The organism is Pseudoalteromonas sp. UG3-2, assembly GCF_037120705.1.
Classification (GTDB): Bacteria; Pseudomonadota; Gammaproteobacteria; order Enterobacterales; family Alteromonadaceae; genus Pseudoalteromonas.
Map to the genome: position 1 here is coordinate 115,343 of NZ_JAWLJU010000002.1, position 230,686 is coordinate 346,028.

195 protein-coding genes, 9 tRNA genes and 3 pseudogenes (2 of these 207 cut by a window edge) are annotated in these 230,686 nt (G+C 45.2%); 137 read left to right on the plus strand and 70 right to left on the minus strand.

Going from position 1 to position 230,686, the window contains the following annotated elements:
* From flhF to R3P39_RS03895, 11 genes are all read left to right on the plus strand, one after another.
* Positions 1 to 109, plus strand: partial view of a flagellar biosynthesis protein FlhF gene (flhF, locus tag R3P39_RS03845; RefSeq protein ID WP_336565767.1) — the final stretch only. The gene continues 1,391 nt to the left of window position 1, outside the view; 109 of the gene's 1,500 nt are visible here — the last part of the coding sequence; its start codon lies off the left edge, out of view; the stop codon is at positions 107 to 109.
* On the plus strand, positions 102 to 962 hold the full coding sequence (locus tag R3P39_RS03850; RefSeq protein WP_336565768.1) for a MinD/ParA family protein: 861 nt from the start codon (positions 102 to 104) through the stop codon (positions 960 to 962). Before flhF ends, R3P39_RS03850 begins: the two co-directional genes overlap by 8 nt.
* A gap of 2 nt (positions 963 to 964) precedes the next feature.
* Complete coding sequence (locus R3P39_RS03855; RefSeq protein ID WP_336565769.1) at positions 965 to 1,699, plus strand: RNA polymerase sigma factor FliA; 735 nt, start codon at positions 965 to 967, stop codon at positions 1,697 to 1,699.
* Between the two features lie 41 nt (positions 1,700 to 1,740).
* A complete protein-coding gene (gene cheY, locus R3P39_RS03860; RefSeq protein WP_010369104.1) occupies positions 1,741 to 2,124 on the plus strand; it encodes a chemotaxis response regulator CheY in 384 nt (127 codons plus the stop codon).
* A 19-nt stretch (positions 2,125 to 2,143) separates the two neighbouring features.
* Positions 2,144 to 2,914, plus strand: coding sequence for a protein phosphatase CheZ (locus R3P39_RS03865; RefSeq protein ID WP_336565778.1), 771 nt, complete (start codon positions 2,144 to 2,146; stop codon positions 2,912 to 2,914).
* 15 nt (positions 2,915 to 2,929) lie between these two features.
* Complete coding sequence (locus R3P39_RS03870) at positions 2,930 to 5,152, plus strand: chemotaxis protein CheA (protein WP_336565780.1); 2,223 nt, start codon at positions 2,930 to 2,932, stop codon at positions 5,150 to 5,152.
* 75 nt (positions 5,153 to 5,227) lie between these two features.
* On the plus strand, positions 5,228 to 6,370 hold the full coding sequence (locus R3P39_RS03875) for a protein-glutamate methylesterase/protein-glutamine glutaminase (protein ID WP_336565781.1): 1,143 nt from the start codon (positions 5,228 to 5,230) through the stop codon (positions 6,368 to 6,370).
* 94 nt (positions 6,371 to 6,464) lie between these two features.
* Positions 6,465 to 7,235 (plus strand): ParA family protein, encoded by a 771-nt coding sequence (locus R3P39_RS03880; RefSeq protein WP_336565782.1) that lies wholly within the window; start codon positions 6,465 to 6,467, stop codon positions 7,233 to 7,235.
* 7 nt (positions 7,236 to 7,242) lie between these two features.
* Positions 7,243 to 8,022: a chemotaxis protein CheW gene (locus R3P39_RS03885; protein ID WP_336565783.1), complete on the plus strand. Its 780-nt coding sequence runs from the start codon at positions 7,243 to 7,245 to the stop codon at positions 8,020 to 8,022.
* A gap of 24 nt (positions 8,023 to 8,046) precedes the next feature.
* A complete protein-coding gene (locus R3P39_RS03890; RefSeq protein WP_336565784.1) occupies positions 8,047 to 8,544 on the plus strand; it encodes a chemotaxis protein CheW in 498 nt (165 codons plus the stop codon).
* Positions 8,545 to 8,973: a DUF2802 domain-containing protein gene (locus tag R3P39_RS03895; RefSeq protein WP_336565785.1), complete on the plus strand. Its 429-nt coding sequence runs from the start codon at positions 8,545 to 8,547 to the stop codon at positions 8,971 to 8,973.
* A gap of 30 nt (positions 8,974 to 9,003) precedes the next feature.
* On the opposite strand, the gene R3P39_RS03900 is transcribed toward R3P39_RS03895, so the two are convergent.
* Entirely contained in the window at positions 9,004 to 9,300 is a 297-nt protein-coding gene (locus R3P39_RS03900; RefSeq protein WP_336565786.1) for an EscU/YscU/HrcU family type III secretion system export apparatus switch protein, read from the minus strand.
* Positions 9,301 to 9,304: 4 nt separating this feature from the next.
* Positions 9,305 to 11,890 carry a flagellar hook-length control protein FliK gene (locus R3P39_RS03905; protein WP_336565787.1) on the minus strand — a complete coding sequence of 862 codons (2,586 nt, stop codon included), beginning with the start codon at positions 11,888 to 11,890 and terminating at the stop codon, positions 9,305 to 9,307.
* 103 nt (positions 11,891 to 11,993) lie between these two features.
* On the opposite strand from R3P39_RS03905, the gene ccmA reads away from it, so the two are divergent.
* From ccmA to R3P39_RS03955, 10 genes are read left to right on the plus strand one after another with little or no spacing between them, the layout of a single operon-like run.
* Positions 11,994 to 12,617, plus strand: a complete 624-nt coding sequence (ccmA, locus tag R3P39_RS03910) for a cytochrome c biogenesis heme-transporting ATPase CcmA (RefSeq protein ID WP_336565788.1) — start codon at positions 11,994 to 11,996, stop codon at positions 12,615 to 12,617.
* Positions 12,617 to 13,303 carry a heme exporter protein CcmB gene (ccmB, locus tag R3P39_RS03915; RefSeq protein WP_336565789.1) on the plus strand — a complete coding sequence of 229 codons (687 nt, stop codon included), beginning with the start codon at positions 12,617 to 12,619 and terminating at the stop codon, positions 13,301 to 13,303. The genes ccmA and ccmB overlap by 1 nt, the downstream gene beginning before the upstream one ends.
* A gap of 1 nt (position 13,304) precedes the next feature.
* On the plus strand, positions 13,305 to 14,042 hold the full coding sequence (locus R3P39_RS03920; RefSeq protein ID WP_336565790.1) for a heme ABC transporter permease: 738 nt from the start codon (positions 13,305 to 13,307) through the stop codon (positions 14,040 to 14,042).
* A gap of 2 nt (positions 14,043 to 14,044) precedes the next feature.
* Positions 14,045 to 14,251 (plus strand): heme exporter protein CcmD, encoded by a 207-nt coding sequence (gene ccmD, locus R3P39_RS03925; protein WP_336565791.1) that lies wholly within the window; start codon positions 14,045 to 14,047, stop codon positions 14,249 to 14,251.
* Positions 14,248 to 14,727: a cytochrome c maturation protein CcmE gene (gene ccmE / locus R3P39_RS03930; RefSeq protein ID WP_336565792.1), complete on the plus strand. Its 480-nt coding sequence runs from the start codon at positions 14,248 to 14,250 to the stop codon at positions 14,725 to 14,727. Before ccmD ends, ccmE begins: the two co-directional genes overlap by 4 nt.
* Before the next feature lies 1 nt (position 14,728).
* The gene (locus tag R3P39_RS03935) at positions 14,729 to 16,687 is read left to right on the plus strand and encodes a heme lyase CcmF/NrfE family subunit (protein WP_336565793.1); all 1,959 of its coding nucleotides are present in this window, start codon (positions 14,729 to 14,731) and stop codon (positions 16,685 to 16,687) included.
* A 1-nt stretch (position 16,688) separates the two neighbouring features.
* The gene (locus R3P39_RS03940) at positions 16,689 to 17,261 is read left to right on the plus strand and encodes a DsbE family thiol:disulfide interchange protein (protein ID WP_336565794.1); all 573 of its coding nucleotides are present in this window, start codon (positions 16,689 to 16,691) and stop codon (positions 17,259 to 17,261) included.
* The gene (locus R3P39_RS03945; protein ID WP_336565796.1) at positions 17,258 to 17,725 is read left to right on the plus strand and encodes a cytochrome c-type biogenesis protein; all 468 of its coding nucleotides are present in this window, start codon (positions 17,258 to 17,260) and stop codon (positions 17,723 to 17,725) included. Before R3P39_RS03940 ends, R3P39_RS03945 begins: the two co-directional genes overlap by 4 nt.
* 26 nt (positions 17,726 to 17,751) lie before the next feature.
* Positions 17,752 to 18,996: a c-type cytochrome biogenesis protein CcmI gene (gene ccmI, locus R3P39_RS03950; RefSeq protein ID WP_336569229.1), complete on the plus strand. Its 1,245-nt coding sequence runs from the start codon at positions 17,752 to 17,754 to the stop codon at positions 18,994 to 18,996.
* Positions 18,997 to 19,728: an MlaA family lipoprotein gene (locus R3P39_RS03955; RefSeq protein ID WP_336565797.1), complete on the plus strand. Its 732-nt coding sequence runs from the start codon at positions 18,997 to 18,999 to the stop codon at positions 19,726 to 19,728. It abuts the gene before it with no gap.
* 38 nt (positions 19,729 to 19,766) lie between these two features.
* Here R3P39_RS03955 and R3P39_RS03960 read toward each other — a convergent pair whose 3' ends face one another.
* Both R3P39_RS03960 and R3P39_RS03965 read right to left on the minus strand, forming a co-directional pair.
* On the minus strand, positions 19,767 to 21,788 hold the full coding sequence (locus R3P39_RS03960) for a TonB-dependent copper receptor (protein ID WP_336565798.1): 2,022 nt from the start codon (positions 21,786 to 21,788) through the stop codon (positions 19,767 to 19,769).
* Positions 21,789 to 21,870: 82 nt separating this feature from the next.
* Complete coding sequence (locus R3P39_RS03965; protein WP_336565799.1) at positions 21,871 to 23,094, minus strand: EAL and HDOD domain-containing protein; 1,224 nt, start codon at positions 23,092 to 23,094, stop codon at positions 21,871 to 21,873.
* A gap of 311 nt (positions 23,095 to 23,405) precedes the next feature.
* On the opposite strand from R3P39_RS03965, the gene putP reads away from it, so the two are divergent.
* Positions 23,406 to 24,887, plus strand: coding sequence for a sodium/proline symporter PutP (gene putP, locus R3P39_RS03970; protein ID WP_336565800.1), 1,482 nt, complete (start codon positions 23,406 to 23,408; stop codon positions 24,885 to 24,887).
* A gap of 77 nt (positions 24,888 to 24,964) precedes the next feature.
* Here putP and bcp read toward each other — a convergent pair whose 3' ends face one another.
* Positions 24,965 to 25,438, minus strand: a complete 474-nt coding sequence (bcp, locus tag R3P39_RS03975) for a thioredoxin-dependent thiol peroxidase (protein WP_336565802.1) — start codon at positions 25,436 to 25,438, stop codon at positions 24,965 to 24,967.
* A 9-nt stretch (positions 25,439 to 25,447) separates the two neighbouring features.
* Positions 25,448 to 25,981: a glycine cleavage system protein R gene (locus R3P39_RS03980; RefSeq protein ID WP_336565804.1), complete on the minus strand. Its 534-nt coding sequence runs from the start codon at positions 25,979 to 25,981 to the stop codon at positions 25,448 to 25,450.
* A 327-nt stretch (positions 25,982 to 26,308) separates the two neighbouring features.
* On the opposite strand from R3P39_RS03980, the gene bamC reads away from it, so the two are divergent.
* Positions 26,309 to 27,370, plus strand: a complete 1,062-nt coding sequence (bamC, locus tag R3P39_RS03985; RefSeq protein ID WP_336565805.1) for an outer membrane protein assembly factor BamC — start codon at positions 26,309 to 26,311, stop codon at positions 27,368 to 27,370.
* A 66-nt stretch (positions 27,371 to 27,436) separates the two neighbouring features.
* Positions 27,437 to 28,810, plus strand: coding sequence for a YjiH family protein (locus tag R3P39_RS03990; RefSeq protein WP_336565806.1), 1,374 nt, complete (start codon positions 27,437 to 27,439; stop codon positions 28,808 to 28,810).
* Positions 28,811 to 29,468: 658 nt separating this feature from the next.
* On the opposite strand, the gene R3P39_RS03995 is transcribed toward R3P39_RS03990, so the two are convergent.
* The 6 genes from R3P39_RS03995 to pabB all read right to left on the minus strand — a co-directional run bounded on the left by R3P39_RS03995 (position 29,469) and on the right by pabB (position 36,718).
* Positions 29,469 to 29,987 carry a S8 family serine peptidase gene (locus R3P39_RS03995; protein WP_336565807.1) on the minus strand — a complete coding sequence of 173 codons (519 nt, stop codon included), beginning with the start codon at positions 29,985 to 29,987 and terminating at the stop codon, positions 29,469 to 29,471.
* Positions 29,988 to 30,000: 13 nt separating this feature from the next.
* Complete coding sequence (locus R3P39_RS04000) at positions 30,001 to 32,343, minus strand: S8 family serine peptidase (RefSeq protein WP_336565808.1); 2,343 nt, start codon at positions 32,341 to 32,343, stop codon at positions 30,001 to 30,003.
* 574 nt (positions 32,344 to 32,917) lie between these two features.
* On the minus strand, positions 32,918 to 33,148 hold the full coding sequence (locus R3P39_RS04005) for a hypothetical protein (protein WP_336565809.1): 231 nt from the start codon (positions 33,146 to 33,148) through the stop codon (positions 32,918 to 32,920).
* 116 nt (positions 33,149 to 33,264) lie between these two features.
* Positions 33,265 to 34,641 carry an L-serine ammonia-lyase gene (locus R3P39_RS04010; RefSeq protein ID WP_336565810.1) on the minus strand — a complete coding sequence of 459 codons (1,377 nt, stop codon included), beginning with the start codon at positions 34,639 to 34,641 and terminating at the stop codon, positions 33,265 to 33,267.
* A gap of 156 nt (positions 34,642 to 34,797) precedes the next feature.
* Entirely contained in the window at positions 34,798 to 35,379 is a 582-nt protein-coding gene (locus R3P39_RS04015) for a CoA pyrophosphatase (RefSeq protein WP_336565811.1), read from the minus strand.
* Entirely contained in the window at positions 35,366 to 36,718 is a 1,353-nt protein-coding gene (gene pabB / locus R3P39_RS04020) for an aminodeoxychorismate synthase component I (protein WP_336565812.1), read from the minus strand. The genes R3P39_RS04015 and pabB overlap by 14 nt, the downstream gene beginning before the upstream one ends.
* A 157-nt stretch (positions 36,719 to 36,875) precedes the next feature.
* On the opposite strand from pabB, the gene R3P39_RS04025 reads away from it, so the two are divergent.
* From R3P39_RS04025 to R3P39_RS04070, 10 genes are all read left to right on the plus strand, one after another.
* Positions 36,876 to 38,402, plus strand: coding sequence for a fumarate hydratase (locus R3P39_RS04025; RefSeq protein WP_336565814.1), 1,527 nt, complete (start codon positions 36,876 to 36,878; stop codon positions 38,400 to 38,402).
* Between the two features lie 359 nt (positions 38,403 to 38,761).
* Positions 38,762 to 39,802: a Leu/Phe/Val dehydrogenase gene (locus R3P39_RS04030; protein ID WP_336569230.1), complete on the plus strand. Its 1,041-nt coding sequence runs from the start codon at positions 38,762 to 38,764 to the stop codon at positions 39,800 to 39,802.
* 84 nt (positions 39,803 to 39,886) lie between these two features.
* Positions 39,887 to 40,531, plus strand: a complete 645-nt coding sequence (locus R3P39_RS04035) for a CatA-like O-acetyltransferase (protein WP_336565816.1) — start codon at positions 39,887 to 39,889, stop codon at positions 40,529 to 40,531.
* A 403-nt stretch (positions 40,532 to 40,934) separates the two neighbouring features.
* The gene (locus R3P39_RS04040; protein WP_336565817.1) at positions 40,935 to 41,705 is read left to right on the plus strand and encodes a DUF3450 domain-containing protein; all 771 of its coding nucleotides are present in this window, start codon (positions 40,935 to 40,937) and stop codon (positions 41,703 to 41,705) included.
* A gap of 6 nt (positions 41,706 to 41,711) precedes the next feature.
* Positions 41,712 to 43,073, plus strand: a complete 1,362-nt coding sequence (locus R3P39_RS04045; protein ID WP_336569232.1) for a MotA/TolQ/ExbB proton channel family protein — start codon at positions 41,712 to 41,714, stop codon at positions 43,071 to 43,073.
* Complete coding sequence (locus tag R3P39_RS04050; RefSeq protein ID WP_336565818.1) at positions 43,073 to 43,597, plus strand: MotA/TolQ/ExbB proton channel family protein; 525 nt, start codon at positions 43,073 to 43,075, stop codon at positions 43,595 to 43,597. The genes R3P39_RS04045 and R3P39_RS04050 overlap by 1 nt, the downstream gene beginning before the upstream one ends.
* A 14-nt stretch (positions 43,598 to 43,611) precedes the next feature.
* Positions 43,612 to 44,016: an ExbD/TolR family protein gene (locus R3P39_RS04055; RefSeq protein ID WP_336565819.1), complete on the plus strand. Its 405-nt coding sequence runs from the start codon at positions 43,612 to 43,614 to the stop codon at positions 44,014 to 44,016.
* Positions 44,016 to 44,630, plus strand: coding sequence for an energy transducer TonB (locus R3P39_RS04060; protein ID WP_336565820.1), 615 nt, complete (start codon positions 44,016 to 44,018; stop codon positions 44,628 to 44,630). Before R3P39_RS04055 ends, R3P39_RS04060 begins: the two co-directional genes overlap by 1 nt.
* A gap of 13 nt (positions 44,631 to 44,643) precedes the next feature.
* Positions 44,644 to 45,903: a tetratricopeptide repeat protein gene (locus R3P39_RS04065; RefSeq protein WP_336565822.1), complete on the plus strand. Its 1,260-nt coding sequence runs from the start codon at positions 44,644 to 44,646 to the stop codon at positions 45,901 to 45,903.
* 36 nt (positions 45,904 to 45,939) lie between these two features.
* Entirely contained in the window at positions 45,940 to 46,980 is a 1,041-nt protein-coding gene (locus R3P39_RS04070) for a hypothetical protein (protein WP_336565823.1), read from the plus strand.
* On the opposite strand, the gene R3P39_RS04075 is transcribed toward R3P39_RS04070, so the two are convergent.
* Together R3P39_RS04075 and R3P39_RS04080 are read right to left on the minus strand one after the other, a co-directional pair.
* Complete coding sequence (locus tag R3P39_RS04075) at positions 46,977 to 47,336, minus strand: conjugal transfer protein TraR (protein WP_336565824.1); 360 nt, start codon at positions 47,334 to 47,336, stop codon at positions 46,977 to 46,979. The two genes, R3P39_RS04070 and R3P39_RS04075, sit on opposite strands and share 4 nt — an antisense overlap.
* 37 nt (positions 47,337 to 47,373) lie before the next feature.
* Positions 47,374 to 48,357 (minus strand): tRNA-dihydrouridine synthase, encoded by a 984-nt coding sequence (locus R3P39_RS04080; RefSeq protein WP_336565825.1) that lies wholly within the window; start codon positions 48,355 to 48,357, stop codon positions 47,374 to 47,376.
* A gap of 256 nt (positions 48,358 to 48,613) precedes the next feature.
* Between R3P39_RS04080 and R3P39_RS04085 the strand changes: the two genes are divergently transcribed.
* From R3P39_RS04085 to R3P39_RS04115, 7 genes are all read left to right on the plus strand, one after another.
* Complete coding sequence (locus R3P39_RS04085) at positions 48,614 to 49,102, plus strand: HvfA family oxazolone/thioamide-modified RiPP metallophore (RefSeq protein ID WP_336565826.1); 489 nt, start codon at positions 48,614 to 48,616, stop codon at positions 49,100 to 49,102.
* A gap of 94 nt (positions 49,103 to 49,196) precedes the next feature.
* Complete coding sequence (locus tag R3P39_RS04090) at positions 49,197 to 50,036, plus strand: HvfB family MNIO-type RiPP peptide maturase (protein WP_336565827.1); 840 nt, start codon at positions 49,197 to 49,199, stop codon at positions 50,034 to 50,036.
* Complete coding sequence (locus R3P39_RS04095) at positions 50,036 to 50,785, plus strand: HvfC family RiPP maturation protein (protein ID WP_336569234.1); 750 nt, start codon at positions 50,036 to 50,038, stop codon at positions 50,783 to 50,785. The genes R3P39_RS04090 and R3P39_RS04095 overlap by 1 nt, the downstream gene beginning before the upstream one ends.
* Positions 50,786 to 51,175: 390 nt before the next feature.
* Positions 51,176 to 51,721, plus strand: coding sequence for an adenine phosphoribosyltransferase (gene apt / locus R3P39_RS04100; RefSeq protein ID WP_336565828.1), 546 nt, complete (start codon positions 51,176 to 51,178; stop codon positions 51,719 to 51,721).
* Between the two features lie 2 nt (positions 51,722 to 51,723).
* The gene (gene dnaX / locus R3P39_RS04105) at positions 51,724 to 54,000 is read left to right on the plus strand and encodes a DNA polymerase III subunit gamma/tau (RefSeq protein ID WP_336565829.1); all 2,277 of its coding nucleotides are present in this window, start codon (positions 51,724 to 51,726) and stop codon (positions 53,998 to 54,000) included.
* Positions 54,001 to 54,062: 62 nt separating this feature from the next.
* Positions 54,063 to 54,389: a YbaB/EbfC family nucleoid-associated protein gene (locus R3P39_RS04110; RefSeq protein ID WP_336565831.1), complete on the plus strand. Its 327-nt coding sequence runs from the start codon at positions 54,063 to 54,065 to the stop codon at positions 54,387 to 54,389.
* A gap of 287 nt (positions 54,390 to 54,676) precedes the next feature.
* Positions 54,677 to 60,514, plus strand: a complete 5,838-nt coding sequence (locus tag R3P39_RS04115) for a DUF4011 domain-containing protein (RefSeq protein ID WP_336565832.1) — start codon at positions 54,677 to 54,679, stop codon at positions 60,512 to 60,514.
* A gap of 150 nt (positions 60,515 to 60,664) precedes the next feature.
* On the opposite strand, the gene R3P39_RS04120 is transcribed toward R3P39_RS04115, so the two are convergent.
* Both R3P39_RS04120 and R3P39_RS04125 read right to left on the minus strand, forming a co-directional pair.
* Positions 60,665 to 62,758, minus strand: coding sequence for a TonB-dependent receptor (locus R3P39_RS04120; protein WP_336565833.1), 2,094 nt, complete (start codon positions 62,756 to 62,758; stop codon positions 60,665 to 60,667).
* Between the two features lie 365 nt (positions 62,759 to 63,123).
* Positions 63,124 to 65,202, minus strand: a complete 2,079-nt coding sequence (locus R3P39_RS04125) for a M13 family metallopeptidase (protein ID WP_336565834.1) — start codon at positions 65,200 to 65,202, stop codon at positions 63,124 to 63,126.
* A gap of 253 nt (positions 65,203 to 65,455) precedes the next feature.
* On the opposite strand from R3P39_RS04125, the gene recR reads away from it, so the two are divergent.
* Positions 65,456 to 66,058, plus strand: a complete 603-nt coding sequence (recR, locus tag R3P39_RS04130) for a recombination mediator RecR (RefSeq protein WP_336565835.1) — start codon at positions 65,456 to 65,458, stop codon at positions 66,056 to 66,058.
* A 162-nt stretch (positions 66,059 to 66,220) separates the two neighbouring features.
* On the plus strand, positions 66,221 to 68,134 hold the full coding sequence (htpG, locus tag R3P39_RS04135) for a molecular chaperone HtpG (protein WP_336565837.1): 1,914 nt from the start codon (positions 66,221 to 66,223) through the stop codon (positions 68,132 to 68,134).
* Positions 68,135 to 68,201: 67 nt separating this feature from the next.
* On the opposite strand, the gene tpx is transcribed toward htpG, so the two are convergent.
* Positions 68,202 to 68,783: a thiol peroxidase gene (tpx, locus tag R3P39_RS04140; RefSeq protein WP_336565839.1), complete on the minus strand. Its 582-nt coding sequence runs from the start codon at positions 68,781 to 68,783 to the stop codon at positions 68,202 to 68,204.
* Positions 68,784 to 68,985: 202 nt separating this feature from the next.
* On the opposite strand from tpx, the gene R3P39_RS04145 reads away from it, so the two are divergent.
* Together R3P39_RS04145 and R3P39_RS04150 are read left to right on the plus strand one after the other, a co-directional pair.
* Positions 68,986 to 69,990: a response regulator gene (locus R3P39_RS04145; protein ID WP_336565840.1), complete on the plus strand. Its 1,005-nt coding sequence runs from the start codon at positions 68,986 to 68,988 to the stop codon at positions 69,988 to 69,990.
* 2 nt (positions 69,991 to 69,992) lie between these two features.
* The gene (locus tag R3P39_RS04150; protein WP_336565842.1) at positions 69,993 to 70,967 is read left to right on the plus strand and encodes a sensor domain-containing diguanylate cyclase; all 975 of its coding nucleotides are present in this window, start codon (positions 69,993 to 69,995) and stop codon (positions 70,965 to 70,967) included.
* Between the two features lie 444 nt (positions 70,968 to 71,411).
* Here the strand turns inward: R3P39_RS04150 and R3P39_RS04155 are convergent, their stop codons facing one another.
* From R3P39_RS04155 to R3P39_RS04170, 4 genes are all read right to left on the minus strand, one after another.
* The gene (locus R3P39_RS04155) at positions 71,412 to 72,914 is read right to left on the minus strand and encodes a SpoVR family protein (protein WP_336565843.1); all 1,503 of its coding nucleotides are present in this window, start codon (positions 72,912 to 72,914) and stop codon (positions 71,412 to 71,414) included.
* Between the two features lie 20 nt (positions 72,915 to 72,934).
* Positions 72,935 to 74,218 carry a YeaH/YhbH family protein gene (locus R3P39_RS04160; protein ID WP_336565845.1) on the minus strand — a complete coding sequence of 428 codons (1,284 nt, stop codon included), beginning with the start codon at positions 74,216 to 74,218 and terminating at the stop codon, positions 72,935 to 72,937.
* A gap of 25 nt (positions 74,219 to 74,243) precedes the next feature.
* Positions 74,244 to 76,166, minus strand: coding sequence for a PrkA family serine protein kinase (locus R3P39_RS04165; protein WP_336565847.1), 1,923 nt, complete (start codon positions 76,164 to 76,166; stop codon positions 74,244 to 74,246).
* A gap of 185 nt (positions 76,167 to 76,351) precedes the next feature.
* The gene (locus R3P39_RS04170; RefSeq protein ID WP_336565848.1) at positions 76,352 to 76,933 is read right to left on the minus strand and encodes a Fe-Mn family superoxide dismutase; all 582 of its coding nucleotides are present in this window, start codon (positions 76,931 to 76,933) and stop codon (positions 76,352 to 76,354) included.
* A gap of 347 nt (positions 76,934 to 77,280) precedes the next feature.
* Between R3P39_RS04170 and R3P39_RS04175 the strand changes: the two genes are divergently transcribed.
* From R3P39_RS04175 to R3P39_RS04185, 3 genes are all read left to right on the plus strand, one after another.
* Complete coding sequence (locus R3P39_RS04175) at positions 77,281 to 77,628, plus strand: Grx4 family monothiol glutaredoxin (RefSeq protein WP_336565850.1); 348 nt, start codon at positions 77,281 to 77,283, stop codon at positions 77,626 to 77,628.
* 783 nt (positions 77,629 to 78,411) lie between these two features.
* Positions 78,412 to 82,869: a glutamate synthase large subunit gene (gene gltB / locus R3P39_RS04180; protein ID WP_336565852.1), complete on the plus strand. Its 4,458-nt coding sequence runs from the start codon at positions 78,412 to 78,414 to the stop codon at positions 82,867 to 82,869.
* A gap of 10 nt (positions 82,870 to 82,879) precedes the next feature.
* On the plus strand, positions 82,880 to 84,295 hold the full coding sequence (locus R3P39_RS04185) for an FAD-dependent oxidoreductase (RefSeq protein ID WP_336565853.1): 1,416 nt from the start codon (positions 82,880 to 82,882) through the stop codon (positions 84,293 to 84,295).
* 117 nt (positions 84,296 to 84,412) lie between these two features.
* On the opposite strand, the gene recN is transcribed toward R3P39_RS04185, so the two are convergent.
* The 3 genes from recN to nadK form a co-directional block, all read right to left on the minus strand.
* A complete protein-coding gene (recN, locus tag R3P39_RS04190) occupies positions 84,413 to 86,089 on the minus strand; it encodes a DNA repair protein RecN (RefSeq protein ID WP_336565854.1) in 1,677 nt (558 codons plus the stop codon).
* A gap of 92 nt (positions 86,090 to 86,181) precedes the next feature.
* Positions 86,182 to 86,784, minus strand: a complete 603-nt coding sequence (locus R3P39_RS04195) for a hypothetical protein (protein ID WP_336565855.1) — start codon at positions 86,782 to 86,784, stop codon at positions 86,182 to 86,184.
* A 58-nt stretch (positions 86,785 to 86,842) separates the two neighbouring features.
* Complete coding sequence (nadK, locus tag R3P39_RS04200; protein WP_336565856.1) at positions 86,843 to 87,727, minus strand: NAD(+) kinase; 885 nt, start codon at positions 87,725 to 87,727, stop codon at positions 86,843 to 86,845.
* A gap of 90 nt (positions 87,728 to 87,817) precedes the next feature.
* Between nadK and R3P39_RS04205 the strand changes: the two genes are divergently transcribed.
* Positions 87,818 to 88,750: an HrcA family transcriptional regulator gene (locus R3P39_RS04205; protein WP_336565857.1), complete on the plus strand. Its 933-nt coding sequence runs from the start codon at positions 87,818 to 87,820 to the stop codon at positions 88,748 to 88,750.
* A 115-nt stretch (positions 88,751 to 88,865) separates the two neighbouring features.
* On the plus strand, positions 88,866 to 89,468 hold the full coding sequence (grpE, locus tag R3P39_RS04210; RefSeq protein WP_336565858.1) for a nucleotide exchange factor GrpE: 603 nt from the start codon (positions 88,866 to 88,868) through the stop codon (positions 89,466 to 89,468).
* Positions 89,469 to 89,535: 67 nt separating this feature from the next.
* Here the strand turns inward: grpE and R3P39_RS04215 are convergent, their stop codons facing one another.
* The gene (locus R3P39_RS04215) at positions 89,536 to 90,735 is read right to left on the minus strand and encodes a Bcr/CflA family multidrug efflux MFS transporter (RefSeq protein WP_336565859.1); all 1,200 of its coding nucleotides are present in this window, start codon (positions 90,733 to 90,735) and stop codon (positions 89,536 to 89,538) included.
* 197 nt (positions 90,736 to 90,932) lie between these two features.
* Between R3P39_RS04215 and R3P39_RS04220 the strand changes: the two genes are divergently transcribed.
* Positions 90,933 to 91,730 carry a M48 family metallopeptidase gene (locus tag R3P39_RS04220; RefSeq protein WP_336565860.1) on the plus strand — a complete coding sequence of 266 codons (798 nt, stop codon included), beginning with the start codon at positions 90,933 to 90,935 and terminating at the stop codon, positions 91,728 to 91,730.
* On the opposite strand, the gene R3P39_RS04225 is transcribed toward R3P39_RS04220, so the two are convergent.
* Together R3P39_RS04225 and R3P39_RS04230 are read right to left on the minus strand one after the other, a co-directional pair.
* Positions 91,731 to 92,237, minus strand: coding sequence for a M48 metallopeptidase family protein (locus R3P39_RS04225; protein ID WP_336565862.1), 507 nt, complete (start codon positions 92,235 to 92,237; stop codon positions 91,731 to 91,733).
* Positions 92,237 to 93,085: a DUF72 domain-containing protein gene (locus R3P39_RS04230; RefSeq protein WP_336565864.1), complete on the minus strand. Its 849-nt coding sequence runs from the start codon at positions 93,083 to 93,085 to the stop codon at positions 92,237 to 92,239. The genes R3P39_RS04225 and R3P39_RS04230 overlap by 1 nt, the downstream gene beginning before the upstream one ends.
* A gap of 270 nt (positions 93,086 to 93,355) precedes the next feature.
* Between R3P39_RS04230 and aspS the strand changes: the two genes are divergently transcribed.
* A complete protein-coding gene (aspS, locus tag R3P39_RS04235) occupies positions 93,356 to 95,140 on the plus strand; it encodes an aspartate--tRNA ligase (RefSeq protein WP_336565866.1) in 1,785 nt (594 codons plus the stop codon).
* 63 nt (positions 95,141 to 95,203) lie between these two features.
* On the opposite strand, the gene R3P39_RS04240 is transcribed toward aspS, so the two are convergent.
* The 4 genes from R3P39_RS04240 to R3P39_RS04255 all read right to left on the minus strand — a co-directional run bounded on the left by R3P39_RS04240 (position 95,204) and on the right by R3P39_RS04255 (position 100,619).
* Positions 95,204 to 96,313 carry a hypothetical protein gene (locus R3P39_RS04240; protein ID WP_336565867.1) on the minus strand — a complete coding sequence of 370 codons (1,110 nt, stop codon included), beginning with the start codon at positions 96,311 to 96,313 and terminating at the stop codon, positions 95,204 to 95,206.
* A gap of 356 nt (positions 96,314 to 96,669) precedes the next feature.
* Positions 96,670 to 97,785, minus strand: a complete 1,116-nt coding sequence (locus R3P39_RS04245; protein ID WP_336565868.1) for a hypothetical protein — start codon at positions 97,783 to 97,785, stop codon at positions 96,670 to 96,672.
* A 357-nt stretch (positions 97,786 to 98,142) separates the two neighbouring features.
* A complete protein-coding gene (locus tag R3P39_RS04250; protein ID WP_336565869.1) occupies positions 98,143 to 99,246 on the minus strand; it encodes a hypothetical protein in 1,104 nt (367 codons plus the stop codon).
* Between the two features lie 281 nt (positions 99,247 to 99,527).
* On the minus strand, positions 99,528 to 100,619 hold the full coding sequence (locus R3P39_RS04255; RefSeq protein WP_336565871.1) for a hypothetical protein: 1,092 nt from the start codon (positions 100,617 to 100,619) through the stop codon (positions 99,528 to 99,530).
* 567 nt (positions 100,620 to 101,186) lie between these two features.
* Here R3P39_RS04255 and ruvC point away from each other — a divergent pair.
* The 18 genes from ruvC (at position 101,187) to R3P39_RS04345 (ending at position 111,731) form a co-directional block, all read left to right on the plus strand.
* On the plus strand, positions 101,187 to 101,708 hold the full coding sequence (gene ruvC / locus R3P39_RS04260; RefSeq protein WP_336565872.1) for a crossover junction endodeoxyribonuclease RuvC: 522 nt from the start codon (positions 101,187 to 101,189) through the stop codon (positions 101,706 to 101,708).
* A gap of 2 nt (positions 101,709 to 101,710) precedes the next feature.
* Positions 101,711 to 102,328, plus strand: coding sequence for a Holliday junction branch migration protein RuvA (gene ruvA, locus R3P39_RS04265; protein ID WP_336565873.1), 618 nt, complete (start codon positions 101,711 to 101,713; stop codon positions 102,326 to 102,328).
* 2 nt (positions 102,329 to 102,330) lie between these two features.
* Entirely contained in the window at positions 102,331 to 103,335 is a 1,005-nt protein-coding gene (gene ruvB / locus R3P39_RS04270) for a Holliday junction branch migration DNA helicase RuvB (RefSeq protein WP_336565874.1), read from the plus strand.
* A gap of 946 nt (positions 103,336 to 104,281) precedes the next feature.
* Positions 104,282 to 104,986 carry a protein TolQ gene (gene tolQ / locus R3P39_RS04275; protein ID WP_336565875.1) on the plus strand — a complete coding sequence of 235 codons (705 nt, stop codon included), beginning with the start codon at positions 104,282 to 104,284 and terminating at the stop codon, positions 104,984 to 104,986.
* Positions 104,973 to 105,398, plus strand: a complete 426-nt coding sequence (tolR, locus tag R3P39_RS04280) for a protein TolR (RefSeq protein WP_336565876.1) — start codon at positions 104,973 to 104,975, stop codon at positions 105,396 to 105,398. The genes tolQ and tolR overlap by 14 nt, the downstream gene beginning before the upstream one ends.
* A gap of 2 nt (positions 105,399 to 105,400) precedes the next feature.
* Complete coding sequence (gene tolA / locus R3P39_RS04285; protein WP_336565878.1) at positions 105,401 to 106,342, plus strand: cell envelope integrity protein TolA; 942 nt, start codon at positions 105,401 to 105,403, stop codon at positions 106,340 to 106,342.
* Between the two features lie 9 nt (positions 106,343 to 106,351).
* A complete protein-coding gene (gene tolB, locus R3P39_RS04290) occupies positions 106,352 to 107,710 on the plus strand; it encodes a Tol-Pal system beta propeller repeat protein TolB (protein WP_336565879.1) in 1,359 nt (452 codons plus the stop codon).
* A gap of 39 nt (positions 107,711 to 107,749) precedes the next feature.
* Positions 107,750 to 108,283 carry a peptidoglycan-associated lipoprotein Pal gene (gene pal, locus R3P39_RS04295; protein WP_336565880.1) on the plus strand — a complete coding sequence of 178 codons (534 nt, stop codon included), beginning with the start codon at positions 107,750 to 107,752 and terminating at the stop codon, positions 108,281 to 108,283.
* A 12-nt stretch (positions 108,284 to 108,295) separates the two neighbouring features.
* Positions 108,296 to 109,045, plus strand: a complete 750-nt coding sequence (gene ybgF, locus R3P39_RS04300; RefSeq protein WP_336565882.1) for a tol-pal system protein YbgF — start codon at positions 108,296 to 108,298, stop codon at positions 109,043 to 109,045.
* 150 nt (positions 109,046 to 109,195) lie between these two features.
* Positions 109,196 to 109,271: transfer RNA gene (locus R3P39_RS04305), tRNA-Lys, on the plus strand.
* Positions 109,272 to 109,426: 155 nt separating this feature from the next.
* A tRNA-Lys gene (locus tag R3P39_RS04310) sits at positions 109,427 to 109,502 on the plus strand.
* Positions 109,503 to 109,573: 71 nt separating this feature from the next.
* Positions 109,574 to 109,649: transfer RNA gene (locus tag R3P39_RS04315), tRNA-Lys, on the plus strand.
* 71 nt (positions 109,650 to 109,720) lie between these two features.
* Positions 109,721 to 109,796 (plus strand) — tRNA-Lys (locus R3P39_RS04320).
* Between the two features lie 72 nt (positions 109,797 to 109,868).
* Positions 109,869 to 109,944, plus strand: a tRNA-Lys gene (locus tag R3P39_RS04325).
* A 196-nt stretch (positions 109,945 to 110,140) separates the two neighbouring features.
* Positions 110,141 to 110,216 (plus strand) — tRNA-Lys (locus R3P39_RS04330).
* A 72-nt stretch (positions 110,217 to 110,288) separates the two neighbouring features.
* A tRNA-Lys gene (locus R3P39_RS04335) sits at positions 110,289 to 110,364 on the plus strand.
* Positions 110,365 to 110,498: 134 nt separating this feature from the next.
* The gene (gene nadA / locus R3P39_RS04340) at positions 110,499 to 111,542 is read left to right on the plus strand and encodes a quinolinate synthase NadA (RefSeq protein ID WP_336565883.1); all 1,044 of its coding nucleotides are present in this window, start codon (positions 110,499 to 110,501) and stop codon (positions 111,540 to 111,542) included.
* 98 nt (positions 111,543 to 111,640) lie between these two features.
* A tRNA-Ser gene (locus R3P39_RS04345) sits at positions 111,641 to 111,731 on the plus strand.
* A gap of 45 nt (positions 111,732 to 111,776) precedes the next feature.
* On the opposite strand, the gene R3P39_RS18215 is transcribed toward R3P39_RS04345, so the two are convergent.
* Positions 111,777 to 112,181 (minus strand): helix-turn-helix domain-containing protein, encoded by a 405-nt coding sequence (locus R3P39_RS18215; RefSeq protein WP_442962043.1) that lies wholly within the window; start codon positions 112,179 to 112,181, stop codon positions 111,777 to 111,779.
* Positions 112,182 to 112,605: 424 nt separating this feature from the next.
* On the opposite strand from R3P39_RS18215, the pseudogene R3P39_RS04350 reads away from it, so the two are divergent.
* From R3P39_RS04350 to tnpB, 17 genes and pseudogenes are all read left to right on the plus strand, one after another.
* Positions 112,606 to 112,746, plus strand: a pseudogene (locus R3P39_RS04350) (IS30 family transposase); the annotation flags it as partial.
* Between the two features lie 338 nt (positions 112,747 to 113,084).
* Positions 113,085 to 115,445, plus strand: a complete 2,361-nt coding sequence (locus tag R3P39_RS04355; RefSeq protein ID WP_336565884.1) for an RHS repeat domain-containing protein — start codon at positions 113,085 to 113,087, stop codon at positions 115,443 to 115,445.
* A 207-nt stretch (positions 115,446 to 115,652) separates the two neighbouring features.
* Complete coding sequence (locus R3P39_RS04360; RefSeq protein ID WP_336565885.1) at positions 115,653 to 115,955, plus strand: GIY-YIG nuclease family protein; 303 nt, start codon at positions 115,653 to 115,655, stop codon at positions 115,953 to 115,955.
* Positions 115,956 to 116,819 (plus strand): hypothetical protein, encoded by an 864-nt coding sequence (locus R3P39_RS04365; RefSeq protein ID WP_336565886.1) that lies wholly within the window; start codon positions 115,956 to 115,958, stop codon positions 116,817 to 116,819.
* Between the two features lie 211 nt (positions 116,820 to 117,030).
* Positions 117,031 to 117,998, plus strand: a pseudogene (locus tag R3P39_RS04370) (IS3 family transposase); the annotation flags it as partial.
* 192 nt (positions 117,999 to 118,190) lie between these two features.
* Positions 118,191 to 119,243 (plus strand): IS110 family transposase, encoded by a 1,053-nt coding sequence (locus tag R3P39_RS04375; RefSeq protein ID WP_336565888.1) that lies wholly within the window; start codon positions 118,191 to 118,193, stop codon positions 119,241 to 119,243.
* An 18-nt stretch (positions 119,244 to 119,261) separates the two neighbouring features.
* Positions 119,262 to 119,474: pseudogene (locus R3P39_RS04380) on the plus strand (IS3 family transposase); the annotation flags it as partial.
* Positions 119,475 to 119,671: 197 nt separating this feature from the next.
* A complete protein-coding gene (locus R3P39_RS04385) occupies positions 119,672 to 120,538 on the plus strand; it encodes a DDE-type integrase/transposase/recombinase (protein ID WP_336565889.1) in 867 nt (288 codons plus the stop codon).
* Positions 120,531 to 120,689, plus strand: coding sequence for a tyrosine-type recombinase/integrase (locus R3P39_RS04390; protein ID WP_336565890.1), 159 nt, complete (start codon positions 120,531 to 120,533; stop codon positions 120,687 to 120,689). Before R3P39_RS04385 ends, R3P39_RS04390 begins: the two co-directional genes overlap by 8 nt.
* A gap of 87 nt (positions 120,690 to 120,776) precedes the next feature.
* The gene (locus R3P39_RS04395; RefSeq protein WP_336565891.1) at positions 120,777 to 121,109 is read left to right on the plus strand and encodes a type II toxin-antitoxin system PrlF family antitoxin; all 333 of its coding nucleotides are present in this window, start codon (positions 120,777 to 120,779) and stop codon (positions 121,107 to 121,109) included.
* A gap of 20 nt (positions 121,110 to 121,129) precedes the next feature.
* The gene (locus R3P39_RS04400) at positions 121,130 to 121,585 is read left to right on the plus strand and encodes a type II toxin-antitoxin system YhaV family toxin (protein ID WP_336569236.1); all 456 of its coding nucleotides are present in this window, start codon (positions 121,130 to 121,132) and stop codon (positions 121,583 to 121,585) included.
* A gap of 58 nt (positions 121,586 to 121,643) precedes the next feature.
* On the plus strand, positions 121,644 to 122,255 hold the full coding sequence (locus R3P39_RS04405) for an RHS repeat-associated core domain-containing protein (RefSeq protein WP_336565892.1): 612 nt from the start codon (positions 121,644 to 121,646) through the stop codon (positions 122,253 to 122,255).
* A 563-nt stretch (positions 122,256 to 122,818) separates the two neighbouring features.
* Positions 122,819 to 123,208: a hypothetical protein gene (locus tag R3P39_RS04410; protein WP_336565893.1), complete on the plus strand. Its 390-nt coding sequence runs from the start codon at positions 122,819 to 122,821 to the stop codon at positions 123,206 to 123,208.
* A gap of 166 nt (positions 123,209 to 123,374) precedes the next feature.
* A complete protein-coding gene (locus R3P39_RS04415) occupies positions 123,375 to 123,764 on the plus strand; it encodes a hypothetical protein (protein ID WP_336565894.1) in 390 nt (129 codons plus the stop codon).
* A 148-nt stretch (positions 123,765 to 123,912) separates the two neighbouring features.
* On the plus strand, positions 123,913 to 124,611 hold the full coding sequence (locus R3P39_RS04420) for an RHS repeat-associated core domain-containing protein (protein ID WP_336565895.1): 699 nt from the start codon (positions 123,913 to 123,915) through the stop codon (positions 124,609 to 124,611).
* Between the two features lie 411 nt (positions 124,612 to 125,022).
* Entirely contained in the window at positions 125,023 to 125,325 is a 303-nt protein-coding gene (gene tnpA, locus R3P39_RS04425; RefSeq protein ID WP_336565896.1) for an IS66 family insertion sequence element accessory protein TnpA, read from the plus strand.
* Positions 125,322 to 125,627 (plus strand): IS66 family insertion sequence element accessory protein TnpB, encoded by a 306-nt coding sequence (gene tnpB / locus R3P39_RS04430; protein WP_336565897.1) that lies wholly within the window; start codon positions 125,322 to 125,324, stop codon positions 125,625 to 125,627. The genes tnpA and tnpB overlap by 4 nt, the downstream gene beginning before the upstream one ends.
* Before the next feature lie 261 nt (positions 125,628 to 125,888).
* Here the strand turns inward: tnpB and R3P39_RS04435 are convergent, their stop codons facing one another.
* A complete protein-coding gene (locus R3P39_RS04435; protein ID WP_336565898.1) occupies positions 125,889 to 126,470 on the minus strand; it encodes a TetR/AcrR family transcriptional regulator in 582 nt (193 codons plus the stop codon).
* 208 nt (positions 126,471 to 126,678) lie between these two features.
* Here R3P39_RS04435 and R3P39_RS04440 point away from each other — a divergent pair, with 208 nt between their 5' ends.
* The 5 genes from R3P39_RS04440 (at position 126,679) to recD (ending at position 137,968) form a co-directional block, all read left to right on the plus strand.
* Positions 126,679 to 127,719 carry an alkene reductase gene (locus R3P39_RS04440; RefSeq protein WP_336565899.1) on the plus strand — a complete coding sequence of 347 codons (1,041 nt, stop codon included), beginning with the start codon at positions 126,679 to 126,681 and terminating at the stop codon, positions 127,717 to 127,719.
* Positions 127,720 to 128,036: 317 nt separating this feature from the next.
* On the plus strand, positions 128,037 to 129,062 hold the full coding sequence (locus R3P39_RS04445; protein ID WP_336569237.1) for a GGDEF domain-containing protein: 1,026 nt from the start codon (positions 128,037 to 128,039) through the stop codon (positions 129,060 to 129,062).
* Positions 129,063 to 129,292: 230 nt separating this feature from the next.
* The gene (recC, locus tag R3P39_RS04450) at positions 129,293 to 132,556 is read left to right on the plus strand and encodes an exodeoxyribonuclease V subunit gamma (RefSeq protein ID WP_336565900.1); all 3,264 of its coding nucleotides are present in this window, start codon (positions 129,293 to 129,295) and stop codon (positions 132,554 to 132,556) included.
* Positions 132,543 to 136,076: an exodeoxyribonuclease V subunit beta gene (gene recB, locus R3P39_RS04455; protein ID WP_336565902.1), complete on the plus strand. Its 3,534-nt coding sequence runs from the start codon at positions 132,543 to 132,545 to the stop codon at positions 136,074 to 136,076. Before recC ends, recB begins: the two co-directional genes overlap by 14 nt.
* Positions 136,073 to 137,968, plus strand: a complete 1,896-nt coding sequence (recD, locus tag R3P39_RS04460; protein ID WP_336565903.1) for an exodeoxyribonuclease V subunit alpha — start codon at positions 136,073 to 136,075, stop codon at positions 137,966 to 137,968. Before recB ends, recD begins: the two co-directional genes overlap by 4 nt.
* 134 nt (positions 137,969 to 138,102) lie before the next feature.
* On the opposite strand, the gene R3P39_RS04465 is transcribed toward recD, so the two are convergent.
* Both R3P39_RS04465 and R3P39_RS04470 read right to left on the minus strand, forming a co-directional pair.
* Positions 138,103 to 140,283 (minus strand): cation:dicarboxylate symporter family transporter, encoded by a 2,181-nt coding sequence (locus tag R3P39_RS04465; protein WP_336565905.1) that lies wholly within the window; start codon positions 140,281 to 140,283, stop codon positions 138,103 to 138,105.
* A 103-nt stretch (positions 140,284 to 140,386) separates the two neighbouring features.
* Positions 140,387 to 140,875 (minus strand): malate synthase, encoded by a 489-nt coding sequence (locus tag R3P39_RS04470; protein ID WP_336565906.1) that lies wholly within the window; start codon positions 140,873 to 140,875, stop codon positions 140,387 to 140,389.
* A 145-nt stretch (positions 140,876 to 141,020) separates the two neighbouring features.
* Between R3P39_RS04470 and R3P39_RS04475 the strand changes: the two genes are divergently transcribed.
* Together R3P39_RS04475 and R3P39_RS04480 are read left to right on the plus strand one after the other, a co-directional pair.
* Complete coding sequence (locus tag R3P39_RS04475; protein WP_336565908.1) at positions 141,021 to 142,502, plus strand: DUF3612 domain-containing protein; 1,482 nt, start codon at positions 141,021 to 141,023, stop codon at positions 142,500 to 142,502.
* 83 nt (positions 142,503 to 142,585) lie between these two features.
* Positions 142,586 to 142,876, plus strand: coding sequence for a YkgJ family cysteine cluster protein (locus R3P39_RS04480; protein ID WP_336565909.1), 291 nt, complete (start codon positions 142,586 to 142,588; stop codon positions 142,874 to 142,876).
* Positions 142,877 to 143,009: 133 nt separating this feature from the next.
* Here R3P39_RS04480 and mnmC read toward each other — a convergent pair whose 3' ends face one another.
* Positions 143,010 to 144,995 carry a bifunctional tRNA (5-methylaminomethyl-2-thiouridine)(34)-methyltransferase MnmD/FAD-dependent 5-carboxymethylaminomethyl-2-thiouridine(34) oxidoreductase MnmC gene (gene mnmC, locus R3P39_RS04485; RefSeq protein WP_336565910.1) on the minus strand — a complete coding sequence of 662 codons (1,986 nt, stop codon included), beginning with the start codon at positions 144,993 to 144,995 and terminating at the stop codon, positions 143,010 to 143,012.
* Positions 144,996 to 145,171: 176 nt separating this feature from the next.
* Here mnmC and fabB point away from each other — a divergent pair, with 176 nt between their 5' ends.
* Complete coding sequence (gene fabB, locus R3P39_RS04490) at positions 145,172 to 146,386, plus strand: beta-ketoacyl-ACP synthase I (RefSeq protein WP_336565911.1); 1,215 nt, start codon at positions 145,172 to 145,174, stop codon at positions 146,384 to 146,386.
* Between the two features lie 98 nt (positions 146,387 to 146,484).
* Here fabB and smpB read toward each other — a convergent pair whose 3' ends face one another.
* The gene (smpB, locus tag R3P39_RS04495; protein WP_336565912.1) at positions 146,485 to 146,967 is read right to left on the minus strand and encodes an SsrA-binding protein SmpB; all 483 of its coding nucleotides are present in this window, start codon (positions 146,965 to 146,967) and stop codon (positions 146,485 to 146,487) included.
* Between the two features lie 141 nt (positions 146,968 to 147,108).
* Here smpB and R3P39_RS04500 point away from each other — a divergent pair, with 141 nt between their 5' ends.
* Together R3P39_RS04500 and R3P39_RS04505 are read left to right on the plus strand one after the other, a co-directional pair.
* A complete protein-coding gene (locus R3P39_RS04500) occupies positions 147,109 to 147,543 on the plus strand; it encodes a type II toxin-antitoxin system RatA family toxin (protein WP_336565914.1) in 435 nt (144 codons plus the stop codon).
* Positions 147,543 to 147,869, plus strand: coding sequence for an RnfH family protein (locus R3P39_RS04505; RefSeq protein ID WP_336565915.1), 327 nt, complete (start codon positions 147,543 to 147,545; stop codon positions 147,867 to 147,869). The genes R3P39_RS04500 and R3P39_RS04505 overlap by 1 nt, the downstream gene beginning before the upstream one ends.
* Positions 147,870 to 147,898: 29 nt before the next feature.
* Here R3P39_RS04505 and R3P39_RS04510 read toward each other — a convergent pair whose 3' ends face one another.
* On the minus strand, positions 147,899 to 148,258 hold the full coding sequence (locus R3P39_RS04510) for an outer membrane protein assembly factor BamE (RefSeq protein ID WP_336565917.1): 360 nt from the start codon (positions 148,256 to 148,258) through the stop codon (positions 147,899 to 147,901).
* Positions 148,259 to 148,464: 206 nt separating this feature from the next.
* On the opposite strand from R3P39_RS04510, the gene R3P39_RS04515 reads away from it, so the two are divergent.
* Positions 148,465 to 148,812: a GIY-YIG nuclease family protein gene (locus R3P39_RS04515; RefSeq protein ID WP_336565919.1), complete on the plus strand. Its 348-nt coding sequence runs from the start codon at positions 148,465 to 148,467 to the stop codon at positions 148,810 to 148,812.
* 16 nt (positions 148,813 to 148,828) lie between these two features.
* On the opposite strand, the gene R3P39_RS04520 is transcribed toward R3P39_RS04515, so the two are convergent.
* The 4 genes from R3P39_RS04520 to ilvC form a co-directional block, all read right to left on the minus strand.
* Positions 148,829 to 149,743: a M20/M25/M40 family metallo-hydrolase gene (locus R3P39_RS04520; protein WP_336565920.1), complete on the minus strand. Its 915-nt coding sequence runs from the start codon at positions 149,741 to 149,743 to the stop codon at positions 148,829 to 148,831.
* 19 nt (positions 149,744 to 149,762) lie between these two features.
* Positions 149,763 to 150,956 (minus strand): tetratricopeptide repeat protein, encoded by a 1,194-nt coding sequence (locus R3P39_RS04525; protein ID WP_336565921.1) that lies wholly within the window; start codon positions 150,954 to 150,956, stop codon positions 149,763 to 149,765.
* A gap of 180 nt (positions 150,957 to 151,136) precedes the next feature.
* Positions 151,137 to 153,038, minus strand: coding sequence for a methyl-accepting chemotaxis protein (locus tag R3P39_RS04530; protein ID WP_336565922.1), 1,902 nt, complete (start codon positions 153,036 to 153,038; stop codon positions 151,137 to 151,139).
* Positions 153,039 to 153,280: 242 nt separating this feature from the next.
* Complete coding sequence (gene ilvC / locus R3P39_RS04535; protein WP_336565924.1) at positions 153,281 to 154,753, minus strand: ketol-acid reductoisomerase; 1,473 nt, start codon at positions 154,751 to 154,753, stop codon at positions 153,281 to 153,283.
* Between the two features lie 107 nt (positions 154,754 to 154,860).
* Between ilvC and ilvY the strand changes: the two genes are divergently transcribed.
* From ilvY to R3P39_RS04565, 6 genes are all read left to right on the plus strand, one after another.
* Positions 154,861 to 155,754, plus strand: coding sequence for an HTH-type transcriptional activator IlvY (gene ilvY / locus R3P39_RS04540; RefSeq protein WP_336565926.1), 894 nt, complete (start codon positions 154,861 to 154,863; stop codon positions 155,752 to 155,754).
* Positions 155,755 to 155,817: 63 nt separating this feature from the next.
* Positions 155,818 to 156,510 carry a response regulator transcription factor gene (locus tag R3P39_RS04545; protein ID WP_336565928.1) on the plus strand — a complete coding sequence of 231 codons (693 nt, stop codon included), beginning with the start codon at positions 155,818 to 155,820 and terminating at the stop codon, positions 156,508 to 156,510.
* A 298-nt stretch (positions 156,511 to 156,808) separates the two neighbouring features.
* Positions 156,809 to 158,659 carry a DUF4856 domain-containing protein gene (locus R3P39_RS04550; RefSeq protein WP_336565929.1) on the plus strand — a complete coding sequence of 617 codons (1,851 nt, stop codon included), beginning with the start codon at positions 156,809 to 156,811 and terminating at the stop codon, positions 158,657 to 158,659.
* Positions 158,660 to 158,741: 82 nt separating this feature from the next.
* The gene (locus R3P39_RS04555; protein ID WP_336565931.1) at positions 158,742 to 160,013 is read left to right on the plus strand and encodes an imelysin family protein; all 1,272 of its coding nucleotides are present in this window, start codon (positions 158,742 to 158,744) and stop codon (positions 160,011 to 160,013) included.
* Positions 160,006 to 162,246 carry a TonB-dependent receptor family protein gene (locus R3P39_RS04560; RefSeq protein WP_336565932.1) on the plus strand — a complete coding sequence of 747 codons (2,241 nt, stop codon included), beginning with the start codon at positions 160,006 to 160,008 and terminating at the stop codon, positions 162,244 to 162,246. Before R3P39_RS04555 ends, R3P39_RS04560 begins: the two co-directional genes overlap by 8 nt.
* 96 nt (positions 162,247 to 162,342) lie before the next feature.
* Positions 162,343 to 163,332: a sterol desaturase family protein gene (locus R3P39_RS04565; RefSeq protein ID WP_336565933.1), complete on the plus strand. Its 990-nt coding sequence runs from the start codon at positions 162,343 to 162,345 to the stop codon at positions 163,330 to 163,332.
* Between the two features lie 53 nt (positions 163,333 to 163,385).
* Here the strand turns inward: R3P39_RS04565 and R3P39_RS04570 are convergent, their stop codons facing one another.
* Both R3P39_RS04570 and R3P39_RS04575 read right to left on the minus strand, forming a co-directional pair.
* Positions 163,386 to 163,673, minus strand: coding sequence for a hypothetical protein (locus R3P39_RS04570; RefSeq protein WP_336565934.1), 288 nt, complete (start codon positions 163,671 to 163,673; stop codon positions 163,386 to 163,388).
* Between the two features lie 274 nt (positions 163,674 to 163,947).
* Positions 163,948 to 165,519: a cation:proton antiporter family protein gene (locus R3P39_RS04575; protein ID WP_336565935.1), complete on the minus strand. Its 1,572-nt coding sequence runs from the start codon at positions 165,517 to 165,519 to the stop codon at positions 163,948 to 163,950.
* A gap of 131 nt (positions 165,520 to 165,650) precedes the next feature.
* On the opposite strand from R3P39_RS04575, the gene R3P39_RS04580 reads away from it, so the two are divergent.
* Positions 165,651 to 166,394: a sporulation protein gene (locus R3P39_RS04580; protein ID WP_336565936.1), complete on the plus strand. Its 744-nt coding sequence runs from the start codon at positions 165,651 to 165,653 to the stop codon at positions 166,392 to 166,394.
* A 94-nt stretch (positions 166,395 to 166,488) separates the two neighbouring features.
* Positions 166,489 to 166,944: a GNAT family N-acetyltransferase gene (locus R3P39_RS04585; protein ID WP_336565937.1), complete on the plus strand. Its 456-nt coding sequence runs from the start codon at positions 166,489 to 166,491 to the stop codon at positions 166,942 to 166,944.
* 17 nt (positions 166,945 to 166,961) lie between these two features.
* On the opposite strand, the gene R3P39_RS04590 is transcribed toward R3P39_RS04585, so the two are convergent.
* The 4 genes from R3P39_RS04590 to R3P39_RS04605 form a co-directional block, all read right to left on the minus strand.
* A complete protein-coding gene (locus R3P39_RS04590) occupies positions 166,962 to 168,308 on the minus strand; it encodes a sodium-dependent transporter (protein ID WP_336565939.1) in 1,347 nt (448 codons plus the stop codon).
* Positions 168,309 to 168,531: 223 nt separating this feature from the next.
* Entirely contained in the window at positions 168,532 to 169,818 is a 1,287-nt protein-coding gene (locus R3P39_RS04595) for an ATP-binding protein (RefSeq protein ID WP_336565941.1), read from the minus strand.
* 23 nt (positions 169,819 to 169,841) lie between these two features.
* On the minus strand, positions 169,842 to 170,549 hold the full coding sequence (locus R3P39_RS04600) for a response regulator transcription factor (RefSeq protein WP_336565942.1): 708 nt from the start codon (positions 170,547 to 170,549) through the stop codon (positions 169,842 to 169,844).
* Between the two features lie 98 nt (positions 170,550 to 170,647).
* Entirely contained in the window at positions 170,648 to 171,451 is an 804-nt protein-coding gene (locus R3P39_RS04605) for a hypothetical protein (RefSeq protein ID WP_336565943.1), read from the minus strand.
* 98 nt (positions 171,452 to 171,549) lie between these two features.
* On the opposite strand from R3P39_RS04605, the gene R3P39_RS04610 reads away from it, so the two are divergent.
* A complete protein-coding gene (locus R3P39_RS04610) occupies positions 171,550 to 172,788 on the plus strand; it encodes a serine hydrolase domain-containing protein (protein WP_336565944.1) in 1,239 nt (412 codons plus the stop codon).
* Positions 172,789 to 172,790: 2 nt separating this feature from the next.
* On the opposite strand, the gene yhbY is transcribed toward R3P39_RS04610, so the two are convergent.
* Entirely contained in the window at positions 172,791 to 173,087 is a 297-nt protein-coding gene (gene yhbY / locus R3P39_RS04615) for a ribosome assembly RNA-binding protein YhbY (protein WP_336565945.1), read from the minus strand.
* Positions 173,088 to 173,173: 86 nt separating this feature from the next.
* Between yhbY and rlmE the strand changes: the two genes are divergently transcribed.
* The 8 genes from rlmE to R3P39_RS04655 all read left to right on the plus strand — a co-directional run bounded on the left by rlmE (position 173,174) and on the right by R3P39_RS04655 (position 182,074).
* Entirely contained in the window at positions 173,174 to 173,803 is a 630-nt protein-coding gene (rlmE, locus tag R3P39_RS04620) for a 23S rRNA (uridine(2552)-2'-O)-methyltransferase RlmE (RefSeq protein ID WP_336565947.1), read from the plus strand.
* A 66-nt stretch (positions 173,804 to 173,869) separates the two neighbouring features.
* Positions 173,870 to 175,819 (plus strand): ATP-dependent zinc metalloprotease FtsH, encoded by a 1,950-nt coding sequence (gene ftsH / locus R3P39_RS04625; RefSeq protein ID WP_336565948.1) that lies wholly within the window; start codon positions 173,870 to 173,872, stop codon positions 175,817 to 175,819.
* A gap of 174 nt (positions 175,820 to 175,993) precedes the next feature.
* Positions 175,994 to 176,839: a dihydropteroate synthase gene (folP, locus tag R3P39_RS04630; RefSeq protein ID WP_336565949.1), complete on the plus strand. Its 846-nt coding sequence runs from the start codon at positions 175,994 to 175,996 to the stop codon at positions 176,837 to 176,839.
* Complete coding sequence (gene glmM / locus R3P39_RS04635) at positions 176,836 to 178,176, plus strand: phosphoglucosamine mutase (protein WP_336565951.1); 1,341 nt, start codon at positions 176,836 to 176,838, stop codon at positions 178,174 to 178,176. Before folP ends, glmM begins: the two co-directional genes overlap by 4 nt.
* A 79-nt stretch (positions 178,177 to 178,255) precedes the next feature.
* Positions 178,256 to 178,996: a triose-phosphate isomerase gene (tpiA, locus tag R3P39_RS04640; protein WP_336565953.1), complete on the plus strand. Its 741-nt coding sequence runs from the start codon at positions 178,256 to 178,258 to the stop codon at positions 178,994 to 178,996.
* 4 nt (positions 178,997 to 179,000) lie between these two features.
* Positions 179,001 to 179,345 carry a preprotein translocase subunit SecG gene (gene secG / locus R3P39_RS04645; protein WP_336565955.1) on the plus strand — a complete coding sequence of 115 codons (345 nt, stop codon included), beginning with the start codon at positions 179,001 to 179,003 and terminating at the stop codon, positions 179,343 to 179,345.
* A 21-nt stretch (positions 179,346 to 179,366) separates the two neighbouring features.
* Positions 179,367 to 179,451, plus strand: a tRNA-Leu gene (locus R3P39_RS04650).
* A gap of 376 nt (positions 179,452 to 179,827) precedes the next feature.
* Positions 179,828 to 182,074, plus strand: a complete 2,247-nt coding sequence (locus tag R3P39_RS04655) for a TonB-dependent receptor (protein ID WP_336565956.1) — start codon at positions 179,828 to 179,830, stop codon at positions 182,072 to 182,074.
* A gap of 96 nt (positions 182,075 to 182,170) precedes the next feature.
* Here the strand turns inward: R3P39_RS04655 and R3P39_RS04660 are convergent, their stop codons facing one another.
* Positions 182,171 to 184,450, minus strand: a complete 2,280-nt coding sequence (locus R3P39_RS04660; protein ID WP_336577263.1) for a TonB-dependent receptor — start codon at positions 184,448 to 184,450, stop codon at positions 182,171 to 182,173.
* Between the two features lie 244 nt (positions 184,451 to 184,694).
* On the opposite strand from R3P39_RS04660, the gene R3P39_RS04665 reads away from it, so the two are divergent.
* The 3 genes from R3P39_RS04665 (at position 184,695) to R3P39_RS04675 (ending at position 188,666) form a co-directional block, all read left to right on the plus strand.
* The gene (locus R3P39_RS04665; protein ID WP_336565957.1) at positions 184,695 to 185,702 is read left to right on the plus strand and encodes a LacI family DNA-binding transcriptional regulator; all 1,008 of its coding nucleotides are present in this window, start codon (positions 184,695 to 184,697) and stop codon (positions 185,700 to 185,702) included.
* Between the two features lie 182 nt (positions 185,703 to 185,884).
* Positions 185,885 to 187,147 (plus strand): MFS transporter, encoded by a 1,263-nt coding sequence (locus R3P39_RS04670; protein ID WP_336565958.1) that lies wholly within the window; start codon positions 185,885 to 185,887, stop codon positions 187,145 to 187,147.
* Positions 187,148 to 187,151: 4 nt separating this feature from the next.
* A complete protein-coding gene (locus R3P39_RS04675) occupies positions 187,152 to 188,666 on the plus strand; it encodes a trehalase family glycosidase (protein ID WP_336565959.1) in 1,515 nt (504 codons plus the stop codon).
* Here R3P39_RS04675 and R3P39_RS04680 read toward each other — a convergent pair.
* The gene (locus R3P39_RS04680; protein ID WP_336565960.1) at positions 188,602 to 189,513 is read right to left on the minus strand and encodes an AraC family transcriptional regulator; all 912 of its coding nucleotides are present in this window, start codon (positions 189,511 to 189,513) and stop codon (positions 188,602 to 188,604) included. The genes R3P39_RS04675 and R3P39_RS04680 overlap by 65 nt on opposite strands.
* Positions 189,514 to 189,683: 170 nt before the next feature.
* Here R3P39_RS04680 and exaC point away from each other — a divergent pair, with 170 nt between their 5' ends.
* The 6 genes from exaC (at position 189,684) to R3P39_RS04710 (ending at position 194,818) form a co-directional block, all read left to right on the plus strand.
* The gene (exaC, locus tag R3P39_RS04685; RefSeq protein WP_336565961.1) at positions 189,684 to 191,204 is read left to right on the plus strand and encodes an acetaldehyde dehydrogenase ExaC; all 1,521 of its coding nucleotides are present in this window, start codon (positions 189,684 to 189,686) and stop codon (positions 191,202 to 191,204) included.
* Between the two features lie 362 nt (positions 191,205 to 191,566).
* Complete coding sequence (locus tag R3P39_RS04690; protein ID WP_336565962.1) at positions 191,567 to 191,851, plus strand: hypothetical protein; 285 nt, start codon at positions 191,567 to 191,569, stop codon at positions 191,849 to 191,851.
* A gap of 485 nt (positions 191,852 to 192,336) precedes the next feature.
* Positions 192,337 to 192,720, plus strand: a complete 384-nt coding sequence (locus R3P39_RS04695; RefSeq protein ID WP_336565964.1) for a hypothetical protein — start codon at positions 192,337 to 192,339, stop codon at positions 192,718 to 192,720.
* A gap of 221 nt (positions 192,721 to 192,941) precedes the next feature.
* The gene (locus R3P39_RS04700) at positions 192,942 to 193,100 is read left to right on the plus strand and encodes a hypothetical protein (RefSeq protein WP_336565965.1); all 159 of its coding nucleotides are present in this window, start codon (positions 192,942 to 192,944) and stop codon (positions 193,098 to 193,100) included.
* Positions 193,101 to 193,217: 117 nt separating this feature from the next.
* Positions 193,218 to 193,751 (plus strand): hypothetical protein, encoded by a 534-nt coding sequence (locus R3P39_RS04705; protein ID WP_336565967.1) that lies wholly within the window; start codon positions 193,218 to 193,220, stop codon positions 193,749 to 193,751.
* 302 nt (positions 193,752 to 194,053) lie between these two features.
* Positions 194,054 to 194,818 carry a class II glutamine amidotransferase gene (locus tag R3P39_RS04710; RefSeq protein WP_336565968.1) on the plus strand — a complete coding sequence of 255 codons (765 nt, stop codon included), beginning with the start codon at positions 194,054 to 194,056 and terminating at the stop codon, positions 194,816 to 194,818.
* Between the two features lie 52 nt (positions 194,819 to 194,870).
* On the opposite strand, the gene R3P39_RS04715 is transcribed toward R3P39_RS04710, so the two are convergent.
* The 3 genes from R3P39_RS04715 to purM are packed head-to-tail and all read right to left on the minus strand — an operon-like array spanning position 194,871 to position 197,291.
* Positions 194,871 to 195,584 (minus strand): DUF3108 domain-containing protein, encoded by a 714-nt coding sequence (locus tag R3P39_RS04715; RefSeq protein WP_442962078.1) that lies wholly within the window; start codon positions 195,582 to 195,584, stop codon positions 194,871 to 194,873.
* 4 nt (positions 195,585 to 195,588) lie between these two features.
* Positions 195,589 to 196,239: a phosphoribosylglycinamide formyltransferase gene (gene purN / locus R3P39_RS04720; RefSeq protein ID WP_336565970.1), complete on the minus strand. Its 651-nt coding sequence runs from the start codon at positions 196,237 to 196,239 to the stop codon at positions 195,589 to 195,591.
* On the minus strand, positions 196,239 to 197,291 hold the full coding sequence (gene purM / locus R3P39_RS04725) for a phosphoribosylformylglycinamidine cyclo-ligase (protein WP_336565971.1): 1,053 nt from the start codon (positions 197,289 to 197,291) through the stop codon (positions 196,239 to 196,241). The genes purN and purM overlap by 1 nt, the downstream gene beginning before the upstream one ends.
* A gap of 292 nt (positions 197,292 to 197,583) precedes the next feature.
* Between purM and R3P39_RS04730 the strand changes: the two genes are divergently transcribed.
* Positions 197,584 to 197,826, plus strand: coding sequence for a YdcH family protein (locus R3P39_RS04730; protein WP_336565972.1), 243 nt, complete (start codon positions 197,584 to 197,586; stop codon positions 197,824 to 197,826).
* Positions 197,827 to 198,064: 238 nt separating this feature from the next.
* Entirely contained in the window at positions 198,065 to 199,567 is a 1,503-nt protein-coding gene (locus tag R3P39_RS04735; RefSeq protein ID WP_336565973.1) for a putative bifunctional diguanylate cyclase/phosphodiesterase, read from the plus strand.
* Here the strand turns inward: R3P39_RS04735 and R3P39_RS04740 are convergent.
* Positions 199,564 to 200,535 (minus strand): LysR family transcriptional regulator, encoded by a 972-nt coding sequence (locus R3P39_RS04740; protein WP_336565975.1) that lies wholly within the window; start codon positions 200,533 to 200,535, stop codon positions 199,564 to 199,566. The genes R3P39_RS04735 and R3P39_RS04740 overlap by 4 nt on opposite strands.
* Positions 200,536 to 200,703: 168 nt before the next feature.
* Between R3P39_RS04740 and R3P39_RS04745 the strand changes: the two genes are divergently transcribed.
* Positions 200,704 to 201,681 carry a zinc-binding dehydrogenase gene (locus tag R3P39_RS04745; protein WP_336565976.1) on the plus strand — a complete coding sequence of 326 codons (978 nt, stop codon included), beginning with the start codon at positions 200,704 to 200,706 and terminating at the stop codon, positions 201,679 to 201,681.
* A gap of 285 nt (positions 201,682 to 201,966) precedes the next feature.
* Positions 201,967 to 202,554, plus strand: a complete 588-nt coding sequence (locus R3P39_RS04750; RefSeq protein ID WP_336565977.1) for an MlaC/ttg2D family ABC transporter substrate-binding protein — start codon at positions 201,967 to 201,969, stop codon at positions 202,552 to 202,554.
* Between the two features lie 75 nt (positions 202,555 to 202,629).
* Here R3P39_RS04750 and R3P39_RS04755 read toward each other — a convergent pair whose 3' ends face one another.
* Positions 202,630 to 203,607 carry a 2-hydroxyacid dehydrogenase gene (locus R3P39_RS04755; protein ID WP_336565979.1) on the minus strand — a complete coding sequence of 326 codons (978 nt, stop codon included), beginning with the start codon at positions 203,605 to 203,607 and terminating at the stop codon, positions 202,630 to 202,632.
* Complete coding sequence (locus tag R3P39_RS04760; RefSeq protein WP_336565980.1) at positions 203,573 to 204,088, minus strand: glutathione peroxidase; 516 nt, start codon at positions 204,086 to 204,088, stop codon at positions 203,573 to 203,575. The genes R3P39_RS04755 and R3P39_RS04760 overlap by 35 nt, the downstream gene beginning before the upstream one ends.
* A gap of 129 nt (positions 204,089 to 204,217) precedes the next feature.
* Between R3P39_RS04760 and R3P39_RS04765 the strand changes: the two genes are divergently transcribed.
* A complete protein-coding gene (locus R3P39_RS04765; RefSeq protein ID WP_336565982.1) occupies positions 204,218 to 205,105 on the plus strand; it encodes an NAD(P)-dependent oxidoreductase in 888 nt (295 codons plus the stop codon).
* Positions 205,106 to 205,119: 14 nt separating this feature from the next.
* Here the strand turns inward: R3P39_RS04765 and R3P39_RS04770 are convergent, their stop codons facing one another.
* The 7 genes from R3P39_RS04770 to R3P39_RS04800 form a co-directional block, all read right to left on the minus strand.
* Complete coding sequence (locus R3P39_RS04770) at positions 205,120 to 205,806, minus strand: M15 family metallopeptidase (RefSeq protein WP_336565984.1); 687 nt, start codon at positions 205,804 to 205,806, stop codon at positions 205,120 to 205,122.
* Positions 205,799 to 206,926 (minus strand): succinyl-diaminopimelate desuccinylase, encoded by a 1,128-nt coding sequence (gene dapE / locus R3P39_RS04775; RefSeq protein ID WP_336565986.1) that lies wholly within the window; start codon positions 206,924 to 206,926, stop codon positions 205,799 to 205,801. The genes R3P39_RS04770 and dapE overlap by 8 nt, the downstream gene beginning before the upstream one ends.
* The gene (locus R3P39_RS04780) at positions 206,923 to 207,273 is read right to left on the minus strand and encodes an ArsC family reductase (protein WP_336565987.1); all 351 of its coding nucleotides are present in this window, start codon (positions 207,271 to 207,273) and stop codon (positions 206,923 to 206,925) included. Before R3P39_RS04780 ends, dapE begins: the two co-directional genes overlap by 4 nt.
* Positions 207,270 to 207,782: a PTS glucose transporter subunit IIA gene (locus R3P39_RS04785; protein WP_336565989.1), complete on the minus strand. Its 513-nt coding sequence runs from the start codon at positions 207,780 to 207,782 to the stop codon at positions 207,270 to 207,272. Before R3P39_RS04785 ends, R3P39_RS04780 begins: the two co-directional genes overlap by 4 nt.
* Entirely contained in the window at positions 207,779 to 208,159 is a 381-nt protein-coding gene (locus R3P39_RS04790) for an ACT domain-containing protein (RefSeq protein ID WP_336565992.1), read from the minus strand. Before R3P39_RS04790 ends, R3P39_RS04785 begins: the two co-directional genes overlap by 4 nt.
* 164 nt (positions 208,160 to 208,323) lie before the next feature.
* Complete coding sequence (gene pta / locus R3P39_RS04795) at positions 208,324 to 210,471, minus strand: phosphate acetyltransferase (RefSeq protein WP_336565994.1); 2,148 nt, start codon at positions 210,469 to 210,471, stop codon at positions 208,324 to 208,326.
* A gap of 2 nt (positions 210,472 to 210,473) precedes the next feature.
* Positions 210,474 to 211,673 carry an acetate kinase gene (locus R3P39_RS04800; RefSeq protein WP_336565995.1) on the minus strand — a complete coding sequence of 400 codons (1,200 nt, stop codon included), beginning with the start codon at positions 211,671 to 211,673 and terminating at the stop codon, positions 210,474 to 210,476.
* Positions 211,674 to 211,825: 152 nt separating this feature from the next.
* Here R3P39_RS04800 and yfbV point away from each other — a divergent pair, with 152 nt between their 5' ends.
* Entirely contained in the window at positions 211,826 to 212,272 is a 447-nt protein-coding gene (gene yfbV / locus R3P39_RS04805; protein ID WP_336565996.1) for a terminus macrodomain insulation protein YfbV, read from the plus strand.
* A 52-nt stretch (positions 212,273 to 212,324) separates the two neighbouring features.
* On the opposite strand, the gene rlmA is transcribed toward yfbV, so the two are convergent.
* The 3 genes from rlmA to xthA form a co-directional block, all read right to left on the minus strand.
* Entirely contained in the window at positions 212,325 to 213,125 is an 801-nt protein-coding gene (gene rlmA / locus R3P39_RS04810) for a 23S rRNA (guanine(745)-N(1))-methyltransferase (RefSeq protein WP_336565997.1), read from the minus strand.
* Complete coding sequence (locus R3P39_RS04815) at positions 213,122 to 213,745, minus strand: energy-coupling factor ABC transporter permease (RefSeq protein WP_336565998.1); 624 nt, start codon at positions 213,743 to 213,745, stop codon at positions 213,122 to 213,124. The genes rlmA and R3P39_RS04815 overlap by 4 nt, the downstream gene beginning before the upstream one ends.
* 88 nt (positions 213,746 to 213,833) lie before the next feature.
* On the minus strand, positions 213,834 to 214,643 hold the full coding sequence (xthA, locus tag R3P39_RS04820; protein ID WP_336565999.1) for an exodeoxyribonuclease III: 810 nt from the start codon (positions 214,641 to 214,643) through the stop codon (positions 213,834 to 213,836).
* Between the two features lie 198 nt (positions 214,644 to 214,841).
* Between xthA and R3P39_RS04825 the strand changes: the two genes are divergently transcribed.
* Positions 214,842 to 215,339 (plus strand): exonuclease III, encoded by a 498-nt coding sequence (locus tag R3P39_RS04825; protein ID WP_336566000.1) that lies wholly within the window; start codon positions 214,842 to 214,844, stop codon positions 215,337 to 215,339.
* A gap of 226 nt (positions 215,340 to 215,565) precedes the next feature.
* Positions 215,566 to 216,801, plus strand: a complete 1,236-nt coding sequence (locus R3P39_RS04830) for a DEAD/DEAH box helicase (RefSeq protein WP_336566001.1) — start codon at positions 215,566 to 215,568, stop codon at positions 216,799 to 216,801.
* A gap of 38 nt (positions 216,802 to 216,839) precedes the next feature.
* On the opposite strand, the gene R3P39_RS04835 is transcribed toward R3P39_RS04830, so the two are convergent.
* Complete coding sequence (locus R3P39_RS04835) at positions 216,840 to 218,135, minus strand: anti-phage deoxyguanosine triphosphatase (protein WP_336566002.1); 1,296 nt, start codon at positions 218,133 to 218,135, stop codon at positions 216,840 to 216,842.
* A 219-nt stretch (positions 218,136 to 218,354) separates the two neighbouring features.
* On the opposite strand from R3P39_RS04835, the gene R3P39_RS04840 reads away from it, so the two are divergent.
* The 3 genes from R3P39_RS04840 (at position 218,355) to R3P39_RS04850 (ending at position 222,717) form a co-directional block, all read left to right on the plus strand.
* Positions 218,355 to 219,176, plus strand: coding sequence for a glucosaminidase domain-containing protein (locus R3P39_RS04840; RefSeq protein ID WP_336566003.1), 822 nt, complete (start codon positions 218,355 to 218,357; stop codon positions 219,174 to 219,176).
* Positions 219,166 to 219,819 carry a DUF2987 domain-containing protein gene (locus R3P39_RS04845; protein WP_336566004.1) on the plus strand — a complete coding sequence of 218 codons (654 nt, stop codon included), beginning with the start codon at positions 219,166 to 219,168 and terminating at the stop codon, positions 219,817 to 219,819. Before R3P39_RS04840 ends, R3P39_RS04845 begins: the two co-directional genes overlap by 11 nt.
* 231 nt (positions 219,820 to 220,050) lie before the next feature.
* Positions 220,051 to 222,717, plus strand: a complete 2,667-nt coding sequence (locus tag R3P39_RS04850; protein WP_336566005.1) for a TonB-dependent receptor plug domain-containing protein — start codon at positions 220,051 to 220,053, stop codon at positions 222,715 to 222,717.
* Between the two features lie 59 nt (positions 222,718 to 222,776).
* On the opposite strand, the gene R3P39_RS04855 is transcribed toward R3P39_RS04850, so the two are convergent.
* Complete coding sequence (locus R3P39_RS04855) at positions 222,777 to 223,415, minus strand: ERCC4 domain-containing protein (protein WP_336566007.1); 639 nt, start codon at positions 223,413 to 223,415, stop codon at positions 222,777 to 222,779.
* Positions 223,416 to 223,577: 162 nt separating this feature from the next.
* Positions 223,578 to 224,906, minus strand: coding sequence for a dicarboxylate/amino acid:cation symporter (locus R3P39_RS04860; protein WP_336566008.1), 1,329 nt, complete (start codon positions 224,904 to 224,906; stop codon positions 223,578 to 223,580).
* Between the two features lie 171 nt (positions 224,907 to 225,077).
* Between R3P39_RS04860 and R3P39_RS04865 the strand changes: the two genes are divergently transcribed.
* The gene (locus R3P39_RS04865; RefSeq protein ID WP_336566009.1) at positions 225,078 to 227,993 is read left to right on the plus strand and encodes a hypothetical protein; all 2,916 of its coding nucleotides are present in this window, start codon (positions 225,078 to 225,080) and stop codon (positions 227,991 to 227,993) included.
* A 252-nt stretch (positions 227,994 to 228,245) separates the two neighbouring features.
* Positions 228,246 to 230,686, plus strand: the 5' portion of a protein-coding gene (gene topA / locus R3P39_RS04870; RefSeq protein ID WP_336566011.1) for a type I DNA topoisomerase. 205 nt of this gene lie beyond the right edge of the window; the window shows 2,441 of its 2,646 coding nt (coding positions 1-2,441); its start codon is at positions 228,246 to 228,248; its stop codon lies beyond the right edge, outside the window.

The following is a 230,686-nucleotide window of genomic DNA, read 5'->3' on the forward strand; positions in this document are numbered from 1 at the left end:
TGCTCAAAAGCTAGTCAAAAAAGCCGAGCAATTGTATTTAAAAAGAATAAAAGCACAGCACTCTCGACGTGTACCTGTAGCGTCAGAGTCAGTAGGAATGTATGATTAACACAGTTTTAGATCAAGCAAGTGGCCTGCGAAAAATGAGTCAAAGTAGCAACCAAGGTGTAAAAGTGATAGCCGTTACCGGTGGCAAGGGAGGCGTTGGTAAAACCAATGTTTCATTAAACACGGCCATCGCAATGGGACAGCAGGGCCAGCGAGTATTGGTGTTGGATGCCGACTTAGGCTTGGCAAACTGTGATGTCATGTTAGGCCTTAGGGTTGAGAAAAACTTATCTCATGTGTTATCAGGTGAGTGCGAATTAGAAGAAATTTTAGTGGAAGGCCCCGCTGGGATTAAAATTGTGCCAGCAACGTCAGGCTCGCAAAATATGGTTGAGCTGACCCCAGCGGAACATGCTGGTTTAATTCGAGCATTCAGTGAGCTTGATAGCCACTTTGACGTATTAATTGTTGACACCGCAGCAGGTATCTCTGACATGGTGTTAAGCTTTTCCCGCGCTGCCCAAGATGTGGTTGTGGTGGTGTGTGACGAACCTACCTCCATTACGGACGCTTACGCGCTAATTAAAGTGCTCAGTCGTGAGCACGGTGTCTATCGTTTTAAAATTGTTGCAAATATGGTGCGTAGCTTGCGTGAGGGACAAGAGTTGTTTGCTAAACTCTCCAAAGTAACGGACCGATTTTTAGATGTTGCCCTAGAGCTAGTGGCAACCGTGCCATTTGATGAAAACATGCGAAAATCGTCGCGGCGGCAAAAGGCCATCGTCGATTTATTTCCAAGCTCACCAGCGGCTGTGGCAATTAAAGGATTGGCATCGAAAGCGGTTAAATGGCCTGTTCCACATCAACCTTCCGGTCATTTAGAATTTTTTATTGAGCAATTAGTGAATGGGTAATTATGGCTTCACCGGTCAATAGAGCGGCGGGATATCAAACTACAGACCACATCCATAAAGTGGTCGAACGGCATGCACCTCTGGTAAAAAAAGTGGCATGTCACCTCATCGCTCGACTTCCGGCTAGTGTGCAACTGGATGATCTAATCCAGTCGGGCATGATTGGGTTAATTGAAGCCACAAAGAATTTTGATGCCAGTAAAGGAGCCAGCTTTGAAACCTTTGCTGGCATTCGTATTCGTGGCGCTATGCTGGATGAAATGCGGCGTGGCGACTGGGCGCCCCGCTCGGTTCATAAGAACAGTCGAATGGTAGCTGAAGCCATATCAGAGCTTGAAGCAAGCCTCGGGCGAGAGCCAAAAGACACTGAAATCGCTGAAAAACTTGATATTACGCTAGATGAGTACCATCATATTTTACATGATGTAAATGCCAGCAAAGTCATAGGGATTGAGGATTTAGGGGTAGATGAAGATGTCATAACCCCTGCCAACAGCGACTTTGCGCTAGACAAACCGTTTAATAACGTTAAAAATGAACGTTTTAATTCGTCTTTAGTGGAAGCGATAAAATCCTTACCAGAGCGCGATGCGATGGTGTTGTCACTTTACTATAACGATGAAATGAATTTAAAAGAGATTGGCGCCATTCTCGATGTCAGTGAATCTCGAGTAAGTCAAATTCACGGTCAGGCAATGATTAAGCTAAAAGCAAAAATCAATGACTGGATAAATTAAAGTAAATAAATAGTTGGGTTCGAACCTCACTGGAGGAAGTTTTGGATAAGAACATGAAAATTCTCGTGGTTGATGATTTCTCTACTATGAGAAGAATAATCAAAAACCTATTAAGAGATTTAGGCTTTACCAATGTTCAAGAAGCTGATGATGGTAGTACAGCACTTCCGATGCTACAAAATCAGGAGTTTGACTTTGTAGTCACTGATTGGAATATGCCAGGAATGCAGGGCATTGACCTGCTGCGCGCCATTCGTGCAGATGAGAAGTTAAAACACATTCCAGTGCTAATGGTAACGGCGGAAGCAAAAAAAGAGCAGATCGTAGCGGCGGCGCAAGCTGGGGTAAATGGCTACATCGTTAAACCGTTCACAGCAGGTACACTGAAGACCAAGCTTGAAAAAGTATTTGAGCGGTTAGGCTAACAGCAAGGGGGAATGGCCTATGTCTGTGAATGCTGCGCCTCAAATCACACTTGAACAAGCAAAACAGCTAGTAGAGTATCTCGAGCAAGGTGAGCAAGAAAAAGCTGACCAACTTATTTTAGAGGCTGCAAACAAAGAGCAATCTGAGCTTTTCGCTGAGGTCGGTAAGTTGACTCGTCAACTTCATGAGTCGTTAAAAAACTTCGAGCTAGACACGCGACTGGCTGACCTTACCACAGAGGCCATACCGGATGCCAAGCAGCGTTTAAATTACGTCATGGAACTGACGGAGAGCGCTGCCAACAAAACCATGGACGCGGTGGAAGAAAGCTTGCCCTTAGCACAAGATTTGGCCGAAGAAATAGCACAAATAAAGCCCACATGGGATCGCCTAATGAATCGAGATATCGAGCTTGGCGAGTTTAAATCTCTGTGTCACGATCTTGACAGCTTTATGCAGTCGTCTAAAACCCGTACCGATGAACTACAAAGCTTGATGACCAATGTGTTGATGGCCCAAGATTATCAAGATTTGACGGGCCAGGTAATTCGACGCGTTATTGAGCTGGTAAGAGAAGTCGAAGACAGTCTCATCAACCTATTAACTGTTTTCAGCAATGGCGATGAAGAACAGTTACGGGCACAAACGAAAGAAAATGAAGTAAAAACAGCAGAGACTGTCAATGAATTGTCTGGGCCTGAAGGCCCTATTATTGATGCTGAATCGCGAGACGACGTGGTATCAGGTCAAGATGAAGTCGATGACTTGTTATCTAGTTTAGGCTTCTAGTTGGAGAATGAGAGTATGAGCTTTGAAGTCGATGAAGATATCCTCCAGGACTTTCTAGTTGAAGCGGGTGAAATTCTAGAGTTACTATCAGAACAGCTTGTTGAACTAGAAAACAATCCTGAAGATAAGGAACTTCTCAACGCAATTTTCCGTGGCTTCCATACCGTGAAAGGGGGCGCTGGGTTCTTAGGCATGACAGAACTGGTCGATGCCTGCCATGGTGCGGAAAACGTGTTTGATACCTTACGACAAGGTCAAAGAACAGTCACCTCTGAGTTAATGGACGTTATCTTGCAAGCGCTTGATACCATTAATGAGATGTTTTCGTGTATTCAAAGTCGTGAAGAACCAGAAGCGGCCGATCCAGAGTTACTGAAAACGCTACATAAGCTCAGCCAACCAGAGTCAGAAGATGAAGCTGCCGTAGAAGCGCCAGCTGCAGCAACTGACCCAGAACCCGAACCTGACCCCGAACCCGAGAGCCCTGCAGTAAGCGCAGACGACGTGCTGTTTGATATGGATGACAGTGGCGGCGATGATGCGGGTGGTATTGACGAAATTACCGAAGAAGAATTTGAAAACCTACTAGATGAGCTCCATGGCTCAGGTAAAGGGCCTGCACCGACTTCCTCTCAACCAGCTGAACAAGACCAAACTGGTAGCGACGACGGCGATATTACCGATGATGAATTTGACAGTCTATTGGACGAGCTGCATGGCGTAGGTAAATTTGGTGGAGCCACCAATGTTGAGCCACCCCCAGCCGCTCCAGAGCCGCCAGCGGCAAGCCCCAGCTCTGGCTCTGATGACGATGAAGAAATTACCGACGATGAGTTCGAGGCGCTGCTAGATGAATTACATGGTAAGGGCGGGGCGCCAAAGCCGGTAGACGAGCCTGCTCCAGCGCAGCCCAGCAAACCAGAGCCTGCGGCAGCGAAACCAGCGCCAAAGCCTGAGCCGAAGCCGGCTGTAAAACCCGCCGCAAAACCGGAACCGCAAGCCGCTAAGCCCACTGAAGCCCCAGCTGCCGAGCCGAAAAAAGCCGCTGCTGCGCCAGCTAAAAAGCCAGCGCCACAGGCAGAAACCACCGTTCGCGTTGATACTAGCCGGTTAGACGAAATCATGAATATGGTGGGTGAGCTGGTGCTGGTGCGTAATCGCTTGGTGAGCTTAGCCAATAACAGCAACAGCGAGAGCATGGGCAAAGCCATTTCTAATTTGGATGTGGTTACGGCTGATTTGCAAGGCGCGGTGATGAAAACACGGATGCAGCCAATCAAAAAAGTATTTGGCCGCTTCCCACGCGTAGTAAGAGACCTAGCTCGAAGCCTGAAAAAAGAAATAAACTTGGTCTTAGAAGGTGAAGACACCGATTTAGATAAAAACCTTGTGGAAGCACTGGCCGACCCATTGGTTCACTTAGTTCGTAACTCAGTTGACCACGGCATCGAAATGCCAGACATTCGAGAAGCCGCAGGCAAACCAAGAACGGGTACGGTCACTTTATCTGCGTCGCAAGAGGGCGATCATATCCTGCTAACCATCCGCGACGATGGTGCCGGTATGGATGCTGAGAAACTTAAGAAAATAGCCATCAGCAAAGGCGTGATTGACTCGGATCAAGCCAGCCGTTTATCCGATACCGAAGCGTACAACCTGATTTTTGCACCGGGCTTCTCCACCAAAGAGGAGATTTCAGATATTTCTGGCCGTGGTGTTGGCATGGATGTCGTTAAGACCAAAATCACGCAGCTAAATGGTCAGGTCAATATACAGTCTGAGTTAGGCGTTGGTACGGTATTGGAAATTAAAGTGCCGTTGACCTTAGCTATTTTGCCGACCTTAATGGTGATGGTAGGCGAGCAGACATTTGCCTTGCCGCTGGCCGCGGTAAGCGAAATTTTCCATTTAGACTTAACCAAGACCAATGTAGTGGATGGTCAGCTCACCATCATTGTGCGTGAAAAAGCCATTCCACTGTTCTACCTCGAGCACTGGTTAGTAAAAGGTGCAGACAGAACTATGCGCAAAGCCGAAGGGCATGTTGTGATTGCCCAAATCGGTACTAAGCAGGTGGGCTTTGTGGTGGACTCACTCATTGGTCAAGAAGAAGTTGTGATTAAGCCTTTGGATGCATTATTACAAGGAACGCCTGGTATGGCTGGCGCAACCATCACGTCAGATGGCGGTATCGCCTTAATCCTTGATGTGCCCAATTTATTAAAGCACTACGCATAATCATTTTATGGCGTAGTTCGAATTCTAGAGCAGCGAGAGCTGCTCTGCTGTAGAGCAAATTAAAGAGCGTTGCCAATGGCAGTTAAAGTGTTAGTCGTAGACGACTCCAGTTTTTTTCGTCGTCGAGTTAGTGAAATACTAGAAAAAGACAGTGGCATAGAGGTCATTGATTTTGCAGTAAATGGCAAAGAAGCAGTAGACAAAGCGGCTTCATTGCGTCCTGATGTAATCACCATGGATGTGGAAATGCCGGTGTTGGATGGCATTAGTGCTGTGAAACAAATCATGCAAGCCTCTCCCACGCCAATTTTGATGTTTTCTTCGTTAACCCGAGAAGGTGCTAGTGCGACGCTGGATGCACTTGAAGCGGGCGCCGTCGACTTCCTCCCGAAAAAGTTTGAAGACATTGCCAGGAACAGCGAAGAGGCAATCAAGTCGCTGCAAAATAAGGTCAAAGAAATTGGTCGTAAGCGTGTTAGTCGCTTTACTCGCCCAAGTTCCCCAGCACCAGCTAAGCGCTCGGAGCCTAACATTGCGACCAGACAAACGCCTACTCGCCAAACTGTGCCGCAACCGGACAGAACGTTTCAGCGCAGCGGCAGTGGTGCCAGTAGTAGCCAAGTAAAAGCATCGGGCAAAAAGTATGGCCTAGTGGCAATTGGCACTTCAACGGGTGGGCCAGTGGCATTGCAAACCATCTTAACGCAAATTCCAGCGAACTTTCCTCACCCGATTTTGCTTGTGCAACACATGCCAGCAGCATTTACACCAGCGTTTGCTGCGCGACTGAATAGCTTGTGTAAGATAAAAGTTAAAGAAGCAGAGCAAGGTGATCGCTTGAAGCCTGGTATGGCGTACTTGGCACCCGGTGGTAAGCAAATGATGGTTGAAAGCCGAGGGGGAGCTAAAACACTGAAAGTGTTCGAAGATGATAGCCCTAGAATTACGTATAAGCCCAGTGTTGACGTCACCTTTGCCAGTGTGGCTAAAGCTTATGGCGGCGACGCCTTAGCCATTGTACTCACCGGTATGGGAGCCGACGGTCGTGATGGTGCGCGGATGTTAAAACAAGTGGGCGCTACTATCTGGGCGCAAGACGAAGCAACCTGTGTGGTTTATGGTATGCCGCAAGCGGTGGCCAGTGCGGGGCTTGCTGCAGATAACATTGCCCTTAATGATTTTGCTTTGCGTATTAATAAAGAAGCTGGTAATGGTTAATGCCATAGTGAATAATGCCTTACATAAGCCAAGCAAGGCAGTTTAAGCTTGTTAAAAATCATGATAATAAAGCGCTAAGAGTAAGGGTCAAACAGTGAAGATTTGGACGGTAGCTAATCAAAAGGGCGGAGTAGGAAAAACGACGACCACGGTTAGCCTTGGTGGTATTTTAGCTGAGCAAGGTTATAAAGTGCTGCTGATCGATACCGACCCTCATGCTTCACTGACTTATTATTTTGGCATCGACTCTGAAGAGCTTGAGGTCAGTGTTTACGATATATTTGCCCGTGGCAATAGCATGACCAGTGAGGAAATCTTACAGTCTTTGTGTCCATCCACCATTGAAAACCTTGATATTTTGCCCGCGACCATGGCAATCGCTACTTTGGATAGAAGTATGGGTAGCAAAACGGGGATGGGGCTAATTCTGAAAAAGTCTTTAGAAAAAATTGCCAGTGAATACGACTACGCGATTTTAGATTGTCCGCCGGTGCTGGGAGTATTGATGGTGAACGCATTGGCCGCCAGCGAGCGTATTTTAGTGCCAGTGCAAACTGAGTTTTTAGCACTGAAAGGGTTAGATAGGATGATGCGCACGATGGAGCTTATGCAAAGCTCACAACATAAGCAGTATCAATATACTATTATACCTACTATGTACGATAAACGGACCAAAGCTTCATTGGAGGCATATAAAACCTTAGTGGCAAATTATAAAGACGCAGTTTGGCCTGGCGTAGTGCCAGTCGACACTAAATTCCGTGATGCCAGTTTGGCGCAACAAGTGCCAGTGCAGTTCTGCCCGAAGTCACGGGGCGTTTTTGCCTACCGAGCATTACTCGACTATTTGCAGCAACTGGGCTAGAAGAAAGATGACTAAGCATTTGTTTGCTAACGAAAAGGTGATGAAACAATACCTTGGGGCGCTACTGCAAGAAGAGCCTGAGGAAGTCAGCCATGAGCTTAATCCGGTCGCTAAGTTGTTAGAGCAGGTCACAGAGCCGCAGCCACAGAGCCAAGCGGATCCGGTCGTGACCACGCCTGAACCAGAGCCTAAGCCAGAGGGAGTCATTGCACCTGTAGAGCTTAAAAGCGCTGAAACAATTGATAGTAAATCACCTCAAGATCTTGAAGTCACTGAAAATACATCTATTATCAAAGAAGATACCAGCAGTGATAGCAATGCGGCTCGTGAAGCATATCAAGATGGAGAGTTTCAAGCTCTATTTTTTGAGGTGGCTGGACTGACCCTTGCCGTGCCACTAAGAGCACTTGGGGGAATTCATCAGTTAGGTGAAGTAACTCAACTGTTTGGTAAGCCGAGCTGGTTTAAAGGCGTAATGCTGAATCGCGAGGAAAAGCTGAGTGTGGTAGATACTGCAAGATGGGTAATGCCAGAAAAGTTTACTCCAGAGCTTGAGCAGAGCCTAGATTATCAATACCTGATAACCTTGGGTGACAGTAATTGGGGCTTGCTAGCAGAGAAGCTAGTCAATAACTTGACACTTAAGCCAGAAGATATAAAGTGGCGCACCGGAGATGGCAAAAGGCCATGGTTAGCTGGCGTTATCAAAGAGAAAATGTGCGCACTAATAGACGTAGAAAATTTAAACCTTTTGCTAGAACAAGGCCTCGATAGTCGAGAGCAGTAGCTAGTATATTGATGGAGTGAAACCATGAGCCAAGATAGACTACTTTCTGCAGACAAAAATGCTGATAGTAATGACGAAGTGTTGCAGTGGGTTACCTATAAGCTTGAGGAGGAAACTTACGGCATTAACGTAATGCAAGTACAAGAGGTATTGCGCTACACCGAAATTGCGCCAGTACCCGGTGCTCCAAGTTACGTTTTAGGCATTATTAACTTACGCGGCAACGTCGTCACTGTAATTGACACCCGTGCACGCTTTGGTCTGCCTAGTGCAGAAGTCACGGATAACTCACGTATCGTGATCATTGAAGCCGAAAAGCAAGTTATCGGTATCTTAGTCGATAGCGTAGCCGAAGTGGTTTATCTTAAGAGCTCTGAAATTGACAGTGCACCAAACATTGGCACTGAAGAGAGTGCTAAGTTTATCCAAGGTGTTTCTAATCGCGAAGGCGAGTTACTTATCCTAGTTGACTTAAACAAATTACTCAGTGATGAAGAGTGGGATGAGTTGAGCCATATATAAATGTTGCAGGCAGTAAATACAGACACCGTTTTATTCATCATCTCTGTGGCCTCAAGCGCGCTAGTACTAGCTTGCTTGGGGTTTATTTTTAGTTTGAGTAAAAAGCTCAACCTCACGCAACGAAAAGCGCTTCAGATAGAAAAAACATTTCAAGCTTCTGAGCAGCAAGTGGCTATTTTACGCAGTGAAATTGCTGAACTTAGGGCAAGCATAACGAGTATAGGCAAGCGTGCGGTGAATACCGAACAAGAACTGCATGAGCTTGCCAATCAGCAGGCTGCACAGAAATATGATGACCCGGACGCCAAAATATATTCTCGTGCAGTGAAAATGGTAGAGCTTGGAGCTGATATTGAAGAAATCATGCGTGAGTGTGAGTTGCCCAGAGCCGAAGCTGAACTATTAATGTCTTTACACAACAAAAGCTAACCACCTTGCCAATAAGCCTAGTGTGGATCACTAGGCTTTAACGTCTAACTTATCCCTAAATCCTTGCCACCCTGGTGGAAACTTACCTTGCATGATGTAGGAAAAAGCAATCAGCTCAGCGATAACGTAATAGAGTTCGCGGGGAATTTCTTGCTGTAACTCAAGTGCGCTAAGGGTTTTACTTAATGCCTCATCTTCGTGGATCATGATGTTTTTTTCTTTTGCCAGCGCGATGATCTCTTCGGCCAACTCACCATAGCCTTTAAAGGTGACTTGGGGGGCGCTACCTGCTTCATACAGCAGACCAATGGCAGACTTTTGACTCATGGCGTTAGACCTTTATATTGATAATAGCATGTTCATTGAAAAACTTGTCCTGAAAACTCTGCTCTTCTCGCAGACCAATTTCCGCCACCTGCAAGCCATGAGAAGCAAGCTTGCTGCGTAGGGCTGCTAAATGAGGCTCCGCCATTTGTTTAACACTGTTAGAGGTGGCAATTAATGCGCACTCTACGGCTTTGTCCATTAATTCGGCCTGGGCATGGATCTGACCTTGGGCGGCGAAATCGAAGCACAGTCGCACAAACCAGACTGATTTTTCGGGCATTCCCGCTTTAGCGGGCTTGTTATAGTGCCCGATTTGTAACTGTGTTTGCTGTTGTTCTGGGGGCGTTTTATTAGGAAACAGCAGGTTGATGATCAGCTGAGCATCACTGTCTTGCTTACTTTGTGGCGTGCTGGACAGCTGACTGACGCTGGGTTGCAATTGATTTTGTAATTGCCCCAATTCTGCTAGCAGCTCACGGGCCTGTGGTTGCTGCATTAGCTCGCTGACATTTTTTGCTGAAATATTTTTTACTTGTGGCAGCAAGGTTTCCAGTAGGGCCTGCACCTTGCTTTCATTGGCTGTATTTGCAGCGCCACTGGCACTGGTTTGGCTTCCTAATAACACCACTAAAAGGCGCTCTAGTAGTTGGCTGAAGCTAGACTGATGCAGTTGTGATGGAGTGTTAGTGAATGCGCTGATCCCCAACTGGCTATCAAGTTGCTGTTTAATTGCCATTGCAGTGCTTGATTGTGCGTCTACCATTCTTGTAAAAGCCTGTTGCACCAGTTTATTTAATTCCGGCATTTGCTTTAGGGTGTCAGCAGATTGGTATTTCTGTAACAGCTCCGCTGTGACTTGGGTGTTTGGCTTGGCGACGGTTTCTATCTTATCAGGCTGTGGTTTTAGATTGAGAAGTGACTCAATGACGCCTTGTTTTTTGTCGGTGGTAAAGGTAACGGCCTGCGGCAGGCTCTCTGCCACTGGCTTCGCTTGTTTAGTCACTTCCTGTGAATGCGTTTGCGGAGTCTGGGCTACGGTTTTGCCAGCAATATACATGGGGCTATTGAGTTGCTTAATTAGTTGTTGTAACGATTGGTTTGTCTTGCTTGGTGAGTGGTTACTTACTGTGTTTAATAACTCTGTAAGCCCCTGTAGTCGAGTCGAGAAGTCGATTGGCGGTGCTTGAAATTGCAGCGACGGCTTTGCGGCTTGGTGGCTGAGGTAACTGGCAACCGCATGGCGCAACGATTCGTTGCTTGCTACTTGAGGTTGTGTATGGGATTGCTGAGCACCTTTTGGTGACACTATCTGGCGAATACTATCAAATAGCTGCTGGATTGCCGGTTGTTGCGGTTTTAGCTGTGTCAGGCTAACTTTCTCATTACCAAAAGGGAGCAGTGAAGCCGTTTGTACAGGTGATTTTATTTGTACATTTTCCGTGCTTTGCTGGGTATTAGTTGTGTTTAGCGATTGCGCTTTTGTCGTGCTTTTCACGTTGCTAGATGTGTCTAGCGATTGCGCTTTTGTCGCGCTTTGCACGTTACTCGTTGTCTTTAACGGTTGTACTCTTGTTAAACTTAGCTCTTTTCCAATGACATCTAGCGACTGTGTTTGCGCCTGTTGTGGGGCACCAAAAGGCTTATTAATAAGTGACTTTAACGCCGTAATAACCTGCGACTTGATTTGCTGCAATGTCACCTCGAGTAGAGGAGTTTGGTACGGCAGCGTTGCTCTGGTGGTTGCCTGTGTACTATTGGGCTTAACCGCAGAGGGTGGGCTGTCGAGTTGTTGAAGTAGTTGCGAAACCGGTTTTTGTGCGATGACCTTGATGTTTTGAGCGGTCTTAGTCAAGTCAATACCATTGACATTGCTTTGTAGCTTCGCTGGCTGCCACTTGCTTGATATTGGCCAATTACTTCTCGCCGCAGTGAAGTTCAAAATGGTGTTGTTCACCTTCACATCGAGCGCTTTTAAACCGGCTTTTAGATCGACCGTTGGTAATTGCTGAGCAATTAACTTGGCAATAGCTGAGTTAGCCAGTTTAGTGCTAAAGAGTGGATCTTTAAACTGGTTAAAGAGCTCAAGTGTAAAGCTATGTTGACTTGGCGACAGCTGGGCAATCAGCTTCTGCTCTTGCGCTAACATGGTCATTACCGCTTTAGGTAAAGGGATTGATAAATCGAGCTGCTTAATGGTTAAGCCATGTTTGTTTGCCGTCGCTATGGCCTGTAATGGTTGCGCTGCAGAATGCCCTTTGACAGCAGCAAGTAACTCAAAGAGTTGTTTAGCAAGAACCAGTTGCGCCTGGGCTTGATTGCTTTTGAGGGTAATGACTTTACCGCTCTCATCAACCGATACCATGGCTTCTTCGAGCTGTTGCGGTTGTGCAGGCGCCGATTTAAGCGACAATTGAATGGTCTGCAAACGACCCTCAATAGCGACATCCATTTTTAATTTATCACCACTAATAACAATATTTTTGGCATGAAAAGGCTGCTTGCTGGGAAGCGAGATAAGCGCGTTGGCTTTGTTACTGCTCTCTAGTTCAAGAGCCTGTCCAGAGTTAATTGTTGTTGGCAGCTTATTCATTATTTTAAATCAATTTTTCGCTAATCGTTGGCGTCAGATTATTCGTATTACCATACCATTATGTTAGACTAACGCCCAATTTTAGGTAAAGAGAAGCCCAAGTTTGCTAGAGATAGACGCCGTTACTTGTACCAAACAGGAAAGATGCTTGTTTGAGGCATTAAGTTTCACTCTCCATGCGGGGCAAATCATGCAAATTGAAGGCCCAAATGGTGCCGGAAAAACCTCGCTATTGCGGATCATCGCTGGTTTTGCTCGTGCCGATGAAGGACAGATCCGTTATCAAGGTGTTGATGTCCGTCAAGACTACGATACTTTCGCTAGTGAATTACTGTTTATCGGCCATAAAACTGGGGTGAATCAGCAGCTCAGTGCTTACGAGAATGTTCAGCATTGGCTGAGTGTCCACGGTGGCAAAGCCAATGAAGACAGCGTTTATGAACTGCTGGCGAAATTGGGTTTGATTGGTCTTGAAGACGTGCCAGTGCGCACCTTGTCAGCGGGTCAGCAGCGCCGCGTCGCACTAGTAAGACTGTGGCTTAACCAAGCTAAGCTGTGGGTGCTGGATGAGCCTTTTACCGCACTCGACAAAAAGGGTGTTGCCATGTTGCAGACCCAATTCCAAGGGCACTTAGACCAAGGTGGGGCGATTTTATTAACCACGCACCAAGATCTCACCGCGCACTTTGCTCAATTACAAACCTTGACGTTGGAGTACCGTTTGTAATGCAACCTCATCATTCTTATTGGCTGGCGTTTAAATCCGTCTACAGTAAAGACGTGACCTTGGCGTTTCGCCAACGGGCTGAAATCGTCAATCCATTATTGTTTTTCCTCATCGTGATTACTTTATTTCCTATTGCTATTGGCCCAGAACCTGGGTTATTGGCTAGAATGGCGCCTGGAGTGATTTGGGTGGCGGCATTATTGTCCACCATGTTGGGACTGGATAAAATGTTCCGCGACGATTACCATGACGGTTCATTGGAGCAGTTGATTGCCTCACCTTATCCCTTATCCTTGTCAGTCCTAGCTAAAGTGGCTGCACATTGGACCGTAAGTGGATTGCCCATGGTGATCTTAGCGCCATTGTTTGCGCTATTGATGAATTTAGAGTCACAGTCTTTAAATGCCACGGTATTTACCTTGTTAATAGGCACGCCGTTGTTGAGTTTTATTGGGGCCATTGGCGCAGGGTTGACCGTTGCGCTACAAAAGGGCGGTATTTTGATGAGTTTATTGGTCTTACCGCTTTATATCCCCGTACTGATTTTTGCAACATCCGCCATCGATACCAGTAGTATGTCTTTAGATTATGGTGGTCAGCTTGCAATCCTTGGTGCCATGCTTGCCGTCGCAGTCGTTGCCGCACCAATTGCCATATCGTCAGCATTAAAAGTGAGTATAAGTTAAAATGTGGAAGTGGTTACATCCTTATGCCAAAGCGGAGCGTGCTTACCAATTGTGTAACACCTTGCTTCCTTACTTTACCGTGATTGCGGTGGTGGGTCTTGTGGTTGGTTGGGTTTGGGGGTTAGCCTATGCGCCTGCCGACTACCAGCAAAAAGACAGCTATCGTATTATCTTTATTCATGTGCCTTCAGCCATTTGGTCTATGGGGGCGTATTCCTCTATGGCCATTGCCGCGGTCGTTGCGCTGGTGTGGCAAATTAGAAATGCCGAGCTTGCGGTGATTGCCATCGCGCCAGTAGGCGCCGCCATGACGGCCATTGCCTTGATCACTGGCGCTGCTTGGGGCAAACCCATGTGGGGCGCTTGGTGGGTCTGGGATGCCAGACTCACCTCAGAACTCATTTTATTATTTTTATATTTTGGCGTGTTATCGTTATACCACGCCTTTGAGGATAAAAAGTCCGGCGCTCGCGCCGCTTGTATCCTCGCTATCGTTGGTGTGGTGAATTTGCCGATTATCCACTTCTCGGTTGAGTGGTGGAATACTTTGCATCAGGGATCTACTATCACCAAATTTGATACCTCGGCCATTGACCCTTCAATGCTCTGGCCTTTACTTATTAATATTGTCGCTTTTGCAGGTGTCTTGGGAGCAGTGACTTTAGTTCGACTCAAAAACGAAATTCTGCGTAATGAGCAGCATCGGGCTTGGGTTCGTCAATTGGTAGAAAGAGGTTAATTATGCAGTTTGAATCCTTTAGTGATTTTCTAGCTATGGGCGGCTACGGCTTTTACGTTTGGCTTTCTTATGGCACTTGTGTACTTATTTTAGTTGGCCTACTGGTAAGCTCCTTGTTAGACGGCAAAAACCTCAAGCAAGGGGTAAAAGCACAAATGGCCCGCGAAGCCCGAATTAAAAAGGCGAAACAACAGGAGGCGCAAGCATGAACCCAAGACGTAAAAAGCGACTATTTAGTGTGGTTGCGGTGATCTTTGGTATTGGCGCTGCTGTCGGTTTAACCCTGTATGCTTTGCAAGAGAATATCAACTTATTCTATACCCCAAGTGAATTGGTTCAGGGCAAAGGGGAAGCCAAAGAAAAACCGCAGATCGGTCAAAAACTCCGTATTGGTGGTATGGTGGTGCCCGGCTCAGTGGAGCGTGATGAAAGCTCGCTGGATGTGACGTTTAAGCTTATTGATACTGGCCCTATGGTGACCATTCGTTACCGCGGGATTTTGCCTGACTTATTCCGTGAAGGGCAGGGGATTGTGGCGCAAGGTACCTTAATCGAACCGGATGTGGTGGAAGCCTTTGAAGTATTAGCCAAGCATGATGAAGAATATATGCCTTCCGAAGTCGCCGAGGCGGTAAAAGGTATTAAGCACGAAAAACCCAAATATAACCTCAGCAGCGAGAACTAGTATGGTCCCAGAAATTGGATATTTCGCCCTAGTTTTAGCTATGGCGCTCAGCTTACTGCTTTGTATTTTTCCCCTATGGGGCGCTTACACAGGAAATCTAAGATTAATGAAAGCGGCACCGTCATTGGCCATTGGCCAATGTGTGTTGGTGGTGTTTTCCTTTTTAGTTCTGATCCATATTACCTTAATGGACGATTTTACGGTTAAATATGTCGCTCATCATTCCAGTAGCACCTTACCTTGGTACTACAAAATCACCTCGACTTGGGGTGGTCATGAAGGGGCTATTTTACTTTGGCTAGTGATGCAGTCTAGCTGGACCATGCTTGTGGCCTTAATGTCAAAATCCCTGCCGTGGGTATTGCGCGCTCGGGTGCTTGGGGTACTAGGCTTTTTAGGGGTTGGCTTTATGCTTTACACCCTATGGATGTCGAGCCCGTTTGAGCGGTTGCTGCCTTACTTCCCTGTTGAGGGGCGTGATCTTAACCCTCTATTGCAAGACCCTGGCATGATAATTCACCCGCCATTATTGTATATGGGCTATGTTGGCCTGTCGGTCTCTTTTGCCTTTGCTATCGCTGCTTTGTTAACGGGTAAACTGGATAATACTTGGGCCAAATGGTCTCGTCCTTGGACCATGGCTGCGTGGGCCTTTTTAACCTTAGGGATCACCATTGGCAGCTGGTGGGCTTATTCCGAGCTTGGCTGGGGCGGCTGGTGGTTCTGGGATCCGGTGGAAAACGCCTCGTTAATGCCTTGGTTGGTGGCCACAGCTTTATTACACTCCTTAGCCGTGACAGAGAAACGCGGAGTATTTAAATCCTGGACGGTATTGTTAGCCATCACCGCCTTTAGTTTGTGCTTATTAGGCACCTTTATTGTGCGCTCTGGCATTATCGTCTCGGTTCACGCCTTTGCAACCGACCCTGACCGCGGCTTGTTTATTCTCTCTTTCTTAGCTGTTGTGGTGGGGGGCAGTTTAGCTCTTTACGCCATGCGAGTATCGCAAGTACGCAGTGAAGGTCGCTACAAATTTGTGTCGCGAGAAGTGACTTTATGGCTGAATAACATCTTCTTGGTTGTGGCTACCTTAATTGTGCTACTAGGTACCTTGTTGCCTATGATCCATAAAGAGTTAGGGCTAGGCTCAATTTCTATCGGGGTACCATTTTTTAATCAAATGTTTGCCATTTTAATCGTGCCTTTTGCCATTTTAATGGGCTTAGCACCGATGCTACGTTGGAAGCAAAATAAGCTGCCACCTCTGGCGCAAAAATGGGGCGTACTCATTGCCGTGAGTTTAGTTATCACAGCGGCATGGCTGTATCCTAGTTATGAGGTAGTCACACCGCTTACCTTTATTGCAACCGCACTGGCTGTGTGGATTGTGGTGGCTACAGCGTTTGATTTGTTTAATAAAGTCACCGTACAGCCCGACATTGGTACTGGCTTTAAAAAGCTAGGGCTAAGTTACTGGGCCATGGTGTTAGGCCATGTTGGTATTGCCTTTGTGATTGCGTCGGTAACATTGACCTCGGCGTATTCAGTCGAACGAGATGTCAGCATGAAGCCCGGTGATATTGCTACTTTAAACGAGTATCAATATCGCTTTGAAGGGGTGAAAGAAATTCGTGGACCCAACTATGGCGGCCACGCAGGCGTGGTGACCGTATTAAAAGAGGGCAAAAAAGTCACTGAGCTATATGCAGAAAAGCGCCGCTATGACATTGGTATGCAGTTTATGACTGAAGCGGCCATCGATGACGGCTTCTTCCGTGACCTTTACTTGGCGTTAGGGGAGCAATTATCACAAGGGGCATGGTCACTGCGCATTTATCACAAACCTTATGTGCGTTGGATGTGGCTCGGTGGTTTATTGATCTCATTAGCCGGTTTTGTGGTGCTAGCGGATAAGCGTTACCGCAGACGTCGTCAATCATCTCACACTGCGGGGGCCTAACATGAATCGTAAATTGATCGGATTGATCCCTTTTTTAATTTTTATTTTCCTGTGTGTGTTTCTCTATCAAGGGCTGTTTGGCAACCCCAGAGAAATCCAGACAGGGCGAATTGGCCAAGCGATGCCTGAGTTTGCCTTACCCGACTTGATGGACAGCAATAAGGTTTGGACTGATGAGTCACTCAAAGGCGAAGTTTACCTTATGAACGTTTGGGGCACCTGGTGTCCAACGTGTATTGCTGAGCTGGGTTACCTAACCGAACTGAGAGAGCGGGGAGTGCGGATCATCGGCTTGTATTACGAGCAAGCTTATGACCCAGATTTTGGCGATCAGTTTGATATTAACGCACTACGCCAAGACGTAAACAATATGCTGAGTCGCGCAGGTGACCCGTATCAGTTTAATATTTTAGATTTGGAGCGCTCATTGGCCCTTGACCTTGGTGTTTCTGGTGCGCCAGAAACCTTTTTAGTTGATAAAGAGGGTACCATTTTGCTCCACCATACCGGCGATATTAACGAGCGCGTGTGGCGCAGTAAGTTTGCCCCAGTTTATCAGGAGCTAATGCCATGAAGTATTTAGTTGCCTTGGTATTGTTGTTAATGGCATACACCGTTCAGGCAGAACCAAAAGACAACTACCAGTTTGCCACCACTGAACGTGAACAAACGTTTCGAGAGTTAACCCAAGAGCTGCGTTGCCCTAAGTGCCAGAATCAAAATATTGCCGATTCAGATGCCGTAGTGGCAAAAGATTTGCGCGATAAAGTGATTGCACTGGTTAAAGAGGGCAAAAGCAAAGACGAAGTGATCGATTTTATGATTGACCGCTACGGCTACTTTGTTCATTACCAGCCTCCGGTTACGCCGGCCACCATTGTGCTTTGGGTATTGCCTGTGGTGATTATTGTGTTGGGTTTTGGTTTTATTGTGCTGCGCCAGCGCCGCGCGGCAAAAAAACAAGATTGGAGTGCGGCCGATGAGCAAAAATTGGCGGAACTTATTAAGCGCAACCAGCGACAGGAGCGTGAACAGTGAGTGAGTTTTCGACCGACTTAACGCAAATGTGGCTGGTGTTTTTCGGCTTAGCCTTATTTGCCGCGGTATTTGTTGTGGTGCCCTTTATGCGCAAAGAAAAGCGCTTAGTGGTTGATCACGATGCCAATGCTGAGCGTATTGATATTTACCAGCAAAGGTTGCAAGAGCTTGAAGAGGAGCTTGCTAACCAGCGCATCGAAAAGCAAAGTTACAATGAATCGGTGATCGAGCTTAAACGCCGCTTACTGAATGAGTTATCTGATGAGCAATCACTTACCAGCCGAGGTGACAACCGTGTGTTGGCAGTGACGGGCTTGGTGTTTATGGTGCTGGTCACTGGTGTTTTTTATTACTACACTGGCAGCCACCGACAAATCGCCAACTGGAACGACGCCGTTGTGAAGTTACCCGAATACGGTGAACGTGCTGTGCTGCAAAATGGTGAACCACTTAGTGCCAATGAACTGCAAGCATTTGCTTTGGGGCTGCGCACTAAGCTGGCAACCAGTGGCGATGATGCGGTGGCCTGGATGTTGCTGGGCCGTGTTGCGATGTCGTTGAATGATTTTGAGATGGCTATGCAAGCCTTTGATAAGGCACTATTGATGCAACCTGACAATAATAATGTATTGGTTAATTACAGCCAAGCATTATTAATTGAAGGCTCTGAAGCCAGTATGAATCGAGCAGCAAAAATGTTATCTCAGGTGCTTAATCGCGAGCCGAGTAATATTGATGCCATTAGCCTATTGGCACTGATTGCCTATGAACGTCAAGACTGGAAAGAGTCAAAAGCGGCATTTGAGGTGTTACTAGCACAACTGACGCAAGACGATCCTAGGTACGAAATGATCGCCGGTAGAATTGCTGAAATTGATGCTAAGCTGGCTGCTGCAGAGGTTACTTCTGCTCAGCAAATTCGTGTTACGGTGGAGCTAGACCCAGAGCTGCAGCAATCTTTGCCGCAAGGTGGCACCTTGTTTGTTTTTGCTAAAGCCGAACAGGGCCCTGCAATGCCGCTGGCGGTGGCAAAAATGTCAGAGTATAGTTTGCCGATGACGGTCACCTTAGATGACAGTATGGCGATGATGCCAGAGCTAATATTATCGCGCTTTCAACGGGTTACGGTAACCGCCCGGATCTCTACTGACGGCTCGGTTATGCCTTCAGAGGGAGAGCTGGAAGGGATGTCTGAGGTGCTGGAACTAGGTAGAGAAACCAGCACCGTAACGGTGACTATTGATCGTGTTTTAACCAATACAGGGAAATAAATGATAAAAGCCGTGCTTACCGGGTTACTTGCCCTCAGCGTTGTGGGTTGTGCGCAAGTACCAGAAGAAAAACAGGATCCACGGGATCCATTGCAATCATTCAACCGTCCTATTTATGACTTCAACATGGAAGTGTTAGATGAATACCTATTACGGCCAGTGACGGAAGGCTATATTGCTGTTACCCCGGCGCCTGTGCGCAGTGGTGTGGTTAACTTTACCACCAACATTGCCGCACCTACCGATGCGGTAAACGCCGCACTGCAAGGTAAAGCCGATGATACCGCAATTAATGTGGCGCGTTTTTTGGTCAACTCCACTGTCGGTATATTGGGTATTTTCGATGTCGCTAAAACCTTAGGCCTTGAGCACCAAGACGAAGACTTTGGTCAAACCTTAGGTGTCTGGGGCGTAGGGGACGGCGCCTACTTGATGGTGCCGGGTATGGGCCCATCCACGGTGCGTAATGTCACCGGCGATGTGGTTGACAACGTAGTGTTGCCAGAAATTGCACTGACCACGCCGCAAACTATCTTAGTGTTTGCGCTGCGCGCGGTGGAAGCGAGGGCAGCCTTGATGTCGCAAGAAAAACTCTTAAACGAATCTTTGGATCCCTATACCTTCTTAAAAGACGTTTATTATCAACGTCAGCTGTATGAGCTGTATGATGGCAACCCGCCAATCAAAGAAGAGCCAGATGACTTTGATGAAGACTTCTTAGAAAACTTGTAACATTCTATGGGCCGGCTAAATAAGCCGGCCCAGTTTGTTTAAAAGCGCCAGTTGAGGTTCGCCCACAGGGTCCGCCCTGGTTCATTGACCCGTGACGTTTGTTGGTAGCCACTGACCGCCGCGCCCGAACGACTTAGGTGCTGGGCATACACCTTATCCAGTAAGTTATCGACCCCAAAGCTGAGCTCAATGTCATCGTTATGTTGATAATTGGCATTTAAAGCCAGCGTGGCAAACCCAGAGGTTGCCGCGATGTCTTGCCCGGCAATGTTACCTTGGCCAAGCGCCACGCGATGTTGACGCTTTATAGCTGTCAGTAGCGCACCAAACTGCCAGTCGTAGTTAAACTCATAATTCGCTGCTAAACGCACTTCCAGTGGTGGCTGTTGTGCCAGTGGTTGCTGATCGCTGAGGTTATTGCCCTTAACGTAGCTCATGCTGGACGATAATTGCAGTTGTTTATTAAGCTGCCAGCGTACTTCCGCTTCCATGCCAAAACTTTCCGCGTCAATGTTGCGTGTCACGTTGCGAGGCATGGCCATTGTCATGAAGTTATTATCAATTAATACATAGTCATCGGTTTGGTTATAAAAAGCAGAAACACTGATATTGGTTTGCTTATGCTGATGCAGTACCCCAACATCGAATTGCTTGGATTGTTCAATATCAACATTGAAGGCCGATATGCTGCTTTCACTGCCTCGTGCAGCTCCGATTAACTCCCAGTAATCTGGCATTCTCTCGGTGAGCCCCACACCCACAAAGTAGCTGCTATGTTTACTTTGTGCTTGATAGCGGGTAAAACCACTGAAGAGGGTTTCAGTGCGCTTGCTAAATGCGGTGGGATTGGGTTTAGTTTGCATCATAACGCTGATAGCGCTGCGCTTATCTTGGCTTTGCCAATCATCGACCCTAAGCCCTGATAGCCATTGGCTGTTATCACTGAGATGGTATTCTAGCTCCATAAATGCACCCAGCTGTTGGAATGTTGCATCTGATTTTCTGGGTAGTTGTGACACTGGACGCGTGAGCGCTTGCATGCTTTTACGCAGGCGATGTTCATTATGTTGATGGTCTACCCCATAAACCAACGTGCTCGTGGGGCTTACTGTGCTAGTCAAGGTAAGCTTGGCCCCCAGTGTGGTTCTGTCTGGGTTGGATGCAGTGGGCGTTGGCATCATCTTATTGGCAACTAAAGGTCGTAAACTGAAATTGTCCATAATATGGTCAATTTCATTGTGATAGGCGCTAAAGGCGAGACTATCGATGGTAGTTGAAAGATTATCCAGCTGCACGTCAATGGCGATGTGTTGACGGTCGAATAGACTGCCATCCATCATGCGGTCGGCGTAAGCGACCTCGGCATCACTGTTACCTAGGCTAATACTGTAAAAAGCGTCATCGCTCGGTGTATACGCCAGCTCAATATCCAGGTTCCATCGCTGATAAGCCGAATGCACTGAGTTGCCATTGCCGTCGTCATAGTCATTACTGTCACTGTAATTCGCAGCAATGCGAGCAAAGCCTTGTGTGTTTCCAAACTTTAGGTCTGAATTGAAGCTATGGCGTCCTTGGTCCGACACCACTAAGTTGCTAAAACCCTCTACCTCTGCTTTTGCTAGGCGCGTTTTGTCGCGTTCGAAAATAATCGTCGCAGCGCTGCTGCCGGCACCATGTAGCACCGTTTGTGGGCCTTTTATAACCTTTAAGCTGTCGTAGGATTGCGGGGTAATGTAGGCGGTAGGTGGATCCATTCGACTGCCACAGCCACCAAGAGTTTGCCCATTATTGGCAATAATCGCTAAGCGCGATCCTGCCATACCGCGAAACACAGGATCGGCGCTGGCTCCCCCTTTTTTAACCAGCGAAAAACCAGGTATCGAGGCCAGCAGATCGGCCCCGTCTTGGGCCGGAAGTGGTTGGCGAACTGCCTTTGGATCGGTATCCAGTGACAGAGGCGTTTGCATTGGTGCTATGACCACAATCCGCTCTACATCGTCTGCCAAGACTGGCAGCGATATAGCGGCGAATAAACTGAGCGAGAGGAGCGTCCGTTTCATGTTTTTAACTCTATTATGGTATTGATAATAGAATTTTATCTATAACGGCAGCGCTTTGGGATGCGACAGATTGTCGCAGTGCTTAGCTGGCTATCGCGGCAACTTGTGTATCACTCCAATGCTGCGATTGTTGATAAATGCTGGCCACTTGCTGGCTTGTGAGGTCGAGTTTAGCACTGAGGCTTTCTACCTGACTCCAGTCTCCTTGCTCCATGGCTTGGGCTAGCAAGAGGTAATTACTGTAACTGGTGGGTTGCTGTAATAGGGTGGCTTTTATTTCTTGTGCCAAGGGTAAATTAGCCAGTAAATTTTCCATGTCGTCGTCTAATATGGCATCCATCAACGACATCATGCCAATTAAAAAGGCACTGCCGGTGTCGCTAAGCTTTGCGGCTTGCTTTGCCACTGCCTCCATAAAGTGCGCGCGTAGCAAAGAAAGTGATAATAATGCCAGCGGTTTGTCGGTACTTAACTGAGCGGCAAACAGTAACGAAATTAACCGCCTAAGCTCTTCATTGCCAAGCACAACCAGAGCTTGCTTAATGGTTGCAATTTCCGTTCTGCGCTTAAATACGGCGCTGTTAGCGTAGCGTAAAAGTTTATAGCTTAGATTGACATCACGTTGAAAGACATCGGTAATTTTAGCGAGATCCGGTTCAACCTTCGAGGTTTCATAAAGTAATTCCGCCATCGCCATTTCAGAGGGGGCCAGAGCCTTGGTTTTTACCACTTCCGGTTTGGCGAAGAAAAAGCCTTGGAAGTATTGAAACCCCCATTGTTTAGCTTGCTCAAACTGCTCGTAGGTTTCCACTTTCTCGGCGATGAGTTGGATTTGCTCAAAGGGTTTAATAGCTGCTTTTATGGTTGCTATTTGTTCCTCTGAGCAGTGGTTAATGTCTATTTTTAGCTGTTTAATGTAGGGGTAAAAGTGACGCCATACCCCTTGATGCTGGTAGTCATCCAGCGCTATCACGTAGCCCAGTTCATGGAGCTCTTTAATGCAAGCAAGCAGCCGCTTGCCAGGTTGCACAGTTTCCAGTACTTCAATGACCACCTGATCGGGGGCCAACATTTGCACGTAGCCCTTTAACAAAGTCTCAAGCGTAAAATTAATGTGGGCAGGGTAATTGTTACTAAGCTCTTCTAAGCCAAAGGTGAATTGACTTCCTTCGACCAAACGGCTGGTGGCTTCGTTGCCGTCGATGTCGGGAAAGACATTATCAATGCCGTCGCGAAAGAGTAATTCGTAACTGACCAATTCTTTATGAGCGTCGAAAATGGGTTGTCGAGCTGCGTAAAAATACATAGATACTGCCGCATTAAATAACTAACTTAGGCTTAATTTTATGATAAAAGCGGCGCTTGGTCACGTTAATGAGTTGTATTTAAGGCTGTGAATGATTTAATGTAACCACGATGGAGTGTCAAATAAAGACAATGGAAGGCGGGTAAAATAACAAAAAGGTCAGTTATCGCAGGCGGTTGGGTGTGTTTACCTAGCATGTTATAGTGATGACTTTGTGTTTTGGCTTTTCTTCAATGTCAGTTAGTAACCGGATAAGTAAAACAGTAATAGCTAACATTTGGAAAAAAGCCCAACTAGTTTAGGAGGCAAATTTGGAGACAGGTACGATAATCTCTCTGGCACTGTACTTTATAGTGATGTTGGGAATTGGGTTATACGCATTTAAGAAGTCAACCAGTGATGTATCTGGCTATATGCTAGGCGGACGGAGTTTACCACCAAGTGTTGCTGCATTGTCAGCAGGCGCATCAGACATGAGTGGCTGGATCTTAATGGGCTTACCTGGAGCGATGTTCCTTACTGGGTTTAGCAGTACTTGGATAGCCATAGGCTTAGTGATTGGTGCGTGGTTAAACTATTTACTGGTTGCCCCACGTCTTCGGGTCTATACCGAGTACGCCAATGATGCCATCACCATTCCAGATTACTTTGCCAATCGTTTTGAAGACAAAGGCAATGCACTGAGAATTGTTTCGGCGCTGGTCATCATTGTTTTCTTTACGCTTTATACTTCTTCAGGCGTGGTTGCAGGTGGTAAGCTGTTTGAAAGCTCGTTTGGCTTAAGTTATGAAAGTGGCCTTTATATTACCACCGGCGTGGTGGTGCTTTACACTCTGTTTGGTGGCTTTTTAGCCGTAAGTCTGACGGACTTTGTGCAAGGCTGTATTATGTTTGTGGCATTGATACTGGTGCCCTTAGTTACCTTCTCGTTATTGGACAATCCACTTTCTCAAACCTTGAATGAAGTGAACCCAGAAATGCTAACCTGGATTGGCTCTGCCGGTGCTATCAGCATTATTTCGGCCATGTCGTGGGGTCTGGGTTATTTCGGTCAGCCGCACATTATTGTCCGCTTTATGTCGGTACGTAGTGTGAAAGACATGCCTACGGCGCGTCGTATAGGTATGACGTGGATGGTTGTAGCGGCATTGGGTGCGGTTGGTACCGGTTTATTTGGTGCGGCATATGCCCATGAAAAAGGCATTGAGGTGGCGGATGCGGAAACCATCTTCTTAATCTTATCTCAGCTGTTGTTCCACCCACTGATTGCGGGCTTCTTACTGGCGGCAATCTTAGCGGCTATCATGAGTACCATTTCGTCGCAGTTATTGGTGAGTTCTAGCTCACTCACTGAAGACTTTTATAAAATCTTCGTGCACCGTGAGGCGTCGGATAAAGAGCTGGTGTTAGTAGGGCGCTTAAGTGTGCTTGCTGTCGCACTTGCTGCTATTTACTTAGCCTACGACCGCGATAGCTCTATTTTGGATTTAGTGAGTAATGCTTGGGCTGGCTTTGGCTCGGCATTTGGTCCACTTATTCTGATTAGCTTGTTCTGGAAGCGAATGAACTTTGCAGGTGCTTTAGCGGGTATGATCTCTGGTGCCGTGACGGTGCTGGTTTGGATTTACGGACCATTCACCATCGATGGTCAGCCATTAAGCGCAACGCTTTATGAAATTGTACCTGGGTTTATTGTTGCCACTATCGCGATTGTAGTAGTGAGCTTGGCGACCAAAGAGCCTAGCAATGAAGTGCAAACCTTGTTTGATAAAGTTGAAAAGTCGTTAGACTAATACCTATTGGCATAATTATCACAACACAAAAAAGGCCGGCATCCTAAAGATGCCGGCCTTTTTATTATAAAGCGAAATTAGCTGTTTTCAGCCAAATAATCTAACACCACCTGGTGATGTTCTTTGGTCTTAAACTTATTAAACACATGTTTAATGTTGCCGTCTTGAGAGACCAAAAATGAAATGCGGTGAATACCATCGTACTCTTTGCCCATGAACTTCTTCAGGCCCCAGACGCCAAATTCATCAGCAATGGCATGATCTTCATCGGACAACAAATCAAAATTAAGCTCTTTTTTAGTTTCAAAGTTCTTTAGGCGCTTGATGGGATCTGGGCTTATTCCCACTGCAACGGTATTGAACTTAGCAAGTTCAGCCTTTTGATCACGAAGGTTTTCAGCCTGCACAGTACAGCCTGGTGTTGAAGCTTTAGGGTAGAAATAAACCAGTACGTTATGCTCTTTAAGCAGGGCTTCAAGAGATACGGTTTCTCCGTCTTGGTTCTGCAAAGAAAATAGAGGGGCTTTATCACCCGCTTGTAAAGTGTTCATGTTTTATCCTTAGCGAATGCGTCTAAAAATATAATCTACGTTTAAAGAATGAGATAGATCTTCGAATTGCACTTTAAATTCATCAATATCCACGTCAACAGGAATATTGAACTCGAGCTCACAGCGCATGTGCAAGTTATCTTGTTGCTCGAACGTATCGGATCTAAGTGAGCAAATATTCACGCCTTGTGCAGCAAAGAAGCGAGTGACTTTGCTAAGGGTGCCTGGGCTGTCTACCCCTTCATACTCTAGAGTATAGCCTGCGCTGTACTCGCCTCGTACGTGGCTAGACGTGCGCTTCATCATGGTTAACAGCCCCAGCTCCATGCCTTTTGCAGGTAAGGTGTGCTCAACCCGGCTGATGGATGCCATATCACCTGAAAGTAACATAATAAAGGTAAACTCATTCCCTAGAATGGCAATCCTGCTGTCAATAATATTGCAGTTACAGTCACTAACAAGTTGCGTTAATTCACCAACGATCCCTGATCTGTCCTCACCTATTGCGGTCAGCACAAGTTGATGGTTTGCATGCATGGTCATTTTTAACCCTCTGATTTAACGTCATACGCTCACGGCTAACGCGAAATACTACCACATCAGATTAAGAGCGCTAGCACCGATGAAAAAAATAGCGCAGCTGCAAACGTGTCGCTCGCTTGTTTTTCTTATGTATGACAAGTAACATAAGGCAAATTTTTTGGCTATTGCTAAGTAACTGTTGATTTCAATAGATAGCAGCAGGGTACCGCGGTTTTAGCACTAATAATTCAAAGCTTGTAATTTTTAACAACTTTGTGTGAACCAATTCGGCAATCCTAAATCATAATTTTGATTCGAATAATAAAGGGTTTGCTAAGGAGTAAATGAGTGCAGTATTGGATCCCCAAATCACTGGTTCTTGGAATTGCCGTGAGTTTAAGCGGTTGTAGTATTTTCACAAACGATGCACATCATGAGAGAAATTATCGTGCCAATGCCCCAGTAAAGGCACCAGAAGGGCTTGAACAGCCTTATCGTGATCCTGAGTTTGCCATGCCTGTAGCACAGTACAAAAGCTCTCCTGAGCCTGTTAGCTATCGTGCACCGCAGCAAGTATTAACGGCCGCGAAAGGCAGCTGGGTTGAACAAGGCGATGAAGCCGCTCGGGTTTACTTCGACAAAAATGATGGCATAGAAGATCTATCCGCTTTCATTTGGCGTGCGGTTGATGGCGTTTTAGCCATGCATGGCACCGACTACCAATCACAAGATAAAGCTGCTGGAGAGGCAGTGACAGGTTGGTACTCTCTCATAGAGCCGGAAGATGGCTGGTTTTGGCAAGAAACTTCGGTGCCTTCAAAGCAGAGATTCAAATTTGTTGTAGAGCAAAAAGAGCACCAACGTACTGCTGCAATCAGAGCCGAGTTAGTGGATTACCAAAGTGATGAGGTACCATTGACCGACTTGTTACAACAGCATTTAGAAGTGCGTGCAATTAATGAAGTGATTGCTGAGTTCGATTATCAATATCGTCTTTTACAAGTTGAAATGCGCAAACGCCAAGGAGTGCTTGCCTTAGAGCTGGGTTTTGATGGTGATGGTAATGCCGCACTGCTAACCGAGCAAGGTCAACAAGCGGTGTTAGATCGCTTCTCAAACTTCTTAGAGCGCAGTGCCTTTACGGTGATACGCGTAGACAGAGAGTCACAGGAAGTGGTGGTACGTTACGAAGCGCCTGAAGACAGCGTTTGGGACTCAATTTGGGGAGATGAAGTGATAGCCTTGCCAATTGCCGATGGTGACTACACCATTAAAGTGTCGGCAACGGATGACGCCCGAACCTCCATTACTTGGATGGACGCTGAGGGGGAAGTGCTGGACGTTAATACCATGAATAGCCTCCATCAAGCGCTGATTAAGCTGTTGCGAAAAAAAGGCTTAACCATCTAAAAATTAAAAACTATTGAAAACGAAAAGAGCTTCGGCTCTTTTCTTTGTTTTTGTGGAAGTAAAAAAATGATAAACAATAATAATGCGACGCGCTCAGTGTTACAGACTTGGTTTGCCTTTATTGTTCCTTCATTAATAGGTGTGTTCTTATTTATGACGCCTGTTGCTGTTGGTGAGGCAATGACGATTCCTATCGCGGTGATGGCTAAGTCGTTACAAGCTTGGGTGGCCCCCTTTATTCAGCAGCTTATTTTAGCCATTGTCTGTACTACAGCCATACTCAGCTTAATCATGAAGCTGTTTAAGCCCCAAGCACTATTAAAAGTGGATATTTTACGGCATCTTTTTGATGTCAGCTGGATATGGCTAGTCACGCGGCTGGTGGGCATGCTCTTTATTGTCATGACGTTTTTTGCAATCGGCCCGGAAGCAGTGCACTCAAGTAATACCGGCGCTTTGGTGTTGCATGACTTATTGCCAGTGCTATTTTCGGTATTTATTTTAGCGGGCTTGCTATTGCCGTTACTGCTCAACTTTGGCCTGCTTGAGATGGTGGGGACGTTACTGACTAAAGTAATGCGGCCATTGTTTGGCGTGCCAGGGCGCAGTGCTGTTAACTGTGTTGCATCGTGGCTCGGTGACGGCAGTGTCGGTATTTTAATGACCGCGAGGCAGTATGAAGATAAGCATTATACTGAGCGCGAAGCGGCCATTATAGGCACCACTTTCTCAGCAGTATCCATTACTTTCTGCTTGGTGGTGATCGGGCAAGTGAAGCTGGAGCATTTATTCGCCCCCTTTTACTTAACGGTTTGTGCCGCTGGTTTTGTTGCTGCCATCATCGTGCCTCGCTTGCCGCCGTTGCGATTTAAAAAAGACGTCTACGTTGATGGCTCGGATCACAATCAAGACTCTGAAGCCGTGCCTCAGGGCAAAGGCTTGTTTTCTCATTCATTGGATGTGGCGTTGAGTAAAGCTCAGACCGCGCCTGGACTGCGAGGTACTGTTCGCGAAGGGGTTCACAATGCCCTTGATATGGTATTTGCTGTACTTCCGGTAGTAATGGCCGTGGGTACGTTGGCACTTATCGTAGCAGAATACACGCCGGTATTTCAGATTTTAGGTACGCCGTTTGTGCCATACTTAGAGCTACTTAATGTGGCAGAAGCCGAGCAGGCGGCGCAAACCATTGTTGTGGGCTTTGCCGACATGTTTATTCCTTCTATTTTGGCGGCCGGCAGTATCGAAAGCGATACTACTCGGTTTATTGTAGCGGCAATGAGTGTTACCCAGCTTATTTATATGTCAGAAGTAGGGGCTTTATTGCTTGGCAGTAAAATCCCAGTCAACTTATGGGAGCTCTTTGTTATTTTCATTCTGCGCACACTGGTCACCCTGCCTGTGATTGTCTTTATGGCTAAGTGGCTAATAGGGCGATAAGAGATTCGTTTTAGGCTGCTAAGTGTATAATTTAGCAGCCTAAAACTTCAGGGTGACTGCATCCAGTATTTATTATTAATCTGCCTCGCAATAAATGCCTCTTCAAAAAGTTATATCGTTACATGCCATAGTTTGCATTTTTTAGGTCATAGTAGTTTCACAAGCCCCTCTCGGAGCACAGAGATAGTTAGGCTTAGTGTGCTACTTTATTGATACCTATCGTCTCGCTGATGCTTTAAAGGCAAAGAGCTAAGAGGCTACAAAACCAAGTCTTACATGATTGGTCGCACATTAATGCAATCCGCATAAATACTATATTGATTGGCTCTCGCTTGAATTAAAGTGTGTGGTTATATCAATTCACTTAATTAAGTGGTCTATTTGAGGCAAGAAAATTCTGTCGATAACCCCGCTCTCGCGTCCTGCTACCGCCCTAGTACCTACATCTATATAGACAAGGCAAAAATTTTGCTATTTAGTTGTTCTAAATAAGGAATTTTTAACGCAATTAGTGTCGAATTTGCTCCTTCAAATTGAACAAGTATTAATGCGGGTTGGTATTACCTTGAGCTAGTAAATTAGGGGTTATTTAGGGCAATAAAAAAGCCTCACTAGAGTCCAGTGAGGCTTTTTTTAGTCTATTGTTATGAGACGCTATTTATCGAGCTTCGTGAAGCGAGCTTCTTACTTCGATACGAGCGGCTTTAACACCATCGAGCTGTTTGATGGCCTTATACATACTCAACACATCATGGTTTTTGGCATCAAATACGACGATGCCCGTGTTACTGAAGACCTTTTCTACTTTAAGGCCTAGCTGCGAAGCAATGGCCTTTGCTGATTGACCCTCTTCTAACAATACATTGATATTGCCAGAAACAGTAGAAACAGTACCATTGAAGATATTTTTAACTAAGGCACCTTCAGTTAATTTATCTGAGACTACGTCCGATTTGACGATAGCCTGCTCTCCATGCTCCCCAACGATGGCATCAGGGTTAGCGATAGACTTGGAAACTAGCTTATGGCCAGCTAGTACTTTATAAGCACCGAAGTCGGCTTGTTCTACTTTAATGGCTTTTTTATCAGTGTTTTGTAAGTTTAGAAAATCTTCAGCGTATGCTGACGTTGCAACTAAACTACCAGTAATCAAGGCTGCGATTGTTAATTTTTTCATAATAATACTCCTATTACTCAGCTGCAACGTTATGACCAAATACGCGAACAGCAGCACCCATCAAGATGCTTGGTGATTGGTTGTTGAAGTAACCTGCAAATGGACTACTAGCACTAGATGCTGCAAAACTCTGGTTATCTGCATCTAGTAAACGAATTGTCCACTCACCTTTTGCTGATTCACCATAAAACGCATTAGATAAGAATACGCCATCTTTTAAGATATAGCCTGGCTGGAAGCCACCATTATCAAATGAATAAGCCGGGTATAGCAGAGCCTGATGTGATGAAAGAAGAACGCTACGAGTGCCACTTGGTGAGGTGACTTCAATTGCTAAGTCAGAGCCAGCAGTGGTTTGAACTGTTCCAGACTCGGTGCTAAAGCCATAACCAAACTGTTCATTGGACACGTCAAACTTGAACTGAATTGCTTCAACATTAATATCATTGTCAACAGTCACTTTTACGGTTGTACCGTTGGCATCGAAGTCAGGAATGGTTTGCTCAAGTGACTGCTCTTCAACCACAGTACCTTTACCAACCCAATCAGTAATTACCTCTTCACCAAGGTTAGCATTGTATGATTTAGCCATTGTTACCGCAGCGCCTGCATCAACGCGACCAAAGCCATATAAATTGTTGTGCGTAAAGCCTGCGGCATTTTCTACCCAGCCTGAGTGCGCGACAAACGTGCCTTCACCCACTTCGAGTTCAACTGCTTCATTATCAGCATCTATTTGAGTACTGGTCGAAGCAATGATGTGTCGCACATCACGCCATGTTAGGTTTTGATTAGCAGATAAAATAAGTGAAACAACACCAGAAGTATTAGGCGCAGCTGATGAGGTTCCATTCATTGTTGAACGGTAGTTACAATTTGGGTTGTCAGGATGGCCTGGAAAGTCGAATGTAAACTGGCTCTTTGCAAACTCTTCACCATAATTGCCTGCAAAAGATTTAATTGCCTTGCCTTCATAGCCAGATGCACCACTCAAACATGTCATTGGATCTGTGGTTATCATAGCAGGTGCTAAGCGGCCATATTCACCGGCCGGTGCAGAGGCTAGTAAGTTAGCGCCAGCTGTTGAGTAGCTAGTGTGTTTACCATTGGCATTCACGGCACCTACAGAGAAGTAGTATGGGTGGGCTTGGCTCGATTCACCGTTACCATTGTAGCAAGTAAGGCCAAGGTCGTTAGCGCCATTGTCTGCACAGAAACTGCCTGAGCTACTAACACCTTCGAAGTCATTACCGCTTGATTTAATGTTGATCGCGCCTTTGCCTGAACGCAGGTTTAGGTTAGGGTAAGATTCAACTTTTTCATCAAATTCAGAGTATGAAAAGTAAGTCGGGAATGAAAGACCATAACTGCGGTTGAATACAGAAATTGGCTCGTCTGCCGTTATTCCTGAGCCTGGAAAACCATGGATCAGAAATTCCATCTGCTCAACTTTTTCACCGTTTAAGTTGTTCATACCGATGAGACCTGTATCAGGGGCAACACCTCGGCCACCTAAGCCATTCCAGCCTTTAGAAGCAATAAGACCAGCAACACTGGTTCCATGGTCACCATTAATTGCATCGCTTGTCGGATCTGTCTTGTCGAGCGCCCCAACATTTAAATTAAGTGAGCGATTAGGAACAACGTTAGGTTGAAGGTCTTCATGGCGAATCTCTAAGCCCGAATCTACAACTACTGCGGTAACACCAGCACCAGTTACGCCTTGGCTGTAAGCGCCAATGACATTCATATCTTCGCCACTTACTAATTGAGATGTTTCAGCTTCAGCGAAGCGTTTATCCCAATATTCAACAGCTTCTTCTTCTTCCATTAACTCAAGGCTGACATACAAGTCGATTAAGCCTTGCTTGGTTTCATCACTAAGAGAGTATGCTTTTTGACCAGTGTTGTTTAAATGCCATTGCTGATTAGCTAATGGGTCGGTCATCATGTTGGCTATTTCAATTGCACCGTTAGCAGACTGGCCATTGGCAGTGACTGTAAAGTCAATGGTCACCGGCTCGTCGGTTAAAGGAATGTAGCTGAAGCTATTAGTGCCGTTGAGAGTAAGAGTACCATGTGAGAAAGAGTAAACGTTACCATCCGGCTCAACTTCAGTGTCACCATCGAAAAAGCTGTATGAAAGTGGGTCACCATCCGCGTCAGATACTTCTAATTTACCATTAATAGTATGCCATTGCTTAGCTTCGGCAATGACAGTGACGTCAGCAGTTGGTGGAGTGTCTACCTTTTCAGGCGCAGTAGTATTATTATTATCGCTGCCGCCTCCACAGGCGGTCAAAGCTAATACGATAGCAGTGGAAAGTGCTGCATGTTTAAACTTATTGTTATTCATGTTATCTACCTTTGTACTAATTACGCGTCCGAATTTACTTAATTATCAAACTAGAAGCAATTGTTAAAAGTGAAGATGCGCTGCAAAAGTGTTTGTGGTTGCCAATAAAATCTATCAATATCATGGTTTTACTGTAATTGAAAACAAATGTAAATGGGGTTTTTGTTGTGTTTCATGCCAAGTTGTGAAATACAATTCTGTAACTTAGAGAGTTATTTCTTTGTTATGTGGTAGTCGTTTCGGTTTTACTGCTATTTACTACTTTAAGCCAATACATATACTCTTGACTGACTTGTGGATGTGCTCAATTAAGAGCCTCCATTGCTTTGGTGTCATTGCGCTTCCTTCATTTGTTCGAGAGAGTATTACTCATCAATGTAAGCAACTGGCCATAAGCTGATTTGCTCGTTGATTTAGGTTGCTGTCGGTTTGATATCGAACTATGTAGAGTTAGAGCTGCTTATACAGTGTTAGCAAACTCAGAGGATTCACTTTTAAATGTAATGAATTATTGGTGTGTTCTTTTGATTACTAAAGCAACCTGAAATAGCTCAAAGTAGGCGCTATCGAGAAATTATAATTTCTCGATATCCTTTTTCACCTGATAGCCTTCAGTCGTGACAATTTGCTCCAACACGGCCACTCGAGATTTAAGTGCTTTGATCTCATGTTGTAAGGCTTGCTGATCTGCTTGAGCCAGTGATTGCGCTTTTTTAAAATCCAATCTGCGTTTATAGATTTCGCTGAGTATCCCGCCGCCAACAGTGATTAACACGATTAGAAACACCATGGTTGTGCCAGACATAACTGTTTACTCCCTAAGATTGTTTATAGCAATAATAGTGTGGCCATAAAAAATGGCATCATAATTTTCATTATGATGCCATTAATTTCTCGGCTATGGGAACTGACAATTGTCAGTTAACACTCAATAATGTTGACCGCAAGACCGCCACGTGCGGTTTCTTTGTATTTGGTCTTCATGTCGTTGCCAGTGTCGAGCATGGTTTTTATGACTTTATCAAGGCTGACTTTCTGGTCACCCGTGCCGCGCATCGCCAAACGTGAGGCGTTGATGGCTTTAATTGCCCCCATGGCATTACGTTCTATACAAGGCACTTGCACCAAGCCACCCACAGGGTCGCAAGTTAATCCCAAGTTGTGCTCCATACCAATTTCAGCGGCATTTTCCACATGAACTACGTTACCACCCATGATTTCGGTTAACGCTGCTGCAGCCATCGAGCAGGCAACGCCAACTTCACCCTGACAGCCCACTTCCGCACCGGAAATCGAGGCATTCTTTTTGTACAAAATACCAATGGCGGCCGCGGTAAGCAGGTAGCGTGTGGCAATTTCAACATCCACTTCTTTGATAAAAGTGTGATAATACATTAATACCGCTGGCAGTATGCCGGCTGCGCCATTGGTTGGGGCGGTGACCACTCGGCCGCCTGCGGCGTTTTCTTCGTTTACTGCCAATGCGAACAAATCAACCCAGTCCATGGCACGCAGCGGGTCTTGGTGATTTTCAACATTGAGTTTGAGGTAAAGACTTGGCGCTCTGCGGCGTACCTTTAGGCCTCCAGGTAAGATACCTTCGGTGCGCATACCGCGTTCAATGCAGGCTTTCATTACTTGCCATATGTTAAACAGGGTATCTTTGATTTCGCTCTCACTGCGTAACGTTTTCTCATTGGTCATCATCAAGGACGACACGCTTAAGCCTGACTCTTTACACATGTTTAGCAGCTCTTCTGCGTTATTAAATGGGTAAGGAGCTGGGTTTTCGGCGCGAATGTCTAATGCCGCTTGCTTTTCGGCTTCAAAGTCTTGATCGGTAACAATAAAGCCACCACCAATCGAATAATAGACTTGACTGTGAAGCAGTTCATCACCCTTAAATGCTTTGATTTCCATGGCATTGGAATGCTTTGGCAGGGTTTTACGACGATGAAAAACAATAGCACCTTGTTTAGGAAAGTCGACCTTAAATTGCTTGTCTAGGTAGATAACCTGCTCGGTTTCAATGGTCGCTAAAATATCGGGTACCTGATCGGCATCTATGGTTTCTGGATCATAGCCTGCTAAGCCTAAGATAACCGCTTTGCCAGAGCCATGGCCAATTCCTGTTTGCCCTAATGAACCGTATAATTCCACTTTAACAGCGGTAATATCATCAACGATGCCTTGTGCTTGCAGATCTTTAACAAATAATCTGGATGCACGCATTGGGCCCACGGTGTGTGACGAGGAAGGGCCAATACCGATACTGAACATATCGAATGCACTGATCATAAACTTTACTCACATTGCCTTAAAAAACGGACGCCATCATAACGTGTAAACCTAGGGTTGTAACCCTTATTCGGTAAAACAACATGGTAGCAGCACTACTAAATATGAAAGAAAAGCCTTAGCAAGGCAAATTAGGGTGGTATTAAGCTCGAGGTCTTACCAGTGGCGGTCTGGCGGCTGAAGGGTTGCTAATAATTGCTGAATGATTTTTGCCGTTGCTCCCCATAATAGCCCATGAGGCGTCATAAACCCTTCGAGGCTTAGGTCTTTGCCCCGATAACTGAGGGTCAACTGCTGCCAGTTGCTGCTATTGGCTAATGCAGCCAATGGCACCATAAAGGTGTGGGCAACTTCATCGCTTTGTGTTGACCAGCGTGCAGTGCGATTGATATTGGCCACCACAGGGGTAATTTGATAGCCAGACAGTGTATGCATTGCAGGTAAGGTGCCTAACACCTGCGCTTCGTCGGTGGCTAAGTGTATTTCCTCTGCCGTTTCCCGTAGTGCTGTGTTGATAAGGCTGACATCTTGTTGCTCCACTTTTCCGCCGGGAAAGCAGATTTGACTGGGGTGGCTTGCAAGGCTTGGGCTGCGTTTACACAGAATAAGTTGTGCTTGCTCCTCGATAGCAATAATCGGGATCAGCACCGCACTTTGTTTCAAAGTGCGAATATCCGCTTGCTGGTGTCGGATATTCGGTGATAATAAAAACTGAGCAACAACCTTATCTATGTTCATCAAGCAACGGTAATATTTTATTGACCTTGTGGTGCGTTTCTTCAAACTCTAGTTGGGGGTCGGAGTCTTTAACGATACCACCTCCGGCCCAACAATGGATTTTGTTATAGTGGCACACCAAGGTACGGATGGTGATGGAAGTATCCATATTACCACAGCCGCTCAAGTAGCCAATAGAACCACAGTAAACACTGCGGCGATGGGGCTCCAGCTCTTCGATTATCTCCATGGCTCTGATTTTAGGAGCGCCGGTAATTGAGCCGCCAGGAAAGGCTGCGGCAAGCTGATCGACCGCGGTTTTATCATCAGCAAGAGTGGCGGTGACGGTGCTGACAAGGTGATGCACGGCGGGAAAGCTTTCAATATCAAATAACTTAGGCACTTTAACGCTGCCGGGCTTGGCTACCTTGCCAAGATCATTGCGAAGTAGGTCGACAATCATGACATTTTCCGCGCGATCTTTGCTACTGGCTTGCAAACGCTGAGCTTGCTGCGCATCGGCTTGTTGCTCTGACAGTCGTGGTAATGTGCCTTTGATTGGCTTACTTTCGATCTGATCCCCTTTAATCTGAATAAACCGCTCCGGTGAGACGGACAGAATGGCACCGTCAACCAGCTTTATAAAGGCGGAAAAGGGCGCATTGTTGGCTTTTTGCAAGCGTTTGTAGGCCAGCCAAGGAGAACCTTGATACGCGGCGCTAAAGCGCTGCGCTAAATTAATTTGGTAGCAGTCGCCGCTGAGTAGATAAGACTGAATTTGGCTAAACTTCTGCTGGTATTGCAACGGGGTCATGTTGGACTGCCAGCTTGAGGTGAGGGTAAACGGTTCAGCTGTTGCTGGTGTTTCTAATCTCGCCAAGTAATTTTGCAAGCGGTTACACTCTGGCTGGGCAACATAAAACCAAGCAGCCGCTTGTTTGTCGTAGATGAGGGCATCTGGGTATAGCCCCACAACCGCATCAGGTAAGTCAATATCGCGCTCAGCCAGGCTTGGCATGGATTCAATATAGCGCCCAAGGTCATAGCCAAAATAGCCCAGCCAGCCGCCATTAAAGGGCAAGTTATGTGGTGCAGCCTGGTCGCAAAAGTCAGCCAAACGTGACTTCATTTCAGTAAACAGGGTGTGCTGTGATTCAACCCCATTGACTAAACACTTGCCCTGCTCAGCGTGTAACAGGCAAATGGGGTCAAAGGCAATAATGTGGTAGCCACTGTTGATGTGTTGTGACTCACATGAGTCGAGCAAAATGGCATGAGGAAGGTCAGCAAAGTGGTCAAAAAGTGACACAGCCGTTAGCCTAATATCTAATTTCGTACAGTTTATTCGCTCATTTATCATTTACTTGACCTGCAAAGCTAGCCCCAAACGGGCGGGGAGGTTATCATAGTTACCAGCTATTCCATAGTTTATGGTGCTGAAACAGCCTATACGCAAGCGGCGCTAGGTTGGTGCCAGCCCTAGCAAAAAAATTCCGTCATAACATTGAGGAACCGTCATGAGTACAATCCGTCAGCAAGACTTTATTGATAGCATCGAAGATGCGCTGCAATATATTTCATTTTACCACCCTTTAGATTTCGTCCAAGCATTAGAAAAAGCCTACGAAAAAGAACAAAGTAAGGCGGCTAAAGATGCTATCGCGCAAATCTTGATTAACTCTCGCATGTCGGCTGAAGGCAAGCGTCCATTGTGCCAAGACACCGGGATTGTTACCTGTTTTGTAAAAGTCGGTATGGATGTGAAGTGGGACAACACGGAACTGACGGTGCAACAAATGGTCGATGAAGGCACCCGCCGTGCTTACACTAACCCAGACAATCCATTACGAGCGTCGATTGTTGCCGACCCTGCTGGAAGCCGTAAAAACACCAAAGACAATACCCCGTCAGTAGTGCACATTGACATGGTGCCGGGTGATAAGGTGGAAGTGATGATTGCTGCAAAAGGCGGCGGTTCAGAAAATAAAACCAAAATGGTGATGCTAAACCCTTCTGACGATGTCGCAGAATGGGTAGAGAAAACCTTGCCGACCATGGGAGCTGGCTGGTGTCCACCTGGCATGTTAGGTATAGGTATTGGTGGTACTGCTGAAAAGGCTGCGGTATTGGCAAAAGAGTCACTGATGGACCCGGTTGATATTCATGAATTACAAGAACGTGGCGCTGAGACGGCGGAAGAAAAATTACGCCTAGAAATTTTTGAGCGTGCCAACAAGCTGGGTATTGGTGCTCAAGGCTTAGGTGGTTTAACCACGGTGGTGGATGTTAAAATCAAAACCGCGCCAACCCATGCGGCTTCAAAGCCTGTTGTCATGATCCCAAACTGTGCGGCCACACGTCATGTTCATTTCACACTTGATGGTTCAGGTCCTGCCGACCTTAAAGCGCCAAAACTTGAAGACTGGCCTGAGGTGACATGGGAAGTAGGCGAGGATACTCGTCGCGTTAACTTGGATACCCTGACTAAAGAAGATATCCAAGAGTGGAAAATGGGCGAAACCGTGTTGCTTTCGGGCAAAATCTTAACCGGTCGTGATGCTGCGCACAAACGTCTGCAAGGCATGATCAATTCAGGTGAAGGCCTTCCTGAAGGGGTTGATTTTACCAATAAATTTATCTACTACGTGGGTCCTGTGGATGCCGTAGGAGACGAAGTTGTTGGCCCTGCTGGCCCAACGACCTCAACGCGTATGGATAAGTTCACTGATCTAATGCTAGAAAAAACAGGCTTGATTGGTATGATTGGTAAAGCAGAGCGTGGCCCTGCAACGGTTGAGTCAATTAAACAAAATAAGTCAGTGTATCTTATGGCTGTAGGTGGTGCGGCTTACCTTGTGGCCAAAGCCATTAAGAAATCCCGGGTGGTGGCATTTGAGGATTTGGGGATGGAAGCCATTTATGAATTCGAAGTGGAAGACATGCCTGTAACTGTCGCTGTGGATAGCGAAGGCGCGAACGCCCACACTCAAGGGCCAGCGATTTGGAAAGCAAAAATCGAAGAGCTTGATAGCAAACTAAGCTAAGCGCTGAGCAAAATACGACATCAGGAGGCCTATGGCCTCCTTTTTTGTATCCTTTTGTTTACGCATAGCCTCAGCTTTCCGTTTACGTAAACAGTCAGTTCAAAAAACAGATTTAATTTAGATATTATCGGTCTTTATTTTTCTCTTTTTGAATATAAATTGCTCTTTTTCAACATTGAAAGAAATGATTATTTGTATTTATGTAAAAACAGGTTTATATCATCTCATTTTCTGGAATGGTGCTACAGTTAGTGATAGAGTCTTGCCAATTTCAGCGCTAGTGGCTCTTTAGCATCAAACTATGATGGCAAGCACAAAGAGCTTACCCGTTTGGGAACAGACAATTGGAGAAGAAGAAAGTGGCTGTATTTAACCAAGTTGAATTTGATAACCATGAGCAGGTGGTCTTTTGTGCCGATGAAGCATCGGGATTAAAAGCCATCATTGCGGTACATAATACTAACCTAGGCCCAGCCGTTGGCGGTTGTCGTCTGTGGGATTACGCCTCGGATGAAGATGCTGTTTACGATGTACTGCGCCTATCAAAAGGCATGACCTACAAAAATGCGGTTGCACGCTTACCCTTTGGTGGTGGTAAATCAGTAATTATTGGCGATGCTAAAGCGATTAAATCAGAGGCACTTTTCAGAGCGTTTGGTAAGCACCTCGAGCGCTTAGGCGGTAGCTACTATTCTGCAGAAGACGTTAACATCACCACCGGTGATGTAATGATGATGCACAAAGAAACCAATTATGTCATGGGTCTTGAAGGTAAGAGTGGTAACCCATCGCCATTAACGGCGCTTGGTACTTACCTAGGCATTAAAGCCGCTTATAAGCATCAGCATGGCCACGAAGATCTTGCAGGTGTAAAAATTGCTGTTCAGGGCTTAGGTGCTGTGGCATACACTATGTGTAAATACCTTCATGAAGCGGGTGCAGAACTGTTTGTGACGGATATTAACCAAGAATCAGTTGATCGTGTGGTTAACGACTTTGGCGCCACTGCAGTTGGCATCGATGAAATCTACGACTTAGACGTAGATGTCTATGCGCCTTGTGCATTAGGTGCAACAATCAACGACGATACGATTCCACGTATTAAAGCTAAGATCATTGCAGGGTGTGCAAATAACCAGCTGGCAGAATCACGTCACGGCGAAATCATTCGTGAGAAAGGCATTTTATATGCACCTGATTATGTCATTAACGCTGGTGGTATTATCAATGTGTATTATGAAACCAAAGCTGAGGGGTATGACAAAGCCGCGGCAACAAAACACGTTGAAGGGATTTATGATACCTTGACGGAGATTTTCAAACGTTCAGAAGCAGAACAAAAGTCGACACATATTATCGCTGACGAATTAGCGCAAGAGATCATTAAAAACGGTCTATAATAAGGTGGCCGTCTGGCATATCACTTAATAAAAGGGGGCGTTAGCCTCCTTTTTTGTATCAAAAATTGCTCTTGGGATGATGAGATGAAGAACAAGCTTGCACTGGATACCTGGCCGCGAAAGCAGCACTTTGGCTTTTATAATCAATTCGAACAGCCTTATTTTACGGTAACAGTAAACCTGCAAATGCAACGTATTTATGAAATGAGTAAGCGCGAAGGGGTGCCATTTTCTCTTAGCTGTTTATATGTGTTGCAACTGGCCTTAGCGGCTTATGCGCCCATGCGCTATCGCATAGAGGAAGGCGTGCCGTATGAATATGAGCAGGTTGATATTAGCAGTGTGTTTTTGCGCCAAGACGATACCTTTCGCTTTGTCCGCTTAACCCCTGAACAGGATTTCTCCAGGTTTATCAGTGTCAATGTCCACAATAAAGAGGAGCAGTTGGAAGGTAAGCTTATTTCGCAGCAATTTTTAAGTGAAAGTCAGGTGCCAAATTGTGTACATGTGTCTATACTTCCATGGCTGTCATTTACAAGTTTTGCTCATGCGCGCTTAAGTAAGGATGATTTTGGCATTCCTAAACTGGTGTTTGGCAAATATAACAAAGCAGACGGTACTATGCCGCTTTGTATCGAAGTTCATCATGCACTAATGGATGGTCTACACGTCGCTGAATTTATTCAAATTCTTCAAGAAAAAATAGATCAAGCAATTTGGGATAAATAGAGATTTTTTGCGATAAATTGAATTTGGCAAAATTATTTCACGGGTTTTTTGGCTGTTTTTTGTTCTAAACTTATGTTTTTTATGACTATTCATAAATTCTATTTGGAATATCTATTCAGCTTATTGGAATAAAGTAGATGTAAAACATTGTAAACGACGTATTCAAAAGGTTGGTTTTACGAGGGTTGTGTATATTTTGCTGTGTTTTTGATGTTAATTTTATGTTTTATATATAATTATTACTTATTTATTGACAAAAAATGTTTTCACAGTGAAGTTGACACATCGTGTTGCATTTAGCATTATTGGACAGTTGATATCTGACAAAAGATATCAGGGTTGCTCTTCTATTGTTGAGAGCGCGAAAATTATAAAAGTAACATTACTTAATTGGTTGGGAACTATGTCTGTTAAAATCAGAAAGAGCCTTGTAGCTACGGCGCTTTTAGGCGCGACAGCTTTTGCAAGCAGCAATGTGATTGCAGATCCTTTGAATGACATACAAAAAGTAGGTCAACAAACTCAAAAGGCTGCTAAAAAGTCTCAAGAAAAGATCGATAATATTTACGGTCAATCTCAAGAGATGATTGCGGAATACCGCGGCATCATCGACGAAACAGAACTGCTAAAAGTGTACAACGACCACGTTGCACGTCTAGTAGCAGACCAGAACGCTGGTATCGAGTCTCTTGAGCGTCAAATCGGAACTATTGACAAGACAAAACAGGACGTTGTGCCTTTGATGTATCGCATGATCGATACGCTTGAGCAATTCATCAAAGCGGACGTTCCGTTTAACATGGACACCCGTCTAGAGCGCGTTGAAAAACTACGCAGCATCATGTCTAACTCATCAGTGACGACGTCTGAAAAGTTCCGTCAGGTACTTGAAGCGTACACTATCGAAACTGACTACAGCACAACGATGGTAGCTAGCCAGGGTTCACTTGAACAAAATGGCAAAAACATCAACGTTGACTTCGCACGTCTTGGCCGTATTGCATACGTTGCTCAGTCGTTCGACCAAAAGCACGCTTGGGTTTGGAACAACAACACTAAGCAGTGGGATGAACTAGGCGAAGAATACCTTAAGCCTGTTAAGAGCATGATCCGTATTGCCCGTAAGCAAGCGGCTCCTGAACTTGTAAACCTACCAATCTTTGGCGCGGAGTAATTAATGATGAAGAAACTATTTAAAGGTTTTGCAGTTGCTGCAGCGTTAACAGTTTCTGCTGGTGCCGCGCTAAATGCACACGCAAACACTGAAGCATTGGATAAAATCCTAGAGCAGGTTAAACAAAACCGTATCTCTGAAGGTAAAATCAATCAGCAACGTGAGCAAGAGTTCTTAAGCGACCGTGCTGACAAGCAAGCGCTACTGAACAAAGCGAAGCGTGAACTAGCGGCTGAAAAAGCACGTGGTGAGCGTCTTAACGAGCAGTTCAAGCAAAACGAAATCACTCTTGCTGAGAAAGAAGTTGAGCTTGAAAATGCCAAGGGTACCCTTGGTGAGATGTTCGGTGTGGTTCGTCGTTCAGCAGCTGATGCCATCGGTTCTATCGAAGCATCACTTGTAAGTGCTGAAAAGCCAGGACGCGCTGAAGTACTTCGTTCACTAGCAGAAGCAAAAGAGCTTCCTACTACTCGTGAACTTGAAGACCTTTGGATTGCATTCCAAACTGAAATGACTGAATCAGCTAAAGTTTCTAAGTTTGAATCAGAAGTATCAGAGCTTAACGGTGACGTAAACGTTAAAGAAGTAACCCGTGTTGGTAACTTCAACCTAGTAACCAAAGACGGCTACGTTATTTACGACGCAGAGAACAAGCAAATTGTTCCTCTTGGTAAACAGCCTAGTGGTGAACTAGCTGGCGTTGACCGTTTGATCGCGGCATCTGCTGGTGAGTATGTTAAGTTTGCAGTTGACCCAACTCGTGGTTCACTACTTCAACTTAATACGCAACGTGCAACGATGGAAGAGCGCTGGCACCAAGGTGACACAGTTGGTTATATCATCACAGTACTACTTATCCTAGGTGCGTTGATTGCAGTTGTTCGTATGCTTGACTTAGTAATTGTAAGCGGCAAGATCAAAGCACAGATCAAAAACGCTAATAACCCTAACAGCAACAACCCACTTGGTCGTATCTTGAAAGTTTACCACGACAATAAAGACCAAGACGTTGAAAACCTAGAGCTGAAACTTGATGAAGCTATCCTACGTGAAACACCACGTATCGAGATGGGTGTTAATATCATCAAGATCTTAGCGGCTATCGCGCCACTACTAGGTCTATTAGGTACAGTTGTTGGTATGATCCTAACCTTCGAATCAATCACACTATACGGTACTGGTGATCCGAAGATCATGGCAGGTAACATCTCTCTAGCGCTAGTAACAACAGCACTAGGTCTGATTGCAGCTCTACCTCTAATTCTACTACACGCTATCGTAGCTGGTCGTAGTAAAGCGGTTCTACACATCCTAGATGAGCAAAGCGCAGGTATTGTTGCTGCTCACGCGGAGAAGGAGAAAGCCTAATGTTAGTCCTGATGGAGATATGGGAATCTATCAGGGATTTTGTTGCTACAGGCGGCGATGTATTATACGTGGTCGCAATAGCACTCTTTCTAATGTGGGTTTTAATGATTGAGCGCTATTGGTTCCTATTAGGTGAATTTCCAAGATTACATAAGGAAATTGTCGCCAAATGGGACGCCCGCCAAGATACTACGTCTTGGTACGCACACAGAATCCGCGATGCATGGATTTCTGAAGCGTCTGAAAAATTAGATGAGCGCATGTTGATTATCAAAACATTGGTTGCGATGTGTCCTTTAATCGGTCTTTTAGGTACAGTGACAGGTATGATCACAGTATTTGAGACAATGGCTACTCAAGGTACGGGTAACGCACGATTAATGGCTTCTGGCATTTCAATGGCTACGATACCAACAATGGCTGGAATGGTTGCGGCACTATCAGGTGTTTTCTTTAGCACGCGTCTAGAAGCACGCGCAAAAATTGCTAAAGAGAAGCTTATTGATAGCTTGCCTCATCACTAGAGAGAGATTGAATTATGGCACGTAAACAACGTTTTCGTGAGGAAGAAGAAGCGGCAGTTGATATGACGCCGATGCTAGACATCGTATTTATCATGCTTATCTTCTTCATCGTAACCACTTCTTTTGTAAAAGAAGCTGGTATTGAGGTTAACAAGCCAAAAGCGGCACAAGCACAGAAGACCAAGAATGCGAACATCTTTATCGCTATCCGTGAAAACGGTGAGATTTGGATGGACAAGCGTCAGGTTGATGTTGAACGTGTAAGTGCAAACCTTGAAAGTCTAATGGCTGAGCAACCTACAGACGTGGTAATCATTCAAGCTGATAAAGGCGCGAAGCACGGTGTAGTTGTTAAGGTTATGGACCAAATCAAAGCGACTGGCGACAACCTGAAGATTTCAATAGCTGGAGATCAGTAATGATTCGACTTCTGTTTTCACTTCTAGCAGGTGGGGCAGTAACTCTCGGCTTGTTCTTTTTTATGTCTTATCTTATCTCCGGAGGAGCGGATAGGGCGGATGTTCAAAAAGAAGAAATCGTCGTCGAGATTATGTCGAATCCACCTGAATCTAAGGTGCAGCAGCGGAAGCGTGTCCCGCCTCCGCCGCCGCCACCGCCAAAGCAGCCGCCTAAACCGCAGCCGCCTCAGCCTGACACGGCTGATCCAGCTGCAGGTGCACTCGGCTTTAACATGCCTAGTATCGATCTAGGTGGTACAGCAGGTGGTTTATCTGGGCCTGGCGAATTTGGTCGTGATGGTGATGCTACACCAATCGTTCGAATTGAGCCGAAATATCCGCCGCAGGCAGCGCGTGACGGTAAAGAAGGTTGGGTTCGTTTGTCTTTCACAATCAACGAAGTTGGTGGTGTAGAAGACATCGAAGTTATCGACTCTGAACCTAGACGTATCTTTGACCGTGAAGCTAAGCGTGCACTTCGTAAGTGGAAATACCGTCCTAAAGTTGTTGACGGTAAACCACAGAAGCAGCCTGGCATTACTGTTCAGCTTGATTTCACGCTGAACCAAGGTTAATAGGAGGCAAGACATGAAAAGTTTACCTAAGTTAACGGCTCTTGCTCTTCTGGTTGCTTTAACCGGCGGAATGTACTCAACAGCAGTTTCTGCAGCGCCTAACTATGAAGAAATAGAAAAGCGCAAAAACGCAAAAACGAAAGTAATGGGTGAGCGCGTAGGTAAAAAGGTTGCTAAAGCGTTTGAACTTTATAACGAAGATAAGGTTGATGAAGCGATTGCCGAGCTTCGTGAGTTAGACCCTTCAGACGAGTTCGACAAAGCAACAGTTAACCGTTACCTAGGCCAGCTTTACGCTCAAAAAGAGAACTACGCAGAAGCGATTAAATACACTCGCCAAGCAGTTGCTCCAGACGTACTTAACTTCAAAGAGCAAGGCGACTTGATGAAGTTATTAGGCGACTTACTTTTAGGTACTGAAAAGTACGCTGAAGGTATTAAAGCCTACTACGCTTGGATGGACTTCACTGGTGAGAACGACCCTAAAGTATATGGTCGTATCGCTCAGGGTTACTACGAGCTTAAGCAATATAGCAATGTTATTGAGCCTGCAGACAAAGCAATTGCTGCGTCTGAGGAGCCTAACAAACAATACTACCTAATGAAAATTGGTGCTTACTTCGACCTTAAACAGTTCCAAAAGGCTGTTGAGGTAGGTGAAGAAATGATTAAGATCTTCCCTGAGGATCCGCAATCATGGACTCGTCTAGGTAGCTTCTATCTACAAACTGAAGATTACAGCAAAGGTTTGACTGTAATGGAAGTGGCGTACGATAACGGTTACTTTGAAAAAGAGAACCACTACAAGATTTTAGGTAGTTTGTATTCACTGGTTGAAATTCCTTGGAAAGCGGCTCTCGCTTATGAAAAAGCCATTAAAGATGGTCATATCGAGCGTACTAAGCAGAATATCACTGCAGTAGCGAGTTATTTCCACCAAGCGAAGCACATTAGTGAAGCTGCTAAATACTATGCCGAAGCTGCAAAGTTTGATGACGATGCAGAGCTTTTTAGAAAGTCTGGTAGCTTGCTGTTGCAAGATCAGCAGTTCAGTGCTGCAGTAACTAAGCTTAACAAGGCACTTGAGTTAGGAACCGATAAAGAGGGGACTACTTATTCTGACTTGGCAGAAGCTTACTACTATCAAGATAAGTTTAAACAAGCTTACTCAGCAATTAAGAAGGCGCAGGAAGATCCTCGCACTCGTAAATTTGCTAGAAGCTGGGCAAACTTTATCAAGGAAAAAGCACAGCGTAGAGGCGTAAGCCTGTAATTAAAAAGCCCCGCAAGGGGCTTTTTTGATTCTGGAATGACAAGCAAGATGATGTCGAAATCACACATACCTCTTTTACTTCTACTTTTTTTAAGCTTTTTAGTTGGCTGCACGGATAGTAAAACCACTATACTTACACAACAACAGTTACAACAGCAGTTGCAACAGCTTAATGTGGCGCTGCAGTCAAGTGCTTCTGCTTACACAGCGTCTACTAACACAGCGTCAACTAGCCTAACTAGGTTACCTTTTAGCGATGCGTATTTAGCTCGCCGTCATGAGCTACTAAACAGCCAGTTGTCTAACTCCAATGCCACGGCGCTAAAAGAGCTTAGTTATTTAAAAATTCAAGAGCGCTATCCCGAACGTTTTTTACCTTGGCCTGCGCACCTCCCAGTATTAAAAAACTTAACTAACCAGACTACATCGGCTCAAGTAGAAGAGTGGTTAACGCTGGTAAAAGCAAGGCTAGAAGCGGGGCTTGAGAGTAAAATTAAGTTGAGTCGCATAGACCTTAGACTGATCATAGAGCAGTTGGCGCAAAGTGAGAACAATAGTGCGGCATTTACAGCACTAAATAACTACCTTAGCAGTTACAAACCGCGAGCAATGCCAGGCCTGCAACAATTGCCTAATGGCAAAGAGTGGTATCAATCGAAACTTAATTTTTACGGTAATATTCAGGCGTCGCCAAACCAGGTTCTAGCGCAATTAGCAAGCGGCTCTGAACTTGAGCCAATAAGGCAATTAGGGGAGCTCACGTTGAGCTTGAATGAACCGGCAATATTAACATTATTAGGGCCGGATTGTGCTCAGGTAGGCGGGCTTAACTGGCGCGATGGCTTTATTAATATTCCCGCCACAGTAGGGTCATGTCAGCAACAACTGAAGCCGTATAGATCGCTGTTACGGGTTTTGATGGAAATTGACATTGGTATACATGTTCAAGGTTGGTCGACCAAGCAAGCTGTTGTTGCGCTTAACTCAAGACTAGCGCTGAATGAACAACAAGCGCAACAACTGGTTAATAATATTATTTACTTCCCGGCCACCATATTTGCTGCTTATACTGGCTAGTTTTTAGCGAGTTTAGCATGGCAACCACCACACCGCTGAGCTGCTGGGTCTTGCTCTAGTAGCTCAGGCTCGATGGCCTGCTCGCAATCACAGCAATAACCAAACTGGCCAATGTCCATTTGACACAAAGCCGCTTCAACTTTCATTAAACGATCGTACTGTGGAAATTGCTCAGGATTGATTTTTTCCATGACAATATCAAGCCACTTGTTAGGTGGGTTTATTTCAAGGATATTGGCAAGATTATGAGTAAACTCATTAGGTGAAGCTTTTAACTCCCCTAAAAAGTCGCTGCGCAGTTGGTTTAACTCGGTGAGTAAACTCTGCTGATAACGTGTTGGTGTATTTTCATTCATGGCGCTCTCCTCTAGAGCCCCATTATGTTTTCACTCGCTATTGGCTGTTATGATTTGAATCAAGAACAGGAGACTTTGCGGATTTGTTCAGCACCGTAACGACGTCTTGCTTGCTCTTTAGGCGCTTAATCTCGTCAAATAACGTGTGTGCTTCTGGGTACTGTAATTTTAGGTAACCTAACCATTGCTTGGTTCTGGAAGAAAAGTACTTTTCACTCATGTTTTCGTCGTCATGCATGGATGAATTAACAATGTGATGGACAACGTGCCCCCAGGTTAATGGTTGATAATCACGGCCCTGTATATGGGCTTTTATTTTTGCCGCTAAGTCAGGCATGGCGAGCGCCCCTCGACCTAGCATTAGGTCTTGGCACTGACTCACTTGCTGGCAGCGCATGGCATCTTCAACCTGCCAGATCTCCCCATTGGCAACCACCGGGATGGTGAGTCTGGTCAAAAGAGCAGGGATCTTTTCCCAATAGGCGGGCGGTCGGTAACCGTCGCGTTTCGTTCTGGCATGGATGGCCAAACTGGATGCACCACCTTGTTGCACGGCATCAACGATTTCTGTGCTATTAGCATCATCATCAAAGCCTAAACGAATTTTGGCACTGACGGGTTGCTCTGCTGGTACGGCTTCTCGTACCGCCTTAATGATCTGATAAATTTGCTCTGGCTCTTTTAATAACACCGCGCCGCCACGACTTTTATTTACGGTTTTTGCCGGACAGCCAAAGTTCAGGTCAATACCATGTGAGCCAAGCTTAACGGCTTTTCTGGCATTGGCAGCCAAAGCGTGGGGCACTTGACCGAGCAGTTGAATACGCACAGGGGTACCCGAGCGAGTATAGCCACCATTTAGTAATTCAGGACAATAACGAGTAAACACTCGGCGTGGAAAGGTCAGGTCGACGACGCGAATAAACTCAGTTACGCATAAGTCAAAGCCACCAATGTCGGTTAATAGCTCACGCATTTTATAGTCAACCACACCTTCCATTGGGGCGAGTACGAGTTTCATGTTATTTCCTGTGCCTGGTAAAAATATCGAGTGCTGTACTGACCATGACAAATGGCAGATACTAGGCTTAACTGTGTTAAGAAAAGCGCGCTATTTTAGCGAAACTACGTAGTGAAGTCACTGTTTTGTCTTTTTGCCGTGGTTGCGAAAAGTGAATGACTGGCAGAAGTTGTCATTTTTTGCGACGATAGTGAAATAATTTATGGCACCTCAAGGTCTTCTAATAGAACCGATAACCATTTTGAGAGAAAGAAACATGAATACCGTCAAGAATAATTCAATTGCTTTAACATTAAGTGCGGTTGTTGCTGGTACTGCCGGCTTAACTGCTACAGACGCAAACGCGAATCCTTTTTCATTTGAAACCATGACCGCAGGCTACCAGCTAGATGCTGGCGAAGGTAAATGTGGTGAAGGCAAATGCGGTGGCGACGCGAAAAGCAAAAAAGAAGGCAAGTGTGGCGAGGGCAAATGCGGCGGCCACGCTAAAGGCGAAAAAGAAGGCAAGTGTGGCGAAGGCAAATGCGGTGGCGACGCCAAAGGCAAAAAAGAAGGTAAATGTGGCGAAGGCAAATGCGGTGGTCATGCCAAAGGCAAAAAAGAAGGTAAATGTGGTGAAGGCAAATGTGGTGGCAATGCCAAAGGTAAAAAAGAAGGTAAATGTGGTGAAGGCAAATGCGGTGGCCATGCCAAAGGTAAAAAAGAAGGTAAATGCGGCGAAGGCAAATGCGGTGGCAACCACTGAGCTGCACCGGCTCGGTAGTCATGCTACTGAGCTTTATCATAAATGCGTGTAAGTGCACGCATTTATTGCTATTCCAGCCGTAACTGAGAGAGTAATGAGCAACGAAATAGGTAACCTTGGTTTGGGACTGCGCCGTGAAATGCTAGATGACGTTTTGAGTAGCCCGCCAAAGCAAGTCGATTTTTATGAAGTCGCCCCCGAAAATTGGATAAAGTTTGGTGGTAAGCTAGCACGGCAATTAGCGCAAATCAGTGACAACCACACCTTGATTTGTCATGGCTTATCGCTATCTCTAGGGGCGCCAGCGCCGCTAGATGTTGACTTTATTAAGCAATTAAAAGCCTTTTTTAATCAACATCAAGTGGCCATTTACAGTGAGCATTTAAGCTACTGCTCGGGCAGCGGTCACATGTACGATTTAATGCCCATACCCTTTACAGAAGAGGCGGTACAGCATACGGCAAAGCGTATTCGTGAAGTACAAGACCGACTAGAGCGGCGCATTGCAGTAGAAAATGTGTCTTATTATGCCGCTCCTGGACAACAAATGTCAGAGCTCGATTTTACCTTAGCGGTGCTTGAAGAAGCGGATTGCGATCTGCTGCTAGACGTCAATAACATCTACGTAAATGCCACTAATCATGGTTACAGCGCGGAGCAATTTTTGGCGGCCATGCCCACAGAACGTATTGCTTACGGCCATATTGCCGGACATTACGTTGAGGCGGAAGACTTACTTGTTGACACCCATGGAGCAGACGTGTGCGCCCCTGTATGGCAATTATTGCAACGAGCTTATGAGCTCCATGGTCTATTTCCAACCTTACTTGAGCGCGACTTTAATATTCCGCCGCTCGCTGAGTTAATGCATGAAGCGCAGCAGATAGTCGATTTGCAAAAACAAGTTAAGCCATCCACAGTGCGGTCACAATGATGTCGTTTATCGAAACCCAACAAGCGTTTATGGCCCATATTCGTGACCCAGAAAATCAGCCAGCACCCACTGGTATTGAACCGCGTCGTTTAAAGGTCTATCAAGAGCTGTTTTTTAATAACATTGAAGGCTTTGTGAGTAGCGCATTTCCAGTACTTAAAAGCGTATATAGTGACGCTGCATGGCAGCAGTTGATCCGGCAGTTTTTTGTGGTTCACGACTGTCAAAGCCCTCACTTTTTAGATATCAGTAAAGAGTTTTTGCTGTTTTTACAAACTGAATATCAACCTCGGCCGGAGGATCCCAGTTTTTTGCTAGAGCTTGCCCATTATGAATGGCTTGAGCTCGATGTGGCGACCACCAAAGAAAGCCCCGGTGAGCGGGTATTAGAGGCCGACAATCTAAGTTCTGCCGCTTTACAACTGGCCAGTACGGTGCGTTTAGGGCACTACCAATATCCAGTTCACCAAATTACTGCTGACCATCAACCACAATCCTGCAGCGGTGAAACCTATAGTTTTGTGTTGTATCGTGACGCCGAGGATGAAGTGCAGTTTATTGCCTTAAACCCAATGACGGCCTTGTTATTATCCTTAATCGACAGCAACCCAGGCATTACCTTAGCGGAGCTGGTTGCTGACATCCAAGCGCAAGCTCCGCAGTTTAGCGTGGAGCAATTACAGCAAGGGGCTGAACAGACCTTAACTGAGTTTGCTAGCCGCGGCATTTTGCTGGCAAAAGTACTTTAAGCCAAGTGCAACATCGATTATTATACCGCCTGATTTTTGTCGTGCTAACTCATCACTGGGGCGCCAGGGTGAGTCTTAATTAAAGGTAGTATTATGTCTCAAGGTGATTTTAAAGATCCGTTTAATGCCAAGTACTTTTTGGCTTTTGTTGCTGTATTTGCAGGGATTGGCTGTTTAAATGCCATTCTTGGTTGGGCAACGGCGATCGTGTAAACCCGATCACCCCAGTTAATTCAACTGGTATCCAATAGAGGCTGCATTATGCAGCCTTTTGTGTTTTTAATGTGCTGTTTTTCGACATCAGGGTAGGCAATCTTGCTCTGTCGGTTTCAACTACCGAGAAAATTGTTATAATCTCACTCTTTTGTAAATAAATTAAAGCATATCATTATGACGACAGCGAACATGTCATTAATCAAAGACAGTATTGCCACTGTTCCGGACTACCCAAAGCCGGGTATTATGTTCCGTGATGTAACATCACTACTAGCAAATCCTGCTGCTTTCAAAGCAACCATTGATGCTTTTGTTGCAGCATACCAAGACGCTGGTTTTACTAAAATCATCGGTACGGAGTCACGTGGCTTCATTTTTGGGGCGCCATTGGCTTATGAGCTGGGTATTCCATTTATTCCTGTACGCAAACCAGGCAAGCTACCACGTGAAGTGATCAGCCAGTCTTACGAGCTTGAGTACGGCCAAGATACCCTTGAGCTCCATGCCGACGCGATTGCGGCCGGTGACAAAGTATTGTTAGTAGATGACTTGTTGGCAACAGGTGGTACTATTGAAGCGACCGCAGCATTGGTTAAACGCCTAGGTGGTGAAGCCACTGATGCCGCATTTGTTATCTCATTGCCTGGTCTTGGCGGCGAGCAAAAAGTCAAAGACTTAGGCATTGAAATCCTCTCATTAGTTGAGTTCGAAGGCGAATAAGCATGAGCTATCAGGTTCTGGCAAGAAAATGGCGACCACAAAACTTCCACCAGTTAATGGGGCAAGAGCACGTTAAGCAGGCGCTGGTTAACGCGCTGAATGAACAACGTTTGCATCACGCTTACCTGTTCACTGGAACCCGTGGTGTGGGCAAAACCACCATTGCCAGAATCTTTTCGAAAAGCCTCAACTGTGAGCAAGGGGTGACATCGACCCCATGTGGTCAGTGTAGTGCCTGCAGTGAAATCGAAGCAGGTAAGTTTATTGACTTGATTGAAATTGATGCGGCCTCTCGCACTAAGGTAGAAGACACGCGAGAAATCTTGGATAACGTGCAATATGCTCCGACTCGGGGACGCTACAAAGTGTACTTGATCGACGAAGTGCATATGTTATCAAAGCATAGCTTTAATGCCTTGTTGAAAACCTTAGAAGAGCCGCCACAACACGTTAAGTTTCTACTGGCGACCACCGATCCGCAAAAGCTGCCAGTGACTATTTTATCCCGCTGTTTGCAATTTAACCTTAATGCCATGACGCAAGACCAAATTGTCGAGCAGCTGCAGAAGGTGTTACCACAAGAGCAAGTCAGTTTTGATCCTGTGGCCTTGCAAACCTTGGCCAAAGCCGCCGATGGAAGTATGCGAGATGCCCTGAGCTTAACCGATCAAGCGATTGCTCAAACTAACGGTAATCTTACTCTAGCGGCGGTGCAGTCAATGCTAGGGTTAATGGATAGCGCCCATGCGGTTATCTTGCTCTCGGCCATCTTGTGTCATGATGGTGAAGCTTTGATGCAAGCTGTTGACAAAATTGCTCTACAAAATGGCAACTTTGTCAGTGTGTTAGACGATATGATTGCGTTATTACACGCAGTTCAACTGACCCAGCTGGTAACGAGTGCGGCCAAGATATCGAACTTTGATAGTAACGATATTGAGTTGTTTGCTCAGCAAATGTCACCACAGCAGGGGCAATTGCTGTATCAATTGCTATTAAATGGCAAAAAAGATTTAAAGTGGGCACCTGAGCCGAAATTAGGCTTTGAAATGATCATGTTGCGACTGTTAGCATTCGAGCGCGATGATCACTCTGCGGCTGTGCCTGTGTCCAGTGCCCCCTCACCGCAAAAGGATGACAAGGTTGGCGGTTTACGTGAGCTATTAAAAAAGCCCACCGTAGCAAATGCAGAGCCTCAAGAGCCAGCAGCTGTGAGCAAAGGTGAGGTTGCGAATACCACGCCACCTTCTGCGCCAGCAGAGCAAAGCACTACGACTGAGACACCGCAGCAAGCGCCGAAACAAGAACAGCAAAGTAGCCCGCCACCAGTGACTGAGGCGACGGAAACAGACATTGCCCAGCAATATGACCAAGTTATGTCACAGGCTGCTGAGCAAGGCTTTACGCCTGATGCCGCTAATCACTTTGTAGCCAGTGAGTCGCAACCTCAACCGCAATCAGATACGGTGCCAGCAGCTGCGGATGATTCAACACCACAACAGCAAGTCGGCAACGTTTCTGAGCAGCACTCTCAGGCACAGTCTGCAATAGCACGAATATTAAAGAATCGTAATATCTCTGGGGCTGGCAAACTGGTGGGGGCAAATGGCGAGGTAAAAAAGTCTGAGGCGCCTGAGGCGCCAACCGAAACGGCTAGCACCACCGCGTTCGAGCAGCCCAACGAGCAACCTGCCGTAGCGCCAGAGCCGGTGCCGCCGCGTCCTCGTCCGGAGAAAAAAGCCGCGTTTCAAGAACGCCACAAACCGATCACGGAAAATTTAGCTCCTGAGCTATTAGAGCAATTATCACCAGAGCCGGCCACCTCGGATACAGAGGGTAACGAGGTAGAGATACCAGCTCCGGAAAATTTCGTCAGTCCCATCAGCGAGATTAAATTTGCCCATCAGCAAGATGATTGGGCGAGTATGATTGAACAAATGCAATTGGGAGGGCGAATCCGTCAGTATGCGCTGCACAGTATTTTTAGCCAAAACGGCTCAGAGGTTACGTTGCAAGTAGATAGCAACCAACAACACCTGGATTCGCAAGCGCTACGACAAAAACTCACCGAGAGTTTATCCCAGTTATTGGGGCAAGCCATTGAATTAGTTATTAGCTATAGCGATGGCTTGCAACATACGCCTTTTATTGTGCAGCAGCAATTAGATCAACATCGCCTAGCACAGGCGAAAAGCGCCATGCAAAGCGACCCCTTGGTCAGTGCATTTGTGCAAGAATTTGACGCAACGTTAGATGAAAATAGCGTTCAAGCATTGTAATTATGGGCTTTAGCCCTTATCTTTTATCTTATAAACCCTATTGAAGTACAAGAGAGCAGAGTATGTTTAAAGGCGGAATGGGCAACATCATGAAGCAAGCGCAGCAAATGCAAGAGCGCATGGAAAAAGCCCAAGAAGAAATTAAAACCCTAGAAGTGACTGGCGAAGCGGGTGCAGGCTTAGTGAAAGTAACTATGCTAGGCAGTCACAACGTTAAGCGCGTTGATATCGACGAAAGCTTAATGGAAGACGACAAAGACATGATCGAAGACCTACTTGCCGCTGCGGTTAACGATGCCGTACGTCGCGTTGGTGAAGAAACGCAAAAGCGTATGTCTGAAGTAACCGGTGGAATGCAAATGCCACCTGGTATGAAAATGCCGTTTTAATGTAAAACCTTATAAAAATAGCGCCGTTAAGGCGCTATTTTTACAAATAGCACAGACATTAAATTTTATCTTTTAAAATATCTCCAGATTTCTTATCTAGCTTTCCATTTTCCAATGTATGATTTTACCATGCAAACTTGGCTCACTTTAGAATTTAATCAACCAATTAGGTGTTAACCAAAAACCATTTGATGTGTCGCATGTTTCTTGACCTATTAGGATGTTATGGTTAACTTGGTTAAATATATTATTGCTACATTAGCAAGAAGAAAGGGGTCAAATATCTCATGGAAGAAATTAACAAGCAAAAGCAAGACAATATTGAGTTAGAAATTGACGTAATTTCGACTTTTTCACTTGCAGCACAGCAAAATTCATATTCAGTTTTGCGTAATATCCAAATCATTGTGCCGGAATGTTACGACAAACCAGTCCTAAGTAATTTAAAATTAAGATTGAATGCTATTGAAGGTTGGTTAGACTCCTCTGAGTGGCTTATTGATGAAGTGATTGCTGGACAGTCAGTTAAATTACCAGTCAAAGAACTTAAATTTCCTTTTGAAACACTTTTTGGCCTGACCGAAGAAGTTCTTCTAGGGCTTAAATTTGAGCTATTGGATGATGAAAACCTTCTCTTGTGCAGTAGTGAGCATAAAGTGAGTATTCTCCCTGCCAATTTTTGGGGGGGAGAGAGTCGTCAGCCAGATTTACTAGCTGCTTTTGTAAAGCCAAATGGTTTATACGTAGAATCTATAGTTAGAAAAGTTGCTTTACTCTTAGAAAGTAGTGGTCATGGACGCTCAGTGGATGGATATCAGTCGAACACTAGAGAAAAGGCATATTTGATGCTTGCTGCGCTTTGGAATGTCATTTTTCAAGAAAAGTTAGCATATGTTAGCCCTCCTCAAGGCTTCGCAAAAACTGGCCAACGTATTCGTCTAGCAGCGGATATCAGCCAATCTAAAATGGCCGCTTGTTTAGATTCTTCTGTCTTATTCGCAAGTTGTATAGAAGCTATGGGTCTAAATCCTGTGGTGGCTATCACTAGTGGGCATGCTTTTGCTGGTGCTTGGTTAATTGATGAAAAGTTGCCAATTCTTTGTAATGATGATCCGCAGGATATAAGAAAGCGCGTGGATAACCGAGACTTAGTCTTGTTTGAAACAACGCTCGTAACAAATGCTTCTCCTGTTACATTTGAACAAGCAAAAGATCATGCCAGAAATTTACTTGACGAGGATAAAGAAGAAGAGTTCGTAATGGTTTTAGATATTGGCCAAGCACGAGCTCAGTCAATTAAGCCGTTATCAACTATAGAAGAGGCTAAAGCTGAAACTGAATCAGTAGATGAAACTGTTGATCTTACTTTACCTGAGGTTCCTCCTTTACCTCCCGTTCGTGCTGAAGAGCGTATTGTCGAAGAAAGCCCTGAAACACGCATTGACTCATGGTGCCGAAAGCTTCTTGACTTAACTAAGAGAAATAAACTTTTAAATTTCAATGATAAGTCGGTATCTATAAAGTTATATTGTCCTGATATAGCTAATATGGAAGATATGTTGGCGGATGGGACAAAGTTTAAATTCTTATCAACTCAAGAAAGTCCATATTTTGATTCTGAACGAGACAGTGAGCTATTTCGTTTTCAAACCGGCTCGGAAATACATAAAGAGTACGCTCTTAATCAGTTAAATAATAAAGTTTTATTAGCTAACCAGCCTCCTAAAAGAGTAGAAAAAAATGCTATCGAGCTGTTTCGAAAAGCTAAAAATGATTTAGAAGAAAGTGGTTCAAATACACTTTTCTTAGCACTGGGGTTCCTTAAGTGGAAAGAGAACCCAGAGGATACCCGAAGCTTTAAAGCCCCATTAATTCTTATTCCAGTTAGCCTCACTCGAAAAAGTGCTCGAGCTCCCATTTATGTTGAGCAATTACAAGGTGAGGAAGCAATCTTTAATCTTACTTTGATCGAGTTTTTGCTATCTGAACACGATATCAACTTAAATGTATTTAAAGATGAGCTGCCTGAAGATGAAAGTGGGATAGATGTCCCATTTATTTGGAGTCAGGTAAGGCAGGCTGTCAGTGAGCAAAAGGGATTTGAGGTAGTTGAGGAATTAGTTTTATCTTCATTTTCATTTGCAAAATATTTGATGTGGAAAGACTTAAGAGACAGATTGGATGACTTAAAAGAAAATCGATTTGTTCAGCACTTAGTTGAAAGTCCCAAAGATGCTTATATTCAATCTGCTGAGTTTGTTGAACAATATCAAGTCGATGAGGATATAGACCCTGCTGAAGTGTTTACGCCTCTTAATTGTGATAGTTCTCAGTTAGTTGCTGTTGATGCTTCAGCAAAAGAGCAAGATTTTGTACTTGAAGGACCTCCGGGGACAGGTAAATCCGAAACAATAGCTAACATTATCGCTCATAATATTGGTAAGGGGCGAAAGGTTTTATTTGTAGCTGAAAAAATGGCTGCATTGAATGTAGTATACAAGCGATTGCAAAAAATAGGTTTGGACCATCTATGTTTAGAGCTTCACAGTAATAAAGCGAACAAAAAGGTCGTTTTAGAGCAATTAGCTCAGGCTTGGCAATCAAGAGAGGGATTAAATCCTAATGCGTGGTCTATGCATGTTTCTGAGCTAAAGGATAAAAAAGATAAGTTAAATGATTATGTGAGAGAGCTACATAAAAAATCACAGTCAGGAGTATCCGTTCGAGACGCAATATCAAGGCTTGCTCTTCATAAGGGGGAAGTCAAACTTAACTTAAATTGGCCATTAGATTTAAGTGCAGATAAAACCTTAAAAAGTGACTTGAACACACTAAATGAAATCGTTTTGCAGCTTAAAATTGCCTTTGAAGATATTCAAGAACTCGACTTTACTAGCTTCTCTTATATAGATGCTACTGCATGGTCAAATGTTTGGCAAAGCCAGCTAATAAATAAAGTTGAAGCTTGGTTTATTGAATTTGAAAGTATTACAGATAAATTCCAATCGGCTCTTTCTACCCTAGGCATCAATGCACCTGAGCTGAACAACAAGAATTTCTTGGCCTTGAATTCATTTTATGAATTAAAAGAACTTGTGAAGTATCTTGATATAACTTTTGTCTTAAAATCAGGCCTTAACGAGCGATTTGAGCTTATAGAGAACTTAGCGCTCAAAAAAGAAAAGTTAGATGAGCTTACTAGCAAGCTAGGTAGCAATATTGAAGTTAGTCAGCTATTGAAAGCTCCAATAAGCAGGTGGTATTCAGAATATGAAGCTGCAAATAGTAGTTGGCTTAAATCTCTATTTGCTAAGTGGAAAGTTAATAAACAAGCAAATGAGTTTGGGTTTAAGAAGTTTAGTGATCTTTCTATTTTAGCTGAGCTATTAGAAGCAAAGCAGCTTGCCAATGATATTTCTGAATCTAATGGTGAACTTGAAGCGTTAGGTATTTGGAAAGGTTGGTTAACAACTTCGAAAGACTTAATAGCTACCCTGGAGTTCGGAAGAAAAGTAAAAGCTAAGTTAAATAGCGCTCTTTCGTTATGTAATGACCCAGCAGAAGCTTTAATAGTAATTAAAAAGCAATTTGTTGACGGCAGAGATTTTATTGAAAACTCTCAAGTAGAGGCTAAATTAGATGATTTCGCCTCTAGTTATAAAGAGTTTGAACAGGCGCACAATAACTTACTCGATTTCAATGTCACAGATACTTCAGGTTTAAATTTAACTGCATTAAGTCAAGCCTTGAGTGTAATAAAAAACAATCAAGCGAAACTTAAAAGCTGGTGTGAATGGGTTAGCGCCAAAGATCAAGCTAATAGCGTAGGTTTAGACTCTATTGAGCAGGCATTAAGCCAAGGTGTTATTTCATCTTCAGAATTACTAGAGCAATTTGAGTTAGCTTATTTTTCTTGGCTTGCACCTCTTTTGATTGATGACAGTGTAATTTTAAGAGAATTTAAGGCTTCAACACATGAAGCTACTATTGAAGCATTCCGTAAATTAGATGAAAAAGTAGCTGAAGTAACAAGTGATTACATTATTGCTCTGGCTTCAAGTCGAGTGCCAACTAGTGAAGTCAAAGATGCTAAAAACGACCGTCACTTCGGAGTTTTGTCGAAAGAGATCCAGAAAAAAACTCGTCATATCCCAATTAGAGCTTTGATTAAAGAGCTTGGTGAGTCATTGCTGGAGCTTACTCCATGTATGATGATGTCACCGTTATCTGTTGCTCAATTTCTGCCATCAGACTTTAGAGGATTTGACCTAGTTGTATTTGATGAAGCATCTCAAATGACAACATGGGATTCTGTCGGCTCAATTGCCAGAGGGCGCAATGTAATTATTGTTGGTGATCCTAAACAAATGCCTCCAACCAACTTCTTCGCGGCCGGTACTTCCGATGCACCAGATGAAGAAGATCTTGAATCTATTTTAGATCAAGCTTTAGCTGCTCGATTACCGCTAAAAAGGTTGATGGGTCACTACCGAAGCAAACATGAGACTCTAATTGCATTCTCAAACAGCAAGTACTACGAAAACTCATTAGTAACTTACCCATCATCAGAGACAAAAGAGTCAGCTGTTTCTTTACATCGGGTTAATGGCCTTTATGCAAAGGGCAAGGGTCGGAACAATATCAAAGAAGCACAGGCTGTTGTAAACGAAATCACTAAGCGATTGCTCAACAAGCAGCAACAGAAATTGTCAATTGGTGTCGTTACTTTAAACACAGAGCAGCAACGCACTATTGAAGACTTACTCGATGATGCTAGAAGGAATAACCCAAAAATTGAAAAGTATTTTCATGAAGCAGAAACTAGAGAACCTGTTTTTGTTAAAAACTTAGAGTCAGTTCAAGGTGATGAGCGAGATATCATAATGCTTAGTTTAGGTTATGGTCCTACTGAGCCAGAAGCGAAAACGATGAGTATGAACTTCGGTCCATTAAACAAACAAGGTGGTGAGCGCAGACTTAATGTTGCCATTACGAGAGCAACGACTGAAGTCGTAATTTTCAGTAGTTTTGATTCTTCAATGATTGATTTGAGCCGTACCTCTTCAACTGCTATTGAACATTTAAAACATTATTTAGAGTTTGCTGAAAGAGGGCCTATTTCACTTGCGGAAAGTACGTCGGCTCGTTACGGAGTGGATCAGTTTGATAGTGATTTTGAACAAGCCGTTGCAAACGAATTACGCAACATGGGTTGGAAGGTCCAAACACAGGTTGGTGTCAGTAAGTTCAGAGTTGATTTAGGGATTCTTCATCCAGATAAACCCGGATGCTACATTGCTGGTGTCGAATGCGACGGTGCTACATATCACGGCTCACCAGCAGCTAGAGATAGAGATCGCGTAAGACAAATAATCCTTGAAAGTTTAGGTTGGAATATCGTTAGGCTCTGGTCTACGGATTATTTTGTAGATTCAGAAACCGCACTTAAAAAGTTAGATTCAAAGTTAAATGAAATACTTGCTACCGAGAGAGAAAAGGATAGCTTGTTAGAAGCAGAAGCAGAAGCAGAAGCAGAAGCAGAAGCAGAAGCAGAAGCAGAAGCAGAAGCAGAAGCAGAAGCAGAAGCATGCAATGATAAACCATCACCAGTAGATCAAAGTGAAACGACTATAACGCCAGATTTAAAGCCGTTTACTAGTATCGATTTTGACGCGAATAACTATTTTAAAGAGGAATACAAACCACGATTAATCGATATTGCTAAGGAAACACTTAAAGAAAGGCCAGGTATCACATTACATACTCTTGCTCTGGAAATTGCTAACTTACATGGCTTAACTCGCACAAGTAGAAAGCAAGTTAATTATATTTATGAGCTTATAGAGCCATGGGCTGGAGTAAAAGAGAATACTGGCTATTCACCAACCATTTGGCTCTCACCTGATGATAAGTGTAACTTAATAAGTTGGCGCGGTGTAAACGCGTTTGGATACGAGAGAAACTGGAAAGAACTAGCATATGAAGAGGCTCTGGGTTTAGCGACTTACGCTAAAACCCATAATCAATTAAACCCAGTTGAAGAAATGTGCTCTGAATTAGGTCTAAAAAGAAAACACGAAACTACAGTGAGGCAGTTTGAGCACTGGCTTTCATTAGTTGACTAGGCGAGAGAAATAGATTGGACACAATTACGTTAATAATACTGAAGCTACAGTTGTAACTTTTTGTTGAATACGCTTCTTCAGGCAGCGTGTATAAGAGCTGCAATCTAAAAATAGCGCCTTTAAGGCGCTATTTTTTTGCCTATTAACTCCCTAAAAGCGACCAATCAAGGATAGCTTGGCATGGAGCGGCTCACCGACGCTTGCTTGGTGCGTAGAGTGGGCACTGGGGAAGTAGAGCTTATCGGTTAGGTTTTGAATATTTAACTGCACTCGTAAGTCGTTTGAGACGTCGTAATAAGCGACAGCATCGAAACGCGTGTAGCTCGGCAATATGGCGTTGTTGCCATTATCAATATAGCTTTGGCCTTGGTAGGTAGCCCCTAGACCAACACCTAACACGGCATTTATCTGGTAATTAGTCCACACCGAGAAGGTGTTTTCAGGCAACTCTCGGGGCGTTCTGCCGGTAGGCCCATTGCGGTCAACAATTTCACCCTCTAGATAGCTGTAGTTGACAGAAAGGCGCCAGTCATCGCTAATGGTGCCGGTCAGTTGCAGTTCAACACCCGAAATCTCTGAATCAATGACATCCAGGGTTTCGGGGTCGTTATCGGCAACCTGCGGTGAACTTTGCTCATTTTCAAATAGGGCGGCGGTAAAGCTCAGGCCAGAGTCAAAGTTCCACTTCAACCCGATTTCTTGGTTGGAGTAAGTGTCTGGGTCTAGCTGATTATTATTGCCATTGATATTGGCATATTGCTCACCGCTTCGTGGCAAGAAGGACTCACTGTAGCTGGCATAAACGGAGACGTTTTCCATCGGTTTGTAGATAAGCCCAGCACGGGGAGAGATCTCTTCATCTTTTCGGCTGCGGGTTTCAAGCACCGTGGGCATGGCATTGAATACCTCGATATCAAAGCTATCGAAGCGCGCGCCTAAGACAATATCAAATTGTTCGGTGATGGCAATTTCATCTTGCAGATAAAAAGAGAAGACATCGAGGTTGACGCGGGTGTCATCATTTAAATCGCTAAAGCCTGTGGTAAATGCCACCTCATTTGCATTGGTTCCTGCAAAAGCGTTAAAGTCGAGTGGTCGCTCAACATTGAAGCGCTCTTTATCGGAGTTTGTGGTACTGAACACCGGGTTAAAGCGGTTTTGGTCTGAGTTAGTTTGGATCCATTCACTGCCGACAATAATGGTATGTTCTATATCGCCTGTTTGTAATTCTGCAATGAGGTTACCTGAGAGAATGAAGTTGTCACGTACGGTTTCATCAATATAACCATCTAACTCAACAATGTTGCTTACTGGGTCGTAATCGCTAGCATAAAAGTTAGCATACACTTTATCGTAGTCACCATAAAAGGCATTGAGATTACCCTTGATGTTATCGCTGAACTGATGGCTAAGGTTGGCGCGCAAAGTGTGGGCGTCTAATTGATGATAATTGTTTTGCGGATCGGCAAAAACAATATTATTTAATGCCACCACGGGGCGACCATTTTCAGCGGTTGGAATACCGCGGTCGATGAAGCGTTCATGGTTAATGTATTCATAACTCAGGTCGAGCAAGGTGGTGTCGTTGAGTTCAAAGTGCATGGTGGGGTTCACACCCAAGCGCTCACCGTCGTAAAAGTCTCTGTCTCCCTCTATTTGCTGATACATGGCATTCATTCGTAATGCCGAGTTTTGTGAGGTCATGGTGTTTATGTCGACTTGACCGTTAACGCCACCAAAGCTATCAACAGAAGTGTTAAAGCCGACGAATTGAGTATCTAACTGGGCTTTTTTTGATACTCGATTAATTATCCCGCCAGTACCACCGCGACCAAATAATAGCGCATTCGGGCCCCGTAATACCTCTACTTGCTCAACATTGTACAAAGCACGGTAATACTGCACATCGTCACGATTACCATCGATGTAGAAATCGGCGGTAGAGCGCACACCACGAAATACCACAGCATCACGATGGCCTTCACCCTGAGAGTTATTTATGCCTGGAGTATAGTCAACAATGGCGCCAATGCTGGTGATGCCGCGTTGGGTAATTTCTTCCGCGGTCATAATAGATAAGCTTTGTGGCACATCAATAATAGGGGTAGGGGTTTTAACTGAATTGGACTTGTTGATAGATAAATGTTGGCCTTCAACGGTAATCTTTTCTATGTCTTCTAAGTTAGCTAAAGCAGATTGGCTGATTGTTAGTGCAGCAGCTATACAGGTTAATGTAAACTTCAAAACTCAATCCTCAGTGGTTACTTCGAACATTATTAAGTAAAAAAACCGTATAGTAATACTGTCACTTGTTTAATTAAGATCATTCTAATGAGAGTGATTTTTATTTTTGTTCGCTAAAATATTAGGATCTGAAGCTGAAAAGTGTGACTGCGGCTGTGTATTTATTTTGGCAGCTGCGCCTAACTGTGGTGTTAGGCGCAGTTATAAGCGCATTGATTTTGTTGCGCCTAATAATAGTTGACGTGCTATTAGGTTAGCGTTGCTCTAGCTGAATAACGATAGTGCTAACAATTAATTAGCACTAATAGTGGTTAGTTCGCGCTAATCTCACCATGACAATAAAACCATGGGGCAATTAGCAACGATTACCAAATACGAACGCGGTCTTCAGGTGCTAAGTACAACTTATCTCCAGGCTTAACATCGAACGCTTTGTACCAAGCATCGTGGTTACGTGGTGCTAAAGCTCTATATCGCCCAGGAGCGTGGGTACCAGCACGAAGCTGATTGAGCATACTTTGTTCGGTACGTTTTTCTTTCCATACTTGCGCCCATGCTAAGAAAAAGCGTTGGTCACCGGTAAGGCCGTCAATAATTGGTGCTTCTTTGCCACCTAAGCTTAACTTGTAGGCATGATATGCCATTGCCAAGCCACCGACATCACCAATGTTTTCACCTAAGCTGTTGCGGCCATTAACAAAGTTACCTTCGATTGGTTCATATTGACTGTATTGAGCCGCAAGTTTATCTGCTTTTTCTTCAAATGCAGCGCGGTCAGCATCACTCCACCAATTACGTTGAACACCAGAGGCGTCTGACTTCGAGCCTTGGTCATCAAACCCGTGTCCCATTTCATGGCCTATCACGGCACCAATACCACCGTAGTTGACGGCAGGATCCGCATTTGGATCGAAAAATGGAGGTTGTAAAATTGCGGCAGGGAACACGATTTCATTAAATGAGCTATTGTAATAAGCATTCACACGTTGTGGTGTCATTCCCCAACGGTTACGATCGGTTTTTTCTAGCTCTTTGGCAACACTTTCATTGCGGAAAAACGTTCTTAAGTTCTTAACATTAGACATTAAATCATCATCAGTTAATGTTAAGCCAGCAAATGACTGCCACTCATCAGGGTAACCAATTTTAGGAGTGAAGGCAGCAAGTTTCTCTTGCGCATTGACCTTAGTTTCTTCTCCCATCCAATCTAAGTTTTCAATTCTTTCGCCTAAAGCTTTACGTAAATTCTCTACCAGCTCAGACATCTGTTGCTTTGAAGACTCAGGGAAGTAGCGATCTACATACACTTTACCGATAGCAAAACCTAGAGACTGAGTACCTGACATTGCACTTATTGCGCGTTTCCAACGATCGCGAGGTTGTTGCTGTCCACTTAAGTGCTTACCATAAAACGCAAAGTTAGTGTTAAAAACGTCTTCTGATAACAATGAAGCGTTACCACTTAGGGCATGGTATGCCAAATAATCTTTCCATACGTTTATGTCTTCAGAGTTAATAAGCTTAATCATTGCTCTGATCGGCTCAGGTTGCGCCATATTCAGCTGTGGGACTTTGTAACCCGTTTGCTGGAAGTATAAATCCCAATTAAAGCCGGGGTATTGAGCATCTAAGTTTTCACGTTTGATTTGATTTAAGGTTAGATCTCGGTTTCTTCGCTTTTCTCGTGGCCAATGGCCTGCAGCTATTTTAGTTTCAAGTGCCAAAATGGACTCTGCACGCTCCATAGCCTTATCTTTGCCGATAATTTTCAGCATGTCAGCAATGTGCTTAACATACTCTGCACGGGTTTTGACAAAACGCTCAGCATCCTCTAAATAAAATGAACGGTCTGGAAGGCCTAATCCACCAGCCCCCATAGACATTTCGTATTTATTCGGGTCTAAACGGTTGAACCACATTCCACCGCCAATTGGCGACTTAACACCGGTGAGCCAAGATTCTCCGAATACTTTTGTTAGGCCATCAGTATCTGTGATGGCATCGATTTCTTGTAGCAGTGGCTCGATGGGTTTAGTGCCTAATTTATTTAACCTTTCAACGTCCATATAGGCGTTGTAGAAATCAGCAATAAGCTGTTGCTCTTCATTTAGGTCTTTAGCATTAGCGATTTCTTCAACGATAGTTTTAACCTGTTCCTCGCTGCGCTCAGCTAACGCTGAGAAAGCACCAAATCGTGTTTTGTCCGCTGGCATTTTATAGTTTTCATACCAAGTGCCGCTGGCATACATAAAAAAGTCGTCGCCAGGCTTAACACTTTCATCACGAGCAGACAGGTCAACTCCAAAAGTGCCCAGTTCTGCTTGTGGGCTATCTGTTTTAGCCGCAACTTTTTCAACTTCACTACTGTTGTCATTAATACTTGGTTCACTGCAACCGCTTAACATCAAGGCTGCTAATGAACTTGCTATAATTGTTTTTTTCATTACTTTTCTCTAGTTATAGATATCATCAATCATTTGCGGCAAGATAATCCTGCCCATGCTCTATGATTCTTAAATTAATTAGGTACTAACTCAACTTTTTACGGTGAATGAATGGTAGATGGTTCAGGCTGTAGCTTGTAGCGAGTGTAGAGTTGGTAAATACACCGGGCTTTTATTCAACGCAAAGATCCCTTATTATTTCGCCATAATCAGAAATAGGTGATCAGTCGATGCCTGTAATAGAAGTAACTTTATGCAATTATCTCCAAGTTTAACTGCGCTAATCGAAGCGTTACGCTGTTTACCTGGTATTGGGCCTAAATCGGCGCAACGGATCGCTTTTCATTTGCTTGAACGTGATAGAGACGGCGGTAGTCAATTAGGACAATGTTTGTCACACGCGATGCAAGCTGTAGGGCATTGCAGCAGTTGCCGGACGTTTAGCGAAGTAGAAACCTGTGATATTTGTCAGAGCGTTAAGCGTCAAGACACTGGGCTATTGTGTGTGGTTGAGTCGCCCACCGATGTTCTTGCCATTGAACAAACCGGACAATATAACGGCTTATATTTTGTGCTCATGGGGCATCTTTCCCCTTTGGATGGCATTGGCCCCAATGAAATTGGTTTAGATATTCTAGAAAGCAAACTCAGTGCAGGTGAGATAAAGGAAGTAATACTCGCCACGAATCCAACGGTTGAAGGCGAAGCGACTGCTCACTATATCTCTGAGCTATGCGATAAATACCAAGTCGATGCGTCACGTATTGCCCATGGCATGCCAGTGGGAGGGGAACTGGACTTGGTCGACGGCATGACATTGATGCATGCTTTTAGCGGCCGTAAAAAGTTGTCTTAAGCCCACTTCATGACTTCGCTCTACTTAACTAAGCAAAAGTAGGGCGAATTGCTAAAAATTAGCACTGTCCCTCTTGAATCCTTTTTCTCCCTCCCCCATATAGCAAGCATATTCAGGTTTTGTTTATACAAACTGCACTAATTGCTTATATTGGAGAGAACAATGTCCGCAGCTCAAAAAGAAACATTAGGCTTTCAAACAGAAGTCAAACAACTATTAAACCTAATGATCCACTCTTTGTACTCAAACAAAGAGATCTTTTTACGCGAATTGGTATCTAACGCATCCGATGCGGCCGACAAACTACGTTATCTAGCACTGCAAAACGGTGACCTTTATGAAGGTGACGCCGATTTACGTGTACGTATCAGCGTTGATAAAGACGCTAAAACTGTGACCATCGCTGATAATGGTATCGGCATGACGCGCGATGAGGTGATAAGCTCACTGGGCACCATTGCAAAGTCGGGCACAGCTGAGTTTTTCAAAAACTTAACCGGCGATCAGGCGAAAGATTCACAGCTCATTGGTCAGTTTGGTGTGGGTTTTTATTCTGCATTTATCGTGGCAGACAAAGTCACTGTTCGTACTCGTAAAGCGGGTGAAAAACACGCCATTGAGTGGGAATCACAAGGCGAAGGCGAGTTCACCATCGCCGACATCGACAAGCCTGAGCGCGGTACTGAAATCACGCTACACCTTCGTGATGACGAAACAGAGTTTTTAGAGTCTTACCGTCTGCGCGGTATTGTGACTAAGTATTCAGATCACATCTCCATTCCGGTTGAACTATACAAAGAGCCAGTCCCTGAGTCTGAAGGGCCTGACGGTGAAAAGATTGAAGCACAACCAGGTGAGTGGGAAGCCATCAACAAAGCGACTGCACTTTGGACGCGCGACAAATCTGAGATCAGCGAAGAAGAATACAAAGAATTCTACAAGCATGTGGGCCATGATTGGGAAGAGCCACTGACTTGGGCACATAACAAAGTAGAAGGTAAGACTGAATACACCAGCTTGTTATATATCCCAAAAAAAGCGCCGTTTGATTTATACAATCGCGAGCGCCAATCAGGTCTTAAGCTTTACGTGCAGCGTGTGTTCATCATGGATGACGCCGAGCAGTTTATGCCAAGCTACCTGCGCTTTGTGAAAGGCTTACTAGATTCTAATGATCTACCGTTAAATGTATCTCGTGAAATTCTGCAAGATAACAAGATCACTCAAGCGATCCGTAAAGGCTGTACTTCACGGGTATTAAAAATGCTTGATCGCATGGGCAAAAATAAGCCTGAAGACTACCAAGTATTTTGGAATGAGTTTGGTAATGTGATCAAAGAAGGCCCAGCAGAAGATATGGCCAACAAAGACGCCATTGCGAAATTATTGCGTTTCAGCTCGACTCACACAGACGAAGCAACTCAAAATGTCTCGCTGGAGCAATACATTGAGCGCATGAAAGAAGGTCAAGATAAAATTTACTATGTGGTTGCAGACAGCTTTGAAGCAGCGAAGAATTCACCGCACTTAGAAATCTTCCGTAAGAAAGGCATCGAAGTATTACTGCTAAGCGACCGTGTTGATGAGTGGATGATGAGCCACCTCACTGAATTTGAAGAAAAACAAATTCAATCCATTACGCGTGGTGATTTAGACCTTGGCGACATGGACGATGAGGAAACCAAAAAAGCTCAAGAAGAAAGTGAAAAAGAAGTCGAAGGCTTAATTGAACGCGTTAAATCAGTGCTAGGTGAAAAAGTCAAAGAAGTGCGCTTTACTCATCGTTTAACGGATTCTCCTGCGTGTGTTGTTGCCGACGACCACGACATGAGTTCGCAAATGCAAAAACTTATGGAGCAGGTTGGTCAAGCGGTGCCAGAAGCCAAGCCGGTATTTGAGCTAAACCCAGAGCACCAGTTAGTGAAGCACTTGAATGTGGAGCAAGACGAAGATAAGTTTGCCCAGTGGTCGGAAGTATTATTAGACCAAGCTATGTTGGCGGAGCGCGGTAGCTTAAAAGACCCAGCTGGCTTCGTTAGTCGCCTGAATAAGTTGATGCTTGATTTAAATAAGTAAGTTTATCAAGAGAGTTAAAAGCCAGTTGCAAGCATGCTTGCAACTGGCTTTTTTATTGCTTGGTGAATTATAGCTGCTCTAGGGCCTCTACTACCGGCTCATAGTCCGGCTCCTTTGAGAGGTTTTCTACCAGCTGCTTGTACACTACCTTATGGTCTTTATCGAGGACAAAAATAGCTCGGCTCAATAACCCCATATCTTTGATCAGTAAGCCATAATTTTCGCCAAACGAGTGCCATACAGAATCTGATAAGGTTTTTACTTTGTCGATATTTTCTGCTTTGCAGAAGCGTTTTTGCGCAAAAGGCAAGTCGGCGCTAATGGTGAGCATAGCGACATCGGGAAACTTGTCTGCCACCTGCTCGTTGAAATGCTTGGTTTGTAAACTGCAAGTGCCGGTATCTAAACTTGGCACTACGCTGATTAACACTGCGCGACGCTCAAAGTCTGCCAAGGTGACTGGCGTGAAATCGGCATCAGCGACTTTGAAGTCTGGCGCAGGCTGACCTTGATTGACGCCGGAGCCAAGTAATACTACTGCTTTACCACCTGCTTTCACTTTACCAGCATCGAGAGTATTCTCTTGCAGGTCAAAGGCAAGCGCCGAGGCACTAATAAGACTACTCGCTAACAATAGGGCTTTTAGCATAAAGTATTCCTTTTGAAGTTAACTTAATTTAATTGAGTGTATTATACTGACAGTAAGTAACCAAGCTTAAGCGATATTTAGATTGTCAATATTGATGTCTTTTATTAACATATGTCGCAATTTTGAGCTTTTATCTCACAATTATAACTAAAACTTCCCAACGATGTGCCGATAAGCATGGGAAATAGAAAAGAGAGCTTGTATGTCAACACTAGTCCTGATCTGCGACGATTCAAAACTTGCCCGCCGCCAATTGGCCCGGTCACTGCCTGATGATTGGGACATCAAGGTTGAGTTTGCTGAAAATGGTATTGAATGCATTGAACAAATTAAAGCACTCTCTCCTGAAATTCTGTTTCTTGATCTCAACATGCCGCAAATGGATGGTTATGGTGTACTCCAGGCCATTAATGAACAGGGCTTGTCTGTACTGACCGTAGTTGTATCCGGAGATATCCAGCCTAATGCCCACCAGCGGGTGATTGAATTGGGTGCCATTGATTTTATTCGCAAACCTTGCGATGCCGCTAAGCTTGCAGAGATTATTGAACATCATGGCATAAAAGATAAAGCCATCCGTGAAAGCTTAGTCCATAAGTTAGGTGAGCAATTAGACCCAGAAGTACGTGATATCTATCAAGAGCTCACCAACGTTGCTATGGGTCAAGCCGGAGACTTATTAGCGCGCCTACTTAACGTCTTTGTCGAGTTACCTATTCCCAATGTTAATGTCTTGGAAGTCAATGAGTTGCATATGGCCTTGCAAGCCATTGACGCCAATGCCACCACGTCTGGCGTTTGCCAGGGATTCATCGGTGGCGGGGTGTCTGGTGAGGCATTGCTATTATTAAATGACTCAAGTTTCAAAGAAATTGCCTCGTTAATGAACTACCATGGAGAGCTCAACAACAAGGTTGAGCTGGAACTGCTAATGGACATTAGCAATATTTTGATTGGCGCAATATTAACCGGTTTATCGAAACAGCTCGATATGTCTTTCAGTCAAGGGCACCCAGTTGTGCTTGGGCAGCATGCCGATGTCTCTGAGTTAGTTAAGGCGAATAAGTCGCGGTGGCAACGTACTTTAGCGATAGAAATTAGCTATGGAATAGAAGATCACAACATCAATTGCGATTTAATGTTACTGTTTACTGAGGATTCGCTGAAAACCTTGAAATATAAAGTAGCTTACTTATTGGATGATTAACGATGCCAGCAGCCGACTTTGATATGAATGAAATCCATTGGTTAATGGATATGTTTAACACCGTAGATGTAGGCTTGGTGGTGCTCGATCGCGACTACAAAGTATGTATTTGGAATGGTTTTATGGAAAATCATTCTGGCTTATTGCCAAGCGCGGTAAAAGACAAAGAAGTGTTCGACTTATTTCCTGGCATAGATGAGCAGTGGTTTCGCTCCAAAGCCGAGCCGGTATTTGTACTGAAAAATCGCTCTTTTACTATATGGGAACAGCAACCGTATATTTTTCGCTTTAAAAACTACCGTCCCATCACTGGTAAAGCGGATTATATGTACCAAAACGCTACTTTTATTCCTCTCACCACAGTCACAGGCGACGTCGGCCATATTTGTGTGATCATTTATGATGTTACCGATGAGGCGGTAAATAAGCTGGAGCTCGAATCGTTAAACAAGCAGTTAGAAAAAATCAGCCGAACCGACAGCCTGACTCAACTGCATAACCGCGGTTTTTGGGAAGAAAGCCTAAAACAAGAGTTTAAACGTTTAAAACGTAATCAGGGCCAAAGTGCGCTGCTGATGTTCGACATTGATCACTTTAAACGCATTAATGATGAATATGGTCACAGTGGTGGCGACGAAGCGATCAGACACATTTCTGATCTACTGCGTAAAACTTTACGTGAAACCGACACGGCAGGGCGCTATGGCGGGGAAGAATTTGCCGTTACCTTACTTGATACCGATGAGCCAGGAGCACTTACCTTTGCTGAGCGACTACGTTGCTTAATTGAAAACTCTTCCATCTACTACGATGAGCAGCGCATTAAGATAACTGTAAGCCTGGGTGTTGCCGTGTACACCGATGCCTTTGACAAGCATGAGCAATGGATTGAAGCCGCCGATCAAGCGCTGTACGCATCGAAAGAAAATGGTCGTAACCAAGTCACGGTGTATTCGTCAAAGCTTGGTAATAAATAACCTTTTTAGATGGCTGACCCATCAGGGTTCCAGCTGTTTAACTCTTTGTGTCTACTACTTTATAAATAAGCACTACGTTGTGTTTATGATGAGACAGGCCTACAGGCATGAATATTCTAATTAAATAAGAATCTTTTTGGCGAATCAACACCAATAGGAAGTGAACACTCACATTGGTGGCAGGCTGTTAATAGTATTACACTTTGAACCTCAGTATAAGCTGTTAAGCTGCCCGTTCGTTTTATCCAGGCACAATAACGGAAAACAGCGCGATAAAGTTGTACCAATAAATGTAAGTAGTGGTTTTACAGTGGCGCCTTAGCGGCTGTGTACACAGCTACAGCCAGCGTAAAGGAGTTACTGATCAGGACGAGCAGGAGATGGCGGACACCTCAACAAGCTAGGTACAGGTTAAAAAGTAATACCACTGGTTTGCAAACGGTGTTATTCACTTTCTTCCATCGGGCAGTGGGCAATTTCCTCAACCATACCTTCTTCACTTACTTGCTCTAGCCTTACTTTAAATCCCCATAAGCGGTAAAGGTGTTTAATTACTTCTTGCTTCGAACCTGCCAGTGGTATGCCCCCTTGTGGCACATAGCGCAAGGTTAAAGAGCGGTCGCCGCGAACATCAACATCATAAACCTGAATGTTAGGCTCATGGTTACTTAAGTTGTATTGTGCTGAGAGCGCACTGCGAAGCTGTTGGTAGCCCATTTCATCATGGATGGGACCCACCTCTAAGTGTGGCGATTTTTGCTTATCTACAATGGTAAACAGCTTAAAATCACGCATCAGCTTTGGCGACAAAAACTGACTGATAAAGCTTTCGTCTTTGAAATTTTGCATGGCAAAGTGCAAGGTTTCTAGCCAGTCAGCGCCGGCAAATTCAGGGAACCATTGTTTATCTTCAGCCGTTGGGTTTTCACAAATGCGGCGAATATCCACCATCATGTTAAAGCCTAAAGCATAGGGGTTTATGCCCGAGTAAAACTTGCTGTTGTAAGGGGGTTGATACACCACATTAGTGTGGCTTTGCAAAAACTCCAACATAAAGGCGTCACTTAATTTTCCCTCATCATAGAGGTGGTTTAAGATGGTGTAGTGCCAAAACGTGGCCCAGCCTTCATTCATTACCTGAGTTTGTCGTTGCGGGTAAAAATATTGTGAAACTTTACGTACGATACGAATTATCTCACGCTGCCAAGACTCCAGCAGTGGCGCATTCTTTTCAATAAAATAGAGAATATTTTCTTGTGGTTCAGAAGGAAAGCGCTGGCGCTTATCGATTGCTTCGTCCTCGCCTTTTGGAATTGTGCGCCACAACTCATTGACTTGAGATTGTAAATAATCTTCCCGCTCCTTTTGCCGTTTTTGTTCTTCAAACATGGAGATCCGCTGCGGCCGTTTATAGCGGTCAACACCATAGTTCATCAGGGCGTGGCAAGAATCGATTAAGTTTTCGACTTCGTCAATGCCATACTTTTCTTCACACTCGGCAACGTAATTTTTTGCGAACAGTAAATAATCAATGATGGAGGAAGCGTCGGTCCAAGTCTTAAACAGGTAATTACCTTTAAAAAACGAGTTATGACCATAACTGGCGTGGGCCATGACCAAGGCTTGCATTGGCATGGTGTTTTCTTCCATCAAATAGGCAATACAAGGGTCAGAATTGATGACAATTTCATAAGCCAGGCCCATTTGCCCACGCTTATAAGTTTGCTCTGTTTGAATAAACTTTTTACCATAAGACCAATGAGCGTAACCAATTGGCATACCCACACTGGAATAGGCATCCATCATTTGTTCCGCGGTGATCACTTCAATTTGGTTAGGGTATGTGTCCAGCTTATAGTGCTGGGCAACTCGAGCAATTTCTTGATGATATTCATCAAGCAAGTCAAAGGTCCAGTCAGGACCATCATCTAGCGGCTGGTATGTCATGGCACAACCTCCGAAACTCTTTACGCGGCACTTTGTTTGTCTTTGTTTTTCTTAAACAGCTCTCTGAAGATGGGGTAAATATCTTCAACACTGCGAATGTGCTGCATAGCAAAATTATCAAATGTATCAGCAAGCCCTTGATATTCACGCCATAGGCTTTGATGCGCTCGGGTAGTGATTTCAATATAGGCATAATAACGCACAATATTGAGCAGTTTGTTGCTGAGGATTTGTGTACATTGCGGCGAATCATCAGCCCAGTTATCACCATCAGAAGCCTGTGCTGCATAGATGTTCCAGTCGCCTTGAGCGTAGCGCTCTTGAATTATCTCATCCATTAACTTGAGGGCGCTGGATACGATGGTGCCCCCAGTTTCTTGAGAGTAGAAAAACTCTTGCTCATCGACCTCTTTTGCTTGAGTGTGATGGCGAATATAGACGACTTCAATGTCTTTGTAGGTGCGCGTTAAAAATTGATAGAGCAAAATGTAAAAACGTTTTGCCATGTCTTTGGTTGCCTGATCCATTGACCCTGAAACATCCATCAGACAAAACATAACCGCTTTGCTGGTGGGGTGAGGGCGGCGCTCGTAATTGCGAAAACGCAAATCATAGTCATCAATAAACGGCACGGCTGCAATCTGTTCTTTGAGGACTTGAATACGTTGTTCGATATCGCTAACTTTTTGTTGCGGTGGCACAGGCTCGGCCAACATCTGCTCAAGCTCTTCTTCGAGCTCTCTAAGCTCTTTACGCTTAGTTGAGGTCATGGCAATTCGTCTTGCCATTGAGCCTTTGAGGCTGCGCACAATATCTAGGTTACTGGGCATACCATCATTACAAAACCCGGCTCGATGAGTTTTCATTTGCATCAGTTTATCAAGCTGGCTTTGCTGTAGATTGGGTAATTCTAAGTCTTCAAACAATAAGTCTAAATACTCATCTTTAGAGATAGAAAACACAAAGTCGTCTTGTCCTTCACCTTGGTCGCTTGCTTCTCCTTCGCCGGCACCGCCGCCTTGGCCTGAGGGGGGACGCTGAATTTTGTCGCCAGTAGAGAACTGATCATTACCCGGGTGAACCATTTCTCTGTCGCCCCCTTTACCTTGATGAAAGGTGGGTTCGCTGATGTCTTTTTGCGGAATGGAAATACTTTCTCCGCTAGAAACATCGGTCACGCTGCGTTTGTTAATGGCCTCTGACACCGCCTTTTTTATCTGCTTTTTGTAGCGGCGGATAAAGCGTTGGCGGTTCAGAGTGCTCTTATTTTTGCCGTTTAAGCGGCGATCGATAAAATGCGCCATATAAACCCCTCTTCATACTAACAAGTTACTGTGACTTCCTAACCCGTAGATACCATTCGGATAGTAAGCGAACTTGTTTTTGCGTGTAGCCTTTATCAACCATACGGTTGACGAAGTCCTCATGCTTTTTCTGATCTTCAGCTGAGGTTTTGGCATTAAACGAAATAACAGGGAGTAAATCTTCGGTATTGGAGAACATTTTTTTCTCAATCACCGTTCTTAACTTCTCATAGCTGGTCCAGACGGGGTTCTCGCCATTATGATGAGCTCTTGCACGTAGGACAAAGTTGACGATTTCATTACGAAAATCTTTCGGATTTGAAATCCCAGCCGGCTTTTCAATTTTCTCTAACTCGGCATTGAGTGCTGCTCGATCAAACAACTGGCCAGTGTCTGGGTCACGATATTCTTGGTCTTGGATCCAGAAGTCTGCATAGGTGACATAGCGGTCAAAAATATTCTGACCATACTCAGAATACGACTCTAGGTAGGCTGTTTGCAGCTCTTTGCCAATAAACTCCACGTACTGCGGAATGAGATAGCCTTTTAAGTGGCTTAGGTAGCGCTCTTGAACTTCAGCACTAAATTGTTCACGTTCAATTTGTTGCTCTAAGACATAGAATAAGTGTACTGGGTTAGCGGCCACTTCACTGTGATCAAAGTTAAACACTCGAGACAAAATCTTAAAGGCAAAGCGTGTGGAAAGTCCGTTCATGCCTTCATCTACACCGGCATAGTCACGATACTCCTGATAAGACTTCGCTTTGGGATCCGTGTCTTTCAGGCTTTCGCCATCATATACTCGCATCTTCGAGTAAATACTGGAGTTTTCCGGCTCCTTGATCCGCGATAAGGTAGAGAACTTGGCCAGGGTTTCTAATGTCCCTGGGGCACAGGGCGCCTCTCTTAGTTCACTGTTTTCAATAAGTTTTTCGTAAATTTTAACTTCTTCGGAAACGCGTAAGCAGTAAGGCACTTTGACAATATAAACACGGTCTAAAAATGCCTCGTTGTTTTTATTGTTTTTAAAGGTTTGCCATTCAGACTCATTAGAGTGAGCCAGAATAAGACCACTGAATGGCAATGCTGAAATTCCCTCGGTGCCGTTATAGTTGCCCTCTTGCGTGGCAGTTAAGAGCGGGTGCAGCACCTTAATGGGGGCTTTGAACATCTCAACAAATTCCATCAGACCTTGGTTGGCCAAACACAGGGCGCCAGAGTAGGCATAAGCATCGGGGTCGTTTTGTGCGAAATGCTCTAGTTTACGAATGTCTACTTTACCAACTAAGGCAGAAATATCTTGGTTGTTTTCATCGCCAGGCTCGGTTTTCGCAATGGCAACTTGATCTAAAATAGACGGGTAGCGTTTGACCACCTTAAACTTGGTGATGTCACCATTATATTCATGGAGGCGTTTGGTGGCCCAAGGTGACATAATGGTTTTAATATACCGACTTGGAATGCCATATTCTTTTTCCAGTAATTCAGCATCTTCATGGGGGCTAAATAGGCATAATGGATGGTCGTTTACCGGTGAGCCTTTTAAGGTATAGATAGGTACCTTTTGCATTAAGTACTTGAGCTTTTCAGCAATAGAAGACTTACCACCACCCACAGGGCCGAGCAAATAAAGCACCTGCTTACATTCTTCTAAACCTTGAGCGGCATGTTTGAGGTAAGAAACGATTTGCTCAATCGCATCTTCCATGCCGTAAAAATCATTGAAAGCCGGATAGCGAGCAACCACGCGATTTGAAAATAAGCGGCTTAGCCGAGCGTCTTTTGATGTGTCTATCATTTCGGGTTCGCCAATGGCCATTAATAGTCGCTCTGGGGCGCTGGCATAGGCAGATTTATCATTTTTACAGATGTCGAGAAATTCCGCGATGGTGTACTCTTCTTCTTGCGCGGCTTCATATCTGGCCTGATAATGTTCAAAAATTGTCATAACGACCTCCAATAAGCTACTTTGCGTGGATTGCGGATCACTGATTAGGAAAGATACTTAAAGCTTAGTCGTGATATGAAATAATACCCAAAAAAAACCAGATTTTTTATGTATTAATGTTAAGTTACAGACATGAAAAAGGGCGCCTTAGCGCCCCATTATTGCATCAATTATGATAGTCGATGTTACGCTAGGTTGCTGTTAGCAAAGTCCCAGTTAACAAGCGCCCAGAAACCTTTAAGGTAATCAGGACGAACATTGCGGTAATCGATGTAGTATGCGTGTTCCCAAAGATCCACAGTTAGGATAGGCGTTACACCTTCTTCTGTTAGTGGAGTTGCCGCATTTGAAGTGTTGACAATATCTAGAGAACCGTCAGCAAGCTGTACTAACCAAGTCCAGCTTGAACCAAAGTTGTTTACTGCTTTGTCATTGAATGCTTCTTGGAACGCTGCAAAAGAGCCCCATTTAGCGTTGATAAGCTCAGCAACTTTACCTGTAGGCTCGCCACCAGCGTTTGGTGCTAGGCTGTGCCAGTAGAAAGTGTGGTTCCAGATCTGTGCAGCATTATTGAAAACACCACCTTCAGAGTTACATACGATCTCTTCTAGTGACTTTCCTTCTAAGTCAGTACCTTCAACAAGACCATTTAGCTTAGTCACATATGTATTGTGATGTTTGCCGTGATGGTATTCTAACGTTTCTTGAGAGATGTGCGGCTCAAGAGCGTTTATTGCATAAGGTAGTGACGGTAGTTCAAATGCCATATTAATCTCCATTTTTTTGGTTAATTTGCCAATCGTGATACGAAAGGTAGCCAAGTTCAGCCCACTTTTCTATACGATCGACCTATATAGTGATACTATAATTCCTGACTATTTTACTCAAGTTTTAGCAAACAGCAATGTGTGCTCTTAACTTAATGACTCATAATACACATTCTATGTGAATATAGGTCGAATATCTGTAGTAATAACGTCAGGCTGATTATTTTTACGGCGTTGCAGCTGGCTGGCGTGAGTTTATGGTTTAATCCGCGCTAGGCTGTAAGGTATACTGCAGTAAATCGTGCTTATGAAATGAGTAACGGGCTATCGTCATTTTGAGGTAACTAATGGAAACTATTGACAAGATTAAACAACAGATCGAAGAAAACCCAATTTTACTCTACATGAAAGGGTCACCTAAGCTTCCTAATTGTGGTTTTTCTTCACAAGCATCACAAGCGCTAATGGCATGTGGCGAACAATTTGCCTATGTAGATGTGCTGCTTAACCCAGACATCCGTGCTGAACTTCCACACTACGCTAACTGGCCAACGTTCCCGCAACTGTGGGTAGAAGGTGAGCTTATTGGTGGTTGTGACATCATCATTGAGATGTTCCAAAAAGGTGAGCTTCAACCTTTAATCGCAGAAACTGCTGCGAAGTACAAAAAAGACGAAGAAGAAGCTGCACAGTAATCGCATTTATAGCAATGGGCAAAATTGACGCTTTAATTCAGCGAATTGCTATTAGGCAGAGGCGACTCTGCCTTTTCCTACCTTTATACACTCATTAACCCTCACTCAATGTCAGCAGTAAGTATATACGCCACTTGGTATTAAAAATTTCTTAGCCACTAAAGCCAACAGCCGATACAGCTATTCTACAAACACTCTCAATGGTGCTGCGAAGCTCCCTAGCCACAGCATGCCTTATTACCGAGCAGAGCTTACTGACGCGAAACTTAAGATCCCGATTAATCATTACTTTGTCTGTTGTCAGCGTTAATTCCTGTCATTGTGATAAGCATCAAGTGGTCGTGGCTGAAACATAAAACAGTCACTTTATTTACTTATACTTTACGTGCACGTAAACCTTAGTCATGAGCTTTATTGCATAGATAATCATCTGCGGCCTTGAATTGTACGTTTTTCAAGGTGAATGAAAAACGGAGTTAGTGAATATTTATTCATTGGCTTCTTGGTTTACGTTTACGTTAACGTCTCTTTTTTAATTTTTTATCGTTAAACTTACTCAGTTGATACCGGTGTCATTTTGCAAATTTATGGTATATATTTTCAAAATGATAAAATATAGGCTATTTGGCTAACTTGTCTTACCAATGAGAAATATTCAAGATAATGAATATGTATTCATTTTTGTGTTGACTCGAGTTGCAATCAAGGCTAATTTTGGATATCTGCCAGCAGCTCGCCATATCGCAATAGGCTGTTGGTTGTTGTAGCAAGGGGGAGGGGTCAATGTTATACGACTCAAAACTAGAAAAAGATAATTGTGGATTTGGCTTAATCGCACACGTCAGTGGGCAGCCCAGTCACAAATTGATCCGCACAGCCATTACTGGCCTAGACCGTATGGAGCACCGCGGTGGCATATCTGCCGATGGTAAAACAGGTGATGGCTGCGGGCTATTATTACAAAAGCCAGACAGCTTTTTTCGGGCTATCGCGGCCGAAAACAATTGGCACATGGGAAAAAATTATGCCGTAGGTATGATTTTCCTTAATCAAGACGACGAATTAGCAGCACAAGCATGCCAGGTTATTGAACAAGAATTAGAAAAAGAAACCTTAACCACGATTGGCTGGCGTGAAGTGCCCACCGATCCATCCATGTTAGGGCCAATTGCTAAGGCACAGTTACCGCAATTTAAGCAAGTGTTTGTCGGCGCCCCAGAAGGCTGGCGACCAAAAGACTTAGAGCGTCGCTTGTACATTGCCAGACGCCGAATTGAAAAGCGCTTAGAGCAAGATGAACAGTTTTATATTTGCAGCCTTTCAGGTTTAGTGACAGTTTACAAAGGCTTAATGATGCCTGCTGACCTGCCCACTTTTTACAGTGATTTGGCAGACATGCGTATGACTAGCGCAATCTGTGTGTTTCACCAGCGTTTCTCAACCAACACTCAACCACGCTGGCCATTGGCTCAACCATTCCGGTACTTAGCTCATAATGGTGAAATAAATACCATTCAAGGTAACCGCCAATGGGCACAAGCACGAGCGTATAAATTTGCATCGCCGTTACTGCCTGATTTACAAAGCGCCGCGCCTTTTGTCAATGAGACCGGTTCGGATTCCTCCAGTCTGGATAATATGCTGGAACTATTTCTAGCGGGTGGTATGGATTTATTCCGTGCTATGCGCATGTTAGTGCCCCCTGCATGGCAAAAAAACCGTGCCATGGACGAAGACTTAAGAGCGTTTTACGATTTTAACTCGATGCACATGGAACCTTGGGATGGTCCTGCCGGAATTGTCATGTCAGATGGTCGCTTTGCGGCATGTAACCTCGATAGAAACGGCTTACGACCGGCGCGTTATGTACTGACTCAAGATGGTTTTATTACTTTAGCCTCTGAGGTGGGAATTTGGGATTATGCCCCTGACGAAGTCATTGAAAAAGGCAGGGTGGGTCCTGGTGAATTATTGGTTGTCGATACCCTTCACGGCAAGATTTGGCAGTCCGATGAAATCGATCAAGATCTAAAATCGCGCCACCCGTATAAAACCTGGTTAGAACAAAATGTCAAACGCCTCACCCCATTTGAAGCGCTGGATGAACAAGCCGCGGGTAAGCGAGACCTAACCGATCAGCAACTATTAACCTATCAAAAGCAATTTGGCTATACCAACGAAGAATTGGATCAAGTGATCCGGGTAATGGGGCAAAATGGTCAAGAAGCCACAGGTTCAATGGGTGATGATACGCCATTTGCCGTGCTTTCTGAGGGCCACCGTTCAATTTACGATTACTTTAGACAAAAGTTTGCGCAGGTTACCAATCCGCCCATCGATCCACTGCGAGAAAACCATGTGATGTCGTTGGCGACTTGTATTGGCCGCGAGCAAAATGTTTTTAACGAAACCACCGGCCACGCAAAACGCTTGCAATTTGCTTCACCGGTACTGACGTTCTCGGATATGCAACAGCTGTTGCAAGCCGATGATGAGCATTATTGCGCCTGCAAAATCTCGTTAATTTACGATCCTGAAGAGTCATTACAACAGGCGATCAGTCGAGTTTGCCAAGAAGCGACTGACAAGGCGCGTAGCGGCTGTGTTATGGTGGTGCTCAGTGACCGAGACATCGCCGCGGGGAAACAAGTGATCCCTGCTGCAATGGCGGTGGGCGCCGTGCAACGTCGCTTAATTGCTGAGAATTTGCGTTGTGACGCCAATATTATCATTGAAACTGGTAGCGCCAGAGACCCTCATCAGTTTGCTGTACTGTTGGGCTTTGGAGCTACAGCTATCTATCCTTACCTCGCTTATGAAACCCTAGTGGCGATGTGCGACAAGCAAATCATTGCCAAGTCTTATCGTGAGGTGACCTTATCTTATCGCGGTGCTATTAATAAGGGCCTTTACAAGATCATGTCGAAGATGGGGATCAGCACGGTTGCCTCTTACCGTTGCTCGATGTTATTTGAAGCCGTAGGCCTGTCTGATAAAGTGGTTGAGCTGTGCTTTAAAGGCGTAGCGAATCGCATTAAAGGCGCCTGCTTTGACGATTTTGCTCTTGAGCAGCAACAGCTTAACAAATTGGCGTTTAGTCAGCGTAAGCTGCTGTCACACGGTGGTTTATTAAAGTATGTCCATGGCGGTGAGTACCATGCATACAACCCCGACGTGGTACAAACACTGCAAACCGCGGTGCGCTCAGGTAACTACCAAGATTACATTAAATACGCGGATCTGGTTAATAAGCGACCCGTTACTAACTTAAGAGACATGCTAAAACTCAAAGCCAATCAAGCAGCGATTAGCATTGATGAGGTCGAGCCGGCCACTGAACTGTACAAGCGTTTCGACTCCGCGGCCATGAGTATTGGCGCGTTATCACCGGAAGCACACGAAGCCTTGGCTATTGCCATGAACCGTTTAGGTGGCTGCTCTAATTCTGGTGAAGGCGGCGAAGATAAGCTGCGCTTTGGCACCGAGAAAAACTCTCGAATCAAGCAAGTGGCATCGGGGCGTTTTGGTGTAACACCGCATTACTTGCGTTCTGCTGATGTAATTCAAATTAAAGTGGCGCAAGGGGCCAAGCCTGGAGAAGGGGGTCAGTTACCCGGTGAAAAGGTAACTCCTTATATCGCCAAGCTGCGCTACTCTGTGCCTGGTGTGACGTTAATTTCACCACCACCACATCACGACATTTATTCTATAGAAGATTTAGCTCAGCTGATTTTTGATTTGAAGCAGGTTAACCCTGAGGCGATGATCTCTGTCAAATTGGTATCGGAACCAGGGGTGGGTACCATCGCCACTGGGGTAGCAAAAGCGTACGCTGATTTAATCACCATCGCAGGCTACGACGGCGGTACTGGAGCAAGTCCTTTGACGTCGGTTAAGTATGCGGGCAGCCCTTGGGAGTTGGGTTTGGCAGAAACGCAACAAGCGTTAGTGGAAAATGGTCTGCGTCACCGCATTCGTTTGCAAACCGATGGCGGCTTAAAAACCGGTTTAGATATTATTAAAGCCGCGATCCTCGGCGCTGAAAGTTTTGGCTTTGGTACCGGCCCTATGGTGGCGCTAGGGTGTAAATACCTACGTATTTGTCACCTTAATAACTGTGCTACCGGTGTCGCAACTCAAGACGATACCCTGCGACAGAAGCATTATCATGGCTTGCCAGAAATGGCGATGAATTACTTTAAGTTTATCGCTCAAGAAGCGCGTGAGTTAATGGCGTCTCTTGGGGTGACTAAGCTCACCGATTTAATTGGTCGTACCGACTTGTTGGAGGTAATAGAGGGCAATACCGCGAAGCAGAAAAAGTTAGACTTAACGCCATTGTTAGCACAGCCTAATAACCCCTCTAACGAGGCGCTGCATTGCACCCATCAGAACCCATCCCATTACAGTGGGGCACTGAACGAGAGCTTATTGGCAAAAGCGAAAACCGCCATTGAGGAAAAAACCGGTATTTCACTGGTGAGTCGTATTGCTAATACCGACAGGTCCATTGGCGGAATGCTGTCGGGGTATATCGCCAGCATCCATGGTAACCAAGGGATGGCTGCCGATCCGGTGGCGCTAGAGCTGCACGGTACCGCAGGGCAGTCCTTTGGGGTTTGGAATGCCGGAGGTCTTGAGATGACACTGGTAGGCGATGCCAATGACTACGTTGGTAAAGGTATGGCCGGGGGCAAGCTGGTGATCCGCCCACCGGTGGGATCGAGTTTTGCTTCACACCAAGCGGCTATCATTGGTAATACATGCTTATATGGTGCCACCGGCGGCAAATTGTTTGCTGCAGGCCGAGCGGGAGAGCGTTTTGCCGTTCGCAACTCAGGCTGCCAAGGGGTGGTCGAAGGACTTGGTGATAATGGTTGCGAGTATATGACCGGTGGTGTGGTGTGTGTGCTAGGTCAGGTTGGCGTAAACTTTGGCGCCGGAATGACAGGCGGCTTTGCCTATGTGTTAGATGAGAGAGGCGATTTTGAAAAACGCATTAACCCAGAGCTGGTTGAAGTAGTGGAATTACAGCCTCTGGCTTCACACCAAGAACACCTAAGAGGATTGATTGTTGACCATTTAGAAGCAACGAGCTCGGGTCGCGCTGAGCAAATTCTAGCAAACTTTGAACTGTATTTACCCATGTTCAAATTAGTGAAACCTAAGTCAAGCGATGTTAATAGCTTACTGGGTCACCGTGCACGCAGTAGTGCAGAGCTAAGAATTCAAGCGCAGTAGGAGAGCCATTATGAGCGAAAACGTTTATCAATTTATCGATGTGCAACGTGTAGATCCACGCAAAAAGCCAATTTCTGCGCGTAAACAATCGTTTGTCGAAATCTATGAACCTTTTTCAGAGCAACAAGTAAACTCACAATCTGACCGCTGTTTGGATTGTGGCAACCCTTATTGTGAATGGAAGTGCCCAGTTCATAATTACATTCCACAGTGGCTAAAGCTGATCCGCACTGGCCGTATTATTGAGGCCGCGGAGCTTTCTCATCGCACCAACAGCCTGCCGGAGGTATGCGGCCGAGTGTGTCCTCAGGACCGTTTGTGTGAGGGAGCATGCACCTTAAACGAAGAGTTTGGTGCGGTTACCATTGGCAATATTGAAAAGTACATTACCGATACGGCTTTTGCCCAAGGCTGGAAGCCCGACTTGTCGTACGTCACCTGGACCGATAAAAAGGTCGCCATTATCGGCGCCGGCCCAGCAGGGCTTGGCTGCGCTGATATTTTAGTGCGTAACGGAGTAAAGCCGGTGGTGTTTGACCGCAACCCAGAAATTGGTGGCTTATTAACATTTGGCATTCCGTCTTTTAAGTTGGAAAAGTCGGTGATGGAAAATCGCCGTGAAATCTTTTCTGAAATGGGAGTCGAGTTCCAGCTCAATACTGAGGTTGGCAAAGACATCACCATGGATGAGCTGATAGCCCAATATGATGCGGTATTTTTAGGGGTAGGCACTTACCAAAGTATGAAAGGCAACCTTGAAAATGAAGAGGCGGATGGGGTATATGAGGCGCTGCCATTTTTAATCGGCAACACCAACCGCGTGATGGGGTACGATGAGACCAAGCAGCCATTTATAGATATGGCCGGTAAGCGTGTGGTGGTGCTCGGTGGAGGTGACACGGCGATGGACTGTGTTAGAACTTCAGTGCGACAAAACGCCCGCTCTGTGGTGTGTGCTTATCGCCGTGATGAAGAGAACATGCCAGGATCGGCACGAGAAGTTAAAAACGCCAAAGAGGAAGGGGTTGAGTTTAAGTTTAACCTGCAACCAGTTGCTATTGAGGTCAATAGTCAAGGCAAGGTTTGCGGCGTTACTATGGTGAACACCCAGCTTGGTGAGCCAGATGAAAATGGCCGCCGCCGCGCCGAGGTCGTTCCCGGCTCTGAGCATACCTTAGAAGCAGATGCAGTGATAATGGCATTTGGCTTTAAGCCGCATAACCTCGATTGGTTGACCAATTACGATGTTGCTGTTAATCACTGGGGTGGCATTGAAGCGCCAGAGAAAGGCGCCTTTACGCATCAAACCAGTAATCCGAAAATTTTTGCTGGTGGCGATGCGGTAAGGGGATCCGATCTGGTGGTCACGGCTATTTTTGAAGGCCGTAATGCCGCAGAAGGGATACTCGACTTTCTCGAGGTATAATACCAATCCGTTAAAATTTTGGGGTTAAGCCTGCAAAGGCATTACCCTGATAGGCTGCAAAAGCAATAAAAAGCCCGAACTATAAAGCGTGGTTCGGGCTTTTTATTGGCTATTAGGTTATGCACTTTGTACTTGCAGCAGCTCTTTGGCACTGGCTCGAGTGGTATTACTGATGGTATCACCACCAATTAAGCGGGCGATTTCATCAATGCGTTGTTGTTCGTCCATGGCAGTCATGGCGGTAAAGGTTTCACCATGTTGCACTTGCTTGGCAACATAAAATTGATTGTGACCACTGCAGGCTACTTGCGGTAAATGGGTCACACAAATCACTTGTGTTGATGTGCCGAGTTGTCGTAGTAGCTTACCCACGGTGGCAGCGGTTGGGCCGGAGATCCCAACATCGACCTCATCAAAAATCAGAGTTGGTGTGGTAACGCGGGTGGCAATAATCACTTGAATGGCTAAACTTATCCGCGACAATTCGCCGCCCGATGCCACTTTGCCCATGGGTTGTAGCGGCTGGCCTGGGTTGGTTGAGACGAAAAAGGCAATATCATCACAACCTAATGGGTTGGGTTTGGCATTTTGCTGTGGGGTTAGCTGTATTTCAAATAAGCCATCACCCATAGCCAACTCTTTCATGCTGGCTGATATTTGTTGATTAAGCGATTCACTGGCCTGATGACGACTTTGACTTAACGCCATAGCCGCTTGGTTATAAGCATGAATGGCCTCGGCAATTTCTTCTTCTAAAGCATCTAAACGCTCTGAGTCGGAGCTAATGGTGCTTAGCTCTTGATGTAACTCTTGATGATGCTGGTAGAGGAGCTCAGGCTGAACTTGGTGTTTACGGGCAAGCTCTAGGGTTTTTGATAGACGCTCTTCAAGCTCTTGCAAGCGCATAGGGTCTTGCTCTGTGGCGTCGCTGTAACTGCGTATTTCTCTGCTGGCTTCCTCAACTTGCACGGCGGCTTCTTCAAGCATTTGGGCGATATTTTCCAGCTCTTTGTCGTAACTGGTGAGCTCGGAAAAAGTATGCGCACTTTGGCGCAACTGCGACAATATGGTTTGCTCATCGCTCTCATACAAGCGTTGTTGCTCAGCATGACATTGCTCTAAGATGGTTTGACTGTGGCTTAACTTGGCATGCTCAGCTTCAATCTCTTCATATTCATTGGCTGCCAGAGCAAATTCATCTAACTCTGCAACTTGGTATTCTAACAGTTGCTTTTTCGCCGCTTGCGCTTGCTGCGCTTTTTGTAATGTCGCGTATTCTTTTTGCAGCTTTTGGTAATGGTTATATTGGCCTTTTACCGCTTGTTGTAAGTTAGTGTGATTGGCGTAGGCGTCTAACAGATGTAACTGATAATCCGGCTTTAATAACAGTTGGTGTGCGTGTTGGCCATGAATAGCAATCAGGTGCTGACCGAGTTCCTTTTGCTGGCTCACCGTGACAGGAGAGCCGTTGATATAGCTTTTACTGCGGCCATTTTTACTGATCACACGACGCAAAATACATTCGTCATCGTCAGTATCGAGCATGTGCTGAGCTAAAAACTCCTTTGCATTGGGCAGTGCTGAGACATCAAAGTGGGCAGAAATATCGGCTTTATCACTGCCAGGCCTGATGGCGGCAGGATCGGCACGCTCACCAAGACACAAAGACAAAGCGTCAATGGCAATCGATTTGCCCGCGCCCGTTTCACCCGTTATCGCGGTCATACCGCCGTGCCAGTCAATATTAAGTGCGCTAACAATAGCAAAGTTTTGAATATTTAAAGCTAATAGCATACAGAAAACCCTTAACAGAGAATTACTGTTAATCTATACAGTATTTTGCTGTTTGGCAACCTTTGTGGTCAGCAAAGTGCCTGATGCTCTGCTTAGCTTAGTGCTTTACTAACCGCTGGGTTTATCCGCTGGCTTTGTGTGGGCGCTTTTTTGTCTTCGCCATTGCTGTCATCTGGGGTTACAAGGGTATCTTCCTCGACGTCACCTGAGTCAGGATCCATTGCAGGAGTATCAGGGGTTTGGATCCGAGCAATTAACGCAGGCAATATTTCTCGATAAAAGTCGCGATTGTACGCTATCCCCGCAGACGGTAATTCCGCGACAAAAAATTGTAGCTGCTCTTCTAGCAGATCGATATTACCGTTTTGTTGGCACTTAATAAGCTCCGCGGTAACACTGTGAGTGAACTGATCCGATATGCGTTCAAGTTGCTCGAGATTATCTTCATTATGGGCCTGAACCACGAAGAAGTTACTGACAATGGCGTTGACTTGTGGGGCGTACTTAGGGCGCAAAATCTTTGCTGCAACGTATTCAGACACCTTTGATTTAAAGTGATTGGTAATTTCCTTTACTCGTTCATTAAAAGCTCTTTTTTCCGCTTCTCGCGCTTTGCGGCGATTGTTTTCAATCACCAAGTACACAGAAAGTATGGTGATCAGCAAAGCCAGGGTGAAAAAAACTACATAAGCCATTTTATTTTTATTTACCTAAATAGAAATTGTGACGGAACAGGTGCACGGTTTTACTGCGTTAGTAGAGTCGGCTGCCCCAATTCAGTTTTTGTCTCAGCACATTATAGTAAGAATAACACTTAGGGTGAATCAGTCTGAGCTGCTTTTCAGCTTTTTTTATGATGACTTCATCGCCTGGCAATAAAGCCAATACCACATGGCTATCACAACTCACCTGTAAACCATCGGTATTCTCGACACTTAAATGCAAGCGTACGGTTTTATCAGCATCCACCACCAAAGGACGGCTCGATAATGTGTGCGGGAACATGGGCACCAGTGAAATGGCATTTAACTCCGGAGTTAAAATAGGACCACCACCAGATAATGAATAGGCAGTGGAGCCTGTCGGGGTTGAGACAATTAAACCATCAGAACGTTGTGAGAAAACAAAGTCATCGTTAATAAATGCCTCAAACTCGATCATGTGCGCGACTTTATCGGCGTGCAGCACCGCTTCATTCATTGCCAAATTTGCACTTTTTAATTGGTCATGACGATATACCGCAACCTCTAACAAAAACCTTGATTCTTCAATATATTGGCCACTTAGCACGGCCTCTAACTGGGCTTCAAACCCTTCTGGATTAAGATCGGTCAAAAAGCCAAGGTTGCCGCGGTTGACCCCAATCACCGCAACATCAAAACGCGCCAGCACTCTAGCGGCACCTAGCATGTTGCCATCCCCCCCGACCACAATGGCAAGATCGCAGCGTTTACCAAGCTCCACTAACTCAACCGCATGCTCAGGGTTAAGGTTATCGATTTGCTCAGCGACTCGGTCTTCTAATAAGACTTGGTATCCTAAAGCTTGCAAAAATGTGTATAGTCGTTGTAAGGTCAGTCCCGCACCTTCATGGTTGGGCTTACCGATCAGACCGATGGTGTTAAACGTGGTCGTCATTTCGTCATTTGTCCGTGATGGCTTTGTTGCAAGGTTATCTTAAATGCCCAGAGCTTGAAACAATCAAATGGCACCCATATAAAAATAATTATGAAACTAAATCCTAGAGATGAACAAATCTTGTGCGCGGTGATGCGTCACTACTGTAACGGTGAGGGGCTTCCTGTTGCTTCAAGCAAAATAGCTAAGCAAGAGGGTATGGCCGTTTGCTCGGCAACGGTACGTAATGCCATGGCACGGTTGGAGAATAATGGCTTACTCTATTCTCCTCACACCTCATCGGGGCGCATACCCACCGATTTAGGCGTCAAGTTTTGGTTGCAAAGTTACTTCCCACTGACTGAGGTGGCAAGAGATTGGCAACCTGAACAAGCGACCATAGTGTCATTTGCTCACCTTCTTAGTCAAAACTTCCAAGTGTGTTGTTGTGTTGGGTTACCACAAGCGAGCAGCAAACAAATGTTTCGGGTTGAAGTGTTGGACTTTGACCGGGACAGCTGGTTGGTATTGTTGTTAGACCGAGCAGGGCAGTCACATAATATTTGCATCGATAAACCGGTCGATGACTCCGACGCTTTGCGTTACCAGTTTGCCGCTTGGATGAATACGGTGTTCAGTCAACAGACTTTAGTGGAAGGGCTGCATCGCATGCGGGCCATGGCGCACAGTGCACCGCCAAGCTGCCACCATATTTTAGCGCAGTGGACACAGCAGTTAAGTCAGCAGCTCGGTTCAGATAACGCCATCGTAGTAGGGGAGCGCTATTTATATAATCGCCTCGATTTAGACCATGAAATTAATCTTGGGGTGGGGTTCTTGGAGCAAGTGGAAGATAAGCTGGCCTTTAAAGATGGCGTTTCGGTGTTGCTCGGTGAAGAGTTGAGCATGCTGGGGTTGCATCATGTGGTGGTGTTGAGTATTCCATACTTTTCTCAAGGGGAATACCAAAGCCGCTTTTGTGCTATTTGTCCTGCCGATTCTAAAATAGAAGCGATACTGGCCGAATTTAAAAAGTTGTCTTAACCAAGCGCACAATAAAAACCCCAGTGATCATGAAAATTCGTCGTGGCTAAGGGTTGAATCTAAAATTTCTATCCCCATAATTACCCGCAGTTGTAAAGAATCGGAGAAGAGTTACATGTCTGAGCAGACAAAAGCCCAAGAGCAAGAGCTGGAACAAGAAGCAACACAAGCAGAAGTCGAAGCAGAGCAAACAGCTCAAGAGCAAGTCGACGGTGAGGCTGAGTTGAGCCCAGAAGAGGAAATTGCTGGGTTACACGCCGAGCTAGAAGCTGCAAAGAAAACCATCGAAGATCAAAAAGACAGCGTCGTTCGTGCCGCTGCTGAAACAGAAAATGTTCGTCGCCGTGCCGCTCAGGATGTTGAGAAAGCGCACAAATTTGCACTTGAAAAGTTCTCAAATGAATTGCTACCAGTAATTGATAATCTTGAGCGTGCGATTGAGTTTTCCGATAAAGAAAACGAAACGCTTAAGCCTGTGCTTGAGGGCATCGACATGACCTTAAAAAGCTTCAGCGATGCGTTAGCTAAATTTGGCGTTGAAGCCGTGGATCCGCAAGGAGAAGCCTTTAACCCAGAGCTGCATCAAGCCATGTCTATTCAGCCAAGTAATGACGTGTCACCGAACACGGTATTGGCTGTGATGCAAAAAGGCTACACCCTAAACGGTCGTTTATTACGTCCAGCAATGGTAATGGTTTCTAAGGCTGCCGAAGAGTAAGTCGCAGCAAAAAAGAAAAAGCCGCTTTATTGCGGCTTTTTTTGTGCTTGAAATCGAGCTCTAAGGATTATTGTTTTGCCGCCGGAAGCTTAGTCCCTAACCTGCGATTTAGCACCTGACAAACAATAACTAACATAATGGCTGCAAACATAAAGCTGGAAAAGGGCAGCGGGGATTCTGGTGTGGCTAATGCTAATAAAGGCCCAACGAGTGCACCACTGCCGAATCGTAAGGTGCCAATCACGGCTGTTGCCGTGCCCGTTTGATGTTCAAAGCTTAATAAAATTAAGGCATCGGCGTTACTGGCTATGATCCCCAAGCTCATCATTAATGGCGCGATGGCGCTGGCTAACACCCAAACCGAGACAGACTGGCTACTCAACACCACTAGCAGTGTCGAAAATACCACACCTATGGTTAATCCCACATTTAACATTTTTCTCGAGCCAAACCTTGGCACCAATCGGGTGTTGGCAAAGTTACCTAACATCAAGGCGATGACGTTCATCGCAAATAACACCCCGAACAATTGCTCTGTGACGCCATAGTAATCGAGGTAAATAAATGACACTGAGGTTAAAAAACAGAAAAACGCAAACGATGCCAGCATGGAGGATAAAATATCGTAGCGGGCATACTTTTCAGTCAAGACGATGCGGTAATTTCGTAAAAAGAACGACAAGCTCAACGGCACATGTGCTTGAGTAGCAATGTTAATACTGAAAAACTGTAATGCAATCATGACCAGGATTGCGTAGCCGGCGAGAAACCAAAAAATCGCATGCCAGTCAAAGTACAGTAAAATCACAGCACCAACAGAGGGGGCAATCAGCGGAGCGATCATCATGATCATGGAGACATAGGACATGCCTTTGGCGGTATGCTCTTTATAGTAATAGCGGATCACCCCAGGTACCACCACCGTGGCGGCCGCGCCGCAAAATGCTTGTACGATACGAAGGCCAATAAACACATCAATATCATTACAGAGCGCTAAGCCAATAGAGGCCAAGGTAAAACCAAACAAGCCCAATAAAGCCAGTGAATGACGAGGAAACTTATCGGCCAATGGCCCAAACACCATCATTCCCACCGCATAACCTGCAAGGTAACTGCTGAGGGATACTTGAACTTGCTCTAAAGGACTATTAAGACTCTGTGAAATGGCCAGCATAGCCGGTAAATAAAGATCTATGGCCAAGGGCGTAATGGCCACAATACTGGCCAATAGCGGCAGCAGTATCGCAGGGAGCGTTGATGATTTCATAGAGTTGTAATGTCACCTTAGTTGAAAAATACCACACCCTTGGGGACGATATAAGGTTACTGAAATCATCACCTAAGGTGTGTAAACTGGAAAAATACAGGAAAATGAATTGTATTGTATCAAGTTACTCTCGTTTCATGGCAAATTTGCGGTAAACTTAGAGGAACTCGAGTCGTAACATAAAAAAGGAACAAGTTATGAAGAAACTGGTTCTCGCGGTCGCTATGGCTGCAAGTTTAGTGGGATGCAAAACATCACCAACTGGACGCACGCAGCTGGCGCTGTATTCCGAGCAACAAATGGATAAAATGGGCGTTGCAAGTTTTGAGCAGATGAAACAACAGCAAAAAGTGGACACTGACCCAAACACCAACCGCTATGTTAAGTGTATTGCAAATGCGCTAGTGGCACAACTGCCGCAAAAGTATGCTAATCAACAGTGGGAAGTGGTGGTATTTGCTGATGACTCTGCCAACGCCTTCGCGCTGCCAGGTGGTAAAATCGGGGTTCATACTGGGATTTTAAACGTAGCAGAAAATCAACACCAGTTAGCCGCGGTAATGGGGCATGAAGTAGGGCACGTTATTGCCGAGCACGCCAATGAAAGGGTATCGCAAAATAGTATCTTACAACTTGGTCTGCAAGCCGGCGCTGCGGTGCTTGAAATGAACAATGTTGAGTATCGTAATGCGATTATGCAAGGGCTTGGTTTAGGTGCGCAATTTGGTATTGCTTTGCCTTTTAGTCGCTCCCATGAAAGCGAAGCCGATGTCATTGGGCTCGATTTAATGGCCAAGGCGGGCTTTGATCCTAAAGGTTCCGTGGCACTGTGGCAAAATATGGAAAAACAAGCAGGACAAAGACCACCTGAGTTTATGTCTACTCACCCAGCGCCACAAAGCCGTATCGCTCAGCTGCAAGCCAACATGACAACAGCACAATCGACTGCTAGGCGTGCCCAAAATGCCGGTCAAGTGCCAAACTGTAGGCCCTAGTCACGGCAAGTAAACATTTCCTTCGGCCTCACACAGCAACAGAAACAGCCGCAGTTCAAGCTCAAGTTGGTGATAGTGAGGCTCCATATGCTGGCACAGGTTGTAAAACGCCTTATTGTGTTGTTTCTCTTTAAAGTGTGCCAGCTCATGAACAACTAAAGCACGCAGTATGGGCTCCGGTGCGTGCCTGAGCGTAGCTTCAATATGGATCTGGTGACTGGTTTTGTGCCTGCCCCCATGCTGGGTGGTTTTATAGGTATGCGTGCCTAACGCATTAAGCGCCATATTATGGCGTTTTGCATAAGCGGCCTGATGCACTCTAGGACTGTTCTTCATGTATTCTTGCCGCAGTCGCTCTATATAATTATACAGCTGCTTGTCTGTTTTTATGTCATGAGAATGTCGGTAGCGCTGGATAAAAAACTGGCCTAGTCTTTGTTGCTGTAGGAGGCTGTCGACTTGTTGCTGTACTTGTTCAGGGTAATGGCCAAAGTATGGGTGTGACATCAGAACAACGACTCCTGCTTGGCTTCTCTTTCTGCCGGAAACGGCTCGCTTACTGGGTGCTGTATAGATAAATCACGAATGAATTGCCGCGCCAAAAAGGCAGAGTCGATATTATCCGCTGTATGAAAAAAGACATAAGGTGCTTTACCGCCAGCCAGCCACTGGCGAATTTTGTGCAACCAAGGTTGATAAAACTCGCGGTTAGCACTGAGTGTTGAGCAGCCAACAAAACGGAGCACTGGATTGTCACTGGTGGCAATGGCGTGCACAGGTAAGTGTGGCTTTTTTTGTTGGGCATCGATAATGGCTGGGGTTGTGGCCGCTTCACTAAACAGTGCACGGGTATCCATTATCACGCGGTTGTAATTATGCTCAATTAAATACTGATTATAGCGCCGTTCGGCGTCCCCTTTACGATAAAACTCTGGGTGTCGAACCTCAACCCCCACCTTAAGCTCTCTGGGTAGCCAGCTGAGAAACTGTTGTAACTGTGGCATATGCTGTGGCGCAAATTGTGCAGGTAATTGCACCATCAAAATGCCCAGCTTAGGAAACAAGGGCGCCATAGTCTGGCACCAAGCCATAAGTTCATCTTGGCAGTGGCGCAATGCCATATCATGGCTGAAGCGTTTAGGGATTTTAAAGGTAAAGCGAAAATCATCCGGTACCTGTTGTTGCCACTTGCTGACGGTTTGCGCGCTGGGATCGGCATAGAAGGTGGTGTTTCCCTCAACACTATTAAAGATTTGCGCATACTCACTCAGCATCTTATTTGCAGCACAGTGCTTAGAAAACACGTGTCCTTTCCACTGTGTGCTGCTCCACTGCGGACAACCTAGGTATAACATAGTAATCAAATCGAGCCGGATTATTCTTATTGGCCTAGTTTACCACAGTCATAATGAACTAGGGTGATGAGCTTAGAAGTGGCGATGGCCAACAACAAAATCATAGGAATTCACGCCAGATCTGAGATTGAGGATGACAATGCAGTGTATTTTTATATAATTGGCGGTTATTGAAAATGAGTCTGAGCGGCTGGCTTTATATCGACGTCTAATGACGTGATGATAATTGCCATGAGAGTCGTGCGAGCAAACTGGATTGACAGGAATTTTATGCGCTCTATATATTGCGGAAAATTAAATAAGGACCACGTAGATCAGCAGGTTGAGCTGTGTGGTTGGATTAATAAACGTCGTGACCTTGGTGGTCTTATCTTTGTCGACTTAAGAGACAGAGAAGGTTTGGTGCAAGTGGTGTTCGATCCGGAAGTCGATGGCTTGATGGATAAAGCCAATGCACTGCGTCAAGAATTCTGTGTACAAATTAAAGGTGTTGTTCGTGCGCGTCCTGACAGCCAAGTCAATAAAGACATGGCCACCGGTGAAGTGGAGATCTTAGGCACGGACTTAACTATTATTAACCGTTCAGAGCCGTTGCCTCTTGACTTTAATCAGCAAAACTCAGAAGAGCGTCGCTTAAAATATCGCTATTTAGACTTGCGTCGTTTAGAAATGAGTGACCGCATCAAAATGCGTGCAAAAGCCAGCAGCTTTGTTCGTCGCTTCTTAGATGAGAATGAGTTCTTAGACATTGAAACGCCAGTACTGACCAAAGCAACGCCGGAAGGCGCACGTGACTACTTAGTACCAAGCCGCGTACACAAAGGCAGCTTTTACGCGTTACCGCAGTCGCCACAGCTGTTTAAACAATTGCTGATGATGTCTGGTTTTGACCGTTACTACCAGATTGTAAAGTGCTTCCGTGATGAAGATTTACGCGCAGATCGTCAACCTGAATTTACTCAGATTGATATCGAAACCTCGTTCATGAGCTCAGATCAAGTGCGTGGCGTTACTGAAAAAATGATCCGTGAAATGTGGCAGTCGTTCCTCAATGTCGATTTAGGCGCATTTCCAGTGATGGCGTACAGTGAAGCAATGAGCAAATATGGCTCGGATAAACCTGACTTACGTAACCCGCTAGAATTGATTGACGTTGCAGATATTGTCAAAGATGTTGAATTTAAAGTGCTCAGCGGCCCTGCTAATGACGAAAAAGGGCGTGTTGCGGTATTGTCTGTACCCGGCGGCGCACAACTTTCGCGTAAGCAAATTGATGAATACACCAAGTTTGTCGGTATTTACGGCGCCAAAGGTCTGGCGTGGATGAAAGTCAACGACCGTGATGCTGGCATCGATGGCGTACAATCGCCAATCGCGAAGTTCTTGAACGAAGAAGTGATCAATGCTCTGCTTGAACGCACAGGCGCAAACACGGGTGACATTATTCTATTCGGCGCTGATAAGCGTAACACAGTGAACGAAGCCATGGGCGCGTTGCGTCTGAAGATTGGTCTGGATTTAGAAATCACCGATTTGACTAAGTGGGCGCCACTTTGGGTGGTTGACTTCCCAATGTTTGAAGAAGACGACGAGGGCAACTTGCACGCTGTACACCACCCATTTACAGCACCTAAAGACGTCACGGCTGCCGAGCTAGAAGCCAATCCAGCCAATACGCTGTCGGACGCTTATGACATGGTCATTAATGGCTACGAAGTGGGTGGCGGTTCGGTGCGTATCCACAACAATGAAATGCAACAAGCGGCGTTTAGAATTTTAGGCATTGAGGAAGAAGAACAGCAAGAGAAGTTTGGCTTCTTATTAGATGCCCTAAAATACGGTACCCCACCGCATGCTGGTTTGGCGTTTGGTCTGGACCGAGTGGTTATGCTGCTGTGTGGCACAGATAACATCCGCGATGTTATTGCCTTCCCGAAAACCACTCAGGCTTCTTGTCTTATGACGGATGCACCTAGCCCGGCAAATCCGGATGCATTAAAAGATCTGGCTGTGGCTATTGACGAGCAACTAGTAGAGCAAGGTGAAGGCGAGTAAGTGAGTTAACCTGAATGAAAGAGGCGGCATAGGCCGCCTCTTTTACTTTTATGTGTTAACTAACTAAGGGCAGGCGCCTTCCATACTAAAATATGGCTCACCCCATGGATCATAAAAAGTCCATGTACAAGTTTGAGGGCCGCTTCCACCACCGCCTCCCCAACTTCTGGCAGGGATCAGATCATAGCTAGGTGGAATATCTACTCCTCCGCCGCCGCCACCTGTGTCTCCAGTGACTCCGGCCTTCAAGTGCTTATTGAGCACCTCCAGCATGCAGTTAGAGACCTCTTCGGGGCGAGTGCTTTTCCAGTCTGCGATAGTTCGGCCGCCAAATTTGGTCATGTCTTCGTTTAACTTAATAGTTAGCCCGCGCCCACCTTGGCCCGAATGAACATTATAAGCCACGGTATGATGGCCATTGCTGGGGTCATAAAAGTCTACCTGAACGAAGCGGGTCTCGGGTACATACTCCCAACTGCCGCCAAGCTCAACGCTACCTCGGCTCACTGAGAAGTTAAAAGCGGTTATTCTAGAAGAATCAAAAGCCCCCCGCACACTGCTAAACTCGTCAATGAACTGATTATGTAAACTGCTGCGTAGCCTGGTTCTCGCATGGCCATTATATGCAAAATGAGCGGCTCGAGTTATGGGTGTGTTTTCACAGTTATTAGGCGATTCAGTCGCTCTCCCAAACCTTGATTCTTGCGCCTGAGCCTGTAGTTCTGACTGCATCGTTTGAGACTGATATTGCTCGCTTATCTTGGCGACTGTTCTATCCAGTGCGGTGTAATAGTTGAGCAGCTCATTTGCGAGAGCATTGGCATTGTTGGGTAAACTTTGCGGCGTAACTTGCAGCTCTAATTGATAGCGGAAGCTTCCTTGATTTGCATGGGATAACTTGAAGTACCACTTTTGACCTGAATTCGCGTTAATAATGAGTACGTCTCGCGGTTGCGAGTAACATTGCTGAGTATAATCATAATCAAATGGTCCACTTACCTTACACTCTACCGTAGGAGGATATTGTTTGGCGAAGGTGATGGCATTGTTAGAGTTACAGGAGTAGCAAATTTCGGTTTTGTAATTGGTCGCGGTCGTACTAGCAGAAGCTGACATAGCGATATTACTCAGGGCTAGCGTTCCATAAAGTAATGACTTCATAATTATTGTCACAAAAATATCCTTATATTTTAGCCTGCGTCAAATGTTTGCAAGATGTAACATTTTTGAAAATAGCATAGGGCTATAGATAGATCAAGTGTCTTTATTTAGGGTAAATGTCCGCTTTTTGGTCAACCTAGTTAATGTATTTTTGCGTAGTACATATAATATTTGTGATGTCATTGCATTACAGGAAACCACTCTAGCATCATACTTGATGATAGACGTGGTAAACACTGATGAGTTAAAAGAGCTGGCAGTTGCGGTATAGCAGCAACTGATTGAGCAAGGTGAAGTGGAGTAAGTCCGTTAACCTTAAATAAAGGAGGCGACCTAGGCTGCTTCCTTTACTTTTATGTATGAGCTAACTAAGGGCAGGCACCTTCCATACTAAAATATGGCTCACCCCATGGATCATAAAAAGTCCATGTACAAGTTTGAGGGTCGCTTCCACCACCGCCTCCCCAACTTCTGGCAGGGATCAGATCATAGCTAGGTGGAATATCTACTCCTCCGCCGCCGCCACCTGTGTCTCCAGTGACTCCGGCCTTCAAGTGCTTATTGAGCACCTCCAGCATGCAGTTAGAGACCTCTTCGGGGCGAGTGCTTTTCCAGTCTGCGATAGTTCGGCCGCCAAATTTGGTCATGTTTTCATTTAGTTTAATATCTAATCCGGATCTACCTGGCACATCAGAGTAAGAAACATCATAACCCACGGTATGATGGCCACTGCTGGGGTCATAAAAGTCTACTAGAACGAAGTGGGTCTCGGGTACATACTCCCAACCGCCGCCAAGCTCAACGCTACCTCGGCTCACTGAGAAGTTAAAAGCGGTTATTCTAGAAGAATCAAAAGCCCCCCGCACACTGCCAAACTCGTCAATGAACTGATTATGTAAACTGCTGCGTAGTCTGGTTCTCGCATGGCCATTATATGCAAAATGAGCGGCTCGAGTTATGGGTGTGTTTTCACAGTTATTAGGCGATTCAGTCGCTCTCCCAAACCTTGATTCTTGCGCCTGAGCCTGTAGTTCTGACTGCATCGTTGGAGACTGATATTGCTCGCTTATCTTGGCGACTGTTCTATCAAGTGCGGTGTAATAGTTGAGCAGCTCATTTGCGAGAGCATTGGCATTATTGGGTAATCTTTGCGGCGTAACTTGCAGCTCTAATTGATAGCGGAAGCTTCCTTGATTTGCATGGGATAACTTGAAGTACCACTTTTGACCTGAATTCGCATTAATAATGAGTACGTCTTGCGGTTGCGAGTAACATTGCTGAGTATAATCATAATCAAATGGTCCACTTACCTTGCACTCTACCGTAGGAGGATATTGTTTGGCGAAGGTGAGGGCATTGTTAGAGTTACAGGAGTAGCAAATTTCGGTTTTGTAATTGGTCGCGGTCGTACGAGCAGAAGCTGACATAGCGATATTACTCAGGGCTAGCGTTCCATAAAGCAGTGCGCTCGTAATTTTACTCATTAAACATATCCTTATACTCTAAAATGATTAAATGTTTACTAAATGTAATTTTTATGAAAATAGCATGGTGCTGTAGATAGGTCAACTGTCTCTGTTTAGGGTAAAGATGTCCGCTTTTGGTCAACATAGTTAATGTATTTTTGCGTAGTACACATAATATTTGTGATGTCATTGCATTACAGGAAATCACTCTAGCATCATACTTGATGATAGATGTGGTAAACACTGATGAGTTAAAAGAGCTGGCGGTTGCGGTATAGCAGCAACTGATTGAGCAAGGTGAAGTGGAGTAAGTCCGTTAACCTTAAATAAAAGAGGCGGCGTAGGTCGCCTCTTTTACTTTTATGTATTAACCAACTAGGGGCAGGCGCCTTCCATACTAAAATATGGCTCCCCCCATGGATCATAAAAAGTCCATGTGCAGGTTTGAGGGCCGCCGATACCACCAAAACTTCGGCCTGGGATTCTATCGTAAGCTTTTCCAAGGTTAACTGGCTCACGTCCGCCACCACCGCCGCCAGCTATACTTGCTGGTAGGTGTTGATTTAGTACCTCGAGCATGCAGTTGGAAACGTTGACAGGTCTTGATGTTTTTAAGTCTTTAATCGCATGGCCACCAAGAAAGCTTATGGCTTCGTTTAGCTCAATATCTAAACCAACACCTCTTGGTCCGGGAAAAACATTATAGACAATCGTATAATTACCGTTTACGGGGTCATAAAAATTTACACGGGTCGATCGATTTACTGGTACATATTGCCAACTGCCAGACAGTACAGCTGCACCTCTGCTAACAGAGAAGCTTAATGCGGTCATTTGCTTGGTTTCGAAAGATCCTCTAATGCTTCCGTATGCCTCTTCGAGTGCACTAGCTAAGCTTCGTCTTAAGTTTGATCTTGCGGTAATATTGTAAGCAAAATTAGCTGCGCGAGTGATCGGCTCGTTTACACAGTTGTTTGGTGACTCTGAAGTTATTGAACCCCGACTTTTAAGAGCCTGAGTAAGCATATTTAATTGTACTGACTGAGACTGGTATTCAGTGTTAACTTTAGAGGTGGCCCTGTCCCAAGCCGCATAGTAACGTAGTAATTCGTCGGCAAGATTATTGGCGTCAACAGGTAGGCTTTTTTTAGTCGTATTGAGTATTAACTCGTGACGAAACTTACCTTGATTGGTGTGGGTGAGTTGGTAGTACCATTTTTGACCTGAATTCGCGTTAATAATGAGTACGTCTCGCGGTTGCGAGTAACATTGCTGAGTATAATCATAATCAAATGGTCCACTTACCTTACACTCTACCGTAGGAGGGTATTGTTTGGCGAAGGTGATGGCATTGTTAGAGTTACAGGAGTAGCAAATTTCGGTTTTGTAATTGGTCGCGGTCGTACTAGCAGAAGCTGACATAGCGATATTACTCAGGGCTAGCGTTCCATAGAGTAATGACTTCATAATTATTGTCACAAAAATATCCTTATATTTTAGCCAGCGTTAAATATTTACATAATGTAACATTTTTGAAAATAGCATAGGGCTATAGATAGATCAAGTGTCTTTATTTAGGGTAAATATCCGCTTTTTGGTCAACCTAGTTAATGTATTTTTGCGTAGTACACATAATATTTGTGATGTCATTGCATTACAGGAAATCACCCTAGCATCATACTTGATGATAGATGTGGTAAACACTGATGAGTTAAAAGAGCTGGCGTAGGTCGCCTCTTTTACTTTTATGTATTAACCAGCTAGGGGCAGGCGCCTTCCATACTAAAATATGGCTCCCCCCATGGATCATAAAAAGTCCATGTGCAGGTTTGAGGGCCGCCGATACCACCAAAACTTCGGCCTGGGATTCTATCGTAAGCTTTTCCAAGGTTAACTGGCTCACGTCCGCCACCACCGCCGCCAGCTATACTTGCTGGTAGGTGTTGATTTAGTACCTCGAGCATGCAGTTGGAAACGTTGACAGGTCTTGATGTTTTTAAATCTTTGATCCTACTGCCACCGAAAAAAGAAGCATGTTCTGCAAGTTCAAAGTCTAGTCCTCTACCTCTTGGGCCTTTGAAAATGTCGTAGACTATGGTGTGGTTTCCGTTGATGGCGTCCGTGAATGTTACACTGACTGAGCGAGTTTCTGGCACATACTGCCAGCTGCCGCCAAGCCCTACACCACCTTTACTCACAGAAAAGTTGAGTGCGGTCATTTGCTTGGTTTCAAATGCTCCATCAACACTTCCGTATTCCTGTTGAAATTGATTTACTAAGATTTTATGCAAGTTTGCTCTTGCTTTTACATTATAAGCAAAGTGGGCTGCGCGAGTGATCGGCTCGTGTTCACAATTGTTTGGTGACTCTGAAGTTATTGAACCTCGACTTTTAAGAGTCTGAGTAAGCATATTTAATTGTACTGACTGAGACTGGTATTCAGTGTTAACTTTAGAGGTGGCCCTGTCCCAAGCCGCATAGTAACGTAGTAATTCGTCGGCAAGATTATTGGCGTCAACAGGTAGGCTTTTTTTAGTCGTATTGAGTATTAACTCGTGACGAAACTTGCCTTGATTGGTGTGGGTGAGTTGGTAGTACCATTTTTGACCTGAATTCGCGTTAATAATGAGTACGTCTTGCGGTTGCGAGTAACATTGCTGAGTATAATCATAATCAAATGGTCCACTTACCTTGCACTCTACCGTAGGAAGATATTGTTTGGCGAAGGTTATAGCATTGTTAGAGTTACAGGAGTAGCAAATTTCGGTTTTGTAATTGGTCGCGGTCGTACCAGCAGAAGCTGACATAGCGATATTACTCAGGGCTAGCGTTCCATAAAGTAATGACTTCATAATTATTGTCACAAAAATATCCTTATATTTTAGCCAGCGTTAAATGTTTACATAGTGTAACATTTTTTAAAATAGCATAGGGCTATAGATAGATCAAGTGTCTTTATTTAGGGTAAATATCCGCTTTTTGGTCAACCTAGTTAATGTATTTTTGCGTAGTACACATAATATTTGTGATGTCATTACATTACAGGAAATCACTCTAGCATCATACTTGATGATAGACGTGGTAAACACTGATGAGTTAAAAGAGCTGGCGATTGCGGTATAGCAGCAACTGATTGAGCAAGGGGAGGTGGAGTATGTCCGTTAACCTTGACGACTGTTTTTTCCAGTGCGGCAAAGTAGTTGAGCATAACATTCACGAAATCATTAGCATTATTGGGCAAACTCTTACACGTAACTTGCAGTTGTAATTGATAGCGGACGGAAATTACCTTGATTTGCATGTGATCGCTCGTATGGAATGAGGTAGTCGAATATATAGTGGGGCTAAGAGCTTGTTACTTCACTGGTAATTCATACAGTATTTTGGCATTATAGAAAAAAAATCAAGAGAAAAAGCGATTGGCTGTTATTTTAGGTATTGATCCGGGCTCAAGGTTTACTGGATATGGTGTCATTGCTCACCAAGGTGCAAAATTTCAATATCTTGGCAGTGGCTGCATCAAAGTAGGAGAGCAGGACTTTCCAACGCGCCTGAAAACGATTTACCAAGGCATTACCCAATTAATTGAGCAGTTTTCGCCAAGCGATTTTGCCATTGAGCAAGTCTTTGTGGCCCATAACCCCAGCTCAGCCTTAAAGCTAGGCCAAGCCCGTGGTGCGGCGATTGTGGCGGCGACCATGCAAGATGTAGCGGTGAGTGAATATTCTGCACGGCAAATTAAGCAAGCCGTCGCGGGGACCGGGGGCGCAGAGAAGTCACAAGTACAGGAAATGGTGAAACGTATTTTAAAGTTACCTGGTACGCCTCAGGCGGATGCTGCAGACGCCTTAGCTGTAGCCATTTGTCACGCACATTCCAAACAAAACCTAATTAAAATGTCTGGGGCTGCACGTAAAACAGTAAGAGGAAGGCTAAGATAACCATGATAGGAAAGTTAAACGGAATATTGCTCGAGAAACAACCACCAGAAATTTTGCTCGACGTTAATGGCGTGGGCTACGAAGTGCAAATGCCAATGACCTGTTTCTATGAGTTGCCCAACGTCGGTGAAAAGGTGTCCGTATTCACTCACTTTGTTGTGAGGGAAGATGCTCAGCTACTCTTTGGCTTTAATAGTAAAATTGCGCGCACTTTATTCCGTACTTTGATCAAAGCAAATGGAGTCGGGCCAAAACTCGGCTTGGCGATTTTGTCTGGCATGTCGGCAGAGCAGTTCGTTAATTGTGTCAACAACGATGATGCCACAACCCTGGTTAAAATCCCTGGGGTAGGAAAAAAGACGGCGGAACGCCTAGTATTAGAAATGAAAGATAAACTCAAAGACTTTGGCAATGACTTATTGACGCCATTTAGCGATGCCGCGATACTGTTTCCACAACAGGATCCTACCGTGAGTGATACTCCGGCAGACGATGCTGTTGCGGCATTAATTGCTTTGGGCTATAAGCAAACACAAGCGCAAAAAGCGGTAAAATCAGCAAGCAAAAATGGCATGAGCACTGAGAGCATTATTAAAGATGCTCTGAAATCGATGATGTAACTATGATAGAAGCGGACAGATTAATAGAGCCAGAAATCCAAGGCAATGAAGATTTAGTGGACCGGGCAATACGGCCTAAATTACTAAGTGATTACACGGGCCAGCCTCACGTCAAAAAACAAATGGAAATCTTCATTGAAGCGGCGCGGACACGAAAAGAGGCGCTGGACCACCTACTGATCTTTGGTCCCCCTGGGCTTGGTAAGACCACCTTAGCCAATATTGTAGCCAATGAGCTGGAAGTGAATATTAAAACCACATCGGGTCCGGTTTTAGAAAAAGCCGGAGATCTCGCAGCACTTTTAACCAATTTAGAAGAAGGTGATGTGCTGTTTATTGATGAGATCCACCGTTTAAGCCCTCAAGTTGAAGAGATACTCTACCCAGCAATGGAAGACTACCAGCTGGATATTATGATTGGTGAAGGGCCCGCCGCGCGTTCAATTAAGCTTGATTTACCACCGTTTACGCTAGTGGGAGCGACCACACGGGCGGGCTCTTTAACCTCACCTTTACGGGACCGCTTCGGTATTGTGCAGCGTTTAGAGTTTTATTCCGTAACAGACTTATCTGCTATTGTGAGTCGCTCGGCCTATCACCTTAATTTACAAATCACTGATCCGGGGGCGCTGGAAGTGGCGCGTCGGGCACGTGGTACACCGCGAATAGCCAACCGCTTACTGCGTAGGGTGCGCGATTTTGCCGAGGTGAAAGGCGATGGCACCATTAGCGAAGAGATTGCTCATTTGGCTCTGGATATGGTTGATGTTGATAAGTGCGGCTTTGATTACATGGATCGAAAGTACTTACTTGCCATCATTGAAAAATTCACCGGAGGGCCTGTGGGATTGGATAACCTCGCGGCGGCCATTGGTGAAGAGAAAGAAACCATTGAAGATGTGCTTGAGCCTTATCTAATCCAGCAGGGTTTTATTCAACGCACCCCCAGAGGCCGGATAGTATCCGACAAAGCGTATCTGCACTTTGATCTGACCAAGTCAGAATAAGCTAGCCTATCATCAGCTGCCGAGTTAGCTCGGCAACCCTTCCTTTCGCTTTTACTGTTACTCTATTCAACCGCCATTAAGTCTCTTATCGATAAAGTAGCTGGCATTTCTAAGTACTCAGCACCTAGCGGCTTTCAGCCAGATTTGGTTACCATTGCTTTGATATTTATAAGGCAGGAATTGCTGCTGAGCCGCTGTGTTGAGCAGGGGTGATTAGTTTTGAATAGGCAAAAAAAAGCCCGCAATCAATGCGGGCAAAACAACAAGTTGAAGGAAGTAATCCAGGGAACAGATGAATTGCTCAAAGGTTTTATCCACTAAGCTCACCATCTCTGCAATACGAAATCAGAATCCTATTGCAAGTAACTGTGCGTTGCTGAAGTCTTCAGCTGCTTGCTCAGTACAGGGTGTATATTATAGTGAAGAAGGGTATTCATCAAACTAGAAAAATTATTTTTTCGGATAAATAAATCTAATGTCATGAGTTTTTTGTTCGTACAATTTATAGGCTTATTGTCAAAAGTGTTATCCATTAACTATATGAAAAATATATATTTGTATGAAAGTTGTGCAAAATATCAATATTAGATAATTTGTTGTTAATTGGTAAGACCAATTTTTTTTGAGGTTTTATTCTCATTTTTTGCATAAAAGCGGCTTTTTATGCAATTTTGATTCATATTTAGGATTTAAGTAAAGGAGGCACTATTCCTTCGTTAAGAGCAGTCGAACGCTATTCGTTGGCACATTTGTGTTGTTTATCGTCAAATACAATGAATTCGCGGTATTGCGATTGTAAGGAATATGCTGTGTGGTTAAACTAGCTGAACCTTTAGTGGATTTCTCTGGTCTATGCATCAGCTTTGTTGCAAAGCCAGCACCACTGTGTAGCGCGCTAACAATAAAATGGCTAACAATGCCGAAACACTTGTAGGAGTATAATAACGTGGAATCGGGACTAAACTTTGTCGATTTAATTTTAAAAGCCAGTTTTTTGGTGCAACTGGTGATGTTGACACTGGTCGGCTTGTCTATTGCATCCTGGGCGATTATTTTTCAGCGCAAAAATATTATTTCACAAGCGCAAAGCCAATCGAAAAAGTTCGAGCAGAAGTTTTGGTCCGGAATGGACTTAAGCAAATTATATAATGAAATATCTGCCAGACCTGGTGCTGCAACGGGCATTGAAGCTTTATTTGTTTCGGGATTTAAAGAGTTCGCTAAACACAAAAAAGGCAACATACAGTCGCCGTCAGTGGTGGTAGAGGGGACACACCGCTCAATGCGAGTTGCCTTATCTCGAGAAATTGAAAAACTCGAGTCGAGCTTATCGTTTCTTGCTACGGTGGGTTCTATCAGTCCGTACATCGGCTTATTTGGTACCGTTTGGGGGATCATGAACGCCTTTATTGCACTAGGTGAAGTGAAACAAGCTACCTTACAAATGGTTGCGCCGGGGATTGCTGAAGCGCTTATTGCTACTGCCATGGGCTTGTTTGCCGCGATCCCAGCGGTGATGGCCTATAACCGTTTTGCTAAAAATGTTGAAAAGCTGGAAACGCAATACATTAATTTTATGGAAGAGTTTGCCAATATTCTATATCGTCAGGCTGCAGTACAAGTAGAGGCTAAGCAAAATGTACCAGCGTAAGCGCCGCCGCCCCGTTGCAGAAATAAACGTAGTCCCATACATCGATGTGATGTTAGTGCTGCTGATCATTTTTATGGCAACAGCACCGCTGATCCAACATGGTGTAAAGGTGGACTTACCTCAGATGGAAGAGTCTGAGCTAGTAGAAACCAAAGACACACCACCAATCATTGCCACAATTGACGCTGAAGGCCGTTACTTTGTTACCGTAGGAACCGACCCTGAAGCCCCGATGGATGCGGTTGAAGTGGCCGCGGTGATCAAGTTGAAATTAGAGCAAAACCCAGATACTCCGGTAATGATAAAAGGATCCGGTCGCGTGTCTTATCAAGAAGTATTGTATTTAATGGACTTTTTGAAAAAAGCGGGTGTGCCATCTGTAGGCTTGATGACGAAGTCATTTGAGGAGTAGGGATGAGTACATTATCGCACAGTGTGACTAAGTCGGTACTGCTTCATGGTGCTATTGGTGGGCTGCTTTTTGCGACGGCAAATTTTCATACCCCAGCACCTACTGTGATGGAAGTGACGCTAAACCCTAAGAATGACCAAGCACCCTCTGAGAAAGTGGTATCGGCGGTGTCGGTAAGTCAACAAGCGGTTGAGCAGAAAATCGCCAAGTTGAAACAGCAAGAAGCAGACAAGAAAGCCGCTGAAGAACGCCGCATTCGTGAGCTGGAGCAGCGTGCTCAGCAAGCAAGAAAGGCGCGCGAAGCAGAAGCTAGGCGCATAAAGCGTTTAGAGCAAGAGCGTCAAGCTAAGCTGGCTGAGAAGAAAAAAGCCGAAGCGCAAGCGAAGCGTGCTCGAGAAATTGAGCAAAAGCAGCGGGCCGAGGCTGACAAAGCAAGAGCAGAAAAGGCCGCAGCACAAGAGGCAGCCAAAAAAGCAGCAGCACAAAGAAAAGCAGAAGAAGATCGTTTGCGTAAAGCAGAAGAAGCAAGAAAGCGCCGTGAAGCCGAGGAAAAGCGCAAGGCTGAAGCCGCAGAGCGTGCTCGACAAAAAGCCATGGAAGAGCAGATGTTGCGTGAGCAGTTAGCCAAAGAGCAGGCTGCGCGTGCGAAAATTCGCCAGCAACAAGTTCTCAGTGAAGTCGATAAGTTTAAAGCCCTGATCATGCAGCGCATTCAGTCTAATTTACTTATTGATGAAACCATGAAAGGCAAACAATGCCGAGTGAACATTCGTTTAGGCTTTAATGGCTTGGTCACTAGCGTTAAGTCACTGGGCGGAGATAAGTTGGTCTGTGAAGCGGCCATCCGAGCAGTAAAAATGGCGGATACGTTACCGGTGTCAAAAGACAAAGCCGTGTTTGAACAGCTTAAAAATATAAACCTAACAATTAAACCAAATTTATAAAGGCAGAACATGTTAAAGAAGTTCACAACCTTACTTATGGTGCTAACTTTGGGGATATCTCAGTTCGCTTATGCTGCACTTGAGATAGTCATCACCGAGGGGGTAGACAGTGCCCGACCTATCGCTATCGTGCCATTTAAGTACAATGGCACCGGTGAAATGCCATCAAGTTTAAGCGATGTTATCGCCGCCGACTTGATGCGCAGTGGTAAATTTAAACCCATTGCTGAGCTGGATATGCCACAGCTTCCAACCACTGACTCTGAAGTGGATTACGCCGCTTGGGTAGATGCAGGGGTAGAAGCAGTTTTAGTAGGCACCGTGACACAACAATCTGCGGGACGCTACTTAGTGAAGTATGAACTGATCGACGTGATCCGTGCTCAGCTAACGGGTGGCGAGACCAGAATGATGAGTAATGGCCGCTTAATGCAGAGTGATGACCATATTGTGGAAGGTCGCCAAAGTGTTATTTCAAGCTCTGGTTTCAGAAATTATGCCCATCAGATCAGCGATGTAGTCTATGAAGCGTTAACCGGTGAAAAGGGCGCTTTTAGAACTAAAATTGCCTACGTTATTGTCAGAGACGGCCAAGACAAACCTTATCAGTTAGTTGTGGCCGACTACGATGGCTACAATGAACAGGTGCTGTTACGTTCAAAAGAGCCATTAATGTCACCAGCTTGGTCCCCAGATGCCAATAAACTGGCTTATGTGACCTTTGAAAACCGCCAGTCACAAATTTATATCCAAGATATTTATACCGGTAAGCGCGAGCTAATCACTAGCTACCCAGGTATTAACGGTGCACCGCAGTTTTCTCCCGATGGCACCAAACTACTCGCTGTGTTGTCTAAAGATGAAGGTGGCGCAACGGAAGTTTATGTAATTGACCTGAAAACGAAACAAGAAAAGCGCTTAACGCGTCATCGTAGTATAGATACTGAGCCGTCTTGGCACCCAAATGGACAAGAAATTGTGTATACATCTGAAAGGGGTGGTAATGCTCAGATATATAAGTTAAATTTAAAAACTGGTAGGTCTAAACGTGTAACGTTTGATGGTGATATGAACTTGGCGGGTTCGATTACACCAGATGGCAAGCGACTGGTGATGGTTAATCGCACGCTTGGCCGTTACCATATAGCCAAAAAAGAATTAGACTCCGGGCTGTTTCAAGTGTTGACTCGCACGAGACTGGATGAGTCTCCGAGTATTGCGCCAAATGGTTCGATGATAATATACAGCACCTTGCACAATAATAAGCAGGTATTGGCACTGGTGTCTATGGATGGTCGATTCAAGGCAAGGTTACCTGTCGCGAATGGCCAAGTTAAGGCACCTGCCTGGTCGCCGTTTTTACAGTAATTTTGCTGGTTAGATTTAAAAGATATAGGAATATACTCGATGCAACTTAATAAAACTCTAAAAGCCTTAATGGTCGCGTTGCCAGTGATGACACTTGCAGCTTGTAGCTCTTCTTCAAGCGTTGACGAGGGCGCGGCTAGCGAAAGTAATCAAGCGGCAACTACTCAAGATAATACTGTTGATGTAAATACAATGACTCGCGAAAAATCTGCAGAAGAAAAACTACGCGAAAAATACGAAGCATTGCGTCAAGAGCAAATTGTTTACTTTGATTTCGATAAGTCAACAATCCAGAGCCAATATACTGAGCTACTGCAAGCACACGCAGACTTCTTGGTTAAAAACCCAAGTGTAAAAGTACTTATCGAAGGTCACGCTGATGAGCGTGGTACGCCTGAGTACAACATCGCACTAGGTGAAAGTCGTGGTAAAGCGGTAGCTAAGTACATGCAAAGTCTAGGTGTTTCTGATAGCCAAATTTCTGTTGTCAGCTATGGTGAAGAAAAGCCTATGGTTAAGTCACGTACGGAAGAAGCTTTTGCTAAAAACCGTCGCGCGGTATTAGTTTACTAAGAAAGAGTTATTATGAAGCCGAAAACTATTTTGGCAGCATTCTTTCTCATGAGCGGGAGCGCCCAAGTTTGGGCTGCTCCCGCTCCTGTTTCAGAAGCTGCAAATTCAACTCAAACACTAGAGCAACGTATTTCTCAGCTAGAGAGTATGATGAGAAATCGCAACCTACTGCAGGCTGATTTACAGCAACAACTTAATATGTTGCAAGAGGAAGTAAGTCAAGTGCGGGGAGTAACAGAAGAGCAAAGCTATAAGCTGGAAAAAGTTTTGCAGCGTCAGCGTGAGTTGTATCAAGAAATTGAGAATCGGGTGAGTCAGGTTTATGAACAATCGAAGTCGGTTAACACAGTACCAGATGTCACTCCAGAGCAAGCGTTTAGTAGTAACTTGTCTGAAAATGAGGCCTATGATCGTACTGTAGCGATGATTATTGAAGATAAGCGCTATGATGCTGCGATCCCAGAGTTTCAAGGTTTTCTGAAGCAGTTTCCAAATTCGGTTTACGTGCCTAATGCACACTATTGGTTAGGCCAGCTTTTTATTATTAAGTCTGAAGACAACACTGCAAAGCGCCACTTTAAAACGGTTGTCGATGACTTTCCGGAGTCTAACAAGCGTCCAGAAGCGATGTTGAAGCTCGGTACTATCATGCATAAGCAGGGGCAGTCGGCAGCAGCTAAGCAACTACTCAATGACTTGATTAAAGAGTACCCAAGCACAACCCCTGCAAAGTTGGCAACGGAACGTTTAGCCAAGATGTAAAAGCTACTTTTTGAACTGAGTGCGGTAAAATTAGGCGCTTAGTCATAAAAAGTGAAAAAAACTAGCTATTTCAGTTGCACTCAAATTTTAAATAAGTATTATAAGCGCCCGCAGCAGACGATTGGTAACAACTACTCTGCGGCGCTAAGTGGGTCATTAGCTCAGTTGGTAGAGCAGTGGACTTTTAATCCATTGGTCGATGGTTCGAGTCCATCATGACCCACCACTTTAAAGCGTTTCAAAACTATTGTTTGAGCGGGTCATTAGCTCAGTTGGGTGAAAAAAGACCGAAGCCATGCTTCGCAGCTTTTTGAACGCGAGTCAGGACGACGAGCCGGTCCCACGCTTCAGGACGAATTAATGGCACTTTATTGTTTGAGCGGGTCATTAGCTCAGTTGGTAGAGCAGTGGACTTTTAATCCATTGGTCGATGGTTCGAGTCCATCATGACCCACCATCTTAAACAATAGTGAGCGAGCCATACGCTCAGTCTTAATTGATAAATCAATGGCACTTTATTGTTTGAGCGGGTCATTAGCTCAGTTGGTAGAGCAGTGGACTTTTAATCCATTGGTCGATGGTTCGAGTCCATCATGACCCACCATCTTAAACAATAGTGAGCGAGCCATACGCTCAGTCTTAATAGACAAATTAATGGCACTTTATTGTTTGAGCGGGTCATTAGCTCAGTTGGTAGAGCAGTGGACTTTTAATCCATTGGTCGATGGTTCGAGTCCATCATGACCCACCATCTTAAACAATGGTGAGCGAGCCGTATGCTCAGTCTTTGTAGGCGAATTGATGGCACTTTCATTGTTTGAGCGGGTCATTAGCTCAGTTGGTAGAGCAGTGGACTTTTAATCCATTGGTCGATGGTTCGAGTCCATCATGACCCACCATCTTAAACAATGGTGAGCGAGCCGTATGCTCAGTCTTTGTAGACGGATTAATGGCACTTTTATTGTTTGAGCGGGTCATTAGCTCAGTTGGGTGAAAAAAGACCGAAGCCATGCTTCGCAGCTTTTTGAACGCGAGTCAGGACGACGAGCCGGTCCCACGCTTCAGGACGAATTGATGGCACTTTATTGTTTGAGCGGGTCATTAGCTCAGTTGGTAGAGCAGTGGACTTTTAATCCATTGGTCGATGGTTCGAGTCCATCATGACCCACCATCTTAAACAATGGTGAGCGAGCCTTACGCTCAGTCCTAATAGACGAATCAATGGCATCTTCATTATTTGAGCGGGTCATTAGCTCAGTTGGTAGAGCAGTGGACTTTTAATCCATTGGTCGATGGTTCGAGTCCATCATGACCCACCACCTTCCCTTTGTTTCATAATATATTCAAAATTCTTTCCTCGAGCCGTCACTTTGCTGTAAACAATCGCTAGGATTACGACCTTAATTTTCGTATAATCCCGCCTATTAATGCAATGTGGACTAGTGGTCGAGAAATGAGTCTAGCTGAACAAATAATGCCGGAAGATTATATCTTCCCTCCAAAGCCAGCGCCTTTAACCGATGTAGAAAAAGCGGAATATAAAGCGCGAATAAAATCTTTACTAATTGAAAAAAATGCGGTGCTTGTTGCCCACTATTATACTGATCCAGAGATCCAAGCGCTGGCTGAAGAAACGGGTGGCTGTGTAGCTGACTCGTTGGAAATGGCGCGTTTTGGGTCAAAGCAAGAAGACAAAGATATTATTATTGTTGCTGGCGTTCGCTTTATGGGCGAAACGGCGAAAATTTTAACTCCACACAAAACCGTAGTTATGCCAACCCTTGAAGCAACTTGCTCATTGGATGTTGGTTGCCCGATTGATGAGTTTTCGGCATTTTGTGATCAATACCCAGAGCGTAAAGTCGTTGTTTACGCCAATACCTCGACAGCGGTTAAAGCAAGAGCGGATTGGATTGTAACCTCTTCTTGTGCGCTAGAGATTGTTGAGCACCTTGATGAGGAAGGGGAAAAAATAATTTGGGGTCCGGACAAGCACTTGGGCTCTTATATCCAAAAGCAAACGGGTGCGGATATGATCATGTGGAACGGTGCCTGTATCGTTCACGATGAGTTTAAAACCAAAGCGCTGAAGGATATGAAACAGCTTCACCCAGATGCGGCTGTATTAGTTCACCCTGAGTCTCCTGCTGAGATTGTTGAGCTTGCTGATGCGGTTGGTTCTACTAGCCAACTTATTAAAGCAGCACAAGACATGCCAAATCAGAAGTTTATTGTGGCCACTGATCGCGGTATCTTCTATAAGATGCAGCAGCTATGTCCAGAGAAAGAGTTTTTTGAGGCTCCTACAGCAGGTGAGGGCGCAACGTGTAAAAGCTGTGCTCACTGTCCATGGATGGCAATGAATGGTTTACAAGCCATTGAAGAAGCCCTACTCAATGCCGAAGGCAAAGAAGTGTTTGTAGATATGGATTTACGTGACGGTGCATTGCGCTCGTTAAATCGCATGTTAGACTTTTCGGCGTCTTTGAAAAAATAAGCAGCTCTTGTTTGCTTTATGTGCAATTAGCATAGAAAAGCAAAAAACTGCTTGATATACTGCGAGGCTTTTCATAGTATTAGCCCCGCATCCAGTGCGGAGAGATGGCTGAGTGGCTGAAGGCGCACGACTGGAACTCGTGTATACGTTAATAGCGTATCGAGGGTTCGAATCCCTCTCTCTCCGCCATCCTTTCTTAAGTAAACCCAGCTTTTAGCAATTCACATCTTTGCTTTAAAATACCTTCCAGATTATATCAATTGCTTTAATTATGAGTGCTTCTGTTTCACAAGTCGTTGGGCACACTATACCAAATAGATCGGCATACTCGAATTGTTGTTTTACGATTCTTGGCCGCGAGCTTTTTCTGCCCAAATAGTGCTTCATCCTGAAACTCAGAAGAAAGTGTCCCGGGGTGTGAAGGGTTGTCTCCAGCTCGAAATTTTTAAAAGCTCCCAGGTGAGCTTGATTTCCTTTAGGGTGGACTGTTCGACTGCTATTCCACGAGAAGCTTTGCCTTTTCAACAATCTATGTATGGTCGATAAGTTGTATTCTATGTGAATATTCTTTGATATGTACTGCTGACTATTTTCTAATGTCAGCCGACCACACTCCGTGCGATCTATAGCGTCAAGCACATATGCTTAAAGCGGCTTCAGCTGTGTATCATTAAGTTTGTAAGGGCGGCCTGAACGGGATAGCTTTTCCAAGCCTTTTAAACCATGATCGAGATAATCTTTTACCCATTTGTTCACGCTTGTACGACTGACCTTAAAATATTCAACAATTTGGTACTTTTCTTTCTGAGAGCGTGGAGCAAACGGAAACGCAAATGATCTGCTACGGCAGTATTTATACCAATCCGCATTAATACCTGCTCAATTTGAGGGAGCAAATTCGACGCTAACTACCTTAAAAATTTCTTATTTAGAACAACTAAATAGCAAAATTTTCGCCTTGCCTACACGGATGTAGGTACCTTGGCGGTAGCAGGACGCGAGAGCGGTGTTATCGACAGAATTTTCTTGCCTCAAATAGACCACTTAATTAAGCGAATTGGTATTAAAGAAAGGCACCGATTTGAGAGAAGTAAGTAATGCAGATGTTGAGTTCGCGATGTCACGGATAAATTACCGGCCAAGAAAGTGTTTGGGTTTTAAGCACCCAGCAGTGGTATACAAAGAAATGACGCAGGCTGCTTAATTTTGAAAACAGTGTCGCACTTCAGAGTTGAATGTGGGCTCCACAACTTATGAAGCGAAAGAGTTTTAAGTGGCAGTTGGGGGGAATGAGTAGGGTTATTTACAAGTGTAATTAAATTAAATGAATTGTTGTAATAAAGATATTTAATAGCTAAGGGAAATAACAAAGCTGACCGATATCGTGCAAACACAATTAAAAATATCGTTAAAATCTACAATGATAATGGTACAGACACCTACACCACCGAATACTCAGGCTACGACAAATACGGTTTCCCTCAAATTACCTACGAGCACAACAGCTTTAATGGTAAGAGGCGCTACACTAAACAAACCTATTTGCATGACACAATCAATTGGTTGATGGGCTTACCGCGCGTTACTTATTTATCGGGTAACGGCAGTAATTACACACAAGTCAACAAAACGTCATATTACAGTGCGACAGGTGCTTACAAATCACTGCCTAAATACGAGTATTCACTTGGGCGGTGGGTAAAACGCTACATCACATATTACACTTCGGGCACGCAATCAGGATTGCTCAAAAGTGAGCAGTTAAACGACATTAATCGTATCACGGATTATTTCGACTATAAACGCGGCACACCACTGCAGATTCAACGGAGCCAGCCACACAGTACCAGTAAACAACACGCGTATCAGGTGATCGATAATAAAGGCTGGGTAACCATACAAACTGATTTTAACGGTGGGTGCATTAATTATGGGTACAATAACATTGGCTGGATTGAAAAAGTCGACCCTTGCAATAGCAAGTGGTCAGAAACCAACATCAGTTATACGTTTACATCCGGTAATGATGGTTATAGACATGTTGCATCCGGCATGCTCAAAAAGACCATCAGTAAGGGCAATTACCGTAACATAACCTATTACGATGGCTTATTGCGCCCTCACTTGACCCGAGAGTACGACACTGCCCGTGTGTCAGATACCCAACGCTTTAACCGCACTGAATACGATGCGTACAATCGCCCGACCTATCAAAGTCAGTTAAGCAGTTCATCCGGTACATCTTATGGTGTAACCACCTCCTATGATGGCCTAGGGCGTGTCAACGTTGTAAATGACAATACTACCTCAGGCAGTCTGAGTTACAGCTATCTTGCGAACAATACAGTGCGCGTGAACAACAACCGTGGCTACAATACCACCACCACGTATTTGGCATACGGCTCACCGTCACAAAGCCAGCCCACTACCATTGCCTCACCACAAAGCGTCACCACAACGACAGCGTACAACCTGTTTGGCAACCCTACCTCTATCAGTCAAGGCGGGTTAACCGAATACCGTGTATACGACAGCTACCAACAACTATGTAAAATCGTGCGTGCTGATATCGGTAATCAGGCATTTAGTTTTAATGAGATTGGGTTATTGAATTGGAGCGCTCACGGCAGTTCAGTAGATAGTTCAACCTCATCTTGTGACAGCAGTATTGCAGCGTCACAGAAAACGACTTACAGCTACGATAATCACGGAAACGTGAGAACAGTCAGCTTCGGTGATGGCACGCCAACCAAAACATACACGTACGATAGAAACGACAACCTTAAGAAACTGACATTTAACGGGGTGAATCAAGATTACACCTACAATGACTTAAACGACATTAAAACCGAACGTTTACGTGTTGATAGTATTGATTGGACGATTGAGCATAAGTACGACAGCAGTAATAATGTTAACGCGCTCGAATATAGTGGCGGAGGCAACTTAACCTATCAACCAAATGCACTTGGTCAATCGACAAGAATAGGTAGTTTCGCAAATAGCGTGAAATTCCACCCCAATGGATTGCTTAAGTCGTTTAACCATCAGAACGGCTGTACGAATACTTTATCCTTATACAATAGTGGTATGCCTAATGTACAACGCAGCCTTTGCAGAAACATCAATGCGGTGTATAACCAATACCATTGGGATGCTAACGGCAACCTGACCTTCTGGGATGATAAACAATCTAATTCGTATGACCTTCGCTTGAGCTACGACCAGCTAGACAGAATGGACAATATCCGTAAAGCGAACAATACACTAATTGGTGACATGCACTATGACACTATGGGAAATATAACCAAGTTTGATTCCGTTGTAGGCGGTGCCATTAACTACCACTACAACAGCAACAAACAACTTACCTCGACATCAGGCTACAAAAGCTACAACTTTGATTACGATGACAGAGGCAACGTTATTGGCAACGGTACTCATAGTTTTACGTACAACCTCGCCAACAACATGATTGAGGCCGACAGCAGCTATTATGTTTACGATGGCCATGGCAAACGCGTTAAAACCGTTGACAGCACAGGCACACGCTATTCCATGTATTTGTTAGACGGGCGCTTAATTCAAGAGATGATTGACGGTAACCGCCGTGAGTATTATTACCTCAACAGTCAACTTGTGGCTCAGCAAGATGCAGAGTCTAAAACTTATGTCCACCCCGATGGGCTAGGTTCAACCGCGGCGAAATCTAATGCTAGCCATGCAGTAATAGAACGTAATCACTATGCACCTTATGGAAATGCATGGGGAAGTGCACCCGATAATGAGATAGGTTACACCGGTCATAAGTACGATACCGATATTGGCCTTACCTATATGCAGGCACGATACTATGATCCAGTTATCGGGCGGTTTTATTCGAATGATCCTGTTGGAGCTTAGGGTCATAGCAATATTGCTCATGGCTTTAATCGATACGCTTATGCTAATAATAACCCATATAAATATACCGACCCGACAGGAGAAATACCGTTAGTAGTTGTAGCTATTTGGATTTTAAAAGAAGCTGGCGGTGAAGCTTTTGAACGGACTACGGGAATCCCAGCCCCAACAGTCAAAAATATTGCTAAATATGGTATGAAGAAGGCCATGAAGCAATCCATAAAAAATAGAAAGAAAATTGAAGGTGTATATAAATTCAAGGAAGGAGATCAAGAATATATTGGTCAATCAAAGGATGTTATGAAGCGTATAAAGCAACACGCTAGCAACAAAGATAAATTTGCCAAAGATAAAGCAGGTACACTCGAAACTAAAGAGGTTAAAGGCGGTAAATTACAGCGTGAAAAAACCGAACAAGGTATGATTGATGATGCAACTGGCGGTCGTGGTGCAGCATCTGACAAAGTATCTAACAAGGTTAATCCATGCCGAAGAGAGGAATGTAGTTAAGTGAATATCGAAACAGAGCAATATAAAATTATTGATGATGAAGAGTATGGAGGGGTGCAAATCCAACTTTTCGACACATTCAATAGTGATATTTTGGACATAATCAAAAAGCATAGGGTGACATCCATACTATTGAGTCAGTGGAAAGGTTGGAAAACGCAACCGTTAGACTTTTTGGCAGACATTGAAAATCTAAAAGTAGTCGCGATTTTTGATAGCGTTGTACAAGACCTGTCAGTAATAGAAAAACTACAAAGCCTTGAGGTTTTATATTTAGAGTGCCCTAAAGCCAAAACCAAAGTTGATTTCAAATTGCTGGAAAATCTTGTTGATGTACGTTTTGATTGGCGGCCATGTTTCTCATCTATCTGTGAAAGCAATACTATTCAAACAATATTAATAAACGGATACAAAGGCGAAGATTTTTCTTCATTTAAGTCTCAAAGTTTATCACGACTTGATATTGTAAAAGGTAGTAAGCTGGCATCGTTAAAAGGGATAGAGAATAATCCTAACCTAAAGTCATTGATGTTGTATCAATGCAGTAAGTTAGTCGATATTTCATCCCTACAATCTGTTGCCCTAGAGCGTATAGAGTTTGAAACATGTAAAAAGTTAGAAAACTTGGAGTCTGTCTTTGAGCTATCTAGCTTAAAGCAAATATCGCTAGATAAATGTGGGCAGATCAGAGGTATTACTGGCATTTCAAAGTTAGGTCTAGATAGCTTAGTCATTAGTGATACGGTGATTGAGGATGGACGATTAGACGAATTATTGAAATTGAAATGTTCTAAGATTTACTTCGATAACAAAAAGCACTATTCACATACTCTTGAAGAAGTCCGCAGTATAGTTTTAGCGTAATCGATAAAAATATTCTAATTTTCTTTTGAATCCAAAGCCTCGCACTCGCGGGGCTTTGTTTATCAAGCTCCTTTATGGGGCAAGCATAATTCTGTTTTTGTTAGTTTTGAATTTTGGACGAAACTGCCAGCACCTATAGTGGCATAGTTAATTTGGCCACCCATTAAGAAAGAAATGTTATGCTAATAAGCATACAAATTTGGGTGAAAAAATGACGAAATTAAAACGTGCAACGTATTCTGCGGCAATCAAATTAGAAACAGCCCAGCTTGTAGTTGACCAAGGCTACACACAAGAAGATGCAGCTAAGGCGATGGGGGTTGGTAAATCAACAGTAAGTAAGTGGGTCACTCAATTAAAGCAAGAACGGAATGGCCAGACACCCACAGCGTCACCAATGACACCCGAACAAATTGAAATTCGTGAGCTTAAAAAGCAAATTCAACGCATTGAATTAGAAAAGGATATATTAAAAAAGGCTACCGCTCTCTTGATGTCCGACTCCCTGAACAATTCTCGTTAATTGAGAAGTTAAATCAACGAGAGCGTTACCCAATTAGCGTGCTGTGTAGCGTATTCAATGTGCATCGCAGCAGCTATAAATATTGGGCCATACGGGATACAACGCCTACACCAGAGCAAATAAGACTAGAAGCGGAAGTTAAAGCCATACATGCAATGAGCGGCGGTTCAGCTGGGGCACGGACAATCGCGGCAATCGCAACGAATAACGGCTTTGAATTAAGCCGTTATCGGGCCGCTAAGCTGATGGTTAAACTGAAACTAGAGAGCTGCCAAGTACCAGAACATCAATATAAACGGGGTGGTAATGAGCATCTTGAAATCCCAAATTTGTTAGATAGGCAGTTTGATGTTGTTGAGCCGAATACGGTGTGGTGCGGTGATGTGACGTATATTTGGACAGGCAATCGCTGGGCCTATTTAGCGGTCGTTGTTGATTTATTTGCACGTAAGGTTGTTGGTTGGGCAATGTCGTTGTCGCCAGATACTAACTTAACGCTAAAAGCGCTTGAACTCGCGTATGAGAGCAGAGGCAGGCCAAGCGGATTGATGTTTCACTCAGACCAAGGAAGCCATTATACAAGCTTGAAGTACCGCCAACGTTTATGGCGCTATAAAATCACACAAAGTATGAGTCGGCGCGGGAATTGTTGGGATATAGATAATAAACTTAGTCATACTGACAGTGAATATCTGACCCGTGCTGGGATTGATAAAATATCTTTGTGTTGACCTGTCGATATTCATTAGTCAGTCATTTCATGATATTCAGTATCAGTGACCTAATAGGAGCATTGTATTGCAACATCTGTGTCCAGTCCTGTTACTGAGACTGTGAGGGCTGAGAATATGAATCGCAATGACATTTCTAACAATTTAACATTAGGTGTCGATACTCATTTAGATAACCATGTTGCTGTACTCGTTAATGATATTGGTCAAGTTGTCGACACCCAAGAGTTTACTGTAAATTCAACCGGCTATAGCCAACTGTACAAATGGTGCAAATCATTTGGAAAGGTGACCCAAGCAGGATTAGAAGGAACAGGCACCTATGGTGCTGGCTTATGTAAGTTCTTACAAGAGAAAAAGATTAGTGTTTTTGAAGTTAACCGCCCTAATCGCGCAGTAAGAAGGTTAAGAGGTAAATCGGATCCAACGGATGCTGAAAATGCGGCTCGTTCTGTATTAGCCAAAGAGTCTACGGCAATCCCTAAATCTCATGATGGCATAGTTGAAGCAATGAGGTTTTTAGTGGTCGCACGGAAAAGCTCTGTAAAATCTAAGACACAAGCAATAAATCAAATTCGAGCTTTACTTGTGACAGCACCAGAGCATATTCGTCAACAGTGTTATGTTCCTTCAAGTTACCGCTGCATTGTTGCTTGTAAAGCATTAGAAATGAATTCCGAAAACATACTTGAAGAAACATTAATATCAATGTTAAAGCTGCTAGCAGAGCGATGGGTAATGCTGTCACAAGAGCTAAAAACAATTGATAAGAAACTTAAAGCATTAACCAACTCAGCAGCTTCAACGTTACTAGAACAGTATGGCATTGGAAGCTATGTCGCAGCTACACTACTTGTGGCTGCTGGTGACAACCCTGAGCGACTCAAGAAGGAATCATCATTTGCAGCTTTATGTGGAGTTAGCCCCTTAGATGCATCCTCCGGTAAAAAGCAACGTCATAGGTTAAACAGAGGCGGTGCAATAGATGCAAATAATGCACCTTGGACTGTAGCTTTAATTCGAATGCGTAATGATTTCAGAACTAGGAAATATGTAGAGAAGCGTTCATCAGAAGGGAAATCAAATAAGGAGATCCAGCGCTGTTTAAAACGTTACATTGCAAGAGAGTTATACCCAATTATAGTTTCTGATTTATCAAAGCTAACGTGACCTTGACATAGGAGCGTCAATGCGCCAATGGAGCGATTTTTTAGAAGCTTTAAAACGGAGTGGATGGCAAAGGTTGGATACGAAAGCTTTAAAGAAGCTAAATATAGTGTGAGTGATTATATCAACGGATATTACAACAACGTTAGGCCACATCATTATAATGCTGGTTTAGCACCAAATGAATCAGAGATTAGATACCAAGATTCTAAAACTGTGGCCAAAATTAGTTGACCACTACACAGCAGGCATTTAATAAGAAGGAGTCACAAGTGAAACAGTAACTTGTAGATAGTAGTTGTAAATTTTTACTGGCGCAGAAACGACAAAAGCCCGGAGCGGCAACTCATGGGCTTTTGAAAGTTAGTATCGAAATAGTTCTCTCGATGCGTTAACTATTGTTTAACGACCGGTATCTGTCAAGTTTTTCAGTGTTGATTCTGAAAAACAGTGCTGGCCTGCGCCTTTATTTTAACGAAATAAAGGCATTTAAAATGATTACTGTAATTCAAACCCGCTCGGCGATACGAGCAATAGATGTATTCCCTACGAGCAGTATTCGTAAGTTGGGTCAGCTGGTAGGTGTATCTCATCAAACCATGATGAGATTAAAGAAACGCTGCAAACGTGCAGAGGTTACTCATGAAGAGGCTGAGCAACTAACTGACTCTGAACTCAAGCAGAAACTTTACCCGACTATCACAGAAAACAATAGTTATAAGCGCCAACCCGACGTCGAGTACATAGTGGTTGAGTTAACTAAGCCAAGAGGTAAAGGCAAAACGGCTTCAGTGTTGTATTTGGAATATGTTGCGAAAGATCCAAGCACCGCAATGAGTCGATCGCATTTTTTTCGCATCGTCAATAAAGCATTGAAGCGAACAAAATTAGCGATGAAGCAACTCCACCCTGCTGGTGAGGTGGTTTATATCGATTATGCGGGGCATAAAATTTATTATCATTCTGGTGGTAAAAAAGTGTGGGTCAAAGTCTTTGTTGCTGTGTTGGGTGCAAGTAAAAAGGTCTTTGCTCATGCCACCTATGGTGAGAAAACATTGCATTGGATTGATGGCATGACCCGAATGTTTAATTACTTCGGAGGGGTGACGGAAGTTGTCTCCATGGATAATGCGACAGCGCTTGTTGCTAAGCCTGGTTTGATTGCCAATCTCACTCATAATGTTGCAGCGTTTGGTGAACACTACAACTGCATCATGGATACGTGTCGGGTTGGGAAACCACAAGATAAAGCGCATGCAGAACTAGGCGTAAAATTCGTTAGCTACGACAATGCTTGATAATGGTGCTGATTTGCGTCATGTACAAGAAATGTTAGGTCACGCTGATATTTCCACCACACAAATCTATACCCATGTGTCGCGTTCTAAGCTGGCTGAAGTGTATGGTAAGTCACATCCTTCAGCACTGAGTGAACAGCGACTATTCTGACATACATAAGGGGTAATGCATTTGCATTACTCCTTCTTTCATATTAAACTGTAAACAAAAGTCTGTATATCATATTGAGAGGTTATTATGTCTCAAGTTGCTTTAGAAGCAGAATCTACACTGACAGATCGTTTTCAAACCACAGTGCCTAGTCCTGTTCGTCAGGCATTGCACTTAGGCAAGAAAGACAAAATTAAATACGCTATTCAGTCAGATGGTAGCGTGATTATTTCTCGTGCTCATGTGGCACAAGAAAGTGATCCTGTTCTTGGTGAATTTTTGTCGTTTATCGCTAGTGACATGCAAGCTCATCCAGAAAGACTACAACCACTCACCGCAAGTATGCGTGAAAGCGTGGAAGCATTGGTTGAAGGTGTTGAGATAGATTTAGACGCGCCACTAATGGATGAGGATGAATAGTTTTGTCGCAAAGTATTCCAATGGTTGTAAATGGTTGGACACTTTACACTCATCCATTATTTTCAGAGCAGTATTTAGAACTAAAAGCCCAAGTAGAAGACCTTAAGGAAAAAGATCCTACGGGTTACGTAAAGAAAAATGCCACTAAACGGTTAGCGGCTATTCAAAAGCTGATTTTTCAAGTGATCCCACAAGATCCAGCCAGTCCAGATTTTCGCCAAGGAAGTACCTTAGGAAGTGATAATAAACATTGGTTTAGAGCAAAGTTCTTCCAGCAATATCGCTTATTTTTTCGTTATCACTTGGAGTCGAAAGTTATCGTATATGCATGGGTGAATGACGAGAAGAATAAACGAGCATACGGCAGTAAGACGGATGCTTACAAAGTGTTCGAAAAGATGTTAAAGTCAGGTAATCCTCCAGAGGGATGGGATGATCTTTTAAAAGCAGCCAAGGACGAAACGCTCTCTCCATAAGCAAACCGCTTGTTTTTCCACAAGAAAATAGTCTGGATCGTATTTCCGATTATTTTATATGCAGGCACGATACTATGATCCAGTGATTGGGCGTTTTTATTCTAATGATCCGGTGGATGTGCTAGGACACATGGGGAGCGGAAATCCCATTCATGGATTTAATAGATTTTCCTATGGAAACAACAACCCATATAAGTTTATAGATCCTTCAGGAATGGCTCCTGAGGATGTGTTTAAACCCTTAAGAGACTTGTTTAGTAGTCCCCAAAAGCAAGCGACCCAGCTAAAACAAGATGCTGGTGCGTTGGCCAAAAGAGCCGGAGAGGGGGCTGTTAATGGAGCCAAAATTGCTGGTGATGCTACAAAAGAAAGCTTGGGGACCGCTAGCACAGTTGCGGGACTTGTTCCGGGCGGTCAAGGGGTATCGATTGCGCTGGCTGTGGCTGATGCAATACTTAACGATACGATGACAAGTACCACGTCAGCTACTACGTCCGCCCTAACAGATGTTGCTGCAACAGATATCGCCAGTGATTCTGGGAAGGTCAAACCAACTAACAAGGTAACAGCAACAATTTATGCAGTTTCACAAATCGTTGGTATTGTAAGTGGCGAAGTACAGGCTGGTAATGAAGCGCAAAACAATAAGGTAGATAAAGATGATGAGTAAGCTTCGCGGTATAAACCTGATCTTATTGGGCTTATCTATATTGTGTGTTTGGTATATTTAATTCTCATTTGATCGTGGCTTCATTGGCTTGAGAGGGAGCCGCTTTGAGATGGATACATCACCAATGCTTTTTTGGCTTGGAATCATTTTTGTAGCAGGGTTTGCCTGCTATTTGTTGTACTTGGTTTTTTTTGATAAAAGTGATTCAACCAAAGACAATGAAAAAGATTAACTAAGCACTAATAGTTTTTTTGAATCCAAAGCCTCGCACTAGCGGGGCTTTGCTTTATCTAGCTTTGGTAGGTTTGGGTTTTATTTTTAATACGGGCTTAATGAGTTACGATACTTTCCAACTAAAATTAATACCTTAGTAAATTTTTTGAGCTTAAATAAGGAATGTAAATATGGGAATAACAAGGAACGATACGCTGTTACATTGGAATTTTTTTCTGGCGTTGGACGCTGAAGGAGGCGTTACTAGAACGAACTCCCAAGTATATAAAACCACAATCATTGCTGATGTTGTAAATGAAGTGAAATCTTGGTTCGAGTAGGAGTGCCCCATGATAGTTTTTATCTTTATAGGATTGTTCTTGGTTGACTACTTGTACTTCGGATTTTTGTCATATGCCTTTACTCAAAACCGGATGAAAAATAGCTTTGAGTATATATTTAGGTGTGCTGGAATTTTTACATATAACAGGCAAGGAGGGTTGAATTATTTTTCTGGCTCATTATCAAAAATAGGCTTTAAAAGTAATGAAATAGTGCTTGGGATTACTAAGCTTTCGTACCACAAAAAGCTTTCTGATATTAAAGCAATTGAAGTTAAAAGTTATTTATTATGGAAATGCTTAGTTATCAAGTTAGGCAATGGAGAAACTGCCAAAGTATTTTGTGATACAAAGCAAATTAAAGAACTTGAAAACTACTTGAGTAAGTTTAGTAGTTAAGTCTTACTGCTGAATCCAAAGCCTCGCACTCGTGGGGCTTTGTTTTATCTACACCGCTTTTAATTGCTCTAACGTGCGCACGACTCGTGATGCGGGCAGCGAGTTGACCCTAAAGCGACAACTCGACAAGAGATAAGAGCTGCGCGAAAGTATCTGGAGAAACAGAATGGATAAAAACTTTACTGTAGGACAGAGCAATGAATTAGTTGTAAATGATATTTTTTATGACCTTCATAATGTTTATCAGTTAAAGGATTTAACTTTTGACGGAAATGAATTGCGAATTCTTTTTGAATTAGATGGTAAAGAGCTGGAATTACCAAAGCAGTTGGTTTTGGTTTTTGATGGCGTAACATTTCTTCAATTTAGTGACGAAATAAATCCAAAACGCTTCTGGGCGGTTGAAGAAATGGGCTATAAGAGCTTTGATGATTTTGATGACGATTGGTTAGCAACTGAACAGCAATCAGAATTCAAAGATCATCTCTTTATCAGATTAGTTGGTAATGGTTTTATAAGGGTTTACAGCAAGCACGCGAAATTGGTTGAATTGTAATTCATACTTTTGAATCCAAAGCCTCGCACTAGCGGGGCTTTGTTTTTATACTCTCAATAAGCCTAAATCCATTAACTTAGCTATACTGATAACTTACTGTATAACAGAAATTTTATTGATGAATAGTTATGGTTCGTAGTGTCGATAAATGTATATGCAGGCACGATACTATGATCCAGTTATCGGGCGGTTTTACTCGAATGATCCGGTTGATGCGATGGGGCATATCGGTCGTGGGAATCCTGTACATGGTTTTAATAGATATACATATGCCAACAATAACCCTTATAAATACGTAGACCCTGATGGTGAGTTTGGTATTCTTGGGGCATTTATCGGTGCAGGTGTTGAGACTATTGGTCAACTTGCAACGAATGGTGGTGATTTTTCAAAATTGGATGTTTCGGATATTGCTGAAGCTGCTGCCGTTGGCGCGGTCACTGGTGGTATTGGAGGTAGAATGGCGCAGAGTGCAGCAAAAGGCTTAACTTCTGCTAAGGAAGCAGTTTCTATAACCGCTAAATCATCAGCTCTAGCTAATGGCTATGGCTCTGTTGCTTCAGATTTACTAAACAACCAAGAGGTGTCACCTACAAAAGCTTTATTTTCAACAGCAGGAGGTGCAGTGAGTGGTTTAGTCGGTGGAAAGGTTTCGAACCAAATGGCTAGTAAACTGAACTCAATAGGATCTAGTGGTACTGTTGCTTCGAGTGTTGCTGGTACAACACATAGCTCTTTTGTTGGTAAATCTTCTTCTGCTGGTTCAGGTATAACAACTGGAACAGATGTAGGAGTTAATGTTGGTATTAAAGAGGCCACTAAACCCGACGATAAATTTTTAGAGTGATTATTTAAATGAACTTCTTTAGATTACATTCACAAATATTATTCACCCATTTTGGGGTTTCAATTTTTACTGGTGGAATGATTTGGTGGTCGCAAGGATTTAAAAAGGGATTTCTATTTGGAATTCTATATTTCTTATTTATGCTTTTGGTTCATTTATTTATATATCATAAGCATAAAACTGAATACGGTAAGAATGAATTTAAATAGTAATGCAGAAGGGGGCAGGTCTTGCGAGTTGAACTCAACTGACTCAGCAAGCTCCAATATTTGAATCCAAAGCCTCGCACTCGCGGGGCTTTGTTTTTTCTGGCGGTGGTGGCTTGGAATTTGTGTCCGTCCGCTAAACCACACCTAGTAACCGCGGTTTTATAAAGGTAGCTTTAAACTCCAATCAACCATGGAGTAAAACATGCCTAAACATAGAACTGCCGAGCTGTGGCAGCAACTGATTGAACAGCATAAACAAAGTGGCTTATCTGTTCGCGCCTTTTGCCAAGAGCATCATCTTAGTGTCACAACATTTTATGACCGCCGCGCCAAATTAAAAGAAAATCAAGCCACGCGCAGCGAATTTGCTACTGCGAAGACTGAGGTGGTGAAGCCACCCACAACGAAAAGCTCAATATTCCTCTCATGTAAAGGAAGTAAACTGGAGTTGCCTGCAACCACAGACGCTATCTGGCTCGCTCATTTAATCAAGGCGCTGGCATGATCAACTGGAATATTGATAGCGTGTTATTACATCGCCAACCGGTCGATTTTCGCAAATCTATCAATGGCCTCGCTGCCATTGTCGAGCAAGAAGTCGCTGAGTCCGCCATGAGTGGCAAGGTGTTTGCCTTTTGCAATAAAAACAAAGACAAACTCAAAGTGCTGTATTGGGATAAAACCGGCTTTGCTTTGTGGTACAAGCGCCTTGAAAAAGATAAGTTCAAGTGGCCCGATAAGGAGTCAGATGATGTGATTTCGCTCACTGTCGAGCAGTGGCAATGGCTACTACAATTAATGAACTGAGTTCTCGATAACTTTTCCCATCAATTTCATACACAGTGAGCCGTGCAGTTATTTGCTCTGGCAAACCGGTAAATTTGCGCCTAGCCTGAGGGCTGGTATGGATAGTAACTATTTTATCATGGTCGCTGATATCACGCTCAATTTGGTATTGTAAGTCCTTTTTAGCTGGTAGCATCCAATGTGTATTCTGCCTTTGCCATTGATAAAATGATTTGCACTTTGGCGCAGAGTTGGCTCACGACGGGCAATAGTATTATGTTGCTAAGTTATTGCTTGAAGTACGATCTGCTCGGCGAGTTGTTGTAAAATTTCTGGGCTCTGGTTGGTGACTGCATAGGCTCGCAGGCCATAGACATTGACGACAAAAAGCCGTGCTTTGTTGGTGGCTTCAGGGGATGGAAGAGCAGTGCCTTTGGGCCAGTGAGTCACAAACTGTTGCTGGATCAGCGCTTCAAATTGATGCAGGTGGCTTTGCAATGCGGCTTGCACCTCAGGCTCACTTTCGCCAATCTCATGCAATGTTTTGGTCAGTAAGCAAACCTGCTTAGCTTCAGCTGCTAAGCACTCTTTGACTAAATCAGCCAAAAAGTGAGTTAGGGCTTGTTGCAAGCTGCTGCAGTCAGCAAATAGTGCTTTGTAGTGAGCCAGTCGATCGATTTGATACTGGTTGATGGCCTCTAACAATAGGCCTTTTTTGTTTTTAAATGCACAATAGATTGAGCCAGGGTGAAGCCTTGTGGCTGCGGTTAATTTGGGCATACTCGCTTGATTATAGCCATAGCGCATAAACACGTGCATTGCGTTTCGCAGCACTTGTACTTTATCAAAATCCGCTGTTCTCATGCCGGTGTTTGTTTCACTGTAGCGATGGATGGTGCCATTATAGCAATTATTTGCGTTATCTTCTGCGTTGTTGAGAGTGATTGCTCGCTAAGATTGAGGGTTAGATCAATTTTTCACCCTGTAGTTAAGACTTTATTTTGTTGCAGGTATTGAATAGCCATTCAAGAACCCCCAATCTTGAATGTACATTCAAATATAAGGAGTGAGTATGACTCGCAGTCTTTTTGATTCAGTGAAACTGAATAACTCCATTTCACTTAAAAATAGAATCTTGATGGCACCACTGACTCGCTGTATGGCGGACGACGACTTAGTGCCAACAGATGCCATGGTAAACTACTACGCTAAGCGTGCCAAAGCCGGTTTGATCATTGGCGAAGCCACTATTATTCGCCCTGACGCCCAAGGGTATCCCAACACGCCCGGGTTATTTACTCAAGCGCAAATCGCTGGCTGGCGCAAGGTGACGGATGCAGTGCATGCCAATGGTGGCAAGATGTTTGCGCAACTTTGGCACGTAGGTCGTGTTGCGCACCCATACTTCTTTGATGGCGAGGTGTTGGCGCCATCTGCTATTGGCATTGAAGGCACTGTGCCTAGAATGCGCTCACTTAACTATCAAACCCCAAAAGCGGCAACGCAACAAGAGATAAAGCAGTTGCAGCAAGATTACGCTAAAGCCGCTGAGAATGCCTTAGAAGCAGGCTTTGATGGCGTTGAAATTCATGGTGCCAATGGTTACTTAATCGATCAATTCTTGCACCATGCCGCCAATGTGCGTGATGACGAGTATGGTGGTTCACCTGAGAATATGAGTCGTTTTGCACTAGAGGTAGTGGATGCGGTGGTCGCTCGTATTGGCGCTGACAGAGTCGGTTTACGTTTGTCGCCAGGCGCTTACTTTAATATGGACGGGGATGAGCGAGACAGAGCGGTATTCGATTATCTAGTGAAAGCACTAAACAGCCGTGAGCTTGCCTACTTACATGTGGGCATATTTGACGATGCCATGACATTTGATTATCTCGGTGGCAGTGCTTCTGAGTATTTACGAAGCCTCTATCAAGGAACCCTAGTTGGTGTTGGCAGTTTCACACCAGAGACCGGAGCGGCGGCTATTGAGCAGGACAAGTTTGACTTACTAGCAATAGGCAGGCCCTTTATTGCCAATCCAGATTACGTTGACAAAGTGGCCGCACAGCAACCGCTTACCCCCTATGATGAGTCTATGCTCGCCACCCTAGACTAAGGCACTGTTAATAAAGTGAATTGCTGTAACTGACTTTGCTTTTTTAAATATGCCAAATGGAATGTTTGGCATATTTCAACTCATTACATATGCTTTGCTAAGTAGGCAATAATAATCTAATTGTTGTCATATGGTTTAGTGAATATATTTTCTGGCTAGGTTGGCTTGCTAACCTTTTCTTGAAATATTTAACTCTTAGCTTACGTTGTTATTCCTTTAAATTTAATATAACTAAGAATAAAGGCGTATCATTGCGTTCAATTTTGCTTGAATTGTGTAATAATAAGCCAGCTTAGCAGTCATGAGTGCGTCGGTATATGCAAGAAGATTTATTAAATTCAGTCATTAAAATCACTAAAACCAGAGACATTGACTCGCTTGAGTACAGTCTGGTTTCAACCATCCAAGAGTTCATCGGTTGTGAAGAGGTTGCGGTCTATAAAGACTTACAGGTTCCAGGCGAGTTTGTCATTGAACGCAGTCTATTGTTGAAAAAAGTGTCAGAAAAAGAGTTTGACTGGCAAGAGCGTTCCTTGGTGAAAGAGACCGATAAAGAACTGATCTCGTGTTTACAGTCCGCTTGTATTATTACCGTGCAAGAGCGAAGTGGGCTAGAGCATCGCTGGGTGCCGATAAGTTTGCTAGACAAGCCGGTGGGGGCCATAGCGGTGGTAAGCAATGGCTTAGCCAGCTCAGATCAGGTACTGCTTAATGCCTTTTGCCGCATATTTGAAAACTACCTCACCATTTTGCATGAAAACGAGCGCGACAAGCTGACCGGTTTGTTAAACCGGCAAACCTTCGAAAAACGCCTTAAGCAGCTGATTGAAAAGCAGGTAATTAAACAGCACAAAACGGTGCGTCATGGCGATGCGCGTAGCATTCATAAAGGCTCGACTTCATGGCTTGCTATCATGGATATTGATCACTTTAAAAAAGTGAACGACAACTATGGTCATGTCTGCGGCGATGAAGTTTTGCTGCTGTTAGCGCAAAAAATGCGGCAGTTTTTCCGCTCCACGGATTTGCTATTTCGTTTTGGTGGCGAAGAGTTCGTGCTGGTTTTTGAGCCCACCGACTTTGACTCCATCAAGAATAAAATGGACCAATTTATGGAATTGGTGCGCAATACCCATTTCCCGTTTGTGAAAAAACTGACCGTGAGTGTGGGGATGTCGCGGATAAGTCCCTATGACTTTCCCATCACGGTATTAGAAAACGCCGATAAAGCGTTATATTATGCCAAAGACCATGGCCGCGATCGTTTATGTTTTTATGACGAGCTACTTGAAGCGAAAGAAATCGAAGAAAAAGATGAAAGCAGTGATATCGATCTTTTTTAGAGCCAAACTGAGCGCTCATACCCAGCGCGTCGGCTAGTTCATCATCGCTAAAAGGATTTAGCTGGCTTTTTAGCAATTATGCATACTTTTTTATTGCTCAACTGAAACTCCTCCTCTGGTAAAGAATTAAAAAAGCGCTGTCAAACTGCACTGTGCGACCTTGCCACTATCGCTATAAATGTCAGTTTTCGCTACACTAGTTAAAAGTGTTTAACTCCTTGGCAGACAACATGTTACATATCATTCAGTCGAATAGAATGGAGATCCTTCAGGCGCAGCTTTGCACCTTGGTGAAAACCGCACCACTGACTAGCCCTTTTGCCAAAGAGGTGGTGTTAGTGCAATCCCCCGGCATGTCTGAGTGGTTAAAGCTGGGTATGAGTAAACACTTAGGTGTTAGTGCGCAAGTGGACTTCCCCTTACCTTCTAGTTTTATTTGGGGGTTATATCAAACCTTTATTGCGGACGTACCCAAAGAATCGGCGTTTAATAAAGCGAATATGACGTGGAAGCTATTTTCACTACTCCCTGACTGTCTAGAGCATGGCGCGTATCTGCCACTGAAACAATACTTGGGTGAGGACCCAAGCGGCATTAAGTTGTTTGCCTTGTGCGAGAAAATTGCCGACGTTTTTGACCAATATTTGATGTATCGCCCGGAGTGGATAACGGCATGGGAGCAAGGGCAAGACGAGCTAGCGGATGTTAATGTCAAAGAGCTGGCACCTTGGCAGCCGGATCTTTGGCGACGATTACAACAGCAGGTTGAGCAGTTGCAGCAAAGTCCTTATCACCGCAGTAATATGCACCAACAATTGTTGGATGCTTTAGCGGCAGCCGATCCGAAACAGCTCCCAGAGCGGATCTGTATATTTGGGCTTTCTGCCATTGCCACCAGTCAATTAGAGATTTTCCAAGCCCTGGCGCAAAAAACCGAGGTGTTTTTATTCTTTTTTAATCCCAGTGAACATTACTGGGGGGACCTGGTTGATGAAAAAACCCAAGCAAAAATCAGCGCTAAATACGCAAAAATGCCCAATATAGCGGCTCAAGAAGGAGAGTACTATTATATTGGTAACCCACTTTTATCGTCGTGGGGCAAGCTGGGTCGTGACTACTTTGAGCAACTGCTGCAGCTTGATGCCAGTTGGATAGATAGCTTTGATGACGATTTTTGCGACACTTTATTGGCGAATATTCAAGCGGAAATCTATCAACTGGCTTTTAAAGGGCAGTCGTTAACCAGCGACAGTCATTGGTTTGTCAGTGATGAAGGCAAGTTACCTGTCTCTTCCACAGATCGCAGTGTGGTGTTTCAGGACTGCCATACACCGCTGCGTGAAGTTGAGCGCTTACATGATTATTTACTCGATTTGTTCGCCAACAACCCGGCACTGACGCCCAAAGACATTATCGTTATGATGCCAGACGTTGGCACCTACTCGCCTTTTATTAAAGCCGTGTTTGATGGTTGTGATGACGCACTAAAAATACCTTATGCCATCTCTGACCTTGCCATTGAGCAAGAAAGGCCGATTTTAACTTCCTTTGTCACCCTGGCGGATTTACCCAGTAATCGTTTTTGTGTGTCGGATATTTTAGACTTATTAGGCGTTTCAGCCATCTCTGAACAATTCTCCTTAACAGCGCAAGAATTTGACACCATTCGCCATTGGCTCACCCAAGTGAGCGTTAAGTGGGGTCTCGATAGTGAGCATAAAAGCGAATACGGCTTGCCGAAGATCCCACTCAATACTTGGCAACATGGCCTCAACCGTTTGTTGCTTGGGGTGGCCATGAATGATGAACAGACCCCATTCGAATCTATATACGCTGCGGATGCTGTTGAAGGCATGGCGGTGCAAGTACTGAATAAATTAATCGCCTTTATCGATGCCCTGAGCTGGTTAAAACAGCAGCTCGCCAGCCCGAAAAACTTAGCGGAGTATGCTGCTGTGTTGCGACAAGCCAAACATTGCTTTTACGCCGCGGAATCAGAACAAGGCTGGGATCTCCTGAAACTGGATCACATCATCGATAATATTGAAAAGCACCACCACAATGGCGATATTGAACAAGCCGTGTCGGCGAAGGTATTGGCGTATTTAGTCAGCCAAGGAGTAAAAGAAAAAGGAGTGGGGCAGCGCTTTTTGGCCGGTGCCGTGAACTTCTGTACACTCATGCCTATGCGAGCGATTCCGTTTAAGGTGGTGTGCATGTTAGGCCTCAATGATGCCGATTATCCCCGTACCGTGCAGCCAATTGGTTTTGATCTGGTGTCGCACTCAACTAGGCGCAAAGGCGACCGCTCGCGCAAATTAGACGATAGGTATCTGTTTCTTGAGGCGCTTTTAAGTGCTAGAGAGAACCTCTACATTAGTTACGTTGGTCGCTCTTGTTACAATAACGAAGTGCAGGTGCCCTCAGTGTTGGTCAGTGAATTAACAGAATACATTGGCCGTAGCTTTTATCTAGAAGATAAGCCAAATCGTGATATTGTCGGCCACCTGACGGCTCAGTTGCCTCTGCAGCCGTTTAATCCGCAGCACTTTCAACCTGGGCCGTTGCAAAGTTATAACCCTACTTGGCTGTGGCAAAAGCAACAGCCCAGAGATGAAAACACAGCTACGCAAGCGCTGCCATTCAGCCCCGAAGGGGAAATTGAACTGGATGACTTTTTGCGTGGTGTGTGTGCCCCACAACGGCTATTTTACCAACAAGTACTCGGGGTGAAATTACAACCCATAGCGGAGCAAAGTGACGATGAAGAGCCTTTCGCACTGGAACCATTGGCACGCTATCAGCACCTTGATGAAGTACTGGCATTGCAATTGTCTGAGCGTGACATCAACACCGAACAAGTATTGCAGCGCGGGGTATTGCCGCAGGCGAATATCGGCAAGCTAGAATTAACCGACTTGATGACCCGAGTTATGCCCATGGCGCAGATTGTTAAGCCGTTATTAGCAAAGCCGAAAGACCCAATTGAAGTGAATATGCAAGTGGCGGGTAAAACGCTGGTAGGCTGGCTGGATGGTCTTTATGAAGACCGTCAGGTGTTTTACCGCACTGCCAGCATTAAAGCCAAAGACATTATTCAAGGCTATTTGCGCCACTGTGTGGCGGCGTCGATGGCATTAGACTTGACCACCCATATTGTTGGTTTAGATCAGTCGGTTGTCTTTCAGCCGATGCAGCGTGCGCAGGCAGAACAAAGCATAGCGCAATGGCTGGAGTTTTACTTGCAAGCGTTGACCCAGCCACTGCCTTTTTTCCCTGCAACCAGCTACGAATACGCCAAAAGTGAAGATATAAATAAGGCTTTGAATAAATTCCAACCACAATACATTGGCATCGGTGAATGTGAGGACCCCTACATCGCCTTGTGTTTTGCCGATTTACGCCCTTATGAAGCGGACTTTATGGCTTTGAGCCAGTCGTTGCTGCAACCGGTTGTTGCTGTGGCTGAGGAGGTGCAACATGCAGATGCTTAATGCCATCACCATGGAGCTAGACGGTCAAAGCTTAATTGAGGCCAGTGCTGGGACCGGGAAAACCTACACGATCACGGGACTCTATTTACGTTATTTATTGGGGCTCAGAGGGCAAGATAGCGACGCCACGCCGTTGAATGTCGAGCAAATCCTAGTGGTGACCTTCACTGAAGCGGCCACCCAAGAGATTAAAGACAGGGTGCGTACACGTATTATTCAGGCACGAGATTGTTTACTTGGACAAGCGACGAAAGACGCGCTGATTATGGACGTCTTAGCGCAGGTCAGGGACAAAAAAGTGGCGTTTGATTTACTGGATGCGGCGGCTAAGTCCATGGATGAAGCGGCGATTTACACCATTCATGGTTTTTGTCAGCGGATGCTTAAACAGCATGCGTTCGAGTCTAAGGTGGCATTTAACCTAGAGTTTATTCTCGATGAAAGTGAGCTCATTGACGCCGCAGTGGCGGACCATTGGCGACGTTTTGTCTACCCTTTGGATCAAGATAAAACTCAAGCGGTGCTGGCGCAATTTGCCACCCCTTATGCTTTAGCAAAACAAATCCGGCCGTTGTTAGCACGTGAGCACGCTAAGATCACCCCAGAGTTTTCCCTCGACGAGGTGTTTGAAGCCCGAGAAAAGTATCAAACATTGGCACTGTGGCTGAAAGCTGAAATCGTCAAAGCGGACTACGTAAATATTTTAAAAAATGCCGGTCTTGCTGGCAATCGTGCGCCCGGACGCAAAGCCAACTTGCAAGCACTAGAAGACTATTGTCACAGCGAACAGTGGTGGTTTGAGTTTGGCAGCGCAAAGCACTCTTTTAGTTTGTGGGGCAGTGACAGCCTGGCAGAGCCGAAGCATTACAAAAAAAATGTCACGCCATTGCAACATGAGCTGATCCGTCACTTCGACACCTTGGCTGAGCTTCACCAGACAGTGAGCAATGGCTTACGATTAGCCCTGATACAGCAAGGTGTGGACGCTGTGCGGCAGTTACTCAAGGCACACAAAGAAGAGTATGGCTTAATTGCCCCCGACGATCTTTTGCAACAGCTTTACGCGGCATTGCATGGCAGCAGTGGTGACAGCTTAAGCAACAAAATTGCGCAGCAGTATCCGGTGGCCATGATCGACGAGTTCCAAGACACCGATCCAATCCAATACGGCATCTTTAGCCGTATCTACCAGCATGACAATACGGCGCTGACATTAATTGGGGATCCGAAACAAGCCATCTACGGTTTTCGTGGTGCGGATATATTTACTTACATCAATGCCAAACAAGCCGTGGCGGCACAAAAGCGCTATACCTTGGCCACCAACTACCGCTCAGACAGCGATGTGGTTGCAGCGGTCAATAGGGTGTTCACGCAGCATCCACATAGCTTTATCTACAACCAAGATATTCCTTTTGTGGCGGTTGACGCCAAAGGCAAAAGCGAGGACGAGCAGCTGCTAATACAGCAGCAAAAGCCACCATCACTTTGCTTTACCATCTTGGATGACGAGCAGGGGCTGAGTAAAAATCAAGCGCAACAGGCATTAAGTCAGGTGTTTGCCAACAAAATTGCTAACCTTATCATGCAAGGGCACAGGGGCGAGGCCTGCATTGGAAAAGAGGCGGTGCTGCCAGCCAATATTTGTGTACTGGTGAGAGACCGTAATGAAGCCTCCTTAATCAAGCGAGCCTTAGCACAGCGCAATATTGCCAGTGTTTATCTTGCCCGCGACAGCGTATTTAATCAGCCGCTTGCGGCGGCCATTTATCAGCTTTTGCAGGTGTTACATGGCAGCTATGATGAAGCGGCGCTGCGTGGTGTGTTGGCCGGACCGTTATTTAATCTCAGTCATGAATCGTTATATACGCTGCAGTCAAACGAAAAAGCTTGGCAGGGCTATCTGCAACTGTTTGCTGAGCTAAGCCAGCTTTGGTACCGCTCAGGGGCCATGGCAATGATGGAGCATTTATTGGTAGCCAGTGAGTTGGCGCATAACTGGCAACGCCAAGGCTATGAGGTTGAGCGCTGGTTAACTGACTACCGCCATTTAGGTGAGCTGTTACAGCATAAGCAGCTGGAATTAGATGGCACGGGAAGGGTGTTACGGTGGTTTTTAACGCAGCTAAATAATAGTCACAATGATGGCAGCCAACTGCGCCTAGAAAGTGACGCAGATTTAGTGAAAATTGTTACTATGCATGCCTCCAAGGGCTTGGAATATGACATTGTGTTTATCCCCTTTGCCATTGGCTATCGCGAGGCAGATCAGGCGGTGTACCATCATCAAGATAAGCTAATAATCGACTTACAAGGCGATGAAGCGGCCATGGAGAAAGCGGAGCAGGAGCGTTTAGCTGAAGACATTCGGTTGCTCTATGTGGCGCTAACTCGCGCTGTGCATTACTGTGAATTGGGGCTATACGATGTCCAGCTTGGTCGCAGTAAGCGTTCTGGGATGCATAAAACGGCCCTGGGCTATGCCCTGTTTGGTGCTACTGAGTTCAGCGCGGCAAAAGAGTGGCAGCAGCAAATACAGCAGTTGTGTGCCCAGCATCACGCCATGACTTATGAATGTGTCGCCCTTGATGCAGCTCAACAGCAGCAGGTGCTGGACAATATAGCTGAGGCTGCTGAAACGCTTTCCACCAAGCCATTCACTGGGGTCATTGAGCGCAATTGGCGTACGACGAGTTTTAGCCAATTGAGCTACCATACGCATCACAGTGACAAGCCGGCTGGCGCGGTGGATGAGAATCATTTGTTAGATTTACCAGAGCAGCAACAAGCTCAAACCGCCAGTGCCTATACCTTTCCCAAAGGTGCCAAGCCGGGCAGCTGTTTACATGAAATTTTTGAGCTGATTGACTTTAGCGCACCACACAAGCCTTGCCAGCGAGATAAACTAACCTTGCCCGAGGCGGTCAGTAAAAGCCTGGAAAAGTACGGCATTGCCGACACCTGGCAACAGCCCACCGAAGACTGGATAGCTCAGTGTCTGACGGCACCGTTATTGCCGCATTCGCAATTGCAATTACAGCACTTAACGCCAAACGACTGCATTGTTGAAATGGAGTTTTATTTGCCGCTGAAGCCCATGCAAGCGCCGGCGCTAAATAAGCTGTTGACGGCTATAACTGGCCAGCCCTCTTTTTTGAGCTTTGACAACGTTAAAGGCATGCTCAAAGGTTTTATTGATTTAATCTTTTGCTGGCAAGAGCAGTTCTTTGTACTGGATTACAAATCTAACTACCTTGGCGAGAACAGTGCCGATTATCAGCAAGATAATCTTGAAAGTGCCATGTCTTCTCATCAATATCATTTGCAGTACATGATTTATACGGTGGCATTACATCGCCTGTTGCAACAGCGACTAGCACACTACGATCCTGAACAGCATTTAGGAGGATGTTATTATTTATTTTTACGGGCGCTGCCAGACCATCAAGGAATATACTTTAAACGTTTAACGCTGGAGCAGCTAGAGCAACTGGATGCTTTATTTGGGGAGGCCGTATGAGTCAATTGAGTATGGATTTTGACACCCTTGCTGGAGAAGACTTTGTTGCGTTGTTGCTGGAGCATAACCGGGTTGGTAAAGCCGATATTGCTTTGGCTAAGCTACTAAATCAGCAACAGTTGGACGACTATTTTTTTGTGTTTTTATTGCTACTTATAGCCCATCAAAAGCAACACAGCTGTTTAGATTTACAACAAATAGACGGCCGCGATCCTTTTGAGCTTAGCTATGCAGTTGCTGAACCACAGCCCCCCTTATCGCCATTTATTGCCTTAAACAAGACGCTACAACAGTTAGCTAGTCATCACGCCGTGGGAGAGGGCAAACCATTACAACTTTTTGCAGGGCGTTTATATTTATCACGCTTAGCCCATTATGAAGCCAAGTTGGCGGCTTATTTTGACAAACTTGGCCATGCCCACACCGAGGTGAATGAAGAAAAGCTATCGACCTTGTTGCAGCATTACTTTGCCGACAGCGATGATAAGCCAAACTGGCAAAAACAGGCCTGTGCACTTGCAGCGATTAAGCGCTTTTGTGTTATCACAGGCGGCCCAGGTACCGGTAAGACCACCACGGTGACCAAATTAATGGCGATTTTACAGTCGCTGTATCAAGCGGCCCCTTTGTCGATTAAGCTTGTGGCACCTACAGGTAAGGCTGCAGCGCGTTTAAGTGAGTCCATCATCGGAGCCAAAGCGCGACTCAATTTGCCAGCAGCAGTGGCGGATCTCTTGCCTGAAAGCGCGCAAACCATTCACCGCCTGCTTGGGGTGATCCCAAATAGCGTGCATTACCGTCATGACAACAGCAACCCATTGCACCTAGATGTATTAATCGTCGATGAGGCATCCATGGTTGATTTGTCTTTGATGGCCAAACTGGTAGATGCCTTACCGCAGCATGCGCGGCTAATTTTGCTGGGAGATAAAGATCAGCTCGCTGCAGTGGACACTGGCAATGTCCTCAGTGACTTGTGCGAGGGCTTGGTGCTGGGCTCTGCGCCTCATTATAGTGAAAAGCTGCTGGCGCAATTGCAAACCCTCAGTCAAGAGACACTGCCACCGGCAGTAGCACAGTCACCTAGTTTGGACGACTTTAGCTTAGCGGATAACTTAGCCTTTTTACAAAAAAGTCACCGCTTTAATAGTAACAGTGGCATTGGGCAATTAGCCTATGCAGTCAATAGCAACAGTCGTACTCAGCTTGAGCGGGTAATGAATGCTGGCTTTGCGGACTTAGACTTTTTCGATCTTAATAGTGAACAATATAACGCCATGATAGTGCGAGCGGCTGAGCAATATCGACACTACCTTGAGGCCATTGGTGATGGCGAAGAGGAAGCGCAAATTCACCAATACTTTGGCCAATATCAATTGTTGGCGGCGGTGCGAGAGGGCCCTTATGGCGTCAATGAACTGAACCGCCGAATTGAGTTACGGTTACAACAGCTGGGGTTAATTCAGCCACATGGACGCTTCTACTTAGGCATGCCCATTATGATCAGCCAAAACGATTACCAATTAAAATTATTCAATGGTGATATTGGCATTATTTTAGCTGATGAACAGGGGGAGCTGGTGGCGTCATTTATCGATCAACAAGGCCAATCACGGCACTTCTTCCCAGCCCGACTGCCAAGCTTTGAACGGGTGTATGTGATGACGGTTCACAAGTCGCAGGGTTCAGAGTTTCAGCATACCGCGATGATATTGCCACCATTGCAACGAGCACAACAAGGCATTAATCGCCAGCTTATTTATACCGGCATTACCCGTGCTAAATCGCGATTTGAATTAGTGGCACAAAAAAGAGTGCTGCAACTTGGTATGGAGCGCACCGTGAGCCGAAGTAGCGGCCTTAGACAGCGGTTATCAAAAAAACCAAGTTAATAAATTGTTTATTTCTTGTTTTATTTGTGTGTTGGTATAAGGTTTAAGTGAGCGCATAATTTCATATTCAATTATGCCCGCTCGCCCAGTGAGTAGACTTGCCGCCAGTGCATCCATTAGCTGGCGGCTTTTTTCTAAAACGGCTTTAGTAAATTGTCAGGTGTGAGCTCTAATTGGTCTAGTAATGACCAACGCGCTTGCTTTTGCACACTGCCTTTACCCAAAATCCAGTAATTATAGGTTTTTTCGATTTCACCATTGCTGTGCTGAATACTCAACCAGGCATTAACGTAGCTCAGTATGTCTAAGTTACGTTTAGCAACAGCAAAACCTACTGGATACTGTATGGCTGCTCCTTGCGGGACCACCACACCAAACTCAGGGTAAAACATACTCCAGGCAAAACCGGCTTCAGCACTAATTACCAGGGCATCATAGTCATCAGGATGAGTAAAGTACTGCTTCAGGTTGGTAATGGTGGACACCTTCACTTGAGGGTGGTGTTGCGCTAATTGCTTTAGCAGTGGCGCATATTCAACATGGGCCAAATGCAGCTGTGGCTGAGACAGCAGCGCCTGTTTATCAGCGAAGCGTTTTAAATCATGATCTTTGGCTAGCAGCGCCAATTGTAGCTCTAGCACTTGGTCACTAAAACGCACTCGTTGCAAGTCGGCGACATTTATCTCCAAGCCAGACATAGCAATATCAAAATACCCTTTGTTGAGGTATTCAGTCAGTTGCGGTTTTTTAAATGGAATAAACTCAACTTCGACATCGAGATCGGCGGCCAGACGATGGGCAAGGCTAACGTCAAAGCCAACCAGTTCACCGCGTTGATTAAAATAGCTAAAGGGGACATTATCAACCAAATAACCCACCCGCAGCAGGTTACGTTTTTTGATCACCTCAATGTTGGTTAAAGACAACTCACCACTTTGGTATGCCTTAGGAACGTAATTTAATACGTGGGCAGGTACCGTGTCTGAGATCACCATATTTGCAATGGCTTCATCGGCGGGTTTGGTGTGCTTGGCCAGATAACTGTTGGCAGTAAAGCTGGCCAGCATACCAAGCGGTAACAAGGCACTCAACAGAGATAAATAGTAAACCGAGCGCACACGTTTAAAATGCAACTGCTTACGCTGAATAAAAATACACAGGAACACAAAAGTAAATATGTACACTACTGTGGTTGGCGAGACGATTTTCGCGGTCAAAACCGACATGGACAGATAAATTTGGTACGTGTCTGCAGGGACCCGCAAGACGTCCAGCAAGTATGGAATAGCAATGTGAACATTGGCAAAATAACTCAGCATTGCCGACAAAGAGATATTGGGGATTTGCTCTACGCCAATTTGATTGCCAGTTAACCATGCGGCAAAAGAGACAAAAATTAACGTGGTGAGTTTGCCAAGACTCGGAAACGTATAAGCGATGGGCACCAGCACCTCGGCAATATGATCGGCACTTTCATCACTCTGTTTTATTTTACGCAGGTGGGTTTTAATACCTTCGGTTATTACTGGCAGTACGATAAACACATTGCCGGTACTAAATGCTGTTATCCAAGCATTACGCATTACCCAAATAAGATCGCGATATTTTACTGGAGTTAATGCTGCCACCAGCATCGGCAGTAAAACCAGCATCAAGTAAAGACCAACGCACAGTACCACCACCCAATACACTTGTAAGTTAGACAGCTCCTCGACACTCATGGTCCCTGCGGTGCTGGCCGTCATAGCAAATATGCCCAGCGGGAAAATGGCGATGATCTTCTTTGACATCACCGATAGGCCTTGGCCAACCACCTCTAAGACATCCAGTAAGCGGTGTTTTTTTTGATTGGCAATTAATGCCATACCAAGGGCAATACAGAAGATAACTAAAGCGGGCACGTTGCCCTCAGCCATGGAGGCGAAGGGGTTGGCAGGAATGTATTGGGAGACAAAATCCACTTCTGGTGCCGCGGTAACTAGGGCTGGAGAGAAAAAGGTGCCGGCATCGTGCTGTGGTAAGGTCATAATAAAGCACCAGATCACCGCCAAACCAATGCTCCATAAGGCGATCATCACTAATGCTGCTCTGGCGAGAACGGTTTTTACTTGTTCGGGGTTAAACTTACCCAATCCAACAATGAGGCTGACCACAATATAGGGTAAAATGGTGATTTGCATTAAACTGACAAAGCCAGCACCGATGGGCTGTAAAAATGACACCCGCTCACCAAAAATAAGTCCAACGGCCACGCCCAACAGCAAGGCCCATAGCATCCAATTGATGTTTTTTAAAAAATCTAGCAGCTTAGTCATAGGCTCAATTTAAAAAAGAGCGGTATTGTAATGAGCTTAGCTGAAAATTGCCTGAATACAGCACAAGGGCTGCGCTTTATCAGCGCAGCAATGGATATCCATATTATAAAATGTAGTCGTCGCCACTTTTACTGCGGTAACATGCCTTGCCATAGGGTTGCTGGACGCCATGGAAAAAGCTCATCCACAACTTTTTAAGTTCCGTATTACAGGCTTGCTCTTGTACCGAAGACAGTGGAGTTTCTACTAAAATGTCTTCAATGTGGGCATTGTCAAATTGACCAATGGCACCAGTGCGATTAAACGTTATTTCAATATGACGGCCATCTTGCATTTTTAGTAGCAGGGCTTCTGGGGCTTCACGGTGGCCACATAAGGCAACGAACTGGCGACAGTTTTTTAGCCCGCAGTGACTGCCGTTGGCAAAGAAAGCCAACAGGTGGTTGTAGTAAACCACATAATTGCTCACCTCGGCGTGAGAGCCAAATTCAAGCGGGCATTGCTTGTCTAAATACTGCTTTGCCAGTTCAGTTTGCTGCGCTTTGTCGTTTGTGATTGGGGTTGTTGTCTGTTGTTGTAACTGCGCTGCCATGATCCACCTCACTTGTTCATGTTGTCATGTAATAGGAAATATATTCTGGTTGTTTCGTGTACATTTTGAGTGTAGGGTAAATATTCAAATAATTTCACAAAAAGAATTTCACAGTGTGAATTTCACAAAATAAGGGTGTGAAATCATGGCTAAAGTGGCAAGTTTAATCAGAAAATCCCATTTTCTCGGTACCAAAATACGTAACTTAAGAAAAAGAAATCACTTAACGCTAGAGGACCTTTCGGCACGCTGTGTCAAACAAGATCCAGCCAGTGCCCCTTCGGTGTCTTACCTATCGATGATAGAGCGCGGCCAGCGTACCCCCAGTGAAGCCATGCTAGAGAATTTTTCTAGCGTGTTCCAAAAGCCCATAGACTGGTTTTTAGACAGTCAGCCCGAGGCACCTGAATTGGCACCGGATAAAGGCAACTCGGGTGGCATCATGGGCATGGCATTGGAGCCCAATTTTTTGTTCGCCAAAGAAATTTTGCAAATCGCCATTCCGGAAATGCTGTCTCAAGCGGGGATCAGTGGTCGTCAGTTTGCACATTTGTTGATCCGCGCCCATCAAGAGCACCATCAAAACCATTTTCCTGATTTAGAGCGCGCCGCCGATGAAGTGGGGGGCAAGAACCTTTACCTTAGTGTTGAGGAGTTGAAGGCCATTTTAGAGCAAAAAGGCCGAACCTTGGTGTGGTTTAAACAAGGCAGTCACCCAGAGCAGGGCCTGATCACGTCTTATTTTAAAGAGCCCAGCTTGGTTTATCTCAACGAACAGTTAAAGCAGCATCCGGCGCGGCTTAAGTACGACTTAGCGGTGCATATAGGCCATGCGGTGCTACACACCACTGAGGGGTTAGAATGCACGTTAACCACTGGGGAGAGCCGTCAGGATAATCAAACCTTTGATCACGATACCCCCAATGCGCAAGATATTTTAAGGGCCTGGCAGGACTTTGAGTCGAGCTTTTTTGCCGGCGCCTTATTATGCCCAAGAACGCCATTTAGGCAGCTGCTCGAAAGTCACGGTTACGACATTCGCGTGCATCAGCAGTTGGGGATATCGGCCTCGGTGGTGATGCGTAGAATGACCTCGGTGTCTCCTTACCCTCACTGGCACTATTTTGATGCTTACCAAGCCGGTAAGCTTAAAGCGGTCTATCGTGGTAATGGTATCCCACTGCCATGGGGGAATATGCGCAGCGTGGCCGATCCTTGCCAGCATTGGGCGGTGTTTCGCAAGTTTCACGATGACAGCCAACAGTCCAGTGCCCAGTTGTCGATCCTCAATGTTGATGGCAAGCCCCGGCTTTACTGTTGTGAATCAGTGAAAATTATCGATGTGGCGGATCGTCCTCGGGTGCTATGCGCTGGGCTTGATTTAACCCCGGCTATTGCAGCACAAGGAATTGATGCCGATGCCTTAGTCGGTGAATTGCAACAAGCTTGCATACAACATGGTGGTGCCAGTGTGGTGCCGTACCATATGAAAACGCAGTTATTGCGCGTTGCGAAAATCTTGAATATTCAATGGGTCGAACGTGGTTTAGATGGGGTGGTGCGGGTGATTTGCACTCGCGGTAAAAGTTGTCCTAGGCAGCCAAGTTGTTATCTAGAAGATGCTTGAGTTGCTGTTTGCTATGAGGATTTAAGGCTGCAACGGTCGTGCCTTTAGGCTAAAATGGCAAACCGTCTCAGCGAATGGTTACTATGAATATTGCAATTAAAAGTGAAACCAACCCCAGCGTCTCCTGCAGTAACTGCAAAGCCTGTTGCTGCCGTTTAGAAGTCATGATTATTTCAGATACTGGGGTACCAGAGGCCTTTATCGAACGCGATCAGTTTGGCAGCGAAACCATGCGGCGACTGGATGATGGCTGGTGTGCAGCGCTGGATAGAGACACTTTTATGTGTACGATTTATGAAAACCGTCCTTGGATCTGCCGTGAGTTTGAAATGGGCTCTTACGAGTGCACCGAACAACGTGATGCCATCTTGTAAGGCAATTCATGGCATGAAAAGGAGTGCTAACTAGCGCAATATCGCGGCCTTGATGACACGGAAATAGCATCAGTGATGCGCGCTTACTGCTGCAGGCAAGAGCTTGTGGCAAACGCGCTATGTTTGTTAGTGATTAGATTTTATTGCGAATTAGGTCTCTGACCATAAAGCGGTTGGGGTGAATGGTCTGATGAACACGTTCACTGTAGGGCCGTGGCTCCGCGAGCAAACTTGACACTAGGTGCTCTGTAGCAAGCGGTGCACTGCATAGGCCCCGAGCGCCAAAGCCAGTAACTAGGTGCAAGCCTTGATGGGGTTGTTTAAGTGGTGCAAAGTCAAATTGCTTACCCTTTCTTAAATTAGCAAAGCCGTGACAGAAATCCTCTGGATCTTGGACTTGCCCTAGCATGGGTAAGTGATCATTAAAACAGCAGCGCACGGCAGCCTTAGCACTGCTGATGGCCCCTAAACTGGTAGCAAAGTCGCTGTCTGGATAAAAGCGATTAAGCTGGGCGCGATTGCTGTCATCATCCTCTGCTTTTAGGGCTCGACTTTTACTATTTTTATCAAAGGTTGCCCCCATGCAATGGTAGCCCTCAACAGCTGGGGTGAAATACCCCTTGTGGCATAACACGGTTTTTAGCTGCTGCGATGCTTCTCCCGCTTCCACATGTGACACTTGTCCACGCACTCCATGGAGTGGAATATGACGCGTTTGCTCAAAGCGATCACTGTGCTCTCCGGTGCACACGAAAACATCGCTGAAAGGACCATATTGCTGATCTTGACTGTGCAGTATCCAGCCGGCTTCGGTGCGTTCGAGTGCTTCAATGTCGGTATTAAAGTGGCTTTCTATGTGCTGTAATTGCCTTGCTGCTGAGAAAATTGCTTGGGTAGCTTGGGCCGGATGCAGCCATCCTGCTTCGGGAATATAGAGGCCACCATAAGGTAGGGATGTGCCGGCAAGCTCCGAGGCCTGGTGTTTATCTACGGCATAGATCAGCGCCTGGGGCCAATTGGCTTTATCGGTTATATTCTGGTGCTGTTGCTGTTTTGCCTCGGTGACGGATTGCAGCAGTACGCCGCACCAGTCATGGGCAAAGTCAAAACCGGCTTGGTGCACCTGCTGATAGAGCCGTTTAGCGTATAAGAAGCTATGGGCATAAAACTCACTCGGTGGGGTCGTATCCGCTTGCAGATTAGGATAAACCGCCCCTTGGCGGTTGTGAGATGCGCCCATGGCAAGCTGGGGATCTTGGCAAAATAAACTGGCCGTAATGCCACGCTTAGCTAAATGGTAAAGTAAGCAGCTTGAAGCAATGCCGCCGCCAATCACAGCAACATCACTCAGCTGACGTGACTGGGTATGATAAAATGTCGGGGTGTTGTGCTGCTCAGTGGCCTCAGGCAAGACGCCCACCACCATCTCGCGTTTACGGCCAAACCCTTTTACTTTTTGGCATTCAAACCCAGCTTGTTGCAGTCCTCTGCGCACAAAACCAGCTGCAGTGAAGGTGGCAAAGGTGGCATTGGCTCTACTCATGTTCGCCATGGCATCAAACAAAGACTGCTGCCACATATCTGGGTTTTTGCTTGGAGCAAAGCCATCTAAAAACCAGGCATCAACAAACCCCTCCTCACTGTAGCTAAGTTGCGGCAGGGTGTCATGAATGTCACCAAACCACAGATCCAGTATCACTGAACCGTGCTCAAACTCGAGGCGATGACAGCCCGATAACGCCATCGGGTACTGCTGGCACAGTTGTGTAGCCAGCGGCTGTAAAGTGGGCCATGCCGATAAGGCTTGAATAAGGTCATCGAGGTGAATGGGGAACTTTTCAAACGAGACAAAGTGCAGATGTGTGACATTGGCATCGCTGGGTCGCGCTAAAAACTGTGCCCAGGCGTTTAAAAAGTTTAACCCGGTACCAAAGCCTGTTTCAGCAATAACAAATTTGCTCTTGCCATGATTTTGTAACCGCTTATCGATATGGTTTTGCTGATAGAAGACATAATGTGACTCGGCTAAGCCGTCATCATTAGAAAAATAGACGTCATCAAAACGGTTGGCGACTGGGGTGCCGGCCTCGTTGAAATGTATTTCAGCGTTTTTAATCATGGAAAACTCTATGTTAGGCTATTTTAGTCCTATTTTACTGACTTTTAGCGTAATAGTCTGGTTGCATTTTTACTTATTTAGGTTCAGAGTACATGTGTACGCTGGAAAGCTGACCACTTGGGACTAAAATTCAGCGTATACTACGCACAATTTAGTTAATTCGAAGGGAATAACCCATGAGAAGAGCCGTTATTACGGGGATCGGTGTCGTTTCAAGCATCGGTAACGACAAGCAAGAAGTTTTAGAATCATTAAAAGCTGGCAAAAGTGGTATTGCTTTTAACCAAGAGTTTGCTGATTACAACCTTCGTAGTCAGGTTTCAGGTAAAATTGATATCGACATTAAGTCGCTTGTAGACCGTAAAGCACATCGCTTTATGGGCGATGCCGCTGCATTTTCTTATATTTCAATGGCCCAAGCCATTGCGGATTCCGGTTTATCTGACGAGCAAGTGTCTAACGAGCGTACTGGTCTTATTGTTGGCTCTGGCGGTGGTTCGTCAAAATATCAGGTTGAAGCGGCGGATATCCTGCGTGAAAAAGGGGTCAAGCGAGTAGGCCCATACATGGTGCCAAGAACCATGGCCAGCACCACTTCAGCTTGCCTTGCAACGCCGTTTAAAATCAAAGGTGTTAACTATTCTATTAGCTCAGCATGCGCGACGTCTGCGCACTGTATTGGCAATGCGGTTGAACAAATTCAGCTGGGTAAACAAGACGTCATCTTCGCTGGTGGCGGTGAGGAGCTGCATTGGACGTTGGCGATGGAGTTTGATGCTATGGGTGCATTGTCAACAAAATACAATGACACGCCTGAGCGCGCTTCTCGAACTTATGACGCTAACCGTGATGGCTTTGTTATCTCTGGCGGTGGCGGTATCGTTGTGGTTGAAGAGCTTGAGCATGCGCTAGCACGTGGTGCCCACATTTATGCTGAAATTGTTGGTTATGGTGCGACTTCTGATGGCTACGACATGGTGGCGCCATCGGGTGAAGGCGCGGTTCGCTGTATGAAGCAAGCCATGCAAGGGCTTGAAGGGCCGATTGATTACCTAAATACCCATGGTACTTCGACGCCAGTGGGGGATGTTAAAGAGCTTGGGGCAATTCAAGAATTGTTTGGCAATAACTCGCCTGCTATCAGTGCTACCAAAGCAATGACGGGCCATGCTCTAGGTGCAGCAGGTGTACACGAAGCCATCTACTCGTTGTTGATGCTAGACAATGACTTTATTGCGCCATCAATCAACATTGATGAGTTAGATGAGCAAGCGCAAGGTTTGGATATTGTCACTGAGCGCCGCGATGGTGCGCTTAATACGGTTATGTCTAACAGCTTTGGCTTTGGTGGTACTAACGCGACTTTAGTGATGTCGAAATACAAAGGCTAATTGCGGATTGGTATACTAGCATGAACAACAAAAGGCCCCCAATCATCATTGGGGGCCTTTTACGTTGTCTGCTGTACTATTTTGCAATCGGCTTGCTGTTAACGTACTTTGTGTTTCATCAAACGCTCTTTATCGCGTGACCAGTCGCGGTCTTTGATGTCTGCACGTTTGTCGTGTTGCTTTTTACCTTTTGCAAGATAAAACTCGAGCTTAACCCAGCATTTTTTCCAATACATTGCCGTAGCAATGAGTGAATACCCTTCACGCTCCGTAGCACCAATTAAACGAGATATTTCACGCTTGTTTAATAGTAACTTGCGATACCGTAAGGGATCACAAACCACATGAGAAGAGGCGCTATTTAATGGTTGGATTTGGCTACCCAGCAGGTAGGCTTCACCATTTTTGATGTGAATATATGTATCGGAAATATTGACCTTACCGGCACGGATGCTCTTAACTTCCCAGCCTTGTAATTCAATACCTGCTTCGAACTTATCGTGTAGTGAATACTCATGACGCGCTTTTTTGTTGAGCGCTATGGTATTGCTGTTTGATTTACTTGAATTTTTCTTTGCCATAATGGCCTAGTTTACCTATAAATCGGGTTATAAGACAGCGCTTTTTAAGCGATGTCGCGTATTTTTACCTAGTCAGTGCCTGCAAACAAGATAATTCTTTAAAAGCTTGGTAAAATCACCACATATAATTTTGGAGTGTCTATGCCACAGATAGAAAAAAGTGCATTGGTGATGTATAGCACCACTGAGATGTTTGAATTAGTCAACGATGTTGATGCCTATCCCGCTTTTTTACCGCACTGCTCGAATGCCAAGGTGATCGATAGTGATAACCAAGGAATGACCGCGAGCTTGGAGATTTCTAAAGCCGGGATAAAAAAGTGGTTTACTACTAAAAACCAATTTGACGGCAACCGAGTTAAAATGCAGCTTGTAGATGGGCCATTTAAATCATTACATGGCTATTGGGAGTTCACGGCTTTGGATGACCAAGCGTGTAAAGTCAGTTTAAAGCTGGAGTTTGAATTCGCCAGTAAGCTCATCGAAATGGCGTTTGGCAAGTTGTTCAATGAAGTTGCAAAGAGTATGGTGGCCGCCTTTACGCAACGAGCAAAAGTGGTGTACGGAGCAAGGTAATGATAAAAGTGGAAGTGGTCTTTGCGTTGCCAGACAAAGCAACCAGTTTAACCGTTGACGTGCCAGAAGGCACCTCTGCTGAGCAGGCAGTACTCCAGTCAGGAATTTTAGAGCAATGCCCTGAGATTGATGCTAATAACCTGACATTAGGAGTGTGGAATCGCACGGTGAAACTTCACCATGTGGTAAAAGAAGGCGATCGTATCGAAATTTATCGTCCGCTTATTGCCGATCCGAAAGAGGCCAGAAGACGCCGAGCAGAAAAGGCAAAAGAGGAAGGCAGAGCCAGTAAAGTGACTGGTGGCAGGCCCACCGAGCAGAAATAACAAAAAAGGGATGTTACCATCCCTTTTTACTATTGATCGAGTGGCGTATCAAAGTTTTCGGGTTTGTCGAAGTCGCCGCTTACTCTAGCAAGCTTGTCATTTTCGAAATACACCGTAAAAGATTTTCTTACTTCCGATTCGCGGTCAATATTGAATACATATTTATAGTGCCAAACATCATCATTAAAGGCATCTTTTGCCAGTGGCGTGCCCAACACATAAATAACTTGCTCTCTAGTCATCTCAACACGCAGTTTATCGACATCTGACTGCTCTAAGAAATTACCTTGTGGCACGTTGATGCGATAAATCCAGCTTGAGCAGCCCGATGTAAATATCATCATCACTACAGCACTGAGCCAAACAGAAAGGGTTTTATTAGACAGCATGAAATTGTGTATCCTTATTATCAGTTGTTTGCATGATACCTTTTGCACAGAGAAGGTAAAGTCTCTTCGCGGATTTGGACTGCACTCAGTGTAAAAAGTTCTTGGTTACGTTGCAATAGACAAAGCTCATGGTGGTATCAGCAGGCCTATTATAAGATAAAGTCATTGACGCATGTTGGTGGTAGTTAGAGTTTAAAAGGTACGGTGTGTTAGGAATAAAGTGGTTAACCGCAACGGCAGCTGTTGTTCAGCCGGTGTGGAGTATTTATATCGTCGAAACGCGCAGCGGCCACTGGTATACCGGTGTTACCACCGATGTCGCAAGAAGGGTGAGTCAGCATCAAGGTGGTAAAGGCGCAAAGAATCTACGCGGGAAAGGACCGTTAACCTTGAAGTACCAACGCCAGGTAGGCAGTAAATCACAGGCATTGCAATTGGAATGGCAGGTTAAAAAACTGACCAAAACCCAAAAAGTCCAGTTTGTCGCGTCCAATGGCCAACGTGCTAACGACAAGATAAAAGCGTTATTAGCAAATCAATCGCATCAAAGCTGAGTAATGCAATAGCCTGCTAATCAGTGATTTCCGTCGGTTTGGCTAGCAGCATGATAAAGCGGTTAATGAGTTCGACGCTGGCTTGATACTTGTTGAGGTCGATATTGTCGATACTATCGCTGATTTTATGGTGGTGCTGATCTTCCCCCATACCAAAGTAGATGTAAGGGATCCCTTGGCGATAAAAAGCATAATGATCGCTCGCTTTATGCCAGTTAATTCGGGCATTGTTGCTATAGCGAGCTAGCTGCCGAGTTGAAGAGACTACTTTGAGTTGGATGTCTGGGCTCGGTAGCGTTTGTAAGATACTTTGATAGTTAGAAAAGCGTGGTGACAGCAAGGCAAAAAGGCGGTTGCGATGATTCACCGCTAACATGTCTAAGTTAATATTAAACGCCACCTTTTGCTCTAGTGTACCTGCGTAAAATTTGGCCCCATATAGGCCCCTTTCTTCGGCGTCAGTGGCGACAAATAAAAAGTCCCTAGCGCGTACTTGAGTCGATAAGTTGTGCGCTATGTTAAGCATGGCAGCAACACCAGAAGCGTCATCATTCGCTCCCGGGTAATGATGTTTTCCATGGCGCCCGAGGCCGTCATAATGGGCGCTTAACACAATAGCATCGGCGCATCGCTGTTTAGTACAGGCAAGCTTTGCGGTGACATTATGCCCTGTGGCTTGGCTAAAGAACCCAGCAGGAAAGGTAAAATACTGATAGCTAGGCTGTGCTGCCATGCTGTTAAAGCGAGCAAAGATATACTCGGCACTTAAATTGGGGGTTTTGCCACCACTTTTACGACCTAAATGTTGCGCACTGGTCAGTGTATGTAAGTCTTTTAACAGGGTATCTAGGGATTGCGCCGGTATGGCGGTTGCCGAAAACACCGCGACTAAAATTAAAAAGCTTGCCTGCAACACCTTCACAGTAGTCATTTGCTGTACACCTTAGTGGCTAATGCGAGGCTGGCAATTCAACCTGGTGTCGAGCGACCCCTTTTAGCATCGCCAGCTTACCCTCATAAATGCGTTTGTCATGACTAAACTCTGCCACATTATGAGCGCGTTCTAGTAAGTATTCAGCCTTATCAAGCTCGCCTGCAACATACGCCACCTTCGCTAAACCAAAATAGCTACCATGTAATCGCTTATCTAGTGCTTTGGCCTGAGAGTAATAGTGCTTCGCTTGTTTCATCTCACCCTTTTTGAACGCTTCATCGCCCAGTACCAACATGTAATACGGATTCGATTTTCGCGCCACGTGGATTTGATACTCTAAACGTTCTGCCTCAGCTTGTCGGTCAGTTAAATAATACAGTTTCGCAAGGTTGCCCATGGCATTGCGATTGTCGTTGTTGATGGCGAGTGCTTGATTATAGGCACGTTCAGCGAGTTCATATTGGCCACTAATACGATACAAAATACCAAGATTACCCCAGGCACCGTCATGGTGCGGATCGACTTTGATAGTGGCACGGTAATAGCTAAACGCGAGATCTAACTGCTCATTTATCATCGCCATTGCGCCTTTGTTGTTATAAAACATCGCGAGTATGGTGTCGGTGCTAATCGGGGTGGTGGCGAAATCACGACCTCGACTGTTGGGGTCAAAGTCAATGGTGACGGTTGCCGGCTTTACATATAGGGTTTTAATGGCATAGCGCGTGTTATCGACCTCGGATACGCGAACATTAACGTGACCGGTCAGTAGGCTATAACCTCGACTTTGATCCCAATATTCGGGGATGTGTACCCGCTGAAACTGGGTATGTAAACCTAAATGACGGGAAATGGCGTGGGCTAAAATAGAAAGCGACAAGCAATTGGCGTTCATATTGCGGTAAGTCTGATTGGCCGTGAGATTGGCACCAGATTGGTAGGACATGGATTTATCGCCGCTTGCTACTAAAAAGCGCAGCAACTGCTTAGCCCGCTTAAGCCCAATGGCCCCATCTTGAAAATACACATCCAATTGTTGTTGAATGTCTTCGTTGAGATTAAAAACCTCTTCGCGGGTTTCTACCGCTTGTATTACAAAGGGCTTGGCAGAGACCAGTATGGTGTTGTCGATAGTGACGGTTTTGGTGGCTTTACAGCCTAGCAAAGCGACAGGTAACAGTAACAGTGAGAGCAAATGACGTGTTTGCATACAACCTCCTCAGGGGTACTGCGCCTGCAACACATGGTCATTTTCTGGTGTGGCTGTACCCAAGTACTTACTTATACCTTAGTACAATAATTGTCAGTTGGCGTATACAAACTTGTTACTGAATGTAATGGGAAAGGGGTGGCGTAACAAAATAACCCTTGTTACGCCACTGAGTGCACCTTAGAAGCTGGCAACCAGATCATCCAATGTTTTCGCCGAGGATGCTAGACGTTGAATGGCTTGCTCGGTATCGAGTTGCTCATGCATTACTGAGTCACTGATTTCACTGATCTGTTCAATGTTACGGCCAACATCGGCGACCACATTGCTCTGTTGCTCTGTTGCTGTGGCAATAAGGGCAGTCATATCATTGATTTGATTTGCGGTTTCAGAAATCTCAAGCATCAAATCAACAGACATCTGCATGGTATCGACACTCTGCTCGGCCTGCTTACTTGAACGCTGGATCTGGCTAACTATGTTATCGGACACCTGAGTGAGTTCGGAAATGGTTGCTTGAATTTCGTCTGTTGACTGTGAAGTACGACTGGCTAATGCGCGTACCTCATCAGCGACCACAGCAAAGCCACGGCCATGCTCGCCAGCCCGGGCAGATTCAATCGCCGCGTTTAATGCCAGTAAGTTAGTTTGCTCAGAGATGCCACTGATGACGTCAACGATATTGGCAATGGACTTAGTCTTTTGCGCCAGCGTAGCCACTTGAGATGCCATGTTGTCAATGTCTGTCGCTAACAGGTGCAATGTCTCTTGGCTTTGTTGTACGCCTTGGCGACTGCTTGCAGTGGATACTTTACTCTCTTCAGTGAGCTTCGCAGTATTGGTGGCGCTACTGGCAATTTCTTGCACGGTGGCGCCCATTTCATTTATGGCAGCAGCCACTGACATGGTTTGCGATTTCTGTTCTTCTAATGACTGCGAGTTCTGCTGGCTTTGCACTAACACCGCTTCGCTGGTTGCGCGAATAGAATGACTTTCTTCAGCAACCATATGAATGGCTTCTTCGATTTTGGTCATAAACTGATTAAAGCCATTAGCCAAAGCATGCAACTCAGGCTGCGAGGAATCAGGCAAACGATAGTCTAACTTGGCATCACCATTGCCGAGTTGATCAAATAACTCTGCCATATTCTTTAAAGGCGCACTGAGGTTTTTTGACAGCAGCATACTGATAAAACTAGCCACCAAAGCAATAACAAGTGAAAACCCGATGATCTGCCACTGCAAATCAGTGATGCCACTGTATACTTCACTGGTTGGCACTTGCGCAACAACCAAAAGATCAGTATTTGGAATTGGGCTGGCAGCAACCAAATTGGTATCACCATCCACCTCTAGCTCTTTGACGATAAAACTATCGGTATTAATAAATACGCCGCTATCGTTACCATAAAAGTCGCTGAGAGACGATTTAGCTACTTTACTGGCGTCTGGGTGTAATTGCACCGTGCCTTGGCGGTTAATAACAAAGACAAAGCCGGTTTGCTCGATCTTCATATTGGCTAACATGGCCTGCATGTCGTCAATGCTTTTCGCCAACCCCGCCAGACCAATGCCGTTAAGCTGCTGGTGGTTGACAAACATCTTCACATCACCAGGTGCTTCTTGATAGATGCTAATAGAAAACGCTTGACCACTTTGCGTAAAGCCAAAAAACCAACCGTCTTGGTCACGGTTCAGCTGGCGCAAAAAGCCATTTTGATTCCAATATTTATGGTTTTCTCGGTTCGCCCATGAGGCCGTTACTAAGTCATATTGAGCTGCGATGCGTTTGAGCTCATTCACTAACAAAGTCTCATCAAGTTGGTTTTGCTGCGCACTTTGCGTGATAAATAAGTTACTGGATAGCTGTTGTGCCGCATTTTTTAAGCTACTGATTTGCTTGCTCAGTGATTTATTTATACTTTCTACCTTGCTGGGCAATTCAGATTGCAGCATGCGCTCATGAGTGAGCGTTTTGGCGCTGTAGAGCGAGGTAACCCCGATCAAACAAGCAACCGCTATGGCAATAAGACTACCGAGTAAGGTAATTCTTTGAGTTATAGTTAAGCCTGTATTTTGCATTAGATTTGTGTGTGTAATCCCGTGGAACCGATTATTCTAGCATAGTAAATAACCAGCTCGGAACAAGTTGACATGCTCTAAAAGCAAAAAAAATTATCTTGTAGATGAGTGTCATAGCAAGACAGGCAGATTGAGCGAAGACAAATAAAAGGCCACAACCTCAGGGAGGGAAGTGGCCTTGGTTTCTAACAAGCGAATCGTTTGTGATGCATTACCTTCTGCTATTCACAGCAGCACCATCATTAGATTATTTTCTTCATATCAGACATATAGCCGCGCAAGGTTGCGCCAACTTTTTCAACTGGGTGATTACGAATGGCTTGATTCACCGCAATTAACTTTTGGTTGTCTACGTAGCTATTGGCTGCTGTTAAGCCTTGGCCAATATCACTCACACTTACGCTTTGCATAAAGGGTTGTAATAAAGGCAAACATGCATGATTGTACAAGTAACAGCCGTATTCGGCCGTATCAGAAATAGTACGGTTCATTTCAAACAGCTTTTTACGTGCGATGGTATTGGCGATTAATGGTGTTTCATGTAGTGACTCATAATAAGCGGATTCGTCAATGATCCCCGCAGCGGTCATGGTCTCGAAGGCCAGCTCGACACCGGCTTTAACCATCGCCACCATTAAAATGCCTTGATCGAAAAACGCTTGCTCTGCGATGTCGGCATCGCTGTTGGCTTGCTTTTCAAACGCAGTTTCTGCGGTTTCGGCTCGCCAAGCATGGAGCTTTGCATCGTCTTCAGCCCAATCGGCCATCATGCCCTTGGAGAACTCACCACTGATAATATCGTCCATGTGCTTGTTATAAAGCGGGCGCATTAGCGTTTTTAACTGCTCACTTAAGTCAAAAGCACGCAGCTTTGCCGGGTTAGAGAGCCTATCCATCATGTTGGTGATACCACCATGCTTAAGTGCCTCAGTGATGACTTCCCAGCCATATTGGACTAATTTTGAGGCGTAACCTGGTTCTATCCCTTCTGCGACCATTTTGTCAAAGCACAATATTGAACCGGTTTGCAGCATGCCACATAAAATAGTTTGCTCGCCCATTAAATCCGATTTCACTTCGGCAATGAAGGACGATTGTAATACCCCAGCTCGGTGGCCACCGGTGCCTGCTGCATACGCTTTTGCTTGTTCTAAGCCTTTGCCTTCAGGATCGTTTTCTGGGTGAACGGCGATCAAAGTGGGGACACCAAAGCCGCGTTTGTACTCTTCTCGAACTTCAGTACCAGGGCACTTAGGGGCAACCATGATCACTGTTAGGTCGTCGCGCACTTGCATCCCTTCCTCAACAATATTAAAGCCATGAGAATAGGCTAGGGTGGCGCTTTTTTTCATTAGTGGCATCACGGCGTTGACTACCGCTGTATGCTGTTTGTCTGGGGTTAAGTTAAGCACCAAATCCGCTTCGGGAATGAGTTCTTCATAGGTACCAACCACAAAGCCATTTTCGCTAGCGTTGAGGTAAGATTGTCTTTTTTCTGCGATGGCTGAAGGACGTAATGCGTAACTTACGTCAAGGCCCGAGTCACGTAAATTAAGGCCTTGGTTTAAACCTTGAGCACCACAGCCGACAATAACTAGTTTTTTGCCAATGAGGACATCGACACCTTGTTCGAACTCTTTGGGATCCATGAAGTGACATTGAGAAAGCTGAGCTAATTGCTCACGCAAAGATAAAGTATTAAAGTAATTCGACATGATATTTCCTGATGCTGTCCAAGTAGAAACTAAGTGTAGAGTAGAGCGTGGTTTTGGTTGCGTAAAATGATATATTTGAACTATAGTGTTTCAAAAGGTGAAATGCTATGAATCATAAACAATTAAAATACTTTCTTGCTCTGGCTGACACACTGCACTTTTCTCGCGCCAGTGAGCGTTGTTTTGTAAGTCCACCCACATTAAGTCGACAAATTAAGCAGTTAGAGGAAGAAGTTGGGGCGCCACTGTTTTTGCGAGATAACCGCACAGTCGAGTTAACCCAGCAAGGCAAAGCATTTATTCACTATGCCCAGTCGACTTTATCGAGTTGGCGGCAATTTAAGAGTGAGTGTGTAGACGATAATAAACCGCTCAGTGGTGAGCTCAGTTTATTTTGTTCGGTGACCGCGACTTACAGTTTTATTTATGATTTATTCTCACGGTTTCGCCACCAATACCCGCAGGTAGAGTTGAACCTCATTACCGGCGATCCGGCGCACTCAATTGCGCAAGTGGCCAGTGGCAAAGAAGATGTGGCGGTGGCGGTAAAGCCAAAACATTTGCCCAGTGGCATCGAATATTTGCCAATTGGTCGCTCGCGCTTAGTGTTTATTGGCCCCACCATGGACTGCCCCCTAAAAGCCACCTTAGAGCAGCACAGCGATGGTGAAATGCCATGGCACAGCTTGTCTTTCATTATGCCAGAGCAGGGCGTATTGAAAGAAAGGGTGGATAATTTTTGCAAAAAACACCATTTTACGCCCAAGGTGTATACCCATGTTTCAGGTCACGAAGCCATGGTGGCACTGGCCAGCCTAGGTTTTGGTATTGCTTGTGTGCCAGAAATCGTGATCAGTCAAAGCCCGTTCAAAAATCAAGTGCAATTATTACAACTGCGTTCAGACGAAATTGAAATTGGCTTAGTAACTAAGAATAAAAGACTATACGATCCGGTGGTTAAGGCCCTATGGGATACGGCAAAAGGATTATTTACGTTGTAAAGCATCTATTCAGCTTGTGTGACTACACTGTTGCCATCCAAATTGAATGAATGAGGTGCGTCCGTGTCTACTATCTTGGTTGCACAAAGCAATGATACGCAATTAACAACACAACAAAAAATGCTTGAAGAACAGGGGTATGACGTTGAATTATTAAGGGAAATAGGGCAAATAAACGGTTACGCAGGGAAATCCATCAGTGGTGTTGTGCTCGATCAAGCTATCGCTTCGGTTCCCAGCTGTGACTCAATTAGTCAATTTCGACAAAAATTTAAAGCGCCAGTGATCGTTAGCCTAGACAGTCATGATGAAGACGTCCACAGTCTGTTTTTAGAGCTCGGTGCCGATGAAGTCATCGCCAAAGACGCCAAACCCCGACTTTGGCGTGCCCGCCTAGATGCGTTATTGAAACGCCAACTACCCTATGAAGAGGAGTCGCAACCTGAGCAACTGAGCTTTGGTCAACTCCACATTGATAAAAACACTCGTCGAGTGAGCTTTGCGCAAGAGCGCATCGACTTGACTACCCATGAATTTGAATTGCTATGGCTATTGGCCAGTCAAGCGGGCAAAGTGGTCAAGCGTGAATTTGTCTATGAACAAATCTTGGGCAAATATTATCGCCCAGACACTCGCACCATTGACGTCAGAATTTCTCGCTTACGAAAAAAATTACACGACAACCCCAGTCGCCCTGAGAAAATTAAGACCATCTGGCGACAAGGTTATTTATTTGTAACCGATGTGTGGAATTAAAACACGGTTGGGTGTTTTTTGAGCAGCGACCTATTGCTTTGTTCTAATAATTGATTTACTTGTCCCAGATCAACTGCGGCTTGTTTTTTAGACATAAACCCATTGCTACGGGTTTATGTCTTTGTTTTATATATGCTTCTTAGTTTTCTTTCTTTTCTCTATGCACTAAAAAAGAGCGAAATGTTAGCAGAATTGTTATTTCTACAATGCAAATAATATTGATTGCTATTTACGTATGTGTATACTTTGCACCTAGTTATGAAAATACAACCATAATTAGTTTTAAAGGAACACAATAATGGTACTTAGAAAGTCTCTGTTAAGCTCAGCAATTTTAGCTGCTACCTTAGGTTTAACCGCATGTGGTGGTTCAAGCAGCAATTCAAACGATAATAACGACGATAACACTACCACTCCGCCGCCAGCCACTAACGCGGCACCGACTATTTCAGCCGATAACGCCAGCATCACTGAAGATAAGCTAGGTGAGGCGGTTGCGAATGTTTCTTTCTCAGACGACAGCGATGCCGTCAGCGAGTTGACCTTTACCGTGTCAGATAACCGCTTCGAAGTGGTGGATGGTGTGTTGAAGCTAAAAGCCTCTAACGCTCTGAACTACGAGCAAGTTGAAGGCGGTGCCGTGACTATCACAGTGACGGCAACAGACAGTGAAGGTGAAAAGGCTGAGGCTGATATTGCGGTTGCAGTAACTGACGTGGAAGCAACTGCTGGGGTAAATGTATACGCCTTTAATAACGCCAATGGTGAATCAAGCGTGGCTTACTCAGGGCAGGTTGCTCGTCATGCTGCAATGGTTCACATCAAGAGCCTAATGGGCAAATTGGACAACGAAGTCGTAGTTGAAGCTGAAGGCGATAAAACAGCTGAAAGTCAAAAAACAGCTGAAGAGGCTATCAAAGAAATTAAAAGCTTTTTACTCACTAACGACAGCATTATTGAAAACACCTTAGGTTTTGCTGAAGGCGCGAATGCTGAGCAAACCACACTGGGCGAAATTTCTAGTTCATTGAAAAAAGTCGCTGGTGAAGGCGGTAAAATCGCCGGCCGTGATACTTCTCACATGCATAAAGCATGGGAAGAAGATGGAACCATGGTGGGCTGGTCTGACTTTGGTAACCAAGCAGGAACACCTGAAGGCTTAGCGCTTCACTTTGTTGACCTACTCGAAGCGCAACTTAAAGCGTTTGCAACTGGCGCAAACATCACCGCAGAGCACAATGGTCAGTCAGTGGTGCTAAACAAGCTTTACGTCACGCCAGAAGGCCTGGATTTAGCGCAATTGGTACAGAAGCACCTTAACGGTGCGGTAGCACTGTCTCAAGGCGCCGATGACTACCTTGATGATAAAATGCTGTTTGGCGTTGATGATGAAGGCAAGCCTTATGCAGATAACACAAATTCAGGCGGCAGCTACACTGAGCTGGAGCATAAATTCGACGAAGGTTATGGCTACTTTGGCGCTGCGATTAACTACCTAGAGTACAGCGACGATGAAATTGCTGGTAAAGGTGGCCGTGAAGAGTTTGGCAATGGTTACAATGACTTTGATGGCAACGGTGAAATTGATCTGAACTCAGAGTACAACTTTGGTAACTCAACCAACGCGGCAAAGCGTGACCGTGGTACTAAAGGAAATGCTCACCCAACTGACTTTACTGCGCAAGCACAGTTAGCGTTTATTGCAGCACGAAAGCTTATCAACGATAACGTAGGGACTGATGTAGCACAGTGGGCAACTGAAGACCAAGAGCGCCTAGAGGCACTGCGTGACCAAGCTATCTTAGCGTGGGAAAAATCAATTGCAGCGACCGTGGTACACTACATCAATGATACAATCTCTGATGATGACGGTGACATTTTCGATATCGCCTCAGGTGACTTTACTGCTGAGCAGTTCTACACCGTGGCGAAGCACTGGTCAGAAATGAAAGGCTTTGCCCTTAACTTCCAGTTTAATCCGCATTCTCCAGTAACGGCGGAAAACTTTGCTAACATCCACGAGTTGATGGGCGATAAGCCAGTTTTATCAGCGGATGGGGTTGACGCTTACAAAGCCGACCTAGAGCAAGCCCGTGATATTATTGCAGCTGCATACGGTTTTGATGCCGAGAATGTTGCTAACTGGTAATAGCCACACCCACTTATAACGTTGAGAAGGTTAGCCGTTTTGCGGCTAGCCTTTTGTTGTATATGACTAACAGAGAATGCAAATGAAAGTGTATAAACGTTTAAGCGCCGCTGCCGTGGCTGTCACGCTAGCACTCACAGGTTGCGGCGAAAGTACCTCAAGTAGCCAGGGTCCTGCTTTTCAAGACAATGACACGCCTGATACAGGTAATCCAACCACACCTACGCAGTTTGACGAAGCGGCCTTGGTGAGCAATTTAGTGAACAATGTACTGACCCCAGCCATCGAGCAATTTAATGCCCTTGCCACCAAGCAGCAGCAACAGGTTGGTAATTACTGTGCCGCGGAAAAATCGGCGGCAGAAGATACGGCGTCATTACGCACGTTAGCCCAAGACAGTTGGCGCGATGCTATGGTCAGCTGGCAATACGTCGAAATGATGCAAATGGGCCCACTCACTGCCAATAGCAAAGAGCTTAAGAACAACATTTATGTATGGCCTGCCACGGGATCACTTTGTGCCCTAGACCAAGATGTTGCCTACTTCGAAGACGGTGTTATCAATGGCGACAGCGATAGACCCTATGTGCTTGAAGAGCGTACCTCGAATCGTAAAGGCTTGACGGCACTTGAGTACCTTTTATTTAGCGATGAGCTTAACCATCACTGCACCACGGCCAACACCGCGTTAGCAACATGGAATACCCGCCCAGAGCAAGAGCGTCGCATTGCCAGATGTGAATTTGCCACGGCAGTTGCCCAAGATATCGAAGGGCACAGTGAAACCTTGTTAACGCGCTGGAATGGCGACCAAGGCTATGCCGCCAAGCTGCTTAATGCAGGTGGCCCAGGCTCTCCTTTCGATACACCGCACCTAGCGCTGAATGAGATCTCAAAAGCGCTATTCTACATGACCGAAGAGTTAAAGGATGGCAAGGTAGCAACACCATTGGGTTTAGGTTTTCCAAACGCCTGTGGTTTAGAGGCTTGTCCTGAAGCCGTAGAGTCTCCGATTGCGGCGCACTCTAAAGAAAACTTACTCGCCAACATTCGTGCCTTTAAACAGATTTTCACCGGCCAGGGCAGTGACAGCGATAACACCCTAGGCTTTGATGATTTTCTCGATGCCGAAGATGGCAGCGATGTTAAAGCACGCATGTTAGAGGGATTAGCCGCAGCAGAAGCAACATTAATGGCGATGCCGGCGAGCTTACAGCAAGAATTGGCAAATAACCCTGAAAACGTAACGCAAACGCACACAGACGTTAAAGTTGTAACGGATGACTTAAAAGCGGACTTTATCGAAAAGCTCGCCCTAGAACTTCCACAAACTTCGGCAGGTGACAATGACTAAGCGTATGAACATGAAAAAATCTTTACTGGCAGTGGCAACCGCCTTGGCTATGCCATATGCCATTGCGGCCGATGATAATGCCGATATTGAGCACATTTCGATTATTAGCCACCACGATAAGCTACGCAAAGAAGCCGGCTCGGCAACCTTGTTGTCAGAAGCGCAGCTAGAGGAATACGAATACGACGACATTCACCGTATTTTGGCTAACGTGCCGGGTGTCAATATTCGTGAGGAAGATGGTTACGGGCTGCGTCCAAACATTGGCTTTCGAGGCGTAACGCCTGAACGCAGTAAAAAAATCACCATTATGGAAGATGGGGTGTTAATCGGGCCGGCGCCATATTCCGCTCCCGCAGCGTACTATTTCCCAGTGACCACGCGCATGACCGCAGTGGAAGTGTTTAAAGGTCCTGCAGCTATCCAACATGGCCCACAGACGGTGGCTGGCGCACTGAACTTAGTCACCAGACAAGTTCCTGAGTTTACCGAAGGTGGCTTAGATGTGGCGGCAGGCAGTGATGGTTACAGTAAAGCACATGGTTATTATGGCTCGGTGGTAAATAATGTTGGTTTCTTATTTGAAGCAGTTAATTTACAAGCCGATGGCTTTAAAGAGCTAGACAATGGCGGGGATACCGGGTTTGAAAAAAATGATTTTCTCGCCAAGTTCAATTACAAACTAAGCCAAGGCGATTTAAACCACACCTTTGGCCTTAAGCTTAGTTACGCTGATGAGCTGTCGGATGAAACCTACTTGGGGTTAACGGATGAAGACTTTGCGGCGAATCCGTATCGTCGTTATGCTGCCACGCAGCCTGCCGAGATGGATACCAAACACACCCAAGTGATGTTTTCACACCTCCTTGAAGGGAATGGCTTTGATGTCATTACGCGCCTTTATCGCAATGATTACGAACGTGCTTGGTTAAAACTCAACGGCATTGGCAGCAGTGGTGGTCCATCGTTGTCCAAGGTGTTGGCCAATCCAGCAGATTTCGCTGATGAATACGCTGTTATCACTGGCAGTCGAGACTCAGTGATTGCCGGTTCAAACTTATTCTTAACCATGGGCACCAACGACCGTGAATACTTTTCTCAAGGCGTACAAGTGGATGCCGATGCTACCGTGTCGCTATTTGGTTTAGAGCACGATGTCGCTGTAGGTTTGCGCTTTCACGAGGATGAAATTGAACGTAAGCACTTTGAGCAAGCATATGCGATGGAGTCTGGCATCCCGATGTTGGTGGAAGGCTCCAAGCAGTTCGCCTCACTGAATTCAGAAAACACCAAAGCTTGGTCTGTTTACATTGAAGATAAAGTGCAACTGGATGCCCTGACTCTAGGAGTTGGCTTACGTGGTGAGCTGATGGACATGTACTACCAAGACAACAAAGATGCCGATCGCTGGATTGATAAAACCACGCGTATTTGGCTACCCAGTGTCAGTGGCTTTTATCAGTTATCTGAGGATGCCGGATTATTGTTTGGTGTACACCAAGGCTTTATCCCGTCGTCACCGCAGCAAGATCCGAATTTAGAACTTGAGAAAAGTATTAACTATGAGTTCGGTGGTCGCTTTAATGATGGCGTAACACAGTTTGAGGTGGTTAGCTTCTTTAATGATTACGACAATCTCAATGAAACCTGCGGCCAGTCAAACTGTGGTGTAAATGATCAGCAAGGGCGTCAGTTCAGTGGCGGTGAGGCCAGCGTGTATGGCCTTGAGATGCAGTTTGCCCAGCGTTACCCATTAAACCTGCAGGTAGACATTCCGTATAGCTTTACCTATACCTACACCAAAGGGGAGTTTGAAAGTGAGCAATTCACTAAATTCGCCCAATGGGGCCACATTAAAGACGGTGATGAACTGCCGTATTTACCAGATCATCAAGCGACCTTTAACATTGGTCTAGCAGCGAATGACTGGAAAATTAATTTAGCAGTGAAGTACATAAGCTCAATGTCGGAATCGGCAGGCCGTAGCTGGGTGTTATACGATGCCAGCGGTCAAACGGAACTGGACAGCTATGAGCTGCCACTGGAATCGTCAAAAGTGCCGAGCGCGACCATTGTGGATTTATCAGCAAGCTATGAACTGGGCCGTTATGGTCAAATCTATGGCAAAATAGATAACCTGTTCGATGATGCTGAAATCGTCAGTCGTCGCCCGTATGGCGCTAGACCAGGTAAACCAAGACAGGTTAGCCTGGGCTATAAATATCGCTTTTAAAAAATAAAGGCATGGGGCTCAATGCGGTGGCTTGAGCCCCAATTTGCGATTAATATATGGTAATCGCACAGCAACACGATTTACTCTGGAACCCCTATGTTAGAGCAATTATGGCAAAGCATTGTTGAACTCCCTGGTTATCTTTTCGATGCTAATAAGAGAGTGTATTTGCCATACTTGTTGGGTGCTGTGGTGATGGCACTGCCGGTGTATTACGCCAGTGAAAAAGTACGTTCCAGCAAGGGCTTTGTTAAGTTCTTATTTCCCAAACAGGTCTGGTGGTGTCAAAGCGCTAAGCTGGACTATTGTTTGCTGATCACCAATCGACTCATTAAAGCGGCCACCTTTACTCCTATTGTGTTAACCATGGTTCCCATTGCCATGGGCTTATCGGATGGTTTTGAGCAGCTATTTGGCCCTGCTTTGCATCTCGATGCGCCGCCTTGGTTAGTGATCTCTTTATTTACCTTGATGCTGTTTTTAGTCGATGATCTAACGCGTTTTTTGCTGCACCTGCTGCTTCATAAAGTTCCTTTTCTGTGGGAATTTCACAAGGTGCACCACTCAGCGAAAGTGCTGACACCGTTTACCATTTATCGCTCTCATCCTGTGGAGAGTTATCTATATGCTTGTCGTATGGCGCTAACTCAAGGGATTGTGGTGGGGTGTGGCTATTATGTCTTTGGTGACACCTTGAGTATGTATGACATTCTTGGCGCCAATGCCTTTGTCTTTTTGTTTAATATTTTTGGTGCCAACTTGCGTCACTCCCATATTTGGTTTAGTTGGGGAGACCGGCTCGAAGGCTGGTTTATCAGCCCAGCGCAGCATCAGGTGCACCACAGTGACAATCCGGCGCATTTTGATAGTAACTTAGGCTCGGCGCTGGCGATTTGGGATCGTCTCTATGGCTCTTTGATCAAAGCCTCTGAAGCGGGGAAAGTGTCGATTGGTGTTGGCCAGTACGATGCTGGGCATGATTCACTCAGTGCCATTTATCTAAAACCAATTAAGCTTGCAATGAAAACATTAGTGCCGAAAAAGCCGGTGAAACCGATAGTAGAAAAGCAACTGAAGAGAAAATAGGCTGACGACGGGCATTGTCAGCCTATTGTGGGAGAGTAGGCTCCCTAATTTTTTTAGTGCAATTGGGTGGCTGATTTGGTGCGGTAGAATCCCAATTCATTTAATTTTTCAATTAACTTAGGATCATCTAAGCGATTCGGAGTTTCTTGCTCGCGCAAGAAGTGATCCGTCGGAACAGCATGTAAATCGAGCATTTTATGGAATAAAATGTGTCGGATTGTTAGCGCTGTCATGCCTTCGTCCTGAATAGCATCAAGCTTGTCTTGAAGGTCTGAAAATGGTGCTGCTTTAACATCGTCCACTGCTGCAGAATATTGACCATTCGATTTGTTTTTAAACATACGGCCTCCAAAGAGAGTTTGTTCACAATCCAGTGACACTGACTTACATTAACCAAACTCACTATTTTATGTGTATAAAATAGAGACTTAGGTCACTTCCAATGCAGTCAGTTTACTCCGAAGTGGGATGAAATTGCTAATACCGATGTAAAGCTTTGTAAATCGAATAATGCGGTCAACGCCATAATATTTTATACGTCTAGACGTAACTTTCTGATATGCAGGTGGAAATGGTTCTCAGTACCATTTAAGGTACTGAGAACTCGCAGTTAAATTAAGAAAATAATTTTTCTTTGACGTGTTCTGCAAAGCCACTACCGGCTTCTAAGTAGAAGTTATAGGTTGAATCCACTCCCATATCTTCAAGCTCTTTTTGCTGATCTGGGTAGTTGGCAATGGCGGTGACCTGGCCATCGTAGCCGGATGCTTTCAACTGCTCAAGGGCATAAATGTTTTGCATGTGCTTGGGCATGGCCAGCATGACCATTTCTACTTCAGAATGGTTAACCCGTTGCCAAAAGTCTGGGTCGGTGGCATCCGCCGTCAGCACTCGCCGGCCCCGCGAGACATGTTTATCCACCACTTCCGGTTTGATATCAACGCCGGCAACGGTATCGGGGAAGCTGGCTTGAATGGTCTCGTAAGCACCGGTGCCAATTCTACCCATACCAAAAATGACCACCTTGGTATTAGCGAGGTTAACGGGCATTTCTTCTTCCAAACGCACTTTACTTTCAAACTTCAATAGCCAAGGTTCGAGTTTGACGTAAATCTCATTGGCGCGCTTGTTAATGGGAGACGCGATAACAAAGGTAATCGAAACAGCAATTGCCACCACTGCCAGCCAATCCGCCGCAATCAAACCCGATGCCGAGGCGACCGCACAGACAATCAAGCCAAATTCACTGTAGTTGCTGAGGGTAAAGGCACTAAGCAATGAAGTCCGTGCCCGTAGCTTAAACATATTGGTAAAGGCGTAGTAAAGTGACACTTTAAGAGGCAGCACCACAACTAACAACAGCGCGATAAGCAGGGCATCTAGGGTAATGATGGCATTTAAACCAATATTGAGGAAAAAGCCCACCAACAGAATGTCTTTTAGATTCAGTAGCGCCTTGGAAAGTTCACCTGCTTTTTTGTGTGGAGCAAAAATCATCCCCATGATAAGGGCGCCCAAGTCGCCTTTTAAACCGGCAAATTCAAAGGCGTGATAGCCGGCAACTAAAGCAAAGAAAAAGCCAAACAGTGGTAATAGCTCGCCGTGTTTCGAGCGGCTTAACACCCAAAACATTAGCGGGCGCACTAGAGGTAAAGCGATCAGTAGCGCCAGAGCCCAGATATTAGGGGCTTTGCCAGTACTTACGGCAAGAAATATCACCGCGAAGATGTCTTGCATCACCAAGATACCAATGGAAATCTTACCATGCAGGCTCGCCATTTCACCGCGCTCTTCAAGCACCTTAACGGCAAATACCGTACTGGAAAAACTAAAGGCGAAGCCCACCAAAAGGGCGCTCTGCCAATCTAAATCGGTAAATAGCGGCAGACTCATGGCGCCCAGCATCAGTAATAGACCAGCAAAAAACGCGCTGCTGGTGATAATGTGCATGGTGGCTGGGGCCCAGACTTGGGGTTTAAGTAAGTTACCGACTCGCAGTTTTAAACCTATGCTAAACAGTAACAGGGTGACACCTAAGTCCGCTAACTGAGTCAGTAAATCGGTCGTTTGGTGGCCCAGCAAATTGAGCACAAACCCCGCCATCAAAAAGCCAATCAAAGGCGGCAGCTTTAATTGATAAACCGAAAATCCACAAGCAAATGCGACAGCAAAATAGAGCAGTTCCATAAAATCTTACTTTTATCCTAGATATAACCAGTGTATCAAAACCTTATGATATATAAATTAGAAATTTTCGCTGACAAGTCGGAGTAAATGTGGTTATGATGCTGTTAAGGACATACCGGACAGGAGACGTAATGTTTAAAAAGATCCTCGCATCAGTCGGTATCGGTGCAGCAAAAGTTGATACTGTATTAGAAACTGAACATTTGCATCCTGGGCAAAAGTTTCAGGCGCAGATAATTATTAAAGGTGGCGACGTTAGCCAAGAAATTTCAGGTCTTGAACTGGCGTTAATGACCCGCGTTAAAGTAGAAGGTGAAGACGGTGAATACTTCACTAACCACGTGATTGACCGCTGGCGTGTGGGTGACCAATTCACCATCGCACCGGGAGAAGAGAAGGTGATCCCTTTTGAAGCAAGGCTTCACTCTGAAACCCCAATCACTGAAATAAACGCAGGCTACAACCGCTGTCATGTGTGGGTTGATACCGGTTTAGATATCGACTTGGCGCTTGACCCTTCAGACAAAGATGCCTTGCACATTTACCCTAATGAAGCGGTCAAAGCCTGCATGACGGCAATGGAGCGTTTAGGCTTTCACCTTGTTAAAGCCGATGTTGAGAAAGGCTATTTAAGAGCGACTGAGTTTCAATCGGTTTCCGGTTGTTATCAAGAGCTAGAATATCGCCCTAATACGCGTTCGCTATTTGGACTGCAAGAAATTGAGCTGTCGTTCGTCCCTGAGGCGCACCGCACTCATGTACTGATTGAGTTAGACCGCGCATTTCGCGGCGATGGCTATGTTGACTTAACCATTGAGCACGATCACGTCAATATTTCACAGCTGTGCGACCAGCTAGAGCGCTTATTTTCGTAACCAAACATAGAAAACACCAAGCGCCCACGCATGGGCGCTTTTTTTGTCTCTAATATAAGTAAATAATACCGCCATCAAAACAGGGGAGAACACCATGAACTGGCACGCAAAAACGTATGCGCAGCTGAGCAAAGACGAACTTTATGCTATTTTCAAGGCAAGGGTCGATGTTTTTGTGGTGGAGCAGAACTGCCCATACCCAGAAATCGATGACATCGATATTGCCGACCATACCCAGCATCTTTTTTTACTGTCAGGCAATGAACTGATGGCGTACGCCCGTTGTTATCGTAAATCAGACACTTGTGCGGCAATCGGTCGGGTGTTAGTGGCCGCGCCAGCAAGGGGCAAAGGAATTGCAAAAAATTTGATGCTGCGGGCCATTGAATGCTGCGAGCAACACATTGCGCACCAACAACTAGAGATCGCCGCGCAGTGCTATTTAGACGGCTTCTACACCGAGCTGGGCTTTGTAAAGCAAGGAGAGGAATACCTCGAAGATGGTATTCCTCATCAAGACATGGTGCTGCGAAAAAGCACTGTGAAATAAACCGTTAGCAGCTGTGGTTAGATTGAGTTTAAGAACACCGCAGCGATGGCCAATGGGCAAACAAAGCGGATGTACCATGGCCATACTTTCCAAAATAGGCTGCTTGCCACGTCTGGGCAGCCTGTTTCAATCTCCTTAAGCAATTTAGCCCGATGCCACATCCAACCCACGAAAATACAACACATCATGCCTAGCAGTGGCTGGCCAAATTTGGTGGTGAGTGTTACCACAAAGCCAAACAACGACTCTAAATTAAATAGAATAGTGAGACTGACAACGGTGATAAGCGCGCCTATTAGCCAGGTTGCTTGAATACGGTTAAGAGCAAAGCGTTCCACCGCGTATGACACCGGCGCTTCCAACATAGAAATGGACGAAGTCAGTGCGGCAATGCTCATTAAGGCAAAAAAGGCAAAGCTAACAAATAGGCCGATATAGCCCATGCTATCGAACAGCGCCGGTAACACTTGGAATACTAGGGTGTCTTCTTTAAGCAAACTGCCGTCGGCGGCAAAGATTTCCACCCCTTGTGCCTGAGCTACGTACATGGCTGGGATGATAAGCAGGCCTGCAACAAAGGCAATAAAGACATCAATTAGCGTGACCAGTGCCCCTAACGAAACCAAATTTTCGCGTTTACTAATGTAGGAGCCATAAATAATCATCACACTGGTACCTAGGGAAAGTGAGAAGAAGGCTTGACCCAAGGCATCGACCAATAACTGTGGTTGTAGCACCGATGAAAAGTCCGGCACCAGGTACACTTGCAATCCGGTTAACGCGCCATCTTGCGTTAGCACATAAGCAATGAGCATAAAGAGAATACCCAGCAAGGCAGGCATCAAGCGTTTTGACCACTTTTCGATACCGTTTTCTACCCCTTTGCTAATGATCAGTACGGTCAGGGCAATAAAGCCGGCGGTGAAAATAATATTACGCGACAACGACGAGTCTTCTAACCAGTGTTGCGCGCCAGAAAGCGCAGTCAACTCAGCCACCGGCTCAAGTGTGGCGCTAAACATCCAGCCTGCCACAATGGCATAAAAGCTGAGGATTAATCCGGCGCAAATAATGCCACCAAAGCCCACTACAAACGCCAATTTACTTTGCCACGCTGAGCGCGTAAGTTTACGTAATGAAGAAACGGCATTCGCTTGGCCGTGACGACCAATAACCAGCTCTGCCATCAATGCTGGGTATGCTAAGCAAAATGCTAACACTAAATACACTAAGACAAACGCAGCACCGCCATTAGACGCGGTTTGTGTTGGAAAGCCCCAAATGTTGCCCAGACCGACTGCCGAACCGGCGGCAGCCATAATAAAACCAAAGCGAGAGCTAAACTCTCCTCGGATATTGCTCATAATTATTATACTTCTCTAATTTTTGCTAACGGCTCAGACAATCTACTGTAATTAAAAGGAAATAAAAAGAGTAAATTTCTTTGATTTAACACAAGGTTATGGCTGAAATTTCGCCGTAACTAAGGTGTTGCACTAACAGCTGTGAGTTTAGTTCATAAGTTAATGTTTTCACGTTTAATTTTTTCACAAAGTGAGGAGCAGTGTAGTGTCACATTTACAGCTATTATTTTTCTTTACCTGGCAGGAATAAGGTAAATTTTGCCCCGCCTAAGCGCTGTGATTGACCGACTTTAGCGTAGCCATGGTGCCAATCCATCACTTTGGCGACAATAGCCAACCCTAGGCCATAGCTTTTTTCGCCGCGGTTGCGGTGAGTTTGCTCTTGGAAAAAGGGGCTAAATACTTTGTCCCAATTGCTTTGCTCAATGCCTGGGCCGTCGTCTTCAACGTGGATCAGTAGGCAGTTGGGTTGTTGCTCGGCACTAATGTGTAATTGTTGCTGGGCAAAATCGCAAGCATTACCGATAAGATTACTCAGTGCTCTGGCAAGCCAATGAAGATCGCCATTGATAACCATGTTGGGTGCAACGTCTAAGCTGCTAATGAGCTGGTTACTGTGCAGCTTAGGCTGCATTTGCGCCAGGATCTCTTTGAGGTAATGATGAAGATCTGTGGATTGTGGTTTAAGGAGGTGAGATTTTTGCTCTAAGGTGGCAAACGCCAAGTAACTGGAAAGCATGCCTTCCATTTGGTCTAAATCTTTTTCCATCCGTTTAAGATAGTGATGAACGGCATCTAGATCCTGTTCTTCGAGTGCGGCGTCAAGGCCGAACCTAAGGCAGGCAACCGGGGTGCGAATGTCATGAGATAAACTTGACGCCATCAATTTATTCTCTGCAATTAACTGCTCAATTTGATTGGCCATGCGGTTAAAGGTATTTTCTAAATCACCAATATAAGTAAAGTGGCTTTTGTTAATTCGGGCGCTGAGATCGCCACTGGCAAAGCGTTTTGCCGCGGTATTGAGTACAATGAGACGCTTTACTAATGGCGACAAGATAAACCATAAAATGGCACCAATGCCGCCGTAAAATAATAACGTCAACTCCACGTCATACTCAGCTTGTGGTGTGTCTGGTGACCATTCAAGCTCGATAAAATCAGGAAACAAGGTGGCGTTGGTTTTTAGTAAATACACACTTTCATTTTCAATGACCAAACCACTAGGTTGCAACATTTGCTGTTTTAACTCCAGCGGCATGGCTAAGGTCTCACCTTGTTTAAAGGCGATATTCACTTGGAATTGCTGTGCCAGTGTCTTGCTCAGGGCTTCGCGCTTTGCCGCGGGCACGTCGGCAAGTTGCTCAACAAAGCCGGTGAGCAATTTGCTCTGCCATTGAAAGCTGTTGTCTATAGGAGCCGTTTGTTGATTAAAAATATCAATAACCCAGCCTAACGCGACAATGGAAATCAAAGCTCCGGTTAACAGGTATAAGTAAAGCTTTCTCACGCTGCGCTCATCATTGTGCTAGGTTACCAGGCAGAGGGCACCATTAAATAGCCTTTGCCCCAAACCGTTTTGATTTTATCTGGGTTCTGCGGGTCGTCACCAAATTTTTTTCTCAGCGCCGAAATAAGCACATCAACACTGCGGTCTAAACCATCGTATTCACGGCCTTTCGTTGCCTTAAATACGGCGTCTCGTGACACCACTTCGCCGGCATGACTGGCTAAAAATTGTAATAGTAAGTACTCGGCGCTGGATACGGTGACGGCTTGTTCCCCAACGCAAACACGGCGAGCTTGAGTATCAATGCTCAATTGACCAACTTTGATTTGATGGGCTGTGTTTGGTGCTTCTGTTGGAGCTTCTTGTGCGCTTCTAACGTTGGCTTTTATCCTGGCTAATAATGCTCGTGGTCGCACTGGTTTGATAACATAGTCGCTGGCGCCCACTTCAAGACCAATGACTTCATCCATTTCTTCGTCTTTGGCGGTGAGCATGATCACTGGTTTATGGTAAAACTGGCGCAAATCACGACAGACACTGATACCATCTTTACCGGGTAACATAACATCCAACAATACCAAATCCGGATTCAGCGTTTTTACCTGCTCTACCACTTCATCACCACGGAAGCAGCAATGGGTTTTGTAGCCCTGATTATCTAAGTATTCAGCGACCCATTGTGCTAGTGAAGCGTCATCCTCAACCAGTAAAATTGTGCCATATTGTTCCATGCTTTTACTCCAAACTTACTCTGTTGCCCAGCCGAGTATAATTCTTTGACCAGGTTTGTCTGTAAGTAAGTGTAAGTATTCGTGTAACTGCCAGAGCGTTACTTCACATTCAACTTTTCAATTAAGCTTTGCGCTAAATGCAGTTGCATATCAGCACTTAAGGCAGACACTTCGGTTTGGGTGCAGGCACCTGCAGTTTTCTTTAGCGCGGAAATCTTTTTCTCGATCTTGTATGGTGGCAAAGAAACCGGGTTACTACTGCGTGCTTGTCTTGCCTGTTCGGTATTTTGCGCCGCAATAAAGGCTTTTACTTCTTGCTCGTTGGTGATGGTTTCTACTTCATTGAAAGTAAACTGCAGTGGGATACCTTGGAACCCCGCGCTGTCTATTGACGACTTGGCAAACCACACCACATCTGAAGAGGCTTGATGTGCTAACCTCATGCTCACTGCGGCAACAATATTACTGCACTGAAAAGCTGGGGTGTTTTGCGCCAGCTCGGCGATGTAAGGGTGCGGATTTTTGGGCCTGTCCAGGGCATAGGTTTTGTTGGCGGCAAAGTCCAAGTCTAGCTGGTTTATGGTTAAGGTATAGGCTGCTTGAGGGTGACTGACCACGTTTAACCCCTTTTGCTGCAACATCTTGCTGATTTCAGTTTTTAGGGTGTCGGTGAGGCTAACCTTATCAGCATTAATATACACACTGTCGCCACTAGCTAAAGGGTGAGCCGGAAGCTGCACCGACTTGATGCGAGCGGAGTTGAGCTCGGTACTATAGCTAATTTGGTACACCGACTTTTGCAATAGCGGTTTTTTCGGCAGCGTTAACTTCGGCGCCAACGGCGTCGTGGTCACACATCCAACAAGCAAGGTGGTACAAAGAGCTGCTAGCACTAAACGCATTAAAATACCTCAATTAAACAGTTATTTTTTATATTTTCGTGAGTTGTGCCAATTCATCATGTTAGTATGGCAAGCGAGTGTTAATGAAATGAGTCATTATGAAGTCGCTAATTCTCACAATCGTCGGCGTTCTTTGTCTAAGTTGGTCTCAACTTGGACTAGCAAACGCTGGCAACGAACAATGGTCACAATTTTTAAAGCGCTATTCTAAGCAAGTCGAGCGCAAACTAAAAGAAAAATCGGTACCCGGTGCGGCTTTGTCGATCGTGCACATTCAACACGGCAGTTATGCTGTGGGGTTTGGCCGTACCAAAAGCCGTTCAGGTCGGGCGGTGGATGCCAATACGCGATTTCGCTTGGCGTCGGTATCAAAAACCTTTGCCGGCAGCCTAACCGCTAAGCTGGCCAGCGACGGATATTTTGCCATTGATGATAAAGTATCACGCTATTTACCTGAAATTGCACACGGCGATTACCAGCAGGTTAAATTATATCATTTACTAAGCCACTCCAGTGGTTTGGTACCGAATGCCTACGATAATCTAATTGAGTCCCGTATGGATTATCCGCAAATTGTTGAACGTTTACTGCAGGTAAAAGCCTTATGCCAACCTGGTGACTGTTACGGTTATCAAAATGTGATGTTTAGCTTGATTGGCGATGTGATTAAACAAGCCACCCAAATGAGCTATCAACAATGGTTAGATGAGTTTATTTTTGCGCCGTTAAATATGCATGATGCCGGCCTTGGTTATGAGCATATGACTTTGGATGACAACTTTGCCTGGCCTCACGTTCGTGGCCGCAAGCGTTGGCACACAGCAAGATTAAAGCAGCACTATTATAAAGTGTTGCCAGCGGCTGGGGTGAACGCCAGTGCCAGTGATATGTCGCAATGGTTAAAAGCGCAATTGGGCTTGTATCCAAATGTGTTGTCACCCGACGCACTGAGCAAACAATCGGTGCCTTACACCTTGACCAAACGCGAATTAAGAAGACGGGTGTGGCGCAAACACGTTGAAGAGGCCTATTATGGCTTAGGCTGGCGAATTTACCGCTACGATGGTCAATTACTTTATTATCACAGTGGTTGGGTACAGGGCTATCGCACTGATGTGGTGGTGATCCCAAGCTTGGGGATTGGTTTTAGTTTACTGCTTAATGCTGAAAGTGGTGTCATCAATCAATTAACCAATGACTTTATTGTGCAAGCGTTAAAGGTAAAAGAGCGGTTGTTACCAGTGCTAACGGAGCAAGAAATTGCAGCAATTAAGGCTGAGGAGCAGGCGCTGTTACAAGCAGTGGTGTCTTCATCACAGAAGACACCAAACGAGTAGGGTTACTGGCGAGGCAGTTGAATTTTTTTGTCTTCGCTTTGGCGATACAACACGATGATGTGGCCAATGCTTTGTACTTTGTGCGCTTTGGTCTCGCGAACGATGGCTTCAAAAATTAACTGCTTGGTTTCACGGTCATTGGTCGGTACTTTTACCTTAATCAATTCATGAATATCGAGATTTTGCTCAATTTCCGCCATGACGCCTTCTGTTAGGCCATTAGCGCCAAGAAGAACTACTGGGTTTAAGTCGTGAGCCAGCCCTTTTAGGAACTGCTTCTGTTTATTTGATAAGGTCATATTGATACAATCTTATTTATTAAAAGGCTTGAATTATCGATATTCTAACGCCATCTAGACAATATTACTAATGAGTTGTAGTTAATATGGCAAATAAAAAACATTCCGCCAGTTCGAAACGTTGGTTAAAAGAGCACGTAGAAGATCCCTATGTTCATGAGGCACAAAAACGCGGTTACCGTTCTCGTGCAGTGTTTAAGCTTGAAGAGATCCAACAAAAAGATAAATTAATCCGCAAAGGCATGACGGTGGTTGACTTAGGTGCTGCACCGGGGAGTTGGTCGCAATACCTGGCAGAAGAAGTAGATATTAATGGTCAAGTCATTGCCTGTGACATCTTGCCTATGGATTCTTTGGCTGGAGTCGACTTCTTGCAAGGGGATTTCAGAGAAGAAGCTGTGCTGGATGCCTTGTTAGATAGAATTGACGGAAAAAATGTCGATGTGGTGTTTTCAGACATGGCGCCTAATATGAGTGGCAACATGACAGTCGATCAATCAGGCAGTATGTACTTGGTTGAGCTAGCACTGGATATGTGTCACCAAGTTTTAAAGCCAAACGGCGCATTTGCTGTTAAGGTGTTTCAAGGCGAAGGCTTTGATCAATTCGTACAAGAAGTACGTAAATGCTTTAAGGTGGTGAAGATCCGCAAGCCAAAAGCGTCACGACCACGTTCGCGTGAAGTTTATATAGTGGCGACGGGCTACAAACTGTAGTACAGTTGGAAAGCATCAAGTTGAATTTAAATTTTTTGGATACATGAGGTTAACTCCTTGAGCGATATGGCTAAAAATCTAATACTCTGGTTGGTTATAGCGGTTGTACTGATGACCGTATTCCAGAGCTTTAACGGTGGCGAACAATACGATCGTCAAACGAGTTACACACAGTTTGTAAAGGATGTGCGCAGCGGCTCTGTGAGAGAGGTCAGTATTGACCGTCAAACAGGGGTGATCAGTGGCGTGCGTTCAAGCGGCGACCGCTTTCAAACCGTGATACCATTGACTGATTTAGACTTGGTTAATGACCTATTAAAGAACGATGTCAACATCAAAGGTGTGGCGCCTGAGGAGCAATCTTTCTTAGCCAACATCTTTATTTCATGGTTCCCAATGTTGTTATTGATCGGGGTATGGATTTTCTTCATGCGCCAGATGCAAGGCGGCGGTGGTAAAGGTGCCATGTCGTTTGGTAAAAGCAAAGCCCGGTTAATGAGTGAAGATCAGGTGAAAACCACTTTCTCAGACGTTGCTGGCTGCGATGAAGCCAAAGAAGACGTGACCGAGCTGGTTGACTTCCTACGCGACCCATCGAAATTCCAGAAACTTGGCGGCAGCATTCCCAAAGGCGTCCTAATGGTAGGCCCTCCTGGTACTGGTAAAACGCTACTGGCAAAAGCGGTGGCGGGTGAGGCGAAAGTGCCATTCTTTACCATTTCAGGTTCTGACTTTGTGGAAATGTTTGTGGGTGTAGGTGCTTCTCGAGTACGAGACATGTTCGAACAGGCCAAAAAAGCCGCACCATGTATTATTTTCATTGATGAAATCGATGCCGTAGGCCGTAAGCGTGGCGCTGGTATGGGCGGTGGTCACGATGAACGTGAGCAAACGCTAAACCAAATGCTAGTGGAAATGGATGGCTTTGAAGGCAATGAAGGCATCATTGTGATTGCTGCGACTAACCGTCCAGACGTGCTTGACCCGGCGCTGTTACGACCAGGACGTTTTGACCGTCAAGTGGTGGTGGGACTGCCTGATATTCGTGGCCGTGAGCAAATCCTTAACGTACACATGCGCAAAGTGCCACTTGATGACAATGTTGAAGCATCAGTAATCGCGCGTGGTACACCGGGTTTCTCTGGTGCTGACCTTGCCAACTTAGTTAACGAAGCGGCGTTATTTGCTGCTCGTGGTAATAAGCGCAAAGTGAGCATGGCCGAATTTGATGCTGCGAAAGATAAAATCATGATGGGTGCAGAACGTAAGTCCATGGTGATGAGCGAAGAAGAAAAAGAGATGACGGCATACCACGAGGCGGGTCACGCCATCGTTGGTCGCTTAGTACCAGAGCACGACCCGGTGTACAAAGTCTCTATTATTCCTCGCGGTCGCGCGCTGGGTGTAACCATGTATCTACCAGAGCAAGACCGAGTAAGTCATTCGAAACAGCACTTAGAATCCATGCTATCCAGCCTGTATGGTGGCCGTATCGCTGAAGCCATTATCTATGGCGACGACAAGGTCACAACCGGCGCCAGTAACGACATTGAACGCGCTACTGACATCGCGAAGAAGATGGTGACGCAATGGGGCTTAAGTCCGAAGTTAGGGCCACAAATGTACCTTGAAGAGCAGAGCGAGATGTACATGGGTGGTGGCTCGCACCGCATGGCCGGTATTTCTGACGAGACTGCAAAACTGATTGACGCGGAAATAAAGGACTTTATTGATCGCAATTACAGTCGTGCTGAGCAAATTTTGAAAGATAATATTGATATCTTGCACAGTATGAAAGATGCGTTAATGAAGTATGAAACCATTGATGCGTTGCAAATTGATGACTTGATGGAACGCCGTGATGTCCGCCCACCACGTGACGCGCATGACAGCAAACCAGAGAAAAAAGAAGCACAACCTAAAGTTGAAGAAAAGCCAGAATCAAAGGCCGAAGAGCCGCAAAATGATGATGGCAATGACAGTTCATCAAATTCAGAGCTTGATGACAAATCGTAACATTAGGTAGAATACTATAGCCCCGAGTGTTCGGGGCTTTTTTGTATTAATCGCTGCGTGCTTTTATCTCTGCGTCATGGGTTAGTAATGACACAATAGAGCATTGAGCAATTAATATTTAACCTTACCCTCGATACCGAAACTCATAAACAATGAAATAATAATAGGTATAATATGTACGAGCTTCGTTTACCCAGATCACGTAGGTTGGCACTTTCTCAGCCACAAGTGATGGGGATCTTGAACGTAACACCGGATTCGTTTTCTGATGGTGGCCAATTCAATCATCTCGATAATGCCTTGCAACAAGCACAAAGCATGTTAGCGAACGGCGCGACGATATTAGATATTGGTGGCGAGTCAACACGACCTGGAGCACCCGATGTGGCATTAGCCGAAGAGCTTGACAGGGTGATCCCAGTGATTAAGGCGGTGCGAGCAAGTTCTGATTGCGTTATCTCTGTTGACACTAGCAAGGCCGAAGTAATGCAACAGGCAATCGAGGCGGGGGCCGACATTATTAATGATGTACGTGCATTACAAGAACCTCGAGCACTCGATGTTGCCGCTCGCTATCCTGAGGTTCCTATTTGTTTAATGCATATGCAGGGGCAACCTAGATCGATGCAAAATAATCCTCATTATGATGACTTATTTTCAGACATCAGTCAGTTTTTTCGCGCCAGGATAGCCGCATGTGAAGCCGCTGGAATAGATAAAGGTCGATTGATCTTAGACCCAGGGTTTGGTTTTGGTAAAACACTTGCCCACAACGTTGCATTATTGGGTGGTCTTAAGACGTTTAGTACGTTTGACTTACCCATTCTTGCTGGACTTTCAAGAAAGTCGATGTTTGGGCAACTACTCACTCGGGATACTCATGAACGTTTGCCAGCCAGTTTGGCGGGTGCCTTGCTTTGTGCACAGCAAGGAGCGAACATTATTCGCGTTCATGATGTGAAAGAAACAAGCGACGTTATTAACGTATGGTTAGCGTCGGTCAATGGAGTTACTCAATGACAACAAGAAAGTACTTCGGTACAGATGGTGTAAGAGGCATGGTGGGCGAGTTTCCCATTACCCCTGAATTTGCAATGAAGTTAGGTTGGGCTGCAGGTAAGGTATTATCTGAACGTGGCACCAAAAAAGTCATTATCGGCAAGGATACGCGTATCTCAGGCTACTTGTTAGAGACGGCATTAGAGGCTGGACTCATAGCTGCGGGTATTAACGTGGTGTTACTTGGGCCAATGCCTACCCCTGCAGTGGCGTATTTAACGCAAACGTTTCGAGCTGAAGCGGGAATTGTGATCAGTGCCTCACACAACCCATATCATGATAACGGGATTAAGTTTTTTGCTGGTGATGGTCGCAAATTGCCGGATGAAGTTGAGCTGGCCATTGAGGCTAAGCTGGATGAGCCTATGACCTGCGTTGCCTCGGAAAAACTGGGTAAAGCCAAGCGTTTAGAAACTGCAGATGGCCGTTACATTGAGTTTTGTAAGAGCCAATTTCCCAAAGATCTTTCACTTGAGGGCTTAAAAGTGGTACTGGATTGTGCCAATGGCGCAACCTACCATATTGCTCCGAGTGTGATGCGCGAGTTGGGTGCCGAAGTGATCCCCACGGCCTGCGATCCAAATGGGGTAAATATTAACGATAACTGCGGTGCAACTCACGTCGAAGCATTGAAAAAGGCTGTTCTAGAACATCAAGCTGATGTGGGTATTGCCTATGATGGCGACGGTGACCGAGTAATGATGGTGGATCACGATGGTCATGTGTTCGATGGCGACGATATTGTTTATATTATTGCATGTCAGGCAGACAGCGACGGCAGCTTAGGTGGTGGTGTGGTCGGCACGGTTATGTCGAACATGGGTTTGGAAAACGCATTGAAAGCTCGTGGCATTGCCTTTGCGCGCAGCAAAGTCGGTGACCGCTATGTGATGGAGTTACTAGGAGAAAAAGGCTGGAAGATCGGCGGTGAAAGTTCAGGTCATGTGTTGAACCTAGACCTGATCAGCACTGGTGATGGCATTGTCTCTAGCCTGCAAGTGTTAGCCGCCATGGTGGCACAAAATAAAACCCTAAAAGACTTAGGGGAAGGTTTTAGCAAATATCCGATGAAGATGATCAACGTGCGTTACAGTACCGCAGCGGATCCCACAGAGCAACCATCAGTGAAAGCCGTAGTTGCTGAAGTTGAAGCGCAATTGGCTGGTAAAGGTCGTGTCTTGTTACGCAAGTCAGGGACGGAACCGGTGGTGCGTGTCATGGTGGAAGCGCAACAGCAAAAGCAGGTCATCGATTTTGCTCAGAAAATAGCTGAAGTTGTTGAAACTGTGAGCAATTAAACCAAATAACGAATTTATTTCTTGTAACTTGGGGTGAGTGGCGGTAGTATCTCACCCGCTTTCTACTGCGGAGTATCGTATGTCATCTAGAAAGCCAATTGTCGCTGGTAATTGGAAAATGAACGGCTCGAAAAGCCTAATTAACGACATTGCTGCGGCACTAAACGGTCAAACGTTTCAAGCTGATGTGATTGTTTTCCCTCCTGCAATGCTTATTGAGCAAGCAGCCAATCAGGGGCTCACCGTTGGAACGCAGACTGTATCAGAGTACGAAAAAGGCGCCTACACAGGGGAAACCCAAGCGGCACTTGCCAAATCTCTTGGGGCAACGTATACACTGGTTGGACACTCAGAACGCCGCGCTATTTATGGCGAAAGCGACACTGATGTGGCAAACAAGTTTGGTCATGCTCAACAACACGGTTTGACACCTATTTTGTGTGTTGGTGAGACCGAAGAAGAAAGAGAAAGTGGCCTAACAGAAGAGGTTGTCGCAAGACAGATAAATGCCGTTATCAGTAAATTAGGTATAGCGGCACTGGCAAACTCTGTGATAGCATACGAGCCGGTTTGGGCCATAGGCACAGGTAAGACAGCGTCTCCTGAGCAAGCACAAGCGGTACACAAATTTATTCGTGATTTGTTAGCAAAACAAGACCAACAAATCGCGATGGCATTGCCACTTTTATATGGTGGCAGTGTGAACGAACAAAACAGTGAATTATTATTCGCACAACAGGACATAGATGGCGGACTTATCGGCGGTGCAAGCCTTAAGCCTGAAAGTTTCAAAGCCATCTGTCAAAGTGCAAAAGGATAAGTAAATGTACGAAATTCTAATGGTTGTTTACTTAGTTGTGGCATTAGCATTAATTGGTATGGTGCTAATCCAGCAAGGTAAAGGCGCAGATATGGGGTCATCGTTCGGTGCTGGCGCATCGTCAACTGTGTTTGGCTCGTCTGGTGCTGGTAACTTTATGACTAAGTCAACAACGGTTTTAGCAACGATCTTCTTCGTATTAAGCATCGTGCTTGGCAACCTGACCACAGGTCAGATCAAAAAGAGTGATGAGTGGGAAAACCTAGAAGCGCCAGCCGCGACAACGGCGCCTGCTGCTAGCGACGTTCCAGCAACAGAGAAAAATCCAGCTTCTGATATTCCTAACTAAATTTAGGAAAACACCGAATTTGCGAATGTGGTGGAATTGGTAGACACGCCATCTTGAGGGGGTGGTGGCTTCGGCCGTGGGGGTTCAAGTCCCCCCATTCGCACCAAATAAAAAAACCAGCTCCGGCTGGTTTTTTTTCGTCTGCAAAACATGGTTGCAAACCTCTTGGCCAATTTGAGAATGAACCTGAGCAATACTTCCCTTGGCCAAAGTCAAATAACCTCTGTAGATCAATGCGTTAATTTAAATGGAAGCGGATTAGAATAATTAACCTTATCTGTACTTATATTGGTTACGGTATCCTCAAAACTAATTTTTATTAAATAATTATTTCATTTTAGAGTCGTTGTGACTATAATGCCCCTCCAGAGGAAAGAGATGCCTTAAGCGCATCTTTTTTTATGCCTGAAATTAAATGGTTTTAGGCATGGGTTGTGACCTCTCGCAACCAGTTCACACACGGTGATTCCTTTGGAGATTATATGATTACAGTTTTACCTCGCCTTGGTTTATCTGCGATTTCAGCTGCGGTACTTGCAGCCGTTACCTTCCCTAGCACAGCAGTTGCTGAACAAGCGGATGATGCTAAACAAGAAAAACAGGTCTTTGAGAAAATCGAAGTAACCGCACGTAAGCGTACCGAAAGCCTTTTTGAAACCCCAACTGCCATTACGTCTATTGGCGCCGGCGACATTGATAAGGCGAACATCAGCAACCTTGATGACATTGGTAAGTTTGTACCAAACTTGAACATCACCCGCTATGGTGTTGGTAATGCCGCTCATGCATCCGTATTCATTCGTGGTATTGGCTTGCAAGATCATGTTATCACTACCGACCCAGGTGTGGGTGTTTACGTTGATGGAGTGTATCTTGGTCGCCAGATGGGCTCAAACCTGTCGTTGCCAAACGTAGAACGAGTTGAAGTTTTGCGTGGTCCACAAGGAACCTTGTATGGCCGTAATACTCTAGGTGGTGCCGTTAACGTTATCACCAAACAACCTGACGCTGAAGAAATTGCCACAGTACAGGCTAAAATCGGCTCACGCGGTCGTTTAGCAACGGATATATACACCAGTCAGTCTTTAACAGATGATTTAAGTTTCTCAGCGAGTGCGTCATACAAACAACGTGATGGTGTTGGTAAAGCGATTAATCTGGCCAACCCAGAAAAAGAAATTGGTGAAGAGCAAGAGCTCAGTGGTCGCTTAGCAGTTAAATGGCAAGCAAGCAGCGATGTTGTTGTAACGGCTGCTTTTGACGCCGTGGATAATGAATCCGGTCAATCCCCTTATACCATCGAGCTGACCGAGCCACTGGATCCTAACGATCCGAAAAATGGCGATTTCCCACTGCTTGACGCGTCCATGCTACCAAATAACCCTGACGACCTTGCAACCACAGTGGCAGGAATTGAGAGCACAGACTATTCAGGTTGGGGTGGGGCGGTTACCGCTGAGTGGCAAGCAACCGATACCTATGCAGTAAAATTCATTGCCAGCAAACGTAGCTCAGAGTACACCGGTGGCCTTGATGATGATGCGGTAGCGCTTAATTTGTCGGAATTCCCAGAAGAAGGTGGAGCCGATCAGCACTCATTCGAACTACAACTCAATGGTACGTACGATACCTGGGACTTTGTCTCTGGACTGTATTACTTTAACGAAGATGGTTTTACCAGCTCAGGCCCATTCGTATTTAGCCCTTGGAATACCCCAAATGGCCTTATGAATGATGGCGTAACCGCTTCATTTGGTGATTATGGTTACTTCGACATCAACCAAGAAACAGACGCTTATGCGGCGTACATTAATGCCAGCTTTGATATCACCGATTTATTAAGCATTGGTGGTGGTTTGCGTTATTCGGAAGACAAAAAAGCAGCCGATGCTATGTTCCCAAGCTTTACTGAACGTAAGTTTGTTACTGCTGAGTTTGATGAAGTAACGTGGGATATTAATGCTGCTTACCAGCTAACTCGCGATATTAACGTTTACGCACAAGTACAAAAAGGTTACCAAAGTGGTGGCTTCCCGCCACGTCCATTTAACGGTCCGGCACAATTTACTGTTTTTGATGAAACCAAAGCCATTAACTATGAAGTAGGCTTTAAAGGCCAAGTGCATGACAATGTGTCTATGATGGTTGCGGCTTTCGTTACCGATTACACTGATTTAGCTTTACCATTTAACGATCCTACTGCGGGTAGTGGCTTTGTCACTACAGTTGAAAATGCCGGTGAATCAAAAGCGCAAGGTATTGAGCTGGAAACCACAGTGGCAATCACTGACGACTTCTCAGTACGTAGTTCAATTGGTTACCTTGATTCTGAAATCACTCATGTTGACGATGGCGTAGTTGGTATTGGTGAGGGCGATGTCCCAGCATTGACACCACGCTGGACCGTCATGGTAGCACCAACGTACTTCTACGACTTAGACCATGGCGCCACTATCACGGTTAACGGCAGTTATTCTTATCGTTCAGACATGCAAGGTCAATCGGTTACCCGTGCAAGTGAACACATTGAATCACGTGAACTACTTGGCTTTAATGTTTCTTATACTAATGCTGACGGTGACATGGAAGTGACGTTATACGGTGAGAACGTATTAAACGAAGTGTACGACGTAGGTCGTCTGCAGCAAAGTGGCTTTGTGGGCGTAATGCGCAGCAATGACCGCAGTGAATTTGGTCTGAAATTCAAAAAAGAATTCTGGCTAGATTAATGTCGCTGTTGTGATAAAAAAAATGGCCGCAATTGCGGCCATTTTTGCTGCTGTGATTAACAGTTCAAGGGATAAATTTGCTTATTACGTGCAGCTTTAAAAACTATAGGCAACACTAAACTTCACGCTTCGAGGCATAATATAGCGGCCATTTGGTGAGTCTGGATTACGCGGGTCGCCTTCGGTGATCCCTTGTTCATCTGTGAGATTATCAACGGCTAACTGCAGCTTAACGCCTTCACTTGGCTCAAGAATAAGGCCGACATCAACCTTTTCGTAGCCCTCTAGCACAACGGTGTTTTCATTATTACCAAAGCGATCATCCACTGCTGAGAGGGTGCCATAGAGGGTGGCGTACATATTGGCAATTTCAAAGTCGTAGCTTGGCGTAATACGTAGCATCCAATCTGGCTGGCGCTGTGCCTTGTTGCCTTCGTTGCTGGGGCTTTCAGTGATCTCTGTGTCTTGCCAAGTAGCGTTTAAGTTAACCGACAGCCCTGAGCTGTGGTTGTAGCGGTAATCTACTTCTAAGCCCATTGCTTCATTGGTTAAGATCTCTGCTGGCACACCTGGGCGTCTAACAAAGGTGTCACCTTTCACTTCGTTGCTGAATAAGGTGACAAACAAGTCGCTGGCATTACCCATGTATTTGTAACCCAGCTCAGCCTGAGTGACTTCTTTTATCAGTGACTCACCACCTTCATAGGCGCCAAAGTTATCTCTAAAGTCATCGAAGTAAGGCATTTTATAGCCTTTGTTCATGCGCACGAAAGTGCCCGACTCATTACTTAGGCGATAATCCGCACCCACAGTCCAGGATGTTTTACGCTCATCGTAGTCAACTGCTATGGTGGTGATGCCATCGAGTCCTTCGTCAACTGAGTATTCCACCTCATGTTGCTCACTGCGTAAACCTAAATCGAATTTGAGCTTGTCAGTTGCTTGGTAGCTTTGTGTGGTATAAAGAGCAAAAGTGGTGGCGTCTCCTGAACTATTAATGTCGTAGTTAAAGGCACAACCGGCTAGGTCGGCATTACAAGCAATGCCATTAAGCACTTCACCGCCTTGCTCTAACACATGGTAGGCGGTATTACCCAAACTCCACCAATCTTCTGCTGATGTGGTAGCAGTGTAGAGGCCAAAGGCACTCGACCAATCACCAAAGTCTTTACTAAAGGCTAAATCATTGCTGAATGCCTCTATTTCTTTTAGTACCACCCAACGACCATATTGCTGCACCATGGTATTGCCGTCATAACTGTTACCAGTCACGCTGCCGGTTGCCGACTCGCCATTGTCTGCCACTTCACTTAATAGAGTCGCTGCACCCGCTGGCACTAAACCTAAGGTGTTAGCATCGCCTTGCGTTAAACTGAAACGGTCTGTCAGTTGCCAGCCATTATCAAACTCGACGTTCAAACTACCGCCAGAAACATGGCCCTTCCAGCCACGGCCATCACCGAGATCAATGGCCATTGCAGTGGGGTTATTGCCGGCATAAATAATGGCTTTACGGTTATTGGTGCCCAGTTGCGTAAACTCAGCATCCACTCCGGCAACATTCAGTGGCGTAGGTAAGTACCACGCGCCAGTATCGTCGGTTTGACGGGTGTAAATATTAAACTCGCCACGGTCAAACTCTTTAGTTAAGTTAATGGTAAACTGATGGCCACGTTCAGAGCTAAAACCGGCATCGCGGATCCCCGATGAACGCTTAACATAGCCGCCCACCATGTAATAAAGCTCGTCTGCTATTTCGCCACTTAATACACCGTCAATGCGGTTGAGGCCATAATCTGTGGTGGTGTATTTGAACGTCGCCTCGGTTTCAGAGCTGCCACGTTTAAGCTGGAAGTTAGTGGTAAGCCCTGGCTGGCCATTAGAAACAACCGGGTTAGGGCCGCCACGTAAGCCTTCCATCATGGCGATGGTTTCATCGAGACGAAAAATAGAAGTGTTTTCTAGAAATGACAGTGTTGGGGGCGGATAAATAGGGCTGCCTTGCAAGCTGACGGTTAAAAATGGCGCATCGCCACCACCGGGGAAACCCCGTACAAACACGTTCGCACCCGACTCACCACCTGAGCTCTCAACCCAGATACCAGGTACGGCTTTTAGCAAGTCGGCGGTGCTCTTTGGAGCTAACTTATCGATTTGCACGGCATCGATATTAGTCACGGCAAAGCTGGCATCGATTTTTGATACCCCCATACCTCCAGGTGTACCAGATACGATAATGGTCTCTACTTTGTCTTTTTTGTTGCTCGCTTGCTCGGCATTAGCTGAAACGCTGAGCGCCATGCTCACAGCAGCAGCGACCAAGCTAAAAGTGGTTGTTTTTATCACGGCAAAAGCCCTCTCGTTGTTGTCATACATTGCGTGGCCGGAAATAGCTAGTGGCTATTAAACCGACAATTCTTTATGCTGTTTTTTCTAAAATAGATGTTAATGCAAACGTTTGCAATGGTGTTGTATAAAAAACTGTCATAAAATTCTAAATTGGCTTGCCAACTGGGTTTAAAGGTGCGATATACTTAAATTCAGAGGCCTACAGTAATATCACTATTTTCATACAGTTACTGTTAGCGCACAGCATGTGATGTAATAAAGGTCAGCAATAATGGCAACAAAAAAACTTAACCTATCCGATTTGGCTCAGCTTGCTGGGGTGTCCGCTTCTACCGCATCACGTGCACTTAACGACAACCCTCTGATTAAAAAAGAAACCCGCGAGCGCATTCAAGCGCTAGCCAAACAGCACCACTTTAGCGTTAACGCAGCAGCAAGCCGGTTGCGAATGCAAAAAACCAAAGTCATTGCGGTGATAATTAATCTTGAAGCGGAAACCCAGCAATCGGTTGATGATCCGTTTTTGCTCAAGGTAGTGAGTGATATTAATCGCGCAGTGAACCGCAATGGCTATGAGTTATTGTTATCGAATTCGTTTATGGCCGGTGAAGATTGGCACGGCTACTTTATTTCTGGACGCCGAGCCGATGGCGTGATTGTTATAGGCCAAGGTAAAGAGCAAGCCAGAATCGAGCAAGCCGCAAAAGCCGGAACACCGATAGTGGTGTGGGGCGACCCTAAAACCTCAGCCAACTACCCCATAGTAGGCAGTGACAACTTTGTTGGTGGCTTAACGGCGACCGAGCACTTATTGGCACAAGGCGCGCGAAACCTGTTATTTATGGGCGACCCGGGTCACGCTGAGCTTGGTGAGCGTTACCGAGGCTTTTGTCAGGCCGTAGCTCATGCGACGGATGCGGTAAGTGCCAATATGGTGAAAATTGATATCACTTCAGACGCCGCTTATAGCAAAATCAATCAATTATTACGTGAACAAGGGTTGGTGTTTGATGGCATTTTTGCCTGCAGTGATATGGTGGCGTTAGGGGCATTAAAAGCGCTTAAAGAGCGCTATGTTAGTGTCCCCAACGACGTTCGTATTGTCGGTTTTGATGATATTGCTATGGCACAAATAAGCTTTCCTGCTTTGACAACGGTTAAGCAAGACACCGCTGCTGCGGCTGAGCTGTTAGTGGCTAAGTTACTACAACAATTGGCTGGTAAACACTGTGATTCGCAAGAGGTCGCTTCAACACTGATTGTCAGGCAGTCAAGCTAGTTTTATCCCGTATTTCCGCCCAGTGAATAGGGTGATGAGCGCCCTATACAGGATATAAGTTTCTATTTTTCCATTAATAACAAAGACCAATAAAAAAGAATTTGGTTTTTAATGCAAACGATTGCAAAAAGGCGCAAGTCTGTCTAGACTGAATAACATTCACTCTAGTTACGAGAATAATAATGAACCGAGCACGCATCATTCTCGCTATGGCAGCAAGTTACTTCCTCTTTGCTATTTTGCTCAATAGCGTGGGTACAGTAATTTTGCAATCGATTCATAGTTTTAATGTCAGTAAAGCGGAAGCGGCGACGCTAGAGGCGTTTAAAGATCTGCCCATCGCCATTGTGTCTTTCTTAGTGGCCTCCTTTATCCCTCGGGTGGGCTTTAAAATTGCCCTTACGCTGGTTTTAGTGCTGGTGAGCTTAGTGTGCGCGCTCACTCCGATTATTGCTGAGTTTTGGGTATTAAAGTTGGTTTTCGCTGCGGTTGGATCTGCGTTTGCGGTGGTTAAGGTATCGGTGTACGCCTTAGTGGGGCAAGTAACCGAGGGCAGTAATCAGCACTCTAGCTTACTCAACTTCATTGAAGGCGTCTTTATGCTCGGGGTACTGGGTGGTTATTGGGTGTTTGCTGCTTTTATTGACACCAGCACCTTAGAGCCCAGTTGGTTACATGTCTATTTTGTTTTAGCTGTGCTCAGTGCTATCACGGCGTTTATTGTTTGGATCTCGCCTATCGCTAAGCCAGAGCGGCAACAAGTCACCGAATCGCCTCTGCAAGCGTTCTTATCCATGCTTAAGCTGGTGGCCAAGCCATTGGTGTTAGTCTTTGTTATTTCAGCATTTTTATACGTGCTCATTGAACAAAGCATTGGCACTTGGCTGCCAACGTTTAACAATGAAATTTTAGCGCTACCGGTGGATATTAGCGTACAAATCACCAGTGTTTTTGCTGCTTGCTTAGCGCTTGGGCGCCTAGGTGCAGGGGCAATATTAACCAAAGTGCATTGGTACATCGTATTAAATGTCTGCGTGTTTGCCATGGCGGCATTGGTGTTATTAACCTTACCCATGACTGAGCTGGTTGATCAAACGCCCATTCAGTCCCTCTTCGATGCCCCTTTAGTGGCGTTTCTAATGCCCCTAATAGGTTTATTTATGGCGCCTATTTATCCGGTTATTAATTCGGTGATGCTCAGCAGCTTGCCCACCACTCAACACGCCGCGATGACTGGACTAATTGTGGTGTTCTCGGCTCTAGGCGGCAGCACCGGCTCAATGATAACCGGGATCGTATTTGAACAATTCGGTGGACAGCAAGCGTTTTATGGTGCACTGGTGCCCATGGCTATCATTGTTGTGTGCTTGTTCTTTTTTAAAATTATGAGTGATTCAACCAAATTGGCACAGGATAAAGCCAATCTGCAACATGAAGTGAGTTAATCCTATGCAGTACCAATCGAGCTTTTATAGCAGCAAATTGTTTAAAGCGGTGCAACAAGCGGGCATTTTTGCCGATAGCAAAACCTTTGCAGACGCAGTCGCGAATAGTCCCGTTGATGAAATCGAAGCGCAATTTGCATTACAGCAACCTAAAGGACAGGATTTGCTTACGTTTGTGCAAGCACACTTTTCCTTTCAAGCGGCGACAGAGTTACAGGCGTTACCAAGATTGAGCAATGCAAAACAATACATCGCCGAGCTTTGGCAGCGCTTATCACGCCAGCCCAGTGTCACAACTAAAGGTTCGCTACTGCCATTACCACATCCATATGTAGTACCGGGTGGCCGCTTTAATGAAATTTACTATTGGGACAGCTATTTTACCGCGCTGGGCCTGATGGATGTTGGCCGCGAAGATTTAGTCGCCGGCATGCTCAATAACTTTATTAGCTTAATTGCGAGTTTTGGGCATGTGCCCAATGGTAATCGTGACTATTATCAGAGTCGTTCACAGCCGCCGGTCACCGCCTTGATGGTGGATTTGCTGTGGCAACAAATAAGTGAAGACGACGCTTGGTTAGAGACGGTTACGGATGCGTTAGAAAAAGAGTATGCTTTTTGGATGGCGGTTGATGACAAAGGAGCAGAGCAAGTAGCGCAGCGCCGAGTGGTTCACATGCCTTGTGGCGGGCGATTGAACCGTTATTGGGATCCGCTGCAGTTGCCAAGGCCGGAATCTTTTAAAGAAGACTTGGAGCTTGCGCAATCAGCGCCAAACCCTGACATCTTATATCAACACATTCGTGCTGCGTGTGAATCGGGGTGGGATTTTAGCAGCCGCTGGCTCGCCGATCCCCAAACCCTAAGTAGCATTCGCACCACGGACATTATTCCGGTTGATTTAAATGCCTTGATGTTATTGCTAGAACAACAACTTGAAAAGTGCTGGTCAAATCTGGCAAAGCCTCATCAAGCTAAGCACTATGGTAAACTGGCAGAAAAAAGACAGGCCTTGTTGCAACAGTATTTTTGGTGTGAACAGGGGGGCTGGTACTACGATCTTGAACTCAGTGATTATAGCCGTGCCAAGGTTTGCTCTTTGGCGGCAACAGCGGTGTTATTTGCCAAGGTACCGACCCCGCAGCAAGCACAAAAGATGGCTGCTAACATTGAGCGTCGGTTTCTTAAACAAGGCGGCTTAGTGACCACTTTAAACCACACCGAGCAACAATGGGATGCCCCTAATGGCTGGGCGCCACTGCAGTGGTTTGCCGTGGCAGGACTGGCACATTATGGCCAGACCAAGCTAGCAGAGGCCATTATGCGGGCTTGGCTGTACGCCGTTGAAACTGGCTTTGAGCACCATGGTTGCTTATTGGAGAAGTACAATGTTGAGCATCCAGAACAACGGGCAAGCGGTGGCGAGTATGTGGTACAACAAGGCTTTGGCTGGACTAATGGCGTAAGTAGTCGTTTTTACCACTTGCTAGAAAACGGTTTTGATACGCTTTCGGGCTAATATTAAACGCTTGTTTAAATGCCCGGCTAAATTGACTGGGGTGCTTAAACCCCAGTGCAAAACTCACCGCAGTGACTTGTATGCCTTGCTTTAGTTTTTGTTTGGCATGGTTTAATTTTCTTGCTTGTAGCCATTGCTGTGGCGTGGTATTGAAATAATGGCGAAACTGAGCAAAGAAACGACTGCGGCTCATACAGCTTAGTTTACAGAGTTTATCAACATCCAGCGGTTCCTCTAGGTGGCTTTCCATATAATTAAGTGCGTGATGCAGCCCGGATTTGTCTGGGCTTTGCTGTGCCACAGTCAATAGTAAGTCACGACTTTGTTGTTGCAGTAATCGGGCGATCAACTCTTCCATGGCGAGATCAATAAAGTAGCTGCGATTTGGATCATTTTCAATAAATAGATGCAGTAAACGGCTTAAACAGTGCTGTGTTTGCCAATTGTGCTCGGTGTGCACTAAGGTATCTTGATAATGGATTAAGTCATCATCGTGGCGCCTCATGCGCTCACTCACTTGCGCAATCTTATCGCGGCTGATTTCAATGGCAAGACAGCTAGTGGGGGATTGCAAAGACGCCTCTGGAAAGTCGATATACACAGCTTGTTGCGGAGCGAGTACAAAGCTTTGCTGGGGTAGAAAAGCTTGGTGATAATTGCAATCATCGACATGCATGACCTTTTTGCCACTTATCATGGCGCAGAATAACACTTCACTGGCGGCCAGTTTGACCCCATGACTTGGCTCATAGGTATCGTAAACACTGAGTTCAGCATCGGTTGCCGCAAAACTGACTTTATTTTCTACTAACCGTTCTACCTTGGCGCGTTTTTTAGCTAATTGCACTGTGCCTCTCCTTTTTTTGCAATTCGGACTCAGAGTTCAAATTTACATACCCATAGTTAAGTTTTTAAGAGGGAACTGGGCTAATGTCAACTGGATAAGGTGAATAAAAGTTAAACAGTGTATTTGGCTTTATTCAACAATAACGATAAAAACACGTTGCAGAGGTTACTATGATATACGCAGATCCGAACACCGATGGTGCCGTAGTTAATTTTAAGTCACAGTATGAAAACTTTATCGCGGGACAATGGCAACCGCCCGTGTCGGGAAATTACTTTGATAATATTAGCCCGGTTAATGGCAAAGCGTTTTGCAAAATTCCACGCTCAGATCATCAAGATATTGCATTAGCGCTGGATGCCGCCCATGAGGCGAAATCGGCTTGGGGAAAAACCAGTGTCACTGAGCGCAGTAATACGTTATTAAAAATTGCCGACAGAATTGACGCCAATCTTGAATACCTTGCCGTTGCTGAGACTTGGGACAATGGTAAGGCGGTGCGCGAGACACTGGCAGCTGATGTGCCATTGGCGGCGGACCATTTTCGTTACTTTGCCGGTTGCATCCGTGCCCAAGAGGGGGCGATTGGCGAGATTGATGAGACCACCGTCGCCTATCACTTTCATGAACCGCTAGGCGTGGTCGGGCAAATTATCCCATGGAACTTTCCCTTACTGATGGCAGCGTGGAAGCTCGCTCCAGCATTGGCTGCAGGCAATTGTGTGGTACTTAAGCCAGCTGAGCAAACTCCTGTATCTATCTTACTATTTATGGAGCTGATAGCGGATCTGCTGCCAGATGGTGTGGTTAATATTGTTAATGGCTTTGGCGCTGAAGCAGGCGAAGCGCTGGCAACCAGCGATAGAATCGCCAAAATTGCATTTACCGGTTCAACGCCAGTGGGCTCGAAAATTCTCGAGTGTGCGGCTAAAAACATCATTCCTTCCACGGTGGAGCTTGGCGGCAAGTCACCAAATATTTTCTTCAGTGACGTCATGCAAGCCGACGATGAGTATTTAAGTAAATGCATCGAAGGTGCGGTGTTAGCTTACTTTAACCAAGGTGAGGTATGCACTTGTCCGTCGCGTTTATTTGTGCAAGAAGACATTTATGACGACTTTATTGCCAAGGTAGTGGCTCGTACGCAGGCAATAAAACGGGGCAACCCATTAGATACTGACACCATGGTTGGGGCGCAGGCATCAAAAGCACAGTTCGATAAAATCTTGAGCTACATCGATATCGGTAAGCAAGAAGGAGCTGAGGTGTTGATTGGCGGAGGAGTGGAGCAACTGAGCGGCGATCATCAGGCAGGTTATTATATTCAACCGACCTTGCTAAAAGGCCACAATCAGATGCGCGTATTCCAAGAAGAAATTTTTGGTCCGGTGATCTCCTTGTCGACCTTTAAAGATGAGCAAGAAGCACTGGAGCTGGCTAACAGCTCTGAGTTTGGACTCGGTGCCGGAGTTTGGACCAGAGACATGAATCGCGCTTATCACTTTGGCCGCAATATTGAAGCGGGTAGGGTATGGACAAACTGTTACCACATGTACCCAGCGCACGCGGCGTTTGGTGGTTATAAAAAGTCAGGGATCGGTAGAGAAACCCATAAAAAAGCACTTGATCATTACCAGCAGACGAAAAACATGTTGGTAAGTTACAGTACCAGCCCTCTGGGTTTCTTTTAATATCGAACATAGGTGAGTAGGCTGTCGTCATTGTGAGTTGTGCAGTATGGCATTGGCGATAGCAATTCAACAATAAAAACCATAAGTAAGTGTGAAAAAATAGCCGTTTAGCCTATTGCGTGTAAGATATGTCTTACTTTATTGAGCGTTAAATATGTTTCTTTAAAAGAGACAGATTGACTTTTGACTAAATGAAACGACTTAGTGTGTTGATATATATAACTTTTTACTGGTTTTCTCGGCAGAGGGGTGGAACGGTTGGTGAATTATGTTTATTTAGCGCCGTGCAATGGCTTGTAGAGAGAATAAAAATCGCTAAAGTAGCAGACAACTAATCAAATAATATAGCAAACGGAGATGCTATGTTTAAATTCATTTCTTGGATTTTTTCCATTACCGCCTTTTCTCTGGCCGTTTTCTTCTTAACCCAGTCAAGCTATGGTCTGTTATTTACCATGATACTGGCGGGGCTGATTGCCTTACCCAAGCAAACTGCTGAAGTTCAGCCTTTAGGTGTTAGACTTCATGCCAAGCATCTTGTAAAAGAGCATAAAACATTGAGCTCCAAAGAAGTCATGAATTTTATTATTGCTTGCTCACTGGCCGGAGCTGGCTTGTTTATGCAATGGCATCACTTTGCTGTATAAGTTGGCAGGTGTATTGTTTACATTGTCCTCGACAGGTTCTGCTCCCGTCCATGAGTGCCGACTAAGTTATATCAATCAGCATTAAGACTTACTCAATTTGAGGCAGCAGACTTAACGTTAATGGCATTTAAAATTTCTTATTCACAGCAACAGAAGTGCCAAATCCTTGCCTTGAATAGGGCACTTTAATCAGCGAGTTGGTATTATTAACGCCTGCTCTAAAGCACTAATTTTATTTCTTATAAATATGGGTATTTGGAGTCTGGCTGCGAGACCCTCAAATGATCCTTATATTTCAAGTTTGTATAACCAGCTTTTTATATCAGCTCTATTTACAGCAGTCTTTTACCTTGGTAAAAAGCCACAGTAGAGAACACAGTTAAGCAAGTAAGCGTTTTCATAGTTGGGTAAGTTCACATGTTAGCGTAGTGTTAGTTTTATCCGTTTTGGGGTTAAATTGAAATATGGAGCAACACAAGGTGTCGGTGGAAGAAAGTAAAGAAACAAATAATGCAGTTGAACATACGGAAGATAACAAAGATAAAAATGAGACTGTAACTACTGAATTGAACTTTGAGTTATTGAAGCAATATGCTTGGCTTTCATCTGTGATAACAGGTGCTGTAGTTATCTTAATCCAACTCAAGGTAATTCAGTTCAATGCTGATTTTTATATCCCATTTATTTGCTTCGGGGCTTCTATTTTAATATCACTTTTTGGCCAAGAATTCATAGTTGACTCCTTACTTAAAGGGAAAACAATTTACTGTGTTTCTAATAAAGTTAAAATTTATCGTCACACCTCCATGTTTACCTTGTCTTTTGGTGTAGGAATGTTAGCAGCTAACCTTATAAAAGCACTCACTTAAAAATAAAACATTAATACAAAAAAATTCTTGGCTGAGCAAGTAAACCACTCTGTTTATCCGCACTCAGCTCTAAAATTTGTAATGGTAAAAGCATCTGGGTTCATATCATTGCATTTTGTTGTTTTGTAACTTAGCATAATCAATAAGTTTGTACCCGCTATGGGTTTTGCGTGCTCTTTGGTAAGTACGCGCAACTCAATCACCATACTGGAAGTGGAATTATGGAAAAATCAAAAAATAAATATACTGCTGGTTGCTTGGTGCTAGTTACTCTAGGCACCTTATTGAGCACGCAAAAACCACTATTTTATTTAGATATCATTATTTTAACTATCGCAGTAGTGTTTGGTCTAATTGGCTACAGCAAAGGCGAAGAATAAACATCCTACGAGTAATAATAAAAAGCCAGAAAGTGGCTCACAGAGCTTGGGCTTAAAAGCGCTGCCTTTTTGGTCATATTTATCCCATTTTCGGCATTACATAAGTAAGGAACAATTATGAAAATTGGAATTTTATCAATCGCCTTAATGGTCATGGCAAACTCTGCTCTAGCGGATTGTAAAGTGGCCCTGCAAAAAAGGTTAGAAAAAGACGTAGACCTTAGCTACCAGCAGTTTGATCAAACAAAAGATAGCGGTTTTAGGCTGCTAGAGCAGTCTGGTTGCTATGCTGAAGCTGCTACTTTGATAAAAAGTTACATTGCTCACAATAACTCAAAAGAAAGCTCATTGACTTGGCACTTGGCTCAAATGGAAGGGTTAGCGGGAAATTATCAACAAGCGATTTTTCAGGCAAAAAAAGTACTGAAGCCAAACGAAAACTTAAGTGAGTTTCCAATGTATTGGAATGACTTTGTGTTAGGAAACATTGCCTTTTGGTCAAAAGATAAAGACATGCTAAAAAAGCACATGGCTAATATTGAACAAGGAGTGAGCTTTAAACCTAACCAGATCAATTTAAATTACCTGAATCTACTCCTCACAAATTTCAACTCAAGCTATTTGCAAGCATTAAAGGGACGTGATGCTTAACAATCAGTTAGGTTAAAGACACAAAACAAGTGGTTTTTTAAATCCTAATTGAGTTGTAGGGCGTGTGAACTAGAAATGAAAAAGTAAAGCTTATAAATCACCTGTTGGTAGCTAAAAAACACAGTAAAAGCATCCTTTGCATGGGGTTTAAGCTTGCCAATAGCTTGGCTCTGTTTAACAATGCTACTTCTAGATTAAAATCATAATAAAACTCGAGCGTTGCAAAGTCGCCTCTGCGATGAGCTCAGTAGTGGTGATTGATTTACTTTTTATATTTTTGTTTTTAAAGGTTAATTTGTTTAATGTGTGAGCTACTAGGGATGTCAGCAAACGTCCCCACCGATATTTGTTTTAGCTTTTCTGGCTTGTTAGAGCGCGGTGGCAACACCGGTCCCCATAAAGATGGCTGGGGGATCACGTTTTATGAGGGCAAAGGCTGTCGTACCTTCAAAGATCCTGAGCCCAGTTGTCAGTCAGAAATCGCGAAACTGGTTAAGGCGTATCCCATTAAGAGCGTGTCGGTGATAAGCCATATTCGCCAGGGCAATCGTGGCCGCACCTGCCTAGAGAACACTCACCCATTTACACGTGAGCTGTGGGGACGTGAGATTACCTATGCTCACAATGGCCAGCTTTCTGATTATAAAGACCTTAAAAGCGAGTTTTATCGCCCCGTAGGTAATACCGATAGCGAATTGGCGTTTTGTTGGATTTTAGACAAGGTGAGAGAAAAGTACCCAAGCCGGCCAAAAAATATGGTCTCGGTGTTTCGCTATATTGCTAAGCTTGCCCACACCCTACGTGCCAAAGGGGTGTTTAATATGCTGATCACCGATGGTATTTATGTGCTTGCTTACTGCACCAATAACCTACATTGGATCACCAGACGTGCGCCTTTTGGTAAGGCAACGTTAATCGATGCCGATATGGTGGTGGATTTTCAGCAGGAAACAACGCCAGATGATGTGGTTACCGTCATCGCTACTCGGCCACTAACCAACGACGAGCAATGGCAAAAGCTCGAGCCCGGTGAATTTGCTTTGTTTAAACTAGGTGAAAAAGTATAACGTTATTACCATGACAAGGTTGCTTAGCCAATCATAACCTTGTCATGAACTGTTACTTAGCTGTGGTTTTGCTATCTGGTTGATAGTGTTTTAATTCTATTTGAAACTGTTCCATACCATCTTTGCCCTTAAACATTTTTACCAGCATGTGGTTATATTCAGGAGCAAACCAAGCAATGGCTTGGCGGTCACTATCATCGTAAAGACGTTTTACTTTGATGGTGTTGATATTGCCAAAAGGCAGCGTGATCATCTCTTCACCAACCACGGCAAAGTCATAACTGCGTTGGTTGCCTTTTTTATCAATAATGGGGTAGCTAAACTTCCGCTTGCCAGCCATTAAGTCATGTCTTAACTGCACCTGATAGCTTAAATGATCTTGTTGCTGAGCTAACCACTTTACATCTAAAGGGTACTTTTGTTGGTTGGAATGTATGGTTTTATCTTCGCGATTAAACTTAACGCGATAATCCCTGTCTGGACCTGTGCCCTCACGTTTCATACTGTAGTGGAGCGGTTGTACTTGGTCATTGTGCACTTCAAAAAGTGACTCTTCGGTGCGAACGTCGGAGAAAATCATCCACTCAATGTCACTTTTATAGCGAACGGTGTAAGTGTTTTCAGCGACTTTACTCAGCTGTCGAGTGGCTTCGCCATGGACTTCGCCTTTACGTGAGACTTGATATTCAGCGTAATACTCGCTTAAAGGAGTCGCGATTGCTGAGCAGGAAAGGAGAGCGCTAATACCAACTAGCACAGCGCTCATTTTTTTATAGTTCTGGGTACGGCGCGCCTTCAAGTGGTAAGGTTTTGTTATCAAAAACAGCATAATCTGCTTCCATTTTTAGTCTTTGTTCACTGAACCATTTGACCACCAAAGGATAGAGTTTGTGTTCTTGCATATGCACACGTTTTGCTAGCGACTCTGCCGTATCGTCAGGGAGGATTGGTACTCTGGCTTGGCATACCACAGGACCGCCATCTAACTCCTCTGTAACAAAGTGAACGCTAACACCATGTTCGGCATCGTTGGCATCGATGGCTCTTTGGTGGGTGTTCAGCCCTTGATACTTAGGCAACAAAGAAGGGTGAATGTTCAACATTTTTCCCTTAAATTTTTGCACTAAGCTAGGAGTTAGAATACGCATAAATCCAGCTAATACAACTAAATCCGGCGTAAAGTCTGAGATCAGTTGACCAAGCGCAACATCGTACTCTTCTCGACTTGCAAACTGCTTATGGTCGAGCACTTGGGTTGCTATCCCCGCATGTTTTGCTCGAGTTAAGCCATAGGCATCCGCTTTATTACTGATCACCGCAGCCACTTCGGCATTGATGTAACCCGACTGGCAAGCGTCCATAATTGCTTGCAGGTTAGAGCCGCTGCCAGAGATCAGTACCACTAGGCGAGTTGGTGCCATTACTTGGCACCACCTACGATCTCTACTTGCTCTTCACCACTGACGGCAGCTTGAATTTCACCAATGTGCCACGCATTTTCGCCTTGCGCTTGGAGAATTTCTAAGCTTTTCTCAAGCTTATCTGCAGGTACCACCAACACCATACCAACACCACAGTTAAAGGTGCGATACATTTCATGGGTAGCAATGTTGCCGTTTTCTTGTAGCCAGTTGAAAATGGCTGGCCATTGCCAGCTGTCGCCTTTAATAACGGCTTTGGCTGACTCTGGTAATACGCGCGGAATGTTTTCCCAAAAGCCACCACCGGTGATGTGCGACAGGGCGTGTACATCCACTTCTTTTAATAACGCTAAAATTTGTTTTACGTAAATGCGGGTTGGCTCAAGTAAATGCTCGCCAAGGGTTTTACCTTCAAATTGTGCATTGGTATCAGCACCAGACACCTCAAGCACTTTACGGATCAATGAATAGCCATTTGAGTGCGGGCCGCTAGAGCCAAGCGCGATAAGTTGATCGCCTGTCGCAACTTTACTGCCATCAATGATTTTTGACTTTTCTACTACGCCAGTGCAAAAACCAGCCATGTCATAGTCATCGCCTTCATACATGCCAGGCATTTCTGCTGTTTCACCACCGATAAGTGCACAGCCAGACAGTTCACAGCCTTTACCAATACCCGTTACAACATCTGCAGCAACATCTACATCAAGCTTGCCTGTGGCGTAGTAATCAAGGAAAAATAGGGGTTCAGCACCTTGCACGATAAGATCGTTAACACACATGGCAACGAGGTCGATACCGACGGTATCGTGTTTTTTCAAATCGATTGCCAAACGCAGCTTGGTCCCCACGCCATCAGTGCCGGCAACCAAAACAGGCTCTTTATATCCAGTTGGAAGTTCACATAGGGCACCAAAACCACCGATGCCACCCATTACTTCTGGACGACGAGTTTTCTTTACTACGCCTTTAATTCTGTCGACAAGTGCGTTGCCCGCATCAATATCAACGCCAGCGTCTTTATAACTAAGAGACTGTTTTTGTTCGCTCACAGGTTTTCCTCTAAAAGTTGCTAGATAGATTTGCTTAGAAACGCCGATATTTTACAACAATTGCTCCCTAGCGGCTAGCGACTTTACAACAAAGAGCTGGGTTATTGGTCATTAGTCCTCGATTTTACTGTCAAGATAAGTTAAGCGGCAGTGTATACATTACCGTGGGCGCTGTTGAGGTAGATCAAAGTCGTCGCCGCAGTTAGGCGTAGTATGAATTTGCGACCTGACCAAGCGCTGTTTAGGTTAGGTCGATTTGCTATCACTTAACTCGACTTGATGGACGAATAAAATGAACATTGAACGCCATAGCCTAGCTAAAGAACTGCCAGAATTTAAAAATCAAATTCATGAACTGAAAATGTCAGATAACCACTTTTCAAAGTTGTTTAAAGATTACCACGATATTGATAATGCCGTTATTCGCATTGAAGATGGGGTGGAACACGCTTCAGATGAACACCTAGAGTCATTGAAAAAACAACGTTTGTGGTTGAAAGATCAGTTATATAGCCTGCTAAAAGCAGCAAAGTAAAACTGAGTGGCAAGGGGCTTAGTTGCTAAGCTCCTAGCTTAGGAATATTCCGGAAGCTGCTCTGGTTCTACTTTAACGTACAGAGACTCATATTTTTAACTATACTCAAAGCATCATTCACCTTTACAGTACCGCTTTGATCGCATTATTACTTGTCATAGCGGGTTGCGTCATCATGCTTCTCGCTTTTAAACCCGCAGCGCATATTTGCCGCTTAACAGCCTCAGCTGGGTGGCGATTGTTGCTGGTATTAATGACGCTGTTTGTCATCGGCTACGCCAGTTTTGCGCTGTTGTTGTACCAAAGCGGCGCGGCAAGCGTTGCCGAGCAGGGTTTAAGTCTGATTTTATTCCTCGGCTCCATTTTTGTTTACGTTGTTAATCAGCTGAGTTTAACCAGCCTCTATGAGCTTAACGAATCGGTCACCTTAGCCAAGTACAATGCCGAACATGACTTTTTAACCGACCTGGAAAACCGCCAGCGCTGTATTTTGGCAATTAACGAACATATTCGCCAGCAGCATGACTTTAGTATATTACTGGTGGACCTCAATAACTTTAAGCAGATAAACGACACCAAAGGGCACTTTTTTGGTGATAAATTATTGATTTCACTTGCTGAGCGCATGACTGCGGCGCTATTACCAGGCAATCAACTGTATCGCATTGGTGGTGACGAGTTTATCATTGTATTACAAGCCCCAGACGTTAATGGCATTTATGCGCAAAATAATGCCCTGCTCAGTGAGCTGCACAGCGGCATAGACGTAGAGGGCGTAACATTGGATATCACCTATAGCGCCGGCGCCAGTTTGTGTTTACAACAGCAGCAACAAGATGTCTTTGAGCTGTTAAAACAAGCCGACATAGCCATGTACTCAGCCAAACACAGTGCCCAGAGTATTGTGATCTTTGATGAAGAGCTACACGAGGGCATGGAAGCCGAGTTTCAGCTACTGGCGGATCTGAAAGTAGCCCTGTCAAGGTGCGAGCTTACCTTGCATTATCAACCCATTATAGCCAGCCAAAGTGGCGATATTTATGGTGTTGAAGCCTTACTTCGTTGGCCACAAAGCGACGGCAGTATGCTGTTGCCTGAGCAGTTTATCGCCGTGGCCGAGAAAAATAACTTAACTCGGCAGTTAAGTGCCTGGGTGATTAACCGCGTATTTCAAGACTTAGCAATTTTACTGGAATGCGTACCGAGCCTTAGCTTGCACGTGAATTTATCGAGCCAAGGCATTGCTGAGCAAAACCTAATTAATATGTTGGCGATGCAACTTGATAATCATCAGGTGGATGCCAATTGCATTGTTTTCGAACTCACAGAAAGTACCGTGATGGAAGAGGCACACAAAGCCCGCAGCTTAATAGAAACGCTCATTGATATGGGCTTTAGGGTGAGCATTGATGACTTTGGTACCGGCTTTTCCTCTTTTTCTATTTTAAAAGCATTGCCCATTTCGCAAATAAAAATTGATGGCTCTTTTGTGCGTCTGAGCCATCAAAGCGAAAAAGATCAGGCAATCGTAGAAACCAGCATGTTTTTGGCGAAAAAACTCGGTTGCAGTATCGTGGCTGTCGGGGTAGAAAGCGACGCTTGCTTGCGCTACCTAAACCAACTTGATTGCCCCTTGGTACAGGGCTTTCACATTTGCGAGCCACTCAGCTTATCGGAAACGGTGCAGTGGATGAACTCGCAAAAAATGGTCAAAGGGGCGATGAAGCGCCTCGATGGTTAAAAAGTTAACCGCGGCTTCGGTGGTTGAAAACCATACATGGATTCAAACCCCGGTATTTGGGTTTCCCAAATTGGGGTTCCTTCGCCAATGTAATCACGAAAGGCATCGAGGAACAAACGCGTTCTTACCGGCAAGTCTCGGTGGGGATAAAGTGCGTACATGGCAGCGTAATCGACTAACTTAACATCCGTCAGTAGGGGCTGGAGTAACCCCTGCTGAATTTCTTTGCCGACCAGAAAAGCCGGTACCACAATATAACAGGTACCAGATAACACGCTTTCTAATAAACTGTCGCCATCATTGGTGCGGAAAATGCTTTTTACGGCCACTTGCTGCTCAACATCGTGCTCATCGAGGTAGTTAATATTAGTAAAGCGTAATGCATCACTGGCGTAGGTCGCCGCAGGAAGCTGACTGAGCTCCTCGATGGTGGTAGGGGTACCATGGTTTTGTAAAAAGCTAGGGCTGGCTAAGATCAACAAGCGGTTGCGTGCTATCTTGCGGGCTATAAGCGATGAATCTTTTGGCTCACCAACGCGAAAGGCCAGATCGAACCCTTCACTAATGACATCCACTAAGCGGTCTTCAAGTCTCAGTTCCACTTCGACATGGGGAAAGCGTTTTTGAAACGCGTTGAGCACCGGTTGTACATAGCGGCGACCCACCACAGTGGAGCTGGCTATTTTCAGCAGGCCTTTGGGCTCGGTGTGGTAGTTTTGCGCAATACGTTGGGTATCATTTAACAGCAGCCGTAATTCTTGTGCCTTTTTTACCATTTCAGCACCGGCTGAAGTCAATGAAAAGGAGCGGGTAGTGCGGTTCATTAAACGTACCCCCAACTCATCTTCGAGCTTGGTCATTTGCTTGGAAATCACCGAGCGATCAATATTACGAAGCTGCGCCGCACTGGCAAATGAGCCACGCTCGACGACGTCCAAAAATATTAATAAACGGCTGCTAATGTCCATAAAATGTCTAAACTGTACTAAACTGATGCCATTGTGACACTAAACAAATGAGATTGCGAGGGTGATATTTGCATTAATGCTGTTGTCGCAATATGCTAACGGTGGTTTAATAAATTACATCAGTTTAGAGCTGGTGAACAAATTTTACAGTGAAATAAAAGGCAAAACATGAAAGCAGTGCAGTTCAATCGCAGCAATGGTATTTCGTTTCAGCAAGCTGAAATCGCCTCGCCTCAGCTTAATGACGATCATGTTTTAGTGAAAGTTGAGCAAGTAGGTCTCAGCTTCATTGATGCCAAAATTGCCAACAACCATGATATCGCTTTGGCCGATAAGGTGTTTGGTGTCGACGCCGTCGGTCGGGTGGAAAAGTCTTGTAAAACAGGGTTTCCTGAGCGTAGCTCTCGGGTGTTTTGGCATGGTGATATCACCTCTGCTGGTGTTATGAGCGAATACGTGTCAGTACCAAGTCATGCGCTTACGGTGCTGCCGCCAAAGGTCGACACCGCCATGGCAGCAGCGACCTTAGCGCCGGCTATGTCTGCCTTCATTGCCTTATTCAAGTTACAACTGAATAGCGGTGATACCATCATGGTGGAGTCAGCGCATCTGCCTGTTGGGCAAATGGCACTGCAATTTGCAAAGCAACAAGGCATTACCGTGGTTGCCAGCACCACTCCGGAGCAACAGAAATTAGTGCGCTCACTCGGAGCTGACGCGGTATACACCGCTACTGAGTTCAGCGGTTTGGCCGACTTTTTATCGCAACAGCTGGGTATTCGGGAGCTGGATGGCGTTATCGATTTAACTGCTCAGCATACCGAGGCACTGATCAACCAGCTCGTTTTTTGCGGCCGAGTCAGCTGTGTCGGTGGCCTGCCAAGTATTCAACAAACCACGTTAATGGCCAAGGCCCCGAACATCGGCATTGTCTCGCTCTGTGGCAGTTGGCTTTCCAATAGTATTTGTGCCCAGCAACGCATGGCATTTGTTGGCGATGCCTTAGCTGAGAAGCTATCGCAGGGCGAGATCACCTTACCTAACCACAGTAAAATTCAACCCAACCATACGGAACTGGTAACGGCCTTAGCGCAGCTTGCTCAGCCTGACAACGATCGTTTCTTTTCCGTATCACTCAATTTCTAGCTACATTCCCGGCCCAACCATAGAATCCCCAACAATCTTGGCATTTAGGCGCTTTCAAGCGATATAAATTGAAACACTTTTTGACACTTTCTAATTGCTAAAGCGCCTATAATGGCGGCGTTTATTCATGGGTAGTTAAAGCACTATCCAGCAGAATCAACGGCATCATTACCTGAATACACAGTAATGGTGTGTTTTTGGCACCAATATGTTTCTAATTGATATGTTTATTTGCACGGGTCAAATTGGATAGACTTGTGTCTAAGGTTTAATAAGGATTAAACGATGAAAAAGTTACTTGTTATTTTCAGTTTTTTGCTTTTTTCGGGCTTAGCCGTAGCGCAACAGACGCCTTATGCATTGATTAACCAAGTGGGTGAGCAACTATTTGCTGATATCAAAACGGTCAATAGCCAAGGCAAAGCAACTGAATCACAAATGAAAGGGATCGTGCGCAGTCGTTTGATGCCGCATATTGACGTTAAGTTTGTGTCTTTCAAATTACTGGGTAAACACATTAAAGGTTTAAAGCGCAGTGAAGCTGTGGATTTTATCAGTGCCGTAGATGAGTATCTGGTGTCTACCTATGCCAACGCCCTATTGCAGTACAAGGGGCAAGAAGTGTTGTTTGAAGAACTTCCGCTGTCTTCTGATTCCGACTTTGCCACTGTTAAAGTGTTGATAAAAGAGCCGTCAGGCCCTGACATCGACATGCATTTTAAGTTTAGGCAGAGCAAAAATGGTGATTGGAAAGTCTACGATATGGTTGCTGAGGGCATTTCATTACTCAGTGCCAAGCAAAAAGAAATCACCATGCGAATTTCTGAAGTAGGTCTTGCTAAGGTAACTCAAGAGTTAAAAAGCAAAGCCTAATTGACAAATTTACTTCCCCCGACTTTGAAGTAACCAAAAGAGCACATCATTATTGAGTGCTCTTTTTTTTGCTATTTATACTTGATTGACCAATGGCTGACCTTGTGCGATTGCGGCGAGGTTTTCGCACGTGACCGTGGCGATTTGCTTTAACGCTTCTTTGGTAAAAAAGCCTTGATGTCCGGTAATTAGGACGTTCGGAAAACTGACTAAGCGAGAAAACACATCGTCTTGAATTATTTCTTCACTGCGGTTTTTAAAGAACAACTCAGATTCTTGCTCGTAAACATCCAAGCCTAAATACCCCAATTGTTTTGACTTTAAGGCGTTAATGCAAGCCTTACTGTCTAATAACGCGCCACGGCTGGTGTTAATTAACATGGCACCGGGTTTCATTTGGGCAAAGGCCTCCGCGTCGATAATATGATGGGTATGTTCGTTTAACGGGCAGTGCAGGCTGATGATATCCGCTTGTGCTAGCAGGATCTCCAGTGACACTAAGGTATAGGGGCCTTCACCAGTATTTGGGTCGTACACCAGCACGTTGGCGCCAAAACCATTGAGGATACGCACCAGCGCTTGACCAATTTTACCACAGCCGATGATCCCAACCGTTTTATTATGCAGGTTGAAACCTAACAAGCCATTTAAGTCAAAATTGTCCTCGCGAACGCGGTTGTAGGCTTTGTGCGTTTTACGACTCAAGGTAAGCATTAAGGCAATACAATGCTCTGCGACAGCTTCTGGGCTGTAGGCGGGGACGCGAACCACGGCAATGCCGTGTTGTTGTGCCGCTTTAATGTCAACATTATTAAAGCCTGCACAACGTAAAGCAATGGTTTTCACCTCTAGCTTGGCAAGCTCAGCAATAACCTTGGCATTGATGTCATCGTTAACAAAGACACACACCGCATCATAACCTTGGCATAATTGTACGGTGTTTTCGTTAAGCGATTCAGCGATAAAGCTAAATTCTAAGGCGGCAATGCCGTGCGCGGCTTGCTGGAAAAAGGGCACTTCATAGTTTTGCGAGCTGAACAGGGCGACTTTCATTTTTTAAATGACTCTCTATCACAGGTTTTAACGTTTCAGGTTTCGTTCTAGGGGCATAACGTGATACTAACATGCCCTCAGAGTTTATTAGAAACTTAGTGAAATTCCACTTTATTGCTCGGTTTTGGGCGATCCCTCGGGTGTGTGATTTGAGAAAATTAAACAATGGGTGAGCGTCGGGTCCATTGACTTGTGTTTTAGTGCATATTTTAAAGCTCAGATTAAAATGAGTAGAGTAAAACTCTTTGAGCATTTCATCTTCCAATGGCTCATTGCGGCCAAACTGGTTGCAAGGAAATGCGAGGATCTCAAAGCCAAAGGGTTGGTACTTCTGATACAGCTTTTCCAGTGCTGATAATTGCGGTGCAAAACTACATTTACTGGCAATATTAACGATTAAAATAGGCTTGCCAGCTAAAGATTGTAATGGCAAGACCTGACCGTCGATGAGTTGTGCACTAAAACGATAAATATTTTCCATCCTTTCAGGCTCCGTGTGTAATATTCATGTTATTCGAGAACTGAGCCGTGTTTTTCATTTGCTATGATTGCTGGGCTCGGGTATAAAAACTCCATTCTTAATAAGATAACAAGCAAATAGGACAGTTTTATGTCAATCAAAGTCGCATTTTTAGGTTTAGGGGTAATGGGCTACCCAATGGCAGGCCATTTACACCAAGCTGGCCATCAAGTAACCGTGTATAACCGCACGACAGCGAAAGCCCAACAGTGGCTAAAAGAGTACTCAGGGAAATTGGCAACGACGCCAAAAGAGGCCGTGGCTGACTGCGACTTTGTGTTTATGTGTGTCGGCAACGATGATGATTTACGCTCTGTGGTGTATGGCGAGCAAGGTGTTCTAGCTGGCATGAAAGCAGGTGCAATTTTGGTTGATCACACCACAACGTCGGCCAAAGTAGCGCGAGAAATACACCAGTGCGCACAACAGCTGGCGGTCAGCTTTATTGATGCTCCAGTGTCGGGCGGGCAGGCAGGTGCGGAAAATGGCGTGCTTACGGTGATGGCTGGTGGTGACCAAGAAGCCTTCGCCAAAGCGCAACCCGTGATGGCCGCTTATGCCCAGTTTAGCCAACTTTTAGGTGATGTTGGCTCAGGTCAGTTATGTAAAATGGTCAACCAAATTTGCATAGCTGGGGTGGTGCAGGGCCTGGCTGAAGGCTTACACTTTGCCAAAAACGCCGGTCTAGATGGCGAAAAAGTCGTTGAAACCATTGCTAAAGGTGCGGCAGGCTCATGGCAAATGGAAAACCGCCACAAAACCATGTTGGCAGGGGAGTATGAGTTTGGTTTTGCCGTGGATTGGATGCGTAAAGATTTAGGGATCGCATTGGATGAAGCGCGCTCTAATGGCTCAAATTTGGCCCTTACGGCGATGGTGGACCAATACTATGCCGATGTGCAAGCCTTAGGTGGTAACCGTTATGATACGTCTAGCCTATTGGCAAGACTAGACGCCATTCATGAAAAGAAAAGGTAATTTTAGCCTAGAGATTAGGTTGCTACGTTAACAATATAGGTTTCATATAGCGCCGGTAAATGTTGCAGGATAGTCTCTTTCCCTGCAACATCGCTGCGTTCTAGCGTGGTGGCAATGGCCGCTATGCTTTGCTCTGGCGCCAATGAGTCGGCAACCGCGCGATGACTAATATGCCACGGCTCTGCGGCTACGCCACCGCGGTAACGGTCATAGGGGCGGTAAAAGCCAAAGTCAGCTAAATGTTCATTTAACCAGTCATTAAACTCGGCCAAATAGCCGCCAGCTTCATACTCCCAAGGCTCAAGTTGCAAGCGCTGTCCTGCGGGAATAAGGTTGCGAGCGTAGACATCAAGGTCACTACCAAAATGATGGCGGCTGCCTCCTGGTAGCGCCGAGAACAGCATAATGGCGTGAACTTTCTCTAACTCAGAAAGCGCACTGAGGTCCACTTGCTGCTGAGCTTGGTCATATACCGCTCGGTGGCCATGAAACTTGTTGTTCCAAATGGCTTTTTGGCGCCAAAAGCTGCGGTACGCTGAGGCAATAGCAAAATCAAAACCTGCTGCCTTCGCGGCACTGCTAAGGGCACTAAGATCAGCAACAATATGCCGATGGACGTACTGTTTGGTAAATGCAACGAGCGCTGACTCATTGACACCACAGGCGATACATGCCGATGTTGAAAGGGCATAATTAGCCAAGAAGCTGCTCCAAAATTCGTTCATAAATAAGCGCTAACTGCTCTAGGTCGTCACAACTGACGCACTCATCTACTTGATGAATAGTGGCATTGATTGGGCCTAACTCAATCACCTTACACCCGGTTTGTGCAATAAAGCGACCATCAGAGGTGCCACCGGATGTTTCCGGTGTACAAGTTAACCCAGTGACGTCTTTGATTGCTTCAAGGGTGACGTCGAGTAACGGCCCCGGCTCGGTTAAAAAGGGCTGACCATTGACTATCCAATCTAGCTCATAACACAGCTGATGTTGGTTAAGGATATCCACTACGCGTTGTTGCAGCTGCTCGGCGGTCACCTCGGTGCTAAAGCGGAAATTAAACTGGATCTCTAGCTCGCCAGGAATAACATTACCAGCACCGGTACCACCATTAATGTTTGACACTTGAAAGCTGGTTGCGGGGAAAAACGCATTGCCCTCATCCCAATGAGTTTGACTGAGCTCGGCCAAAGCCGGTGCAGCAAGATGGATGGGGTTGATTGCTAGGTGCGGATAGGCAACATGGCCTTGCTTGCCTAACACTTTTAAATGGCCAGTTAACGAGCCTCGGCGGCCATTTTTGACCACGTCACCGAGTTTATCACGGGAAGAAGGTTCACCCACTAAGCACATATCAATCTTTTCGTGTCGCGCTTCGAGGAGATCCACCACCTTTGTGGTGCCATTAATAAACGGGCCTTCTTCATCTGACGTGATTAAAAAAGAGAGAGAGCCCTTGTGATCTGGGTGCTTTTGTATAAAGCGCTCTGTGGCAACCACCATGGCAGCGAGCGAGCCTTTCATGTCGGCAGCACCACGACCGTGTAACATACCGTCTTTTATCGTGGCTGCAAAAGGAGGGTGCTGCCAACGGGCGGTATCACCTACCGGCACAACGTCGGTGTGACCAGCAAAACAAAAATGTGGCCCTTGAGTCCCTTTACGTGCCCAAGTATTGAGGGTATCAACAAAAAAATGCTCTTCAATGGTAAAGCCTAAGCGGCTTAACCGTTCATTGATCAGGGCTTGGCAACCGGCATCTTCAGGGGTGATGGAAGCGCGTTGTATTAATGCCTGGGCTAACGCGATGACCTCACTCATAATGCCAATATCTCATCGTATTGTGGCGCTTTATAGCCCAAGTGATATTGGCCTTGATGACATAAAATAGGCCGCTTTATCATTGCTGGAGCTGCTAACATATGCGCTTTTGCCGTGTCGGCGTTGAGGTTTTGTTTGTCTTCGTCAGACAGCGCACGGTAGGTTGTTCCGCGCTTATTGAGGACATTTTCCCAGCCGAGTTGATCAATAAAGGTTTGCAATAATTCGGCATCTAAACCGTCTTTGCGATAGTCGTGAAAAGTAAACTCAACATTGTGTTGTTGTAGGTGTTTTTTGGCTTTTTTAATGGTATCGCAGTTGCTGATCCCGTACATAATTGTGGTCATAAAGCACATGCCCTTGCTATGGTAATTATCGGCTCTTTCGCCGCAGTGACTTGTTTTAATGGATAATAACATGCTCCCAGTTTTTGTGCATTGAGCAGCACAATGGCACCTACGCATTTGGCTTCTTGCAGTGGCACATCATAAAAACATAAGGGCTCAGCTAGGCGTATTTGAGTTTTGCCAAAACTGTTGGCTTTGAGTAACTCGGGCTTGGTGAACTCACTGCTTAATGCCAAACTCAGAAGCATTTTTAAGCCATTACTGGCGGTGATAAGGTATTCGCAGCTGTCTTTTCTAATCTGCTCAAGGGTGCCATTACAAGGTGATAGCAGCAGTGGCACGTTCATCTTAACGCACACGCCAGCACCTAACATGCCAGTCGCAATGGCCGCATTAGGGTGTGCTGCCAGCGGCAAAACTTTTCCCGAAAACGGGCTCGGAATGTGCGCTATGGGGTTAGCTATTTGGGTGATTGGACGATAATTAATTGCCGGACTCAGTGCTATCAAAGTAGTAAATATCCATCTTTTTTGAGGGCATTCATAGCGGCTTGTATTTGGCTTTCTTTTACCAAAATATAGTCTGTGTCGTAGGTCGACAAGGTAAAAATAGAGACGTTGGCTTTAGCCAAGACGCCGGAAATATTCGCCATGATCCCAGTTAAAGAAAAGCCTAATGGCCCGAGTACCTCAAGTGCTCGCCAGTGACTTTCTGCTGCCAAACTATCGACATTGATATCAGAACTACACACGATAGACAGCTCGTCTTCGGTTTTCGCTATAAAGTACAGTTCGCTGCGCAATACGGCCTGTGGAACTGTGGCATCACAATCCAAGCTGTGAATAGTAAATTCTTGTTCTAGCAGTTGTAATGTTTGCTTTGACATCACCTTCCCTTTTCAAACCAGCTATGATTATCAGTGTATTTTCGGCTGTTTAGCTTAATTATAGTATAGCGAAGTGGGGGTAAAGACCAGCGAAAATCAAGGGCAATTGGCGCGGTGGCAGCGGTTACTTAAGCCAGGCAGTGACCCTGCCTGGCTTAAGTGATTTACTCAACGATTTGAGTGGCTTGAATTGCGGTTAAGGCTATGGTGTAGACAATATCATCCACTAACGCGCCACGACTTAAGTCATTTACAGGTTTTCTCATGCCTTGCAGCATCGGACCTATGCTGATTAAGTCGGCACTGCGCTGCACGGCCTTGTAAGTGGTATTACCGGTGTTCAGATCTGGGAAGACAAACACAGTGGCTTTACCCGCTACTTTACTGTTTGGTGCCTTCTTGCGAGCAACATTTTCCATGATTGCGGCGTCGTATTGCAATGGACCATCAATGTCGAGATCCGGTCGTTTTTGCTGCGCAATTTCGGTGGCGGCTCGCACTTTTTCTACGTCGGCGCCTTGCCCCGAAGTACCCGTGCTGTAGCTTATCATCGCCACTCGCGGCTCAATGCCAAACGCCGCCGCTGAATCCGCCGACTGAATGGCAATATCCGCCAGTTGCTCCGCCGTTGGGTCTGGGTTAATGGCACAGTCACCATAAACCAACACCTGATCTGGCAACAACATGAAAAACACTGAGCTCACTAACGAAGCGCCGGGCGCCGTTTTGATCAACTGCAATGGAGGGCGAATGGTATTGGCAGTGGTATTAACGGCACCAGACACCAGGCCGTCTACCTGACCTTGTGCCAGCATCATAGTACCTAAGACCACATTGTCTTGTAATTGCTCTTCGGCAACCACTTCGGTTAAGCCTTTGCCTTTTCGCAACTCCACCATAGGTGCAATGTATTTATTCACTTCCTGCTCTGGCGATAAGATGGTGACGTTTTCATTGAGCTCAACCCCTTGCTGCGCAGCGATCCGCTCGATTTCTTCGCGATCACCTAACAACACGGTTTTGGCGATGTTACGTTCACCACAAATGGCTGCCGCTTTAATGGTTCGCGGTTCGTTGCCTTCAGGTAAAACAATGGTTTTTTGTGCTTTACGAGCCAGATCCGTTAACAAGAAGCGAAACGCTGGCGGCGATAATTTACGCGTTTTCGCCACGCCTTGCGCTAGCGTTTCTAACCATTCACTGTCGATGTGTGAGGCGTTATGCAGCTTTACTTTCTCTATGCGCTGCTCATCGTCACTGGGCACTTCCATATTAAAGTTATGCAGCAATAATGAGGTGCGCCAGGTATCAGCATCGGTGGCAAGGATTGGTAAGCCAGTGGCCATAGCTTGCTCACATAAGGTCATGATTTTTTCTTCTGGGCGGAAGCCGCCGGTGAGCAAAATGGCACCAATTTTAGTGCCGTTCATGGCGGATAAGCAGGCTGCAACGAGAATATCCGAGCGATCCCCTGGAGTCACTAATAAAGCACCCGGGGTGAAGTGGTTAAGAATGTTTGACACCGTGCGAGCACAGAAGGTAACGCGACGGAGGCGACGATGCTCCATGTCACCAGCATTAATCACTTCGGCTTTCAGATAATTACTAAGATCGATGACTCGTGGCGCAACCAGGTCAAAATCCCAAGGAATTGAGCCCAGTAATTGAAAAGGATGCTTTCTAAAAATAGGCAATGAAGCCAAGCGGTTCAGTTCGTTATCCAGTTCGTCGGCGTTGTATTGATCGACCAAGTCGGCGCGCGCGCGGCCATCTTCATCCAGCGGAGCGTTAACTTTATTGAAAATGCAGCCCAACACTCGTGGGTGATCCACGCCACCATAGTTGCCTGCAGCGATTTCCAAACGGTCTTCTATTTCATCGATGGAGTCGTTACCTGGAGTTAAAACGAAGACGATCTCGGCGCCCAGCGTTTGCGCTATTTCTCGATTGACTCGTCCAGCGTACGGTTGCCTTCTGGTTGGCACCATGCCTTCAATAATGGCCACTTCGTCCGCTTGCACGGCACTTTCAAAGCGTTCAACAATCTCTTCTAATAAATCGTCGCCTTTACCATCGCCGATCATTTGCTCGGCATAACTTAAATCGAATGGAGTCGGTGGCGCAATAGGAGAGCCATGTTGCACAATCAGAGTGGATTTTTCTGGGCCTAAGTCATCTTTGCGTGGTTGTGCAATGGGTTTGAAAAAGTTGACCTTGACTGCTTTTTGTTCCAAAGCACGAACAATACCAACCGACACCGAGGTTAAGCCAACACCGGTAGATATTGGGATCAGCATAATACGACGACCCATGATTAAGCTCCTGTTGCTAGTTTCGCTGCGTCATCGGCGATGACCCATTCTTCATTGGTGGGCACCACCATGGCGAGGGGGCTTTGTGCGGCATCGGTGATAATGCCTTGAGCGCCAAAACGCGCTGCAAGGTTGGCCTCTTGATTGATTTCCATGCCGAGGTAACTTAAGTATGCTACTACCTTGGCACGGATCACGTCTGAGTTCTCGCCAATTCCACCGGTAAACACCAGGGCATCAAGGCCACGCAATGGTACTAAGAAGCTGGCAATTTGCTTTGCTAGGCGATAACAGAAAATATCCAGTGCCAACTTGGCTTGCGGGTGCTCTTTTTGTGCCGCTTCTTCAATGGTGCGACAATCGTTAGACAAACCACTGATCCCCAATAAACCACTCTGTTTATTTAATAAGGTATCGATTTGCTGCGCCGAATAGTTAAGTTGGTGGACTAAGAAGGAAAATAAGCCCGGGTCGATATCGCCACTGCGAGTGCCCATCACCAAACCTTCAAGCGGGGTAAGTCCCATACTGGTATCGATGGATTGACCATCTTTGATGGCAGCTACCGAGCAACCATTGCCTAAATGCGCGGTAATAATACGTGAAGGCTTATCTTTTAAGCCTAAAATCTCAATTGCCTGTGCCGATACATAAGCATGACTGGTGCCATGGAAACCATAGCGACGCACTCCGTGGTCTTGATACAGCGAATAAGGTAGAGCATATAAGTAGGCTATTTGATCCATACTTTGGTGAAAGGCCGTATCAAACACTGCAACTTGAGGTAAGTGAGCAAAAGCCTTTTGTGCAGCCTCTATGCCTAATAAGTTGGCAGGGTTGTGCAGCGGCGCCAAACTTGACGTTTCTTGAATGGCCTCGATCACTGAGCGGTCTATCAAAACAGAATGAGTAAAGCGTTCGCCACCATGCACAACGCGGTGCCCAACAGCGACTAGGTTAGCGTCAAGAGCGAGGTCTTTGATGAGTTTAACTAGGGTCGCAATAGCGACTTGGTGGGCATCGCCGCTGTTAAGCGGAATAACGCTTTTGGTGCCTTGGTACTTGTATTTGATTTGTGGTACTTGATCGGCGAGGCGCTCGGCGAGGCCAGATAAAATTTCTTCGCCAGTTTCACTATCGATGATGGCGAATTTGAGACTAGAACTACCACAATTTAGAACCAAAACATGCTGAGATGACATAATGACTTTCCGTTTTGACAATTACAGTTATTGCGTATTAAGCTTAAAGCTATAGCGCATACAAGCTACGCATTTAGACTAAGGTATCGTTGACATTAAAGACGTTAATTTTACCGCATTTTTTATATAAAAGTTAGCACCTAGGAGTTATGATGCAAAAAAGTCTTATTTCGCAAGTGCAACTTGGACGTCAATACTCGAAAGAGTGGCCTATGCGCAAGGAGCTGGCACCGCTATTCCCTGAATTTAGGGTAATAAAGGCGACCGAGCTGGCATTAAACACCATGCCAATGTTGGCAGTATTTACGCTGTTTTTGCAAACCACCCATCTGGGATGGCAGTACTTACCGCAAGCAATAGCGATTGCCTTGTTCTTTTTATCGTTACCAGTGCAAGGCTTATTGTGGCTAGGTAAACGGGCTGAAACCCCACTAAGTCCAGCCTTGTATTCGTGGTACACCGAGCTCCATCAAAAAATGGTGGCACAAGGGTATGACACGCCATTGTCATCTCGTAAACCCCGCTATCGCGAATTAGCGCGACTGCTAAAAGACATGTTTGATAAAATGGACAAAGCCTTTACCAAAGAAAACCTGTAGTTGGTAATAATAAACTGCTAGGTGAACTCGTCAGGCTGCTACCCACAGCAGCCTAAACTTTATAGTACTCACTGATCACAAATGACAAGGTAATATCAATCTTGCCTTGTTTCTCTAGGTGCTCAAAATGCTCCGGTTTAAACTTCCACGCAAATGGCGTCATCATCACTAGATTTTGCACGCATTCATAATCAAATGTCTGAGTTTGCTCTAACTGCTTGCTGGTATCGAGTGCAAAGCCGTCAGGCACGTCAGGCGTTTTATGCAGTTTTACTTCCTGATAAATCAACGACTTCAGCTCAAACAAATGCCGTGGGCCAGGTGCCACAACAATCAATTTGCCAGTTTGACTTGCGAGCCGAGCTAGCTCCTCGGCAAACACCGGGGCAAACACACTAACAATGACATCAGCAAAGCCGTCTTCAAATGGAGCATCCTTGATGGAGGCAACACTGAAATTAACTTGATGATAGCGTTTGGCGGCATAGCGGATCGCGGTTTTAGCAATATCCACTCCATACACTTGACTGTCACTGCATTGCTTAGCAATGGCTTGAGTATAAAAGCCTTCTCCACAACCTAAGTCGAGCACCGTATTAGGAGCCGCAGCGGCTACTTGTTTGGCCAGGTAGTCGCGTAAAAAATGGTAGTGGTCGGTGTCAAAGAAGGCTCTTCTAGCGGCGACCATCTCAGCATTATCCCCAGGTTGTTTAGACTTTTTATTTTGCACTGGGAGCAAATTAACATAGCCTTCTTTGGCAATGTCAAACTGATGATTCTGATTACAGCGATAGCTGATACCGCCTTGATATAAAGGCTGGTGGCAAAGAGGACAGCGGTAGTGGCTGATCATTTGTCTAAGTATTCCTTATCGTAAAAGGTTTTCACCCAATGTGGGCGATAGGTGATCAAAAGCGTGATGGCCATGCCATTGAGCATCGCTTCTGGAAACCACATAATAATGGCAAAATGAATATAATTATCCGCCAGCTCAAACCAAGAGTAGGTGCCAACGGCGTAATAATACAAGGCACTGACGAGAATTTTTAAACAGCCAACCGTACCGGCAAAAATAAACGCACAGACAAAAATATACACAAAGAAATGACGTGGTAAGTAATGGTAACACAGCGCAAAAAAGCCATAGCTCAGATAACAAGGGAGTAAGGCGGTAAAGAGCCAAAAGTCACCCAATTCAGCGACGCTAAAACCAGCAAAGTAACCATGGAGGAGACTGGCGAGAGTGGCACTTAATATCCCCAAACGCCAGCCCAACACTAAAGTTACCGCGGTTAGACCCAGTATATGAATATTAAGATGCGGTAAGATCCCAGCCTGTATTTGCCATAAAAAAGCCAGCACCACGGCACTACTGAGCACACCAGTTTGCCTCGCTGGCACTGTGAACAGGGCTTGGTATTCGAGGCGATTAATGCTGATTAAAAATAAAACAACAGCTGCTAAAAAGGTCACGTTCCGTTATTCCAAAGTGGCAGTGGCACAAAGCCACTGGGTTTCAACTATTCATCACTCATGGCTACGCTTACGTTATGGGGCTTACTTAGAGATCAAAGCTGGCCCAAATTGGCGCATGATCAGAGGGTTTTTCTATCCCACGTAGCTCATAATCGATGTCACTTTCTGTGCACTTGGCCATTAATGGCGCGGTAGCCAGCACCACATCTATGCGTAGGCCGCGGTTGTCAACAAAGCCCTTAGAGCGATAGTCGAACCACGAGTATTTATCTGTTGCTTCGGGAGTTAATTCTCTGAAGGTGTCTTTAAAGCCCCAATCGAGCAATTTTTGTAGCCATTGGCGTTCTTCTGGTTGAAATGAGCACTTACCTGTACGTAACCAACGTTTACGATTTTGCTCGCCAATACCAATGTCGGCGTCCATAGGTGAAATATTAATGTCGCCCATCACAATGAGGTGACTCTCTGGATCGGCATGATTATCTAAATGTGTCATTAAATCGGCATAAAACTGTCTTTTGTACGGGAACTTGGTTTCATGGTTAATGTTGTCCCCTTGTGGAAAATAGCCATTCATTATTGTCACTTCAGTGCCAGAGTCGGTTGCAAAAGTACCGCTGATCATTCTTCGCTGTGCGTCATCAGTGTCGGTGGTAAAGCCTTTTTGAATGGCTTTTGCAGGGCGTTTTGACAGAATAGCCACACCATAGTGTGCCTTTTGACCATGAAAATACACATGATAGCCCATAGCTTCCACGTCGCTTACAGGAAACGCTTCATCATGGACTTTTATCTCTTGGAGTCCAATAACGTCGGGTTGGTGCTTTTCGATGAGTGCTTGGAGTTGGTGCAGTCTAGCTCTGAGGCCATTGATATTAAAAGAAACGACTTTCATTACGCTTTCTAATTCCTGTCTTTGTTGATGATTTAGAGTTTATCATTTAAATAAGGTTGGGTCAGCGTGTCAGGGCATTGATTTTATGCGCCACTAACGCCTGAGTGAATGTTAATAAAGGTGCAACTTTAGGGTGGTGATAAGCAGGTTTTTAAATAGGTGTAAATAGATCATTAAATAGACAGAAAGGTATGAATTATGTGTTTACTTATTGCGCTGTGCAATTATAATGCAGACCGAATCGTTCATTTGGGGTATATTATGCTTAAATCTCTCTCTTTCTTTGGTCTTGTAACTTTCGCTTCAACATCTGCTCTTGCTTCTCAAGTTGAGTTTACGCAAGCGGATCAATCACCAGCAACTAAAGTGTGTGCTGTTGCTGCAGAGCAAGGGTTCAGTGCGGCTCGCGCCGAGGCCGCGGCAATGGGAATGTTTATCTCTCGCTTCTCAGCAAGTTTAGAGTGTAATGGTGAAGATATTCGTGAGTTTGCAAAAACGTCAAATCGTGTTCAAAAGGAAGAGAAAAAGGTCAAATTAGTTGCAAAAAGCACAGACCGTGCAACAAAGCTTTGCATTAGCGCAGCACGCCACGGTGTTAAAACACTGGGCTTAAACAGCAAGCAAGTTCGCAACTTACGTTGTAACAATATGCCTGTTCAGCAGTTTGTAAAAGAGATCCGCAACGCAGCTATTTAATGCTGGTGCGAAACTTTAGCCACAATCTGTTGTGATGAAAAGGGTGCTTAGTGCACCCTTTTTGATTTTTAATGGTAAGCTCATTATGAGTAGGTACACGCGCCATACTGGATCAGCCTTCACGATAAAAAACCAAGCACAGTATTCTTGGCTGCCATTTAACCTTATAACCTCGAGACAAATATTTGCTATACTCGCGCTAATTTTTCTTTAGCATAGATCATTGATGAAATTTAGTGCCTTAGAGCTCCATCCCGACTTATTAGCGGCCGTTTCCGAGTTAGGCTTTGCAACGGCAACGGCAATCCAAGAGAAAAGCATTCCACTGCTGTTGGCAGGCAATGACTTAATTGCCAGTGCCCAAACCGGAACGGGAAAAACCGCGGCGTTTATGCTCCCCATTCTGCAGCAACTATTAACAGCGCAACGGGCCGACAAGCCAGTGGTTAAAGTATTGGTATTAACTCCGACTCGAGAGCTTGCACAGCAAGTTGCAGAGCATACCCAACAGCTAATAGGGCAGACGTCATTAAGCGTTGCTTGTTTGTATGGCGGCGCCAATATTGGCCCCCAGGAAAAACGCCTAAACGCTGGGGTGGATATAGTGGTGGCGACGCCTGGACGCTTATTGGACCACATCATCAAAAACACATTATCACTTGAGCATGTTCGTCATCTGGTTTTTGACGAGGCGGATCGCATGCTAGACATGGGTTTTATGGCCGAGATCAAGCGTATAATGCGCAACATGCCTATTGAACGTCAAACCCTGTTGTTCTCAGCAACCGTGGACGACAGCGTTCTATCCCAAGTAAAGCCGTGGCTACGTGATCCAAAACGGGTTGGTGTCGAGAGTGAAAATAGCACGGCTACTACGGTAACACAGCTGTTTTACTCCGTCGACGAAGAGCGCAAGCGCGAGTTGATAGCGCACCTCATTGGTAAAAATAATTGGCATCAAGTGCTGGTGTTTACTCGGACAAAAAACAGTGCCGATCACTACGCCAAAGAGCTGAGTAAAGACGGCTTAAAAACCGCGTCGATCCACGGTGATAAATCACAAGGCGCTAGAGATAAAGCATTGGCACAATTTAAGTCAGGGGATATTCGTGTACTGGTTGCAACGGATGTGGCTGCACGAGGAATTGACATTGGTTCATTAAATTATGTTTTCAATGCCGAATTACCGTATGTAGCGGAAGATTATGTTCATCGCATTGGCCGCACTGGTCGCGCCGGTCAAAGCGGTCAGGCGATCTCATTAGTGAGTATTGATGAACAGTGGCTGCTTGAAGAAATCGAGATCTTTTTGGATGAGCGTTTTGCCCCACATTGGCTACCGGGCTATGAGCCAGATCTTACTCGAGAGCCGAAAGATAACCGCCGCAACTCAGGTAAGTCTAAAAAGCAAAGAGATAAGAAGCGTATTTTAGGAAAGCGCAGCACACGTAGAAGAAAGTAACAATTGCTCACGCAGCCATCTCTGCGTGAGCCTTGCCATTATAATTCGCCAGTAAATAAGCGGCTGTGGGCTTTGCGGGCATATTCGTCTGACATACCGCCGAGGTAGTCTGCCAAAACACGCATTTGCTCGGTTTCTCCCTGAGCCTGTTGATAAAGAGTCTGAGTGGTATAAGGAAGCAATCGCATGGGATCACTGGCAAAGACTTCAAATAAATCGATGAGCAGAGTTTGACCGCTAAACTCGATTTGCTGCATCTTCGGCTCACGAATAAGGCGACGGTAAACGAAGGTTTTAAGTACTTGTAATATTTCTTGGAACTCTGACTTCATGGTCACGGTGTAGTGAAGTAGGGGAGACTCAAAGTCGCTATGCTGTACGGTGAGCTCACAATTGACGATAAATAAGTTAACTAATTCGCCAATACAATCTTTACGCTCAGACTCTTCATCAGAAAACAAGTGCTGACTAATGCGGTCAAGGTTTTGTGTCAGCCACTTGGACTCCAGAGCAGTTAACTCAGGCACTGCAAAGTGACGCCATTCAGACTCGTTGAGCGTTCCTGTGGCAATGGCATCCTCCAGATCATGTACGGCATAAGCAATATCATCGGCGTACTCCATGATGGCACAATCGAGCGATTTAAAGAGCGTTTTATGGCGAAAGGCATCTTTGACTGCCATTTGCTGGAGCAGCGCCCGGTCATTTGCCGAAAAAGGAGCGAGAACCCAGTCAAAAACATCGCTATCGCACTGATAAATGCCCTTGGCTGGTAACCAGTCACTAGAGAGAATATAGCGTCGAGTTGGACTGTGCTTTGGCTGTTGATGCCAAAGCTTATCAATAATCGCCGGGTACTTGATAAAGCCTAGCAGTGTCCGACGGGTTAGGTTCATGCCAAACCCTTTGGTGTAAGGTTCGAGCTTAGTAACAATCCGAAGAGTTTGGGCATTGCCCTCGAAGCCACCGTGCTCTCGCATTAGGTAATTTAGAGCGATTTCCCCGCCATGGCCAAAAGGGGGATGACCGATATCATGGGCTAAGCATAAGGTTTCGATTAGGCTGGTGGATGGAAAATGACTAAAATCGCTATAGTGTCGTTTTAAATGGCGTAACAGACCACTGCCAATTTGCGAAACCTCTAGTGAGTGAGTCAGGCGGGTGCGGTAAAAGTCATTGACACCAATGGCCATAATTTGCGTTTTGGCTTGCAAACGGCGAAAGGCGGCGGCATGAATGATCCGTGAGCGGTCGATTTGCCACGCAGAGCGGTTATCGTTTGGCCTGTGCTTTTGCTGATTCAGCAGACGTTGCTGCCAAGCTGTTGAGTCCATACCACTTTTCCTTTTTTATCTTAGACTTATTCTGGACTAAACTAAGTACGATAAGTAAACGAAAATTCGCGTTTAATAGCGGCATTTGCTATTATCCGTCGCTATTTTGAAGGACGTACTAGATGACGTCCAGCAATTATAGAGTAGCAAGCTAATGCGTTAGTTCATAGCAACCTATGGAAGGGGGCGTTTATTGAACTAGGCTGAGAGAGGAGAACTATGCAAGCTAAGCTGATAAAACTGATTATTGCTCTGGTCACGTTATGGGCGCTTATTTATCCCTTTTTGATGACTGAACAAGCCCCTTCCGAAGTAACGGAGCCTAAAGATGAAGTGGTTAAACTGAAGCCCGAGGAAATAGAAGATCCTCTACATGACGTGACATTACCAGACTTTGCCGACATTCGTGATGTCAAAGCAAAGAAAAAGGCGTTTTTTGATTTCATCAAGCCGCACGTTGAAGCGGAAAATAAGCTTATTCGAGAGCAACGAGCCACGTTAGAGATTGCCCTGATGATGAAACAATTTGAGGAAACATTGACGCCGACGCAAGAGCAAAAAGTGAAAGAAACGTTTGCGAAATATGGTATGAAAGAACAAGCCATAACCACTGAGTCGTTACAACGGGCACTAAAACGTGTTGATATTATTCCCAAAGAGCTTGCCCTGATGCAGGCCGCCAATGAATCGGCTTGGGGCACATCGCGATTTGCTCGCATCGGCTTGAACTTTTTTGGTCAGTGGTGTTATAGCAAAGGTTGCGGCATGGTACCAAGGCGCCGAGCGGAAGCGGCCGACCATGAAGTTAGAGCGTTTAAATCGGTCCGTGCTTCGGTTAAGTCGTACTTTAGAAACATCAATACCCATGATGCTTATACCCAACTAAGGCAAGTGCGTGCAGATCTGAGAAAGCAGAAACAACCAATTAAAGCCACGGCACTGACGGCAGGATTAATGAAATACTCCGAACGTGGTGAAGACTACGTTAATGAACTAAATGACATGATAAGACACAACCGAGCGTATTTTGATGAAGACTAACAGTTTCTTATTGTTGCTAGCACTGTTGCTAGCCCCAAGTTTACAGGCGCAAGAGGTGGCATTCGCCTATGACAGTTTTTACGACCGACTTAAGGTGGTGAATAAAGGCCAATACGAGTTTGCGCGAATTGGTTTTTATTTGGTAGATACCAACACCATGAAGCCATGTCGCCTACGCTCAGGAGAAATCGTCACGGAGAAGGCCAGCTTCCCATTAACTTACACTGAAGATGCTCAGCTTCTGTTGCCGTTTGATAAGCAATTGGATAAAGACAAAGCCAAGGTGATCATGGTTCCTGATGCTAGCGAGGCGAATTGTCAGCTAAAGATGCAAATAGAAGCAGAATTATTTGAACAGCAATCGTTAAGTAAAGCGGATCTCTACACTATGCACCAAGAATTTGAGCAATTATTAGCGGATCTATCAGGTTTCTTCGTCAAGTACCTCTTTTCATTCTTGCTTCCTGAACAACAAGGTTTAATTGTCAATTTTACTGCACCAGAGCAAATTATGACTAACATTGGCGAATGCCAAGCAAACAGTTGCCAAGTGGTTGTTGACGAAAGTTGGCAAAAAAACACTACGACTTTAGTCGAGCAGGTAGAAACTGTGCACTCCATTCAGCCATGGTTGGCCCTGTAATGTGAACTTTGCAGAAAAGTGCACTTTTTTAGATGAAGTGCGCTTTTTGCAACAAAGCCGAGCATTTTTAGTTCTTTTTACTGCTAGGTTACTTCTAAAACCCCTCTTTGTTCCTTTCAAAGTGCTAATTTTCTGTTACATAAATGCATTGTTAATCCTGTTTTTGTATGTTAATAATGGTTTAATTATTTAAAAAACTACAGAGTAATTATTAACTTAAGGGGAAACAGGATGACCTATAAATTACCACTCAGTGCGCTTAGCATGGCAGTCCTTGTTGGCATGAATCAACACGCTGTCGCAGAAGAAAGCGAACAAGTTGAACGCATTGAGGTGACAGGATCACATATAAAAAGAACAGATTTAGAAGGGCCTTCACCTATTCGTAGTTTGTCTGCTGACGATCTTGCTGCGACGGGCTCTACAGATCTAATTGGTGCACTACAAAAACTACCAGTTTCGGGTACTGGTACCTTTAGTACACAAGGTAACTCCAGTGATGACACTGCAAACGGTGGATCGAGTGTTGCTTTACGTGGTTTAGGCGCCTCATCAACGCTAGTACTAATTAATGGTCGCCGTGTTGCGGTAAGCCCATTCGCTAAAGACATTGAAACGTCTTTCGTTGACCTTAACACTATTCCAGTGTCGTCAGTTAAGCGCATCGACATTCTAAAAGATGGTGCTTCTGCAACCTATGGTTCAGATGCAGTTGCAGGTGTAATTAATATTATACTCCGTGATGATATCGATGGCTTTGAAGTGGCAGGTAAAGTGGCCAATACCGCTGATGGAGGCGCAGAAGAGCAAAACTTTACCTTGCTTTGGGGTTCATCTACTCGTAACGGTCATCACAACTTTACTCTGGATTACTTCAAAAGAGAGCACCTAACTTATGCTGACCGTGATTACACTGCTACGGCAGATCAGCGTTTTCGTGGTGGTAATAACTCATTAAGTTCATCAGGGATCCCCGGCAGTGTGGAAGTAGTCAGAAGTATGCTGACTGAAGAGCAGTGGCAAGGTTTACCTGTGCTACGTATTGCCGATGATGGCACACCAGTGCGTCAGCAAATTTTTGCAGATGTATGGGGTAATGATAAGTGCGATCCAGAATTAATTATTGGCGATATTTGCCGTTATGACTATGCGCCCCACATGACAGCCGTGCCAGCAACTGAGCGTATTAGCTTTAACTACAATGGCGTACAAGAAATTACTGACGATATTGAAGGTTTTGCTGAGTTTTCCGCACAGCACGCATCGACCTTTATTCAAGGTGCCGGTAGCCCAAGCTTTACCGAATTATTTATGGATGGTGATAACCCTAATCACCCGTTATTTAACGACCCTGACCACTTCTTACATGGTGTAGATATTTCTATGCGTCGTCGTACAGTGGATATTGGAAACCGTAAAAAGGATGTTGACTCTGAATACTACCGTGCTGTGCTAGGAGCGCGTGGTGTTTGGAATGCGTGGGACTGGGAAGTCGCGTACTCAGCTATTCGCTCTAGTGCCGTTGAAAAAGGCTTTGATGGTTTCCCTAACAAGCTTAGAGCGCAGCAAGCCATTGACGAAGGTTTATGGAACCCGTTTGAACCAAGCACCAATACCGCCGAAGGCTTAGCCTTCTTCGAAACCACTACCACCCGTTATGGCGCTTCTACCATGCAATCACTTGATGGTACGGTGTCTGGTGAGTTATTTGAATTTGGTGCCGGCTATGTGGCCGCGGCGTTTGGCTTTGAGCACCGCTATGAGAAGATTGAAGATAACCCAGATAGCCAATACATTCGTGGTGAAATCTTTGGTACTGAAGCGACGCAAGCCAATGGCGATCGAGACAACACGGCGGTGTTTGCTGAATTCAACGTACCGGTACTGGATACTTTAGAGTTGCAATTGGCACTGCGTTATGAAGATTACAGTGACTTTGGTACCACTACGGATCCGAAAGTGGCATTCCGCTGGTCACCAGTTGATACCCTCGTGGTACGTGGCTCTTGGGGTACGGCATTTAGAGCGCCGTCGTTAGTTCAGTTACACTTAGGTAGAACCGATGAGTCGCCAAGTGTTATCGATAAAGAGCGTTGCCGTCAAACGGGTGCCGATGACGATTGTAGCCCATACGAATACACTGCAATTGTATCGGGTAACAAAAATCTTCAGCCAGAAGAGTCTGAAAACTACAACCTAGGTGTGGTTTGGCAAGCAACAGAAGACTTCAGCATTGGTGTTGATTACTGGAACTATGACCAAGAAGACTTGATCAAAAAGATTGGTGCGCAAAAGCTAGTTGACTGTTGTGGTACCGACCCTGATCTTGTGGTTCGTGCACCGAATCAGGGTAGCACTCTGGGTCGTATCCTCTCTATCAACGATACCTTCGTAAATATTGGTGGCCGTGAAACAGATGGCTTTGACGTAAACCTTGCTTATGCTCTGACGACGCAAGACATGGGTGAATTTAAGTTTAACTATAACTTAACTTACGCATTGAACTTTGAAGAGCAATCATTCGAAAGTGATGATGATGGCAATACCTTTAATGTTGCTGAGGACCTAAACGGTGAATACCAGCACCCACAATTCCGCTGGACTGCAGGCATGGATTGGGCGAAAGGGGATTGGTTAGCCAATGTTGGCATCAACTACATCGACTCTTACAAAGATTTGGCTGACAGCCAAGGCAACAAGTATGAAATCGACTCTTACACTACGGTTGATACCAGCGTAAGTTACATTGGTGTACAAGATCTAAAAGTCACACTGGGTGCATCGAACCTATTGAACGAAGAAGCCCCACTGGCGCCTTCTGAATCAATGGGGATTGATAACAAAACCCACAGCATCTTAGGCCGCCAGGCTTATGTGAAGTTCGCATATCAGTTTTAATTAAGTTGATAAACGCAAACCGCCGCGCTTAATGCGCGGCTTTTTTATGCTCAGCGAATCTATTTAGCGGTGATGATTTGTCGGATCAAGGCTGCGGTTTTTGGCCCAATCCCCTCTACTTTTGATAATGCAAGCTCGCTGGCATTAAATACGGCTTCAGGTGAACCAAAGTGTTGTAGTAATGTTACGGCTAATTTCTTGCCAATTTGTGGGATCCCTTGTAAGAGGTATAGCTGTTTGCCGCGCAGTGTTTTTGGCCGATAGCCAAACCTCGGATTTGCTTCATTACGCTTGCGGCAACACTGCTGCGCGGAATAAAGCATCAAGTTTGCTGTTTCGCGCTGACACTGAGTGCGCAGTATTGTAACCCCAAACTTTAAGCTTACTGCAGCCAGAGCGCCGAGTACTGCCCGACGATCAACATTAAACGAGGATAGCTCCCGAGTTTGTCCTTCAATAACGATAAGCGGGGTATAGCAGGAGTCAGCAAGTTTCTTCGCTTGTGAAAATAAGCGACCATCTATGATTGAAATGACTAAGTCATTGATTTGCTTGCGCTCGATAATAAGCCAATTGTTTAAGAGATAATCGCCACAGTTTAAGCGCTGCTTGCGTATTTGAACACCAGGTATTTTGCTCAGTATTTCCTGCATTTCCCGAGGTTCACGGTCATCAATAAAGATATCGATATTGTGCACAGATCTTGTCCTTTTAATCTGAGTCGTTTGAGGTGATGTAAGTTTAGTTCAATTAATTGGCTTAGAGGGGAGCTGAACGGTTGCACTGAGTATATGCTATTTGATTATTATAAGTTTAAGTGAGGGGGTGGCGCAATCAAATGATTGCGCCAACTGAACTGTCTATGATTTTGAAGTCGTTTCTTCAAGCTCCCTTGCGGCGTCTGGGTCGTTAAAGATGTCTTCATCAAACTCTTTTTCCGACTTGGCAACAGCACAGGTGACCATACAGTCGCCAGTCACATTGACTGCGGTGCGGGTCATATCGAGTAGTCTGTCAACACCAATGATCAGTGCAATCCCCTCAACCGGTAAGCCAACCTGATTTAATACCATAGCCAACATAATTAACCCAACCCCAGGTACACCAGCTGTGCCAACAGAGGCAAGAGTCGCGGTGAGGATCACCATTAGGTAGTCATTAATGCTTAAGTCCACGCCAAATACTTGAGCAATAAATACCGTTGCCACCCCTTGCATAATCGCGGTGCCATCCATGTTGATGGTAGCGCCAAGCGGCACGGTAAAGGATGCCACTGAGTTGTGAGCCCCTAACTTTTTGGTTGCCGTTTCTAGCGTCACTGGCATGGTGGCACTGGAGCTTGAAGTACTAAAGGCAAACATACAGGCATCTTTCATTTTCTTTAAGAAAGTAACTGGGCTTAAGCCGGTAAGTAGCTTGAATAAAATAGAGTAATTGATAAAAGCATGGATAAGCAGTGCCGCTAATACCACCATAAAGTATTTACCCAACTCAACAATCAAGCCCATATCAATGGTGGTAAATAATTTCGCCATTAGGCAAAACACACCATACGGCGCTACGTTCATTAATAAAGTAACCAGTTTTAGTACCACGGTATTTAAATCTTCAAATACTGCAGCCAAGCGTGCTCCAGGCTCACCACTGAGTGCCATGGCAATGCCAAATAACAATGCAAACACAATGATTTGTAACATGTTACCACTGGCCATAGCATCGATAGGGTTGGTTGGGAACATATTGATGATGACTTGCGTTAGCGTTGGCGCTTGCTTAGCGTCAAAGGTTGCCGAGCTTGGGATTTCAACGCCGCCACCAGGTGCGAAAAACAGTGCAAGCGTAATCGCGACGGTAATGGCAATGGCGGTGGTGATTAAATATAAACCGATGGATTTGCCCCCTAAACGGCCGAGCTTTTTCGGATCGCTTAAGCTACAGGTACCGCAAACGAGGGAAATAAACACTAGTGGCACTACCAACATTTTTAAGCTGGCAATGAATATCTGGCCACCGATATGGAATAAGCCATCGACAAAAAAGCCTTTAATAGGCAAGTCGAACAGCCCTAGCGGGATAAGAATTTCTTTGTTGTCACCCAAGATGGCTTGCAGGATAAAGCCTAAAACGACGCCCGCAACCATGCCTATCATTATGCGTGCCGTTAGGCCCATTTTTTTATTTTCTGACATTGTCCTAACACTATAGATTGTAAAATCCGTAAAGCTTAACAGGCTTATAGCAGATGAACAGCATTTCAAGACAGAAAAACTTTAAAAGCTAAGAAAAAATTGTGATTTTAACGCTAAAATTGAGTTACTATTAAACGATAACAATATTAATTCAGCTAGGGAGAAAGGTAGATGCCTTTATTGCGCTACTTTAGCATGCTTTTAGTCGCTGTATTTCTCACCGCTTGTGGCGGTGGTGGCAGTATAGAGAAAGAATCGAATAACACTGGTGGAGACTCCAGTGATGACAGTGTTTATGCGCTTTCATTATCAGGTGCTGTGGGCGAAAACACGAGTAATATTCTTTCCGAAGAAAACCCTCTTGTCATTACCGCAACGTTGACCAAAGATGGAGAAGCACTAGCAAATAGTCGAGTGCTATTTGAAACCGATGAGTTCGCAACCATGGAGCCCAGCTCAGGCTCAGTGCTAACCAATGAAAATGGTAAAGCGACAGTGACTTTAAAAGTGACTTCAGTTGTTGGTGCAGGCAGAGTCACGGCCAGTTACACAGATGGTGGAGCCAGCGCGTCTGCCAGCTTTGATTTTTCTTCCACCGGTGGCGGAGACGCAGGGGACGTTTTAGCCTCGGCCAAGCTAGAAAGCATGTTATTGGTCGATTGCCCCGTAGGTTGGGATGGCAATCGCGAGCAAGCCGAAATCGATCCCATTGCTGAAGGCTGTAGCCAAGTAAACCAAGTTTCTTCCAATGAAACGGCAGAAATTTTTATTAAATTATCATCAAGCCAAACCAGTGATGGCATCGCCAATGCCTTAATTGCAGCGCAAACTACACTGGGTAATATTTTGCCTTCAACAGGTACTGCACTGACCGATAGCTTTGGTATTGCCATTTTAAAGTTTCAGCCAGGCAACCAAGGTGGAGCAGGCACTATTTCCATTAGTTCACCGGATTACGCCGATGTAACTGACTCAGTAAACTTTAACGTTGGTGTGGCGCAATTAAGTGTCGCCATTGATAATGGCTTGGTGGATTCGAGTGGCGTACAACGTTCGCTATCAGCCGGTGGCAGTACCGTTATCACTGTTACTTTAACGGACGAAGAAGGTAATCTAATTAACAGCGCCTTAGAAGTGGCATTTAGCTCTTCTTGCTCACAAGCTGAACCGGCGTTAGCCGAACTGGATGAAATGGTTACCACTTCCAATGGCATTGCACGCTCTACTTATCGTGCAAAAGGCTGCCAAGGGGAAGATCGCATCTCAGTAACGATTCAAAATGGCAGCTCACCTATCAACGAAGAGACCACAATAGTAGTGGATAGCGCACAGGCGCAAGCGGTACAATTTTTACCTAATGAAGCCGGCTTCAATTCATTTATTGCCTTGCCGCCAGGTGAAGGTGGCTTACCAACGCAATCGGTGGTGAGTTTTAAATTGGTGGATGCAGACAACTTAGCGATCCCGCGTGCTCGAGTTGATTTTAGGCTTTCGGATGAACAAGGCTTAGCTACTCTAACGCAGGTGACGGGTAACACTAATGCCGATGGCATTGTTCGCACAACAGTGCAATCTGGCATTGTTCCAGGTCCTCTAGTAGTCAGTGCTTGTTACATTCCAGAAGACGCCTACGCGAATTTACCTGAAGATGAAGCCATTACCTGTTGGACGGACATCGCGCAAAGGTGTAACGATGCGGATCCCAGCAACGACGATGCTAGGTGTCCTGAAGGTACAATGCGTACTATTCCATTAGCGGAGCAAATTTTTGGTGTTTCTTCAAGTTTGGTGCTGAGCTCAGGTGTTACCGATCAAGACACGTTCGATGCATCACCCACCACGTTCAATACCAATTCACTGAACTACAATGGTGTCACCACCGATATCACCCTATTTTTTGGCGATCAGTTTAATCAGTTTAATGCCGATGGTGTTGCCGCTACTGTGATTGCAGAAGCAGGGGCAATTGGTAGCCTAGATTCAGAGACAACCTATGACTGCCGAACCAATAATGCTACCTGTTCTGTGATTTGGCGCAGTCAAGGTGACCGTCCATTCACCGATCCGAAGTGGGGCAACCGCATTAATAGTATTGCACCAAGAAAGCAAGGTTCAGTGCCTAATACCTCAGAAAACTGGAACTGCGATCCTTATTTTGGCGATCCGGCTCCTTGTATTGGTGGCATGACAAGACAAAAAGACGCGCCTGTTGAAGGCAACGATCCGTTTGCCGATGACCGTATCGTGATGGGCGGTCGAGTGAGTGTTCTTGCGTTTGTTAAAGGGCAGGAAACCTATGTGGATAAACCTTCCAGCGATGACGTTGAACGTCGCAATGGTCAATTTGATATAGGTGAATTCCGCGAAGAGTTTGATTTACCAGAAGCCTATCTAGACAGCAATGAAAACCTGCGTTTTGATGAAGTGGTGTGCGATGTCGCAGAAAATACCGGCCCTTGTTCACCTACCGGCACCGCCACAGGTGGCCATGATGACATTTGGATAGACAGTAATAATGACGGTATGTTTGACCAACCTGATGGCCGCTATAATGGCCTGCTATGCTCTGCACAAGCCGAGGTTGAGGGCAAGTGTTCCAGAGAGTTAGTGAATGTCTTTAGACAGTTCGAGTTGGTGATGTCTGGTGACAATGCCTTTACTCGCTTTGCGGTGCTTAAAGAAGATGTTGGAGGCAGTTGTACAAATACCAATGGCTTAGTGTTGGAGGCATCGGATAATGACTTGTACTGCGATATTGAATCGGTAAACTTCACTGATGAAAATGCTTTGCAGTCGTTACCAGTGACCATTTTCTTCTCTGATCTGTTCGGCAACCCATTACCTGCAGGCACAGAAATTGAAGTGTCGACCAATAACGGTGAGCTTGCCTCTGGCAACGTTTCATCTGCGGTGGGGAATACCAATACCGATCTAGCACAAAGCATTACTGTTACCTTAGTGCAGGAAACGGAACCGAATAACAAAAGAGACGGTTTTTTAACTATTCAATACACTTATCCTGCCCTTGGCGATGATGACGAGCAGAAAACGCAATCTGCGGGAATATTCGTCCGAGACGCCGGATAATTTTAAAAATGCCAACTTTCGGGTTGGCATTTTTGTTTCTATTCCTTTATATTCCCGTGCCTTAACCCTATATATAAGAATATGTTCCCATATTGGTTGATTATTGTACATAAATTGGATAATAAATCGGTGATCGGGGAAAAGTTCGTATTTTTAGCTTGTAACAATAGGTGTTTGTAGATATACCTATAAGTAATTTAACGCCCAAGTAAGGGCAAAACATTAGACAGAATCGGTCAAAAATAGGCAGCTATGGGCAAATCGCTAGTAATTGTAGAGTCTCCCGCAAAGGCAAAAACAATCAATAAATATCTTGGCAAAGACTACATTGTTAAATCCAGTGTCGGTCACGTTCGAGATCTTCCTACTTCTGGTGCGGGTAAAACCAAAGGCGTTGCAACGAAATCGCCTGCTGAAGTTCGCAAAATGGACCCAGAAGAAAAAGCGCGATACAAAAAGCAAAAAGACTATGCCAATTTGGTTGCGCGTATGGGCATTGACCCAGAAAAAGGCTGGGAGCCTCACTACGAAATCTTGCCGGGCAAAGAAAAAGTCGTGCAAGAATTGCAAAAGCTCGCAGCCGATGCTGACCACATCTATCTCGCGACCGATTTGGATAGAGAAGGGGAAGCCATTGCCTGGCACCTAGAGCAGATCATTGGTGGCGAAGAAAGTAAGTACAAGCGTGTGGTGTTTAACGAAATTACCAAAAACGCCATCACTCAAGCGTTTGAGGCGCCAGGTGACTTAAATACCGACATGGTTTACGCCCAGCAAGCGAGGCGTTTTCTCGACCGTGTGGTTGGCTTTATGGTATCCCCTCTGCTGTGGCAAAAAGTCGCTCGCGGTCTTTCTGCCGGTCGTGTGCAATCGGTTGCTGTGCGTTTGCTGGTTGAGCGAGAGCGTGAAATCAAAGCATTTGTCCCAGAAGAGTTTTGGGACATTCATGCGGACGTTAAAGCCAAACAAGAAGACATTCGCCTAGCGGTCACTAAATTTCAAGGTCAAGCGTTTAAGCCGGTCAATAAGTCTCAGGCCGACACGGCAGTAAAAGCACTGGAACAGAGTGATTATGAAGTCGTTAAGGTTGAAGAAAAGCCTAGTAAGAGTAAGCCGAGTGCGCCATTTATCACCTCTACTATGCAACAAGCAGCAAGTACCCGTTTAGGCTATGGGGTGAAAAAGACCATGATGCTAGCCCAGCGTTTGTATGAAGCGGGTTACATCACCTATATGCGTACCGACTCAACCAACTTGTCTAACGACGCGCTTGAGATGTGCCGTGGCTACATCGAAAACGAATTCGGTAAAAAGTATTTACCCGAGTCGCCACTACGTTATTCTGCCAAAGGTAACGCTCAAGAAGCGCACGAAGCCATTCGTCCTTCAGACGTGAATGTCTTGTCAGGTCACCTTGAAGGCGTGGAAGCCGACGCGAAAAAGCTCTATGAGCTGATCTGGCGACAATTTGTCGCCTGTCAAATGACCCCAGCAGAATACAACCTAACCACCCTCACTGTGGCTGCACAAGACTACACACTGAAAGCCAGAGGGCGGGTGATGAAGTTTGATGGTTGGACTAAGGTACAACCAGCGGTGCGTAAAAAGAACGAAGAAGACCAAGCGCTTCCTGCGGTTGCGGTGGGCGATAAGCTGAATTTATTGGCACTGGATCCGAAGCAGCACTTTACTAAGCCACCGGCACGCTTTAGCGAAGCCAGCTTGGTTAAAGAGTTGGAAAAGCGTGGCATTGGCCGTCCATCAACCTATGCGTCAATCATCTCGACCATTCAAGACCGTGGTTATGTCAGAGTCGAGAATCGTCGTTTCTACGCTGAAAAAATGGGTGAAATTGTCACCGATCGTTTGATTGAAAACTTCAATGATTTAATGGACTTTGACTTCACCGCGAAGATGGAAGATCGCCTTGATGACATTGCTGAGGGCGAACGCATTTGGACTCAGGTGCTAGATAACTTCTATGCAGATTTTTCCAAGCAGTTGGAAGTGGCTGCTGGCGACGAAGAAGAAGGCGGAATGCGTCAAAATGTTATGGTGGAAACCGACATTGACTGCCCAACCTGCTCTCGCAAAATGGGCATTAGAACGGCATCTACTGGGGTATTCCTAGGCTGTACTGGCTATAATTTACCGCCAAAAGAACGCTGTACCACCACAATTAACCTGGTATCAGGGGATGAAGCCGTTGCCGCCGATGCCGATGAAGAGGCAGAAGCAGAATCGCTGCGTCATATGAAGCGTTGCCCAATTTGTGAAACCGCCATGGATTCTTACTTAATTGATGAGACCAAAAAGCTTCACGTATGTGGTAATAATCCTGGTTGTAAAGGCTATTTAATTGAAAAAGGCACCTTCAAGATCAAAGGCTACGATGGCCCTGTGATTGAATGTGACAAGTGTGGCGCAGACATGCAGCTGAAATCAGGCCGCTTTGGCAAGTATTTCGGCTGTACCAGTGAAGACTGTAAAAACACCCGTAAGCTCCTTAAAAATGGCGAGCCGGCTCCACCAAAAGAAGATCCAGTACCGTTGCCAGAGCTTGAGTGTGAAAAGTCTGATGCTCACTTTGTGCTGCGTGATGGCGCTTCAGGTATTTTCTTGGCGGCTCATACTTTTCCTAAATCGCGAGAAACTCGAGCGCCTAAAGTGGCGGAGTTAAAGCGCTTTAGAGA

Bases quoted from the DNA above. Each gene is read 5' to 3' on its own strand.
- R3P39_RS03850 (WP_336565768.1), top strand. From the start codon at position 102: ATGATTAACACAGTTTTAGATCAAGCAAGTGGCCTGCGAAAAATGAGT.
- R3P39_RS03855 (WP_336565769.1), top strand. From the start codon at position 965: ATGGCTTCACCGGTCAATAGAGCGGCGGGATATCAAACTACAGACCAC.
- R3P39_RS03865 (WP_336565778.1), top strand. From the start codon at position 2,144: ATGTCTGTGAATGCTGCGCCTCAAATCACACTTGAACAAGCAAAACAG.
- R3P39_RS03870 (WP_336565780.1), top strand. From the start codon at position 2,930: ATGAGCTTTGAAGTCGATGAAGATATCCTCCAGGACTTTCTAGTTGAA.
- R3P39_RS03875 (WP_336565781.1), top strand. From the start codon at position 5,228: ATGGCAGTTAAAGTGTTAGTCGTAGACGACTCCAGTTTTTTTCGTCGT.
- R3P39_RS03885 (WP_336565783.1), top strand. From the start codon at position 7,243: ATGACTAAGCATTTGTTTGCTAACGAAAAGGTGATGAAACAATACCTT.
- R3P39_RS03890 (WP_336565784.1), top strand. From the start codon at position 8,047: ATGAGCCAAGATAGACTACTTTCTGCAGACAAAAATGCTGATAGTAAT.
- R3P39_RS03895 (WP_336565785.1), top strand. From the start codon at position 8,545: ATGTTGCAGGCAGTAAATACAGACACCGTTTTATTCATCATCTCTGTG.
- R3P39_RS03900 (WP_336565786.1), bottom strand. From the start codon at position 9,300: ATGAGTCAAAAGTCTGCCATTGGTCTGCTGTATGAAGCAGGTAGCGCC.
- R3P39_RS03905 (WP_336565787.1), bottom strand. From the start codon at position 11,890: ATGAATAAGCTGCCAACAACAATTAACTCTGGACAGGCTCTTGAACTA.
- ccmB (WP_336565789.1), top strand. From the start codon at position 12,617: ATGCAACCTCATCATTCTTATTGGCTGGCGTTTAAATCCGTCTACAGT.
- R3P39_RS03920 (WP_336565790.1), top strand. From the start codon at position 13,305: ATGTGGAAGTGGTTACATCCTTATGCCAAAGCGGAGCGTGCTTACCAA.
- ccmD (WP_336565791.1), top strand. From the start codon at position 14,045: ATGCAGTTTGAATCCTTTAGTGATTTTCTAGCTATGGGCGGCTACGGC.
- ccmE (WP_336565792.1), top strand. From the start codon at position 14,248: ATGAACCCAAGACGTAAAAAGCGACTATTTAGTGTGGTTGCGGTGATC.
- R3P39_RS03935 (WP_336565793.1), top strand. From the start codon at position 14,729: ATGGTCCCAGAAATTGGATATTTCGCCCTAGTTTTAGCTATGGCGCTC.
- R3P39_RS03940 (WP_336565794.1), top strand. From the start codon at position 16,689: ATGAATCGTAAATTGATCGGATTGATCCCTTTTTTAATTTTTATTTTC.
- R3P39_RS03945 (WP_336565796.1), top strand. From the start codon at position 17,258: ATGAAGTATTTAGTTGCCTTGGTATTGTTGTTAATGGCATACACCGTT.
- ccmI (WP_336569229.1), top strand. From the start codon at position 17,752: ATGTGGCTGGTGTTTTTCGGCTTAGCCTTATTTGCCGCGGTATTTGTT.
- R3P39_RS03955 (WP_336565797.1), top strand. From the start codon at position 18,997: ATGATAAAAGCCGTGCTTACCGGGTTACTTGCCCTCAGCGTTGTGGGT.
- R3P39_RS03960 (WP_336565798.1), bottom strand. From the start codon at position 21,788: ATGAAACGGACGCTCCTCTCGCTCAGTTTATTCGCCGCTATATCGCTG.
- R3P39_RS03965 (WP_336565799.1), bottom strand. From the start codon at position 23,094: ATGTATTTTTACGCAGCTCGACAACCCATTTTCGACGCTCATAAAGAA.
- bcp (WP_336565802.1), bottom strand. From the start codon at position 25,438: ATGAACACTTTACAAGCGGGTGATAAAGCCCCTCTATTTTCTTTGCAG.
- R3P39_RS03980 (WP_336565804.1), bottom strand. From the start codon at position 25,981: ATGACCATGCATGCAAACCATCAACTTGTGCTGACCGCAATAGGTGAG.
- R3P39_RS03990 (WP_336565806.1), top strand. From the start codon at position 27,437: ATGATAAACAATAATAATGCGACGCGCTCAGTGTTACAGACTTGGTTT.
- R3P39_RS03995 (WP_336565807.1), bottom strand. From the start codon at position 29,987: ATGAAAAAATTAACAATCGCAGCCTTGATTACTGGTAGTTTAGTTGCA.
- R3P39_RS04000 (WP_336565808.1), bottom strand. From the start codon at position 32,343: ATGAATAACAATAAGTTTAAACATGCAGCACTTTCCACTGCTATCGTA.
- R3P39_RS04005 (WP_336565809.1), bottom strand. From the start codon at position 33,148: ATGTCTGGCACAACCATGGTGTTTCTAATCGTGTTAATCACTGTTGGC.
- R3P39_RS04010 (WP_336565810.1), bottom strand. From the start codon at position 34,641: ATGATCAGTGCATTCGATATGTTCAGTATCGGTATTGGCCCTTCCTCG.
- R3P39_RS04015 (WP_336565811.1), bottom strand. From the start codon at position 35,379: ATGAACATAGATAAGGTTGTTGCTCAGTTTTTATTATCACCGAATATC.
- pabB (WP_336565812.1), bottom strand. From the start codon at position 36,718: ATGATAAATGAGCGAATAAACTGTACGAAATTAGATATTAGGCTAACG.
- R3P39_RS04025 (WP_336565814.1), top strand. From the start codon at position 36,876: ATGAGTACAATCCGTCAGCAAGACTTTATTGATAGCATCGAAGATGCG.
- R3P39_RS04035 (WP_336565816.1), top strand. From the start codon at position 39,887: ATGAAGAACAAGCTTGCACTGGATACCTGGCCGCGAAAGCAGCACTTT.
- R3P39_RS04040 (WP_336565817.1), top strand. From the start codon at position 40,935: ATGTCTGTTAAAATCAGAAAGAGCCTTGTAGCTACGGCGCTTTTAGGC.
- R3P39_RS04045 (WP_336569232.1), top strand. From the start codon at position 41,712: ATGAAGAAACTATTTAAAGGTTTTGCAGTTGCTGCAGCGTTAACAGTT.
- R3P39_RS04050 (WP_336565818.1), top strand. From the start codon at position 43,073: ATGTTAGTCCTGATGGAGATATGGGAATCTATCAGGGATTTTGTTGCT.
- R3P39_RS04055 (WP_336565819.1), top strand. From the start codon at position 43,612: ATGGCACGTAAACAACGTTTTCGTGAGGAAGAAGAAGCGGCAGTTGAT.
- R3P39_RS04060 (WP_336565820.1), top strand. From the start codon at position 44,016: ATGATTCGACTTCTGTTTTCACTTCTAGCAGGTGGGGCAGTAACTCTC.
- R3P39_RS04065 (WP_336565822.1), top strand. From the start codon at position 44,644: ATGAAAAGTTTACCTAAGTTAACGGCTCTTGCTCTTCTGGTTGCTTTA.
- R3P39_RS04070 (WP_336565823.1), top strand. From the start codon at position 45,940: ATGACAAGCAAGATGATGTCGAAATCACACATACCTCTTTTACTTCTA.
- R3P39_RS04075 (WP_336565824.1), bottom strand. From the start codon at position 47,336: ATGAATGAAAATACACCAACACGTTATCAGCAGAGTTTACTCACCGAG.
- R3P39_RS04080 (WP_336565825.1), bottom strand. From the start codon at position 48,357: ATGAAACTCGTACTCGCCCCAATGGAAGGTGTGGTTGACTATAAAATG.
- R3P39_RS04085 (WP_336565826.1), top strand. From the start codon at position 48,614: ATGAATACCGTCAAGAATAATTCAATTGCTTTAACATTAAGTGCGGTT.
- R3P39_RS04090 (WP_336565827.1), top strand. From the start codon at position 49,197: ATGAGCAACGAAATAGGTAACCTTGGTTTGGGACTGCGCCGTGAAATG.
- R3P39_RS04095 (WP_336569234.1), top strand. From the start codon at position 50,036: ATGTCGTTTATCGAAACCCAACAAGCGTTTATGGCCCATATTCGTGAC.
- apt (WP_336565828.1), top strand. From the start codon at position 51,176: ATGACGACAGCGAACATGTCATTAATCAAAGACAGTATTGCCACTGTT.
- dnaX (WP_336565829.1), top strand. From the start codon at position 51,724: ATGAGCTATCAGGTTCTGGCAAGAAAATGGCGACCACAAAACTTCCAC.
- R3P39_RS04110 (WP_336565831.1), top strand. From the start codon at position 54,063: ATGTTTAAAGGCGGAATGGGCAACATCATGAAGCAAGCGCAGCAAATG.
- R3P39_RS04115 (WP_336565832.1), top strand. From the start codon at position 54,677: ATGGAAGAAATTAACAAGCAAAAGCAAGACAATATTGAGTTAGAAATT.
- R3P39_RS04125 (WP_336565834.1), bottom strand. From the start codon at position 65,202: ATGAAAAAAACAATTATAGCAAGTTCATTAGCAGCCTTGATGTTAAGC.
- recR (WP_336565835.1), top strand. From the start codon at position 65,456: ATGCAATTATCTCCAAGTTTAACTGCGCTAATCGAAGCGTTACGCTGT.
- htpG (WP_336565837.1), top strand. From the start codon at position 66,221: ATGTCCGCAGCTCAAAAAGAAACATTAGGCTTTCAAACAGAAGTCAAA.
- tpx (WP_336565839.1), bottom strand. From the start codon at position 68,783: ATGCTAAAAGCCCTATTGTTAGCGAGTAGTCTTATTAGTGCCTCGGCG.
- R3P39_RS04145 (WP_336565840.1), top strand. From the start codon at position 68,986: ATGTCAACACTAGTCCTGATCTGCGACGATTCAAAACTTGCCCGCCGC.
- R3P39_RS04150 (WP_336565842.1), top strand. From the start codon at position 69,993: ATGCCAGCAGCCGACTTTGATATGAATGAAATCCATTGGTTAATGGAT.
- R3P39_RS04155 (WP_336565843.1), bottom strand. From the start codon at position 72,914: ATGACATACCAGCCGCTAGATGATGGTCCTGACTGGACCTTTGACTTG.
- R3P39_RS04160 (WP_336565845.1), bottom strand. From the start codon at position 74,218: ATGGCGCATTTTATCGATCGCCGCTTAAACGGCAAAAATAAGAGCACT.
- R3P39_RS04165 (WP_336565847.1), bottom strand. From the start codon at position 76,166: ATGACAATTTTTGAACATTATCAGGCCAGATATGAAGCCGCGCAAGAA.
- R3P39_RS04170 (WP_336565848.1), bottom strand. From the start codon at position 76,933: ATGGCATTTGAACTACCGTCACTACCTTATGCAATAAACGCTCTTGAG.
- R3P39_RS04175 (WP_336565850.1), top strand. From the start codon at position 77,281: ATGGAAACTATTGACAAGATTAAACAACAGATCGAAGAAAACCCAATT.
- gltB (WP_336565852.1), top strand. From the start codon at position 78,412: ATGTTATACGACTCAAAACTAGAAAAAGATAATTGTGGATTTGGCTTA.
- R3P39_RS04185 (WP_336565853.1), top strand. From the start codon at position 82,880: ATGAGCGAAAACGTTTATCAATTTATCGATGTGCAACGTGTAGATCCA.
- recN (WP_336565854.1), bottom strand. From the start codon at position 86,089: ATGCTATTAGCTTTAAATATTCAAAACTTTGCTATTGTTAGCGCACTT.
- R3P39_RS04195 (WP_336565855.1), bottom strand. From the start codon at position 86,784: ATGGCTTATGTAGTTTTTTTCACCCTGGCTTTGCTGATCACCATACTT.
- nadK (WP_336565856.1), bottom strand. From the start codon at position 87,727: ATGACGACCACGTTTAACACCATCGGTCTGATCGGTAAGCCCAACCAT.
- R3P39_RS04205 (WP_336565857.1), top strand. From the start codon at position 87,818: ATGAAACTAAATCCTAGAGATGAACAAATCTTGTGCGCGGTGATGCGT.
- grpE (WP_336565858.1), top strand. From the start codon at position 88,866: ATGTCTGAGCAGACAAAAGCCCAAGAGCAAGAGCTGGAACAAGAAGCA.
- R3P39_RS04215 (WP_336565859.1), bottom strand. From the start codon at position 90,735: ATGAAATCATCAACGCTCCCTGCGATACTGCTGCCGCTATTGGCCAGT.
- R3P39_RS04220 (WP_336565860.1), top strand. From the start codon at position 90,933: ATGAAGAAACTGGTTCTCGCGGTCGCTATGGCTGCAAGTTTAGTGGGA.
- R3P39_RS04225 (WP_336565862.1), bottom strand. From the start codon at position 92,237: ATGTCACACCCATACTTTGGCCATTACCCTGAACAAGTACAGCAACAA.
- R3P39_RS04230 (WP_336565864.1), bottom strand. From the start codon at position 93,085: ATGTTATACCTAGGTTGTCCGCAGTGGAGCAGCACACAGTGGAAAGGA.
- aspS (WP_336565866.1), top strand. From the start codon at position 93,356: ATGCGCTCTATATATTGCGGAAAATTAAATAAGGACCACGTAGATCAG.
- R3P39_RS04245 (WP_336565868.1), bottom strand. From the start codon at position 97,785: ATGAGTAAAATTACGAGCGCACTGCTTTATGGAACGCTAGCCCTGAGT.
- R3P39_RS04255 (WP_336565871.1), bottom strand. From the start codon at position 100,619: ATGAAGTCATTACTTTATGGAACGCTAGCCCTGAGTAATATCGCTATG.
- ruvA (WP_336565873.1), top strand. From the start codon at position 101,711: ATGATAGGAAAGTTAAACGGAATATTGCTCGAGAAACAACCACCAGAA.
- ruvB (WP_336565874.1), top strand. From the start codon at position 102,331: ATGATAGAAGCGGACAGATTAATAGAGCCAGAAATCCAAGGCAATGAA.
- tolR (WP_336565876.1), top strand. From the start codon at position 104,973: ATGTACCAGCGTAAGCGCCGCCGCCCCGTTGCAGAAATAAACGTAGTC.
- tolA (WP_336565878.1), top strand. From the start codon at position 105,401: ATGAGTACATTATCGCACAGTGTGACTAAGTCGGTACTGCTTCATGGT.
- tolB (WP_336565879.1), top strand. From the start codon at position 106,352: ATGTTAAAGAAGTTCACAACCTTACTTATGGTGCTAACTTTGGGGATA.
- pal (WP_336565880.1), top strand. From the start codon at position 107,750: ATGCAACTTAATAAAACTCTAAAAGCCTTAATGGTCGCGTTGCCAGTG.
- ybgF (WP_336565882.1), top strand. From the start codon at position 108,296: ATGAAGCCGAAAACTATTTTGGCAGCATTCTTTCTCATGAGCGGGAGC.
- nadA (WP_336565883.1), top strand. From the start codon at position 110,499: ATGAGTCTAGCTGAACAAATAATGCCGGAAGATTATATCTTCCCTCCA.
- R3P39_RS04360 (WP_336565885.1), top strand. From the start codon at position 115,653: ATGAAGCAATCCATAAAAAATAGAAAGAAAATTGAAGGTGTATATAAA.
- R3P39_RS04375 (WP_336565888.1), top strand. From the start codon at position 118,191: ATGAATCGCAATGACATTTCTAACAATTTAACATTAGGTGTCGATACT.
- R3P39_RS04390 (WP_336565890.1), top strand. From the start codon at position 120,531: ATGCTTGATAATGGTGCTGATTTGCGTCATGTACAAGAAATGTTAGGT.
- R3P39_RS04395 (WP_336565891.1), top strand. From the start codon at position 120,777: ATGTCTCAAGTTGCTTTAGAAGCAGAATCTACACTGACAGATCGTTTT.
- R3P39_RS04400 (WP_336569236.1), top strand. From the start codon at position 121,130: ATGGTTGTAAATGGTTGGACACTTTACACTCATCCATTATTTTCAGAG.
- R3P39_RS04405 (WP_336565892.1), top strand. From the start codon at position 121,644: ATGCAGGCACGATACTATGATCCAGTGATTGGGCGTTTTTATTCTAAT.
- R3P39_RS04410 (WP_336565893.1), top strand. From the start codon at position 122,819: ATGATAGTTTTTATCTTTATAGGATTGTTCTTGGTTGACTACTTGTAC.
- R3P39_RS04415 (WP_336565894.1), top strand. From the start codon at position 123,375: ATGGATAAAAACTTTACTGTAGGACAGAGCAATGAATTAGTTGTAAAT.
- R3P39_RS04420 (WP_336565895.1), top strand. From the start codon at position 123,913: ATGTATATGCAGGCACGATACTATGATCCAGTTATCGGGCGGTTTTAC.
- tnpA (WP_336565896.1), top strand. From the start codon at position 125,023: ATGCCTAAACATAGAACTGCCGAGCTGTGGCAGCAACTGATTGAACAG.
- tnpB (WP_336565897.1), top strand. From the start codon at position 125,322: ATGATCAACTGGAATATTGATAGCGTGTTATTACATCGCCAACCGGTC.
- R3P39_RS04435 (WP_336565898.1), bottom strand. From the start codon at position 126,470: ATGAGAACAGCGGATTTTGATAAAGTACAAGTGCTGCGAAACGCAATG.
- R3P39_RS04440 (WP_336565899.1), top strand. From the start codon at position 126,679: ATGACTCGCAGTCTTTTTGATTCAGTGAAACTGAATAACTCCATTTCA.
- R3P39_RS04445 (WP_336569237.1), top strand. From the start codon at position 128,037: ATGCAAGAAGATTTATTAAATTCAGTCATTAAAATCACTAAAACCAGA.
- recC (WP_336565900.1), top strand. From the start codon at position 129,293: ATGTTACATATCATTCAGTCGAATAGAATGGAGATCCTTCAGGCGCAG.
- recB (WP_336565902.1), top strand. From the start codon at position 132,543: ATGCAGATGCTTAATGCCATCACCATGGAGCTAGACGGTCAAAGCTTA.
- recD (WP_336565903.1), top strand. From the start codon at position 136,073: ATGAGTCAATTGAGTATGGATTTTGACACCCTTGCTGGAGAAGACTTT.
- R3P39_RS04465 (WP_336565905.1), bottom strand. From the start codon at position 140,283: ATGACTAAGCTGCTAGATTTTTTAAAAAACATCAATTGGATGCTATGG.
- R3P39_RS04470 (WP_336565906.1), bottom strand. From the start codon at position 140,875: ATGGCAGCGCAGTTACAACAACAGACAACAACCCCAATCACAAACGAC.
- R3P39_RS04475 (WP_336565908.1), top strand. From the start codon at position 141,021: ATGGCTAAAGTGGCAAGTTTAATCAGAAAATCCCATTTTCTCGGTACC.
- R3P39_RS04480 (WP_336565909.1), top strand. From the start codon at position 142,586: ATGAATATTGCAATTAAAAGTGAAACCAACCCCAGCGTCTCCTGCAGT.
- mnmC (WP_336565910.1), bottom strand. From the start codon at position 144,995: ATGATTAAAAACGCTGAAATACATTTCAACGAGGCCGGCACCCCAGTC.
- fabB (WP_336565911.1), top strand. From the start codon at position 145,172: ATGAGAAGAGCCGTTATTACGGGGATCGGTGTCGTTTCAAGCATCGGT.
- smpB (WP_336565912.1), bottom strand. From the start codon at position 146,967: ATGGCAAAGAAAAATTCAAGTAAATCAAACAGCAATACCATAGCGCTC.
- R3P39_RS04500 (WP_336565914.1), top strand. From the start codon at position 147,109: ATGCCACAGATAGAAAAAAGTGCATTGGTGATGTATAGCACCACTGAG.
- R3P39_RS04505 (WP_336565915.1), top strand. From the start codon at position 147,543: ATGATAAAAGTGGAAGTGGTCTTTGCGTTGCCAGACAAAGCAACCAGT.
- R3P39_RS04510 (WP_336565917.1), bottom strand. From the start codon at position 148,258: ATGCTGTCTAATAAAACCCTTTCTGTTTGGCTCAGTGCTGTAGTGATG.
- R3P39_RS04520 (WP_336565920.1), bottom strand. From the start codon at position 149,743: ATGACTACTGTGAAGGTGTTGCAGGCAAGCTTTTTAATTTTAGTCGCG.
- R3P39_RS04525 (WP_336565921.1), bottom strand. From the start codon at position 150,956: ATGCAAACACGTCATTTGCTCTCACTGTTACTGTTACCTGTCGCTTTG.
- R3P39_RS04530 (WP_336565922.1), bottom strand. From the start codon at position 153,038: ATGCAAAATACAGGCTTAACTATAACTCAAAGAATTACCTTACTCGGT.
- ilvC (WP_336565924.1), bottom strand. From the start codon at position 154,753: ATGTCGAATTACTTTAATACTTTATCTTTGCGTGAGCAATTAGCTCAG.
- ilvY (WP_336565926.1), top strand. From the start codon at position 154,861: ATGAATCATAAACAATTAAAATACTTTCTTGCTCTGGCTGACACACTG.
- R3P39_RS04550 (WP_336565929.1), top strand. From the start codon at position 156,809: ATGGTACTTAGAAAGTCTCTGTTAAGCTCAGCAATTTTAGCTGCTACC.
- R3P39_RS04555 (WP_336565931.1), top strand. From the start codon at position 158,742: ATGAAAGTGTATAAACGTTTAAGCGCCGCTGCCGTGGCTGTCACGCTA.
- R3P39_RS04560 (WP_336565932.1), top strand. From the start codon at position 160,006: ATGACTAAGCGTATGAACATGAAAAAATCTTTACTGGCAGTGGCAACC.
- R3P39_RS04565 (WP_336565933.1), top strand. From the start codon at position 162,343: ATGTTAGAGCAATTATGGCAAAGCATTGTTGAACTCCCTGGTTATCTT.
- R3P39_RS04570 (WP_336565934.1), bottom strand. From the start codon at position 163,673: ATGTTTAAAAACAAATCGAATGGTCAATATTCTGCAGCAGTGGACGAT.
- R3P39_RS04575 (WP_336565935.1), bottom strand. From the start codon at position 165,519: ATGGAACTGCTCTATTTTGCTGTCGCATTTGCTTGTGGATTTTCGGTT.
- R3P39_RS04580 (WP_336565936.1), top strand. From the start codon at position 165,651: ATGTTTAAAAAGATCCTCGCATCAGTCGGTATCGGTGCAGCAAAAGTT.
- R3P39_RS04585 (WP_336565937.1), top strand. From the start codon at position 166,489: ATGAACTGGCACGCAAAAACGTATGCGCAGCTGAGCAAAGACGAACTT.
- R3P39_RS04590 (WP_336565939.1), bottom strand. From the start codon at position 168,308: ATGAGCAATATCCGAGGAGAGTTTAGCTCTCGCTTTGGTTTTATTATG.
- R3P39_RS04600 (WP_336565942.1), bottom strand. From the start codon at position 170,549: ATGGAACAATATGGCACAATTTTACTGGTTGAGGATGACGCTTCACTA.
- R3P39_RS04605 (WP_336565943.1), bottom strand. From the start codon at position 171,451: ATGCGTTTAGTGCTAGCAGCTCTTTGTACCACCTTGCTTGTTGGATGT.
- R3P39_RS04610 (WP_336565944.1), top strand. From the start codon at position 171,550: ATGAAGTCGCTAATTCTCACAATCGTCGGCGTTCTTTGTCTAAGTTGG.
- yhbY (WP_336565945.1), bottom strand. From the start codon at position 173,087: ATGACCTTATCAAATAAACAGAAGCAGTTCCTAAAAGGGCTGGCTCAC.
- rlmE (WP_336565947.1), top strand. From the start codon at position 173,174: ATGGCAAATAAAAAACATTCCGCCAGTTCGAAACGTTGGTTAAAAGAG.
- ftsH (WP_336565948.1), top strand. From the start codon at position 173,870: ATGGCTAAAAATCTAATACTCTGGTTGGTTATAGCGGTTGTACTGATG.
- folP (WP_336565949.1), top strand. From the start codon at position 175,994: ATGTACGAGCTTCGTTTACCCAGATCACGTAGGTTGGCACTTTCTCAG.
- glmM (WP_336565951.1), top strand. From the start codon at position 176,836: ATGACAACAAGAAAGTACTTCGGTACAGATGGTGTAAGAGGCATGGTG.
- tpiA (WP_336565953.1), top strand. From the start codon at position 178,256: ATGTCATCTAGAAAGCCAATTGTCGCTGGTAATTGGAAAATGAACGGC.
- secG (WP_336565955.1), top strand. From the start codon at position 179,001: ATGTACGAAATTCTAATGGTTGTTTACTTAGTTGTGGCATTAGCATTA.
- R3P39_RS04655 (WP_336565956.1), top strand. From the start codon at position 179,828: ATGATTACAGTTTTACCTCGCCTTGGTTTATCTGCGATTTCAGCTGCG.
- R3P39_RS04660 (WP_336577263.1), bottom strand. From the start codon at position 184,450: ATGTATGACAACAACGAGAGGGCTTTTGCCGTGATAAAAACAACCACT.
- R3P39_RS04665 (WP_336565957.1), top strand. From the start codon at position 184,695: ATGGCAACAAAAAAACTTAACCTATCCGATTTGGCTCAGCTTGCTGGG.
- R3P39_RS04670 (WP_336565958.1), top strand. From the start codon at position 185,885: ATGAACCGAGCACGCATCATTCTCGCTATGGCAGCAAGTTACTTCCTC.
- R3P39_RS04675 (WP_336565959.1), top strand. From the start codon at position 187,152: ATGCAGTACCAATCGAGCTTTTATAGCAGCAAATTGTTTAAAGCGGTG.
- exaC (WP_336565961.1), top strand. From the start codon at position 189,684: ATGATATACGCAGATCCGAACACCGATGGTGCCGTAGTTAATTTTAAG.
- R3P39_RS04690 (WP_336565962.1), top strand. From the start codon at position 191,567: ATGTTTAAATTCATTTCTTGGATTTTTTCCATTACCGCCTTTTCTCTG.
- R3P39_RS04700 (WP_336565965.1), top strand. From the start codon at position 192,942: ATGGAAAAATCAAAAAATAAATATACTGCTGGTTGCTTGGTGCTAGTT.
- R3P39_RS04705 (WP_336565967.1), top strand. From the start codon at position 193,218: ATGAAAATTGGAATTTTATCAATCGCCTTAATGGTCATGGCAAACTCT.
- R3P39_RS04710 (WP_336565968.1), top strand. From the start codon at position 194,054: ATGTGTGAGCTACTAGGGATGTCAGCAAACGTCCCCACCGATATTTGT.
- R3P39_RS04715 (WP_442962078.1), bottom strand. From the start codon at position 195,584: ATGAGCGCTGTGCTAGTTGGTATTAGCGCTCTCCTTTCCTGCTCAGCA.
- purN (WP_336565970.1), bottom strand. From the start codon at position 196,239: ATGGCACCAACTCGCCTAGTGGTACTGATCTCTGGCAGCGGCTCTAAC.
- R3P39_RS04730 (WP_336565972.1), top strand. From the start codon at position 197,584: ATGAACATTGAACGCCATAGCCTAGCTAAAGAACTGCCAGAATTTAAA.
- R3P39_RS04740 (WP_336565975.1), bottom strand. From the start codon at position 200,535: ATGGACATTAGCAGCCGTTTATTAATATTTTTGGACGTCGTCGAGCGT.
- R3P39_RS04745 (WP_336565976.1), top strand. From the start codon at position 200,704: ATGAAAGCAGTGCAGTTCAATCGCAGCAATGGTATTTCGTTTCAGCAA.
- R3P39_RS04750 (WP_336565977.1), top strand. From the start codon at position 201,967: ATGAAAAAGTTACTTGTTATTTTCAGTTTTTTGCTTTTTTCGGGCTTA.
- R3P39_RS04755 (WP_336565979.1), bottom strand. From the start codon at position 203,607: ATGAAAGTCGCCCTGTTCAGCTCGCAAAACTATGAAGTGCCCTTTTTC.
- R3P39_RS04760 (WP_336565980.1), bottom strand. From the start codon at position 204,088: ATGGAAAATATTTATCGTTTTAGTGCACAACTCATCGACGGTCAGGTC.
- R3P39_RS04765 (WP_336565982.1), top strand. From the start codon at position 204,218: ATGTCAATCAAAGTCGCATTTTTAGGTTTAGGGGTAATGGGCTACCCA.
- dapE (WP_336565986.1), bottom strand. From the start codon at position 206,926: ATGAGTGAGGTCATCGCGTTAGCCCAGGCATTAATACAACGCGCTTCC.
- R3P39_RS04780 (WP_336565987.1), bottom strand. From the start codon at position 207,273: ATGACCACAATTATGTACGGGATCAGCAACTGCGATACCATTAAAAAA.
- R3P39_RS04790 (WP_336565992.1), bottom strand. From the start codon at position 208,159: ATGTCAAAGCAAACATTACAACTGCTAGAACAAGAATTTACTATTCAC.
- pta (WP_336565994.1), bottom strand. From the start codon at position 210,471: ATGGGTCGTCGTATTATGCTGATCCCAATATCTACCGGTGTTGGCTTA.
- R3P39_RS04800 (WP_336565995.1), bottom strand. From the start codon at position 211,673: ATGTCATCTCAGCATGTTTTGGTTCTAAATTGTGGTAGTTCTAGTCTC.
- yfbV (WP_336565996.1), top strand. From the start codon at position 211,826: ATGCAAAAAAGTCTTATTTCGCAAGTGCAACTTGGACGTCAATACTCG.
- rlmA (WP_336565997.1), bottom strand. From the start codon at position 213,125: ATGATCAGCCACTACCGCTGTCCTCTTTGCCACCAGCCTTTATATCAA.
- xthA (WP_336565999.1), bottom strand. From the start codon at position 214,643: ATGAAAGTCGTTTCTTTTAATATCAATGGCCTCAGAGCTAGACTGCAC.
- R3P39_RS04825 (WP_336566000.1), top strand. From the start codon at position 214,842: ATGTGTTTACTTATTGCGCTGTGCAATTATAATGCAGACCGAATCGTT.
- R3P39_RS04830 (WP_336566001.1), top strand. From the start codon at position 215,566: ATGAAATTTAGTGCCTTAGAGCTCCATCCCGACTTATTAGCGGCCGTT.
- R3P39_RS04835 (WP_336566002.1), bottom strand. From the start codon at position 218,135: ATGGACTCAACAGCTTGGCAGCAACGTCTGCTGAATCAGCAAAAGCAC.
- R3P39_RS04840 (WP_336566003.1), top strand. From the start codon at position 218,355: ATGCAAGCTAAGCTGATAAAACTGATTATTGCTCTGGTCACGTTATGG.
- R3P39_RS04845 (WP_336566004.1), top strand. From the start codon at position 219,166: ATGAAGACTAACAGTTTCTTATTGTTGCTAGCACTGTTGCTAGCCCCA.
- R3P39_RS04850 (WP_336566005.1), top strand. From the start codon at position 220,051: ATGACCTATAAATTACCACTCAGTGCGCTTAGCATGGCAGTCCTTGTT.
- R3P39_RS04860 (WP_336566008.1), bottom strand. From the start codon at position 224,906: ATGTCAGAAAATAAAAAAATGGGCCTAACGGCACGCATAATGATAGGC.
- R3P39_RS04865 (WP_336566009.1), top strand. From the start codon at position 225,078: ATGCCTTTATTGCGCTACTTTAGCATGCTTTTAGTCGCTGTATTTCTC.